Source organism: Paenibacillus sp. FSL H8-0260 (assembly GCF_045040625.1).
Taxonomy (GTDB): Bacteria; Bacillota; Bacilli; order Paenibacillales; family Paenibacillaceae; genus Paenibacillus_AQ; species Paenibacillus_AQ odorifer.
In genome coordinates this window covers 2883572-3114257 of record NZ_CP150298.1, presented here as the reverse complement: position 1 = coordinate 3114257, position 230686 = coordinate 2883572, and the positions used below count along the sequence as shown (strand labels likewise).

The following is a 230686-nucleotide window of genomic DNA, read 5'->3' as shown; positions in this document are numbered from 1 at the left end:
GTAAAGTTTGCAGAACACTGATTGCCTCTTCGTAGTTTCTTGAATCATCAGCAAATCCCAACTCTAAATTAGCCTCAACTGTATCGTATCCTTCTTCTTGTAAAAGATACGCTAAAGATTTGCTGAACAGGCCAATGCCTCTTCCTTCATGATTCGCGAGATAAAATAATGCCCCAGAGCCATGCTCAACAATCATTTTCATGGATTGATGCAGCTGGAAGCCGCAATCGCAACGTTTACTGCCAAAAATATCGCCAGTATGGCAGATGCTATGCATCCGGATCAATGCATCCTCAGACCCTTCGAAATCGCCATATACCAACACACTGGATTGTTGTCCTTCTGCTAAGTTCATGGATGGCAAACGTGAAATTAAAGCTGCCGTTGCTTTACTGCTATCCTCTTGAAGAAGCTCTGCATCCGTTGTATTCAGCCAGTTGTACCATTTAAAAACAACGGTCTCGCCGTCTAAATTCACCGGTAACGTGATCGGTCCAACCAATATATTTGTGGAATTTGCTAAAGGAATTCGCGTGATTTTATTCTGTAAAATAGAAGTGATTTCTGGTTTAATCATAATTACACCTTCCTCATTGTTCATCAATGCTTAGATAGAGCTAAGCATAAGGATAAAATATTAGTTAAATTATAAGTAACTATTTGTAAGTAAGTTTATCATTGTAATATAACTTCGTCAAGTTATAATATATCTTTAAATATTTATAATTACTTTATGTAAGTTTATGATATAATGAATGTCGAGGTGATATTATGAATGATTTCAACATGTGTCCTCGCTTTGAAAAAGCGGTAGACTTGCTAAGTAAACGTTGGGTCGCGCTTATTGTTTTCGTGCTTATGCCAGGGCCACGCCGTTTTGGTGAAATTGAGAGCTGTCTGTCCAATCTCAGTGGCAAGGTGTTATCTGACCGATTGAAGGAAATGGAAATCGAAGGCATTATAGAGCGAACTGTATATCCCGAAATGCCAGTACGTATTGAGTACTCTCTGACTCCAAAAGGCACAGCGCTTGCTCCTATACTTGGTGAAATTGGAAACTGGTCTACCGAATGGATTGAGCTTGGTATTAAGAAATGATTCCCGCTACACAACACAAAGAGCCCTAATTGTCCCGATCATGAGACAAGAGGGCTCTTTTTGGATTAACATCCCCTTTATAAGTCTTTTCGCTCAAAGCGAAGTAGACCTATAACAAAAGCTAACAGGGTATATCCTATCGCATAAAAAATAAACATATTTGACGGAACCGTATTAGAATCCAGCAATCCATTCATGCTGCCGAACAATCCCATCATTCCACTCATTTCATTAGCGCTGAACAGGACGGCGGTCATTTTCCGCTGTAAACCATCCACTGGCATAAGCAGTGCCATCATTCCTGACAGATTATTTAATGTGTCAAGGACATCGGGTTCTAATCTCAGCGATCCTCCGATCTTATCAATCATCCCACCTAACCAGCCAGCTCCATATAACATTGTCATAAAGACACCATTCCCCACTGCTGAGAAGAATCCAGAACCCAGCATAGAAATCGTAATTAGCAAAGGCACTACAGAGGAGAATAACAAAAATGATTTCAATAGGACTACGGCATCTCTAGGAACGGTGGCATGGATCTCAGTAATCCATAAAATAGAAATATATAAAATCAGGGCATAACCGATCCCAAGCGTCACATATCCAAGCCAGCGACCTGTGTACCATTTCCACCGCGGCAGCGGTCTTGGCAGTAAAGCCTGCATAACCCCTTGTTCCGCTTCACCTGCAATAGCTGAGAAGGAACTGAAGATCGCCAAAAAGGCGAGTACAAACGCGCCAAAAAAGAATCCAAGTGATAATATAAAAGCACCATTTGTAAAATTAGCTAAGAGATGCTCGCCACTGCTAATATCTGTTCTGTTCGGTATTCCGCTTTGTCCGATCGTATTTGCCACAAACCAAAATCCTATAAGAAAGACAATGGTCATAAGCAATGTTAATACCATTACTCGTTTACGCAGCAATTCCTTCCAGGTCATTCCTATGATTATTCTCATTCGTGTTCACCTCTGTGACTTAGGCCGGATACAGCACTCATAAACCAGTCTTCCAGACGTTCTCGCTTCCGTGAGACTTCATATAAGGTCATGCCCTGTTCAATAATTAACGTGTTCAGCCAGCCTACTTGCTCCTCATTCTCCAGTTCCGCTTCCAGCCAAACTGTGCTACTCTCCAATGTAGCTGGGAATGAAGCTCCTTTTTCAGATTGAGCTCCAATATCCGCTGAAACTTTGATCTGAAGTTCAGTACTATCCTGTAACCAAGACAACAAAATAGGCGTAAAACCGCCCACTTTAAAATGCCAGCTTGTTCGCTTATTTAAGATCTCAGATACTTTCCCATGCCGCAGTATAACTCCGTTATTCAGCAGTGCCATACGGTCGCAGATGAGTTCAACATCCTCCAGTAGATGAGAGTTAAGAAATATTGTAACTCCCTTCTCTTTTAGCCTCTGCAAAATATTCCGAACTTCCTGTCGTCCAATCGGGTCTAGCGCCGATGAGGGCTCATCCAGAAAAACGATGGCCGGATTGTTTACAAGAGCGCAAGCAAGCCCTAATCTCTGCTGCATCCCTTTGGAATAATGTTTCACACGATCCCGTCCACGGTTTCCAATTCCAACTTCCGCTAGAAGCTCTGGAATTCTTTTGTCGGCTACAGATCGCTCTACACGGCACAGCTTGGCATGCAGTCTTACTACTTCTTCCCCCGTAAGCCATTCTTGATAGCGATATAATTCCGGTAAATATCCGATTTGGGACTTGGCTTCAAGTGAACCGATCTTATGACCAAATAGAGTAGCACTACCATTCGATGGACGAATGAGACCTACCAACATTTTGACAAAGGTACTTTTCCCCGCACCATTAGGGCCGAGGAAGCCAAAGGCTTCCCCTTTCCCAACAGTAATCGTTACATCACGACAACCACGTCCGTTATCATATTCTTTGGTCAAAGACTTCGCTTCTATTGCGGCAGCCGTCATTATTCAATCAACTCCCCTAGCTTCTCTAAGAATACAGCTTTATCTGTATACACGCTTCCTCCGTTGAAATCAAACAGTTGTCCGTTCTGTACCCAAACAGCCGAGTACACAATCCCTTGACTATATTCATTCTGATTCAGTAGAACCGTAGTATCTTTAATCTTTATTTGATCGGTATTCAGGCCTTTTACCAGTGGCAGAGGAATTTCACCCGATAAAATGCGGCTCTGCTTTAAGCTGGATTTCAGATAATCTGGCAGCAATGGAAAATCGATTATAGCTTCCAAAGCTTCATCAACCTTTATAGTTGGATCTACCGTAATTAAAGGAGTCTTCGTCTGTGTAAGATTAGCCCATTTATCATTATCTATCGAAAGATCATAATTCACGATCTCCGAAAGATCTAATTTAATTTCTTTCCCATCTATGGCTTCTGGAAGAAGCTGTTTTGCACCCAATCTTTTCATTGCTTTATTAACTGCTTCAATATTAAGCTTCAAGGTTATTTCTTGTGAATTGGTTATATATGCGCTCTTCACATTCTCGAGCAAAGTTCCGCTTGGAAGTGTAAAACCTAGAGTCTCTTCCACCTGATTTAGCGGAATAATCCCTTTATTTGAACCAAAGGAACTTGTAAACACACCAAATTTGTTCATAGCTTCATTCATGGATTGACTTTCATTTACCTGATAAAAAATATCCCGGATATCATTTTCATTCACAACTGTAACTTCTTCCATCCGAAATTGATTCAGCAGCGATGCCATAGCCGTATTTCCTACTGGAGTTCCAAGTATAACCGCAAAGATCGCGGCACCTGCCACTGCTACTCCCCATTTGCGCCGACGATTCATGCGAGGACGCTTGGATGGGCGATTAGCTGTTGGATTGTCATCCGTAGATTGAGGCTGGTCTATATGTGGATCTGTTTTGTCATCATCTTTCATAACATCCACAGACAACTGCTGACTCCACACAGACCATTTGGGACTTGCAGGCTCAGACGCTAACTTGTTTTGCAATTTGGCCCAGGCTTCATCTGTATGTTGTTTATTATGATCTTGATTTAGCGGTTGTTTAGTCATTAGTAATCCCTCCTAAATAATTTGGAGCTTCGCTTATCTCGTTTTATTATTCCGTCTGAGACAGTGATTTTGCTGCATTTTGTCTTAACCTCTGGGTCGCACGGTGCAGTAATGTCCCTACTACGGGAGGTCTTAGACCAAGCTCGCCTGCTATTTCCGCATAACTGTAACCAGAGTATCTAAGCAGAAGCGCTTGTCTATCCCTGTCAGGCAGCTCGTTCAACCATTCATGAACATCCTCCTGATCCAGCTTACTGATTAAGACTTCCTCTCCTGAAGGAGGTGATTCCCTCACTTCGTATAACTGTTCTTGTTTATTTTGCAGCCGCCGTTCCCTTGCTTTTTTGTCCAGATAATCATATCCAATACGAGTAAGGACTCTATGAAGCCAGGCACCCAGCGCTGCTGGATCATCTGGGGGGTTACGATACAATCTCAGAAAAACTTCTTGTGCCAAATCATCTGCTGCCGACTCATCACGAACCAAAGCGGTCAGCTTACGTCTGACAATAGGATAATGTTCATAGAATATTGCTTTAAAAATTTCAGATTCCGGAATTTCCATCTTGTAAATCCTCCTTATCAGCTGCAGCTATAAGTAAGACGACTATCAATGTATTTTTGTATCAAGATTACGTAAAAAAAGACAGCCCCTAAATTAATAAGGAAACTGTCTTCTAGTGTTTACCTAATTCGAATGTAACGATTAAGAATCTTTTTAGATAAAATACTCCGTTCCAGCCTAAGCTCCCAGAGCTGCTCTTTCCACTGAAACTGTTGCTCTGAATGTTCATTCTCCCGTAACTTCTCAAACAGGTTCATGATCATTATGTTAATGGCATCAAACCTTGACCAAAGTTCTATTACACTTTCTTCTTGTATCTGAGGACTTTCCGCTGCTGCACTAAGATTCTTTAAGCGCTCAATGATGTCAGCCTGCCACTGCCCATCTTTAATCGCCTTGGCGTAATTTAAAAGATCCAAATAATCATCGACTGACATGTGTACCGACTCCTTTGCTTACTTATACCAAGTATTATACTAGGCATTATCCATAAAGCAACCCTTTATCTCTGGACACAGCAAAAAAACAGGACTGGTATGAGAACCAGCCCTGTTTAATGATTTCAACATGATCAATTTAGTTATAAAAGCTTTTGAATATCATCTTTAATTTGCTCTGATTTTGGACCAAATACGATCTGAACAGCCCCTTGACCCAGTCTCATGACACCGGAAGCTCCGAGCTGTTTCAATGCGGAATCTTTAACGGCTTTTTCGTCATTAACAATCAGACGAAGGCGTGTGATACATGCATCGATATTGCGGATGTTCGATGGACCGCCGATGTTCTCAAGAATTTGAGCAGCTTTAGAAGACGATGAAGGCGTTCCATTACCTCCAGGTGGTGCTAACAGGCTTTCTTCATCATCATCTTCACGTCCAGGTGTTTTTAGCTTGAACAATGAGATAATAAAGCGGAATAGTACATAATACAAGACGAAGAATCCAAGACCCACAGGAATAAGTATCCATGCATTAGTAGACAGTTTCAGGTTTACAAGATAATCGATCAAACCTGCGGAGAAACCAAAACCAAGCTTAACATCTAAAATGTACATCAAGGCCATGGAGAATCCTGTTAATAAAGCATGAACTCCGTACAAGAGTGGTGCTACGAACATAAAGGAGAACTCAAGTGGTTCAGTGATCCCTGTTAAGAAAGAAGCAATGGCAGAACCGATGAAGATGGAAGCAACCATTTTACGTTTTTCCGGTTTAGCTGTATGAATAAATGCAAGTGCTGCCCCTGGAAGCGCAAACATCATAATTGGGAAGAATCCAGTCATAAACATCCCAGCAGTTTTATCTCCAGCGAAGAAGCGGTACAAGTCACCATGCACCAGTTCACCAGCTGCATTCGTAAAATCACCAATTTGGAACCAAGCAATCGTATTAAGCACGTGGTGAAGACCGAACGGAATCAGCAAGCGGTTAGCTGTACCGAAGATGAATGCTCCAACAGCCCCCAGTGACACAACCCAGTTCCCGAAGTCACTAATAACATCTTGTATCGGACTCCAGATCATACCCACAAATACAGCAAGAACCATCATAGAAGCTGCCGTAATGATTGGGACAAAACGTTTACCTGCAAAAAATCCGAGCCAATCAGGCATTTTTATATTGTGATATCTCTTGTATAAGAACGCTGCCCAAGCACCGGCAAAAATACCACCAAGCACACCCATGTTCAATACAACATCATCATTGATGAAAGAGAATTGAAGCGGTACGATAAGCAGAATCTTAGTCAGTACCATGTAAGAAATTACTGCTGACAAAGCTGCTACGGCGTCACCGGCAAATCCAATGGCAACCCCTACCGCGAAGATTAAGGCTAGGTTACCGAAGATCGCATTCGCTCCGGCGTTTAGAAATGGAGCAAAGTATTGATTCAGAAATCCACCAATGGTCGCTCCTAGCGGAATATCTTTTTCGTAGTTAAGCAAACCAAACCCTTGAAGAATAGCTGCCGCCGGCATGGTTGCAACAGGAAGCATTAACGACTTACCTAGTTTTTGTAGAAAAGCCAACATTTAAAATCATCCTTTCGGTTCAATAGTAGTAGTGCTCTATAAACCATTTACTTTGAAGCCACGGTAAGAATCAGATCCTGTCCTGCTGTAACCTGACCATAATGTCCGCTTACTTGAGGTGGATTCTCCTCTGTACTGGTCACGATTACAGGCGAAATTGTGTCACAACCTGCCGCGCGAATTACGTCCAGATCAAATTCGATTAGGGTTTGACCTGCTTTTACTTGATCTCCAGAGGTTATATGACTGACAAAACCGTTGCCCTTGAGGCTGACAGTATCGATTCCGATATGTAATAGCAATTGCATACCGGAGGAATGTTCCAGAATGACTGCATGACTCGATTTCACGATATGAGCAACCCTACCGTCAAAAGGCGCTTTCAAAATTCCTTCAGATGGTTTTATTGCAATTCCGTTACCCATATGACCGCCAGCAAAGGTTTCATCCGGAACCTGTGCTAGTGGAACTGACTCCCCGCTGATTGGTGCCATGATTTCGATGGTATGTTCAGTATGTTTCTCTTCTTTTTTTGATTTCCATTTGGAAAACATATGCTCCACTCCTCTTAAGATGTTAATTTGATTTCACTAAGGTCTGAAATAACCGGTGCAAATGCATGGCTAGAAAACATAGTTCTTCTTCCGGAATTTCGACCTCAAGCGATCTTTGCATTACTTTACCGAGCTTCTTAGCCAGCTTGTATTCCTCTTTGTATTCTTTCTTAATATGTTTCACAAAGGGATTATCTATTAGTGATCCTTTTAAAATACGTTCCAGCGAAAAACGCAAGTGGATCATTAATCGGATATGATTCATACTGCCGTGCTCAAAAGTTATCTTTCGTTCTTGCTGAATCATGTCTAGAAGCTCATTGACAATATTAGAGGCCTTGACTAACTGACCAACCGATACATTATTGACTGCTGAATACACATGATAAGTAAGAAATCCAATCTCATCTTCGGGGATTTGCACTTGAAATTCAGCATTGATTTTCTCCGATGCCTTGTAAGCGATCTCAAATTCCTTCGGAAATGACATTTTGGTTTCTTGCAAAAACGGATTAATAATATCCATCCCGTTGCGCAGACGGTAGATGGTGAACTGTATGTGGCTCGGGAGTGCCAGATAAATCTTGTCGTTTAACTTGTCAGGAAATTGACTTTGGATATCTGCAATTATCTCATCAGTTATTTTCATTACCTTAGGATCTATATCTTCCAGCAAAACTTGATATTGGCTCCAGGCTTCGCGATCTTCTAGACGAAACAACTTCTCAATCCGAGCATCATTTCCTTCGATCACACCAGAACCCTTCACTGCAAATCCAATACCTTTGCCAATGATGACATATTCCTTCCCGTTTTTGCTTCCCTGAACCATTACAACGTTATTCCCAATTACACGCTGTACTTGAAATTGCTCGATCTCTCGCGACAAGCTCATCACTCCTCTCCCTAATTATCGTCAAATTGGAACAAAAAAAGCCAAGAATTGTCTAATGGAAATAAAGACAATTCTTGGCTCATGCCCTTAACGGTAACACGCCACTAAAATATAAATGATCATTTATGAACATATCATAATTCATGAACTGCTAACTCGTCAATGGTAAATTTAGAAATGTCAAGCGGAGCTCCCATTATCCCAAACAGCGCCTTATAAAAATTCTTCCACGCGAGGAAGCTTATCTTTAAGCTGGCGGACGTTAGTTTCAAGCCTCAGAATAACCTCTTCCAATTCTTTTGGATCAATGCCTCGGGAAACAGGAACCTGGATAACCTCTGTTTTTGTTTCTGCCTTTAATTCCCGCATTTCCAGCTGCTGCTCTTGCCATTTATCCATCAGATCAGCTATCGTCGCATAGAAACGTTCGTAATCTTTGATTACGCTGTCCAGAAATGTATCTACTTCCTCCGCATCGTAGCCACGCAGCTTCATGCTGAATTCTTTTTCATGTATGGTTAGAGCGTCTAATGTGATGCCAAGTTGACTGAACAGCTTCCGCTGTTTGTCTAACCGGCGTTTCATATGTTCATCCATCTTTTGCTACCTCCAAGTATATACTGCAATCATCCGGCAGTAACCATTATAACAGGGTGAGAGCATCCTGAAAATATTACTATAGTTGCAGTTCTAATAGTTGTCCACAACAGCTTTATTCAAAATGCCTAAGCAGCGGTCAAGATCCGTCTTTACCTGCTTTTTATATAATTTTGCTTTTTCTTCTCCATCTGAGGTGAAATGGTAAAGTACGATTTCTTGAAAATCCACTTTAGGGTCATTGCCTTTCAGCTGCTTGGTACGATATAAAATCCCTTGCTGCACCAGCTCATGCAGGGCGCGATAGATTTCACTCTGTGGAGGGGAATAACCATGGGCTTTGAAATCCCGACGTAAATCCTCCAGCATTTGATATCCGTAACCGCGGTGTTGTTCTACCATTGTTATAAGATACACTTTGATAAACGCTCGTTGAGCAATCATAAACGCCATATAAACCCTCCTCATGTTGTAAATGTTGTTGGCTAATCTTTCCTTCTATTACTCTAGTATAAGCACTATTTTCCAACTTTCACAACCTGAAATTTGATAGAGGGTTCACTTATTACGTTGTTTATAGAGATTTGGTGGGATATAGGATGATTTATGTGGATGTGGGTAGGGAGAGCTTAGTTTTTTTGTGGTTTATTATTGTGAATTTTTCATATGATGAAATTATGGAATAAATGATTGTACATCGTTGATTTCGTAGAATGATCCTTGAAGAAGTAGGTCCACATGCTTCGGCACCCCCTCCCATTCTTTGTTTAATTTGATTCGTTTGGTTTGTTTGGTTTGTTTGGTTTGTTTGGTTTGATCAGTTTAGTTTGATCAGTTTAGTTTGATCAGTTGCTTGTTCGAGCTACTATCGGACCCAGTTGACTCTATTCGCTGCTTTTTCCCACTTTTGGTGTGCTATCGGACCTCATGGGCGCTATTGGCATAAAAAGTAACATATATACAGCTATTCTTGTGGAATAGCTGCACTGGTGTCCGATACTACTCTCAAATAGCAAAATATTTGCAAATAGCGTCTTTTGAGTCCGAAAGCTTCAGCGCGAACCAAACTCTATCTGGATCGGCAAGTTTCTGCGCGAAATAAACTCTATCTGAGGCCACATACTTCTGCATGATCCCCTTCCCACTCTTTGTTTAGTTTATTCAAGTTTGCTCGTTCGAGTTGCTATCGGACACAGTTGACTCCATTCGCTGCTTTTTCCCACTTTTGGTGTGCTATCGGACCCCATGGACGCTATTGGCATAAAAAGTAACTTATATACAGCTATTCTTGGGGAATAGCTGCACTGGAGTCCGAAACTACTCTCAAATAGCTAAATATTTGCAAATAGCATCTTTTGAGTCCGAAAGCTTCAGCGCGAACCAAACTCTATCTGGATCGGCAAGTTTCTGCGCAAACCAAACTCCATCTGGATCAATATACTTCAGCACGATACAAACTCCATCTGGACCCACATGCTTCTGCATGATCCTCCTCCCATTCTTTGTTTAGTTTGTTCAAGTTTGCTCGTTCGAGCTACTATCGGACCCAGTTGACCCTATTCGCTGCTTTTCCCCACTTTTGGTGTGCTATCGGACCCCATGGGCGCTATTGGCATAAAAAGTAACATATATAGAGCGATTCTTGAGGAATAGCTGCACTGGTGTCCGATACTACTCTCAAAAAGCTTAATATTTGCAAATAGCATCTTCTGGGTCCGAAAGTTTCTGCGTGATCCAAACTCTATTTAGATCGGCAAGTTTCTACGCAAAGCAAACTCTATCTGGATCCACATACTTCTGCACGATACAAACTCTATCTGAACCCGCATGCTTCTGCGCAAACCAAACTCTATCTGAGCCCACATACTTCTGCACGAAATAAACTCTATCTGAATCCACAGGCTTCAGCACGCTCCCCTCCCATTCTTTGTTTAGTTTGTTCAAGTTTGCTCGTTCGAGTTGCTATCGGACACAGTTGACTCTATTCGCTGCTTTTTCCCACTTTTGGTGTGCTATCGGACCCCATGGACGCATTGGCATAAAAAGTAACATAAATAGAGCGATTCTTGAGGAATAGCTGCACTGGAGTCCGATACTACTCTGAAAAAGCGAAAAATATGCAAATAGCGTCTTCTGGGTCCGCAAGCTTCAATAGAACATCAATTCGAACAGCAAAACGCAAAAAAGCGATCCTCCATGTATTGAAGAATCGCTTTTTAGGTAACTAATAAGTTCCACTTTGCCAAGTTCATTTTCTAAACGTCCTTCTCAGCTATAATCCCTGCGCCACTCCGCTTTCCAAGTAACCTCTCCTAAGCACTATTTCATAGCGTTTTTCTCCATAAATTCATCTTTCGTCAATCCAAACAAAAGTAAATCTAAATATTGTCCATTTGTATAAATAACTTTACGGCGCACGCCTTCTTGAACACAACCCACTTTTCTAAGCATAGCTGCTGAGGGTTCGTTACCTTCGAGCGCACATTCGTTAAACTTGTTTGAGTCTAAGCTCCAAAAAAGCATACTTCAACAGGATGTTGATAGCTCTTGTCCCATACCCCTTACCTCGATGGTCTCTATCCACTTGCACGCCTATACTGAACGTACAATTTTTTTCGTCTATGCTATTAAGATTTACTCCACCCACATATTCACCATTCAGATTTTCGATCGTAAACATCAGTCGCTGTGATGAGAATTCTGCAAATGTGAACAGATCTTAGTCTTATTTTCTCATCCTGCCAAAAATAATGACAGTAATCTATCTCTCTCATCTTATACCTCCGAGTCAATAATTTAGAGATTATGATAACACATCTACAGGATTATATTGGTATAGTATTTTTAAAATCAACTTTACGGTTAAAAAGCATAGTATTATATATTCATAAAATGCGAATCCCAAAATCATCTGAAATAGAGGTATATTCTATGCATGAATATCAATTGATTAGCGATTATAAACACATCGATAAATATAAGCTTAGCTTCAATTCTTTAGCCCAATCAATCTTTGGTATTGATTTTAAACCTTGGTATGATCAAGGGGGCTGGAATGACAAATATATTTGTTATTCCTTTATCGATGAAGATCACGTCATTGCGAATGCATCTATTAATAAAATGACTATTCTCATCAACAAAAAAGAATACAACGCCATCCAAATTGGGACGGTGATGACACATCCTGATTATCGTATGCAAGGCTTATCCCGAAAATTAATAGACCACATTATCGCTAAGTACGAACATGAATACGACTTCCTCTACTTATTTGCTAATGAGCGCGCTTTGGATTTTTATCCTAAATTCGGGTTTGAACGCATGCAAGAAAGCAGCTTTTCACTTAACGTTGCTCATCTTAGCAATCAGCCAACTACAACCTACTCTGTGCGGCCTTTATCTATAGGTAACCCTGTTGATTTTAGCATGATCAAAAATTTCGCGGTCAAAAGAACACCGGTATCCTCCGCGCTTAGCGTGATAAATAATGAACATCAGCTGCTGTTTTATTTTATTCTTCCTTTTCACGATTCCTTTTATTATATTGAAGAGGCTGACGTTATTGTGATCTTTAAACATGAGGATCATCAGCTTCATATTTTTGATATTATTAGTACAACAAGTTTTGATATCAACACAGTATTGAAAAGCATTATTTCTCCGGATACTGAAGTTATACATTTTTATTTCACACCAGATTATCCAATCGATCAAGTTAAGGCAGAATTAATTTCCCAGAGTGAAGATACCTTATTTATACGTCCGCTATTAAAAGAACTCCCTCAACATTTCATGTTTCCTATTACCTCTCATGCCTAGTTAACAAAAAAAAGGCTGCCATCTGGCAGCCTTTCTTAGTCGTGCATAGGAATATACATACTCTGTATCTCTTGTACTCCAGGGACAAATCCTAGATTTAAATAAACAGACTCCGCATCATTACCTTCCATGACATATAATCTTAGGATCGGATACTTATCTTTCAGGAGATTAAGTCCTCTTTTCAACATCCTTGTAGCAATCCCTTTTCCTCTGTAAGCAGGGATTACACCAATACTGTAAACTGCTGCGTAATCATCTTGTAAACCCAAAAGACAATTCGCAATTAGCTGTCCTGATTTCTTATCATACACAAGCGTTGACGCTGTCAGTAATTCTTCATTTGTGTAATTAGGTTCTTCACTTGGGATAAAATCTTCATAAGCGAATTTTTTTCTCCTTGTTGCCTCAAGACTTCCATCGAAGCTCGCAAAGTTACATTCGGCAATCTGCTCTTCAAGAATAAATCGTTTAGCGTCCATTCCATTATCTTCGATCTGAGGACTTTCAATCCTTAACTCTTTGTTCCATTCGACCTCAAAATAATCTGTAGGACGGTGCATCCAACGGCATCTGAACTCATCAGGCCAAAACCCCGCCCGCGCAAATAATTGAACCTGGTCTGGCAGAACCTCGAAGGTTTTTATAGGTTTTGTTCTATCTGACCAATAAATCAAAAGCTTTTTTAGTAGCTTCAGCACCACAAATGTATCATTATAAGGTGGAATAACAAATAAATGATATATCCGGTTAGGTGACATCCTTACCCCACCTATTTTAGACTCGCCTTTATAAATCCAAAAAGCGTTTCTTTGGGCAGAATTGAACCTTTCTTCTTTAAAAAAACCATTATATTGCATATTATAATAAATGGAACAATACAGTCCCCACTCTTCTGAGTCTGCCTTACGAATAGAATAATCATTATTTAAGTCATATGAAATCTCGTATTCAGACCATGCCATTAATTGCATTTACATTTCCTCCTCGCTAGTCCTATCACCTTCTGTATTCCATAGTATCACTTCTTAAAGTAAATGTTTGGTAATAAACTGTTATATTAATCTTTTGCCGATTTAAAGCAAATGCTTTTCTTTTATCTTAGAAACGGCTTTACCTGGTTTTTAACCTCTAACTTTTGATAAGCTTGACGGACCATCAGCATACGCGCGAGTGTGATTTGTTCGTATTCCCGGGCAACATTAGGTTTATCATTTGTACTAATATGCCTTTTCGTTAGCCATTCATCACCGCTACTTAACGGTCCTTGCGAGAACTGAATTCGAATATATGCAGCTTCCAGCAATCTTTCCCTGCCAGGAGAATGATATTGCTTAAGTTCCGCAATAGCTGTCTGCAAAACCTCCGCTGCATCTTCCACATGACCCATTGCTTTTAACATTTTAGCTTGCAAAATAACCCCTGGCACCCACACGCTCACATGCCTCGTGGAATTACACATAACAAGCGCTTTGTCCAGTTGGACATTTGCATCTTTAAGATGATTCCGTTCATAGAAAAGATCCGCCAAAAATACAAAACCATGTCCTTGTAACGTTTACTATAGATGCAAATCTCTCTGTGCCTTCCCTGTTTTGGTCCAATAGCTCAACGAACGTATCCACGTCCCCCTGATAAAATGCAACCGAAGCACGATACAGATCCAACCGCATTTGAATTACGGCTTGCTCTTTTTCCGGAATAATAAATTCCTCTTCCATGAAAAGTTCAACCTTTTGTAAGAAGCGTTTGGCATCATCTGATCGTCCAGCGACAGCCATCGAACCCGCTTGAAAATAAAACAAATCAGGGTGCACAATCTATTTTTGATCGGCAACTTATCTAATAAATCTAGCAATGAAGATTCATCGCCATCTTTGATAATTGAATTGAAAGGCCTATCCATACATGATGCAGAAAACGTATAATCCTCTGCCTCAAAAGCATGCTGGATAGCTTCCAAGACCAGCCCTTCCTGAAAAAGAGCGGAAGGCAAGAATCAAACCCGCTACCCATCCATCTGTTTTTTGCTCGAACAAAAATAACTCTTCTTGTGTAAGATGCTCGCTCAAGGATTGAGATTGCAGCTCATCTTTTTCGTCAAATGTAAACCTCAGATCATCGTTACTTAATTCTAGAAGTTCCTGTTGTGCTCTTAGGCGGGATAAGGCGAGTGGCGGGAGGGTTCTACTCAATATTACAAGCTTCACATTAGCCGGAAGATGTCCGATGAAAAAGCCCATACTTTCATGAATCGATTGATTCGTAATCGCATGATAATCATCCATTATAAGTGTAATAGAGCCTGGAAGAGAATGCAGATCGTTTAATAAAAGAGGAATCGCAGTTTCTACTGAACCGTCACGAACAGACTGGATAAACAAATCCAAGCGATTTAAAAAGGGGCGAAAGATTCTCTCAATTGCAGCATGCAAATTTAACCAGAACCGTACAAGATGGTTATCTGCAAGCTATGCAACCTCATCGGAATGAGTACGAGCCCATTCGGCCGCAAGTGTCGTTTTTCCAAACCCAGCTGAGGCGGCAATAAGCGTCACTTTGGCACGATTTTCATCCATGAGTTTAGACATTAATCTTATGCGCTGAACATAATAAGGAGCCTGTTTTAACCATCTATTAAGTAGTAACATAACATTCTAGCTTTCTGACATCCAATCTCAAAAAAAAGACCGCCAATGGGCAGCCTTTTTTCTAATATATTCTTGAGCATAACCAAAAAGCTGAACCCACTGCGATAATGCCTGCCATAGATACAAACAGGACATACCCTTTCTTTGTTCTAGTAACGGTGTGTTTATCATAAAACTCTGGTTTTCGAACGATTCCAAACCATAGATCAGCAATTAAATTCACGACTACTAAAGAAAAATTCTTTAATTTACTCATGTCATCTCTCCTTCTACATGTTTGGATTCATCTCTAACCTTTCAAGCTCTGAGCAAAACCTGACCTCCATGACGGGTATGATGGACTCCATCCGTAATCCATTCGAGCTTTTGTATTGGACGCTCCCCGTTCCCAGCCTTCTCTGCCCATATGCAAAGGAGGTCTAGGAGCTCCCAAGATTTCAGAAAAAACAGGCACCCAATCTATTCCTCGCGCAGGTTCATTGTCCACAATATTAACTGGACCAGAAGGCCAGTTCAGAGCAAGCGCCGCCGCGTTAGCTGCATCCTCCACGTGAAGGAATGACGTAACCGCTTCTGTTGCAGTCAGTCTCCCTTGTCGAATTTCTTCTGTCATTAATCCCGCAGTATCATACCAAGTCCCTTGGCCGTACAACATTCCGTACCGCAAAATCACATGATTAGGAATTTCTGCAACTGCCTTTTCAAGTGAGCGGATACCCTCAATGGTTCTCATCCGGGATTCAGAAGCATTAGTATCTAATGGAGTATTCTCCGTGGCAGGTCCCTCACCAGCTTCATAAGCCCAAGAGATACTTTGAGCAATAATCTGTTTAACCCCGTTTGTCAGTGAAGCATCGACAATATTTCGTGTTCCTTCTATTCTTATCCTTGAATTATCTGCAAAATTCCGCTGACTTAATGAAGTCAGCTGATGAATTACCACTTCAGGTTGGGCTGCTTGAATAGCCGCAAATATAGACTCACGCTCATACACATCCGCGATTACCGCTTGTGCCCCTAAGCTCTCAAGGATTGTTTTGTTTTCTTCTTTATGGGTCAGACCGATAACCTCATGCCCCGCTTGTAGTAACTTAGGAAGCAATGACCGTCCAATCACACCTGCAGCACCTGCAACAAAGATTCTCATCTATTCCCTCCTTTTCGCTGTGCTGTATCTTATGGCATAGCTAGAGACAAAGCATAATTTGAATGATTATCCATATGATACCACATATGCAAAAAAGACTACACCTCACAGACTATTGCTAAGAGGTGCAGTCTTTGATTTGTTTCATTTTATAAAGTGTTTCATCCAAAAATAGCAGCTTGTCTTTTATAAAGATCTTCCAATACTAAGCAAGCCATTGCTTCAACAACCGGCACGATTCTCGGACAGATACATGGATCATGTCTGCCCTCCGTTTTAATCTCAACTTCTTCACCATTCGTGTTTATGGTCTGTTGAGTAACAGAAATCGAGGATGTAGGCTTTACACTTATTCGAAAAATAATCTCTTCTCCTGTGCTGATTCCGCCTATAATCCCGCCGGAATGGTTACTAAGAAATCCATCCTTATTCATCGCGTCATTATGTTCACTTCCAAGCATAGAGGCCGCTTCGAATCCAGCTCCAAACTCTATTCCTTTTACAGCACCAATAGATAACATCGCTTTAGCTAACTCTGCATCCAATTTATCAAATACGGGTTCTCCAAGACCCGGAATAACCCCTCTAATCCGACACTCCACGATACCTCCGCAGCTGTCTCCAATCGAAGCTAAGTGTTCAATTTTTTTAATCATTTCAGCTCCAGCCTTAGCATCACAGGCGCGGACTGCATTTTGTTCAATAACATCTTCATCAAAGGTTTGACACTTAATCCCTCCGACCTCTTGCGTGTAGGCTAGTACCTCAACCCCTCTTCTTTCGAGCAGTTTCCGAGCGATCGCTCCGCCAGCTACTCTTGCCGCTGTTTCCCTGCCAGATGCCCGCCCACTGCCTCTATGATCGCGAATTCCATATTTCTGCAAAAAAGTATAATCCGCATGGCCGGGTCTAAATGAATGCTGAATATCGTTATAGGCCTCCGGTTTCATATCTTTGTTGTACAGAACTACAAAGAGTGGAGTTCCGGTTGTTTTCCCTTCGAATATTCCTGATTGTATTTGCACCACATCATATTCCTTACGCGGTGAAGTTACAGAGGACTGGCCTGGTTTCCTTCTATCCATCTGTTTTTGAATATATGCTTCATCAATTTCAACATTAGGTGTAACTCCATCCACTATGACCCCAACCGCTGCACCATGTGACTCTCCAAAGGTAGTAATCTTAAATACTTCTCCAAATGTGTTACCTGCCATAATATTCAAACCTCCATTGCCGACTCTTTTATTATTTATATATCCAAATTATAATAAGATTGTTGCAATTAATGAAATCACATTTTCAACAGACTGTCATAGAGGTGATCTATATCAAATTCTTTAACCTTGAATGGTATCGTATTTTTTTATATACGGCTCGTTACAAAAATCTAACAAAGGCTGCAAATGAATTGCATATTACACAGCCATCCGTAAGTTATGCCATTAAACAAATGGAGGATTCTTTAGGCCTCAAATTATTTCATCGTTTATCTAAAGGTGTAGAGCTAACCGAGGAAGGACGGGCGTTATTGGAATATGTTGAGCCCTCTTTAGTCATGCTGGATTCTGCACAAAAGCATCTTCATAATCTAAAGCAATTAAACGAGGGAGAAGTTCGGATTGGAGCAAGTGATTCCCTTATAAAAAATCTTTTGCTGCCGCAATTGAACGCATTCCACAAACAATATCCCGGCATACGAATTCGGCTATCACACGGAAAAACGCATGAGATCACCAAACGTTTGAAAGAAGGCGAAATAGACTGTGCGCTCGTCCATATGCCTATTGACGATCCACAATTAAGTATTCAGACGCTTGCCACCCTTGAGGATTGTTTTGTAGTGGGACGAGCCTTTCAGGAACTGGCAAACCGTTCGCTTACGGCAAAAGAACTTGCAGAGTTACCTTTTATTTTATTATCCCCAGAAAGCAGCACCAGACTGTTTGTTGATCATTGGTTTGCTGGTAAGGGGTTGTCCGTTAAACCAGATATAGAGCTGGGCAGCATCGATTTACTCTCTGAATTTGCAAGACTTGGTTACGGGGTAGCCTTTATTAGCCGTTCTTTTGTAATTGAGGAGATTCAAAAAGGAGAACTTTTCGAGTTGCAATTAGATGATCCCCCTCCACCCCGGAATATAGGCTTCGCAATCCATCGCGATATGAGGTTATCCGTGGCAGCTGATTCTTTCATCCGCATGCTTCGTATCCTTGATTAAGATCGTGCAAGGTAACAGCATATAAGGACACTGCGTAACGGGGCATGTGATTACCAACCATAAGGTCGCTGCGGAACGGGGCATGTGATTACCAACCATAAAGACGCTGCGGAACGGGGGGATTTCGTAGCTGCAAACCGGGGGCTTATGCTCAGTAGGATAAGGACACAGAGTCCGGGTGCGCTTACGTAGCAATACAAGGACACAGTGGAACGATGCACGTACGTAATAGTAAAAGGACTCTAGGGAACGGTGCATGTACGTCAGCGGAACGATAACCCTCCAACAAAGGTTACAGTGATCGGGTACGCATAGATAGCAGTACAAAGACAGCACGTGCGTTGCAGCATAAGGACTCTAGGGAACGGTGCATGTACGTCAGCAGAACGATGCCCCACCTGCAAAGGACACCGTGATCGGGCGCATACGTAGCAGTACAAAGACAGCACGTGCGTTGCAGCATAAGGACACTCCGAAACGATGCAGGAACGTAGTAGCAAAGGACACAGCGGACCTTAAACGCAATTTTATCCGATATTTGGAGCCCTATCGGACCCCATTGCAGCTATTGGCAAAAAAACAGGAAATAAGAGCCTCATTCTATAGAATAGCGTCCATGGAGTCCGAAATCCTGCTGCAAAGAGCAAAAATTAGCCAATAGCGTCATCTGGGTCCGTACCCCTCAGAAGAGGATGAGCAAAGGGGGATTCCGGGAGGCGCGATGGACTAAAAATACAAAAGGAGCGATTCTCCATTAAATCGGAGAATCGCTCCTTGTAACCTTTTACCGCTTTTAAAGCAGGTTATTATAATGTTATATTTTATCGCGGTTGTAGACTTCAGCCGTCCGATCCGCTCTGTTAGCCATCGAATTTCCTAGTCTAGTGTCTTCGTTATAGACGCCTTCGTAACGCTGAGTATTCAGCGAACGGTTACCGCGGAACACATCATGTGCTTGATAGCCGCGTCCATTATCATCGACTAGTACAAGGATTTTGCCGCTTTCCACATAACCTTCGTACTCTTTAGCCTCATCCTCAGGAATACCGAGTCCGATCAAGCCGCCGACTAATCCACCTGCGCCTGCACCAACTGCTGCACCTGTAAGGGTTGCAACTATAGGCCCTGCCGCCAGAATCGGTCCAATCCCCGGAATCGCCAAAGCTCCGATCCCTGCTAATAGTCCGGCAACGCCGCCAACTACACCACCTGTAGCAGCGCCTGTTGCTACTCCTTCTGGAGCTTTTGTGCCTGTATCCTCTGAGATGTTTCTAAGCTCATCACGATCACGTGTGATTACTGATATTTCATCATTATTAAATCCTTGATTGTGAAGTCCTTCAATTGCTCTGGTTGCTTCTTGTTCTGTGTCGAAAATACCTACGATTTTTTTAGTCACTTGAAGCCCTCCTTAGTAATTGTCTTCGCTAGTAATTACCCTTTAAACGGGAGACCAAACATCTAAGGAAAAATTTCAAGAGCATATGTAACCATAAATTATTTTACAGGGCGTGTACGATTAGTCGGAATAGCCTGTAATGGGTCATCTGGCCAATAGTGCTTCGGGTACCGTCCCTTCAGATCTTTTTTGACCTCAAAATAGGTCCCCCGCCAAAAACTTGCTAGATCAGAGGTTACCTGCACAGGTCGTCTAGCTGGTGACAAAAGATGCAGCAATACTGGCAATTTTCCCCCTCCAATTCGAGGTGTGTCCAGCTGTCCAAACATCTCTTGCAATCTTACTGCCAATACCGGGGCAGCAGGATTAGTATAATCTACAGGCACACGCGAGCCACTAGGAACAGATATATGTGTAGGTGCCTCCTTTTCCAGCATCTGCCGCTGATTCCAGTCTAACATCCCCTCAAGCGCTCGCGCTAACGGTACACGCTGAAGGTCGCGGAGGTTCCTCATACCTTGCAGATATGGCAAAAGCCATTCATCCAACGTAGCAATTAAAGCAACATCTGATACATCCGGCCAATCTGAACGTAAGGTATGCATAAACATCAAACGTTCGCGAAGCTGTATGGTTCCCTTCTCCCACGGTAGGATTTCAATGCCATCTGTAGCGATGACACTTAATAGTACATTTTCCATTTCTTCCGCGGAGGGTCTTTCATGTGAAGTTTCTTTTAAGACCAACGCGCCGAGCATTGTGCGACGACGTTTCTTCACACTTCCACTTTCTTTATCCCAATACACATCCGCTTCCTCGGTGATGCGGTCTGCATGATAGGAAAGCAGTTGTCCTTCTTCTATCTCAGCTGCCAGCATAATTGCGCCCTGTGTAGCGCGATCATCGATCGAAGCAGCTACGATATAAGATGACCGGGCCAGCGGTTGCCCTTCCCGCATGGCCGCCCCCCGACCGGAGGAGAGCAGAAACGCGCCATCGCCGCGTTTCTGCCCGATCCGGTCGGGATAGGCGAACGACAGAAGCAGCCCGCAGCGGCTGATGTCGTTCACGTTCTCGCCCGGCGCGGCTTGCAGCTGCGCCAGGAAATGGCGGCTCTCGCGCTGCACAGCGCGCAGAGCCGCCGGGTCCGCTCCGCCGCTATCAGCGGAGCGCTCGAACCGGAGCAGCGCCTCAACGCGGAGCGTGAGGTCGCAATCTAGGGCCGCGGGACCCTTGAAAAGGTCCCGCTCTTGCAGCAGCGCCGCCAGCCGGCAGGCGAGCGGTGCTGTGCCAAGCTCTGCCGCGCGCAGCAGCATATGCGCGGCTCGCGGGTGCGCGCCAAGCGCGGCCATGCTGTGGCCGTGCGGCGTAATAGCGCCGCCGGCGTCCAGCGCGCCGAGCTGGCGCAGCAGCGCGGTGCCCTGCGCAAAAGGCGCAGCGGGCGGCGCGTCAAGCCAAGATAGCGCGGCAGTATCGCGCACGCCCCACAGCGCCAGCTCCAAAGCGAGCTGCGCAAGGTCCGTCTGCATAATCTCCGGCACATTGTCATCCGGAAGTCGATTATGCTCCTCCTGACTCCACAGCCTGTAGCACACGCCAGGGGCTGTTCGTCCGGCACGTCCCCGCCGTTGATCCGCGGAGGCTTTCGATACCGGGACTGTCGTTAGACTTGGCATTCCTGTGCGTGGTGAGAATACCTGTGTACGGCGCTGCCCTGTGTCAATTACCGTTCGCACGCCTTCAATCGTTAGACTTGTCTCAGCGATAGAAGTCGCAAGCACTACTTTTCGTTCACCTTGAACAGATGCAGCCACAGCTGCATCTTGGATATTTTGTGGCAGCTGGCCATATAGAGGGCGAATTACCGTCTTCTCTGCCAAGCTTCCATTTTCCAACTCACTTTGAGTTCTGCGTATTTCTCTTTCCCCCGGTAAAAAGACGAGAATATCTCCGGGTTGTTCAGCAAGCGCACGTCTCACAGCAGCTGCAGCAGTTTTTTCCAGTGGAAAATTCCCAGTAGTTGGCACATAGATTGTTTCTACAGGATAGGTTCTGCCCGGACAATTTACTACAGGCGCATCCCCTAGTAAAGCAGACACCCGCTCACTGTCCAAGGTAGCTGACATGATAAGAATCCTTAGATCCTCCCGCAGCACAGCCTGTGCTTCCAGTGTAAGGGCAAGTCCCAAATCCGCATGAAGACTGCGCTCATGGAACTCATCAAAAATAACTAAACCCACATCACCCAAAGAAGGATCGCTTTGCAGCATTCTCGTTAATACTCCTTCAGTGACTACAACAATCCGCGTATTTTTGCCTACTTTAGTGTCATTCCGCATCCGATAACCTACCGTCTGTCCAACACTTTCACCAAGGCAGGATGCCATGTAAGTGGCGGCAGATCTAGCAGCAAGCCTTCTAGGCTCTAACATTAAAATGCTTTTACCCGCCATCCAGGGCTCGTCCAAAAACGCCGGAGGCGTTCCAGTTGTTTTGCCTGCACCCGGTTCAGCGATAAGTACAGCTGCCTGCGCAGTGTTAAGTATGTTTTTCAGGTCAGGAAGCACCTGTATAATCGGAAGCTGTTTCATTCTATCTCTCCATCGTCTATAATCATATGTTATAATTTTCCTTGAAGTTATCTTAGATCATTTTCATCATGTGTGAAAAAACCTTAAAGATCAAGACTTACCATTCATACCCTCTATAATATTAATAAGGAGACTTACTATGATATTCGTAACAAAAGCTACAATTTCAGATCTACCCATGCTCACCAAAATAGACAGCAAGATCATTGGCAATGAAAGCCGCAAATCGAAGATTGAAAAATATATCAATCATGAGCAGTGTTACGTAGCATCACATAATGGAACGTTTGTAGGATTTGCTTGCTACGATACCACCTTTTTCGAATGCTGTTTTATTCAGCTGGTCATTGTGGATCCTGAGTTCAGACGCCTAGGCATAGCCAAAACACTCCTTAGCTACATCGAGGAACAATGCCCCACCCCCAAGCTTTTCACCTCCACCAATAAATCCAATACGATCATGCAGCAACTATGTCTTTCTCAAGGGTTTGTTAAAAGCGGAGTCATTGAGAATTTAGATGAAGGCGATCCGGAATGGGTATATTTTAAACAAATTAGATGAGTATACATGTTTAGTTACACATAACAAGTAAAAAGGCAGCTCTTCTGTCTAAAACGACTAAGAGATGCCTTTTTATTTTACACTATTTATTCTGATGTCCAAATGAATGTAGGCATTTAGGCAGTAACTTAAGCAGCGTTATTCCTCTTCCTTTATCATCTGTTCGTGTATTTGAGCACTGTATTGCATAAAAGCAGGGTTACTATCCAAGCCGCGTTCACGTAATAACTCCTGTAGACGCAGTCTTTTCATAGACAGTTTTGACCGCAAAGCCTTGCCCTCACTGGTTTCTGCACTTCCGCTATTATGACAAGCCGCTAGCAATCCTTCCAACGTAACACATTCAGCTCGCAGAGAGATTTCCTCAGGCACCAGTCCGGAGTTCTTCATGATTTTAAAAGACATCCGCAATTCTTCCGGCACACCCGATAAATCCTCGAGCTCCAGCGGCTTGCCATGCCCAGGTAAATCTCGAAATTCCCCGTTACGCATAGACTCCTGAATCCGCTGCTCAGCTAACCAAGACATCATCCCCATATACGCAGCCTCCTTCACCAATACCACACTATTAACTACCCTGCCTAAGCAAAAGTAGATTTTACGGAATTGCGTTAATTTTAGCATAAGAGACTTAGGATTTGCATCAAGGTGCCGGAATGCTTTCTCAGATCTTTCCTATGCTGTTAACTATAGGGATGGCGAGCTATTTACTCAAATGCCCCTTACCCCTCCTCGCACAATTGAGCAGCTTGGAGGCTGTAACTATCGTACACAATGTATATTCTAAGTCCATAACCGCAATGTCAGCATACAATTGCCATCGTGAAATGTTTGGACCCAGGAGCTCTTGCTCGTATACTACATCCTTTATTACACATTCATTACCTCTTCGTCGCCATTGATCGTTCGAACCCAGCAGCTCTTGCTCGTATACTACATCCTTTGCATCTTCATTACATCTTCATTACATCTTCGGCGCCATAGATCGTTCGGACCCAGCAGCCCTTATTTCACTAATTTAGTCCATTTCGCTGTACTATCGGACTCAGTTGCACCTATTCGCTCAAATACGCCCTACTTTTGTTCAAAATCGCGGCATTAAGCGCTATGCGGTCCGATACTTCTAATAAACACACCAAAAACTCCAAATAGCTGCAATACAGTCCGATACATTAGCGAATCCACGCCTCCGCAAATCGTTCGGGCTCAGTAGCTCTTGCTCGTATACTACATCCTTTGCATCTTCATTACATCTTGGTCGCCATAGATAGTTCGGACCCAGCAGCCCTTATTTCACAAATTCAGGCTTATTCTCTCTGCTATCGGACTCAGTTGCACCTATTCGCTCAAATACGCCCTACTTTTGTTCAAAATCGCGGCAATAAGTGCTATGCGGTCCGATACTTCTAATAAACACACCAAAAACACCAAATAGCTGCAATACAGTCCGATCCATTAGCGAATCCAGGTCTCCGCAAACCGATCGAACCCAGTAGCTCTTGCTCATATACTACATCCTTTGTACCTTCATTACCTCTTCGTCGCCATAGATCATTCGGACCCAGCAGCCCTTATTTCGCTAATTTAGTCCTTTTCGCTCTGCTATCGGACTCAGTTGCACCTATTCGCTCAAATACGCCGTACTTTTATTCAAAATCGCGGCAATAAGTGCTATGCGGTCCGATACTTCTAATAAACACACCAAAAACTCCAAATAGCTGCAATACAGTCCGCAACGCCGATGCATCCTCGCTACCATGTAACGTGCGGACTCAGATGACCTTATTTCACAAATTCAGGCTTATTCTCTCTGCTATCGGACTCAGTTGCACCTATTCGCTCAAATACGCCCTACTTTTGTTCAAAATCACGGCATTAAGCGCTATGCGGTCCGATACTTCTAATAAACACACCAAAAACTCCAAATAGCTGCAATACAGTCCGATACATTAGCGAATCCACGCCTCCGCAAATCGTTCGGGCTCAGTAGCTCTTGCTCGTATACTACATCCTTTGCATCTTCATTACATCTTGGTCGCCATAGATAGTTCGGACCCAGCAGCCCTTATTTCACAAATTCAGGCTTATTCCCTCTGCTATCGGACACAGTTGCACCTATTCGCTCAAACACGCCCTACTTTTGTTCAAAATCGCAGCAATAAGTGCTATGCAGTCCGATACTTCTAATAAACACAGCAAAAACGCCAAATAGCTGCAATACAGTCCGCAACGCCGATGCATCCTCGCCACCGTAGATGCTACTGTTTACTTCCGCCATTCATCACGCACTTATCCCTGTCTTCACTCACTTTTCATCGTCATGCACACTTATCTCCTACATCACTCACTTTCTCCCGTCTTGCACACTTATCACCTTCATCACTCCCCTATCTTCGCCAACACTAACTCCGCGCCGTACGCAAATCAAGCTCGTGGATTTGCTTATGACCTTATTTCTCCCGCTATTTTATTACCCTCTATACCCTATAAGTTACGCTTCAGCCACACAGCCGGATCGTGCAATTCACACACGCGATTGCTATACTCTTTCTAATGAGCCTCAACTCAATAAAAAAAGGACTACCGCAGTAGTCCAAAGGAGAAATATAAATGTTAGCTAACATCCAAAAAAAAGATCAACATTATGTCGCTCGTTTCGAACGCCAGTTAAAGCATTCCGCAACTGAGATTTGGTCCTATTTGACCGAAAATGAGAAGCTTGCCTTATGGTTCTCTGAATTAAAAATCGAGGACCTGCGTGAAGGCGGACTTATAAAGTTTGATATGCAGAACGGAACGTTTGTGGATATGGAAATTACCGCGCTGCAGCATCAATCTATTTTTGAGTTTACTTGGGCTGAGGATCTTGTTCGTTTTGAGTTATACCCTAATTCAGAAGGCTGTTTACTCGTCTTGAACGAAACACTACAAACGCTTACCCCGCATACCCCACGTGATCTCGCTGGCTGGCATGTTTGTCTAGAAGTGATCCAGCATCTTTTGGAAGGCACGACGCTGAAGTCACGGAAAGACGAATGGAATAAATGGTACGAGCAATACCGGGGAGCGATCTCGAAATTAGGATAACAAGGACTCCGCGCCGTCAATTACGATTTGCGCACCTGTAATATGGATAGATTCATCCGAAGCCAGAAAAGCAACGAGATCAGCGACATTATCCGGCTTGCCCGGTCCATCTGCCAAGGGTTGCGCTCCATCAGGAAATTCAATCGGAATGACGATTGCTTCTACATCCTCGCTCATTTCAGTGGTTTCATCTATATTCGTAGCAATAGCCCCAGGGCAGATCACATTCACACGAATCTTAAACTTAGCAAGCTCGAGAGCTGCCATTTTGGCAAAAGCCACCTGTCCAGCTTTGGTAGTGCTATAAGTAGACCACCCAAAGCTGGCAAATCTAGTGTTCCCATTAATGGAACTAGTAATAATAATACTGCCCTTCCCTCTATCTTTCAGATGAGGAATAGTATATTTTAGAGTCAAAAAAGTCCCCGTCAAGTTCACCGACATCGTACGCTCCCAGTCGCTCAAGCTTAGTTCTTCTATCGGGCCCACAGCGCCATTAATTCCCGCGTTAGCGAATACTACATCCACGCCTCCGAATTGTTCCAGCGTACAACGTACGGCTTCCTCCATCTTTTTCTCATCCGAAGTATCTACCTCTATGGCCAGCGCACAATCTTTTCGAAGCTTATTAAGCTTTTCTGCCAAGGAAGAGGTTCTTTCAAGATTTAAATCGAACAATGCTACATTTGCACCTTCCCGCGCCAGCTTAATAGCGGTAGCACGGCCAATTCCCGAGCCCGCTCCGGTTATAATCGCTGTTTTTCCAATAAATCTTTGTTTCTTAGATATGTTTGGGCTCATATGTAATCTCTCCTCTAATGTCTGTAAGATAAGTACTATGGATCAAGATTACCCAAATAAACCTGTAATGGAATCATCTCGTTCATAAATCTTCAGAATTTAGGCACGCCGCACAAAAAAATCTCCCCATTCAATAAGATGAGCGGAGAGTTTGTTTCGAATATTTTGATTTTTTTGATTTTTTTGATTGTTTCGATGTTCGATGTTCGATGTTTCGATTATTTCAATTCAGTTATCCAGCTTGCGTACGTCCACTTTTACAGTTAGTGTGCCTGCTCCACCGCGATATACCCCTTTTACAGGTACTATATCTTTATAATCCCGTCCATGACCCAGCTTGATATAACGCCAGTTCACTTCAACATTATTCGTCGGATCAAAACCAAGCCAGCCCGTACCCGGAATATGGGTCTCCACCCAAGCATGTGAAGCCTGCTCGAAATTAGCATTGCTGCTCTGTAGATCACCGACAAAATGATATCCACTAACATATCTTGAAGGCAGACCTACACTGCGGCAGACAGCGATCATAAGATGAGCATAATCCTGACAGACACCCCGCTTAAGCTTCAGGGCTTTTTTTACCGTTGTATTTACGCTTGTTGCCTCAGGATCATAGGTGAACTGTTCATAAATCGTCGAAGATAACTTCAGAATCCATTCATACATATCCTCAGCTTCACTAAAAGGGTACTGAGAGGCGAACTCCACTAATTCAGGAGTCACCTCGGTATAACGTGTCGGCAAAATAAACTCAATATAACGGTTCTGAAACTTTTCATCATTTAATAGTTTAACTTGCTCTTCAAGGCTGGTTCGCGGAAGATCGGTACCCTGGGCTTTATCCAGCGTTACTACAGTAGCTTTCGTATGGATTACCATTTCCGTATGTGGCTTATTAACCGAATAGGCATGCACCCGATTACCGAAGAAATCCTCATACGTTAATAGATTAGCTGCCGGAGATACTTCAACCTCATGGTGATAACAGGATTGCCGATAGTTGGTGCGTGGGGTAAGCCTGATTTCATTGACACTGTCCGTAACCGGTTCTGGATAACTGTATGTGGTGGTGTGATTGATTTGAATCTTCATACAGATACTCCTTCTCGCCGAAAAAAGGCGCCCTCCATCGTTTTGCCCAATCTCTGGCAAGATATTACGAGTGATTGCAGCACATCTTCCACCAGTTCACCGGACATTTCCTCTTTCTCCATATAATCCAGCTCTGCTTTCAGCTTTCCTGCTTGACGGATGACCTTCTCATGACCTGAGCCTTTTTCTGAGGAATCTAATTCAAGTCTAGCTAAATGCTCTTCCAGCTGGTGAAAAGAAAAGCGGATCGAACGTGGAAATTTGGGATTTGCGATCAAAAAATCTAAAATGCTCTCCGGTGACATAGCATCTGCATAATAACGGCGAAACGCCTGATAACCACTTACCGATTTCAGCACAGCCTGTAACTGAATATAAATTGCATGAAGCTCTTTAAAACGGCAAGAGGCAATAACTGCCTGCAAAATACGCGTCGTATTCTCTGCCCGTTCCAGAAAACGGCCGCTCTCTATAAAATGCCATTCATTTCCCCTAAGCATTACGGATTGTTCTGCTCCTAGAAACATAGCCGCACGTTCCTTCACCTGCTGGTAGAAATGATGTGGGCCACTCATAATATCAGCGACTGACCGCTCCCCAAGCCATAGATTAAAGCTGTTGACGATATCCCATAGCTCACTTGGAAGATGCTGACGCAGTGTGCGAAGATTATTTCTAGCATGATGTACGCAAGAGAATAATGAATTCGAATTGCCCAAATCGAGTGTAATAAAGGATAACACGTCCTGTTCAGAAAAGGTTTCGAACTGCTGCAAATATTCACTTCGAACTCCTAATGCATCGATAAGCCTCGACCATTTATGTCCTTCTTCCTGAAAATCCTCTTCCTGCTGGATATGATAATGTACATTGATTAGCCGCGCATGATTCTCTGCCCTTTCAATATATCGGCCGATCCAGAATAAAGCCTCTGCATTTCGATTCAGCATCTTTAGCCACTCCTTTATCCTCCAAATTGATGCTGCATATTTTTGATTCACAATCAAGGCTTACAAGATAATAGATCAAGCCATAACCCAAGTATCCTTTACGCCACCGCCTTGCGAGGAATTCACAACCAGTGAACCTTCTTTCATAGCCACTCGTGTTAATCCACCAGGTATGACATGCGGCTTCCGGTCTGCGCCCATTAATACAAAAGCCCGAAGATCGATATGCCGGGGTGCCATAGTGCCTCCCGACAATACTGGCGCTCTGGACAAGGACATAATTGGCTGTGCCACATACCGGTCCGGATCGGCAATAATTTTCATTCGGAACTCGGCTAATTCTTCTTTGGTCGCCTCACTTCCGATCAACATCCCATATCCTCCGGATAATGAGGTTTCTTTAACAACCATTTCGGATAGGTTCTCAAGAACATACAGGCGTTCATCGGGTCTGGACAACAAATACGTCGGCACATTACCAAGGATCGGCTCTTCATTCAGATAATAACGAATCATATCCGGTACATAGACATACATCGCTTTATCATCTGCAACACCGGTTCCCGGCGCATTAGCAATCGCTATGTTGCCTGCCCTATACGCATTCATAAGTCCTGCCACACCCAGTAAAGAATCAGGTTGAAAAGCTAGCGGATCAATGTAATCATCATCCAACCGACGATACAGCACATCCACGCGACGCAGTCCGTTCATTTCTTTCAGATATATTTTGTGATCCTTTGTTACCAAATCTCGTCCTTCGACCAAATGTATACCCATCTGCTGTGCCAAAAAAGCATGTTCATAATATGCAGAATTGTATTCTCCAGGCGTTAGGAGTGCTATAACCGGATCTGACCTTCTTGAAGGAGATAGACTACGAAGCACAGATAAGAAGCGATTTAAGCTATGATCTACATCTCGGATGGAGCTGGCAAAGGACAATTCAGGAAACAATTGATTCATAAGAGTTCTGCCTTTAAAAAGATAGGAAAAGCCGGAGGGTGTTCGCAGGTTGTCTTCAAGTACATAATAATGCCCATCGTGGTGGCGGATCAGATCGATTCCTGAGGTGGTGATATAAGCTCCACCGGGCACTCGCAGACCTGACATTTCTGGCCGGAAGTAACAGTTGGAAATAATCATACGCCTAGGGACGATGCCATCTTTAACAATGTATTGCTCATGGTAAATGTCATGAATGAATAAATTCAAAGCTGTGATACGCTGAATAATTCCAGCTTCTAGCCTCTCCCACTCATTCTTAGGGATAATACGTGGAATCATATCGAAGGGGATCGTTCGCTCCATAGGATGATCCTGAGCCGGGTTATAAAGCGTAAAGGTAATTCCTTCTTCCATCATCCTACGCTGCATTAAATTTTGCTTCCCTTGCAGCTCTTCGGAGCTCATTCCGGAAAACATGCGATTCACATGTCTGTAGTGCGGCCGGACATTCCTCTTATCAGCATACATTTCATCGAAAAAATGCTGTAATGGATACGGAGACAGACCTGGCAGAGGATCTAATTTGGACATGAGCCCGACTCCTTTCGATAGATGTAATCTTTATTAACAACTTATACTTTCATTTCAGAAAACACCCATGAAAATATTGGTTTATATTCTCATAATACGTAAATCCACTCGTTCATGTCAACATATATAACAGAGAAATGTGATTCCGGAGATATTTGTATTTTTTGGAATCGCTTCCTTTCTCTCTTATATAGGTTGCCGGAGATGAAATGTAGATTCATCATTGAATTGTATGCAGGAAGTGTGACAAGCATTACTGTTATGAATTTTTCATATAATGTATTTTTTATATAGTTGCCTGAGGATGTGGATTCATTGAGTATGGTATAATTTGTTGCGATGGGAGAGTGACCTATGGAGCACAAATATACTATGTCAATTGAGCAGGAAGAGACTAGGCGGAATCACATTTATCTGTTATTTGGCCTGTCTGAAGCGGGATCAATGAAGGTAGCCCTTAGTCATCTGGGTTGTCGTCATTTAATACGAGTACTTTCATTTAATGAGACGTTCTCTGCTGGACCGTTGCGTGGATTACATAATAATGAAGGCTATCATACCCGTGAGTTATGGTTTCAGGAACGATTTCCGGATCAGGGTTATCATTTAAATCCCCAGCATAAACTGGCAGCCATGATTCAGACCTTAAAAGAAATTCCCGAGGACAAAAAAATCACTATCTGGTGCGGAGATAACTCCCATGATCAGACAGGTTTACGATTTGCACTTTCTATTCTTAGTGAGAGGACGCAACCTATTCATGTTATTGATTCAGTCAAGGCTTATAGGGAGATTGCCGCTTCATTTGAAATCGGCTTATATCCCAGAGCACTTAGTCAGCTCCCAAATGAAGTTCTGCAAAAAATTATAAAAATTACCGAAAACACATCCCCTATCACCTCCGCTCAAAGAAAACAGTATGAACTAGAATGGCAAAAAATCAGCAACACCGAGGATATGCTTAGAGTTTGGGCTGATGGCCAGCTTATGAATGTTCCCGAGAGTTACTATGACGAAGAAATTCTTTCTTTAATTCTGCAATTTCAACAGTATGAGGATCGAGATGGCTACGTAAATGCAGGTCTAGTTGTAGGCACAATTATAGGGCAATGGAATTTGTATATCAGTACCTCATTCATAGAATATCGCTTCTGGAGGCTAATTAGTGAGGGAAAGCTGTTCTTTAAAGGGATCCCTTACGCGATGCATTTATACTTTCTAAAAGTCGCTTAGCAGTTGCTACAAAATGACGGACAAACCCTTTATAAAAAAGAAAAGGAATGCCCTCCTAACTAAATATAGCTTCGAGGGCATTCCTTGTAAATATGACTTCTTTATGTTTATATTGTGCTGTTGACTACACTTGCTCTTCCGATTCTTCTGACTCTTCTTCCTCGGCAATTAATCCGGCAAAAAGAGCATGTACGAACTGCTGCGAATCAAATGGCTGCAAGTCTTCCATTTTTTCTCCAAGACCTACAAACTTCACCGGCAAATTCATTTCCTGACGAATCGCTACAACGATTCCGCCTTTAGCCGTACCGTCCAGCTTCGTCAAGACCAAGCCAGTGACGCCACTCTTTTCACCAAATAACTTGGCTTGTGTAAGTGCATTTTGACCCGTCGTAGCATCTAGCACCATCAGTACCTCATGTGGAGCACTTGGGATTTCTCTTTGAATGACGCGGAAGATTTTGTTGAGCTCTTCCATCAGATTGCTTTTATTCTGCAGTCTGCCAGCAGTATCGCAGATTAAGATATCCACGTTGCGTTGCTTTGCCGCTTGGACCGCATCGTACATTACAGCCGCCGGGTCAGAGCCTGCTTGTTGTTTAATGACATCTACGCCTGCGCGTTGGCCCCAAACCTCAAGCTGCTCAATCGCTCCGGCACGGAACGTATCCCCTGCAGCCAAAAGAACTTTTTTACCTTCTTGTTTGTAACGATGAGCCAGCTTGCCGATGGTAGTCGTCTTGCCCACGCCATTGACCCCAACGAACAAAATAACCGTAATTCCATTCGGATTTTCCTTCAGGCTGTTATCATCATCTCCACGCAGTAGCTCCATAAGCTTACGGGACAAAATCGGCTTCAGCTCGGCAGCATCTTCAATCCGATTTTGCTTCACTTCGGCACGCAAATCCTCGACAAGGGTCATAACAGTGTTTACACCCACGTCTGCACCAATCAAAATCTCTTCCAGCTCTTCGTAGAACTCTTCATCTATCTTTTTGCGGCGGATGATAAGGTCGGAGACCTTCTCTACAAAACCTTTACGGGTTTTCTCTAATCCGTCGCGGAATTGTTTCGTTACACTTTCCGTTTTGCCGGAAATGCTTTCTTTTAATTTTCTAAAAAAGCTCATTTGGTTCCTCCTAAAAGTTTCTCTTCTTTGATGAATTTAAGCAATCTCAGCTTCTTCATCCTCTAAACGTACTGAAACGAGCTTGGAGACACCGCCCTCTTCCATCGTTACTCCGTATAACACGTCCGCCTCTTCCATCGTTCCTTTGCGGTGCGTAACGACGATGAACTGAGTTTGTTCAGAGAACTCGCGTAAATACTGTGCAAAACGAACAACGTTCGCTTCATCGAGCGCAGCCTCGACCTCATCCAATACGCAGAACGGAACTGGCTTCACTTGCAAAATAGCGAACAATAACGCCATCGCAGTTAGAGCGCGTTCACCGCCGGATAAAAGCTGCAGATTTTGCAATTTTTTACCCGGTGGTTGGGCTACGATATCTATACCTGTTTCCAGCATATGTTCCGGATCCAGAAGCATGAGATCCGCTCGCCCGCCGCCGAACAGCTTTGAGAACACGGTCCCGAACTGTTTGCGGATCGCATCAAAGGTCTGTTTGAAACGTTTGGACATTTCATCTTCCATCTCGCGGATTACTTGATACAAGGTAGTCTTAGCTTCGACTAGATCATCTTTTTGTCCACTGAGGAACGTATACCGTTCATGGACCCGCTGATATTCTTCGATCGCCCCTAAGTTAACCTCTCCTAGCGCAGAAATACTGCGCTTCAAACGCTGTACATCGGCTTGTGCGGCAGGTACATCTTCAGGCACTGGATATCTCTGTTTTGCTAATTCATAACTTAACTCGTAGTCATCACTCAGCTTGCGGAGAATATTATCCAGCTCCACATCGAGTCGACCGACAGAAACTTCAGTGGCACGCAGCTTGTCCTCAACTACTTTAAGGGCCTGACGTTGATCTTTAGTCTTGCCTTCCTCAAGTTCCAGCTTGCGGGTTAACGCTGTACGCTCAGCACGTGCAAAATCCAAAGTTCCAGTCGTCTCTTCCTTCTTCAAGCGGTAACTGTTCAAATCTTCCTTCTGCTTCACAGCTTCCAAAGCATTGTTAGCCAGATCCTGTTCAATCGTATGTAACAGATTTCGATTCTGGCGCAGCTCCTTGTCCTGAGAACCCACATCTTGTCTTAGGCGACGTAACTGCTCCTCCAGGGAGAATATCTCCTGATCAAGCTTGCCTTCCGAGACTTTCATACTGGTCAACTTGCCTTGCAGCTCTTCCTTAGCTGATTCATTCGCTTTACGCGCTGATTCAGCGTTACGGATACCTTCATGGGCTTCCTTTTCTTCCTTTTCAAGGCGTTCAAGCTCAGCAGTGGCTTGTTTCCGCGTTTCTTCAAGCGCATGTACTTCACTCTCAAAGCCACTGCGTTCCGCACCTGTGCTCTCCACTTGCTCCTGCACATGCCGAAGCTCATGCTCGAGCTGCTTCAAATCACCGGAGACTCTTTGCTCTTCCAGTCTTTTCTCATCGCCATCACGGCGCAGATCCTCCAGCTTCACGCTAGCGTTCTCCTGCTCCTCACGAAGTCTGGCAATGCCTTGCTTCAGCTTCACTATTTGACGTTCGCTTTCTTCAATCTCACTGCTTAATTGATCCAGCTGACGTTTACGGCTAAGCAAGCTATTATTCTTCTTATGCTGGCTACCCCCGGTCATCGAACCGCCGGCATTAACTACATCGCCTTCCAGGGTAACTACCCGATAACGATATTGGCATCTAGCGGCGATACGGTTCGCTTGCTCCAAGCTCTCCGCAATAACCACATTGCCGAGCAAACTGCCAATAATGCTAGTATATTTATCATCGTAACCAACGAGTTCGGAACCAATTCCAACAAATCCGTCAGCATCACCCACCATACCACGGTCACTGCCAGAAATCTGGCGCGGCCGGATAACATCTAGCGGAAGAAAGGTAGCTCGTCCCAGCTGACGTTGCTTTAGAAATGATATCGCTTGGCGGGACACAGTTTCATTATCCATGACCACATGCTGAAGTGAAGCACCTAGAGCAGTCTCAATCGCCATTTCCAGCTTCTCCGGAACAGAGATCAGCTCCGCAACCGCACCATGCACACCGTTGAGCTGCCCTTTGCGCGCACCCTTGAGCACTTCTTTAACCCCAAGCATGAAGCCGTCGAAATCATCCTGCATCTCTTTCATGGTCTCATGACGAGAGACTTGCGCTTCCCGCTTCTGTTCCCATTTCCGAAGACCGGATTGTGTTTCTTCGATCAGCTTCTGACGTTTACTGAGCTGCTCACTTTCAGTGATATAAGCCCCGCGAAGATTGCTAAGCTCCTTCCCCAGCTGGGCAATCTTGTCCTTCAGCCCTTTCTGGTTGGCAGACAACTCTTCATGCCGGGCTGTCCATTTGCCGCTTTCTTCTTCACTGCGGCTCATACGACGTTCCAGATTCTCCTTTTGCTGATCCGCGTAACGAATTTCGTTACGTGCATTCGCCATAAGGTTCATTAGCTCCAAAAGAGCACTTTTGAGCTTTTCTTCCTGGCTCTGGCTAATCCCGTCTGCCACACCTTCAAGCCTTGTCTCTTCATCTTCGATCTGTTTCCGAAGATCCACAAGCTTAAGCCGCGATTGCTCAAGCTTAAGCTCCAGATCCACGACTTCACGCTGACGATCTGCAGAACGCTCGCCAACCGAACCTAACGTGAGCATTAACTGCTCACGATTACTTTCCAGATTACGTTTGCGTTCCCTCAGCACTTCACCGTAACCTTCGCTCTTCTCAAATGCTTCGCTATAACGCAGCAATTGCTCTTGCTGCTTCTCGATCTGTGCTTCGATTGTGCGCAGTTCAGAGCGCCCGCTCTCCAGCTTGGCATCATGAGCCGAAACCACAGTAGACAGCTCCAGCTGCTCGTCCTTCAACGTTTCAAGCTTAGCGTTACCTTCCTGCCAAGCGGTATGAATGCCTTCAATCTGGTGTACGTATACTGAAATTTCCTGATGTTTTAATTGTTCGCGAAGTTCCTTAAAGCGGATAGCTTTCTCGGACTGATCCTTAAGTGGCCCAATCTGATCCTCAAGCTCACTGATCAAATCATGAATACGAAGCAGGTTCTGCTCGGTATCATCCAGCTTTCGACTTGCGTCTTTCTTGCGCGATTTATATTTTACAATACCTGATGCTTCTTCAAAGATGCCTCGCCGATCTTCGGAACGAGTACTTAGAATCTCTTCAATCCTACCCTGCCCGATAATCGAATAGGCTTCACGTCCGATACCAGTATCCATAAACAGCTCTGTGATATCCTTCAGACGGCAGGATTGCTTATTAATTAAATATTCACTATCTCCACTGCGGTGGACTCTCCGAGTCACTGTAACTTCGCTGAAATCCAGCGGAAGTGTGTGATCTTCATTATCAAGCGTAAGTGATACTTCGCCATAATTCACGGCTTTACGCGCATCACTTCCAGCAAAAATGATATCCTCCATCTTGCCGCCACGCAGTGATTTAGCACTCTGTTCGCCGAGTACCCAGCGTATGCCGTCAGAAATATTGCTTTTGCCGCTTCCGTTCGGGCCAACTACAGCCGTTATACCGCGCACAAACTCCATTTCTGTTTTGTCGGCAAATGATTTAAAACCAGCTAATTCTATCCGTTTCAAAAACATACTTGCCAATCACCTCTGACCCATTATACCATAGCGTTTGTACCCTAAAAAACCATTAAGATGTACCTTATCCTTTGTAACGCGGAACATATAAGTTCTTATATTGTCGAAAAAGAGCAGCAACGGTCTGAGCTCCGCCTAAACGCCGGTATTCAGACCTTTGCTGCTCTCCTCCGCTTGTCCCCTTGATGCAAAACTCAGGCACCGTCCTCTTTCAGATGCAAAAGTGCTGCTGCTGCAGCCTGCTGCTCTGCTTCCTTCTTGGACCGGCCGCTTCCTTTACCAAGTGAACGGTTAGCCATATACACCTCTGAGACGAATTCACGCTCATGTGCAGGTCCCCGTTCTTCTATAATTCGATATTCCAATGTACCCATATTGTGCTGCTGAATTAGCTCTTGCAGTTCCGTCTTATAATCGGTCATCTGCATTTGCAATTTCCCATCCGTCTCCACGAGAGGAAATACGTGATTATCAAGAAAACTCCGCACTGTTTCCAGTCCTTGGTCGAGATAAAGCGCTCCCACGAAGGATTCGAATACATCAGCCAGCAGGGCCGGGCGAGTACGTCCGCCCGTAAGTTCTTCCCCTTTGCCCAATAGTACATAACGGCCAAAACCTAAACTCTCCGCAAACTTGACCAGTGAAGGCTCGCATACAATAGCGGCCCGCAGCTTGGTCAACTCTCCCTCAGGTCGGTCTGGCAATAGATTGTACAAATATTCAGAAACCGTTAACTCCAGAACTGCATCCCCAAGAAATTCGAGACGCTCATTGTCCTGATGCTGATTGAAACGGTGTTCATTCACATAGGATGCATGGGTAAAGGCCTGCTTCAGAAGCACAGAATCGTGAAATTGGATTTGAAGTTGCTGTTGTAACTGCTTCAGTTCTCCTTTCACCGCACTGTCCCCTTACTAATTATATTTTTTTAGAATAACTGTTGCGTTATGTCCCCCGAAGCCGAACGAATTCGACATTACAATATCAAGATCAGCTTTACGTGGCACATTTGGTACATAATCCAGATCACATTCCGGGTCTTGGTTGTCCAAATTAATCGTTGGCGCAATCATCCCTTTTTGCAAAGAAAGGCCACAGATAATAGCTTCTACTCCACCAGCAGCACCCAGAAGGTGACCTGTCATGGATTTCGTCGAACTAATTGCCACTTTATAGGCATGGTCACCCAATGCTTTTTTAACAGCAGCAGTTTCTGATCTATCTCCTACAGGCGTTGAAGTACCATGAGCATTGATGTAATCAATATCTTCAGGAGAGATACCAGCATCCCGGATTGCCATCTTCATGCAGCGAGCTGCACCATCTGGATCAGGCTCAGTCATATGATGAGCATCTGCGCTTAGACCATAACCGATAACCTCAGCATAGATCTTCGCTCCACGTTTCTCAGCATGTTCGAGTGATTCCAGAATAAGAATCCCGGCACCTTCACCCATAACAAAACCATCGCGATCCACATCAAACGGACGACTTGCCTTCTCAGGCTCATCATTGCGAGTGGACATTGCTCTCATAGCACAAAAACCAGCCATACCTGTTGGACGAATGGTCGCTTCGGAACCACCGCAGATCATTGCATCTGCGTCTCCACGTTGAATCAAGCGGAAGGATTCCCCAATGGAGTGACTTCCTGTAGCACAAGCAGTTACTGTCGTCGTATTAGGACCCTTTGCACCAAGGTTAATGGACAACTGCCCAGAACCCATGTTAGCGATCATCATCGGAATGAAGAACGGACTAACCCGCTTCGGTCCTTTTTCAAGCAACAAGTTATGATTGTCTTCCCAAGTGCCAAGACCGCCAATACCTGATCCTACAGATACACCTATTCTTTCGGCATCAATATCTTCACCGATCTTAAGTCCGCTATCTCGTAATGCGTCCTCACCGGCAGCCACTGCAAATTGTACAAAACGGTCCATTTTGCGGGCTTCCTTACGACCAAAAAGTGCCTCTGGATCGAAATCTTTAACAGAGGATGCTATTTGCGTAGTATACTCACTGACATCAAAGGTCTCAACCTGTGATACACCGGATTTGCCGCTCATAAGATTATCCCAGAACGTCTCCAAATCTTTGCCCAATGATGTAACTACGCCCATCCCGGTAACAACCACTCTATGACTCAAACACAATCACCCCATCTATAGGTTGTATACATTATATTCAGAACTTATATACTTTCTGTTGCTACTATATGAACAGCGATAACCGCATCATTAACCATCCTGCGGTTCTGTTATATCCCTTATATAGTTGCTCAAGGCAACCTTTGATTCATCTTTAATGCTCTATAAATGAGGAGAAGTCCCGCCCTAGCAGGAACGGGACTCTCAATCATATGACTCTAGGTATGAGATTGTATGTACTTCACAACTTCACCCACGGTCGTAATCGTCTCTGCATCTTCATCAGAGATTTCCATATCGAATTCATCTTCCAATTCCATAACCAATTCTACTACATCAAGAGAATCAGCACCTAAATCATCTTTGAAAGACGCTTCTAATGTTACCTCAGCTTCATCGGCACCTAAGCGGTCGATGACAATGCGTTTTACACGCTCTAATACATCGGACATCCGGTTCACCTCCTCTTTTGGTATTATACGAGATATGAGTTCAAAATACCATAGAGCGTCAAAAACGCTTTCTTTATCCCTCACATTTCAGCATTAAAACAGTGTAATTTCTCCTTGACGGAGAGTTACATATACATCCCGCCATCCACGTGTAGTGTCTGGCCGGTCATATACGCAGCGCCTTCAGAGGCCAGGAAGACTACAGCCATAGCAATCTCTTCAGGGCGCCCCAGCCGAGCAAGTGGAATGCCCTTCTCAAGCTCACTGCGCACTTCCTCAGAGAGCTCACGCGTCATATCTGTATCAATGAAGCCCGGAGCGATACAGTTCACCGTGATCCCCCGTGAGGAAAGCTCACGAGCCGATGCCTTCGTTAAACCGATGACACCTGCCTTAGCTGCGGAGTAATTAGCTTGTCCAGGATTTCCTGTTACACCTACTACGGAAGAAATATTGATAATGCGCCCGTAGCGTTGCTTCATCATAGGGCGTGTAGCTGCCTTTAGGCAGTTAAACACCCCTTTTAGATTCGTTTCGATCACTTGATCGAACTCTTCTTCTTTCATGCGCATAATCAGGTTGTCTCTGGTAATGCCGGCATTATTGACAACAATGTCAATACGTCCCCAGGTATTCAGAACCTCTTTGACAAGGTTCTCGGCCTGTTCACTATTGCCGACATCGCCACGAAGGGCAATACCCTCCGAGCCAAGCTCGACAATCCGAGCCACGGTTTCTTGTGCGGCTGCTTCACTGCCCGCATAGTTCACGGCCACCTTCACGCCATGTTCCGCGAGAGCAAGTGCAATACTGCGGCCAATGCCGCGAGAGCCACCAGTTACAAGGGCCGTTTGACCCCGCAATGCTGAGAACATCATTTATTCCCCTTTCGATCATATTGCTATTGATAAACAATGTTTGAACGTATCTTACAAGACAGCTTGCACACTTTCAAGCGTGTTAATGTTGATTACTTTGACCGTTTTGTCTATTTTGCGGATCAGACCTGCCAGAACACTGCCAGAACCAATTTCCACAAAAGTATCCACACCATCAGCAATCAGCCATTCAATACTGTCTTGCCAGAGCACAGGGGAGTACACCTGGCGGACAAGCAGTTCACGGATTTCTTCAGGATCCGTTACAGGTGCTGCGGTAACATTGACAATAACAGGTACAGCCGGAGCATTAAAGGTAACACTCTTCAGCTCGTCTGCCAAGCGGTCTGCCGCAGCCTTCATCATCGAAGAGTGAAAAGGTCCACTTACTTCCAGCGGAATAGCCCGCTTTCCGCCTGCTTCCTTAACACGCTGCACAACACCGTTAACCCCGGCCTGTGAACCAGAAACAACAATCTGTCCCGGGCAGTTCACATTCGCCAGTTCTACCACGCCGCTCTCCTCGGATACGCTCCGGCATAATTCTGCCAGAGCATCCCGCTCCGCACCAAGCACTGCAGCCATAGCTCCCTGTCCACCTGGAACAGCTTCCTCCATAAAACGACCGCGTAAACGCACGAGTCTTACAGCATCTTCATAGGACAATACGCCTGCCGCAACCAGTGCGCTGTATTCTCCTAGGCTATGACCAGCTACATAATCCGGCTTCATCCCTTGATCACGTAATGCTTCCAGATAAGCCACGCTTGCTGTTAGCAGAGCCGGTTGCGTATTTACGGTCTGTTTCAAATCACTGTCAGGTCCTTCAAAAATCAGCTGGCTCAGTGGAAATCCGAGCACCTCATCACCTTTTTCGAATACCGCGCGGCTGTGCGGAAGAGCTTCATATACATCTCTACCCATTCCAACTGCCTGTGCACCCTGACCGGGAAAGACAAATGCGATTTTACTCATAAGTAAGAACTCCTTCCTCTATTACCAGATCAATACGGACGCGCCCCAAGTCAAGCCACCGCCGAATCCAACCATCAGAACCGTGTCGCCTTCCTTCATGCGTCCTTCTTCCGCCGCTTCAACTAGAGCTAGAGGAATAGAAGCTGCTGATGTATTAGCATATTTATCAACATTGATTACACATTTCTCCGGTGGCAGGTCAAGCCGCTGCATAGCGGATTGAATGATACGAATATTCGCTTGATGCGGTACGAACAAATCAATATCTTCTTTACCTAATCCGGCTTTAGTAAGCACACGTTCTGTAGCTGAGCCCATAACACGAACGGCAAACTTAAACACTTCACGGCCATTCATATAGATGAAATGTTTCTTGTCTTCAACCGTCTGCTGAGATGCAGGCAAGCGCGAGCCCCCAGCTTCCAGCTTAAGCAAGTTTCCTCCAGAACCTTCAGCACCCAGATCGAAGGATTGGAAACCGCGTCCCTCTGGAACTTCACCGATGATTACTGCTCCTGCACCATCGCCAAACAGTACACAGGTGTTACGATCCGTATAATCAGTGATGCGGGATAAAGTGTCCGCACCAATTATGAGTGCATTATTGTACATTCCGTTCTGAATAAAGCCAACTGCAGTAGCTAGGCTGTATACAAAACCAGAGCAGGCTGCTGACAAGTCAAAGGCCGCAGCACCTTTAGCTCCAAGTTTATCCTGCAAAATGCAGGCTGTGGAAGGAAAGGAGCTATCAGGGGTTACCGTTGCGATAATAATAAGATCCAGATCTTCGGCTTTCATGCCTGCAGAATCCAAAGCTTTAAGTGCAGCTTCATAGGCTAAATCAGAAGTTGCCTCATGTGGTGCAGCGATATGTCTTTCACGGATCCCTGTCCGACTGACGATCCATTCATCGTTAGTCTCCACTATTTTTTCCAGATCACTGTTTGTTAAAATTTTCTCAGGTACATATTTACCCGTACCGATAATCCCAACCGGCCGCAATTGTTTCATTTCGTCACTCACTTCCCGCTAATTTCCTTGGATATACTTGGCACAAGATCGGCTTGCAGAGCAATCCGCGCTTGTCTTACTGCATTTTTAACCGCATTTCCGTCTGAAGATCCATGCCCCTTAACTACCAATCCGCTAAGACCAAGCAACGGTGCACCGCCATGCTCTTTGTAATCCATCTTGCCCTTCAGGGCTCTAAGCTCCGGCATCAGCATAGCCGCTCCAAGCTTAGTCTTCAGAGAACGGCTGAATTGCTCCTTCAGTAAAGAGAACAATGCACCCGCTGTACCCTCAAGCGACTTCAACAGGATATTACCAGCAAATCCATCGCAGACAAGCACATCGCAGTTTCCTGTCAGTACGTCGCGTGCCTCAACATTACCGATAAAATGAATGCCCGGCAAGTTCTCCAGCAGTGGATAGGCTTCTTTGGTCAGTTCGTTGCCTTTCCCAGGCTCCGTCCCTACATTTAGAAGTCCAACCCGCGGCTTAGCAATGCCATGCACTTTATTCCGATAAATGCTGCCCATCAGCGCATATTGCACCAGATGTTCAGGCTTTGCATCCATGTTAGCGCCAAGATCAAGCGCAAGCACGCCAACATCATCCAGCGTCGGAATCATAGGTGCCAGCGCCGGACGTTCAATCCCCTGCATACGGCCTACTACAAGTAACCCTGTAGTCATAAGCGCCCCCGTGTTACCTGACGAAATCATAGCATCTGCTTCGCCCTCACGCACCATACGTCCAGCTACAACCATGGATGAATCTTTTTTGCGGCGAACCGCCTTAACCGGCTCTTCATCAGAACCAATAACATCTCCTGCATGCCGCACACTCAGGTTGGACGGCTTGTCCTTCAGCAGTGGCTCTAGTCTGGCTTCGTCACCTACGAGCACAATCTGCGTATCTTTCCATTCCGCGGCCGCGGACAACGCCCCCTCGACATTACATTCAGGAGCGTTGTCCCCGCCCATGGCATCAATGGCGATCAGCACTACGGTTACCCCCTTCACTATACTCTTCATTAGCGGAACGATACACTATAAAGTGGCCTTGAAATACCAATTCTTCTCCGACATAGGTGAATACGTCCACCTCTGCTTTGCCGCCTCTGCCTGCAAGTGACCGCACTTGAGCTTTAGCAATGCACTTCTCACCAAGCAGAACCATACGAACAAATCGTATGTCGGCTGAAGCAGTCAAGGCAATTTCATCGTTAATCACAGCAACCGCAAGCGAGTTGGCTTGAGCAAACACGTAGTGGCCACGGGCGATCCCATTTCTGGAAAAGACATGATCCTCACGAATTTCAAAGATCGAAATCCCGCTTTTATCGAGCTGTAAATCGACAATATCTCCGATCACTTCATCCGCAGGCAAAGAGCGCACCTGATCATAGGAATGCTCTGCCATTTGTTTCATTCTTTCACGCAGTTCTGGTATTCCCAGCTCCATCCGGTCTAACCGAATCGTCTGAATGCTCACCTTCAGCTGACGAGTCAACTCCCGATCAGTTACAAAAGGATTGCCTGCAATTATATGTAGCAGCTGTTGCTGACGTTCTTTCTTGGACATCCGCTCGATAGCGGCTCACCTCCTGGCACATGCCAAGCATAAACGCCTTCGGCGCCCTAATAAGGACGGTAAGCGTTTAAGCGAGAAATATAAGACATAAAGTATAGGTGCATAACTTATACTTCCTTATATTTTAAAGAAAGCATCCGGCCGCTTGAATGGCCGCTGTTATATTAGGTCAAACAATCATAAATATTTTTTAGAACCAGGTACTAATATGTAGTATAAAGCATGCCGCACCAAAAATAAAGCATTGACTTCTGAGCGGAACATAAAGTATAGGTGCAAACCTTATCTTTATTAAATTTGGACAAAAAAATAGTACCTCACCGAAGTGAAGCACTACTTATTTTTGAAACTATTGTTTGATGATTTCTCTTGCTTTGTAAGTTCCGCAAACTTTGCATACGTGGTGAGCTAGTTTCAACTCTCCGCATTGTTCACATTTCACCATGCCCGGCACAACCAACTTAAAGTGGGTGCGACGTTTGTCACGGCGTGTTTTAGACGTTCTACGTTGTGGTACTGCCATGTGTTCCACCTCCTCGTGATATTTCTGTCAGCCTGCTCCTCAGAGCAGGATGTGTTTTGTTGTAATGTTTCATTTGAAAAAGTCTTTCAACCCAGCGAGTCGAGGATCGATCACTGTGTTGTCGCAACTGCAGGTGCCTTCGTTCAAGTTCTGTCCGCATTTCTGACAAAGACCAAGACAGTCTGCCTTGCACAATACCGAATCCGGTAAGTGCAGTACGAAATTTTCTTCCACATACGGGATAAGATCCACAACCTCATCCTTGACGTAAATGAGATCCTCATCTTCGTCATCATCTGGAAGAACTGGCTGCTTAAGCCACTTGAAAGTCTCAGCAAAAGGAATGTTCAAATCACTTTTGACCTCCGTGAGACAACGTGAACATAACATGTCCACATCTCCACTCAGTTTCCCCACCACGTTCACACAATCGGTTCCCGCGGGCAGCGCTTTAAGGTCTACTGAGAGCGGAGCAACAGTTAGAATATCCTTGCGCCCTTTGACTACCTCGCTGACATCCACAACATCGTGAATATGTAACGGTTCGTCGGCATTCGCTAATTTGCGAAAGTGAATCTGCATACTTATCACTCCCAAACAAACAAAATTTATTATACCTAGTATTCTATACCTTTGTCAACCATTTTCCCTTTATATTGTTTCAGAAAATGCGGTGAATTATGATATAACTATTAGTGTAAATCAAAAGATCAGCTTGTGCTAACAGTATCTCTAGAAATCTACCCTACTAAACTCAATAAATATACCTTACTTATCGGAGGGAAGCCACAGTGACAACGGTTGGAATCATCGCAGAATACAATCCTTTACATAACGGACATGTGCATCACTTCACGGAAGCCAAAAGACTTTCCGGCGCAGAGCGCACCATCGTCGTCATGAGTGGTCCCTTTACCCAGCGCGGCGAGCCGGCGGCGGTAAGCAAGCAAGCCCGGACAGAGATGGCGCTGCATATGGGCGCCGACCTCGTCATTGAGCTGCCGGTGGCTTATGCCGTCCAGCCAGCCGAGTGGTTCGCGTTCGGAGCAGTTGCACTGCTGGAAGCGACCGGGGTCGTGGACAGCTTGTGCTTCGGCTCAGAAGCCGGCACTTTGGGCTCGCTGCTCCCGCTGGCCAGATATCTGGCTGAGGAAAGCAGCGAGCTTCAGAGCGAGATCCGCCGCCGCATGGCGCTCGGAGCGAGCTTCCCCGCCGCGTACAGCACAGCGGCGGCGGTGGCCTTTGAAGGGACTCTCCCGGAAACGGAGAGTCCCGGAGATGCAGGCGAGCTGCTGCGCCAGCCGAATAACAGCCTTGGCCTGCATTATCTTATCGCCTTGCAGCGGCTGCACAGCAAGATAATGCCACTAACCGTTCCGCGCACAGCAGCAGGCTTCCATGACCCATTACAAGCCGACTCTTCTATTGCAAGTGCGACGGCCATCCGCAAGCTGCTGCAAGAAGGCGGATCTCCCGCTGCTTATATGCCGGATTATAGCGTGTCCATTTTGGAAAGAGAGCATGCAGCCGGAAGGGGCCCTCTGAGCTTGGAGAGCTTCAGTATCCCGCTCCGCCATCTGCTGACCACCCATACTGCGGCCGAGTTACACGCGATCCATGATATGAATGAAGGCTTGGAGAATCGAATACTGCGGCTTTTGCCTGAGTTGGAGCAATTCTCTGTTTCAGGCCTGCTTCACGCCCTTAAGAGCAAGCGCTACACGCATACACGGTTACAGCGTCTGCTGCTACATGTTCTGTTAAATCATTCTAAAAAAGAAATGACCCCTTCCATACTAGCAGAGGGGCCCGGATATATTCGTATTCTTGGTTTTAGAGAAAGCGGACGAGCACTGCTTAAAGAGATGAAACAAAAAGCTACGTTGCCCATCGTCATGCGCCCGTCCCTTTGTTCCCATCCGCAGCTTGAGCGAGATCTTCAAGCCGCTTCCGCTTTCGCGGGAGCTTTTAAGGAGCCCCGTAGAAATGATATGTACCGCGATTATTTGGAACCTCCGGTCATGGTTTGACCGGCAGTTCCTCCATATACTTCAGCGCCTCATCCAGCGTAGATACAGGCACCAGCTTCATAGATGTGCCGATTTTATCAGCTTTTGCTTTGGCTTCGTCATAATTCTTAACAGGCACGAAAAAAATCTCCGCCCCTTCTCGGTCCGCAGCCACGATCTTGTGTTTCACTCCACCGATAGCACCAACTACACCCTCAGCGTTAATCGTACCCGTCCCTGCAACCCTATGGCCTTTAGTTAAATCACCAGAAGTAAGGCGATTGTAAATTTCCATAGTGAACATTAGCCCTGCCGAAGGTCCGCCAACATTTGTATCTACAAAGCTGACAGCTTTCCCTGCTTCTTTTGGTTTTACTTTTTGAACGGCGGCAATAGTAACTCCAAAACCAGGTCGAACGGCAGCGCCCTCTTTATCCTTTATTTCAACCAGCGTCACTTGTTCTTGTACTTCCTTGCCATTTCTTTGCAAAACAACAGCGACTTGATCTCCGATTTTTTTAGAGGAGAGCAGTTTAGACAGTGCTTCAGGATCGGGCACTTTTTGTCCCTCTACACTAATGATTTTGTCACCCGGCAGAAATTGTCCTTTATTACTTTCTACAGGAACCGAAAAGACGTAGAGATAATCCACTACATCCTCATATGGAATTCCCGCTGCATGATAAGCGGCCTGAACAGAATAAGACTGTGAGCTATTCATATAAAAAACCTGCTCTGCAGCATATTCGTCTTCTGATTTATCCCCTAGCCGGGTTTCTTTTCGCACAACCTCTGAATTGGAATTAAAAGCAGAGGCGACCAATAAGGCCACATTAGCATAACTAGCAGACACCGTAGTCATCATAAACGTTCCTTCTTCAGCCGGATCGGCATTCTCTACCTTAATCATAGGGGCAACTTCAGATGCACTGCCTGGCTGATATACGATGTACGGGGTGTTCATAAAGACAAATACATACACGATTACTACAAACGTAAACAGATAAGCTGTGGCGCGGAAACCCGGCCGATGCTTCAGTTGCTTCACTGCTCTTCCCTTCTTTCCCGCGGCACTTTTAGGATATGAATGATTGAACTTCATTACCGCTTCGACTAGTGGTTTGGCATGATGGTTGTCTACTCTGCATAAATTGATAACACATCGTCCATGCCTTAAGTTATGAAGAGGTGATCTGAGAAATGAAAAATATTCAAATACGCCGACTAGCTACACGCTCCACACCATTTATACCCGGGATTATGGCAATCTTGACAGCCATTGCAATTATTATCTCACCGGAGAGCTCCTTTGAGGCTTCACTCCAAGGATTGAAGCTTTGGTGGACACTCGTATTCCCTGCCCTGCTCCCCTTCCTGATGCTGTCAGAGATGCTTACCGCCTCGGGTTTCGTGCATGGTTTTGGAGTGCTTCTGGAGCCATTGATGAAAAAGGTCTTTCGTCTGCCCGGTGCCAGCGGCTGGACCTTGGCACTCGGAATCACAGCCGGATTCCCCGGTGGAGCTGGAGGGGTCATGCAGCTACACAAGCAGAACAGCATTTCTGACAAGGAAGCCGCCCGACTTGCCGCACTTACACACTTCGCCAGTCCGGTAACCATGCTTATAGTAATTGGCATAGCTTTTCTACACAGTACTTCAGCAGGTTATTTCCTGCTGGCCATCCACTGGATCTCTGGACTTCTAGCCAGCTACACCGATGCTCTATTAGAGGGGCGGTCAGCGAACACGAAACCAGTTGATAAGATCTCCACGGACACCAAACAGCCTTCTTTATATAGTCGCGTTCAGCTTGCAGCAACAGATGCCAGAGCAAAAGACGGACGCAGCTTCGGCAAGCTTCTCGGCGAGTCCGTCGCTAATGCCGTGCAAAGTCTGATGGTCGTGGGCGGTTACATGATTATGTTCGCTGTAGTCATCAATATCATCACTACTGTACTTCCCGCATTGCCAGCTGCTCTGCCAGCAAGCTTGCTGGAAATTCATTTGGGCGCCGACGCGATCAGCAAAGGGCTAGCAAGCATAGGAACAGGTCCCTCTAGTATGTTTGGGATAGCTTTACTGTCTGCTGCACTGGGCTGGAGCGGACTCTGTGCGCAACTACAGGTGCTGACCATGCTCAAACAAGCCAGAGTCAGATTTCTACCCTACGCTACGGTTCGTCTGATGCATGGACTTTATGCTTTTCTGTTAACTTTATTGCTCTGGAAACCATTGCTGGCTATCCCTAAAGCTGCTTTACCAGCACTTGCAGACTCACGCCCGACTCCAAGCGGCACCCTTAATGTAACGGACATATGGAGCTCTTTTCCACAGCTGCTAAGTCTGCAAGCCCTTCTGCTCATCATCCTGTTGGGATTATCTGCTGGAACGTATCTAGTAAGTACTATTCGCCATCGGCTCGGTTAAATTTACGCTTCATCGCTTGTTCAACCTCAGGCGTCACAAAATCAGTCACATTCCCGCCGAAGTGGGCGATTTCTTTAACAACACTGGAACTTAAGTAGGAATATTTCGGATTAGTCATCATAAAAATCGTTTCTGCATCGGGATCCAGGCTATGGTTGATCGATGCGTTTTGCAGCTCATATTCAAAGTCAGTAACGGTACGGATACCCCGAACAATGACTTGAGCATCTTTTTGACGAACATAATTCACTAACAGATCACGGAAGCTGTCAATTTCCACATTGGGAATATCAGCGGTCGCCTGTCTTAATAGCTCTGTCCGTTCATCAACAGTAAACAGCGGGTTTTTACTCAAATTATTAAGCACCGTTACAATCAAACGGTCGAATTGCTTGGATGCGCGCCGAATAATATCCATATGTCCCATAGTCACGGGATCAAAGGTACCTGGATAAATGGCAACACGTTCTTTTCTAATTTGCTGACTCATTCTCTACCTCCTCACCAGCTTCACTTTCCTCTGCAGGATTAGTTTCATACTGGTAAATAGAAATTGTCGTTTCTCCGTATACGGCCTGACGCAGCCTATAAAATCCTGGAATGTCTTCAGGATAGGCATAACTTGATTCATGCTCCAGAACAATAATTGCGTCCTCTTGCAGCATTCCTTTTTCGACCATCATAAGCATAAGCTCATCCCCGTGCTTCAAGCGATAGGGAGGATCTAAAAAGACCAAATCAAAAATTTTCCCCCGCTTCTCCAACGCACTTAGCGCTCTCCCAGCTTCATTACGGTACACCTGCGCTTGTTCTTCCAGCTTAGTAGCCTTCAGATTGGCGCGTATCGTGTCGATACTTTTAGGATCCATATCAACAAATACGCCGCTTTCCATCCCTCTGCTTAAGGCTTCGATCCCCAACCCCCCAGTACCGGCGAACAAATCCAGCACCACTCCACCTTCGAAATATGGGCCTATCATGCTAAATACAGCTTCCTTCACCTTATCGGTCGTAGGCCTTGTCCCACTTCCCGGAACACTCTTCAGTGGCCTTCCTTTTGCACTTCCCGATACCACTCTCACTGTTATTCACCCGCTCTATATCTCTGTTTGTTATGCCCAAAAGGGCATAAGTCCACGCCTATCGTAACACATTTGCGCGATGAAATAAAAAATTTGTCTAGATATGAAATAAGAAGGCGAAACAGCTTATTCAGAGAAATAAGTCATCTTAATGTATAAGATTGGACTTCCAGGGACATCATGTAATTATCGACACCACAAATGTCGTAGACAACCGCGGAGCAGGCTTACGTTTCCCCATAAGCTCTTCGTCCGGTTTCTCCTCTCCCATGAAAGGGGCCCTCGAAAGAGGGCCCCGAATTTATGTTTAACGGTATTATAAGCACGAAAAGACTACCTTTCGGCAGCCTTTTCAGCAACAACTATTTCACAAATCTTCCGATAAACTCAGAAACTACGCTCTCATACTTAACCGGATCCATGCGGAAAGCTTCTCCGTGACCCGCATTAGGAACGATGTAAAGCTCCTTCTCGACCGGACTATTTTCATATACCGTATGAACCATTTCCGTAGGAACAAAAGTATCATTATCGCCATGAATAAACAGAGTTGGCGTTTTAGATTTCTTCACCTGTTCTAAGGCCGAGGCTTCACCAAAGGAATAACCTGCCCGGATCTTTGTTAGCATACTGGTCGTATTTACAATTGGAAAGGCGGGGAGATGGTACATTCTTTTTAATTGAAAGGTAAGCTCGTCCCTTACTGAGGTATAGCCGCAATCTTCCACAATTGCTTTAACATTAGCTGGTAAATCCTCACCGCTTGTCATCATTACGGTAGCTCCCCCCATGGAAACACCGTGCAGTATGATCTGTGTATCCTCACCGTTTGCTTTCAGAACGTTCTGTATCCACTTCAGGTAATCCTTACGTTCTGGCCATCCAAATCCGATATAGTCACCCTCACTTTCTCCATGTCCTCTGGCATCCGGCAGCAAAATATTATATCCAAGTCTCTCATAATACATTCTGGCATAACCGCTCATTTGAGTTGCATTTCCAGCATAGCCATGAGCAATAATCACTGTCTTATCGGAATGTTCAGGAGCAGCTAAATAGTACGCTTTAAGCTGTATTCCGTCATCAGAATTCATTTCCCATCTATCAAAGCTCTGGGTATCCCACCACTCTTGGTCTGCCTTCGAGGTATCTTTAGATTGTTCTACCTCTGGACTGGACTGCAGGTCAGGGCTTTCATTTAAGAAGTCCTTTGAAGCACGTGCAATAGCAACATGATAGAAATAAAAGCTTCCCACAGTTACAACAATGATTAAAAGTACAATAACAGAAGAAATTCCGATCATCATTTTTTTCTTCAAACTAGCTCTCTCCTAAATAAAATTTAACAGTATTAATCTATGTTATCAGATTAAGATAACATGTATATTTGAATATTCAAAATCAAAGTATTGTAAACTCATGTTATTCACTACGTGATTAGTATTCTTTTAACTTATTATTTCATATTACCTTAATGGACAAAATATCTACAAAAAAAAAGCCCCAAGTCGGCAAAATGCCAACATGGAGCTCTGCTATTTTAGTGATTTAGAATATGCATGCGCTTGTAATAATTACTAATAAGATGAACAAAACTAAGATTGCGCCTGTAGAAGTAAAAGCACCACCAACATGACCATATTCAGCACCCATGAGAAGACCTCCTCCGTATTTAGAATACATCATAAGATATGTAATGATCCCCTTAGAAGATTGGGCGTTCAGTTAAAAAAAAAGACCTCTACTGGGCTACCAGCGAGGTTAAAGGCTCTACAATTAATCAGAAACTAAAATACCATCAAAGCTTTCTGGGCCCACACGTACTGTACCGAGAAGATTAGAAGAAACAAATGCTGTATAAGTGAGCTGAGGTGTGATGGCTGGTAAGAAATCCGCTGCTGAAAAGGTTATTACTTGCGGAGCCAATATACTAAGAGCAAAAGTTGAAGTAGCAGAATACACTTTTGGATCAGTAGCCAAGGTTCCTCTTACAATCGTAATTGTGATGCCCACTAACGCTAGCGGAAGCGTCACTGATATCGTTCCTTTAAGGAGAACACGTGGATTGGTAGTCACTCCAGCCGTTAACAACCCAATCTGTCCAAAAAGCTGCGGCGTGTTAAGTACCGTAATAGGAATAGATATAGAGTTGGCGAGGCTGGCATTTTGAGATGTTCTAGCATCAAGGTAAGTTCCCATCGTTGCACCCCCTTTATAAATTGGCATACCATAATATATTAGTGTTCTCGATAGCATGCATAGCCACATTACCAGTGTAAAACGATTGTTTTATAAAACTCATAGGCAAGATCTATTTATCATCTTTTTTCGTCCCCTCCCTTTTATTAAAAGCTAGTTCAAACAAACCGGTCGCTGATAGTCCCGCAAGCCCCCCCGCCCAGAGTCTCAGAATCAGATTCATATCAGTGAACGGGTAGGCAACTGCTCCAACCAGCAAGCCAATAGCCAACCCCACTACTGGCACAATGTTCCGCGGAAGTTCAATGCTATTCTTCACAAGTTGTACAAGTGCCATTACAAAAACAGCTAGGACTGAAGCAAAGGCAAGCACACTGTTGAGAGCATCGTTATACATGTTTTTTAATCCTCCTTATTTCATTTTTTACTTCCTGTTACAAGTAAACCTGCACGGTTCAGCACCGTTAATATGCGATAGAAATCGTAACTGCCACCCGATGGAGTATCGAGAAGTCCTGCCGCAGTCGCTGCTTTCACAGCCGCCTCAGCCCATGCAGGGACATTCATGACTGCCCGATTTCCAATGAATGTCACCCGATCCGTAAGCTTATTAATCGACTGCCCCTGTTCTTGCACACCTGTTTTCAGCGTATCCCTGCTATCTGTAAGAGCTGCTATAAGAGCACGCAGTTCCTTTACTTCCGATTCTAGACTAACAAGCTTTTGCTTATCCTCTGCTGACATCTCATCATCTCCTCCCATGGATTTGTCGTCATATTGATACAGATTATAGGTATTCATAATTTGAATCAGCTTAGCTGCATAGTTCGGATCAGTAGCGTAACCAGCTGCGGCAATCTCTTGTGCGGCCACCTTGCCACTCGCACCGAGAACCTTGCTGTAAAGGTTGCGATTCCATGAGACTCCATTCACAATCAAGTCGGAATGATCCGCGATAGATTCTCCCCAGTTGTTATAGGCTCGAAAAGGGGAATTCACTTTAACAGCTTTACCGTTAATATATTCGGTAGTCTGTACAGTAATGCTGCCAGCAGGTCCACTTCCTTTGATCCCAAACAAATTATTCGCTTTCACAGTCAATCCACTGCTGCCCCAGCCTGACTCCAGAGCCGCTTGAGCAATGGTTAACGAAGCAGGAACCTTAGTGAGCTGCATGTCCTTTACAGCAAAATTCGCAATCTTCGCTATAAACTCGCCTTCTGTCATCTCATCACATCCTCTCCGTTTATTAAATGCGAGGCATCATAAAATGACTGTGCTTATCCCCTTCTAACATTGTGTTTTTACTAGATTCGAATCCAACTCGGCAACAAAAAAAAGCCATCCCATTACCCATGAAATGACTGCTGGAGTAGCCTCAATGATCTGAACATCTAACTTCCTAATTACATCTCATTCGCTTACGAATCATCTATCGGACTCAGCTGACCTTATACGCAGCGTTAGCTCACTTTTTGGATATTAACGGACACCACAGCCGCAATTGGCACCAAAAACACTCAATAACAGGCTCTTCATATAGAATAATGTCTCTGAGGTCCGAAAGCACGCTCAAAAGGTTAAAAACATGCTAATAACGTCATCCGGGTCCTTAAGCTTCAGTGGACTGAATATGACTCGGCGGTGTAAAAACAGCCAAACAACGATCCAAAAAAAAGGAGTAGTAGTTCTCCTAATATTAGAGAACTACTACTCCTTTGTCTTTCATGACATCGACCACTGCTATCCACTATGACGTGGAGCGTCTATGTAAAATGGAGGGGTGCACTTCTCGGTAGCTCAAGCGGTGCCTTAGGTCCTGCATAATGCATCCTCAACTCCTTTCACCCGGACAATATGTAATTATTAGTAAATCTAGCTTGTGAATCCCGTAGAATTAGCGTAATATATAGTAATAATTTACTATATAGGAGGGTCTAACAGACTATGCCTTCATATTATTTTAAAGAAGTATGGACACCCTTACGCTGGGTAGGTATAAAGTTTTTTCGTGATGATGATGGATTCTTATGGATTAAAAGGTGGGCAAAACCCAGAAAACGGTTACGTTAACGCATACTATTACATATGCCATAATACATAGGTTCAGCAGTTAGAATACTCATAATAATCTGCACTGCCCCCCCCTCCGCTTCAAGCATTGATTTGCTAGCGGAGGTCTTTATGATCCACGCTAGCAACTGATGCGTCCGTTTACTAATTCCCTACTTTTGCCCCAAATGAACGTGCCAAGAGTACCGCCTGTTCAATATCCATCCGCACTCCCTGCAGATCCAGACTCTTTAAATCAATTCCTTCAACAATCGCTTCCCGCATATCCGCTCCCTTAAGTTTGCATTGAGACAATTGTACACGGCTCAAATCCGCTCCGCGCAAGTCACTTTTTTGCAAATTACAGCCCATTAAATCCGCTTCTGTAAATCGAATCCCTCGCAGATCCTGTCTGCTTAGATTAGTATGTCTTAGGTTCGTGTACGACCAGTCCCCTCCGAGTAGGGAGATCCCGTCCAAATATGCATTTGAGAAATCCGATCCTACCATCTTGCAATCTTCAAATTTAGATACAAACAGGTTCGCTCCCGTAAATTTACAATTGGTAAACGCTGAACCTTTATGGTGAGACGCATTAAGCATGGCTCCAGTAAAATCACAATCAATAAATCGGCAGCCAATAGAGTTCATCTCTTCCATAGAAGTGCCTTTGAAGGAGCATTGCTCGAATGTGCAGTTATTTAACTCACCATCCTGCAAGCTTCCTTGATCAAAATTGTGATTACGGAACGTTTCATTAAGGTATTGGTACATATAAATCTCATCACCTTCGTTAGTATTAAAAAAATTAATTCTTAATTAAAAATAGCACTTTAGTAGATTGTTCTCAACATTCCCTTTCGATATAATAGCAAATAAACAATGGGGAGGAAAATTATGGATGTGTCCAGCAGGAAAGAACCATTCCGTTATGTTATGAACCATCCGCTTGAATGCTGGATTGAAGTTCCGCTTAACAATTCCGGTCCAGGTGCTGGAAAGTTAACAGAGGCTGTATTACTCGATCTTAGCCGTTCGGGTTGTAAGGTACGTACTCCTTTGAATCTTCGATTCACTGCAAGAGATACTAGGCTTATTATTCATCTTCAATTAAATGAAGAGAAGCTTCAGCTCTTATGCAGCGTCCGGTGGGGTTGGATGTTTGGGCTTGGCCAATATCAATATGGAGTTAAATTCCGCTTGGACGAAAATGAGGAAGAACGCCTAATAAGAGAGCTTGAAACATGGACCGCCACCCTTCGGGTTGAAGGTCTATAGAACTTACCCTAACAGATGCCCTTCACTTAGAAGGACGTCTTTTTTTTGCACAAAAACGAAGACAAAGCTAAATCGCCCTGTCTCCGTTCTAAAAACTATTCCGCCAAGTTGTGGCTAGATATCCACTCTTTTATTAACGAGCTTGATGATGACCGCTATAAGAAGAACTGCTATCACCGCTTCAAACAGAAGAGGAGCTAGATTCAAATGACCCTGTATAAGCTGTATCCCATTTGCGGTATCCATCTCATCTATGACCTCGAACTGGAATACACTTTCCCAAGCAGTGAAGTTACTTTTGAAAATAAAATACTCCAAATAGAATATTCCATTCTGTAACAAATACGCAGTGGCCAGCCCAATCCATACTCGCCCCTTAAATTTCACACTTCGTGCAACCGTAATGGAGACCATCAAGGTAAGCATGATATAACCGGCAAACCAATACGCCTGCAAGAGAACTAACAATCCCACTGTCCAGAAATTCTCCGGAAGAAATGAGGAGGGATACATTGAAAGATACACGCCAAAATGGATCAAAGCTATTAAAATAATACCCAGCATTAGGGCTAAATAGAGCACTAACGGAGAAAGGACTGTGTTCAGGGTTCTTACGGGCACTAGGCGACGATTATAGGAATTTATATTGTTAAAAAAGGTTTTTGCTGCCATGACAAGAAAGATCAGTCCTGCAATAACATAAGCTATTCCGTTCAAAGTAAACCGTTCATAGTCATGCAGTTTGGTAAATCCTAACCCAATCTGCGCCAGAATTATGATTACAAAAACTGCAAGAAACTTATCCCTATCCCGTCTAAAATCATACTTCACTAGCTTTAGCATTCTGCGTACACCTCTCTGAACAGTTCGTCAATACTTTTGCCATGGCGTAGCCGAATATCCTCTACCGCAGTATGCATCAGAATTTCTCCTTCTTTTATAAAAATCACATCATCAAAGATCCGCTCAATATCCGATACTAAATGGGTTGATAAGAGAATGGTACTGTCCTCTTCATAAAACTCTACTAACGCGTTAAGAATTTTTGTTCTAGCTACCGGATCCACACCACCAATGGGTTCATCCAGCAAATAAAGGCTAGCTCGGCGTGATAGGGCAAGTGTAAGCTGTAAACGTTCGTTCATCCCTTTGGACAGGTCCTTTACCTTATCTTGCGCTCTTAGTTTCATAAACTCCAACATTCGCGAGGCTTTAGACTGATCAAAATCCGGATAGAAGTCAGTTTGGAATTTCAGAGCATCAGAAACACTCATCCAGGATTCTGTAAGCGGCTTATCAGGCATAAACGACACCACCGCTTTACTTTCTGTTCCTACAGAACCCCCAATGACGGATACACGACCAGAGGTAGGTTGTGTCAGTCCAGCGATGATTTTCATAAGTGTACTTTTGCCGCTGCCGTTACTGCCCAGCAGTCCTGTGATCTTACCCGCACTCAAATTAAATGATACTTTGTGGAGGGCATGCTTGGATCTATATTTTTTTGTAACTTCATGAACCTCAAGTATATTTCCCAACTTGTTTATCCCCCTATTCTTTATCCTTGTTACGGATATTCTCCGCAACCGCCTCTAAAATATCTTCGCCTTGAAAGCCAAGATCCTGCATACCACGAATGAACCGATCTAGCACATCTTTGGCCATTTCTTTTTTGATGGTCAGGATAGTACCTTCATTACTTGTGACGTATCTTCCCATTCCACGCCGGGTTTCCACGATTTCTTCACGCTCCAGTTCCTGAAAAGTTCTTTGCACCGTATTCGGATTAATCTGCAGTTCACTGGCAAGTTCTCGTACTGAGAGTATTTTATCTCCCGGTTTCAGCTTGCCTGTGACGATTTCACCTTTGATGTAATTCATGATCTGTATATAAATCGGCAGGTTGTTATCGAATTCGATTGTCATGATTAAGCAACATCCCTTCGTCTAAAGACGGAGAAACCTACGAGAAGAAAGACAGCTGTGTATAAGACAAGCATCACGATAGAAAAGGTCAGTGTCATTCCAGGCATAGGTGCTCCTCCACCTTCATAAGCAGATAAATTTAAGTTTGGAAACAGAACATATTTGTAAAAATCACGAGAAATAATCAATTTGTCTATCATTAACGCAAACATAGTAGCCCCTATCGTTACTCCCGTTGAAGTGGTCAATATCCCCAGCATAAAAGCAAGTGTTCCATACACAACCGTACTAACGAGATTATACAATAGGTTTGTAAGCATCTCACTCATACCCGCTTCTCCACCACTTAGTCCAAACCACAAAGCTCCTGTTCCAAAAACGGCTATACCTCCGATGACAGTCAAAGTCAAAGCATACAACAGTACAACCACATATTTGGATGCGAGGATTGCTGTACGGCTTCTGGCGCGGATAAGCAGGAACTTGATGGTTCCTTGACTATACTCTTTTGAGACAATACCTGCTGTTCCGATAATCGCAAGAATTGTAATCACTTGCCCAATCCCTTGGGAAAGCAGCATCATTGCTGAAAAATCATAAGCTGATTCAAACAGGCCAGGTGAGACAGAATGAACTATATAACCTAACAGCAGGGATAATAGAATTAATATCAGATATGGCATAAAAAATGTGCGTTTTTTTGAGAGCTTGAGCCATTCATTCACAATCAGATTATTAAAGTTACGCAATGCGGTTTCCTCCTGTCCATTTCAAGAAATCTTCCTCAAGACTTTGTTTATTCTCCGTAATCCGAAAAATCCCCACACCTTCATCACTAAAAGTAGATACAAGCTCCGGTACTCTGCTATCAAGCAGACTTACTGTCACTTCAGATCGCGCGCTATCCATAGAGATCAATTCTGCATAATCCAAGCGCTCCAAGATATTTATAGCGGATTCGATTGATCCTACACGGATGGTGAGCTTCACTTGTGCGGTTGCTTCCTGCTCCTCACCAATCGTAGTTACGGTCACCAGCTTACCATTCTGGATCACAATAGCCCGATGGCATATTTGTTCAATTTCAATAAGTAAATGGCTGGAAATCAGAATAGAAATGCCTTCCACTTCGGCGATGGTACGCATATAATCACGCATTTCCCGTATTCCGGCCGGATCAAGTCCGTTCGTAGGCTCATCTAAAATCAATAACTTCGGCCGATTGAGAAGCGCCTGAGCAATCCCAAGACGTTGGCGCATCCCCAGCGAATAAGCCTTTACTTTTTTATTCATCGCTTCTTGAAGTCCTACCAGTTCAACAACCTCATCTATTCTGCCAGCCTCAATGTTATCCGTCATTCTTTGGTACTGCTTCAGATTATCAAGTCCAGTCATATAGGGATAAAACTCTGGATTTTCAATTATCGCACCGATATGGCCAATCGCCTGCTTAAAATCCTTTTTCACACTGTGGCCTTGGATAATCACATCGCCTTCGCTCATCCGTATTAGACCCGTCATCATTCGAATCGTTGTGGTCTTTCCTGCACCGTTTGGACCTAACAATCCAACAATTTCACCCTTACGGATATCAAATGTCAGCTTATCCACAATCGGTCTTCCTTTGATGATCTTACTTACCTCATTCATTTGCAGAACGATTGAATCTTGCATTTCTACACCACTCCCCTGTTTCATGCGAATCCTCCCTGCCAACTAATGTTTTGATCATTCTGTATATTGTGTCAGTGTCATAGTTAAATAGTACACTAATATATTGTTGGAGTAAAGTCCAAAATAATAAATTCATGCAAATAAGGGCTTTCTATTAGACTATCAGCCAAGCCAAAAATTTATATGAACATAGATTAGATAACAAAGGAGGAATTACAAATGAAAAAAGAAGTTCACATTTCTCAGACTTTCCCTCGCTTGACCGTGTACGATGAAGAAAACTTCAATGGACGCCGTAGAGTATATACTGGCAACCTGGGTATTCGTAATACGGAGAACATCCTCGATGGTATTGAGAGCCTTCGGTTCTTCTCTACTAGCAGCAATGCTACACTGGTACTTTTTACAAGAACAAGGTTTAGAGGAAATTTCCGTGTTCTTCGCGGGAACCGCAACATTAGGGATCTGGATGATTTCATTTCAGGCAATGACGTGGAATCCATTATTTCTACTAACCAACGCCTAACCCTCGAACAAATCCGTAATATCCGCAGCAGCGGTAACTTGCCTTCGGGATATCGTTTGATCTAACAACTGCTTACAACAAAAAGAAGTAATCCGGAGCCTAACGCCCAGTTCACTCCTTTTTCCAGTCGAAAATACCGCATTCATTTATGGTAAATCTGGCGGCGAGTTGTCGAAAACGACAGTTCGTCAATCGAACTTGGAGGGATTAACCATGATTACAAAAAAAGTAACATCTGTAATATATCCTAGGCTAAGAGTGTTTAGTGAGGAGAACTTTCGGGGGCTTCGCAGAACTCTTCGCGGCAACCTGGGCATTGCAGATATAGATTCAGTCCTTACAGGAATAGAAAGCTTGCGCTTCTTCTCCACAAATCCGAACGCTACGCTTGTGTTATTCGATCGTTCTGCCTTCCGCGATAATTTCGTCATTTTGCGTGGCAACCGCAGCATCCGCGAACTGGACGACTTTCTGCGAAGAGGAGATGTCGAATCGCTCATTTCAAGCAATCAACGGCTGACCCCGGCGCAGGTTCGCACCATTCAACGTACCGGCAGCTTGCCATCAGGATATCGTTTGATCTAATTCAATGAGGACGCAGTTTAAGCCATAAGCTTAAGGTGCGCCCTCTTTTATTTTCCGCTATAATGACTCCATACATATTAAACAGGAAAGAAGGCTACTTTATGGAACCGATCGTTTCTACTCGATGGCTGCTTGCTCGGTTATACGAGCCTGAACTTGTTATAGTCGATTGCCGTTTTTTACTCACGGATCCGGAAGCTGGGCGTAAAGCCTATACAGAAGATCATATTCCCGGAGCAGTTTATCTACATCTGGAAGAACAGCTCTCCGCTCCAGTAAGCGCACATGGCGGACGCCACCCCCTACCAGAAATCTCGAAGCTAACCACCGTTCTTAGCAAGGTTGGCATTAACAGAGATAGCATTGTCGTTGCTTATGATGATCAAGGTGGTGCTTACGCTTCCCGTTTATGGTGGATGCTCAGTTATTTAGGGCATGAACGTGTGTATGTAATGGATGAAGGCTACTCTGCTTGGAAAAATGGTAAGTTTCCCGTCAGTGATCATCAAGCGGTTAGGATTCCTAGCCAGTATGAAGCAGATGTTCAGAAGAAGATGCTTGTTAGCATGGAAGATGTGCAAAATGTAGTTAACGACGGTGGCGCACTATTGATGGATTCCCGCGAGTCCCGCCGCTATGAAGGACTTGAAGAACCCATTGATCCGAAGGCAGGTCATATTCCCGGAGCGATCAATAAGTTCTGGAAGGATGTACTGGATGAGCAAGGGCGCTGGAAATCAACTGAGGTGCTGAAAGAGCATTATGAAGGAATTAATCCTGAGCAAGAAATTATCGTGTACTGTGGTTCAGGTGTAAGTGCCTGCCCGAATGTGCTCGCGCTCGGAAAAGCTGGGTATAGGAATGTGAAATTGTATGCGGGTAGTTGGAGTGATTGGATTTCATATGAGGAGAATCCGGTGGCTACTGGAGGAGAGTAAAATACAAGAGCCCGCGTCCGACGCGGGCTCTTGTATTTATGAGTAACTCCGATAGATAGCTAAAATCAACAAATCAAAACTCAAGTCAACAGTTAGCTAACTTTAACTACGTCTTTTATGCTGTTTAGATCGGTCAAATCCTTTCCCAATGCGCTTTCTAGCTGATTATTCCCTCTGTTTACTCCTTTTCAATGTTTGGAGAAATTATTCTAAAAATCGCTGATCCGCAGCTGATTCTCCGCGTCCAACAGCTCGAATTGATTTCGATTAAACCGGATCAGCCCGTCCTGTGCCATTCGCTGCAGCTCTCTGGACAAGGCGCTGCGGTCAACAGTCAAATAATCAGCCAGGTCGCTGCGGGTAAACGGAATTTCAAAACAGGCGGAATTGTTTTTTTTGGTCTGGAGGGCCAAATAATGCAGGATACGGTCCCGCAGCGATTTGTGGGAGACCAGATCCAGCTTTTGATAGATAGACCGGTTGTTCTCAAGCAGCAGGGCCAACATATTCTCAATGATCCGTCCCCTTAAATGGCAAGTGTCCTGGCCGGGCCGGACGATTTTATTTATTTTGATAAACAAAATCCGGCATTCCGATCCCGCCACCGCTTCATAGCCGCTGTGCTCTTGAACAAGGCGAAGCGCCGTTTCGCCAAAAATTTCTCCATCCCCGAGTTCCGAGAAAATAAATCTCATGCCTGAGATATTATCTTTGCACAGCAAAACATTGCCATGGATAATAATGCCCACCGAATCCAGAATATCGTCTTTTCTAAAAACAACCTCCTTCCGCGCAAAATCCTTGATTGTGCCCTGCAGGCAGCTCAGTGCTTGCTGCACCTCCCGGTCCGCGAATCCCTTAAACAAAGTGGTGCTCTGTATCCTGCTCAGATATTTCTGCAATTTTCTCAGCCTCCTGTTGCCATGGCAACAGAGTCATGATGAATACTCTGCTACAATAAAATAAATGAGAATAATTCTCATTAGTCATTCTCATTATATCAAATTGCAGGAATCATTCAATCAAGCAATTTGGAAATAATCAAAATACTGTACTTTGAACAGGGGGATCGTATGAGTGGAATTACAGCAGGCAAGGTATTTTTCTTAACAGATATGATCAGCGTCAAGCCGCACCGGATTGCGAGCCGAACGCTGTCATTGCCCATAGCTGCAGCCGAAACAGCGGCACAACCGGAATGGGTATTGTATGCCATGGATCAGGAGGAGACTATCAGTTCGGAGACCTCCCCCAAATCTAAAATCATCCATGTGCTGGAAGGCGAGCTTCATCTGCTGGTGGCGGAAGAGCCCTATCAATTGACATCCGGCGCATCCGTTATCGTCCCAGCGGGCACTTGGCATGATTATTCCGCCCACAGCAGCTGCAAATTTTTGCAAATCAGTATATAAAACGGAGGTATTCAAAATGGAAACAGGTTTATTTATTAAAAAACTGCCGCAATCCGCAGTCATAGATTTGAAAGACATCATCACAATAGAGGAACAGCAGGTTTCCAGTCTGACCCTTGTACAGCGGCCAAATCTGGCAATGACCTTGCTTTCGCTGGATAAAGGCTCGTCGATTGGGGGCCATTCTTCCCCGGGCGATGCCATGGTCAACATTTTGTCCGGGCAAGCGGAAATTACAATTGGAGAAGACAACTACACAGTTCATGCCGGGGAGACCCTAGTTATGCCGGCCAATATTCCGCATGCCCTATACGCAACAGAGGCGTTTCAGATGCTTCTGGTTGTAGTCAAGCCGGATAAGTAATGGGGTGAATGCGATGAAAAAGGAAGTAGGCCATAATTTTTTGGCGCGGCTGGGAAAAAAACGTTTGCGGCCCGGCGGCGTTGCAGCAACCAACTGGCTGATCCAGCAAGCCAATCTGAGTACGGACAGCCAGGTTTTGGAGGTAGCCTGCAATATGTGCACCACCTCCATTCAACTGGCCGGGAAATACCACTGTCAAATTACCGGCATTGATATGGACCCGCGGGCGCTGGAAAAAGCAAACCGAAATATTAAAAATGCCAATCTGGAAAACTATATCCATGTCCGGCAAGGCAATGCGATGAAGCTCCCTTTTGAGAATGAGAGCTTTGACGTTATCATTAATGAAGCCATGCTCACGATGCTTAACCAGCCTGCGAAGGAAAAGGCAGTCGCCGAATACTATCGGGTACTAAAGCCTGGCGGCATTCTGCTAACACATGATATTACCTTTGCCAAGGAAAATATGGAAGAACATCTAGCCGAGCTTCGCCGCACCATTCACATCAATGTCGAGCCGCTGTCTGTTGGGCATTGGGCGGGATTGTTCCACTCCGCAGGCTTTAAGCAAGTAGACAATGCTACCGGTCCCATGTCCTTAATGAGTATCAATGGACTCATTCGCGATGAAGGGGTTATCGGGGCGCTGCGTATTGTGAAAAACGGGCTCAAGAAAGAGAACCGGGAACAGTTCAAAAAGATGTATACCTTTTTTAATACGACGGGTAAAGATCTGAATTATATTGCCGTTTGCAGCAGCAAAAAATAGTTGGGCGCAGGCCTATCATGTCTTATGATAGGTTTTTATTTTCACTGTAATTGAGAATAATTATCAATAAAATTCATCAACATTACCATCTAGCTGTCAAAATAACCGCTTGAAAGGAACTCACGATGAAAGCTAAATCTGTTTATGCCCTGTGCCTCAGTTTACTGTTAAGTTTATTTTTTATGTTAAGTGCCTGTTCGCAACAAAAAAATGAAAATTCGCCCAAATCCGCCGCTCCCTCCGCTGGCCCGGCAGAAATACTGAATATCACGGTCGGCGGCCCTCCTTCTCCGCCTTCTCTGCCTATTCTGAGGCTAATTGAATCCAAGGCGTTGGGAGAATCGGTCAACATCGAGTTCAAAACCTGGGAGTCCATCGACACGCTGACCGCGCTGGCTAAGGACAATCAAGTAAGCTTCTTAGCTCTGCCGCTGAACAATGCCGTCGTGATGTATAACAAGGGAATGGATCTTTCCTTGATGAATGTGAATACCTGGTCAGTGATGAGCATGATTACAACAGATCCGTCCATCCAGAGCTGGGCGGATCTTAAAGGAAAAACGCTGTATGTGCCTATGAAATCCTCGCCTGTCGATTATATTACGCAGACCTTTTTGAAGCATAACGGACTGGAGCCAGGGAAAGACATCACATTGCATTACACCCAGCTGGCTGAAGGAGCTCAGCTGTTGTTATCCGGCAAGGCCTCCACAATTGTGAGCATTCAGCCGCAAATTACCGCGATACAAATGAAAAATGATCAGGTGCGCTCGATCGTGGATTACAAAAAGGAATGGCAGCAGGTTACCAAATTAAACACCGATCTGCCCAACGCCGGACTCGCAACCAAGCAGTCAGTAATTGCCAGCCAGCCGGAACTGGTCGCCCGCTTCCAGGAAGAATATCAAAAAGCGCTGCAATGGACGCTGGACAACCCCAAAGAGGCGGCTCAGTTGGCCAACAAGTATTTCAAGCTGGATGCCGGTGTGGTTGAGAAAGCGATTCCGCATATGGCGCTGGATTTCGCCTCCGCTTCCGAGAGCAAAGAGGTTCTGTCAACGTATTACCAGACGCTGATGAATTACAGCAAGGACAGCATTGGAGGCAAGCTTCCCGATGAAAAGTTCTATTATCAGCCTAAGTAAAAAAGCCATATCCCTGTTGGGCATTGCCTTGCTGTGGCAGCTTGGAGCTATGCAGATGGACCCTTTTGTCCTGCCTGGCCCGCTGGAGACGATGCGCACGGTCCTGAGCTATTTCGGTGATCCGGAATTTTATTATGCAGTTTATCGCACGCTGCTCAAGCTGCTGATCGGCATGGTCTGCGTTCTGCTGCTGGGCGGCTGTCTGGGGCTGCTGCTTGGACTTTATCCGCGTTGGAAGCCTTATCTGGAACCTGTCATCGATATAATGCAATCCGTGCCGCCGATCGCCTGGCTGGGCATCGCGATCATTTGGTTTGGGCTTACGGATCTGCCTGCAATTTTTATTATCGTGTTGTCCACTACACCGGTTTTGGTGGTCAATCTGTACGAGGGATTTGCGGCGATCGATGGCAAATTGATGCGGATGGCCAAGGTCTATCATGTGCCCGGCAATAAGATTCTCCGGCATATTATATTGCCTTCGCTCAAAAGCTATCTGAAATCGGGCATGATCACCTCAGCGGGACTGGGCTGGAAGCTGGCCGTAATGGCGGAGCTGTTGACCTCCGTCGACGGGATCGGCAGCCTGCTGTCCGATGCCAGAACAAATCTGGAGACCGATCGCGTGTTTGCCCTGGCATTGTTTATGGCTATTTTCTGGAATGTGATCAAATCTTGCATTACATTTCTGTTCCGCAGCAGGGTAAGCCTGCCGACGCATTTGAATAAATAAGGGTGGGGCTTATGCTTATTACACTACAAGAAGTTTCCAAGCACTATTCGGGAGTTCCTGTCCTGGAAAAAATCAGTCTTAAAATCCAGATGCCAAAAATAATTTGCATTCTAGGCCCTTCAGGTGCGGGAAAGACAACGTTGCTGAATATCCTGTCACAGTCCGAAAGCGCCGATTCCGGCAGGGTCACTGTGCATCCAGAGCTAAAGCTGTCCTATGTCTTTCAAGAGGATTGTTTGCTGCCGTGGTCTACAGTTGGTGAGAATATCAGCTTTGTTAAGGAGGCTTCTCCGACCTCTGCATCGGAAATCGAAGCATTTTTGGAAGAGGTCGGGCTTGCTGCCTACAAGAATCATTATCCTCATCAGCTGTCAGGAGGCATGCGGCAGCGCTGCTCCATTGCCCGCGCTTTTTATCACGGCGGAAATATGCTGCTGATGGACGAGCCTTTTCACTCCCTGGACTATCATCTGCGGTTTGATTTAGTTCAGAAATTAATCGCATTGTGGGAGCGCAAGAAATGCGCCATCGTTTTTGTTACGCATGATATTGATGAAGCCCTGCTGTTGGGGGATGAAATTATGATCTTGTCCCGACATCCGGGCAGGATTGTAAAAATTATTGAAATTGATACTCCACAGCGCAGCCGTTCGCTGAAAGAGCTGAGCCTGCTGAAGATTCGCGCCGAAATTCTGGAGCAGCTGCTGACGGCACAGTAATTGCCTGAATGATGCAGAGCATTTCAAAAACAGGTAAATAGAAAACGCGAGTCTGGGCGGCATTGCCCTGAACTCGCGTTTTTGTGCTAAGTGATTCGGTTATGTATTTCTAGCGCCTATTTTGCCGGGTATCGTTTCAACTGCTGCTCAAACACGGTATTATAGTAAAATTTTCGCGGATAGGTATCCTCCTTCAACACCTTGTAAAGCACGGATTGACCTTCTTCATAACGGACCGCAAATTCACATTCATCATAAAAACGCCGGGACAGCTCACGGATATTGTCTTTCTCGGACGAACAGCGCCATCCGAAATAAATCATGTCTAGCTGGTCCAGCGGATCACGGTAAGTGTCGAGGACAATACAAGCGTTTGGTTGCTCTGGATTGCTGTAAACGAGCACATGTCCGGTGTGAACAGGGTTGGCAAAAAAATGTTCATAAATCTCAGCAACGGGTACTGTAATACCCAATTGATCCATGATGATCTGAAAATTCGGGTGCGGAATATAGGTATCACTCTGCTCATCCGGGTACTCCACCAATTCTGTAATGGATGCCATGACCCCAAATTCATACTTCATATAAACATCCTTCCTGTTGATTGCTTGAAAAATATCCCTATGCTTGCTATGATAACAAAATTATTAGGATGAGAGGCGATTTTCATGAAAAAAAAGCTGCGTTCTATCACGCTCAGGGAACTGGAATACAGCTATATATTGGGCATGAGAATCCATGACGAACGGAGTCTGCTTGAATTAAAGATTTATCATAAAAATGTAAAGCTCCACCCCCTCCGCATCCAACTCCTAACATGGGATGATCCTATTGCCGGTTGTCCGCTAAATACAGGCTATCTGCTGCAAAACCATAAAAAGGGTTTTGAAGATGTCTATAATCTAAATCATCCACAGCGTATCCGCGAATGGATCGAATATGGAACGGCTAAAGGCTGGGACGGCACCCGGACAATAGAGATCATAAATGGATTGGATGCTATGCAGGAAATGGGCTATGATATTACTTCATTGCGCACCTCTATATAATCAGTCGAAAACCTGTTCCAGTGCTTGCGGATAATAAGGGCTGATAATTTTATAGGCATTCAAGTGAGGATTGCTTAAATCATTATCATAAATGATCATATGCTGTCTGCTTTTTAAAATAATATCAAATCGTTGCTTGCAGTCAGCCTGAACTATCGTAATATAATAACTGAAGTTTTTGTCAGAACTGACATTTCGGGCCGATTTCATTAATTGAACATGAGAGAAATCAGCAAAAATCCGCTCAATAACAGCAGGATCAGTAATAATGATGTCTTTCTTTTCACCGGGAACTGAAGACAATCGCGAGATTTCTAGAGAGGCGATTTCTTCCAAACGGATGGTATTGGCTACGATTCGTTTAAACGAAGTATAGCGGCTTGCTGTATAGGCCATCAAAGAGACACCTACCCCTGTCAGAAGCGCACCGACAAGCATATATTTTCTATTTTTATCCATTTCCCCATTCCTCCCAGTAATACGATTAAGTAAACTACAATTATAAAACTATATAGACACCGGTGCAAATTCAGAAACATAAAGTTCAAACGGTACAAAAGGGCGGTGAGCTCCTAATCCTCAAGCTCGTCCAGCTTCGCTTCCAATTCAGCCAGCTTACGATTCGCTTGATCCAATATTTCTTGAAGCTCTGCAGCTTCTGCTCGTTTTATTTCTTTTTTAACGGCCTTAATCTGCTGCTCCAAATAAAGAATATCGGCTTCATTTCCTGAGTTGTTCCAGATCTGTGAGTAAGTCATAGTCAGCCTCCGTTTATCTATGTCGACGATTCAATCATAACCCGCATTCCACTTCTTCAGATTAATCGATGCTACTCTTGGAGTCTAGCTAATCAACAAAAAACAATAACCGATTACTATTCTATATTCAACCCTCTTTACTTTATAAACAAAATAAAGAAGCAGCGAGTTCCTCCTCTGCTTCTTTGTTGCGGATTAACCTGAGATCTCATTTATTTAGCCAGCAGTTTAGGGAACTCATCCAGCAGCATGCTGCTGGTCAACATATCGTCATAATTCCATTTAGTCTCCACAAAAGTAACTTTTCCGCTCTTTACAGCAGGGAGCGAGCTCCACAACGCAGTTTTCATTAACTCATTAAAGGAATTTTCCGCATCAGCATTGGCCGGATAGATGACAAACAAATGGTCACCAATAAGCATCTTATGCATTAGCTCAGGGGAGACCTCAATATAGGGTGCACCTTCTGCCGGCTCGATTTCCTTCACTGCCTCGGACATTTTGTAGCCCTGCGGCTGATACAGCAGTGCAGGAATACCACCAGTTTTCATCAAATACATTGTCTTGTTCCAATAATAAATCAGCACTACCGCTGTTTCTCCTTCGGCAAGTTTGCCTTCCTGATGCAATCCGCTCCACATATTCTCGGCCTTGCGATTATATTCGGACAACAGTTGCTCTGCTTCAGCCTTTTTACCCACTATCTCACCAATGACAGGCAGACGCTCAGACAAGGGTTTACTCTGGTCAAATACAACAGTAGGTGATATTTTGGACACTTCTTCATATTGTTTGTCCATCACATAACCCAGCATTGTCAAATCCGGTTCCAGATCCAAAACAAGTTCCAGATTTGTAGGAAATCCAATATCCTGTGCCGGGGTTGTCTCCTTATCCAAATAGACTGATTCTTCAATAAACCGGCGGTCGACACCGACCGGCTGAATCCCGAGTGCCAGCAGGTCTCCGATCGAATTACCTTGCAGCACAATCCGCTGTGGACGCTCTGGAATATCAACCTCATGCCCCTGACTGTCTTTATATACTCTTGTAGATTTTGAATTGGCGGCTGAGTCCGGTGGACTTGTCTCTGTTTGCACAGAGGATACCGGACTAGGGCCAGCATTCACAGAATTAACAGGACTGTTCCCTGAAGAACAAGCACTAAGCATTAAAACCAGACATAACAGCATCGCTGCTCCCATTGACATTTTTGTATTTCTAACCATCGGTAAATCCCCTTTTCTTCTATATTGATAATGATTATCATGATCATTAACAATATAACTTGGCTCAGCCCATCCTGCATTAGACAATCTTAGCCTGATTTTAGGACGATCTGATCCTTTGGCAGAGCCTAGGGCCAATGACTTAAAATTACCCGGAGTCACACCGGTTGTTTTCTTGAAAATACGGATGAAATAGGACAGGTCCGTGTACCCCACTCCGGCGGCAACCTCCTGCAATGATGCATCGGTATTTAGCAGCAGTTCCTGCGCCTTATCTATTCGCGTCCGAATAAGAAAATCAATCAGACTGGTACCCGTCTTGCTTTTGAACTGCTTCGCCACATAGGCCACACTATAATTAAGCTGCTCTGCAATAGAGGATAAGGTAATAGGCTGACTGTAATATTCTCGTATGTATCGAACTGCTTGCTCCACCAGATCCGGCTTGACGGGATAGACTCCATATGCCTGTCTCTGCCGCTCAACTTCGTAGACAAATTGATAAAGCATTGCTTTGATCTGAATCCGTTCAAGTGAACTTGAGTCCAGCCATTTCCGGTGCATCTCCTTTACTTGAGACAGCAAAGCCACTGGAGCATTCGGAGCAAATTCATATTGTTTTTGAAAAGGACTGTTTCTTTCAAAAAGTCTGCGTACACCTGATCCGGACGTTAGCGAAAGCGAGGCTTTATAGAAAATAAAATAAAACTCCATTTCCTCCCTGACCCAATCGATATCCAGTTGCCCTCCCTTTCCGCTGTGTAGGATATGAAAACGTTCTGCAGCATGTTTATTTCCATTGAGCCGAAAAACCGCGTTGCCGCGAACCATATATAAAAAACCTGCAGCCGGGAACCTATAGGAGGTCAGCTTGTCTCCTGCCTTGAACAACATATGGCGAATATCAATCAGCCGGATATGTGCATAATCCCAGAGCATCAAATTATCATCAGCATTTAAAATCTTTACTCGCCTCCTTCCTATCGGAAGTATAATTGATAATCATTATCAACCGCAAGAGCTGGAAGCAATCTACAAACAAGAAGTCTGATAAAGGCAGTTAAGCATCACCTAAAAAAACAACAATTCGCCTCTAATCAGTAGCTGCAATGTGCCAAGCTACAGGCTAATTGTTAAGATCTCCCTCTCCCCCCACCATCTTGAAATCCCGCACCAGTCAAGGATTTATCCTGTGCATCATCCATTTTAATTTAATTTTTTCATTCTCAAAATTACTATTTCGAAAATCTCACTATCTTCCGATATGTTCTTATGAGCTATTTGCTCAGAGACAACTTGGGGGAGATGGTAGCATGTTACAACAACTAAAAAAAAGGCGGTTTGGTTCATCAAGCATAGCAAATACTTTGTCCATTGTACTTTTAGTTATTATTGTTGTCGTCTTCTCAATCTTGGGAACCTTTATGTTTTCCAGCACTCGCAGCATACTTGTGAAACAACAAGAATCTATGCTTCAGACCAAAACACAGGCACTTGTCAGTCAATTTGATGCACTATTTAAGGAAAAGGGTTCACTGGTCAAGCAAATGTCAACGAATAACTTATTCAAACAATACATCGAAACCACCGAAGCTCCTGAAATGGCCACAACTTCTCCGCATGCCGCTGAGGTAGCAAAGACACTAGCTGCCATTGTAAAGGTGGAACCCACTTTTGCAGATGCATGGATTGCTAGTACTGCCGGCAAAGGTTTTTATATCCTCAACAATGGTACGACATCAGATGCTGCTTTTAACATTAAAGAACGGCCGTATTATAAGCCAGCAGTCGAAGCAGACGGCCTGTACTACTCCGATCCTTATATTGACATCACTACAGGCGATATGCTGATGGGTATTTTCTATCCGATAAAAAATGACAACAATACATTAATCGGTTTTGTCGCGGTTGATATAGCGTCTAAAAATATCCCGGAGTTAATGGAAAGCTATAAGCTAGGCAGCACAGGTTATTCCATTCTCGCCTCCAAAACAGGTGATATTCTGTATCACCCAGACCAGTCTAAGGTCACAAAGGAAAAGATTAATGAGCTGCCAGGTGATCTTGGGGGAATCGGCAAGAAAATGATCACTGGTGAATCCGGCGTACATCTGATTAATGACAACGGAGAACGCCGTTACATCGGCTATGCTACAAGTAAAGATACCGGCTGGTCCGTAGGTTTAACTATTTCAGAGCGGGAAGTGCTCTCCGAATTAAAAAAGTTCACCTGGATTACGATTGGCGGGTTTGTTGCAGCGGCGATTCTGCTCGTTCTATTTTCGTATATCACGCTCCGTTATCTGCTCAGATCCATACCGAAGCTGCTTACCAAAATCAAACGGGTGGAAAATGGGGATTTGACGGTTCAATTTGATGCCTATTCCAACAACGAAATTGGACAAATCTCCAACGGAATATTCAACATGGTCCAGAAAATTCAAGGGATGCTCCAAATAGTGGGTACCTCCGCTCAGGTATTAAACCAGTCCTCAAAGGATCTGCAATCTATTTCTTCCCGTACAGCTATAACGATGAACGATACAGCCACAGCCATTAATGAGATTGCGAATGCAACCAACTATCAGTCGATCGAAACGGATACGATTTTGCAAAAAACCGGATCATTATCTGGTCAAATTGACGAAATCGCTAATGATGCCATAGCCATAGAGACGATGGTGCAGGCTTCTGCCGACCAGAGCGAACTGGGGTTGGGTGTATTAGATCAGTTATCAAAATGGGCAGAAGAAAATCATAACTCCACTCATTCGATATCGTCTGCCATCCATGATATTGATCAAAGCCGTCATGAAATTTCGAGCATCGTGGACACGGTACATCAAATCGCTACGCAAACCAATCTGCTGGCGCTAAATGCTTCCATAGAAGCAGCACGTGCGGGAGAACAGGGACGCGGATTTGCCGTTGTTGCCGGAGAGGTTCGCAAGTTGGCGGAGCAGACTGCACAGGCTACACAGGAGATTGGCAGAAAGGTTCATGAAATCGAAGAGAAAACTAGAGCATCTGTGGAATACACAGCCCAAGGACTTGAAATTGCCGAAGAAAATGCAAAATCCGTGCAGGCTACGAAACAGGTATTCTTTAGCATCAATAGCGATTTGGAGGCTTTAAGATTACGTATGATTCAAATCAGCAGCAACACCTCCAAAGTCCATAAACACAAAGATGAAATCCTACAGGCACTCGAAATCATTTCTTCAACTACAGAAGAGAATTCCGCTTCAACGGAAGAAGTTAGCGCAAGTACGCAGGAACAATTGGACAGCATTGAACAGGTTGCCGAACTGTCCCTGCAGCTCAATCAGTTGTCCAAAAAGCTTCAGAACGAATTAAACCAGTTCCAGGTCGAATAGTCCTTTAGTCATCCGTAATTTTCACAGTCGTAAGACTGTCCTCCCTTCTAGAAAAATTAAGCAGCCAGTGCATGCCGATAATCTATCGGCGCGTACTGGCTGCTTTTAGTTTCAATTCGCTAGTAATGGTCTCTTCAATAATACGGTACAGACCTTGAAACTTAACTATTGATACGGGTCAGGAATTTCCTCCCACTGACCAGTAAAGACATCTACTTTAATCGTGAATTCCCTGCTTCCTTGCCTAACATCACTGAACAAATAACCATCCCCGATAAAGCCTGAAATCAAGTCCGTATCTGTTGGCTTGAAACCCTCTGTATCAAAGATTGGTTGGAGTAACTTATACAGTTCCTTCTGGTATTCTGTACCGTTAGAGAAGTTCCACAGATCTATCGCTTCTAGGTTTACAAGACTTCTCAGTGGACTGCCAGAAGTTACGTCATGAACCGTTCCGGTAAGCGGATTTATTTTATAGCTATTGCCTTCCCCTACGCCATTCAGTGGATCTATATCCACCCTATACTGATCTCCGTCTTTGCTAAAGGTCCAACCACTTGCCGGAAGCTGTTTTTCCATCATGGACTTGATATCCTGTTCACTGAGTGGTGGAGATATAAACGATCCATAGTACATCTGTGCGCTCTCAATGGTCAGATTCTTCCCGTAAACGGCAATAACTTCGAGCGGAAACTCAGACATAGACGCCGCACCGGACATAAGGGCTACAATTTGGTCATCTATCAGCTCGTATGAAACTATAGAGCCAAATCCGACCTTCTCTCCCCAAGCTCCCTCCGTGTAATCATACACTTTGGTCAAATGCTTTCCGTCCAGTTCAGCAGATACATAAGTGTGGTTATTTCGATGTGTAATGGATGATTTCAGCTTCTGATTCAACGTTTCGATCGGATCTTCGACCACAAGCTCTTCCAAGCTAGCAGGCTGGAGCACATGAATCTCACTCATAGAAAGTCCAGTACCCGTGCCGGTCGTAATGCGTATGAAAATTTCTTTCGTTCCATCTCCGTTCACATCTGCTTCTTCAATCAATGGAGGCCGAGTTTTATCTTCTCCTGCATTCCACAAGAACGTACGGCTTACTTCACCACGCACATCTACCGTGACTTTATGCAAAAGTGTATTCTCCCCAGTGGGATTAGCAGATACCGTGATTCCGTTTTTTTCCGCCAAAAGAGTGCCTTTAACCCCGGAAGCCGTTGTATTTTTATCCTGCACTTCTGCCTGAAAAGTAGCAGGAGCGCTCATTGCCGGAGCTGATGCAGAATTTAGCTTTGCTCCTGTAAGGGTACAGCCACTTAAGATCATAATTACAGCTAGGCCCAGCAGTGAGCTTTTTGCCGTAAATTTTTTATGCCTGGTGATCATAATAATCCTTCTTTCCATTTCCTTTTTGCTGCTTGAAATGCCAGCTGTACCTGCCAACCGGATCGGATCGGGTAAGGTTTCTAACAATTTGAGAAGTGTCAAGGCATAACTTCTGTGGCAAGCTGGTTCAAGATGCTTCAAGGCCAGAGCATCACAGGCAACCTCTTGATCCTCTTTCATTTGGCGTGCGGCATACCACAACAGCGGATTAAACCAATGCATGGCCAGCAGCAGACCTGTCAGCAGATTTAGCAAAATGTCATGGCGCTTCACATGCGCCAGCTCATGAAGGAATATATGACGGAGTCCGTTCGTCTCCAGAGTGTGTAAAGTAGAGGTGGGCAGCAGCAACTTGGGCCGCATAACGCCAAGTAGTGTCGGTACGGCAATCTGCTTCGTCCCGATCAGCTTGACTGGGCGACGCACCTGCATTTCCTGCTTACAGGATTCGAACAACCGTTGGACTTCTGAGGAATGAATCTCCGTTTCCTGTCGAACCCGTGCGGTAAATCGCAGTTGCGCTCGAACCGACATGCCCAGCACCACCGCCGCTCCGCCAAACCACACCAAAACCAGTACATGTATCGGCTCCCATCCTGAATCGGTATGCGGATTGACTTGTGCCACATCATCCGGTGTCGATTCTCCCGGCAAAGGTCCAGTTTTTGCAATTCCAGTAACTGACGGCGGTTCCTTTTCCCCTCCGGTCAACTCTGGGACATAAGTAAATCCAACTTCCGATTGCGCTGACGGAATAAAGGAACTCTGCGCCGTTTCTTTCTCCAGCGGCAACAGATTAAAAATACTAAATGTGCTTTCAGGTGCCCAAGGTATAGCCAGCCTCACGATCAATGGTATCCACAGAAGATACGTCCAGGTAGGTTTCAAACGATCCTTGAACAGGAAGCGGGTCAATAAGATCAGCAGAGCCAGCACGCTCGCCATGGCAGACAGCGACAATACCTTGACGAACAGATTGTATGCAGCTTCCAGCAAGCGGCTCAGTCCTTTCGTTCATCCAAAATTCTCTTCAGTTCTTCAATATCTTCCCGGGACAACTTTTCATCCTGCAAAAAATTGACCAACATCGGGCGCAGAGTTCCACCGTAGATCCGCTTCAGAAAGGATCTTGTCTCCGATTGGACACATTCCTCTTCCCGCACCAGCGGATAATAGGAATACACCCTACCTGTCTGGTTATAACCAATAGCCCGTTTCTCTGTCAGACGCTTAATCAACGTCCGTACCGTCTTTGGGTTCCAGTCCCTGCTGCCTTCTAGTGCTTCAACAATCTCACCTGCAGTACGTGGGGCACTTGCCCACAGCACCTTCATCACTTCCCACTCGGCATCCGAGATCTTTGGAGTTTCCGTAGACATCATTCTATCCGCCTTTCTTTCCTCTATATGACTACACTTGTAATCCAATATCCAAAATATACAAGTCAGCATCGTTTATGTCAACCCTAAACTCCCAGCTCACCACGGTTTATGGACAATGTACACGGAGATTCATGATTACGTACATTAATAGCAATAATACGGCTTTATTAGTCAAAGATGACTTCAAAGAGGTGGAACCTATGCCTATAAAAACAGGTAATCAATACATCGAACGAATCGACCGGCAAAAGATCAATATCTGGTACAAAGGAACACGTGTTGAAGGTCCTTTATCCAAACACCCTGCCTTTCAAGGTCTCATACAAACACAAGCCGAAATGTATAACATGCAGTGTGATGAACGTTATTTGGCGCAGATGACCTATCCTTCACCTGATACTGGAGATCCGGTTGGTTTATCTTTTCTTCCACCCAAAAATGCTGAAGATTTAGAACGCCGGAGAAAAATGATTGAACTCTGGTCTAACAGACATCACGGATTTTTAGGACGTTCCCCCGATTATATGAATACGGCCATCATGTCTCTGTTCACAGCTGCTGATATCCTTGAGGATCATAATCCGAAATATGCTGAGAACCTCAGAAAATACTATGCCTACTGTCGTGATCATGATATTACCTTATCCCATGCTTTCATCCAGCCTCAAGCCAGCAAAATATCCGGCCAGATTGATGCTACAGAGGATTCTATCGCTGCAAAAGTCGTAGAAATCAATGATCAAGGGATGTTTGTTACCGGTGCTTTTATGATGGCAACACAGGGAGCTACATGCGATGAAATGCTTGTATTCCCAACTCCCTCACCCTCACTTGTGGATGATGATAATCCCTTTGCGTTTGCCTTTGCGGTGCCTAATGATCTCCCTGGAATGACTTTTTTTTGCCGTGAAAGCTACGCTGCCTCATCTACTTACGACCATCCGTTAAGTTCAAGATATGAAGAAATGGATACCCTTGTTATCTTTGACCGTGTACTGATCCCTCATGATCGTATATTTTATTATGGCGATGAGAGGTACTGTTCCCGATTATTCAGCGAGAGTAACTTTCATACGCATATGGCCCACCAAATTGTCACCCGCTATATTGCAAAAACCGAGTTTTTTCTTGGTATGCTAGAGTCTTTGGCGGAAGAACAAAACGCTGTCCTTGAGTCCTACACGATTTTGCCTATTTCCAGAATATTAACCTATTTAGAAACTTTCAAAGCCTTAAGACTTGCAGCGGAAATAGGGGCTTCGCTCGACAAATTTGGATATCTCGTTCCAGATAAAGGTCCACTGTTGGCTTCAACCATTCACTTTTCAGAGTTTTACCCAGAGATGGTTGAAATGGTTCAAAACCTCAGTTCAAGCGGGCTCATCATGATCCCCTCTGAAGCCGACTTTACATCAAGCGCTGGTTCGTATCTTTATGAGTATTTGAAGGGAAATGTCTCGGATGCGTGGTATCGAAATGCCTTATTCCGGCTGGCTTGGGAACTAGGAGCGGGTGCATTCGGAGGTCGTCAAACCCAGTTTGAGCGGTTATTTTTCGGCAACTCCCAAACAGTGGCCTGGCGTATGTACAACAGCTATGATAATCACGAGTATTTTCGTCAAATCGTTCACGAATTTATTGCCCCTGATGCCCACTTGTCTAAGTCAACAACAGATGGAATTTCCAATTAATCAAGAGTTGCGAAGGTTTATAATGATGTTTTTCAGGATTGATTAAGAGACTGCTTCCGCTCTCTTTTTCAGTCCTTTTTGAGCTTTATCAACAAACCAAATTAGGAAGAACTAGATGCTTTTTCATACCTGCACTGGACAATTCTGTAATAAGTTGTTTATAGTTTATTAGCATTAGGAAGTGATTTGCTAGCTTAGGAGGGAACAATGAACTATGGGCCATATCATAGTCGTAGAAGATGAACGTGCAATCAGTGACTTAATTACTATGAATCTAAAATTAGTCGGACATACCTATAGCAAGGCTTATCGCGGGCTGGAGGTTATTGAACTGCTGGAACGTGAAAAGGCCGATTTAATTCTGCTCGATATAATGCTGCCCGAACTGGACGGTTTTGAGATCATGCAGCGGATTGCTCACTTACAGATTCCGGTGATTCTGATCACCGCAAAAGATTCACTGGCTGATCGCATCAAAGGCTTTGAGCTGGGCGCCGATGATTATATCATTAAACCTTTTGAAATCCTTGAATTGTTGGCAAGAATCAATGTGGTGTTACGCAGGAGCGAAAAAGGCATTTCCAATTTTCTCTGTGAAAACGTTGAGGTACGTTATCTTGAGAGGCTTGTGATGGTGGATCAGATACCCGTAGATTTAACCGCTAGGGAATTTGAGCTGCTTGAGGTCCTTATCCGCAACAGAAATATTGCTTTATCAAGGGAAAAGTTGCTGGAATTAGCCTGGGGCTATGATTTTGAAGGAGATACCCGTACCGTAGATGTTCACATCAGACAGCTGCGCAAAAAACTAGGCTGGGAAGAACGAATTAAAACCGTATTTAAGCTTGGTTACCGCTTGGAAGTTCAGGTCTAGTATGAGATTCTGGCATAAAATTCTGCTGTCAGTCCTCGCTTTCTTCATCGTCGCCCTAGATGTGAGTGTAATCATGATTATGAAAAAAAGCTGGCAGCTGAACATGGACAGCGAAATGCAGCGTGCTTCAAGCGAACAGCTATTAATTGCAAACAACATTTATGAAAATCTTGAATCGATTCAGACCCGTGGGGCCACACTTACCTCTACTTTAATCTCAAGTGTGGCTCAATCCTATGGTGAATTTTATCATAAGCAGGGAATCGGACTACAGCTCTGGGAGAATGACCAGCTGGTTTATCCGAATGCCGGAGTCCCATCAGTCTCAACACCGGAGTCACATTCTATTCAACTCTCTACTGAGCTCCCTGCTCCCTATCAAGCTTTGTCGATCGTTTATCAACGTGATATCAGTGACCTGTATGCTAAGCAGCATGAGCTGAACCGTTTTTTTGTAATGATTAACTGGATTATCGGTCCAATTCTGCTCCTATTACTCTACTTGCTGATCCGGCAGTTGACCAAACCACTTAAACAGCTTTCAAAGACTACAAAAACGATCGCTGAAGGCAAATATACCGAGCGCGTGCAGTTGCGCAGTAAAGATGAATTTGGTGAGTTAGCCCTGAACTTTAACCGAATGGCAAACGCAGTGGAGCAGCACGTGATCGAACTGTCTAATATGGCCGATGAAAAGCAGAGAATGGTCGATAACCTCGCCCACGAACTGCGCACACCTTTAACCAGTATGCAGGGATTTGCTGAATTTCTGACTTCCGCAAATATAGGCCAGGAAGAACAGCAGATGGCTGGTCAATATATCCTTAGTGAAACCTTACGCCTGAAGAATTTAGCCTTCAAACTGCTGGATTTGTCCGTCCTACGGCATCATCCTCTGACTCTGAAACAAGTAGACATATCAGATTTGTTCAAATCGGTTAAACAGATTGAGCAGCTTAAGTTGGACGAAGCAGGCATCAAACTAGAAATGGATTATTCCATCCCTGCGGTTTGGGGTGATCATGATCTGCTAACTTCCTTCTTGGTTAACCTTGTCGAAAATTCCATTCATGCCTCTCCGCAAGGGAGCACCATCCGCTTGCTTGCCTATGTATTGCAATATGAAGCCATATTGGAAGTATGTGATTCGGGATTTGGGATGACACCGGAACACAGCGCGCGTGTTTTTGAACCCTTTTATCGAGGTGAAAAATCGCGCACACGCGAATACGGGGGTGCGGGTCTTGGTTTATCTTTATGCAAGCAAATCGCAGATGCGCATCAAACTAGAATTTCACTGAATTCTACTTTAGGTCAAGGAACAAGTATCCGCATCTTTTTACAACTCCATAACATCTGTTCACCTACTCTATAACATCTATAGTTTAAGGTTAGGAAGATTCAGCATCATCCGAAGCAAATGGAGGTTATTCAAGTGAATAACAAAAAATTCCCCACTACTTTAGCTATACTCCTGTTCTCGGGGAGTCTGCTAATCGTCAGTGCAGTCATTCAAAACACCACCCATTTAGCTTTAACCAGCACCAAAACCCCAGGGGTGAAGTTGGAAGCACCAACGCCGGTGTCCACAGTGAATGACGATCTGCAACCGCAGATGAGTGCTAAAGAAATACAACCCATTAACAATTTCATAGACATGGAAGGTCAGGAGAATTCTGAATCCAAACGGACCACTGTCACACCGCCTGCTGCAGAGAATTTGAGTCAAACTGGTGCCGTTATTCTGGCTGCTTCAAGCGTTCGCAAATTATTCGATGTGGACATTGCCAAGCTACAGATGCGGGTTATTCTGAGTGATACCCGAACCTCGCTGCCGTGGACATGGGCTGTACATTTCAGTCCATATAACGCCAAGACCCTAGAAGGGCAAGGTAAGGAATTCTGGGAATATGATGTACTAATTGATCCCATAAACGGTATGGTAGTGAACACGACCGCGATTAATATTGCTCTGAAAAGAACACCAATTAGCGCTTCTGCTGCCAGCACTATCTATAAAGATGCCCGTTGGATCAATGCGGCCATAACTATCCTTACAGATAAACAAAAAGAAAGCCGGAAAATTGCTACAGCTACACTGATCAACACTGACACCAATGATAAACGCGGCATGGTCGCTGTTCAGATGATGCTGGAAGATGGCAGCAGCTACACGGCAGAAATGCGTTATCCTGATCAAAGTCTGCGCTGCCTTACCTACGAGACTGCTCAAGTAGTGAAATAAATCAAAAATTGAATCAGCTCTTCACTAATCCTACTTTTATGTCGATAATTTATATTACATGGAAAAGTATGGAGGAGCATATGAACACTAATCGCAGAACCGAACCTTTTCGATATACACTTAAAGAACCTGTAACATTTGATCTTCATATTCTTACTATTAACGGAATCCAGGTTCCTTCCAAGCCTGTAAGGGCTGTATTGTTCGACATCAGTCGATCGGGTTGCCACTTATCGTTACCCCTCAATATCAACCCAGAAAATAACCTAGTACGCATTGGCATGGAAATGAATCTTACGGATGAATCTATGTACATAGAAGGAATATTGAAATGGAACAAAGAACAACAAGGCAGTTTCCACTACGGCATTCAATTGGACATCCCTGAGAATGATGGTGATCGGCTCCCAAGAGTACTTCGCATCCTTGCTGGAGAAGGCAAAATATTAGTTCGTTAAGATAAAAAAAAAGAGTAGTTTTAATCTAAAAAAGCAACAACCCCGCGTTTTCATGCAGGGTTGTTGCTTTTTAGCTATTACGATCCAAACTTATTGTTGTAATCCGAAATCGCAGATCACCATTTCATGGATTTTATTCTTGAGTCACATCCCGTTCAGGGGATGCTGCTACAGCTTTTTCTTTCTCCAGTACCTCTCTTAAATCATCTTGAATTCTGCGATTCCATAAGGGAACCCCTGAGCGATAAGCAGCTCTGCCCGTCAAATGCGCAGATAAAGGTGAGGTCATAAATACAAAGACAATCCCCAGTAGCAGCTTAGCGCTTATATGATCTAGAAAAAATGCAAAATATAGAAAGGCCCCGCTCAGAACACATAAAACTCCAAGGGTGGCACTTTTGGCAGCGGCATGTGATCTCAGATAAACATCAGGCAGCCGAATCAGACCATAAGCACTTACAGCACTAAGCAATGCCCCCATCAGTATTAATAAGGCAAACAGCAATTCACCGACTATCTTGATCGTTTCCATGTTCAAGCACCACTCCCCTTTCGATGTATCTGGCAAATGCCGTCGTGCCGATAAAGGAAAGAATGCCTATTAACAAAATAATTTCGATAAAAGCCTGCGTTCGTAGTAAAACAGAAAGAACGGCTACCATGGCTAACAGATTAATTCCAATCGTATCCAGTGCCGCTACCCGGTCGGGCAAAGAAGGCCCCTTCAACAACCGCCAGGCACATACACCAATCGCCAGCGCCATAATCGTAAGCGAGAGCATAAGAATAAAATGGATCATTAACGGGTCACCTCCAATATCGCACGCTCAAAGGTGTCACGGATATTCGCTCTGAACTGTGCGGGATCCTCAACATCCATGGCATGAATATACAAAGTCCGGTTATCATCCGATACTTCAAGTACCACAGATCCGGGAGTAAGGCAGAGCAATGTGATCAAAGTAGCCACTTCCCAATCCGATTTCAGCTCTGTAGTATATTTCAAGATTGCCGGACGTATATTAAGCTCCGGTCTCAGAACAGCTTTTACTACTACATAACTTGAAACGACCAGCTCCCGCAGCAGCAACAGGATTAGCTTAATAATTGCCCACACTTTTCCTAGATATAATCTGGGCCAAAAACGTCGCATTCCGAGCAGAATGAGGATACCGATCAAGAAACCAATGACGAAACGCGGCCCAGTCCAGTCATTGTGCAGGAACATCCACAGGAATGCTATCATGAAATTCAATAATAGTTGAAAAGCCATAGTATCACTCCTTCATGACAGCGTTAATGTATAGTGCTGGATCAGCCAGTACAGCTCCGGCTTGGCTGACAAGTCCGTTTACCGTCTCCGCACCCACACCCATCAGAATTACAATCGCGAACAGAACAGCTGCCGGTGCCATCATAGCTTTATAATGAAGCGGTTTGACCTGTTCTTCCCTTTTCTCGCCACCCCAGAACACTTGCTGGAATACCTTGATCAAGGAATATAACACTACGAAGCTGGATGCAAGTGCAATCAGCGCCAGAGCCACGTGATTCTCGCCAAATCCACTCCGCACCATCATCACTTTTCCAGCGAAACCACTAAGGGGCGGAACACCAACCAATGCCAAAGTCAGTACAAAAAACATCCAGCCGGTCCACGGATAACGTCGGATTAAACCACCCATTTCTTTTAAGCGGTCAGTGCCTGAAGCTGAGATAATCATCCCACCCAGAAAGAATAATAATGCTTTGGCAACCATGTCATGCATTAAATAAAACACTACACCATTTAACGAATCCTGAGTCGCGACAGAGATCCCAAAAGCAATAAATCCTACACTGATGATGATATTATAATTAAATATTCGGCCCAAATCGTTGTATGCCAATGCCCCGATTGCCCCAAGTATCATCGTCGCCCCCGCCATCCAGGCAATCAATGTATGGGTGAGTCCCGGTTCTTGAATAAAAATCAAAGTAAAGGTACGAGTAATTGCATACAATCCGACCTTGGTTAGCAAAGCCCCAAACAGGGCTCTAACAGCCAATGGTGGTGCACTATAAGAATCGGGAAGCCAGAAAAAGAGCAGTAATCCTGCCTTAATCGAAAATACAATTAGCAGCAGGACCGCAATGACGTTCATTACACCGCCTTGTCCCGCCTCTGCTACACGCATAGATAGATGCGCCATATTCAGTGTTCCTGTCGCGGCATATAAATAAGCAATCGTCGCCACAAACAAGGAAGAGGAAATCACATTAATTAATACATACTTTAATGTCTCTCGCAGTTGACCCTTGGACCCACCAAGTACGATCAAAGCGTAAGAGGCAACTAACAGCACCTCAAAGCAGACAAACAAGTTAAACAGGTCCCCGGTGAGGAAAGAGCCAAATACCCCGGTTAATAAAAAATGGAAAAACGGATAGTAATAAAACCGTTCCCTGTCTTCCCCAATGCTAGCGAAGGAAAAAAACAGACAAGCCGCGCCAACAATGGCCGCAGTCAACACGAGCAATGCCGAAAACATATCGGCAACAAACACAATGCCATAAGGTGGACGCCATCCCCCCATATATAAGGTCTGGATACCGTTTGTATTTACCTGATACACAATGAATCCTGCAACAAAGATATTTAAAAACACACTGACGGCACTTATGATTCGTTGCAGACGTACTCGTTCTTTCAGAAAAATGAGTATTACTGCCGTAATGGCCGGAATCAGCAGAGGCAGCACTAACAAGTTGTTCATCGTCTCTCCTCCTTGGTTCCTTCCACATCATCGGTACCCGTCGAGCGGTAAGTCCGGTATGCCAAAACAATAAAAAATGCTGTTACTCCAAAGCTAATTACAATAGAGGTCAAAATGAGCGCCTGCGGCAAAGGATCGACATAAGCTTCCGCTTCCTCACCCAGCAATGGTGCAGCACCTGTCTTGAGGCCAGACATTGTCAGTAACAACAAATGAACGCCGTGCGTTATTAAAGTGGTTCCCAGAAGGATGCGCAGCAAGCTTTTGGAAAGAACTAGATAAACACCTACGGAAAACAGTACACCGATCGCCAGGGCAATAATAAGCTCCATTAGCTATCCCTCCCGATCGTAAATATGATATTCATAGTGACACCAATAACAGCTAAGAAAACACCGAGATCAAAGAACATTGCTGTGGTCAGTTCTGTTTTGCCCATAAGTGGCAGTTGGAAATAGCCAAACGCTTGGCTCAGAAAAGGTACATCGAATAAAAACGAACCTATTCCTGTAAGAAAAGCTACAGATACCCCAACCGCGATTAACTTACGATAGTCGATAGGCAATACCTTCTCAACCATATCAATCCCAAAAGTAATGGCGAGCAGTACCAATGCGGCTGATGCCATCAATGCTCCAATAAATCCGCCTCCCGGATTATTATGTCCGGCGAAAAACAGATAAAGCGAAAATATTAGTATCATAACGAAGGCTACTTTAGCTACCGCTTGTAGTAACACATCATCACTTACAGAAGAACGTGGTTTATTATCCTTCACAGCCCGCTTCAGTGGGGTAATAGTTCCATCCGTATCCAACTGCAGTTTGATCATGGAATAAATAGCAAGTGAGGCAAGGCCAAGCACTGTAATTTCAAACATGGTATCAAAGCCGCGGAAATCAACGAGCAGAACATTAACAATATTTTTACCGCCACCCAAGGTATAGCTATTCTCCACATAATATTTCGAGATGGATTCGAACGGACTACTGCCTAAAGCAGCAAGTGCAACCAATGTCATGGTTATTCCCATCCCGATGGAAATAATTAGCTTAGGCAAGCGGGACCGAAGTTTGAGCGGCTCTTTCTCCAGCTTAGGCAAATGCCGAAAACATAGCAGGAACAATGTAACGGATACTACTTCGACAATCATCTGGGTAAGCGCCAGATCAGGTGCCCGGAACAGAACAAAGAGTAAAGTAACCATATAACCAACCATTCCTGTTAACAAAATGGCTGTGATTCTGGAACGAACAAAGGGGATAGCCAAAGCGCCCACAAGCATAACCATAACAACAATAACTTCAAACAAAGAAAACGGAGCATATTCAGTTGTCCCAAGCGTTATTCCATCGGTATACCACACGGCTCCACCAATGGCTACGATCAGGAAAGCGAAGATATACATCAAGTAATGGCGCATGGAACCTGTCATATAGGTACCAGTCAACGCCCTAGACGATTTCTCGACCAGCCGGATTACTCCGTCATAGACTTGATTTAAAGTGTAGCCACTGCCCCATTCTTTATCGACCAGACTCCAGCGGCCATAGATTCGGTATACAATAATACCAATAATCACAACACCAAGTGTCATCCATATTTCTGGTGTAAAGCCGTGCCAGAAATGAATATTCACAACAAAGGGTTCTCCGGTCTGCAAGATAGGGTGAATAGCATTCATTGCAGGGATAATAAGTGTTTTGGATAATATATTCGGGAAAAAACCGATAAATATAGACAGCACTGCTAGCAGGCACGGGGCAAGCAGAAGTCCAAATGGGGCTTCATGCGGTTTTTTGTCCAGCTTCTCAGGCTGATATTTTCCGAAAAAGGTGTGGAAAACCAAAATCATACTGTATGCAAAAGTAAACACGCTGGCAATCCAGGCCAAAACCGGGAAGAGCGTAAACAACGAGGGAATAGACAATATATCCAGGTTTCGGATATTCAGAACAGCCGTAAAAAACATCTCTTTACTTAAAAACCCGGAAAATGGCGGCAAACCAGCCATCGAGAAACTGCCGATCATCGCTACCGTAAAGGTAACCGGCATAATGGAAATCAGTCCGCCCAGCTTTCGCAGGTCGCGGGTACCCGTCTCATGGTCAACTATACCGACCATCATAAACAAAGAGCCTTTAAAGATGGCATGGTTAATAAGGTGAAAGATAGCCGCTGTTGTTGCAGCAGTGTAAAAGACTGAATCTTCCCCTACATAAAATGCCGCTGCCGATCCCATTCCCAGCAATCCCATAATCAGTCCAAGTTGACTAATCGTTGAATAGGCTAATAGAGCCTTCAGGTCCGTCTGCTTCATCGCCTGGATGGAGCCATAAATCAAGGTGATCAAACCGACGCCTGACACAACCCAGAACCACTCATATTGCCCCGCAAAAACAGGGCTGAAACGGGCGACAAGATACAATCCAGCTTTAACCATCGTTGCCGAGTGCAGATAGGCGCTGACGGGTGTCGGTGCCTCCATGGCATCCGGCAGCCAGATATGAAACGGGAACTGAGCTGATTTGGTGAAGGCGCCTAAGAGAATTAGTAGCATCGCCGGAATAAATAAAGCATGCCCGCTAATATCGCCAACCTCACTCCAAATTTCCCGGATACTAAAGGTGCCTGTCATTACATAAAGCATTAAAAAGCCGGCAAACATCGCTAAACCACCAAATACGGTAATCAACATAGATTTGAGAGCACCATACCGCGATTTTTGCCGCCGATGCCAAAAGGCAATTAACAGAAATGACGAAACACTTGTTAATTCCCAAAAGCCGTATAACACCATCAAGTTATCCGAGAGCACAACGCCAAGCATTGCCCCCATAAACAACATTAGATAAATATAAAAAGGGGTTAACGCTTCTTTTCGCCGGTCCAGATAATAAATTGAATAGATAATTACAAGACTACCCATCCCAGTGATTAGCAAAGCAAACAACAAACTTAATCCATCCAGATGGAAAACCAAATCAATTCCTAGTGAAGGAATCCATGAAATGGTTTCATATCCCAAATCCCCACCTTTAATAACGGGAATCCGGGTTAAGAAATAAACAAACAAAACGAGTGAACCAGGGAAAACAAGCCATCCTCTATGAAGGTTGGGTGCTCTCTTGGACAAAAGTGCGATTACTAAGGCCATTAGAAACGGAACAAGTATGATTACATGCAGCAAAGGCAGTCCTCCTTTTCCACTTGAGCTTATCAAGTTGTGAACTTTAGTACTTACTTTTTTACCAAAAGCCAAAGATCATATGATTGGTAGGGCCTTTTATACAAGGCCCCAATGTTGATAAGGGCAAGCCCGATTATAAAGAATCGGTCAATGTGCCATCACAAATATGCAGATACCTAGCCTTTCCATCTTCTTGCTCAATTCTGAATAAACCGTTCTCAAATTCTGTGTGTAGTTCGTGAAAGAACTTTCCCTTAAGCGAATACTCTCCCTGAGGTTCATCACTGAGCTGGTACTCAGCCCCGTTTTTGACCAGGTAAGCGATAACGCCTTCCTCATGGGTTTCTTCCAGCCCTGCACGCATCCGCTGCACAGCCACGACATGCAGATCCATCATTTTCATTTTACCAATGAGTTCATTGATGAAATTACGTTTGGTTAGCTCCTGCCACCGAGTTTGAGCAGATTGTCCAATGACGATCTGTGTGACCTCATTCTCTTCAGCAACTTCTACAATAATATCTGTTGTTTTTCGGCCTTCACGTTTCCGAATGATAAACTCTGCGCCAGCTTCATCGGCAAGACGTTTCCAGACCGTCATATACATTTCTTTGCTCTGATTATATTCATCAATATCCGAACTATCGACATTTAATACAAACAATGGCGCCCCTATAATTTCAGATAGTTGGACACCACGCCGGATTAAACGCTCCCCATGCGGACCATAATGAACACAAACCATAATCTTTTCATTGTGTATGACCTTCACCCTCCTGTAACATGGCCAAGAAATACAAAAGGAGCCCACTGGCGTTAGGCCCCTTGCGTAATTCTAAAACCCGATAAGTTATACTTAATTATATCTATTCCTATGTTTTTTGTAAAGTTTGTTGGTTATCATGGAACATATTTCTTTTTAATGCTTGTATCATGCCCTTCTCTTGCAGTTGTCATACAATGGTTATTATATATTCCTTTACAGGAATATTCCCTCCATGGTATATTATCACCACAAACAGGAAATACCAAAAAGGAGGCGCTATAGAGCCGCTCAACCAGAGTATGTCATAATAGAGATGCGAATGAATTTAATGAATCGAAGTGATCCTTGTTTATGAATACTAACGTTATGAGTGCCTTAGCTGAGCCCCACCGCATGCAGATCGTTGAACTATTACGCGAGAATCCTCTAACCGTTGGGGAGATTGCAGAAAGTCTTCAGCTACGGCAGCCTCAAGCGTCCAAGCATTTGCGCGTCCTTAGTGAAGCGGGCTTAATTGAAGTTCAAGCTGTTGCTAACAAGCGCATTTGCAAGCTCCGTCCTGATCCATTTAAGGAAATAGACGATTGGTTAGACTCCTACCGCCATATATGGGAAGAACGATACGATCGACTGGATGATTATTTACAAAAGCTACAGAGCAATGAAAACAATAATAAATCATAGCCTCAGGTCGAAATTGGCAGGAAGCAAACAAATTTGAGGAGGATCTATCCCATGACAAATTCTAACCCGTCCAACCAAGTGGTATCCAAAGTTGTTGATGGCAACACATTAGTATTAGAGCGCGTATTCCAAGCTCCACGTGAGCTAGTATTCAAGGCTTTTTCTGAGGCTGAGCATTTGAAGCACTGGTGGGGTCCAAAAGGGTGGACGCTTCCCGTATGTAATGTCGATTTCCGTCCAGGGGGTACTTGGCATTATTGCATGAAGTGCGTGGATAAGAATCAAGGGGATTTCTACGGTATGGAGTCTTGGGGCAAGGCGTTGTATAAGGAAATTACAGCCCCAGAACAAGTCATTTATACAGATGGATTCTCAGATGCAGAGGGTAATATTTCAAAAGATTTGCCTGAAACGCTTGTCCAGCTAGATTTTATCGACCTGGAGGGTCAAACGAAGCTGGTGAATTCCGGTAAATACACTTCTCCGGAAGCCTTGCAACAAGTGATTGATATGGGGATGTTAGAGGGGATTTCCCAAACCTTCGATAATTTGGACGCCCATCTTGAGAATTTACAGAAGAATAACTAGAGCAGCTATCACACGATAAGTAGGACGATGCAAGGATACTCTCTCCTGCTCGTCCTATTATGTTTATTTTGCTGGAAATAAGAACCTGATACTATTCGGAAAATATTGCAGGAAAAACGTGTCATTATGCGTGCCCAGCGGATCCGTCTCAAACTTCACTCGCTGATCCGCTCCATCAATCTTCTCTTTTAAAATATCATAAGCACGTTTGCTGTTAGGCACCATGTCCTTCTGGGCATTTGTCTTGTGGATCCCTTCCTGTTCACCAACATACATATAAATTCTGCATTCCCTATCTAGTCTTGATGTCTCCATGAAATGAATGAAATCTTTAAACCATACAGACGCAGATATCAATATAAAATTCCCAACAGTAGCTTCAGTCTTGTACATCGCGTACAGACTTATTAATCCACCTAGTGAAACACCACCCAAAGCCAATTTCTCCGGCTCGTTGGAGATGCGATAGGAGCTTTTGATATAGGGTACAAGATCCTGATAGACATAATTCAAATAATCATCGCCCTTGCCCCCAAAGGACCAATCCTTAAAAAGAGCAGGCATTTCCCAAGGTGTATATTCATCATTCCGCAACTGAGAATCAATCCCGATAAAAATAACCGGCTCTGTTACTCCCTCTTCTACATCTTTCTCTATTGCTGTAATCGCCTCTTTGAACAAAAAATCTCCATCCTGTAAGAAAACCGCTGGAAACATCCGCTCCGGAAATAGATGATATTCTTTCGGTAAATACACGGTAATCTGACGATCCATATGTTCAAAAAGCACAAGCTCGCCTGCCCTCATTTGCGTCATATCCCCACTCCTTAACAGTTCAGCACTCGAAACGCTCTACTCATAATCGTTGGTACTACAGAAGCGTGATTTTCATTGGGTGCGACATAGTGCTTAACCTCTAAATTAGGCAAAGCATACTCATTCAATTTTGAAAATAATATTGCTGCGTCATCGACCATAAACGACTCTTCACTCCCTACGGTAATCAATAACTTTTGTTTATCGGCCGTCAACTCTTGACCCTTGTGATAGAACTGCTCCGCATACGTCAGGATTTCATGATCATTCCACCAAATGGATGGACTAGAGGCCAAATAATACTGGAATAGCTTCGTACGAGTGAATAACGTCCAGAGGACAAATAGACCGCTGAGAGAGTGACCAAACAAGGCTTGTTTATACTGATCCACATTATATTTCTTGATGATTGCTGGCATTAACTCTAATTCTAAAAAAGCCAAAAACTTCTCAGCTCCACCATGTGGTCCTATGTCAGCATTTTTCAATCGGTCCGGATATACATACTGCTTCGCCGGAGGTGTGAAATCATAAAATCTTCTTTTGGAGACCTCTTCATCTGAACCATAATGTCCAATGCCAATCACAATTGCTGGTGCAATAAAAGTTTTCGGGGCATTTCTTGACTGCAATTTCACAACATCCCGACCCAATTGAAAATATGAATTACCATCGAGCATGTAATACACGGGGAAGCCCTTTTCTGGTGCTGCTTCTCTGGGAAGAGAAACCTTTATATCGTACGTGTAACCCGTATACTGAGATTCAAGTTTCCATGATTCTGTGTGTTCGAGCTCTACTTGTGTTGTCATTTTTTCTGTACACTCTCCCCTACACTCTTGACTTTGCTAATAAATATAAGAAATAAGGAATTCCAATAATCGAAACGACTATACCCACGGGTAACTCTGCCGGCTGAAATATTGTTTTGGCAAAATAATCCGAGATCACCAGCAAAAACATCCCTACCACTGCACTGGATAACATAATATAGCGGTGATTAATCCCTACTAATCTTCTGGCGATATGAGGAGCCATCAAGCCTATAAAACTTATAGAACCGGATACAGATACACAAACACTTACGATCCCCACACTGCATAACAGAAAGATCAGCTTTTCTTTTTCTACAGAGATCCCTAAGCTCTTTGTACTGGAATCCTCCAATTGAAAATAATTGAGTAAATAGCTTTTTCGATACATTATAAATCCTAAAATAAGCACCCAAGGTGCGATCATAATGATATAAGTCCAGTTCGCGCTGTAAATACTTCCGACACTCCAAACCGCAGCCATCTCATAATCACTTGCATTCATTTTCAGAGAGATATACAACGACAACGCACCAAAACCACTGCTAATCGCGATCCCTGTCAAAATCAAGCGTTGCATATCGAGTGCACCATTCCGCCATGAAAAAATAAAGATAATGACAACTGCGGCAAGCCCACCTACAAAACCAAACAGCGGCATGGCTAGTATCGAGAACCAGCTTTCTTTGAAAAAAGTAACTCCCGACATCTGAAAGAAAAACATAAACGCAACGATGGCAGCTCCTGCGCCTGCATTAATCCCAAGGATACCTGGATCAGCCAGCCCGTTACGGGTAATCCCTTGAATGACAGTTCCCGCTATCCCCAGACCTATTCCTACTAATGAGGCAATAATGATCCGTGGTAACCGAAACTGAAAAATAACCAGGTCAAATTTAGCATTAGGATCTATTCGCAGCAGTGTTTTTATCACATCCATTACAGACATATCAAACACGCCATTCGTAAGATGAAAATATCCGGCCACAAGGGTTAACAGGATAAAAACTAATAGTGTAAGCATATAGCGGCTAAACTGTACTTTACTTCTATCCACGCTGCTCTCCCCCTTTAACCCGAATTAAATAAAGGAAGAAAGGGATGCCAATAAAGGCTGTTACAACACCAATTGGCGTCTCAAACGGAAAGTTAATATAACGGCTTAAGACATCGCAAAACGCTAAAAAAACAGCTCCAATCACCGCTGAGCAAGGAATGATAAAGCGATAGTCTATACCTACGATAAAACGTGTAATATGAGGAATGATTAGACCCACAAAGGCTATCTTGCCGACTAAAGCTACTGCTGTCCCGGTCAGACATATAACAGATATAATACTGACAATTTTCACCCATTTTGTTCGTTGACCCAAGCTAATCGCGGTTTCATCCCCCAGGGAAGCAACCATTACTGACTTAGAAATACTAACCGCCAAGAGCAGTCCAACGATTATAAAAGGAACTGATAATATTAGCATATCTGGATTAACGGTATGTATTTTCGAGCTATACCAGACGCTAACATTTTGTGAAACTTGAAAAAACATCGCTACTGCTGAGGCGATACTACTTAAAAAAGTACCAATTACAGTTCCAATAATGGCTAACCTGACTGGAGATAAGCCGTTTTTGACCAATGAACCAAATCCGAAAACCAAACCCGCTCCGATGGCTGAACCCACCATGGATAAAATAATCATCTGAACATTCGATAATCCCGGATAAAACACCATAGCCAACGTAATAACAAATGCCGATCCGTCATTTACTCCCATAATCGATGGTGATGCAAGATAGTTACGTGTAACCCCCTGCATTAACGCCCCTGAAACAGCCAGAGCCGCTCCAACTAATAAAGCGGCGATTACACGCGGAAATCTAGATGTCATAATAATGTTGTGGTCCACATTATTAGCATCGAAGTGTGTAATCGCCTGCCATATTGTCAATATTCCAATATCTTTAACACCATATAAGACGGATACAACCATTGCTAATACGATGAATAATGGAGAAGTTGATAGGATCAATATAACTTTCCAATTTTTTGTATTCATCTTATTCATCGCACCTTCGGTTTTACTTCAACAGGTTTTCAATTGCCGCATCCAGGAATCTTACTTTAGACCAAGCCGTTCCACCTTGTGCCAACGGATCAATTGCATTTACAAACACATGATTATTTTTGACAGCAGTTACGCTTTTGAAGATCGGATTCTTGAGCAAATCATCAAGAGCTGTTGCATTATCAGTATTCTCACTAGTCTCAAACTGCAAGAAAATATAGTCCGGATTAATATCCGCCAAAGCTTCTAATGAAAGCTCTGCTTGTGCTTCTGTAGAGGAAATCACCTCAGGAATGGCAGCACCCAGATCTTCATAAATAACCGGATTCAAATAAACGCCAGCAGGATACACACACATACTGCCCTGACGAATACGAATGACTAGAATGGATTGATCTTTCAGCTTTTCTCCAATTTCAGCCTTTGCACCCGCAGCTTTAGATTCATAATCACTAATAATTTTTTCTGCATCTGTGGTCTTACCGGATAATTGGCCTAATAAGAGCAAGTTATCTTTCCAGTTTGTTGAAATATGTGAATAAGGAATCATCGTTTGAATTTTATTAAGTGCGCCGGCCACATCTTCCCCAAACTTGGAAGACCCTAAGATAACATCTGGATCCAGTTGCAGAATCGCTTCATTACTTGGAGCAAATTTATCCCCCACTAAGGATGCACCCGCTAGGTCAGTTGACAGATAACCTGGAATAGCATCAGCTATTGCAAGTACACCTACAGGTTTCACTCCCAGTATGGCAGCATCTTCCATAGATTCGAGACTTGCTGCTACAATATTATTAATCTTTGCAGGCACGACATAATCCTTGCCCAAATATGTAACGGTTTGTTCAGTGGCAACAGCCTCCTGAGCCGCATTTCCTTTGTTATTTGCAGTTCCTTCTGCTGCTACTGCAGCATTATTTGTGCTTTTTTCTGAAGCTGTCTTATCCTTTTCATTGTTACCGCAAGCTGCCAAACTCAAAGCTAAAACTGCTGATACCCCAGCTAATAAATATTTTTTCTGATTCATAATCAATCTCCCCATCTATATTTTATTTATCATTCTTCAAACTAAAGTAATGATAATGAGAATCGTTATCATATTAAATCATATGAGAATAATTATCAATACTTTTCTTTGATTATATGAAATCTTGTAATTTAACAGATGCGTTGAATGATTAGTGAACATGCAGAAGAACCCGCACCAACTGCGGGTTCTTCTGCACTATAAATATGAGTCCATTTTTTTAATCAGCGTTATAAAACTCAGATAAGTCACGGAACAACAATCCGCACGCCTCTAGTCTATTAAGTTCCTCATCCACATCAGTGATCAAATTGCTTTCTCTCTCATGGGCTGTATTGATTAGCCACGGTTGTCCCTGTTTTAGAAAACAAAGATCATCAGGCAGCCTGGTCTGTACCCACGAGTACAAGCTGGTGGAATAGGATAAAAGAATATTGACGGCTTCAGGCGAACAATCAAAAAAATAAACATCTGCATAATGCCCCATAAGCCGAGTCCCCGGCCAATAGTCATCTTTTATGACCTTTTTGAGAAAAGGTTGCAGCTGTTCAAGCAGTTCATATCCTTCTGGCTCCAACTCCATCTGATCACGTTTTACTAGAATAAATTCATCACATACTTCCATAGCTACCTGTACCAGCGTCTTGTAGGTCTGACCCGTTGGTTCCTGCAAAATAGTAAGAATAATAATGCACCCCCTCTACTTATTTGTATTATTCAAATATTCTTTATGCATCCTACCCCAGCCACACATGCTATCCAAAACTGTAATTAGGGATTTGCCATGTTCTGAAATACTATATTCCACCCTGAGTGGAAGCTCATGATAACTCACCCGGTCGATAAGCTGATCCTCTTCAAGCTCCCGTAATTGTTTAGCTAACGTACCTTGGGAGACATCTGGGATAATCCGTCTAAGTTCACCAAATCGTTTTGTGCCATCTATCAATAAAATAAATAAAATGAGCGGCTTCCACTTTCCACCGATCTTTTCAAGTGTTGTAAGAACCCCGGTTAATCTCGGCTCCAGCAAATCCATGCGATCCCCTCTTTCGATAGTTATATAACTATATGTTCGAACCAGCTAGTACGAAAAATCGTACCTAGTACGAAAAAAGTGCGTACTGTGCAGGTTATATTTTATAGCTAATAATAAAAAACAGAACTTAATAAGTCCAATTAACTATGAACGGAGAAGATAAATATGTCCACTATTTCATTAAAAAACCAGCGCATCGTCATTATCGGAGGAAGCTCCGGAATAGGGCTTGCAACTGCCAAACAAGCGGTTGAACAAGGTGCAGCTGTTATAATCGCTGGGCGTTCACAAGATAAATTAGAGAAAGCTCAACACCTTCTGGGATTCGATTCTGTTGAAATTCATTCACTAGATAATCAAAATGAACAGGACTTGAAGGATTTCTTTGAAAAAATCGGCGTTTTTGACCATTTGTTCACTCCGGGAGCCTCCTATGTTAGAGGACCGATTACTTCTAGCTTGGAGATTGCACACAGTTGCTTTAATGCAAAGTTCTGGCCGCAATATCATGCTGTAAAGCATGCCATCCCTTTTATCAACCCTACAGGCTCCATTGTTCTTATGTCCGGCGCATTCAGCCAACGTCCACTTGCAGACGGTGCCTCCTATGCAGCTTGTAACGGCGCGATTGAAAGTCTGGGAAAAGCATTAGCAGTAGAATTGGCTCCGATTCGGGTAAATGTCATCTCCCCTGGAACCATTCATACCAACTTTAATTGGGAAGGCGCAGAACAGGAAACTAGAGACAAGGCTTACGACGAATATACGAATATCAATATCCTTGGCAGGGTGGGTCATGCCGACGAAGCAGCACATACAACGATTTATTTGATGACCAATAGCTATACAACAGGAAGTACTTTATTTCCGGATGGGGGATATATTTTGCGATAAAAAACAGCTGAGTCAATAAGTTGGAACCGCTACTTATTGACTCAGCTTCTTTTAGTTGAAAGAATCAGGGTGGAATTCCCTGATTATCAGCCAGGGAATATGAATTTCCATGACTACTTCGTAGTAAAGATTATACGAATTACATCCTCCTGAGTCTCCTTAATTTTATATATACCGATTTTTTCAGCAGCGCTCACTAACGCTGAGATATACTCAGGAGTTGAATTTATTTTTCGAGCAGAGGCCTTCAGATTAATGGAGAACTCATCACCGTTCTCGTCAACATCAAGAGATTTCACATAAACTTTAAATACCTTTACATAATGCTCATAGTTAACCAAATGTTCTTCAGTAACACCTTGAAATGAAACATTTACTTTCAAGGATTCCGGCTTCAGGAAGCTCACCTTACCTGCCTTGTCTACCTGCCCTACTTCAGGATTCAACACTTGATATTCAACTCCGTCAAGGATTGTAAAATCCATCTCATTATCCATAGTGACTAGTAAATTAAGACGTATATCGATAGCTTCTGGTCCGATTAATGTCAGATAGTCACTTACTTCATGCTTGATCGTTTGTCCAGCCTCTTTCCCGGCAAACATTATCAATGGACTATGTACACGTCTATTCCATGACTTCTCTTCATGTGTACCCAAAGGGTCCATCTGAAAGAATAGGTCCTTACCTGATACAAATCCCTTCGACTTTAACACATTCACAAGCGGATCAATTGGCATTCCTTCGGTTACACCCATGTCGAGCCAAATCTTCAATGCAGGCTTCCCGGACTCTTTCGCCAACTCATCCAATATACTCCCATTGCTTACCCAAGTGGCAGGGGATAAAGCCCCTATCGCTGAGAAGGTCTCCGGGTGCTGATACCCCATCCATAAAGCCTGAATAGCACCGAATGACGATCCCATTATCATCCGGTGATCCCGATCGGGAATGGTCCGGTAAGCGCCATCCACATAGGGAATAACTGTATTGATAAAATATTGGGTAAATTCGGCTGCACTCGCTCCATCCGAAGGAATAGACTCGTCCGGAAATGGAACATACTCCATTCCCCGTTCTGATCCATCACTTGAAGCGACTCCTATCACGATAACCTTCTCCATGGTTCCATCAGCAACGAGCTGATCAATAATCTCCTCAACTCTCCATTCTTTGCCTAAAGAGCTGGTATTTGTATTGAAAATATTCTGCCCATCGTGCATATACACAACAGGATAACGCTCACTGTCAGCTTCATACCCTGCAGGTAAATAAACAAATATTCTCCGCTCACCTATATTTTCTATGTGCACAGTACCTTTTGCCGCCCCCACATTGGTTGGGTTCTCCGATGCATTAGAAGTATTGCTTATCGTTGGATTGGGGGTTGGTGATGTAGCAACTTTTTCATTTACATTTTCGTTACTGGAACATCCCGAAAGCGCTAACAAAACTAATACTGCAAACCCCAAAAAGCTCCATCTAAATAATCCATTTGAATGCATAGAACCCCTCCTGATTTTTTGTTCAAACGTTTTCACAACTCTCATTATACAGGATTTATATGGGATTATGAACATTTTTTCACAAGTTGGGGGAGCGTTATAAAGCGCTCAAGTTTAATTGTATTTCATACAACTATAATCCAATAGAACGCTCGATCACTGGATATAAGTGTATTTCATGCAGCTATTTTCTGAAATTACTCCCTTATAAGTGGATTCTCTAGTTTTTAGTTGTATAAAGTGCAGTTAAAGTCAGGATTATTCTTTTGGCACTCGAAATAACTGCACAAAGTACAGCTATTTCGCACATTCCATCAACATCCATCACCAGTAACCGACACTAAAAAAAATCAATGAAGCAATCAGGCAGCCTCCACTAGCTCATCATTTGCAAAAGCAAACCTCCCCGCAGACCAAAAACACCAGACAGTGATTCTCCACGAACTGAAGGATCATTGTCTGGTGTTTTATTCAGATTCAGTAAGGGTTGTTTGGAGACAATCTCTTCTTTCCAATTAGTACTGTTGTCTTTCCTCGTAGGATACGAACAGCATTCTACGTTGCACATCCATAAGCATACGAATTACCCAACTTGCTAACAAGGCAACAACAAATCCAGCTACTACATAGGAGATATATTGTTGGGATAATGTCCAGTCGATCTGGAACAAAGCAAACACACTATTCTCTAAAATGTTCAAATCCATGGTTTGCAAGAAAATCTGGTGCAGCACAGGTAGTGTAATCAGGCCCAGTGCAGCCGCTACTACAGTTACTGTTATTGAAAAGAAAATAATGCTGGATACGAATCGACCCATAATCAGCATGACGTTACGGGCAAACTTCGCTCCATGAAAACCTAACTTCATTCGTTGCAGGAAGCCCGCTCCCTCTAGCTGCATATCCGATCTGGCCTCTTCACTAGGTCTAGGAATATCTAACAATGATCTGACCAGCTCTTGCTCAAATTGTACGATGTAATCCAATCCCTTAGCTACTGCAAAAAACAAAGGAATTCCGATAAATATTGGGGTTAACGCAATGGATAACGTCAGCCCTGTCACCATAAACACGAAATATACAATCGTAAGCGGCAAAGAGATTAAGAAGTATAAAATACTCCGATATGTCTTTGGACTTGCTCCACGTTTGCGCGTTTTGGATTGGGGTTGTGATTCTGCTGGAATATGCATGGAATCAAGAGCTCCCATCGGCATAGTGTATAACTTATCATTCATTTCTATTGTCCTTTCTCTCACGTTATTCAATTAATCTCATTATACGTGGGAAAAAGAAGGCTCAAAACAGTCTTGGGGCTGGAGTCATACCAGACTAAAGGCTAGGATTTGTTGCTTCAAAGCGCATAATTAACCAGATTTATGATTTTGCTAGGCTACAACCCCAACTTATTTCCCTTTTCCAGCCGCACAATCTGCTGTTCTCCATTATCTGCCAGCTCTCTGAACTGATTAATGGTTTCACGCATTTTGGGGAGAGCTTCCTGCTTATAAGTACTGATGGAATCGAGAGCGGATAGCACATCTGTAAAAGCTTGCTTTAATGTATCCACTGAAATACTTGATTCTAACGACTGTTTATGGATTTCCGCCCCTTGGTTTTTCAACATTTTTGAGGTACCGCTGATCAGGCTATCGGTGGTTTGATTTAAAAGTTCGATCTTTTTCAAAACAATTCGTTGATTATACAGCGCACTAGCTACCGTAACCGATATTTTCAAGGCAGACACGGTAACATTTCTAGCTCTGTCCACCCCTCTGATCAGCTCTTTATTATTTCGAATAACCACCTCTATGGCCATAATTCCTTGTTGATTCACTACAAGCATCTGTTGCAAATCCATGACACGCTGCCGCAACGGAAAAAGCACTTCTTCTGTAATGAACCGAACTTTCTCCTCATCCTCATCACGCAGCTTAGCCGCTTCCAGTTGCGTCTCTATTTCCTGATCCATCAGCATGCCGAGCTGAATTTCTTTTTGCAGCTTTTTTGTAAGTTCCCGAAGTGCCTGTTGCTCAAATTCCAGCGTAGTATTATCGTTCTTCAAAACAGTCTTACCCTTGTCTAAAGAAATTATAATATCTGAAATGACAGCATCCGCCTTTTGATATTTAGCAAAATAACTACGTAATGGATTAAAGAACTTCCCAAGAAAACCCGTCTTGGCAAAATCTACTGCACTGGGATCCAAATCCTTCAGCTGGAGATTAAGCTCCGTCAAACCTTTTGCTACTTGGCCGCCTTCATCCCCTGTCTTTGATAAATTCCCCACTGAAACCTGCAACAGGGAGTTTTTGTCCGAAGAGGATCTCATCGTTTCCATACCGAAGCTATCAATGGATTGCAGCACCGCTTTCCGCTTATCCAGTGACTCTAAATTCAGATCCAGAATGGCGGAGACATTGTTTACTGCCAGTGCTTTCAGTTGTGATACTTCCTCAGGCTCAGGTTTGACCTGCTCTTCAATTACTGATTTCAGCTTTTCCTGACTTACGACTTCCATAGTAAACGACATAGAACCCCTCCTATAAAAAATAGCTTACATTTGAACATTGAGCAGGTTGCCGATTTTATAGACTACATCATCTGTATCTGCATTGATGTTGGCCGCTTCATTTATACTCGAAATACTCTCAAGCGCCTTGATATTCGCATTGTAGCCAATCGTGTAAATCGGGATTTTGTAGGTCTCAATAAGACCTCTGATATCATTCAAGGAATGCCCTTCATTGGTCTCTCCATCACTTAATACAAAGATCAACGGCTTCAAATCCGGATTTAGCTGTAATTCCGTTTGAAGCATATGGATGGCTACCGCGATCCCGTCAAAAGTAGCCGTCCCCCCATTTGCTTGAAGACTATCAATCGCACCAACAAACATGGACTGCTGGTTCGTGTCATATTTTCCAATTGGAAGATTGATTGTAACGTTATCAGAGTAAGAGACAAAACCAATGCTGTTATCCTTGCCCAAGTACTTCTGGCCTGTTAATAAAGATTGCTTTAAGCGGTTCAAGGGTTCCCCGTTCATACTTCCTGAGACATCTGCCACAAATACTGCGGCGATAGGTTTATTGCCATTTTTCTTCTCTTTCCACAGCTTCTGAGCTGAGGATATGAGACTGCCATCCACTGTACTAAGCTCTGATTGGTAATCATTAAGACCATTGAAGCCTTTTTTCTCACCCAGCTCCTGGTATTTATCCTGTTCAACAAACTCAGCAAACTTCTTAATAATATCGAGTTTTTCCTGAGGAAGATCACCCAAAGCATAAAGCGGGCTGTCATGTCTTACACCAAAAGGAGTGAATACATACCCCCCTTTCAAATCTGTTGCATTCATAAAGATCTGGTATTCTAAGACAAAAGCATCAAGCTTACCGGTTTTTGCAGCCTCTCGCATCTGTAAAGTGGTTGAGGCAATAAAGGGAACATTTGCTTGGAATTTCTCAAAGCCCTGCACCGCTTGCTCTCCAAGTAAGTCTGAACCGCCAAACGTCCCAAGCGCTGTTACCAGAAAGTTTAAACCCGTAGAACTGGCAAAAGGGTCGGTATAGCCCATTGATAATTCATTATTTGCTATGGCATCTGTAACCGTCTTGACGTTTAAAGAACCGTATTTCTCTATTAGTTCATCATATTTCGCCTTACTGGTAACAATACCAGCTACATTACCTACAAGACGTTTAGTGATTAGCTGAGTGTTCATCCCGTTTGCTTTTACCATTTCGCCCCACAGCTCATTTGAAGGGGTAAAGGCATCTGGCACATACTTCCCAGATCTTATGTAATCTGTCGCTGTACCTGAAGCAATATTACGGATTTTCACAGAAACATGACTCCCGTTCACCTCAATATTAGAGTTGTTAAAATCTGTAGCAACTTCATTTAGCCAACCATCATTACCCGTTCCTGATTTCTCTGTAGAAGAAAATATCTCTACAAAGCTATCTGTTGTATTGTCTACGGATACAGGAAACTTTGAGATATCTGGTAGTGAATCCCCAATCGCGACAGGGTCCAGATCAATCTGGCCTTTGATTTGCTCAGCAGTGGTCACGTTTATGTTCTTATATAGCTTCTCAAGCTGCTTCCCCGCATCTTCGGAAGAAATCTGGGTTTTGGTTTTTCCTATATTAGAAGTCAAGGTGATTCCAAAATACACGAGAGCAAAAACTACCACCGTAATGATCCCTAAAACTGCTACTGTTTTTCCTTTATTAGCCATACACATCTCCCCTTCATTGCTTATAGAATTTCGTCTGCTTGATCAGCTCATCGATTTCCTTCATACAAGGCATCTCTTCAACATCTGTATAATCTGTACTGTCAAGTAGCGATATTTCCAGCAGCAGCTTATCCAGCTTCAGCAGAATCTCTTCATTTGCCCCAAGATACCCTGTTACGTAGGCTAAATATTCATTGTACAAAGCTGTCTTTTTTTGCACCAGTTTATCTGAGAACTGCGAGGGTCTATGCTGGCTGGAGAAAAGGGTGAACTCTGAGGCATCAAATACACTGAGTTTATTCAGAATCCCTCGAATGTTCAGGTAAAAAAGCTTTGCTACTTCATAACTGACTGCATTAAATTTTTTGAAGCTAAGTTCAGTGGATTCGAATCTCTGACCTAAAACATCTAACAAGGTACTTCTCTTCTTTTCCATCCGGGATATCTGATCTAGAGCAAGCGCAATGTCTTTTTTCAGCACTTTGACATTTTTGTATTGAGTAAGCGCGGCTATATAATCCTCATAAGATTTCAGTGTTTTCACAGCAGGGATAGATGAAGGTTTAAACAATAAAATATAACTTCCATAAAGAACAACAAGTAGACTAACAAACAACAATGTCACACCTAAAGCTATTTCAAATACACTGGTTCCTCCGATTTCCACCCCTAATAAACCTGGTGACAACACGATAATGTTCAGTAGTACCACACCGAGAATAAGTCCCAACAGCTTTATGGCTCTAACCCCGTTCATCACAACCACCTCCTGCATCCAGTCACTTCTATTGTATGGAGCAATTTCTGTTATTACGTCTCTTCATTTGCTATATGCTAAAAAAATAAGGAATTAATCAACAAAAAAACCTTAACAGGCAATAAGCCCATTAAGGTTAACGATCCCTATTTTATACCCACGCATCATTTGAATACCCGCGTTGCTCCCAATATCCCGTATGATCGCCTTCGATCAGCTCAATCCGGTTCAGCCACTTCACAGACTTGTATGCGTACATCTTCGGAACGATTAACCGTACAGGACCGCCGAGATCGCTAGGAATCGGCTTTCCATCATGCATTACCGCGACCAGCACATCATCCATGTCGGCTTGTTCCAATGTGAGCGTATCCGTGTATACACCATCACCCGAATAGAATTTCACAGTCTTAGCTGTGGGCTTCACACCGGCCTGACTCAAAAGATCTTTTAGCTTGATTCCTTCCCAGGTATTCTTATAGACTGACCAGCCCGTCACGCAGTGAAAATCACTCACCTGAACGGTCCGCTTAAGTTTTACGAACTGTTCCCAGTTCCACTTGAAATTCTGCTCCACAAGCCCATCTATCGTAAAAGACCAATTGTTGTTCGTAAACTCTGGAATCGGAGTGACTGTGTAAACACGGAATTGTCCTTGCGCCCCTCCTCCGAGAGGGGGTGAGGATGCCGCCAGTGGCTGGGGTGCAGGCAACAACTGATTACGATCACTTTCGATCAGCTTATCAATTGTTTCGCTGCCCCCAATATTTCCAATTGAACTGCCGAGCCATTTTATAAACGATGGACCTATAGTGACCGCAAGCCCAACACCAATCGATCCGCGTATGAAAGCTCTACGTGTATAAACCGGCTGCGGGGGTTCCCGATGATTCGAAGGGCTGCCTGTCTCAATGCCGCTTTTCACTATCCGCCGGCTCGGTTCTTTAAGCCATTTTACCCGAGTCAAAGAATGATAAATAATATAAGGAAGGCCTATCCAGGTCAATAAGTCATGGACGATCAGAGCAACGTTCGATACATGTGGACCCACCACGCGGAATTGCCAGAGTAGCACTCCTGAAACGAACCAGCCGAGCAGCAATGAAAGTACAACGATTACATTAAAACGTTGCCAAGGCCGCTCCTTCAGTTGTTTCCAATGTTTCCCTGCCAGCAGCAAATAATAAATAACCGGAATAATCGAAGCGACACCGACCACGATATGAAGCCCTTTGATCCATACTCTGCCTTCCCCTAAGAAGCCACGCCAGAAGCCACCTACAAGCACAAGTCCTGTGAGTGTGAGCAACACAACCAGCCAGCCATTCCAGGTATGAAGCGCCCGAAGCTTTTTCCCGTATCCCTTTCGCAGCCGAGCCAGTAAAGGATTCATTACCTTTCCTCCTCTTCACTATGTATGCTCTAGTAGCTCTTTCCTGATTCTACTCTAATAATGTTAGAAAAGACTTTGAAGCAGCTGTAAGAGGAACTCCACGCAGGGTAGCAATTCCTATGTTACGTTCTGGCAAAGGTGGGTCCAGAGGAATCTCGACAAGCTCACCTTTCTTCAATTCTTCGGTTACGTAATCACGAATAACAAAAGCAAGGCCAAAACCACGTTTCGCAAACTGAACAAGCAAATCCACACTTCCCAGTTCAAATTCAGGTGTAATCGTCAGATGATTAGAAGCTAAAAACTGATCCATATACTTTCTGGTGCTGCCACCCGCTTCTAAGCATAACAACGGATACTGCTGAATGTCTGCAAGCGGCATGGTCTTGTCCGCCAAATGACGAAAACCTTTGCCCCCTACCAGGCAATCTTGAAGCTGAGTACTTTTGCGAAAATCAATCTGTTTATCAGATGTCGGCAAGCTGACGATACCAAAATCAATTTTCCCTTCTTTTAAAAGCGTAAGTGTTTCTGGTGTCGTACGATTCGTAATATGAATGCGGATATTGGGAAATTGTTCATGAAATTGCTCCAAAAAAGGTAACAGATAATATTTGCATAAGGTGTCACTTGCTCCGATATGAATCTCGCCGCTGTTCAGATTGTTCATATCTGCGATCGCTCTTTCGCCCATGTCTACATGATGAAAGGCTTGCTCAATAAAGCTAAGCAGTACTTTTCCTTCTGTTGTTAGATCGACCCCGCGAGAAGTGCGAAAAAATAACGGGCCGCCCATTTTTTCTTCCAATTGTTTAATCGTGTGACTTACTGCCGGTTGTGTAATATTGAGTCGTTCTGCCGCAGCAGTTAAACTCCCAGTATTCGCTACCCAATAAAAAGAGCGATACCACTCCAAATTAATGTCCATCCCCACGTCATTACTCCACCTTATAATAGATATAACTTATATCAATTTTTCTAATGATTTAACTAGCATTATACTTAGTCCTGTAGCCAAAAACAAGCTTGGGAGGCGAAAACGCGTGACCGTAATTGCAATTGTAGGAGCAAACTGGGGCGACGAAGGAAAAGGAAAAATGACGGATGTGCTAGCTGCACAATCTTCCTTTGTCGTTCGTTTTCAAGGTGGTAGTAATGCTGGGCATACCATCATAAACCAATATGGAAAATTTTCATTGCATATGCTGCCATCTGGGGTATTTTATCCTTCCGTTACAAACATTATTGGACCCGGAACAGCACTTGATACAGAAGTATTAATAAAAGAATTGAAAGCTTTAACGGATAGAGGTGTGCCAAAGCCTAGATTATTCGTATCCGAACGGGCGCAAATCGTGCTTCCAATCCATCGTTTGTTTGATGAACTAGAAGAGGAACGTCTGGGATCTCAAGGATTCGGTTCAACAAAACGGGGAATCGCACCATTTTACGCAGATAAATATGCAAAGCTAGGCATACAGGCAGCGGATTTATTTGATACCGCCCGACTTGAGAAACGTCTTGAACAATTACTCGCTTCCAAAAATATTTTACTTGAGCATTTATATAAGAAAGCGCCGATCCAAATCTCGGAATTAATGATTCAGCTGCAAGAAGAAGCTGCACAGCTAGCGCCTTATGTAGCCAATACAACAGACTTGCTGCAAGAGGCTTATGCTAAGGGAGAGACTATCTTACTTGAAGGTCAGCTTGGGGCTCTGCGTGATCCTGATCACGGTATTTATCCTTACTCCACCTCCTCTTCAACACTTGCCGGGTTTGCACCTGTCGGTGCCGGTCTTCCTGCAGCAGCTATCACGAATGTCATCGCTGTGACCAAGGCCTATTCCAGTTGTGTCGGCGCTGGACCTTTTGTTACGGAATTAGAAGGGCCCGTTGCGGATGAACTTCGTACAAGAGGTGGCGATGCCGGGGAATTCGGGGCTACGACTGGCCGTCCTAGACGTATGGGCTGGTTTGATGCTGTAGCTACTCGTTACGGTTGCCAAATGCAGGGTGCCACTGAAGTCGTGTTGACTAATCTTGACGTGCTTGGTTATTTGGATGAGATTCCAGTTTGTGTGGCTTATGAGCTTGAAAATGGAGAGATCACCGACAAGTTCCCGGCTACGAATAAACTGAACTCTGCAAAACCGATATTCACGCATTTATCTGGCTGGAACTGCGATATCTCTCAGATCACCGACTTCGAAGATCTGCCAGAACAAGCTAAGCTTTACATTGATTTTATTGAAACCTCTATTGGCACGCGTATTACTACGATTTCCGTGGGTCCTAGACGCGAACAGGTCATTAATCGGATAACGAAATAATCATATACGTACTAAATCTCTGTAAAATTTAAAAGAAGCGCCTCTCTTATTAGAGAAGTGCTTCTTTGTTTTATTCATGAGAAGGGCTGCCTCATACGTAGAAAATTCCACTTTTGAGACAGCCTCTTTTTGTGTACTCTTTTTAAATCAACACGGCATCCACTTTCGTCTGTGGAGCCTTGTCACAGCGTTTACAGACCTTAACGACTGCTCCATCCGTTTTTTTCTTGGGATAAAGCAGCTTAATACGGGTGTTCTGACAGATTGGACAAGTCCCCCTGCCCCTTGATGGTAAATTCCAAAGTGCATGTCCACGTTTTGACTTTGCCATGAATAAACCCCTCATTTCGGCCAACAATAGTCAACACTTTAATTCTGAAAGTGCTTCTCCAAAATGATATGTCGCAAAGACAGGCTCTATGACTAAAGTAACGCAGAAATTAGGAAGTATTAATTCGTATAAATCATGGAGACAACACCGTTCGTAAAGGTAACATAGTTATAATTACCATACTGCCAGGTCTCCACTTGAATGCCACTACCTGATAATGTGGATTTACTTATAGGCTTACCCCAACTAAACTCCACTTGTTGCTTGGTCATCCCAGTAGCAACTATGCTCTTTTTAATCTTACTCCAAATCGCATCCGACCACTTATAGGTCTTAAATGGATCCGTTGTTAAGAAATATTCTTTATTTCCTAATGTACGGATCAACTCATCCCCCGACATTGTATAAGAGTTAAGAATTTGCCCCGTTGATAAAACCTTAAATGAAATGGCGAATTCACCTTCATAATCAGGTAGAATATCTACAATAGTGACTTTTTGGAACTTATAATCGGAGTCGAATTGATTGAGCCAATATGTTTTTCCAATGAACTTAACGAGGTTTCCTTGTTCTTCTTTCTTAAAAATCTGCGCAGTTTGTTTCGTATAGGCGAACAACTCTGCTTTGCCGAAGTAGATCTCCATCGTCTGATAATTTCCATCCCAAATTAACTCTGCTGACAGTGCAGTCTTTAAAAGCGTGGCAGGAAAAACTGTAGATCCGTCGATCTTTTGCACTTTACCACTCATTTTGACCTTCGCACCATTCACCATTGCAATATCGCTTCCGAGTTGAAGCTGTATTGGCAAATCTCCTAGGCGAATGCTAAAGATTTTAGTTGCTGTATTAACTTGGACTGTTGCTCCCAACGTTTGAAAAACCGATTGAACCGGCAAATACATTGTTCCATTAACAAATGCACCTTGATCAATATCATGGTCCGCACTGATCGAAACTTTTATTGTTTTGGTATCTGATCCTGAAATGACCGTTACGTTCGTTTCTCCTACCGCTAAGGCTTTCATTGTGCCATCGGCTTGCTTTTGCAGCAAATAAGGTTTTTCAATTACGACATTTGCTTGAGCTAATGGAACGCGTTCGGATATGCCATCGACATCTTTAGCATAGATTTGTACCGGAACATTGTCCCCAACAGTGATTTCGGTAGCATCCATCTGAAAAATCAAATCTTCAACCTGCGGATTGCCTTCATTGTATGATGACGAAACTGAACTGGCACTCCGTAAAATACTACCTTGATCGTAATCGACGTTACGCGAATCTGCCGCCTTCACTGTATGTATTGGACCCAACATAGATACTGCTAACGCTGCAGTGATGCTCCATTTAATAGCTTTCATTTCCCTTACATCCCCCTCTAAATATATAAACCTTAATTACTGTATCACAATTCCACAATTTTACTAGAGAAAAATTTACAGAAATATTTTTTTGTATTTCTAGTGAATTTACTCCGTGATAATTACAGAGTCTTCCATTATAATCATGGATTAGGAGGTATTAACTCATGGAAATAATAGCCGACAGATTGATATTAAGAGATTATACAAGCAATGATTTTTCTTTTTATGAAGAACTGGAACTTAATCCTTTGTCTCACAAATATGAAAACACCGCACCAGATGCAAAACAAATTAAAGAGAACTTCCTTTCGATTCTGACTCAGACTACCAGCGATCCGCGTGAGCATTATGATCTAGCAGTATGTACAAAGCAAAATAGAACCCCCATAGGCAACGTAAGTATAAAGTTAAATTGGGAAGAGATCAGAGAGTGGGAGGTTGGCTGGGTCCTACTGCCGGAATACTGGAAAATGGGCTATGCGACAGAAGCCGTCAAAACACTGATAGGCTACGCCTTTAGCTCTCTTAATGCCCATAGAGTCGTTGCCTATGCCAATGCAGAGAATCTTCAATCTGAAAAAGTTATGATTAGAGCAGGAATGATTAGGGATGGAATCCTCAGAGAGACTAGGTTTTGCAATCAACAATGGTGTGACGAACTCATTTACTCTGCTTTGGAACAGGAGGCTACATTAAATTGACAACAATCAAAGTTTTAAATGAAGGTTATGTAAGATTAGTAGATCATATGGGCTCAGATTTAACGGTTGCTAACGCTGCGCGTGTTTCTTATGCAAAACAATCTTTTGAGCTTAGTGATCGGGATATTAAACTAATAAAATTCCTTGCCCGTGAAGGACATACCTCTCCTTTCCGCCATGCCATCACTCAATTTGAGGTTTATGCCCCATTAATGGTTGCGAGACAGTGGTGGAAATACGTAGTCGGTTCTGCTCATTACGAAGGTACTGGAGATAGCTTGGAAGCCTGGAACGAATCCAGCCGAAGATACATAACAGAAGAACCCGTTTTTTATCAACCTGCTGCGGGAGAATGGAGATCCAAACCAGAGAATTCCAAACAAGGCAGTGGTGACATCATTGCATGGGAGCTTGGTGAAAAATACACCCGTGAGCTTCAAGAATACACCGAGTTAGGATTATCTAAGTATGAAGCAGCTTTAGCAGATGGCATATGTGCTGAACAAGCAAGACTGTTTCTACCCGCTTATGGATTATTCGTTCGTTGGTACTGGACAGCTTCAGTTCAATCTGTAGCTCATTTTTTAAATCAAAGACTGGAGCATGACGCTCAGAAAGAAATTCAGGAGTATGCAAAAGCAATTTTATCGCTGATTGAGCCACTATTCCCTGTCTCTTTTGATCAGCTGCTGACAACCGGCTCTGTAGATTAATTTATTTCCTTATATAAAAAAGAGCCGCCAAACCCTTGGCGGCTTTTCCCTTTTTACACTACCAACCCTCGTATAACTTCAAACTCGTCCCTACTGACTTCAACGAACCCGAGTGATGTATATAAATTCGTAGCACGTTCGTTCTCGATCCGATGGCCAATAACGATTTTGTCGCAAGGATGTTCTGCTTTAATATAACGAATTAAGGTATCCATACCCGTTCTGCCTAAACCCCTGTTCTGATATTTCTGGTCAATCATAAAAGCCATAATCCAATAACTTCCATCCTCAGGATCTACGCTATACACAGAGAAACCTACCAATTCTTCATCTGCGTATAAAGCGAGCGGGGTCATACCACAATAAGCTGCTTCTGCTAACCAATAGACCACCGGTACAGGAAAAATAGCCTTTTGCTCATCCGATACTTCTAATTGAGTACAAGCGTACCAGTTTTTTTCAGTAATATCCTTCAGCACTATATGTGGTTGAAAGCCGGTTCGTAATCGGTCACAAACTCTTTCTAATTTCAGTTTAAGTTGTTTCGCCCAATCCGGGAAAATAGAATCATCCGTATTCTCCATACACCGAAGTAATCTAGCAAAACTGTATAAGTCTGCAAATCTTTGAAATTCAGGTATCAACTTCATATACTCATCATCTAGCTGCTTAACCGATCTATATCCATTAATAAAATGGTCAATGTTTCTTCTACTCTCATTATCATCCGATTCCGTCAGGTCTCTTAACGCCGATGTAATATCCATCGCAAACCAGTGATACATAGAGTCATCAAAATCGATGGCACTGTAGCGGGATTCTTCTTGCATATAAAAGATATTATCCATCTCAAAATCATAATGTATGAGCCCAGTATGCCCCACTCCAAAAGGAAGCTCTGATAGCCAAGCTTCAATCCGCTCATATTCCTTAAGCGCCTTATGCTCCTCAGGATGCCTGCTCAATACGGAATAAATAAAATTCAATGAATCGACCCAGCTTTTGCGATAAGGTGTGCTCGGTGCATAGGTTTCCGAAAAATTATGCAGACGTGCAAGCGATTGGCCCCATTGATAAAAATGAGGTTCCTTCATCTCATCAAGTGAAACATATTCACCCTGGGCCTGTTCAAAAACTACCCCGTGATATCGCCCGTGATCCGTTAACAACGTCTCAATCCAATTACCAGACTTAGAACGCACAGGAGCGACGGTCTCATAACCTTGTTCTAATAAATACATCATAAAATCCAGCTCTGCCTGGATATTGTCTGCAGAATTATCCTCTTCATGAGTAAACCTTAAATAAAAGCGTTTACCATTCCACTGAAAGGTATAAATAAAATTGCTGCTGGCCCTTACCATCTTTAAGGTTCCAGGCTCATGATTCCAATACTTAATCATCTCTTTAGCAGGAAGATCGTTCTCCGTTCCCCGCACCATGTTCATTAAAGTCATCATTGTCCGATAGTGCCTCCTGCTTCATGACGGATTTAATTTTGGGTTCCCCCATTAACATTATCGGTAAATTATTCTATTAAATCAAGGGAATTTGATAGGCTCTATTATTTCTGAAAAAAGAAAAGTGTTCAGCTTAAACTTCAGTTTGTCATACTTGATTTCAAACTCAGCATGATCTCCGATAGCATGAGAAATCTGCACACTTATCCCCAGCGTATTCTCCGTCAAGTACCACCTTATATCCACTTCACTAGTATCTGCGTGCTGAAGTGAAGTCAACAATTCCTCATCTGATCTTTCAGTAAGAATATTCTTTTGCTCAATAATATCGGATTGAGTTTCGCTTTGCTTCAGCTCCTTCAAGTTAAACAAAGATCTGGCGCTTTCACCAATCGTTTCCCAGTTGAATTTCTCCCCCAGTACTGTTGTCCAACCTTGGGACTGCCCGATGGAGATTTGCAAATGAAGTTCCCATTTAGGCTCCATCTTAGCCGTCCAATAGGAGGACAGGACGTAAATCACTTCATCATTTGCCAAAATCACCGAATGAATGGAACCTTTGATTGCGGTCTCCGCTAAATGCACTCCTTTTTGGGAAAAAATATCAACAACGGAGTAGCTTTCAATCGAGTTATCCATTAAGCGACTTTGAATAACGTTGCCGCATCGGCCGAGAATTGGCTGAGTTATTGCAAAACCTTTAGTTTCCGCTTTCCATAGCTGTTCACCGTCTCGCGTTAAACAAATGAATTCCCCACCGGTCAAATTTACGTATAAATTACCGTCTGCGCCCAGGGAAGGGCTGGTGTTAACGTAACTTTCCTCCGGTTGGTATATCCATTTCACTTCGCCATCCGGAGCAATGGCATATAACTGGCTAGAAAGACACCCATACATAACCCCATCCTGATCTATGACAGGGGGACGGTGCCCTTCTCCTTGACCCATCCGTTTCTCCCACAACAACTCTCCATCAGGACTAAAAGCATAAAGTTTGGAATTCACATTTTGACCAATATATATGATTCCTTCACGGGAAATAACCGGATCGCACCAAAATATGGACGAGCACTTGTAAACCCATCTTATGGTTCCATCCGCATCAAAAGCATAGAGTCTCCCAATAATTTGTGACTCATCTTCATATGTACACAGGTAAATATGCCCTTCGCTGTTTACCACCGGCCTGCCATACGGCACACCATCCACTGCGGTCTTCCAATTTATCCGGCCGTTTTCGTCAACCGAAATGAGCTGATTATCTCGAATGCTATTGGTCGCAACCAAAATGGAGGCTGGGCTGATCAGCAGGGGAGACATAAGGGATGCCTTAGTCTCCAATAGCAGCTCCACAGTGTCAGATTCAAAGCAAACCCGAAACAGTTTGCCGTATTGATGATTAAGCTCGAAATCACCCTGCCCCACAGCTAAAATGGCTCTCCCTTGTTCATCCACTGTAAACGAGCTTAATCCATATGAAAAATCCGGCCGCCCCGAGTCAACAACTCGCTTCAAAACTGAAAGCGATGTTGGAGCTCTGAATCGGGATTGTCTGGTCCAATTAGCCTCAATGGGATGAATGGCTAATGGACGATAGCTGCCTTGTTGAAAACTGCCTATTCCTTCGTTGTTTTTATAATCGACCATATTTTTCCCATCCTTTGTTATATAAGTTAAGGGATACAAACTGGAAAATTTGTATCCCTTAAGCCTAATTAAAATCTTAGCTAGGCTGGTTTGGTCAAACAAGTTATCCGAGCCGGACCAGTTAAGGTCGAATTTCCCCGAGTCTTTGGACACATTGAATTCGTCGTAGCGATATCGTGTGATATGCTCACATTAATGAATCATCATCAAAAATTCAACGTAAAAAGCGAAAAACTGCTTCCCATAACATCGGTTAGATGTGTTGATGGTTGAACGAAGGGTTTATTCGGCATTGGGTACTGGGGTGGGCTATAACTAATAAAAGAAACCACATGAGTATTATTCACATGTGGTTCTAACTAAATTATTTTAAAAATTAATCAATCCCAAAATCACACTAATCAATCTTCAATAGCTCAATTACACCGGATCTCAGGAGAATCTGAGGAATGGAATAAATGTATTCTATACAGTTATTTCGTAGGCAAATGCAATCATTTTGACTTTAGCTGCATTTTATACAACTAAAAACACGAGAAGCCACCACTAAGGCTGTAAATCAAGAATATAGCTGTACAAAATACACTTATACCCATCGGCTGGAGGGATTCGAGAAATATAGTTGTACGATGTACAATTAAACTCGCTTCTACGTATTGCTCCATGGCTTTCTATACAGATAGATGGTGAATAGCCCCTTATAGCTCTGCTCTCTTTACTTTATCGGGACTATACTCCCACATCTGCAGCCCCGCACCGATCATTCCGCATAAATTACCATAATAGGCTGCTTCAATACGAACATTTTCCAGCATCGATGGCATTACTCTGCCCTTTACTTCCCTTCTAATGCCTTCAAACAAAAGTTTGCCTGCTTCAGCAACTCCACCGCCAATGACGATGACTTTAGGGTTAAAAATATGGATTAATGAAGCAATCGCGGATCCGAGCGCAGCAATCGTGTCTTCCATTAACGCTGTAGCCAGAGAGTCACCTGCCCGCCATCTCGCTATCACTTCCCGTGAGTCTACGTTCTCTGGGGACTGGTTATGTAATAAAAGCTTGTCGCGCATGCGACGTGCGATACTTGTGCCTGAAGCATACTGCTCCAAGCAGCCTGTTCCACCACAAACGCATGCAGGTCCTTTGAAATCTACGGACATATGACCTAACTCTCCAGCCCCACCCCAAGAACCATGGACAAGATGGCCGTCTACGACTATCGCTCCACCCACGCCCGTACCAAGGGCAAGACAGATAAAATCTTTTACCTCTTTGCCTGAACCTAAATATTTCTCTGTTATTGCTAATACATTCACGTCATTATCAACGATTACCGGAAGTTGAAACTGTGTTTGAAGCAAATCCTTCAAAGCTGTGCCAGCATAGCCAGGAATAAGCTCCGAAGCGGAGCGGACACGCCCCGCCTCCCAATCCATTTGCCCTGCTGATCCTACGCCAATTCCTTGGAGCTGAATTCCCGCTTGTTGTGCTGTTATTTCATCCATTAATGTCTGAATAGCTAGTATAATACGATCCATTGTTTTCGTCTGTCCAGTCAATGTGCTTAGGCTTACAGTATGTAAAACGTCCCCTTGTGAAGAGACGAGTCCGGCATTAATTTTCGTGCCGCCAATATCTACTCCGATCGCATATTCTATATGAGGATCATACCCTTCCATCGCGGACTCACCTCCGTCAGTCATTGAAATTGCTCACGGCCTTAACATATCTCGAAGTGATCAATTGTGGCCTAGTAATTGCACTTCCTACAACAACATAGGATGCCCCCGCATTCTTAGCTTTTGCTGCGTCTTCCGGTGTCCATATCCGTCCTTCCGCAACAACAGGAATGTTCACTAATTTGCTTAATTCTTGAATTAAGACAAGGTCCGGTCCTTCCTGCTGTGTACTGTATGGGGTGTAGCCTGAAAGCGTGGTGCCGATGAAATCCACACCTAATTTCTCAGCGGCAAGCCCTTCCTCAAATGTCGAAATATCCGCCATAACCAGCACACCTCTCAGATGTGCATATTCTATTAATGGCTTTACTGACTCTAAGCGTTCTTCCCGATTCGTTACATCAAGCGCAATAATCTCTGCTTTTGCAGAAACAATCGCCTTCACTTCATCTAAGGTTGGTGTTATAAATATGGCTGATCCGGGAATATCCCGTTTAATAAGTCCAATGACCGGTACATTTACTTCTTTTTTGATAGCTACAATATCTGGAACACCATTTGTCCGGATTCCTATAGCTCCTGATTGAACCGCTGCTCTTGCCATTTTAGCCATTGTATCCCCACCATGAAGCGGCTCATGCTCAAGTGCCTGACAGGAAACAATCAGACCTTTCACCGGAAAGATATCACTTATTCGAGTCATTATTAACTCTATCCCTTCGCTTCAAGAATATAATCTAATATTCTATTGTTCAGAGCTTCCACCCGCTCCTGATCGGAATCCTTAATCGGTAAAAGCGGCATTCTTGGCTGACCTGTTTCAAATCCGCGCACACTAAGGATCGCTTTACACGCACCATATAATGAAGGAAAGGATAGCAATTCAACAATGAGATCATTGATGATAAACTGCCATTTCTGCGCCTCAGCCATCTCTCCTTGCACATAACATTGTTCCACTTTTAGGAATAACTCGGGCATCACCCCATAAGTTCCACCAATCCCGCCATCTGCCCCAATACTGCGGCCCGCCAAATACTGCTCATCTGGTCCATTTAAGACTAGAAAATTCTTCCCGCCTGCGGCTTTAAATTGCTGAAGCTCAAACGTGCTCTCCGCCGAAATTTTCACCCCGATTACTTTATCCTGAGCTGCCATCTTAATCAGCAAGCTTTTCGATAATTGAAAGCCTGTAGTTTGCGGGATGTGATAGATAATAAATGGAAGCGCCGTACTATCAATAATCGCCTGCCAATGACTTTCAACACTGTCCGGTGACAGACGATAATAGATCGCTGGAACAGCCGATACGGCATGTGCGCCAACTTTCTCAGCATGGATAGCTAGTTCAACACTGTCTCTTGTAGATGGAGCACCCACGTGAGTAATGATTGTAAGCTCTTTTCCAACCTCTGCTATAACTGCCTCGAGCATTTGTTTGCGTTCTTCTACAGATTGCAGCATACCTTCGCCAGAGCTTCCGCCAACATAAAGACCTTTTACTCCCGTAGAAGCATAATGACGAGCTAATTTTCGGGCTGCTTCTTTATCGATTTCCCTCTCAGCATCATAACTGGAGTACATAGCAATAATAATGCCTTTAAAGGATTCAAGATCATATGATTTCATAAATTACAGCCTCCATCGTTTAATTCATTACTATTAATTTTCGTTGTTATAGGAACAATTAGCCTTTTACAGCCCCCATAGTAATCCCTTGGGTAAAGGCTTTTTGGAACATTAGAAAAATTGCAATCATAGGAATAGAGGCTAACGCAGCACCCGCCATAAGCAATCCATAGTTTGTTGTGAATTCACCCCGAAGAGTCGCTACCCCAAGTGGTAATGTCATCATTGAAGTCGATCTGGTCATGATCAGCTGACTGAAATAATCATTCCAAGAAGTGATGAAGGTAAAGATTGCCAGTGCCCCTATTGCAGGCTTTAACAAAGGTAAAATGATGGTTCCGAACAAACGAATCTCAGAACTGCCATCTATTTTGGCTGCTTCAATTAATTCTCCTGGAATCGTCTGCGCGAACTGCTTCATTAGGAAGACTCCAAATGGCCAGCCAATCGCCGGTAAAATAAGCCCTTTATACGTGTTGACCCACCCAAAATCTGCAAGCATCGTAAACAGCGGGACAAGAATAACTTGCTTAGGCAATGCCATAGCGGCAACAAACATCGTAAAGATAATCCCTCGGCCAGGAAAAGACTTTTTGGCAAGCACATATCCAGCACAGGAAGAAACGATACAAATCGCTGCCATTTCACAAAAAGCAATGATGAAACTGTTAAACATCCAGCGCTCAACGGGATTCTTAAATAACTCGGTCCAGTTTTGCAGAGTCGGCTTAGCCGGAAACCATTCCGGGGGGATCGTTGTTGCCACAGTCTGAAGCTTAAATGCCCCTGAAACCACCCAATAAAAAGGGAAGATAAAAAACAACGTTGCTAGAATCAACAGGATGGTCGCTAATATTTTTGGAATCGTCAATTCTTTTTTCCATTTGCTTACTTTCTTAGATTGGCCAATAGGTGCTCTCAGTTCTAACGGATTCGTAGAATTCATGATGTCCCCTCCTTAATACTCAACATCACTGCCAAAGTATTTGAATTGAATGATAGAAATGATCCCGATCACAATCGCAAGGATGACACCCATCGCCGAGGCATATCCAAAATGACCGAGCATAAAGGCTTGTTCGTAAACGCCATACATAACAGTCGATGTGCTATACACAGGTCCACCCGAGGTGAGCAACTGAATTAGTGCAAAACATTGAAAGGTGTTGATCGTGGTAATCACGATAATATATAAGTTCGTTGGCATTAGCATTGGCCATAATATTTTCCTGAAAATCTGCCAAGGCGTCGCTCGATCAATCTCAGCTGCTTCTATGTAAGAAGTAGGAATGTTCCCAATAGATGCCACATATAAAATGATCGGCTGCCCTACAGAGGTCGTTATCAGAACCACGATAATAGCAAGCAGTGCAGTCCTCGTATCTCCTAACCAGGATATAGGCTCCATTCCCAAAAAGCTGGTCAAATAATTTAGAATCCCATAGTTCGGATGATAGATCCAGCCCCAAACGACTGTGATGCTTACGACCGAGGATACAGCCGGCAAATAGAACACTCCGCGGAAAAACGATCTGGCAAACTCTTTTTTCTTATAAATATTCATAGAGATAAATAACGAGAAAATAATAACGATGGGTACGGTGATGAGTACAAGCAATAATGTATTTCCCATCGACTTCCTGAAGTTATCATCTTTTATTAAGGAGATATAATTATCGAGGCCAATAAAGCTGAAATCTCTCAAGGAGTAATCAAAGAAACTAATATAGACCCCTTTCACCATCGGATAAGCTACAAAAAGCAGGAAAAACCCAAATGCCGGCACTAAAAAGAGATAACTCATCATCCAGTCACGAATCACATAACCTTTTATTTTGCGAACCGTTGTCCCCACAGTCCTTCCCCATTTCTTCGATGATTTAAAAAGAAAAGAGTGCTTCCCGCACTCTATTCTTTTGGACACCATTCACTTTTTTTATTTCATTGCAGCCTTTGCTTTCGTAATCGCTTCGTTTGCTTTTGCAGCAAAGCTGTCCAAAGCTTCTTTACCGGTTGCTCCTCCAGTTAAAGCACGTTGTAATTCAGGGAACCAGAAAGTACGAATATCAGCATATCCATCGGCAATGGTAGGTGCATCTGTTGTGAATTTACGAGCATACTCAGCGTATTTGTACTCTGCATCATCATAGAGGCCTGTAATCGAATTACGAACAGACAAACCACCTGTTTGAATCAAGTTTTTCTTCCCCCATACAGGATCATTAGCAATAAAATCAATCAGCTTCTTAGAAGCTGCAATCTTAGCTTCATCACCATTATTGAATACAGCCATACCGCCAAGGTAAGGTTCAAGCTTAGGTTCCGATCCATCTAAAGTTGGGAATGGAAGCAGAACATCTTCGAATTCAACCATTTTTTTAGATACGTTCTGAGCTTTAAGTACTGCAGAATAGTTGAGTGTAAAGGCTAATTTCCCTTGTAAAAATAAGTCGTTCACGTCAGCAGCCGCAAGGGAAGCCGCACCAGAAACGCTAAGTTTATCTTTTGTAGCTTGAACGATCCAATCCAACGCTTTCGCAGCATTATCAGTATTGATCGCGACTGCGGAATTATCTTCATTTAGAAATCTGGATACACCTAAGTTAGCAAGATATGCACGAGTTCCTTGATCTCCAGCCTGGCTCTTCGCGAAGAATCCGGTAGGAATAACATCAGGTGCTTTTTCTTTAACAGCTTCCAGCGCTTTCTTATATTCTTCAAACGTCCAAGTTCGGTCTTCCTTATCCAGAGGAAGCAAATCTAGCGCGCCAATCTTCTCAAAAACAGTCTTGTTTACCGCCATCATAAAAGGAGCTGTATTGATCGGATACATAAAGATCTCTTCGCCAACACTAGACTGTTTCCAAAAGGCTTCCGAAATATCATTTTTCACTTCATCGGTCACCATATCATTAAGAGGTGCTAATAAGTCCTTTTTACCCCAGTCAATAATCCGTCCAGGAGCATCATAAATTACATCAGGTGCGGTATTCGAAGCAATTGCCACATTCAGTTTTTCAGGGCCGCCTTCAAAGGTGATCATCTCAAGGTTGACTTTAATTTCCGGATTCTTCTCATTAAAAGCTGCAATGATTTCCTTCTCATATTTGCCAACTTCACCATCTAAAGCTTGAAAGCTCGGAAAATTCCACCATGTTATTTCTACTGGTTTAGCAGCAGTCTCAGTGGCCGCGGGCTCACTCTTATCAGTATTATTACTTGGTTCATTGGCGGAATTCGCTGTATTCGTATTTCCGCATGCAACTAACTGTGTACCTAAAAGTGCGACACCAACAATGCTCATTAGCCCTTTTTTCATTGCTCTCATGTGCTACCCCCTATTATTTTTGTGGAATAGAATGCTTTCTCATTCCTTGCGCTAATCATAAATCAATTATAAATTCAGGAGAATCCCACTCCTTTTACATTTAGGGTCGTATTCTGACCTATACCTTCTTTCAGCCCCTCTTCAATGTTATAATACATTACATATTTCACCTATAATTATTTTAATTTTTAGCTTATAACTTACATTTGATGATATCGTTGTTGAAAAATCCACTATAAATCTAGTCTTCCGGAGGGATTTCATGTACAAGCTTATGATTGTAGAGGATGAACCGTTAATACGGACGGGATTAAAACATTACTTTTCGTGGCAGGAGCTTGGTGTTCAGAGTATTGTTGAAGCGGAGAATGGAAAAGAAGGCGTCGCTACCGCACTACGTGAGCAGCCAGATTTAGTGATCACTGATATTCGCATGCCCGAAATGGATGGTCTTCAGATGATAGAAGAGCTTCGCCAATTCCTTCCTGATACTTTGTTTATTATTTTGACAGGATTTAATGATTTCGAATACGCTCAACGAGCCATCAAACTTGGGAGTGTGCATGCTTTTTTGCTCAAACCTCTGGAATATGAAGAAAGCCTAACCGTGATTCAAGAATGCATGAACAAGCTGCAACTTAAACAACAAGAACAAAGGAAACGTTCTACTCTGGAAGGCTCACAACTTATAAAGCTACTACTCGAAGAAGAACAACCTGCAATTGACACTAATTTGATCGCTGAATTATGTAATTTTAAAAGTAAACATTATCTGTATCTCCCTTTTGTTTTGGCAGGTTTCCCTATCAGAGAAACACCTTCACCATCCACAAGGTGGATGCGAGAACAGGCGACTAAGTTCATACATCTTGCAACGGAGGCCTATCTCCCGGCAAGTCTGCCACGATCTATTTTTACCTATGCTGCTAAATCCAAACTATACGGGCTAATAGTCATGGGATCACAGACTGCAACGAGCATTGTCCCTTTTGAGACCCAAGTACTTCCTGAACTCGATCAGTATTTGAACAAGCTTACGTTAGAACATCATCTTGCCCTTTATCTTGCCATAGGTACAGTGACGAACGAACTGTCTCAAATCACTTCATTACTTCACGAGTCTGAAAAGCTGTTATATCAACGCTTCTATCAGAATGAACGGAATATATTCCATATCTCTTCTATAAAGGCAGGCGCCACAGCTACTAAACCAATGCTTATTCAACTAGATGACAACGATAAGAAACGAATAATCTCCTGCATCGAAAATGCCAATAAACAAGAGATTCTACAATTAATGCAACGATTGGCACAAGATATTTTGCATAAAGCAGATGGCCCTTCACCTGATCTATGGCTTGCATATGTACAAGAAATCATAAGTGTCATTATCCGCTTCGCTAATAAAAACCACATTCATAGGGATGGTGTGTACAGCGATAAACTATTAAACCTTACTTTTGTTGAGGATTTTCACTCCCTTGAGGTCATGTTCGAGTGGCTGGGGAATTGGATGGTTCATCTGGGGAACATATATACCGAAGGTCTGACGGATAACCATCAGCAGGATGTGATTATCTTTGAACATATTAAATCCTTCATTAGAGCTAATATTGATCAAGATATTACTCTACAAATGGTAGCGGATCGCTTCTTCTATAACCCTTCTTATTTAAGCCGTCTGTTCAAAAGAAAACTCGATAAGAACTATATGCGATTTGTAACCGAAATCCGTATGGAATACGCGCAGGAATGCTTAAAAAAACCGGAAATTCTAGTGACCGATGTCTGCACAATGTGTGGTTACAAGAGCTATAAGCATTTCGTTAAAACGTTCCGGCTCTTCACCAACATGACCCCATCAGACTATAGAAAACAATCGGGGTGGTAAGCAAAATGATGCAAATAAACCAGCCAAAAAAACGCTATCGGATGCGGCATGTCAATCGGCAGATTTTTGTGCTGATGATCCTGACCATTACTATTCCTTTGCTGATTATATCCGCGATTATCTATATTTTTTCAAATCAAGCCGTCAAAAATGAATATCAAAGCAGCTCTAATCTCATCCTTAATAATCTTTCTTTCAACATCGACCAGTATCTGCAAAGTATTGAAAAAGGGACCCTTAACGCCCAAGTAGATAGTCAATTACAAACCGCTCTCGAGCATTGGACTATCAACAAAGATAATATCGGGAATGATCTAAGTATTCAGTATGGAAACACGATTGAACAGTTCATCAGCGGGATTGAAATGACGATTAAAAATGTCGACAGTGTGCAGATTTTCGCGGGGTCACGTGTATTCTACTCCGCCAATTTCAATCGTGCGGATTATGATGTGAAGGACTACACCCAAGAGGATTGGTATTTACAGACGCAGCAAAAAAAGGGGGGCGTAATCCTGTTTGGAAGTCATCTCCCCTTCTATCGCACCAATTCCAAACAATCCGTCATCTCCATCGCCAGAGTCATTAATAAAAAAGGAAGCAAGCAGCCCTTAGGTGTCATGTTAATCGATATCCGGCTGGATTCATTACGGGAAATCTTAAAGCTGTCCGAGAATAGCAAGCGGAAATTTATTATTTTAGACGATAAGGGGGGCAACGTTTACAGCTCAGATTCATTGGAGACGAGTCCTTTAGAGCCAGTCCCTATCGACAAACAGGCGCTTAACACTTTTATGAACAATGACGCCGGGAGCTTATATGGTACTTTTGATGACAAGGATTCGTACATTAATTTTGTTACTTCTCCTTACTCCAACTGGAAGGTCATTCAATATATTGATGAAAAAGAGATGACTAAGCAGGCTTCTTTTCTTGGCAAAATCATTTTAACCTTGGCGCTCTTATCGCTTGTCACTGCACTCTTATTTATGTATATCCTCTCGGAACGCGTAACCAAACCTATTATTCTGTTAAGCCGGAAGGTGAAGCTGGTGGGGATGGGGAATTTCGATGTGGATTTGTACAGTAATCGTCAAGATGAATTTGGGGTTCTATATAATGGAATTCGTAAGATGGTTAAAGATTTGCAAAACTATATTGAGCGATCTTCGATGGCCAAGGCTCAACAAAAAGTAGCCCAGTATGGTGCGCTCAAAAGCCAAATCAATCCGCATTTCCTGGCAAATGTCCTTGAATCTATTCAAATGAAAGCCATCATCAATGGACAAAGAGAGATTGGCGAGATGGTGGGGATCGTGGGCAGATTGTTTCGGATTCATATCCAGACTGGGAAAATCACCGTTACCCTGCGCGAAGAACTTGAGCATGTCCGGCTATATGTGAAGATTCAGCAGTTGCGTTTTGGGGATAAATTACAGTACATGGAGCAGCTAGATCCGCAATGCGAAATCGTTAAGGTCATGCACTTCTCCTTGCAGCCCATCGTAGAGAATGCTATCGTACACGGCCTAGAAAGCCGCAGTGAACCAGGTCTGCTTGAGGTATCCTCGGTGATATCGGGGGAGGATATGCTGATTATCGTTAAAGATAACGGCATTGGCATCGAGGAAGAGAAACTTAAGCAGCTGCGTTTCCGTCTCTCTCAACCCTCAGATACCTTAGATGAAGAACATATTGGCATTAAAAATGTTCATGATCGCATTCAATTTCATTTTGGCGAAAAATATGGAATTGAAATTTCCAGTCACGTAGGTGAAGGAACGACAGTGATCATCCGACTTCCCGCGTAATCCTAGACATTTTGCTCAGTAATGCCTAATTCAGGATCAAAGGTAAGCATTTTCGTCGCTATTTTATCAATAAAAAACCGATCATGACTAACTGTTACTACAGCGCCAGGAAAATGAATCAACGCCTGCTCCATCACCTGAATACTGGTTAAATCCAAATGGTTAGTGGGCTCATCTAAAATAATGACAGCAGCTCCGGAGAGAAGGCATTTCGCTAAAGCCACTCTGGCCTGCTGTCCGCCTGAAAGGCTGCCAATCGTTTTACTCAGATCCATTTCCGAGAATTGCAGCATCGCTAGAAATTTATTCACCTTTTTCCGCGGTGCGTCCAGTCCCAGTCCATAAACATTTACGGCATGGCTGACGGTATCTTTATGATCCAGCTCATCCCACATCTGATTAAAGTGCGCATAACCGACCCCGCGTTCCCAAGTCACTTCCCCCGATTCCGGTGCTTCTTGTCCAGTCAGTACTTTGATTAGTGTCGATTTTCCGCTGCCGTTCGGACCCACGATAGCTATCCGGTCTTCCTTTTGAATATCGAAGCTAATGTTCTGGAAAATGGAGCGGCCATCATAAATTTGTCCAATCCGCCTCACTTCCCCCAGCTTGTCAGGAAAACGTAAATTACTATAAATATCAGTGATTAATACGTTAACTGGATGAGGTTCCACTCGTTTTTTCATATCCGTTAGCTTACGGGATAGACGGTCCTTAGAAGACTTCTTACTACCACGGTTTTCAATGGCCTCGGACTCCATAATGAGAAGTTCTTCTTCCCACTCAAATTGCCGATCGAGCACTTTTTTACGCATCTTCTTTTTACGAACGTAATCCGTATAATTGCCTTCATATTCCTGAAAATGATAGTTCTCGATTTCTATCGTCCGCGTGACCACTCTGTCAATAAATTGCCGATCATGAGAAACCAGAAGCATCGCCCCATTGAAACGGTGCAGCCACTGCTCCAACCATACGATCCCTTCCATATCCAAAAAATTAGTAGGCTCATCGAGCAATACAACATCGGGCGCTTCAATTAAGACTTTAGCCAGTGCCGCGCGGTTCCTCCAGCCTCCGGATAACTCCTCTACAGGTTGATGCCGCGATCTCTCATCGAATCCTAATTTAGTCAGCACCGTATTGATTTCCACAGATACATTCCAGCCATCCAAATGCTCCATTTGTTCAAAAAGCTCAGCTTGGCGCTCTAAAAGTGCATTCATCTGGACATCATCCGACACCTGCCCAAGCTGTTCTCCTATTTGGTTAAGCTCCTGTTCAATGCGTGCTACCTCTTCGAAGCAAAGTTCTAACTCTTGTTGTACAGACAAAGACCCGGAAAGCTCCGAAAATTGAGAGAAGTAGCTGATCTTCACATTGGGATCTAACTCTACTTTTCCTGCCGTTGGCTCCTCTTTTCCCATGATTAGCTTAAAAACAGTAGATTTACCTGCTCCATTTCGTCCGATTAAGCCAATACGTTCACCCTTGCTCACACGAAAATAAATATCTCGAAAGATCAATGTATTCTCATATTTCTTAGTTACGTTCTCCATTCGGATTACGCTCAAGTCTATCACTCCTAGTTCGTATAGATCAGAATTCATCGTTGAATACCCAAAAAGCTATTATAGCACTAATTAAAAAAAGGACTTTATAATCATATTATTACTTATATTTATTTCCGATATATGTATTTATATTAATATAAATTTATAAATACATAAGGAGGATTACAATGAGTTTGCTAAAATCAATCAAGAAAAATGTGAGTGTTACTATGTGCATAACCCTGCTCTTTTCTCTTTTTATTGTGTATCCGGCAAGTGCTTCTACCTTCTTCCAAGACCGCTTTGAAGAGGGCGATAATCTATGGACGTCCACTAGTGGGAATTGGACTATTGTTGAGGACGAAGGCAACAGCGTATATTACCAGTCTGCCACAAAAGAAGGACGTACTTCTGCAGGTGATCCAGCCTGGAGCGATTACACTGTGGAAGCGGATGTAAAAGTAGTTGATTTTAATGGCTCAAACAGAACTTATGTTGCGGGCAGATACATAGATGGAAATAATTTTTATGCAGCTTCTTTGTATAATAATAATGATGGCATGCTGGAAATCAGAAAGAAGGTTTCTGGATCTACTACAACTTTGACCAGCAAACCTTACGCTCTGCAAACAGGAGTTTGGTATAATGTAAAACTCGAAATGAGCGGAAATACCATCAACATGTATGTAAATGATACGCTGGAGCTCTCAGCTTCCGATTCCAAATTAAAAAAAGGTGCAGCAGGGCTCGTTACCTTTAAAACTATTACGATGTTCGACAACGTGACCGTTTCTGACACCATTGTCACTACACCGACACCAACACCTACTGCAATACCGACTCCGACTGCTTCACCAACACCTACTGCTTCACCGACACCGACGGCTACACCGATACCGACTTCTTCACCAACGCCTACTGCTTCACCGACACCTACTGCTACGCCGATACCGACTGTTTCACCAACACCGACTGTTTCACCAACACCAACTGCTACGCCGATACCGACTGCTTCACCAACACCAACTGCTACGCCGATACCGACTGCTTCACCAACACCAACTGCTACGCCGATACCGACTGCTTCACCAACGCCTACACCGGTTCAGGTTAGTGAATATGATTTGGCTGGGTTTGCCACAGGAACAACAGGTGGTGGAAATATCCAAGAAACCAGTCCACTCTATAAAAAGGTATATACCGCAGAAGATCTTGCCACTGCACTGAGAAAAGGATCCAAAATAAAGGTTATTGAAATTATGAACGACTTGGATCTGGGATGGAATGAAATTTCTGATGCAGCAAAGATCTCCCCATTTAGCGCTCATAACAATGCTTTAACACATCCCGTATTAATAGAGACTGGTGTCAGCAAAGTGTCTATAGACAACTTCGACGGTTTGACCATTTTCTCTGCTAAGGGTGCAACCATTAAACATGCCGCTTTTACCTTTAAAAGAAGCTCTAACGTCATCATCCGCAACCTTGAATTTGATGAGCTGTGGGAATGGGATGAAGCAACCAAAGGGAATTACGATAAAAACGACTGGGACTACATCACCATTGAAAACAGCAACAACGTATGGATCGACCACTGCACCTTCAATAAATCTTATGACGGAGTTGTCGATGTTAAAAAAGGCAGCAACGGCGTCACCATTTCATGGTCATCCTTCTTAGGGGATGATAGAAACGCAAACAGCTGGGTTACTCAGCAAATTAATGCTATGGAAGCCAACAAGGCTGCCTATCCCATGTACGCTTATTTAAGAAGCAGCTCAGTTGGCCTAAGTAAAGACGACATTATTGCGATTGCCGCTAGTCAAAAAAAGGGCCATTTAATAGGCGCAACAGAATTTGCAGCTGATAATGCGCTTCTTTCTGTGACGCTCCATCACAACTACTATAAAGATATACAAGACCGCATGCCCCGCCTTCGTAGTGGTAATGCGCATGCCTATAACATTGTAATGGACAACGAAGATACCAGATTGGCTAAAAAACGCCTAACCTCCGCTATGGAAAAAGCGATCTCAAGCAAGGGGTATCATTTCGGGGTTACAAGTAACGGAGCCATCTCGACAGAAGGAGGAGCTGTATTACTTGAAAGTTCTGTAATCATTGATGTAGTGTATCCTCTTCGCAACAATCAAGCGGATGCAAATAATAGCAAATATACGGGTGCAATCGCAGCTTTAGATACGATCTATTCACTTGATGGAGCAACATTCAGAGGAGACAGTACAGCAAAGAACAGCCCTCTCTCCCCTGCACCCGCTGCCGTTAAAGCATTTGCATGGAACGGATTCACAACACTACCTTACAGCTACACTTCAGATGACCCAGCTAGTCTAAAATCCAGACTTACCGCTGTTGACGGCTCAGGGGCAGGCAAATTGTCCTGGTCAAACGAGGAATGGTTGAAAACAAATTACAGCAACTAACTCGACTAACTAATTACTGAACACATATCCCATTACAACAACGAGAAAAGTTACTAACTTAGTTGTCACACTAGCGCCACCTTTGCACCAAATTAGCGACATATTAGTGCTACTAGCGCCATATTAACGCCACATTAGCACCACTTTTGTACCGCCGAAATTGCTCAGACGCTCAGACAGTGATTTTACAGTTTAGAGTGTAATATTTACGAGGTCAGACGACGATTTTAATTTACAGTGCAGTATTTACGAGGTCAGACGACGATTTTACAGTTTATAGTGCAGTATTTACGAGGCCAGACGACGATTTTACAGTTTATAGTGCAGTATTTACGAGGCCAGACGACGATTTTACAGTTTATAGTGCAGTATTTACGAGGCCAGATGGTTCGGACTCAGCAGCCCTTATTTCGAAGAATCCGGGCATTTCGCAGTGCTATCGGACTCAGATGCAGCTATTCATCCCAATATGCTCATTTTGGGTGTGGATTTAGACCAATAAGAGCTATACAGTCCGAAAACTAAGCAAAATGGTCCAAAAAGCCAAAATAGCTGCAATACAGTCCGTTAGGAGTGCTAAGAGCGTGAGGAACATGAGGAACATGAGAAACGTGAGGAGCGTTATTAACTTAGTTGCCACATTAGCGCCACCTTTGCTCCAAATTAGCGACATATTAGTGCTACTAGCGCCATATTACGCCAGATTAGCGCCACTTTTGTACCTTCGAAATTGCTCAGACGCTTAGGCGGTGATTTTACCGTTTACAGTGCAGTATTAGCGAGGTCAGACGACGATTTTACAGTTTACAGTGCAATATTTACGAGGCCAGATGGTTCGGACTCAGGAGCCCTTATTTCGAAGAATCCGGGCATTTCGCAGTGCTATCGGACTCAGATGCAGCTATTCAACCCAATATGCTCAATTTTGGTGTGGATTTAGACCAATAAGAGCTATACAGTCCGAAAACTCAGCAAAATGGTCAAAAAAGCCAAAATAGCTGCAATACAGTCCGTTAGGAGTGCTAAGCGCTTGAGAAACATGAGAAGCCTGTGAAGCGTGAGAAGCGTGAGAAACATGAGGTGCCTGAGGAACCTGTGAAACATGAGGAGCCTGAGAAAAGTGTGAAGCCTGAGGAACATTAAGCGCCTATAGCCCCCATGAGGAGCATTATGCACATACAGTCCCGATAGGAGCATCAGGAGTTTGTTCTCATTTAGCAAGTGGCGTGTTTGGTGTTAAAAGGTAACTCGAAAAGTTAGTATAATGTCCCAACAATAACAAAAAGGCCGCAACCTGCGGCCTTTTTCTATATTACAACTCCCAACACATATTCACTAAAATCGCTTACCGCTCATTTTTTCAGAATATCAATATACTCTTCTTTCTCTCGATCTGCCCCCGCATTAAGTTTCAGTCGCAGTGACTTCGGGTGATCCAACACATTACTGCTGAAGTAACTTATAAATCCATCATCAGATCCACTACCAGAATTCGGATTAATTTTAATGTCGTGCTTCCCAACCTGCGCTGTTAATTCATAGGGGAGCTTTTGAAACAGTTCATTTCGGACGATCCAATCCGTTTTCAATTCCTCATTTATCGTAAATTTGAGCGCTATGCTTAACGGAGAAAGCTCGACTTCGGCTAGTTTTACTTCCTGTCCATCAATTATGAAAGGGTGGTCAACAACTAATGTCTCCGTCTTCAGCTCCCAAAACTTAGGATCAATAGAGAAGTTCACTTTTAAACGATCAGAATACCGCATGTCGGATAAAACCGTTCCTGTTTTCGGTTTACTTAACATTCCCGGGTCTACAGAGGCAATCTGAAAATCCGCTACTACGTCTGTTGGCCTTGGTTTATTTCGGTCCAGTGAAAATACAGTTTTGCCGAGCCAAGTATATATGGTTCCCTCTGCGTGTGCTCCCATTCCGCCTCTATTCCCATTCTCCTCCATTACGTCTCGTCCAGTTTCAGCATCTGTCAGCTTCACACTATTTACACTGTACACTTCCTGACCATCACTTGTTGTCCCTGTATACAGCAGCATGATTTTATTTTCATCAGCAAGTACAGCATTTAGAGTAATTTTATATCCATTTGATTCAGCACTCTTATTAACGATTTGTACATAATCATTCCGTATTGCAGACTCTAGTGTAAGAGCATCAATATCAGCTGCAGCCAATGTTTTAAAAGGCTCCAATACGCCCCAATCAAACGTTTCAACACTCGAAGTCCCTTGCTGTGGCAACAGCTGGGTTGGATTGAAGAACAGCAAGCCCGCTATCATCACTGCAGCCGCCAGCACAGACATCGCACTTTTTGTGAATATTAACCTTCTGCCACGTTTCTTGCCTAATTCCAAACCTGCTTGGATCGCATAGATCTGAGCGGCTGCATTCTCTATTTTTTGTTCTTGTGGGATACGTCCGGCATCGCTTAACATGGCAAGCTCCTCTTGACTACTCATTGTTCCATTCACCCCGATTCTTTATGATGGTTCGCAACTGCTTCAGCCCCTTATGCTGCCAAGTCTTAACCGTCCCCTCGGGTTTATTCATAATGTTAGCGATCTCAGTCAAGGTCATATCATTGTAGTATTTTAGCAGCAGCACATGGCGATACTTGGGCTTAACCTGCTCGAGTGCCCACAGCATTTCCATCCGATGATGGCCAATGTGTGTGACCTGTTCTCCTATTCTTTCATCTACCAGCGGCATGGAACGTTTTCTTCGTCTTTGTTCATCTATGCAGACATAAATTAGAATGCGAATAATCCATGATTTGAATGCTTTGGGGTCCTTTAAAGTTTTTCTTTTAATCCAGGCCCGGCAAGTCATTTCCTGCATCGCTTCCAGCGCATCGTTTCGGTTCCGCAAGTAACTATAAGCAATACTGTACAGTTGTTCTCTATGTACCAATATCGAATCGTAAAAATCTGTCTCGCTCCGAGTATCAAGAATCGTTACTTTTTTCATTTCTGCATTAGTCATCGTCATATCCTTCCTTAGCCTCCTCTCTTCAACCTTTCATAGATTAAGACGGGGGAGGTATAGAAACGGTTTTTATTTCACTTAACTTTTTTTCGCCCAAAGCTCTCTAAATTATAGCATTCTATAAAAATTGAACGAAAAATGTTATGATGAGTTATATTGGACATAATCAATAGTACGCACTCAAAAGTGCCATAGGTACTAAAAAGTACCCATACCTTGGAGGTTATCATGACAACAACATCTACAACAACTGTCAAGAAAAAATACAATATTTCTGTTGAAGCCACACTAGAGGTCATCGGAGGGAAATGGAAATGCGTAATTCTATGTCATTTAACTCATGGCAAAAAACGCACCTCCGAGTTAAAACAGTTGATGCCCGGCATTACTCAAAAAATGTTAACCCAGCAGCTACGCGAGCTTGAGGCAGATGGAATCATCAACCGAATTGTTTATAATCAGGTTCCACCAAAAGTAGAATACGAGCTTAGTGAATATGGGGATAGTTTAAGCGATATTTTGACTGCATTATGTAATTGGGGAGAACAACATATCATTAAACAATACGGCGATAAATACGCTGTTTTAGAGGATAACATCTTAAATAAATAAACCGCTATATGAAGGAAATGGTTGGAGATTTATGCTGTGAGAGTTGTACTTCAATTATACACCCACGAAAAAAGGACAGCTGAATCAGATCGATTCAACTGTCCAAAGCATTGATTCACCCGTCCCTTAAATGGCGCACAAAGACATAACTTAAATTACGCCCTCTCCTCCAATAGCAGTTGCTGTGAATGATATGGGTCCAAATAGATTGATAGGCAAGTTGCTATCATTCTGAATTACCAATTCATAGTTGTGGACTCCAATATAAGCACCATCGACCCACTGAGCACTTAATTGAATATCAGTAATTGTAGTAAAACGATAAAAGGATCTATAAATATCGACTCCAGCTCGTCGGATGATAACAAGAAATTGGCTATTAGCAAGTGCAGTAAGACTAAAACTACCATTTAACTCGACTCTACTGGAGAAAGAAGCCGGATTAGCCGGACTAATATTTACTTGTGCTGTGGCTAGACCCGCTCCAGCTCCAGGAATCCCTGCAACCGTTATAGCAGTAGTAAACGGATCTAACGGGATTTTTGCCTGTGACCCATAACTTATTATTGTCGCCATTTATCATCACTCCATTTCAAGGTTATAGAGTAGTATATTGTGAATCCGCAATGATAGATTGGACTTAATTCCTGATGATTATATACATTTAAGGTATACTTTGCTAGATCATATAAACCTAGATACCTTGTCAATCACCATACGATTTCCACTCATTGACAACACCCCTGTTCAGCATTACAATAATTCACATATCATGAACAACGATGACAAAGGGTAAGTAGACAGACGAACATGGTCTTCAGAGAGCCGGTGGTAGGTGCGAACCGGTGACCAGCGTATGCTCGAATGGCCTTTATAGTTGTTTTTCCGAACTATCTTAATGGATACAGTAGGGAAAACCGGGGTTCCCGCCGTTATCAAGGGACCTGTATCGAGAATAAATTCAACCTCTCCGTACAGGTAAGAGAAGATCGTAAGCCAAGAATCGTAAGGTGACACGATCATTTAAGGTGGTACCACGACAACTTCGTCCTTATTGGATGAGGTTTTTTTGTTATTTAAAGGAGGTGATGGCCATGGATGATGGCTGGTGGTGGCGACTCGAGTGTAACCAAGTGCTAAATAACAGGAGGAATTTATATGATGAACGAACGTGTCTTAACTGGAGATCGAGTGACTGGAAAGCTTCACCTTGGCCATTACGCCGGCAGCTTGCAGACCCGTGTAGCCCTTCAGGAGCAATATGAAACTTTTGTGTTTTTAGCGGATATTCAAGCCCTAACGACCCATTTTGATCGTCCACAGCTGCTGGGTCAACATCTGCATGAGATCACACTGGACTATTTATCTGCGGGTATAAATCCGGAGAAAACAACTATATTTATTCAATCGATGATCCCTGAAATCGCAGAGCTGACCCTCTTGTTCTCTATGTTTGTTACTGTGAATTCTTTACGGCATAATCCCACGATTAAAGCCGAATCGAAAAATTCGAGCTTAGATGAATTGTATTACGGTTTTCTTGGTTATCCAGTTAGTCAGACTGCTGACATAACATTTTGTAAAGCAACGATCATTCCTGTAGGGGAAGACCAACTCCCTCATCTGGAATTAACCCGCAAAATCGTCCGCAGATTCAACGAGCTGTACAGCCCGATACTGGTGGAACCCAAAGCGCTGATCAGTGAGACGCCGAGGCTTGTGGGTACGGATGGCAACGCTAAAATGAGTAAAAGCCTTGGCAATGCCATCGAGCTGGACTCCACTAAGGAAGAGATTATCTTTAAGATACGAAAAGCCACAACCGATCCAGCGCGTGTGCATAAAAATGATCCTGGACATCCAGATATCTGTCCTATTTTTGCTTATCATGGTGCTTTTCGCTCAGCGGGGGTAACCGAAATTCGTGAAGGCTGTGAGCGGGGTACCATGGGTTGTTCTGCTTGCAAACAGTTGATTTCGACAGCTCTAGATCAGCTTATAGAACCGATGCGAGAGCTTCGTTCCTATTATGCTACTAAGCCCAAGCTTGTGCAGGAAATCTTAATCTCTGGAACACAGCATGCCCGCAGCATTGCTCAAGAAACAATGGCCGAAGTACGTGAGGCTATGAGTCTTAACTATTTTTTAATCTAAAAATGACCAATATAGGCACTCAAAAAAAGCCGGAATCTCATTGGAAGAGATCCGGCTTTTTTCTTCTCCTTACAACACCCAATTTCCCTTACGGAATACGGGTTCAATCGTGCCGTCCACCAGCTCTCCGTCAATATCCAGCTCTGCTGAACCGATCATAAAATCGACATGAGTTAAGCTGACATTAGCTCCTCTAGCCACAAGCTCTTCGTTCGTAAGCTTTGTGCCGCCTTCAATATTTACAGGATAAGCACTTCCTAGCGCGAAATGGCAGGAGGCATTCTCATCAATCCCTGTATTGTAAAAAATGCGGTTCAAGCGAGAGATTGGAGAATCATGCTGCACTAAGGCTACTTCTCCTAGATAAGATGCACCTTCATCCGTTGCCAGCAGTGAGGTTAAATGTTCGCGTCCGGATTCAGCTTCATAAGCTACGACTTTCCCTTTTTCAAAAGTGAATGAAAGTCCTTCAACTAACCGTCCATTCAAATTAAGAGGGAGCGTGCTTCTAACTGTGCCATTAACGCCAGTCCGATGGGGCATGGAATAAATCTCTTCCGTTGGCATATTAGCTACAAAATATACGCCTTTATCATTCTCACCGCCACCCCCGCGCCATAAATGGCCTTCCGGAAGCTCTACATGCAGATCCGTTCCCGGAGCACGGTAATGCAAGCTTTTATAACGTTTAGCGTTCATTCTGTCCTGACTTTCTTTCAACTGACCAATATGCTCTCTCCAAGCAGCTACCGGATCATTGCTGCCCACACGGTTCATCTGGAATACAGCTTCCCACATCGCCTCTACCCGCTCTTCTTCAGGAAGATCGGCAAAAACCTTGTTCGCCCAAGCACGTGTTGGCGCTTTGACCAGAGACCAGCTGATTTTGCTGTTCCGAGTATATTTGGAGTAGTTCTTGCGAGCAACAGCCGCTGCTTTGACTGCTCTAGATACCTTAGAAGAATCAATGCCATTAAACAGTTCAGGATCAGGTACTTTAATATGTAAGATGGCACCATTCTCTTCCGCGAATTTCTCCATCATCTCAGCCTGCCACTGTGGATAGTAATCGAAAGAATCCTCTGGGGCTTTTTCATAACGGATCCGTGTAGTTGCTTCATCGTCCCAGTCAACAATTACATATTTAGCTCCCGCTTCATAGGCTTTCGCTACAATCAAGCGAGTAAGTTCTGCGGTTTCTATCGGTGCATGTACCATAAGGACTTGTCCAGGCTGTACATTTACTCCTACTTTTACAACTAGGTTCGCATATTTCTCCAGCATTACTTCAAAATCTTTCATGAATTCTCTTCCTCCATCTCTAGGGTTGCTATAAGGACTCGGTCAGCTTCACTTCTTATTTTAACGCAAAACGAGGATAGTTGCGATTCGATTTAGATTCTCAGCTACTTCACTTCAGGTATTTCACCTGTATAGACACCTAGATCATTCTTATGAATCTCTACATTGGACGTTCCGATCTGCTTATCATTATGGTAAGCAATCACTGTGATCTTGGTATCCTGAGGTTCATCTATTTGCTTATTCCCCCCATCCATTGGACTCCAATAAATTTGATCTCCAGATTTGATTTTCAGCTCAAGACCTTTGTTATGCACCTTGTAGTCAGGGGGAGTCCATAACAATAAATTGCCGGATGTAGCCTGTATCTTAATAACATCCGCCCCTTCAGCAGTTATAAGCATAGGTAATCCTGGAGCACTACTATCAGTCACCCTGTATTCCGCTGTTGGGAACATAACATCCGGTTTTACCTCAAGTGATTGATTATTATGCCGCAAAATAAAGAAGAAAAAAAGTAAAATCGTTAAGCCCATGACGCCTGCGATGATTATTTTTTTCACTATTCAACCTCCCTTCCACCCTAATACTGTAACATATTTCCTTAATTTGGACAGTTATGAGCCAAATAAAGCGGCTCCCGCGAGGAACCGCTCACTTCAATCCCTATTTTTTATCCACCTGTAACAGTGTCACTGTCTTCAAAGCATAAGTATGCATGATTTTATCCTCTGAAATTACATTCAACTTGGTCAAGCTTGCCACCTTTGCCGGATCTGATTTGGAGAGCAAACGCCACACTTCGGGGTCTGATAAGGTCTCATATAACTTTGCATCATCATATTCTTTGCGGTTTTGCACGACCAGCTTCACTTTATAGCTGCCAATTTCAGTCTCGTTAGTTTCCTGCTGACTACAATAATTTAAAATATCCTGACGAAGCTCGGCCAATTCTTTTTCAATATCCTTTTGTTTTTGCTTGAGCCGATAATACTGCTGAACCTTTTTCTCCATCCACTTCACGCTCCTTCATAGACATATGTATGCCGGAAACGTTCGATAAATTAGTTGAGTTCCCTATCATAAAAACTTATAATGAGCCGGGGATAGCTTATTTCCAAGTAGAGTCAATTTTCTTATAAAAACAATTCCACGGCAGGTGACTTATGTTTCATTCGTACTTTTTTCCAATTTCGTATGCGTTCATGATGTTTCCAATAGCAGCGCTGGTCTTCACACTACCTTTTCTTATCGTACAATACCGCAGACATGGCTATATACATAAGCTTAGAGCTTTAATCCTATATCTGCTGCTGCTCTATCTGATGAACGCTTATTTTCTTGTCTTGCTTCCTTTTCCATCCTCCCGGCACAATGCTGCACCTTCTGGGAGTGTCGTCCAATTCATTCCCCTTCAGTTTATTCAGGATATTGTGGATGGATCGTCAATCATCCCTGAACAAATCTCGACCTACTGGTCATTACTGCGTGAGCCTGCATTTTTACAGGTCATTTTTAACGTTGCATTGACCGTACCGTTTGGAATGTTTTTGGGCTATTATTTTCGTACACGCTGGGTCGTGTGCATTCTACTATCCTTTGCCTTTTCCTTGTCCTTTGAGATCACGCAGATTACAGGAATTTATGGTTTCTTCGATCATCCTTACCGTCTTTTTGATGTCGATGATCTCATTACCAACACAATCGGAGGGATTTTTGGATTTCGAATTTCCATTTGGATCTCCGGGCTATTGCCACGTATAGAACAACTGGATACAAACATTGACCGCGCTGCCAAAAGAGTCTCCTATACCCGCAGAGGAATAGCTTTTCTAATCGATAGTATGGTGTGGAGCATCGGGTTTGGGGTACTCTTCGGATTCGATATAAAAGCTGCCTTCTGGATTGTAACTGGTATTTACTTCATGCTTGTTCCGGCTCTCACGGGCGGACGGACCTTAGGGAAATGGATGGTGCGGATTCGGGTGAAGAGCAGCGGGAATCTTGCTTTTTTCTGGGCTCTGATGATCAGATATGGCCTGCTATATTGGGTGCTGCTTGGGATTCACGCTCTTTTGCTTGATTCCGCCCTTCTAGGGAATCTTTCCTCCGTATGGAATATGCTTATTCATCTGTTTGTTCTATTGCTAGACTTGGCTTTCTTTATTCATTTAGTCATTAGTATATTCAAAAAAGAAACTCAGCTAATATATGAGAAACTAAGTCGAACTTCTCATGTTATTTCTTGGCCAGAGAAACGGCTCCAATCTGATGTATCCAGCAACAGCCCTGTAGAAAGCTAAACTAGTTATTATTTAAATGGTATTTTTACATTGGAAATTATTATAGAATTAGGAGGTGAGCATTCTCAAAATTTAGGAGATGAGCGTATGGAAACTACAAGCAGCTTGCAGTTATCTAGAAGTCTTCCAGAAGAACAGGGGATTTCATCAACCGCAATATCCTGCTTTATTAGTGCAGTAGAAGAACAAAATTTAGGCCTGCACAGCTTTATGCTATTACGACATGGTTATGTGGTCTCTGAAGGCTGGTGGGCTCCTTACAGGTCCGTTCTTCCGCATATGTTATTTTCCCTTAGCAAAAGCTTCACCTCAACCGCAATCGGGTTTGCTGTTACTGAGAAACTTGTCACCCTCGATGATTCTGTCCTCTCCTTTTTCCCTGAAGAGGCTCCTTCGACTATCACGGAGAATCTATCCAATATGACAATCAGACATCTATTGATGATGGGTACCGGGCATGTCGTGGATACTATGGACACCCTTCGCAAAAGTAGCGACGGGAATTGGGTGAAAGCTTTCTTCTCCGTCCCCGTCGAGAAACAACCGGGTACACATTTCCTATATAATACCGGTGCTACTTACATGCTGGCCGCGATCCTTCAACGGGTTACTGGCCAAACACTGCTAGAATATTTAGAACCGCGCATCTTCGTTCCTCTGGGCATTCACGGTGCTACGTGGGAGTCTTGTCCACGTGGAATTAACACAGGGGGATTTGGCTTAAACATTACAACCGAGGATATCGCTAAATTCGGCCAGCTATACTTACAAAAAGGAATCTGGAATAATCAACGGGTACTGCCTGAAAAGTGGATTAATGAGGCTACTTCCAAACATATTTCCAATGGCGAAGGTGATCATGACTGGGCAATGGGATATGGGTATCAGTTCTGGCAATGCCAGCACGGTGCCTACCGGGCAGATGGCGCCTTCGGTCAACTCTGTATCGTGCTTCCGGAGCAAGATGCCGTAATTATTACTACCGCTGCATCAGACAGTATACAAGGAATGTTGAATGCTGTGTGGGAACATCTGCTTCCCGCGATGAAGCAAGCTCCCATGCCATTAGAGCCTGCTACTTCTGTCCACTTGGTCGAACAATTAAAGAATTTATCTATCCAACCGCCACAACTGCAGCCCTCTTCATCACAAGAAGAAAGAATAAACAGCTTAACCTATAAGCTTGATGACAACCAATTTGCCTTGGACACCTTCTCTATCTCTTTCAATAACAACGAAGCTGCAGTTACTTTCCAATCCAAGATTGGAGAGGAGTCTGTGATCCGTCTTGGTCGAGGGGAATGGCTCGAAAGCTTCGCACAGGTCATTGATGCTTCCTTGAACCGAATCATGTCCAGCTTTACTTGGGTTGCTGATGATCAGCTACAGCTCACTTTATTGTTTATTGAAATGCCTTTTTGCATAACTCTTGAAATAATCTTACTAGAGAATCAGCTAATTCTTAAACAAAAGTTTAATGTGAATATGGGACCGACTGAATTCCCTGAGATCATTGGCAGACTATAATTCTTAATGAATAAAAAAGGCCGCTTCGTCCTTTAAAGAGACTTAGCGGCCTTTTGAATATTCGATTCTAGCCTGTGAAATCAGCAAGCTTGAGGATGACCGGGCAATGATCGCTCCCCATAATGTGGCAATCAATTTGGGCATCGAGCAGATTAGGTGCAAGTCTAGAAGAAGCTAGGAAATAATCAATCCGCCAGCCTACATTCCGTTCTCTCACCTTCGGCATATAAGACCACCATGAATAAACGCCTTCAAGCTCTGGATGAAAATATCTAAAGGTATCTATGAAGCCGGACTCCAGCAGCGTACTCATTTCCCCTCTTTCTTCATCGGTAAAGCCAGAGTTTCCGCGGTTAGCTTTAGCATTTTTAATATCAATATCCTGATGGGCTACGTTCATATCGCCGCATACAACGACTGGTTTTAGCTTGTCCAGTTCCAGAAGGTAATTGCGGAAGCGATCCTCCCATTCCATTCTGTAATCCAATCTAGCCAGATCTCGTTTGGCATTTGGTGTATACACATTCACTAGATAGAATTGTTCGAACTCCAGCGTAATAATCCGGCCTTCCGCTTCCTCATCCTCTTCCATTCCGTATCTCGCAGAGATCGGCTTGATTTTGGTAAATATAGCTGTGCCTGAATACCCTTTTTTCACTGCATAATTCCAATATTGATAGTATTCTTCACCCTGTTCCAGAACAATCTGCCCTTCTTGCAGCTTCGTCTCCTGAACACAGAAAATATCTGCTTCTACTTCCTTAAAATAATCATCAAACCCTTTTTTCACACAGGCCCGAAGACCATTCACATTCCATGATACCAACTTTATCATTAACGTTTCTCCTTGCATTTTGCTTTGATAGTAACCAGTTTATCATATTACGGCCAGAAATTTATAGAGGGTTAGGGTCATCTTGAGCAGTTCCGCGAATAGATTTATATCCTAATCATTTATTATCCATGATACAATAGCAAAATTGACTCTATACAAATTTTCTAACACGTGAGGTAAAAAAACTTATGAATGCACCAAATCTTTTACGAGGGTTTAACTTTTTGTATTTTGCTCTACTAGCCATGTTTATTCCCTTTCTGCCAGTCTATCTAAGTGAACAAGGTCTAAGCCCATCGCAAATCGGCTTCATTATTGGAACTGGTGGTTTTGTTACCATCGTTGCCCAGCCTTTATGGGGGATGATCAGTGATAAAACCAAAACCATCCGCAAAGTGCTGTTAGCTCTGCTGTTATGCTCAGCGGTAACCGGATACTTTTTGTTCGATTCCAGCAGTTACGTTGTTCTCATTCTTTTTGCTATGCTGCTGTATTTCTTCTTGATGCCTATTGATCCGCTGACAGAAAGTTTGAATTTCCGAGTCTCTGAGGCGGCTGGAATTAGCTATGGTTCTATCCGAACATATGGTGCGCTAGGTTATGGTGTAATGGCTCTGATTACTGGCTATGTACTTGGTTTTTTCGGCTCTCATGGAATAGCTCTTCTGTTTGTTGCCATTTGCCTTATAAGCTTTATAGTAAGCTGGAACATGCCAGATGCCCCCGTCACAGGTAAGCCGGTCACGCTGGATAGCCTCAAGCACTTTTTTGGCAACAAAAAGACATTAATGTTTCTGGTGCTCATATTTATTAGCTCTGTACCCGCACGAATGAACGATACATTTATTGGAGTTTATATTCGTGAGCTTGGTGGCAGTCCTCAATTGGTAGGCCAATCATTTTTCCTCGCGGCAATAAGTGAAATCATTGTCTTTGCATTAAGCTTCTGGTGGTTGCAAAAAGGAAAAGAACTGATCATCATATCGATTTCCGGAGCCTTCTATTTCCTTCGTTTCTTTATTTCAGCTTGGATCATTGATCCACACTTGTTAGCGTATTTGCAGATTCTGCAAATTCTTACCTTCCCTGTGTTCTACTCGGCTGCTATTCAATACTTGTACAGCATTGTACCCGAGGAATGGCGTGCTACAGGGCAAACCGTCCTTGCACTATTGTTCTTCGGTGTATCAGGTATCCTGGCTTCTTATGCTGGTGGGGCATTATATGATGCCTTTGGGGGTAAAGCTCTTTACTTAACGATATCCGCAATGTCGTTTGTCGGCATGCTATTCGGATTGATACTGTATCTGATTTATCGTAATAAAACGGAATAAGCGTACGAAAACAAACCGGGGATGTCCCAGCCGCTTTCTAAGTGGCTATTGGACATCCCCGGTTTTTTCTATTAAAAAGTGCTAATTCACCATGGCATTCGCTCTAGCATTAATAGATTTTCAACATAGAATATTCTATCAAACGAAAAGGAGGTCGTTACTATGGCCATCGTATTACCGCTTCAATATTTCAATTTAGCCCCTGTCATTGGTAAATCTTATTATGAAAACCTTGCAGGTGGAATTAACGCTGCTGTTACTGTGAACAATAACTCCAACTTCCCAGTAGATTTAGTAATCACTCGTGTAAATGCTCCAGTTATCACATACACGATTCCAGCATTCAATAGCCTTACGCTTGCAGTTCATGCCCTTTTGGTAGCTGCACTCTTAAGCACTCCTGCTGGCACCACATTCGGAACTATTGAAATTTCAACATCAGATTTCTAATAGTGTAACATTAAGCATCTCTAGCTGGAAGTTCAGCTAGGGATGCTTCTCTATGTGCATCTAGCTTAATCCTTCTATTGTGTGCTGCTCCATAAGCTGCTTCAGCTTGGTTTCAGTATTCGAATCTCCCGCAGGAGTATAGATGCTGCAGCGTAAATCTGCACTGCCATGAACCTGCAAAGAGGTTAGATGAAATAACATTTTTCCCGCCTTGGCATGTCTGAATTCTAGTAACACATCCGGGGCCGAACTAACCCGACTTTGCTCCCACATCTCATTAAAAGCCGGATGCAATTCTTTCAATTCCTCTATAAATTCATCATACCAATGATCCTCTACATACTGTCCGTAATACGCTCTGAAGATAGAAAGATAACCGCTGACGAATTGTTCCCAATTCACTGCTAAGCGCCTAAACTCCTTACGAACAAATAACAATCGGATCATATTCCGCTCTTCGATGGGCAGCTTTGAGAAATCAAGAAAAACATGGGCGGCAGCTTCATTCCAACCGACGATTCCGCAACGTCTATCAGAAATTATCGTAGGACAATATTTAAGTTCCTGTAAAATTTTCTGCAGCGAAGGACTAATTACGGAAGATTCATCTTGCGGATAGGGTGTGGTTCCGGTTCCAGTTTCTAAAGCCAGTGCAAAGAGATACTTCCGCTCATCTTTAGTCAGCCTAAGTGCAGTGGCAATACAGTCCAAAACAGAGGACGAGACTTTTATATCTCTGCCTTGTTCAAGCCACGTATACCAGGTACTGCTTACCCCTGCAAGCTGTGCAACCTCTTCCCTGCGGAGTCCTGGCGTTCTTCTGCGTGTGCCTTCTGGCAAGCCTACAGAGCTTGGTGAAATTGCCGCACGACGTGCTTTCAAAAAATCAGATAATGCTTGTAATCTTGTTTGATTAGCCATAAGCTACCTCCACTTTGGGATTTCTGTTCCTTTAGTATAGTACAAATTATACTAGGATAAACGATAACTTGTAATAGGATAAATAAAGTGGAAAAATACTAGTATACACTAGCTGAGGAGGTTCATTATGGAACGCGTAGTGATTACAGGCATGGGCTTAATCTCACCACTTGGAAATACAATCGGGCAATTTTGGGATCGGCTAATTTCTGGTGAATCGGGTATATCCCCGATCACTTCATTTGATACAACAGGTTTTAAGACGAGAATTGCCGGCGAAGTACGTGATTTCGATGCAGAAGGCAGATTTGGGCGTAAAGAGGCACGGCGAATGGACAGATTCAGTCAGTTTGCCCTCGCAGCTACTGAAGAGGCTTGGAAACATTCTGGCCTCCAGCTTGATAAGATTGACAAGGAGAGACTTGGCGTTTATGTAGGATCTGGTGTTGGAGGAATTCAGACCTTGATGGATCAAGGTACGGTCCTGAAAGAGCGTGGACCTGATCGAGTCAGCCCTACCTTAATTCCCATGATGATCTCCAATATGGCTGCGGCGATGATCAGCATTAAATTTGGAGCTCTCGGCCCGACCATGTCTCCAGTAACAGCTTGTTCTATTGGAAATACTGCGATTGGTGAGGCCTTCCGTTTAATTCGTTATGGCGGTGCGGACATTGTTATAGCCGGGGGTTCTGAAGCTGCTATTACTGAAATCTCGTTGGCCAGCTTCGGGAATGCCACCTCTTTATCTACACGAAATGAAGAGCCTGCTAAAGCGAGCCGCCCTTTCGATGGAGGACGGGATGGCTTTGTAATCGGTGAAGGTGGCGGCATAGTCATTCTTGAGTCACTCTCCCACGCTCAACGTAGAAACGCCAAGATTCACGGCGAAGTGATCGGGTATGGTGCTAGCTCTGATGCTTATCATATGGTTGCCACTCATCCAGAGGGGATTGGTGCCTATCAAGCTATGAAGTTAGCGCTAAATGAAGCTAATCTCCAGCCCCACAACGTAGATGTAATCAGTGCGCATGCGACAAGTACAGTAGTAGGAGACCATTCTGAAACCCTAGCGATTAAAAAATTATTTGACGAGCATGCCTACCACATCCCCGTAACCGCTAATAAGTCCATGACTGGACATGCTTTAGGGGCCGCTGGCGGCTTAGAAGCCATTGCCTTAGTTAAGAGTATCCAAGAAGGAATCATTCCTCCTACCATCAATCAGGACACGCCTGATTCCATCTGTGATTTAGATTACGTACCTAACAATGCACGAAAAGCTAATCTCGAAATAGGCATCTCCAATTCATTTGGCTTCGGCGGCCATAATGCTGTTATTGTGATCCGAAAGTTCGTAGACTAATCCTACATTATAAAAGGGGTTTCAACTTAGCCATTACACATGACTAGTTGAAACCCCTTCTGCTGTTAATCCTTTTAAACTATCTTATTCCGAAGGTGATACATGACTTCCCCAGATAGAGATCCCTTCATTAGAAACCGCGGTGAACGTCATAACATTACTGGCTGTAGCTTCATTCCACTCTTTCAGGAACACACCCTTATAAGTAGAACCACCTATCGTTAACTCTGCAGTATGATCGTCGATAAGCTTCCACTTGCCCTTTACTGCGCCTTTGATTTTACCACTCTTCGTCAATTGAATTAGCTCCGATTGCACGATATCTGCCGTAATTTCTTTATTATGATTCACATATTTGTATTCGCCTGCGATTTGCTCTTTCTTATATTTATCAATGCTCTCGCCACCATAACGGTGTGGTGCGACCACCGGCCAGCCATCAGCGTTCATGAACATCTGGTGTACTCTAACCTCATGTTTTTCACCACGATTCGGGAACCTTGTATGGAAGATCAAATAATACTTGCCAGTCTCTTCATCGTAAAATGCGGAGTTATGTCCTGGTGATACATATCCTTCCCCACTTACTGGGAGCTCATCGTCATTATTCAGGAATTCGAAATTCCCCATGAGTTTAACTCCGTAAGGAGCATAAGCAGGATCATCAAACAATACGCCAGCTGTGCCCTGTGAATCGATCATATCCTGGCCCTCAGAATCTTCAAAAGGTCCATCAGGTGTCTTCGAGCGAGCTACACGGATGTTATATCCGCCATCAGCAGCCAGCCCCCCGTAGGATAGGAACAGGTAGTAGTAATCCGTCTCAGGACTGTACAGCATATAGGGAGCTTCTATCCGCGCATGATTTGCGCCTAGAAGCTTTTTGCCATAACCTTGATCTGGCAGTGGGAATCCTGTGCTTGTATCCAGTTCCATAATAAAAATACCACCGGAATAAGAACCATACACCATCCACAATCTGCCTTCTTTATCAAAGAACACATCCGGATCTACAACATTCGGCTTTTGTGTGGCATCATAAGTTTCTCCGTCATCGCCTACACCCACCATACCTGACTTTAAGAAGATCCCTTTGTTCTTATAAGGTCCTTCAATATGGTCTGACACGGCTATACCAAGTGCTGATAATGGGGAATCACCTTTACACGCGTTGTAATACATATAATATTTACCATCCGCCAATTGAATGACATCCGGTGCCCATAAAGTGTCCGTCTTTCCCCAGGTTAAGGCCTCTTTTAATTCCTCTTTGACATTCGGGATGAGTACGTTTCCATCAACAACTCCAGAGGACAATTGAGTCCAGGACATCAGGTCGTCGGATTTAGCAGAAGCCAAATGCGAGCCAAACACATAGTACTTATTATCAGCCAAAATAATGGAAGGATCATGTACAGAAACATTCTTGAAGACAGGCTGAACAGGCTCAGGTCCGCTGTTTGTGTTGCCAGAATTAGCCGTGTCGTTGTTACATGCGGTTACAGCTAATAATGAAACACTAAGTAAAGTAGTAATAATTATCTTCTTCATCGTTATACCCCCTATGTATGCCTTTTCATTTTGAGATGAAAACGATAAATAGTCAACCCTTTTATTTAATTAAGTTCATATTAATTCATATTTATTTAAATAATAGTGAACATTGTAGAAAATAAAAAAAACGCTAAGCCAACTAAATGGCCTAGCGTTTCCTCTTATTATTTAGTTAAAACAAGTTGCTTACTTAGCGCCTTCTTGCACTAAAACTGGCTCTGGATAAGCGTTCTTAAGTATACGTTGTCTATTCTTAACGACTGTTGGCGGTTCCACCTTAGGTGCCATCGGATGCATTAACCAAGACTTCACCATATGGGTATCCGAAACCTTATACATTGGAGGCTCTTTCTCCATATCGATTTGCATAGCATAGGTGCTGCGAAGTGCGAAGGCATCACCCTTAGGCGGTTTGATCAAATCTGGAGGGGTACCAGGAATAGCGGTAAGCAAAGAACCTTTGCTCTCTAAACTTGGCATGGATGCAAGCAATCCCCAAGTGTAAGGATGTCTTGGATCGTAGAAGATCTCTTCTGCAGTTCCCATTTCAACAATTTGTCCGGCATACATTACCGCTACACGATCCGCCATTCTTGCTACAACACCAAGATCATGGGTGATAAAAATAATCGCCGTATCAATCTTCTTCTGCAATTCCTTCATCAGGTCAAGAATCTGTGCCTGAATGGTAACGTCGAGCGCTGTAGTTGGCTCATCCGCAATCAGAAGCTTAGGGTTTGCTGCAAGTGCCATTGCGATAACGACACGTTGACGCATACCGCCACTGAACTCATGCGGATATTGATTGAAGCGGCGCTCTGGTGAAGGAATACCTACTAGCGTAAGCAGTTCAACCCCACGTTTATTGGCAGCTTCTTTGGAGATTTTCTCATGTTTGTGCAGTACTTCAGTAATTTGTCTGCCGACCTTCATCATCGGGTTCAAGGAAGTCATCGGATCCTGAAAAATCATACCGATCTCTTTACCACGAATCTTCTGCATTTGCTTCTCAGTCTTACCGATCAAATCTTGTCCATCAAATAAAATTTGTCCACGTTTATATTCTCCTGGCGGCGTTGGAACTAGCTTCATTACCGCTTGTGAAGTTACACTTTTACCGGAACCGGATTCCCCAACTATCGCTAGAGTTTCACCTTTATCTACATGGAAGCTAACACCACGGATCGCTTGTACTTCTCCACCGTGTGTTTTGAATGATATCGCTAGATCTTTTACCTCTAAAAGGCGCTCCATCTTGTCACCCTCTCATTTCCTCGTCAATTATGATAATGATTCTCACCAAGTTGTAAGCAATAAGTATTATTTTATCTAGTTCTAAGGGTTCTAGTCAAGATTTTTCTGAAAAAGATATGGCCAGCAGCAGCCTTATGTACTAGTTCTGTTTAATGCGAGTTCTATTCTTCACTAACAACCACAATATTGGCGGAAGCAGCAAAAGAACTAACAGCAGAGACCATCCGATATCTCCAAGAGATACCAAGTTGTCATTCAATAGTCGATAATACGCATAAAGAGAATAGGGAAGAACTACTAGTACTGCTGTAACTACCCCTGGTGTATATATCTTTAAATATATCGTCTGTCCTAGATGAGTAAATACATGTAAGAAAAATACCGCAAGCACTGCCAAGTACAATAAGTAATTAGAAAAGAATACTGCAATACAAGTTACCGTCACTATAAAAATATACACGAATAATACGTCCATTGCAAAATTACGTGTAGTCATTTGTAACATCGAATGATACGTCTTGCGCATAAACGAAGGAATTGCGTCCTCTAACCTGGTTCTATACTTTGCCCCCCATGCTTCAATCGTTAATATTTCTTCAAAATCATGAAACATAAATAGGATCGGCAACAGCCACAGCAAACTTACGATATCTATATGTACACTTAGCCACTCAAACATGAGAATCCTCTCCCTTCTCCTGCTCAGCCTCCTTACCTTCTTATGTTGTAATCTTGCTGAAAATGTCCTAACCCATGAAACGTTCCCAACCTTCCAGCAGATTATCCTGTGCCCACTGGAAATGGCCTTGGCTATCGTATTTACGCGAATAACACTCAATGAAATAAATTAAATCGATATATAAGTCGTAGAGCTTTTTGCGTGCACATTCATTAGGGCTATCAAAGCTGTCCCCATAACCTCTACAGAAATGCTCAGAATCCTCAATATAGCGAAAATAATATTCCATAAGGTGATCGCCCCATAACGCACGTTCCCAATCGATTAAGGCAACAATGCTTCCCTCTCTCACAAACACATTCCCATCCCATAGATCCCAGTGAACTAAACGTGGCTCAGTGACCACATCCATCACATGTATACGGCTGTTGATCTCCGCCTCAATCTTTTCTATAGGAATGGGCATCTTTGCCTCTAAGCGCCGAGCATCATCAAGGAGGTTGCCAATCAAATTTTGAAAGGTTACCCGCCAAGAAGTCCCCTTTATCTTCGAGGATACATTAAATAATCCGAAATGATCCCCTTGAATCTCATTGATAATCCGGCTATAACGACCTAATTCTTCCTCAATACAACTTCTTTGCTGCGGACTAAGCTCTTCCTTAATTTCATTATAGGGCTGGCCGATTATTTTCTCCATGAAAAAAAAGTCACTAGATATTAAATTTCTGCTGTTATCATAAGCGTATACCTCAGGCACAGGTACCGTTCCTTTAGACTTCATTAGCTGCATTGCCGCAACCTCTGTAGCCATGATATCGTGCTCGTAACTTAGCGTGTCTGTCTCATCGGATGGTGATATTTTAAGAATCGTAGCTCTGCCATCTGACAATAGGAGGTCATAAGCTGCGTTGAAATAACCTCCCGTCAATTCCGTACTTTGAATGATTTTCACATGGCTTCCAAAAGCAGCACCCACCAGGATGTCCTGCTGCTCAACCGTCAATTTTGTTTTAGTCTGACTTTCCAAGACTTCACCACCATACAGAGTTAAGTAAAAATGCAAAAATCCAACCTCATAAAAGTCCGGGATTCATTGTATTTGATCCAAGAAAGATAAACAATCCTTCTCCATTGGAATGAAAATTGTTAAAATTAGAAATAACACGTATCATTAGCTGCTTTTCATGAAAGAGAGGAAACTATTATTATGATCATAAAACCTAGAACACGTGGCTTTATATGTACAACCGCACATCCGCAAGGCTGCGCTCGTCAAGTCGAGCGGCAAATTGAGTATATTAAGGCACAACCCGCGATCAAAGGACCCCGGAAGGTGCTTGTCATTGGCGCATCCACAGGCTACGGCCTCGCCTCACGGGTTACAGCCGCATTTGGGGCTGGAGCCAGCACAGTAGGCGTATATCGGCCGAGCAGCAGCAATGGAGCCCGTACAGCCTCTGCTGGGTGGTACAATTCCGCCGCCTTCGAACAACTTGCGGAGTCTGCAGGCCTGCAATCCTACAGCGTTACCGGAGATGCTTACTCCAAAGAGACCAAAGAAAGAACGATTCAGCTGATCCGCAGCGAATTAGGACAAGTCGATTTGGTCATCTACAGTGTTGCTTCTGGGCGCCGTACAGACCCGGAGACAGGCGAAGTATATAACTCTGTTCTCAAACCTATTGGCGACATCTTTACCAACAAAACTGTAAATTTTCATACGGGTGAAGTCACTCAAATCTCCATCGAACCTGCGACCGATAAGGAAGTTCATGATACCGAACGGGTGATGGGCGGGGATGATTGGCAGCTATGGATAGAAGCACTCCAGCAAGCCGGAGTATTAGCTGATCACGCAACCACTATTGCTTATTCGTATATCGGATCAGAGCTTACTCAAGCCGTATATCGCCAGGGAACGATTGGACTTGCTAAAGACCATCTCGAAGCTACGGCAAGAACACTTAACGAAGCGTTAGCTGTTACTCACGGTAGAGCTTATGTAGCGGTCACAAAAGGTCTTGTCACACAGTCCAGCTCGGCGATTCCTGTCGTGCCCCTCTATATTTCCGCCCTTTACAAAGTCATGAAAGAGCACGGTCTTCATGAAGGTTGTATTGAGCAAACCTATCGGTTGTTTGCTGAACATCTCTACGCAGCGAAAGGAACTCCTGTGGATGAAGAAGGGCGTATCCGTATAGATGATTGGGAATTGTCTCCGGCAGTCCAGCAAGAAGTTATAGAAATCTGGGACCAGCTTACTTCAGACAATATCTACGACCTAACGGATCTGCATAGCTATAAACAGGAATTCTTCCAGCTATTTGGATTCGAGACTGAAGGTGTAGATTACGAAGCTGATACTGATCCAGACGTAACTGTTATAAATCTGCACTAAAATTTATCGTGTTTTTAGATTATCTTCTGCCTGAGGATAAGGGTTGTTCGAGAGCATATATTTCCTCTTCCAGAGAAATCATCTTTTGCTCAATCATTTTTCGTGCATCTGCCAACGCTTGATTGTAAATATAAGGCGAAAGTTCTTTGAGCATAAAATCGAGAAGGTTCTCGCTGGCTAATTGCCCAATTTCACTCGACAGCTCTGTATCAAAATATTCTTGAATACTAGCTGTAATATGAAGCTTATGTTCTCTCGGTATTTTTAACGGCTGCATGGTAATCCTCCAATCTAATTAGATACAGGAAAATGACGTGCTTTCGCACGTCATTTTTCACACCTATAACCTTCATTCACTGCTGCTTTTAAAACGGTTCCAACCCTCAGTCAAGTTATCATGCGTCCAACGGACATAACCTTCGTCTGCATATTTGCGTGAATAACATTCGATAGTAAGAATAAGATCAAGATAAAGATCATAAATCTTCTTCCGCTGAATCTCGTTCGGACTGTCGTAGGTTGTTCCGTACCCCTTATAGAAACCGGCAGAATTCTCAAAATGCCTAAAATAATACTCCATCAGCACATCGCCCCACAGGGCTCTCTCCCAGTCAATCAGTGATACGATGACTCCATCCTTCACAAATACATTCCCATTCCATAAATCCCAATGCACCAGTCGTGGCTCGGTTACGGCATCTAATGCAGGGAGATACTTGGAAACCTCCTGCATTATCTCTTCACTGGACGCAGGGAGCTGTGCATTCAGCCTCTTGGCATCAGCAAGTACACTTTCCATCAGGCATGAAAAGGTCTCTCTCCACGAGGCTCTTGGCTCCTCTGAATCCCTACCAAAAATGCCAAAACGTTCTCCGCGTATCTCATTGATTATGCGATTGTAACGCCCCAGCTCAGTTTCGATAGCGTCTCTCTCCGGAAGTGAAAGACTCTCCTTTACATCACTGTAGGGCTGGCCCTCCACCTTCTCCATAAAGAAATACGGAATAGGAATAAGCAGCAGACTTTCATCATAATGGTAGACGGCAGGCACGGGCACAACACCCTTATCTGCAACCATACGGAGAGCTTCCACTTCAGTTCGCATAATGTTCTTCTCGTAACTTAACGTATCTGTCTCTACAGCAGGGGCAACCTTTAGAATGACAGATTTCCCAGTGCTGAGTTCCAAATCATAGGCTGTATTAAAAAAGCCTCCCGTAAGTTCTGAACTAAGGTTAACCGCAGTTTCTGAACCGAAAACCGCTTTCACCAAAATATCCAGCTGTTCATCATTTAATTTAACTTTCGTGAAGCTCTCCATTTCGTTTAAACCCACCACATTTCTGTCAGTGGCTCCTCAATCAATACTTGTTGAAGGTTACTTACAGCTTTGGAGAAACCTTCTTCAATAGACATCAGCCCATCTTCATGCTCAATACTAACCACATAGTCATACCCAACCAAACGAAGTGCACTAATAATGTCAGCCCAAGTCTTAAGATCATGTCCAAAACCGACAGAACGGAACTGCCAAGCACGGTCAAGCATCTTGGTATACGACTGCATATCAGTTAATCCGTGCATATTGACATTCACAGGATCAATAACGGTATCCTTCGCATGGAAGTGATGGATTGCACCTTGGCGTCCCAAAATATGAATCGCTTGCACAGGATCAATTCCTTGCCACCACATGTGACTCGGATCAAGGTTCGCACCGATCACTTCACCTGCTGCTTCTCTCAGCCGCAGCAGAGTACCTGGTGTGTGTACTGAGAATCCTCCATGCAGCTCAAGACCTACCTTTACATCATGCTGAGCGGCAAAGGCACCCCATTCTTTCCAATAAGGAATAACCTTGTTCTCCCATTGCCAGTCCAGAATTTCTTGATAATCATTGGGCCATGGAGCTACAGGCCAGTTCGGATATTTAGCACCCTCATGATCTCCAGGACATCCAGAGAAGGTATTCACAACCGGAACCCCTAGCTTCTGCGCCAATTTGACCGAGTTTACGAAATCCTCATGATCCTTTTGAGCAAGTTCTTTTTGCGGGTGCAATGGGTTACCGTGGCAGCTCAAAGCACTGATTGTAAGTCCGCGAGATTCCACGGCATGTTTGAATTCTTGTAAGGCTGTTTCATTCTCCAGCAGCATTTTAGGGTCGCAGTGGCTGTTGCCAGGATTGCCTCCCGTACCGATTTCTACCGCCTTTAGCCCTTTGGATACTACGTAATCAAGAGCATCCTCCAGCTTACGACCTCCAAACAAGACCATAAATACTCCAAGTTTCATTGTAGGCCACCTCCTCTTGGAAATAGTTTACTTATTATTTATCGTAGATATCAAAATTCTTCACCACTTGATTACTCTCAGCAGCTTCAAAAATAACTTCAATCAAATTCTGTACCCGCATAACCTCAGCGTTCTTAACGATAGGTTCTGCAGTACCCTCAATGACAGCAGCGAAATTATCATAAAAGCTAGAGCTTAACTCCGACGGCTGAGGTAATTCCTCAGTGATCGTCGCCCCCTCCGATGGAGGTGCCATAGTTTTAGTTAGTCCTACACCTGCACGAATCGGCTTCGGTTCGATTTTTTCGCCTGCGTTATTTCTTGTCACCAATCTTCCAGTTAAAGACCAGTCTTCAATAATTCCAGTGCCTTCGATACCCTTCACATACCATCTTGGCAAAGTAATAAAGTTAGTCGTCCCAACCTCTACGATCGCTTTAATTCCATTCTCAAATTGCAGAATAGCTTCAAAACCGTCATCGACATCGTTTCCTAAAATAAAGCTTAGACTACTGCTCACACTGGTAATTTTGCTATCAATCATGAATAATAGCTGGTCCAATAAGTGAACGCCCCAATCCAGCAGCATCCCTCCGCCTTGTGCCTTAACATGACGCCAGTCTCCAGGAATTCCGTTCGCTCCGTGCACGCGGGATTCGATCTGGAATAGGGATCCAATCGTCTCCTCATCGTACATTTTTTTGATAGTTAGAAAATCTTCATCCCAACGTCTGTTCTGATGCACCATAAACACACGTTCGGCTTGATCAGCCGCCGCCAGTATTTCTTGAAATTCAACCTTAGATAGAGCAACCGGCTTCTCACAAATGACATGTTTGCCAGCTTGTAATGCACGAATCGCAATTTCTTTGTGCACATCGTTCGGTGTGGCAATTAGAATAATTTCGACCGAAGAATCTGCCAATACTTCTTCATAACTTTGGTACGCCTTGTAGCCAGCGTCGTTGGAATTGGTACGACGTGCTTCAAGCACATCGTACGTTCCAACTACGATTAAGGTAGAGGTCTCTTTTATCAATCCTGCGTGATAACTTCCCATTCCTCCAAAACCAACAATGACTACAGAATGTCTGTTTGAACTCATGAACTTCACACCTGCTTCTCGTTTAGTTATCTGATGTTCCGTCAAAATACACAGCACGACCTGTACGGGAAGATTCGTAAATAGCCTCCAAAATTTGGGTAACGACAAGGGCTTGTTCAGGTTTAACTACTGGTTCTTTATCTTCCCGAACTGCTTCAAGCCACAAGCGAGCTTCACGATCGGATTCACTCTCTTGTCCTCCGTTAAAGAAAGCTACTCCCCCTGCGGACAAGTCAATTTTAGTCTCGTATAGACGGCCACCACGGTCACCATTTAAGCGTAACCCGTCCTTCATATCTGCGCCACCCTCTGTACCTGCTAGGAGCGTCTTCGCTTCTCCAAATTCAGATACATTAAGAGCCCAGCTTGATTCCAGTACAATTGTAGCACCATTTTCCATGGTAATAAATCCAAATGCTGAATCTTCTACTTTAAATTGTTCAGGGTCCCATGGACCAAAGGCATTTCCGCCGTTTTTACGGTTACCAAGCTTATGGAAAGTCGAGCCCATAACACTACGCGGTTTATAATTGTCCATCATCCATAATGTTAGATCAAGCGCATGCGTACCGATATCGATCAGCGGACCGCCGCCTTGCTTTTCTTCATCCAGGAATACGCCCCATGTAGGAACCGCACGACGACGAACGGCAATCGCTTTTGCATAATAGATCTCACCAAGCTCACCGTTTTCACAAACGTCTTTAAGATATTCACTATCCGCACGATAACGGTTCTGATAAGCTACAGACAATTTCATGCCAGTGCGTTTGGCAGCCTCTAACATTTCCTGTGCTTGAGCTGTAGTCTTCGCCATTGGCTTCTCACACATTACATGATTGCCAGCTTCCAATGCTGCGATTGTGATCACGGAGTGACTGTCATTCGGTGTACATACATGCACGATATCGAATCCTCCGGCTTTCAAAAGCTCTTGATAATCTGTATATACAGCCGCGCCTTCAGCACCATAGGTTTTTGCTGCTTCCTGTGCACGTTCTTCGACGATATCACAAAAGGCTACCATTTCAGCATCTGCTTGACGTGACAAACTTGGCATATGTTTTCCGTTAGCAATTCCACCGCAACCGACAATAGCAATTCTCAACTTTTTAGACATGAACATTTCCCCCTTGATTAGCGTATGCTTTTACCCATTTCAAACTATCTTCTACACTTCCTAATGGTGAACGGCTGCAATAATCCTGCTCCACTACCGCCCACTCTACCTTTGCCTGTACAGCCGCATCAAGAATTGCTGTAAGGTTTACTTCTCCTTCGCCTAGAACAACCGTTTCCGGTGAACCATCCTCATGTTTCTTCAAATCTTTAAGATGGATGATTGGCAACCGGCCAGCGTATTTATTGATATATTCTACGGCATCATAACCTGCGTGATGTACCCAGCATGTATCCATTTCAACTTGCAGCAAATCAGCCGGCACCTCTTCAAACAAACCGTCAAACGCTGTACGGTCACCATATCGATCAGTTAACTCAAAGTCATGATTATGGTACAAAAGAACCGCTCCACGCGCCTTGCACTTTTCTCCAATAATCTTCAGATTCGCAGCAACTTCTTCATAGTTACGTTGTTCTTCTGACAGATACGGCACAATCAGATTATGATTTCCAATCTCCAGGTTGTACGCGATCTCTGCCTCTGTATCATTCAACAACGCGTCATAGGGACGGTGTGCGCCCAGCGCTACTAGTCCAAGTTCATCAAGCAATTGTTTGACTTCTGCTGCGCTACGGCCGAAGTAATGGAAAAACTCTACACCTTTATAACCAAGGGCTGCTACTTTACGCAGTGTCCCTTCAAAATCCTGTTCCAGTTCTTCTCTGAGCGTATACAATTGCAGGCCTATCTTCAGCATTTTCGAATCACTCCAATTGGATTTAAAGTTGGCTTTCTGTAGTGACAATCACTTGAACAATAATGCTGTAACAGAATTGACTAATCTGATTCACATCAGTTTCCTTAAACTGTCATTCTTGTAAGCACAGCTAATACCGACTGTTTCTAGCGTTGATGGTCGATTTCTTTCTTTATTGCTTAGCTACATAGTAATATGAAAGCGTATATATTAAAATGAATAATATGATTAAAACATGAACAATCTGCTTATCATTTCAATACACTCAGGAGGACCTATGACTCATTCTGCTACCTGTCACGTATTATCAGCCGGATTTTCTTTTCATCGCAAGCCTTTTCATATGTCTCAAAGTCAAGGGAACCAGAACTTTCTTATACGTCTGCAAACAGAAGGAAGAAGCCGTGCATTGATCGATGGTGTAATGTCACCTGTGGAAAGCGGGGATATTATGTTATTCGCTCCAAATGATCCTTACTATTTGATCATAGATAAAGAAGAGTACCCTGTAGGCAAGCCACGAATTGAAAGCGGAGATTATCATATCTTTTGCGGAGGAACATGGATTGATGAATGGTGGCAACGTTCACAAAGACCCACTCGTCTAAGTGTGCCGCTTAGTGAGAATTTTCTTGGCTTGTTTCGCCAATTGATTCTGGAGCACCGTCGACTTTCCGACTTCTCTCCAGAAATATCTGCCTGCTATCTGCAAATTCTATGTATGGAAATCGACCGGCTAATTACAGACCAGCCAGCAATTACTCCAAAAGGTTATCTGGCATACCGAATGAAGCAATATGTTGAGGAGCACGCAACCCTACCCTTTCTATTGGAAGATGTAGCAGGTTTTGTGGGTATATCCGTCTCGCGGGCCGTTCATTTATTTAAGGAAGCCTTTGGGACCAGTATTATTAAATATGTAAACGATGTCCGACTGGAAATGGCCAGAGAACGGATAACCTTCAGTCCCATGCCGCTGGAGCAAGTAGCAGAAACTTGTGGTTTTGCGAACTACACCTATTTTCACCGGGTCTTCCGAAGTCGTTTCGGGATGTCACCAAGAGAATATCGTGTGCACAGCAGAGAACAGGTGTAAATGAAGTAAACCCGTTTCATTGCAAAAGGGTTGTCCCTTAGTAGAAAAAGCTACTTTTAGGACAACCCCTGCTTCTATATTCGAACATAACTCGTGAGCATGAGATTATTCTTTTACAGCCGAAATGATCAGGAACATCGGTCTACGCTCCTCATCCTTCATCCATGGATCATTACTCATTTCTGTTGAAGGCTTTGGTTCTTTAACCGCTTTAATAGTAAAGCCAGCTTCAATCAGGTCATTGAAATAGGTGGAAATCGTGCGATGGTATTTAATCACATTTTCTGTTAAGAATTTAGTTTCACGAAGTCCTTCTGATTGATAATGATCTACGGGCCAATGCAGGCGGTTTCCTTGCTCATCGGCATACCAGTCTTGCTCTTCACGTGAAGTAAAGATTGGATGCTCCACTGAAAAAATAAAACTCCCGCCAGGCTTAAGAAACGAATGCACCTTTCGGCAGATGGCTGCAAAAGATTCAATATAGTGGAAAGCCAATGAACTGAGAACCACATCAAATTGCTCGCTCGCAAAATCAATGTCCTCAATCGGCAGCTGGATATAAGTTATAGCAGGATCGTTCGTTTTTTCACGCGCCTGTTGCAGCATTTTTTCTGAGATATCCACACCTATAACTGAACTCGCCTGCTGCTCACGGGCATATAGGCAATGCCAGCCAAAGCCGCAGCCCAGATCAAGCACACTTTTATTATGTAAGTCTGGAAGAAGCGCCTTTAATACATGCCATTCTCCTGCTGCTGCAAGCCCTCCAATAGAACGGGGCATTTGCTGGTAGGCGGAGAAGAAATTCGAATCGTCATATTTATTTTGTTTCATCAGGGATACATCTCCTATATATTATTTCTTCAATTACTATACGCTGAGCGATGTTCTCTTATCAAATAGCCAATAAAAAAGGAGCATCATCTTGGAAGATCTGCCCCTTATATCTATTCTTATTCAATTGTTCCTGCTTGCTTGGTGTTAATCGTACATGCTGTGAAATGGCTCCATAATCACTATTCAATCTACGACTCTGTGCTGCGCACCAGGCTCCGGAGCGCTCTGCCTTACGCAAGGCTTTTTGTGTCTTGGTTCGTGCCATGTGACACCACTCTCCTATTCATGGGTGAATGATTATTGATCTTACATCTATAAGACAACTTCATTTTAACATATTCCAGACTATGAGCGAAGCAAGAATTCCGTTACACTTAGAGCAAAGCTAGTATTCTATCTTATCTAAATAGATGCGGAGGTTTAAAGGATGAATTACCAGGTTTTGTATGAAGGTGCTTTTGCTATGTTAAAGGTCCAACTAAATCCCGGTGAAAGCGTAAAGGCTGAAATGGGCGCAATGGTCGCGATGTCACCTAACGTAGAATTAAAAGGAACTGTGGATGGTGGTTTAATGCGCGGTCTCGGGAGAATGCTGAGCGGTGAGAAATTCTTCTTTCAAGAACTTAGAGCGACCCGTGGTCAAAGTGAGGTATTGCTGTCGCCTGGCTCACTCGGCGATATTCAGGCGATAGAATTAGACGGATCGTATAAACTGTTAGTTCAAAAAGACGGATTTCTCGCCGGAACTGAAGGCATTCAAGTAAATACCAAAATGCAGAATTTAACCAGAGGGCTCTTCTCCGGTGAAGGCTTCTTCATTGTAGAAATCAGTGGCAGAGGAACGGTGTTCCTGTCTTCCTTCGGTGCTATCCATGCAATAAATTTAGGACCTGGTGAAGAAATGATTATCGATAACGGACACCTCGTAGCATGGCCAGACTATCTGGACTACAAGGTGGAAAAGGCAGCCTCTGGCTGGCTTAACAGCATAACCAGTGGTGAAGCACTTGTCTGCCGCTTCCGTGGAGAAGGTGTAATTCTCGTTCAGAGCCGTAACCCTGGCAGTTTCGGAACGTGGATCAAATCCTTTGTGCCTACTCGAAGCTAGACTTCCTAGAACGCAGTAATCAAAAAAGACACAGGCTTAGAGAAAGCCTGTGTCTTTAGGTTAGAAAGCAATCTTACGAGACTGCTTTATCTGCTTCTGCTTTTGCTTTTTTGCAGCCAGTACGTTTACATGTTCCATAAGTACCCTTGAAATCAAGGCGGTGATCCGTGACGTTAAAACCATATTCACGTTCCACTCTTCTCTCCAGCTCCACAAGCCAGTCGTCCTTAATTTCCTCCAACCGACCGCATACGCTGCATATTAAATGATGATGCATATGCGAATGATCGTTCCCGCGCAAATCGTAACGGGCAACTCCGTCTCCGAAGTTCATCTTCTCTACAATGTGTAGCTCACATAAAAGCTCAAGTGTACGGTATACCGTTGCCAGGCCCAGATGTGGATAGCTGTTCTTAACAAGCATATATACTTCTTCTACGCTTAAATGGTCCTTCTCATTGTCGAGCAGAACGTTCACTATAGCTTCACGCTGAGGCGTTAATTTATATTTTTGCGCCGCAAACAATTGACTGATATTTGATATTTGATCCATTTGGTCTCCTACCTTCCCGGAACGATTTAACATCCGTACCCTCTGAGACGCTCCTATTTATGCAGTTAAGACAAACCATAAATAGTAATCGTTACGATATAATCATAACAAAATTAACCACGAATGAAAAGAGCCTGACATCATTATATCATTTCATGCCACTTATCCAAAGTACTACACCCCAATCTGGCCTATATTTCTATTAAAATCTACTTTTTCGTGAAATAATACAGATTAGACCGCAACCTTTCCATAATTTACAACGTTAAAGGAGTGACAAAGGCTAAGGAGCCTATCCATACAACGAGGTGAAAAGACATGAACATGAAAAAAAGCACACTAGCAGTAATCACAACCGTAGCCATTTTCTCCTTTTCTTTGGGTGGTCAGATGTTTGCAGCTGGGAACACCTTTAAGGATATTGATAACATAAACGGCAAAGAAAAAATCATTTCTTTAAAAAATCAAGGGTTAATTAAAGGTGTCAGCGAATCTCAATTTCTCCCTGGCTCTAAGGTAACTACAGCCCAAGGGATTCAGTTTATCTCCGGCGGTCTCCAGCTCAGCCTCGCAGCCATTGACTTTAACAAAGCTCCTGTTGCCAGCGGCTTGTTCACAAAAGTAAAAGACAAAGCCTGGTACGCTGAAGCCTTTATCAATGCTTATTACAATCAAGTTAAGCTACCAAAAGACATTGATCCTAGCCTAATTATGACCAAAGAGCAATTCACTAACTATCTAATGCAAGCGATCGAAGGCGTAGGTAATCTGCCGATGATCAATATCGTTCCAGTAGATATCGCTGATGAAGCGTCACTGACCCCTGCGTATCAAGGCAGTATTCAGCGCTCCCTGAAATACAAGATCAATACTCTAGACGCTAACGGAAAGTTTAATCCAAAAAGCGAACTCACCCGTGCCGAAGCAGCGATTATGCTTTACAACGCTTTGGAGTTCCTGAAAACTGGAGGATAAGCCAAATTTCAGTTACTCTTCTCATTTGAATAATCTACACACGAAAAAGCAGCTCCGGATGATTCCCGAGCTGCTTTTTCGTGTGTATTGTCTTTCTACTCTTCTTCACCATTCAGTCTATTCAGAAATTGCAGAGCCCGGGGATTCTTCGGATGCTCCAGCACTTCTTGCGGCGTTCCTTGCTCTAAGATATGACCGCCATCCATCAAAATGATCCGGTCCGCTACATCGGCGGCAAATTTCATCTCGTGGGTCACAATCACCATAGTCATACCTTCTGCTGCTAATTGTTTGATGACCTTAAGCACTTCCCCTACCAGCTCGGGGTCGAGCGCCGAAGTGGGCTCATCAAACAACAGCACTTCTGGATCTACTGCCATAGCCCGGGCGATGGCCACTCTCTGCTGCTGTCCACCTGACAGCTGATGTGGATAGTTATCAGCTTTATCAGCCAAACCCACCTTAGCCAGCAGTTGAAGGCCCCGCTTACGCGCTTCTTCCTTGGTTCGTTTCAAGACAGTTACCTGTCCCTCCATCACATTGCCTAGCGCAGTCATATGCGGAAATAAATTATACGATTGAAAGACCATCCCTGTTTTCTGTCGAAGAGCCAATACGGAATTCTGAGAAATTTTCTTATGATCTGTAAAATTGATGGTGATATCCCCGAGTGACAGGCTGCCTTGATCCGGGATTTCCAACAGATTAAAACAGCGCAGCAGTGTAGTTTTTCCGGAGCCGGATGGCCCAATAATGACAAGTACCTTTCCATGCTCCATTTTCAGATCAATACCCTTTAACACTTGGAGTGCGCCGAAGGATTTATGCAAATTAATGATTTCAATCACAAGTATCTCTCCTTTAGGTCGCAGAGTAACGATCGAGTCGTTTCTCCAAGTAATTTTGCAGCGCCGACAGCACAGAACAGAACACTAAATAAAACAATCCTGCTTCGGAGTATACCAGCAGAGGCTCATAAGTGGTAGAGGCTACCTGCTGAGCAGTTCTAAACATCTCCGTATAGGTGATGATCGCTGCAAGCGATGTATCTTTGACCAAGCTAATAAAAGAATTGGATAACGGCGGTACAGAAACGCGTGCAGCTTGTGGCAGAATTACGCGGCGCAGAGCCTGCCCGCGAGTCATCCCGACTGAGAAGGCAGCTTCCCACTGGCCTTTATGTATCGACAGGATAGCAGCGCGTACGATTTCCGATGAATAAGCCCCTACGCTAAGGGTAAATCCAATGGTGGCGGCAATGAAAGGGTCGAGTACAATACCAACAGCCGGCAAACCATAAAATATAATAAATAGCTGCACTAACAACGGGGTTCCCCGAATGACCCATACATAAAAACGGGCGATTAGCTTCGGAATTACCCACGGTGAAAGACGTGCCAACGCGGTTAGGATCGCCAAAATCAATCCAAGCACAAAGGAAAGTAGCGCCAACGGAATGGTAAAAGCCACCCCGGCTTTAAGCAGGGGTAGCAGTGTATCTAAGAAAATTTGTATTTTGCGGTCATCCATTATTCAGACATCCTTTTTAGCTTCTAGGCTTAATTAGCCTTGCTAGCCTTGTATTATTTCGAAACGTCAGCTCCAAAGTATTTCTCGGAAATTTTCAAGTACGTTCCATCACTTTTCATCTCTTTAATCGCATCACTGACCGCATTCACCAGCTCATCATTGCCTTTCAGGAATACCGCAGCACTTTGTGAGCCTTCAGGAATCTCATCAACCACTTTAATTTTTGCATCTGGTTTTTGTTTTTTCAGATCCAGATAAGACAAGCCATCATTCACAGTTGCATCAATACGTCCCGAAGTCAGCAGATCCATCGCTTGATTGAAACCGTCCGTAGCTACGATTTCAGCACCGTTCTCACGAGCGATGTCGGATAAGTTACTGGTCAGGGATTGTCCGGCTTTTTTACCTTTTAGATCAGCAAAGGTCTTAATATCCTCATTGTTTTCGCTCACGATCAATACTGCCTTGGATACAATATAGGGTTCAGAGAAATCATATTTCACTTTGCGATCTTCGTTAATGGAAACTTCATTAAAAATGACATCAAACCGTTTCGCATCCATCCCAGCAAAAATACCATCCCACTGAGTTTCAAAAAATTCAGCTTCAACACCTAAACGTTTGGCTACTTCTTCGGCAATTTCCACGTCAAAACCCGTCAATTTCCCCGCAGTGTCATGATAAGTAAAAGGTGCATAAGTCCCTTCTGTACCTATCCGCAATTTGCCGCTGGCCTTCACAGCCTCCAAACTGTTTTGCGCTGAAGATGCTGCTCCACCATTCGTTCCAGCTGTTGGTTCAGCAGCCGTATTGGTATTCGAATTATTGCCGCAAGCCGCTACAAGAACCACGGTTAACGCCAATATAATAGTTAGACTCCATTTTTTCATTATTAAATCCCCTCTCTCTATCCGGTTTTTTTCCGGTAAATTGAATAGTACACTGCCATCACATGATCGTCAATGCTTTTTTCCGATAATATACATCGGAATTGTAATATTAACTAGATTTCTACTTATATCTTACCCAATCTTGGATTAATCCTTCACTTCTTTCTCTCTTTACTTCTCAGAAAGATATGGTATATTTATAAACAAATTAATATGGACCTGTTATTTCACTAGGGGAGTCGGCCGACTGAGACGGAGCTTCAAGCTCCGGACCCTTGGAACCTGATCTGGATCATACCAGCGGAGGGAAGTGGAGCAGAATTTTCATCAAGCATGTTAAGTGTTATTATGCAGAATGAACTTTTTGACCCATTCATTTCCTCTGGAAATGGATGGGTCTTTATTTGTTTAGACGCTCCACAAAAATATTAGGAGGTTAGATCATCACGACCATTTTATCTATGCAAGGCCTAACCTACTCTTTTCCGGAAACTGAACAACCCCCTGTATTCGCAAATCTATCCATGGATATCAGGCAAGGGGAATTCGTCTCCGTAGTAGGTGCTAGCGGATGCGGGAAAAGCACATTTTTCAAAACGGTTGCCGGTTTACTCGAACCTACTCATGGAAAAATAAAACTCCCTACGCTCCCCTCAACCGCTAGTCGTTTAGGTCAGATCGCTTATATGCCTCAGCAGGATTTATTGCTGCCTTGGAGAACAGTGCTCGACAACTGCCTTTTGCCCTGGGAGATCAAGCCCAGATTTAGTAAACAGAAAACGATCACTCAGATTCGGGAAATGTTGGCCCGCTTCGGCTTAACAGATGTAGAGAAGGCTTATCCCCATGAACTTTCGGGAGGTATGAAACAGCGAGTAGCATTTCTGCGCACCTTAGTGGCTGGAGGCGGAAGTGGTCTTATGCTGCTGGATGAGCCCTTTGGCGCTCTCGATGCCATGACCAAACGTGAGATACACCGTTGGCTGTTGGAGTTATGGGGTGAACTGAATCAGACGATTATGCTCATCACTCATGATCTGGAAGAAGCACTATTGCTCAGTGACCGGATTTATTTATTATCTGGCGGTGCGCACAGCGAATTACAGGAGATCATTGTCGATCTACCAAAACCAAGACATTATAAGATGAACTATGAACCCCGGTTTATAGCACTACGGGCAGAGTTGGAGCGAAGATTGCATGCAACCTATACCTATTAAAAAACATCTAGACAACTATGGTCCCTTCCTTCTTCTGGTACTGCTCATTCTTGTAATCTGGGAGTCAGCTGTTCGCCTTCACTTGATTCCAGCCTTTATTCTCCCTGCACCTTCATCTATTGGCATCGCATTGATCGAGCACAGGCAATTGTTATTCGGACAACATTTATTAGCGACGTTGCAGGAGATACTGGTAGGTTTTGTCCTTTCTGTGGTTTGTGGTGTATTGCTGGGCATTGGAATGTTCCTGTTTCGCCCCGTAGAAAAGGCCATCTATCCCTTCCTTATCATTAGCCAGACGGTCCCATTAATTGCGCTATCCCCCATTTTTATTATGTGGTTCGGATATTCGCTGTGGAGCAAAGTGGCTGTGGTGTTTTTAACGGCTTTTTTTCCAGTCGTAGTGAGTACATATGATGGACTTCGTACAAGTGGCCAGACTTACAAGGACTTATTATTAACATTTGGTGCAAACCGCTGGCAGCTGCTTGTCAAAACCCAAATTCCACTGGCGTTGCCTGCTTTTTTCTCTGGCTTAAAGCTATCCATTGTATACTGCGTCATCGGAGCTACTATCGGGGAATGGCTCGGCGGCAGTAAAGGACTCGGTTACTTCAGCCGCAGAACGGCCGGAAATATGCAGAGCGATGAAATGTTCGCGGCTGTATTTCTGCTGTCCGCGCTTGGTGTTGTGCTTTTTCTGGCGATAGCTTTACTCGAACAATTATTTTTAAAGAAAAGAGGATCTAACCAATGAATCATTTAAAATCACCACAACGAGGACTTATTTCTGTATTTCTAGTATGCACACTTTTGCTCTTAAGCAGCTGCGGGAAGGCAGACAAGCTAAATAACAACTCCCAAACCGGTTCCTCCAATTCCGAAAATAAGCAGTCACACAAGCTGACGATTATGCTTGATTGGTATCCCAATGCCGTTCATTCCTTTCTATACGCTGCGCAACAGCAAGGTTTTTTCCAAGAGGAAGGTTTGGATGTCGAGATCAAAATGCCTGCGGACAGCAATGACGCCCTAAAGCTTGTAGCAGCAAATCAAATTGATCTAGCGCTCAGCTATCAGCCACAGGTGCTTATGGCACGCGGCGAGAAAATCCCTGTACGTTCGATTGCAGCTATCGTGCGGCATCCACTGAATCATCTGATGGTTCCTCAGGCAGGCAGTATTCATAGTCCCAAAGAGCTCGCAGGAAAACAAATCGGCTATTCCTCTATTCCGCTCTATGAAGCGATGATTCGGACAATGATCCAGAGTGATGGAGGCAATCCTTCATCCGCCAAGCTGATTGATGTAGGTTTTGACCTTATCCCTGCGATCTCTACAGGACAAGTGGACGCAATAATGGGCGGGTTCATCAACCATGAACAACTGATCCTTGAAAAAGAGGGACATCCGGTCACCTCGCTTAATCCAACGGATTACGGAGTCCCTGACTATTATGAGCTTGTGCTGGTGGCCAGCGAACAAGGATTGCAAAATTCTGAAGCCTACTTTAAAAAATTTCTAAATGCCATAACAAAAGGACAGGAATTTGTGGAGCAGAATCCTGAACAAGCCCTGGATTTACTGATTGCACATGAAGATGCAACTTCACCGCTCGACAAGGAGATTGAGAAAAAAAGTCTTGAAATTCTACTGCCGCTGATGAATGCAGGCGATCAAACTTTTGGTTATCAAGACCCGACATCTTGGGAAAAGGTTCAGCAGTGGTTATCCACCAACGATCTTCTAACAGAAGATATTAAAGCACAGGAAGCTTTTATCAATCTGTAACGTTTAGTTGGTTATTTATACAAGCTTGAGGAGGAATTATGATGAGTTACTTAGCCAAAGTACGGGAATCCAACCCGTTGATCCACAACATCACTAATATTGTAGTAGCCAATTTCTCAGCCAACGGTCTGTTGGCACTGGGTGCCTCTCCCTTTATGGCGGATGCCCACGAAGAAGTGATCGACATCGCCGCTATGTCGTCTGCTGTAGTTCTAAATATAGGCACACTCAATGACTACGCCATTCAATCTATGTTGCTCGCTGGTAAATCCGCTAATAAACACGGGGTTCCCCTAGTGCTTGACCCGGTAGGTGCAGGCGCAACTTCTTATCGGACCGCTGTCACTCAAAAACTAGTGAATGAGATGCAAATCACCGCACTGCGGGGGAATGTGGCTGAAGTCGCTAATGTGATTGGGGAGAGTTGGTCCATTAAAGGGGTGGATGCTGGCGAAGGTGAAGGCGATGTAGTCCTTTTGGCTGAAGCTGCTGCGAGGAAGTTAAGCTGTGTGGTCATCATAACTGGAAAAGACGATGTGATCACGAATGGAAAAAACACTTATATTGCCAGCAACGGTCACCCTATTCTCACGAAGGTTACAGGAACTGGCTGCTTGCTCAGTGCTGTTGTGGGTGCATTTCTCGCGGTAAGTGGAGGTGCCTCGTTGGAGGCCGCAGTGGAAGCCCTCTCCTTCTATGGAGTAGCCGCTGAAATCGCCGCTGAACTAACAACTGGTCGAGGACCGGGAAGCTTTCAGGTTGAGTTTCTAAATCAACTGACATGGGTCACGCCAGAAGTCTTCCTAGAAAGATCTAGTATCAAACAGCTCAGTTAATGACCCTCAAAAGGAGTGAATTCGATGATTATATCCAAAGCTCTAACCATTGCCGGCTCCGATAGCGGCGGTGGTGCTGGCATTCAGGCCGATCTAAAAACCTTTCAAGAGCTTTCTGTCTATGGCATGTCCGTCCTCACAGCTGTGACAGCGCAGAATACGCTGGGTGTCCAAGGGGTTTATCCAGTGACTCTGGAAGCTATAAATCAGCAGCTTGATTCTATAGGACTTGACCTGCAACCAGATGCCGTAAAGACCGGGATGTTATTTAACAGCGACATCATCCGCATTGTGGCAGATAAAATTAAGTATTACGGCTGGTCTAATCTTGTAATTGATCCTGTGATGGTCGCTAAAGGAGGGTCCACACTGCTGCTGCAGGTGGCGGTTCAATCCTTAATCAGCCATCTGCTGCCCTTAGCATTGGTGACGACACCCAATATTCCCGAAGCCGAAATGATCACAAAGATGACGATCTCCACCATAGAAGAACGCAAAAAAGCAGCCAAAATCATTCATGGCATGGGCTCCAAATATGTAGTGCTAAAAGGGGGACATGATACTTCAACCACAGCCGTAACCGATCTTCTATATGATGGTCACGAATATACCTTATTGGAGAGTAGCCGGATTCAGACCAGACATACGCATGGTACAGGCTGCACCTATTCAGCAGCAGTTACCGCCGAGCTAGCCAAAGGCAAATCCGTAGCTGAGGCCATTCAAACTGCCAAAGCATTTATACAAGCGGCGATTGAGGACGAGCTGGGCATAGGGGCTGGGCATGGACCAACCAATCATTTTGCTTATCAGAACAGACTGCGAGGGATAAACAATGCAACGAATGAACAGTGAACATCTGCGAGATCTATTAAAAGTCTATTTCATTATGGGCAGCGTAAATTGCCGTAAAGCTCCTGTTAAGGTGCTGCAGGCAGCGGTTGCTGGAGGCATAACCATGTTTCAATTCCGTGAGAAGGGTACCGGGTCCTTAAGCGATGAGGCACGACTTAATCTTGGCAGACGACTTCAAAAGATCTGTCATACCAATGGCGTGCCCTTTATCGTGAATGACGACATTGATTTAGCGATCGCACTTGATGCGGACGGAATTCATGTAGGACAGGAGGATACACCTGCATTGGCGATCCGCCAGCTACTTGGAGAGAATAAAATCATTGGTGTATCCGCTCACTCCTTCGCTGAAGCTCAGCAGGCGATTGCCGATGGAGCCGACTATCTGGGCGTGGGTCCCATTTATCCTACGTCATCCAAGGAGGATGCCAAAGCTGTTCAAGGCACTGCGATGATTGAAGAACTAAGAAATAAAGGCATTACCATCCCATTGGTTGGCATTGGGGGAATCACGCTGCAAAATGTTGCACCAGTATTAACAGCTGGTGCGGATGGGATTTCTGTTATCTCAGCGATTGCCGGAGCTGAAGATATTACCACAACTGCCAGAGGCTTTGTTGACAAAGTCAGTTTAAGCGGGACATAAGCTCATACAGCTCTTCACTGCTTAAATGCCGCCATTGTCCCAGCTCCAAGCCGTCTAATGTAATATTCATAATTCTTATGCGCTCCAGCTTTAGTACTCTATATCCTAACTCCTTGCACATTCTGCGTATTTGCAGATTAAGACCTTGAGTTAGGATAATTCTAAACTGACATTCTGTGATCCGATAGACCTCACAAGGTTTCGTTGTGACTCCAAGAATGTTCACGCCGCTAGACATCTCTTGTAAGAATTCTGACGTAACCGGTTTGTCTACATGAACTACATATTCTTTTTCATGCCCATTCTCGGAACGCATCATTTTATTTACAATCTCTCCATCGTTGGTTAACAAAATGAGGCCTTCCGAGTTTTTGTCTAATCTGCCAATCGCAAAGATCCGTGAAGGATACCCTACAAAATCAATAATGTTCCCAGCCACATGTGGGGCTGCTGTACAGGTAATGCCTATCGGCTTATTCAAAGCGAGATACACTGGCTCCCCTTTACTGCTTGTTATCGGCTCCCCATCGATCCATACGATATCCTCTGGCTCTATAAGAATGTTCGCCTCACAGACAATACCGTTTACAGCGATTCGACCTGCTGCAATTAATCGTTTGGTTTCCCTTCTGGAACAAAAGCCTGTTTCGCTTATATATTTATCGATTCTCACTGCTGATCCTACTTTCATTCTATATACTTACCTTACCTCTAGTCATAAAAAAACACCTGATTTTAACGATCAAAATCAGATGTTAACCTTCAGGAATAACCCAGTTTAAGGGAGCTATTTGGTGCTTCCGCTTTTTTTCACGTTACTGCCCTTGCTTCCACTTGCACCTTTAGCACCTGGACCCGTCGTTGGATCACTTTTAGCAGGTTTAACTGGTTTTGCTGTTTTGTTCCAGCGTGTCCAGCCTTTACTCCCCGTACCTCTGCCTGTGCCGCCACCTTTACTTTTTGCACCCATCATATCACTCCGTCAGTCATTCAGAATTCGTATAGTTTATACACTTTACCTATCTTACCACACTCTCAACCTTTCTGTTTAAGTAATAACAAATGCTTCATCTAACTAGCCACTGTTTAGAATTTAGCATCTTTATTCATTTCATGAATATCAAAGGTATCCTGATGTATTTCGATGGCGATGACGGTGTCCTTTTTTTCAAAAAATTGCACATGTCCTAACCGCTTGTCCTCCAGCTCTATCCATCCAGCATCGTTTAATTTATTAAAGTAGTGGTCAGGTCGATAAAGACCTTGTTCTCCCCCTATATTATCCAATTCGTACTTTACACCTATTTTTATATTGGGGTTACTTGAAGTTGTTGTCACTTCGATTTCTTTGGCTTTTTTAGGAATAGGAATTTCAGCATTAATGGAACATACTCCATACTCTTGTACCTCTTGAGTTGATGATGTACATCCAGTTACAAAGATTGATAATGACAACAAAATAAAAGTAAATAAGTACTTCTTCAATTAAATTCCTCCTTCTCAGGTGATAACTTATTTTACCAAATCAATCCATTAAAAAACACCCCACCAAAGACTAAGCTTTGATGAGGTGTCTATTCACATCAGCTTTGCAGCTCATGCATGGACTTATTTCGGTTGAATATAACCTTCTGCTTTCAGAAGCTCTGCGATCAACACAGCACCGCCAGCTGCTCCGCGCAGGGTGTTATGGGAGAGACCTACGAATTTGTAATCATAGAGGGCATCTTCCCGGAGTCTGCCCGTCGATACGCCCATTCCGTTCTCGATATCACGATCCAGCTTAGTCTGTGGACGATTGTCCTCTTCAAAATAGGTAATGAACTGTTTAGGTGCGCTAGGTAGTTCAAGCTCCTGAGAACGTCCTTTAAAGCTCTTCCAGAGATTCAGAATCTCTTCTTTGGACGGTTTCTTTTCAAAAGAAACAAATACAGCAGCCATATGTCCATCCGCTACAGGCACACGGATACACTGCGAAGTAATCGTTGGCGCTTCACTCTTTACGATACCCTCTTCTTCAACGCTTCCCCAGATCCGCAAAGGCTCTTGCTCGCTTTTCTCTTCTTCGCCACCGATATAAGGAATCACGTTGTCCAGCATTTCTGGCCAATCAGCAAAAGTCTTTCCTGCACCAGAAATCGCTTGGTAGGTGGTGACCACCACTTTAGAAGGATTAAAGTCTTTGAGCGCATGAAGTGCAGGCACATAACTTTGAATGGAGCAGTTAGGTTTAACCGCAATGAAACCTGTCTCTGTTCCCAGACGTTTTCTTTGCTGTGCAATAACCTCAAGATGCTCCGGATTAATCTCAGGAATGACCATAGGCACATCAGGCGTCCAGCGATGCGCTGAGTTATTGGAGATTACTGGCGTTCCGGTGCGAGCATAAGCCTCTTCGAGCGCTTTAATCTCATCTTTTTTCATGTCTACAGCACAAAAAATCAAATCCACGTCCGCAGCAACTTCTTCTACCTTAGAAGCATCTTGGACCATAATATTCTTTACGTTCTCAGGCATTGGAGTAGATAACTTCCATCTGCCCTTGGCCGATTCTTCATACGTTTTTCCAGCAGATCTAGCACTGGCAGCAATCGCAGTTACTTCAAACCAAGGATGATTCTCTAGAAGGGCAATAAAACGTTGTCCTACCATACCTGTGCCGCCAACTATGCCGGCTCTTAGCTTTCTTGACATCAGAAAATACACTTCCTTTTGATTAACTGTCCTATTGTGGATAATAGGCCGATAATTAATGATATACGGCGCGGGAACATTTGGCGAGTGTTAACATCAAAATAACATTAAAAATTTTATTTTTAGCGGATTATATTGAATTTCACTAATGCTAATAAAAGAAATAGCTGCACTCAGTACAATTATAAGTCTATTTTCTGCTTAGACAACTCTTTAACTGCATTCTCTACAACTATTTCCCCGAAAAATAATGGAAATGCCCTCTAAGTAAACTTTTAGATGTAAGAAATGCAACTAAATCGCATCTGCAGAGCATTTTATAGCATATAGTTGTAGGAAATACATCTATTTGCGATTGGAGAGTATAAATCAGGAATCTGCGATCAGCAATCAGCGATCAGCGATCAGCGATTAGCGATTAGCGATTAGCGATCAGCGTTCAGCGTTCAGCGTTCAGCTATTCGCATTTACAAGCTGCTTCAACCAACTAATCGTTTCTTTCCCCCGCTCACTTAAACCAACCTTTTTCCTTAAATCGAGTGATTGCCTCGATGCGGTTACCTACATCCAGCTTATCTAGTATAACTGAGATGTAATTCCGGACTGTTCCCGTGGTAATGTACAACTGGCTGGCGATCTCTTTTGTATTTTTACCGTCGGCAATGAGTCCAAGTACTTCCTTCTCCCGTTGAGTCAGAGGATTTACTTCACCGCTGTAGGCTTCATCCATTAGCTCCGGTGCATACATGCGTCGGCCTGCCATCACATTACGTATCGAAAGTGCCAGTTCTTCGCTAGGACTGTCTTTCAGCAGATAAGCATGAACTCCCGCCTTGAGCGCACGTTCGAAATATCCCGCACGGGCAAAGGTGGTTAATATCATCGTTTTGCAGCCGCTATTCTTCAGCGCTTCCGCAGCGTCGAGACCACTCATCGCTGGCATCTCAATATCCATAATACAGATATCCGGCTTATGCTGCTGAACCATCGCTACAGCTTCTTCCCCGTTGCTTGCCCGGCCCACGACCTTCATATCCTCTTCTAAATCCAGCAAAGATGCCAGCGCTCCAAGGAGCATTCGCTGATCCTCAGCGATTACAATCTTAATCATTATACGGTTACCTCCTGTTCCGGATGCTTAAATGCATTTGGGACCTTAATCACTATCGTAGTACCCTCATCTCGCACGATATCCATACAGCCATTTACAAATTCAAGACGTTCCCGCATACCTTGCAGCCCATGTCCTTTAAAATAAAGATCATTGCCCGGGATGCCAGTTCCATCATCTTTCACTTTAATGATGAGATCTGTGCGTGTGGGTTCAATGATAATTGCGCAAGATTGTGCATTACTATGCTTCACAACATTTGTGACAGCTTCCTTAATACACATGCTGAGCACATTCTCCGTAATCAATGAAGTGTTAGACAGTTTAGGATTGCCTTGCAAAACATAGTCGATCTCCGCAGCCGCAAGAAGCTGCTGAATATGAACGAGTTCGTCCTCAAGCCGAATGCCGCGCATTCGCGTAATCATCTCCCGGACCTCTTTCAGCGCACTTCTTGCCGTCTGGCGTACATCATTGATCTCGGCTTTTGCTTGCGTCGGATTACTGTCGATAAGCTTTCCTGCCAAATCACTTTTCAGACCAATTAACGAAAGCTTCTGACCTAATGTATCGTGAAGATCACGTGAAATCCGCTGGCGTTCCTCGAGCTTAACCAATTCTGAAATACGCTTATTAGCATCCTCCAATTGGTCTTGCAGCTTCCCTTGATTATTCCGGTTATAGGTACTGATTGGCAGCAGGATCACTGCAATCATACTGACAAGCACAAAGGGAAGCTGGCTGATAAATACGGGATTACGCGACAGCAGCTCATAATTGATCGTAATAATCGTAGTCAGCAAATGAATGGAGTACAGGGTGAAGAACCCTACTCGGTTCTGGATATTCCCAATAAAAAAGGCTAAAAAAAGCGCAAAATACATATATCCGAACAACAACGTCATCGTTATAGAGACCAGTATCTGCACGCTCGTCCAAAAATAAACTAACCAACCCTTGGAGACAAAAGAAAGCACATAACAAACAAAAAACACAGCGATCATCAAGATTCCCGAAACTACCTGGTAGGGAGAAGAGGACCGAAAGATGAAATAAAACGGTAGAATATAAAATACGACCCATACATAAGGGCTAAGACCTGTACTTTTATGAAAAATATGATGCCACTTCTGCATGTTCGCTCTCCTTTTGCCATATGCCACTCACCTTATTCTAGCATAAATCCGGTAAAATCCGGTGAACCACAACGATAAAGAGAAAAAAGATTAGAGCGCGAATGAGTTCTCCGGCTCTAACCTTCCATTTTGCTGCTATTTGATTACAATGTAGCTATTATTCTCCCTGGAGTCTGGGCTTATGAACTTGCAGGACCTCGCCTGCAGTTTTCGGTTTATTTAATATGGACTTCATCTCTTTGAAGCTAATGAATCGTTTATTTTCCTCATCCCAAAGACGGAAATTAAGGGCCTTCAGGCTGGTACCAATCGTAATTGTTGTTGCTTTTTGTAGCGGTGGCGTCGCGTTATGCGCTTTTTCCAAATTATAGTTTGGCACCTTTGGACTTAAATGATGCACATGGTGGAAGCCGATGTTGCCCGTAATCCATTGCAGCACCTTCGGCAGCTTATAATATGAGCTACCTTCAACCGCGGCCATCACATAACTCCATTCAGATTCATTCTCGAAATAAGAGTCTTCAAACTGATGTTGGACGTAGAACAACCATATGCCGAGAAACCCTGATACAAATGCTACAGGCAGCTGCACCATAAGAAATGCCTGCCAGCCAATCGCCCATATCAGTAAGGCATAAAGCGCTGCGATTGAAATATTCGTCAAATAGGTATTCATCCGCTCTTTGCGTCTAGCACCTTTAACATTGAAACGATACTGAATCATAAATACAGCAATCGGTCCAAGACCAAACATCACGATGGGATTGCGGTAAATCCGGTAATATAGACGTTTCCAGAAGGAAGCCGCTGCGTATTCCTCGACCGTCATAATCCAAATATCGCCGATCCCTCTTTTATCGAGATTACTGGAGCTGGCGTGGTGAATGGAATGACTATGTTTCCACTGCCGATAAGGAACCAGTGTCAGTACACCTGTGATCGTTCCGATAATATCATTCGCTTTACGATTCTTAAAAAACGATCCATGTGTGCAATCATGAAAAATAATAAAAGTTCGAATTACAAATCCTGCTGCAGGAATAGCTAACAGAAGGGTGAGCCAATAGGAAACGGATAAAGAGAAATAAGCTCCGCCCCATAACAGCACAAGTGGTCCTAAAGTATTGATGAGCTGTCTTATACTTGCGTTGCGGTCATTTTTCTCGTAAGGGGCTACACTCTTTTTAAGGCTGGAGAGCTGTGATGTCTGTTTTGTAGTCATCTATATCGTTTCCTCCTTGATGTGTCCGGCTAAGGATCTTTTCATCTACTCTAAGTATAGGTGATGAAGTGTCATCCTATAAGTCATAAACATCAAGTAGAGAGTATGACAAATGTCATACTCTCCTTCTCATTTAAATTACGTTAGCATTGCAGCCAACATCCATCTTCCTTCACTTCGTATTGACCTTTGATCTCACCAATTCCATTAAGGATTAACGAATCTTTATTAAAAGTTGGAGGTTCATCTAGTACGAGGTGCAGTTTATTAATATTTCGAAGGTCAGCTGTATAGTAGCTAATCACTGGCTTTTCCAGAAAATACTCCGCATCATTGATTTGGATTCGTAAATTATTCTTATGAATGCATTTCTCATCTCCACCAATAATACCCATAGGATTAAAACTCGTAGATTTTATATCTCCTTCAATATACAGGTGGTACCCATCAAGGCTGATAAAATCAATGAATTCCTTCTCCCTGATTGTTTTGACCGATTGCATAATATCTTCCGTTTCTTTGCTGATGGATATCTCCTCGAAGGGAATGATGACTTGATCCACAAATTGCTTAAAAAACGCATATAAACTTAACTCCGACTTCATAAACTCTTCTTTCCAATCGGAGCGAAGCTCATCCAGCAGCAAACATATAAACAGACCAGAACCGTAGCAGCTTCTTCTGATATTAGCCGAAGATTCAAGTTCATCTATTAAATACGAACTGAATTTTTGCAATACTTCCTCATTAGGTAGGGTGGATTTTTCGGCATAGGCATTTAATTCAACATACCAAGCGGGTCCTTCCAGCGTTTCGATAAGATATTCATTTAGCACGTACTCCCCAAGCAGTTGTTCTCTTTGTTGACGGATGGCAATAAATCTGTACATTGCGTGATTACGCTCTTCAATAGTAGCTGCCATTACACTAAGATATAAATGATGTCTTTCTTGAATCCGCAATTCCATATTTTCGAGGGATAAAGGGTAGGTAATCATCAATAATTCATCTGCATAACGTTCATCTCCCATCAGGAATTGATAACCGTGAAATAATTCGTGTACACAAATGGCGTACAAGTCTTCGAATTCTTCATGTAATTCCAGATTAACGATGGCTGTAGGGTGATCCTCATATAAGATGATGGTATCTCCTGAGAATTCATTACTCCAAGGAAGCAAATGTGGATGATATCCTACCGTTTTGAATTTGGGATGATTGTACAGATACACGTTATCCTTATTATAAAATGCGAATGAAACAGCCTCGAACCCTTTCCAATATTTCTGCAGCTTGTGGTTCGTTAAACACTTAACAATCATCTCCAAATGAAATTCCATCCCTTACCTCCTCGTTAATGGCTCTGCTTAGTATGCTCTTCTCGGTATTCTGTTGGTGTTTGACCACTAGCCTTTTTAAAAACCTGTGTAAAATAACGCGGGTCCTGATAACCGACAAGAGGAGCTATCTGATACACTTTTACGTTGCTGCTCTGCAAAATATACTTTGCCCTCTCCATCCGGCAGTGTGTAACATACTCCAAAAAGGTATATCCCGTTATTTGCTTATATAAAGTGCAGAAATGACTGATGCTGAGATCAGCCAGCTCCGCTACTTCCTCAATACTTAAATCTTTATGGTAATTACTCTCAATATAACGTTTCGCTTTCTCGATGGCGCTACGCGTATCCTCGCGGTTCACAGGCTTGTTCCCTTGCTCCAATCGCACACCAAACTCTTCTTTCAGAGCAGAGATCACTTCATTTAAAGTGCCGAGATTTTGCATCTTGCTAAGTAATCCATGCAAGGACCAATCTGAATTTATATTCAAATACTCATAATTTCTATACAAAACAACAATCAGTTCAACAAGAAGACGTTCAGCCATATCCTTAGGAACAGCTTGTGACTCAATAAATAAAGCAAGCTTATCAAATAAAGACCACATCCGGTCTCTATTTAAGGTACGTATACTTTCTATCAGCGCGGTTTCCAGCTCTTTTGGGTATTTCACCTCTTTACTGCTTGGGAACGATATCTCTTCATCAATAAAGACCCCGGCAAGACCCGAATAGAACCGTTGATATAAGGCCTTCGCGGCCAGAGGGTAAACCGTACTTAATTGATCAATGCCTTGTGTGGTGCGGCTGATGCCTACGGAACAAGACTGCTTGGAGTATCTCTTGATTCCCGCTATCAAATGTTCACCAAGTTCTCTCCTGCTGGCGCTTAAAGATCCAGGGAACAGTAGTATCCACTCTCCATTATGAAACGGGAAAACCGTCAGCACGCCATGCTCCAGTGACCATTCTTCCACAATATTGCGGATTGCAAACAGCCATAGCCGTTTTTCTTCTACACTCCATTGACTGCTCAGTGTGGTGTAGTCATCTAACTGGACAACAGCCATGAAATATCCGCTCTCCAGTTCACTGTTCTCCAGCCATTTCAGATGCTCAAGCGGCCTTGCATTTCCCAAAGTGATTTCTGCAAACAGACGTTCACGTGCAAGCAGTGACAGCATCTGGACAGAATGAATCAGCTGATCATTTTGCTTCTGTTCATCCAGCTTGGTTCTGGCGCGGTTTAGCATTTCAACCAGTTCATCATGATCGATCGGCTTCAATAAATAATCAAAAGCACCTTGACGTAATGCTTCTCTTGCATATTCGAACTCTCCGTACCCGCTTATAAAAATAAACACCAGCTTCGGGTTTTTAGACAATACTTCCTTCATCAACGTAATCCCGTCAATTACGGGCATGCGAATATCACTAATCACGATATGTGGTGAAGTGTCTTCTATCAAGCGGAGAGCTAATTCTCCATTCCGGGCCTCTCCCACAATCTCCATCTGAAGATCATTCCATGGAATGGCTGCTTTTAAGCTACGAAGAATAATCGGCTCATCATCCACGATTATTACTTTATATTTCTCTTGTAACTCATCCATTCCCTGCACCTCCAGGATCATTGTACACTTGAGCTTTGGATCAAATTCCAATATTGAATGGAGGATGCCTGCACTTGCTTTAACGCTTGCTCAGCAGACATTTCTCCGTTAATCATCTGTTCTATAACACTCAGGAACGTTTTTTTCACTTCTGGTGACAATACATTATCATAAGGGACAAAGCTCTTGCGGTTAACTTCCATCATATTCATAACTTGCGCGAATACGGGTCCTGTCTTCTCAGGATCAAAGGCGATGCGCATGGACGGAATTCTCAACCCTTCATATACAATCCGAGTCTGAACCTCCTGGGTGTAAAAAGCTTTCATGAGATCGAGTGCAGCCTCCCGCTTCGCTCCGCTTAGTTCGGAGGAAAGACCGATGCCAAATGTATAACCGCCGGCAATCGAAGGTTGTTCCCCCTTCTTCAATGTGGGAAACGGAATAACACCTACCTCATTTTGAAAATCCGTAGGAGCTGCTGTTCCGGCAAATAAATTGATATCCCAGTTTCCGTTCAGATACATCGCAGCCTTGCCGCTCGTAAATAGTCCCACCGCATTTTCTGTGGATAACGCATTCGATTTCGTACTGAAGGCACCTTCTTTGATCCATTGCTCCAAGTGCTGAAAAGCCTTTAAATACGCCTCATTCTGAAAGCTGTCTTGATCTTCACCAGTGATCAGCTTCTCGATCAAGTCGGCGCCGGCATAACGATCCATTAAATAATGTGCAAAAATTCCTGCGGGCCAACGATCCTCGTTGCCAAGTGCAAATGGAATATATCCTGCCGACTTCAGCTTTAGTATGGCAGCATCAAGCTCTTGCAGCGTTTCTGGCGGCTTCAAACCGAGCTTTTCGAATATGGTTTTATTAAAATATAAAGGTTCAGCATTCCCTTCAATGGGCAAGCCATAAATATGGTTGTCAAAGGTCCAGAGATCCAGATCCTTGAATTGATTGGTTAGCGTATTCTCCCGGACGAAATCCGTCAGATCAATCAGACGCTTAGAGCGCACATAGGGCTCAATTTCCGCTCCACCGAACAAAACAAACATATCTGGCGGGGTGCCAGTAACCATCTCGTTCTTCAGCTTTTGATCACGGTGCAACGTCTGATCCACACCTTCAAAGTTAACTTTCACATTTGGATGCTCTAACTGGTATTTGTCCACGATATCTTCATAAATAGTCAACAGTGGCCGATCATGCTCTTTAATCCAGAAATGACGGAAAGTTAATGTGATTTTCTCTGGTGAATCATCTTCAATGGGTTCTTGCTTTCCTAAAGTTATAAATAAAACCGCACCCGAAATCAGCACTAGATATAACCACATCCAGCCCCATTTCAATAACCATTTTTTGATAACATTCTCCCCCTTTCTTTTCGTATGGTCGATTACGGCAGTATTTTTGGTATTCGGATTCGGATGGTTGAACCAAAGCCGGGGGATGAACACACTAGTATGCCGTATGGACTGCCGAATCGAATATTCAAGCGTTCATGCACATTTTTAAGCCCCACGCCGCTATCACTGTATTTCTTCTGAGCACTTCCCTCGTTATCCCAAAGACTCATCATCTTGGCAAGGTCAAAGCCGGGTCCGTTATCTTTTACGATAATGATCATATCCATGCCCATTTCATAGGCCGTAATCTCAATGATCCCTGCGTCCTCCATCTGCTCAATCGCATGATACAGCGCATTCTCAACAATCGGCTGAACGATCAGCTTTTGTGTCATGAACGTCCTAAGACCATCCGAAAGATCTATAACATAAGAGAATTTATCTTCAAAACGAAACTTCTGGATATCCAAATAATGACGCACATGCTCGAACTCCATATGCAGCGGAATCAGCTCCTGATTCTGACTGATGCTGATTCGCAGCAGCTTGCCGAGTGAGATGACCATTTTGCTAATATCTTTATTGCCTTGCAGCACTGCCATCGAATTAATCGATTCGAGTGAATTATAAATAAAATGAGGGTTAATCTGCGCCATTAGCGCTTGCATTTCTGCTTCCTTCTTACGTCCCTGCTCAGTCTCCACCTGCACAAGCAGCTCATTGATCTGCGTGCTCATCCGATTAAAGCCATCAATCAGCAAATCACTTTCATCATCAGCACGATAGGGTGTAGTGATCGGCGTAAATATCCCCTGCTTCACCCGCTTCATCCCGTTAACCGCACTATTAATACTATGAACGAGCCTCCGTACGAAATAGCGGTCGAACAAAATGGCGGATAACAGCGAAACTGTACTTAAAATAATCGCAATATTCCGGATGGATACAGATTCTGACGAGATGAGATTCATAGGTGTAATGGCTACTAAATACCAGGCTGCATTATGAGAAGGTAGGAAGGTTATGAGTGATTTTTCCCCCTGATAGTTGTCGATGTAATAGTCATGTTCCTTAGCATAATCATTTTGTAAAAAGGGGAAATCTGTGCGTTGTCCAATATGTTCACCGGATTTATTAAAAACGATATTTCCTAGCTTGTTGACCAGCAAAATATCCCCCTTCTTGAGGGTTGCTGCTTCCCAGAAAATCTGATCCAATAAATCAGGTTTTACATTAACAACCAGATATCCGATATCTTCGAGAGAATATGAATCTTTGATTACTCTTGCTTGTACAAGTACCGGATTGCCGGAGATCTCCGAGCCATTTTCTCCCGGTCCTGACCACACAGGCCGCCCTTCGGCGCCTTCCATCGCGTCAAACCAGCTTTGTCTCTTCAAGTCCTCAAAAGACATCGATGCATTGTATTGATAAATTAAACGATCTTTACTATAAAAACTAAATGAAGTAATCATTGGATGATCAATGAGATAACTGCTAAGCTCCTGCTTTCGATCATAAGTGATTACAAAGTTCTTCTGCTTCAGTGATTGCTGAACAACCGGCTGCGTAATTTTTGAATTCGTGATCGAGGTGATTTCACTAAGCGCGAATTTAAGCTTTCGATCCGTTTCAAGCAGTGAAATCCAGTAGAAGTTGCTTGATTTTTTCTCCATTGCATTAGAAAAATTAACGTAAGTGACGATCCCCATCAGAATAACCGGAATAAAGACGAGAAGAATAATAGCGAACAAGATTTTACGGCGGAGTTTCATGATATTCCCCTTCCCCTGCTGTCTCTGTCCTCTAGTATTCTTCACAAAACCGCCTATTCCCTGTAAAGATCAAAAAGTAAGATCAGCTCTTAATAGCTCCTGAAGTAAGTCCAGCAATCACCCAGCGGCTAAATAACAGGAATACAATCAGCAGTGGCAAGGTTGCCGTAAATGTTGCTGACATGATCATTCCGTAGTCTAGACCATCGCGATTGGAGAACAGCTGCTGGAGCGCAATTTGAATTGTGAAATGCTCTTGATTCTTCAGTACCACTAAAGGCCAGAAGAAGTCATTCCAAACGGTCATAAAATTCAGTATACCTAGTGTAGCCATAGCTGGAGTAATGACCGGAATAGCGATGTTCCAGAAGATCCGGAAATGTCCGCCGCCATCGATCCGACCTGCTTCAATCAATTCCGTATGTACAGCTGTAGTGATATACTGCCGCATCCAGAAGATCCCGAAGGCATTAACCATCGCCGGAACAATAAGTGCCTTGAAAGAGTCTATCCAGTGGAGCTTGGCCATAATTACGTAAGTAGGTAATACACCAAGCTGCTGTGGCACAAATAATGTAGCAATTACAAAGTAGAACAGAAAATTTTTAAACGGAAATTCATATTTGGCAAAGGCATAACCTGCCAGTGTACAGAAAAACACGACTGATATTGTAACCATAGATGAGACAAATAAAGAGTTGCCCAAGGCTTGAAAGAAGTCTGTTTTGTCCAGTACCCGCTGGAAATTCTCAAAAAACTGGTCTCCAACCGTAAGCAAAGGTGGCACATGGAATACTGTGCCTCTGTCATTAGTGCCAACTACAAACATCCAATAAAAAGGAAAGATGGACACGAGCGCACCAACAATCAGCAGCAGATAAAATCCTAACTTGCCGATGATCCCTAGATCATCCGGATCTTTTTTAAATACACGCAGCGTACTCACGCTTTACCCCCTCCCGTATCTCCACCCATGCGATTTGAGACCAGCATATTGAGGACAGAGAAAATAATCGTGACCAGGAACAGCAAGACTGCCGTAGCTGCTGCCGTACCAAAAAATCCGTTGCGGAATGCTTCGCTATACAAATAAGTAACCATAGTGATTCCTTCCTGACGTGTAGATCCAGTTCCCGCTTGGCCCAAAAATACATAAGGCTCAGTGAACAGCTGCAAGGCACCTATAGTTGAAAGCAAGGTAACAAATACAATGAATGGCTTCAATAGCGGTAACGTTATAAAGGTTAGCTGTTGTCTTCTGTTCGCACCGTCAATACGTGCCGCTTCATATAGATCCGTAGGGATACTTTGCAAGCCTGATAGAAAAATAATGGCATTATATCCCGTCCAGCGCCACATTACCATCGTAGAAATGGCGATTTTAACGCCCCACCAGCCAGAGTTGAAGGCCATACTATCCAGTCCCAGGCCGTTTAGTATCCAGTTGATCATTCCGTTGTTGCCAAACAGTGTACTGAACACGAGCGTAACCGCAACGATAGACGTAATATTAGGCATAAAAAATAAAACCCGGAACGTCTTCTTAAAGCGAGTCATCGCCGAATTCAACAAAACAGCAATCAATAGAGCTAGTAATATCTGTGGAACAGTACCCATAAGCCCCATAATTAACGTGTTGCTAAAAGAAATCCAAAAGGTCGGATCACTTGTGACCAGATCATAGTTTTTCCACCCTACAAATTTCATAGGATTCAGGGCATCCCATTTAAAGAACGAGAGATAGATCGTGAAAAAGATCGGATATAGTCCAAATATCGAGAACAGAATAAAAAAGGGCGAAATAAACGTGTAAGCAGTGATGCGGCTCCTTCTTTGTTCAGTTAAAAAGCGGCGCTTGCTCTCGGCATGCGGACTTGAAATAACAGGTTGTGCCATGTCACACCTCCAGGTAATCTAACGTGTAAATCCGAATTCACAGAGAATGTTTCACTCTATGAATCCGGACCTTCTAGAAATTGAATTTCATAAGCTTGAAATCTTAGCTGCGTTCAGCCAATGTTTTCGCTTGTTTTACTGCTTCGTTCCATTCTTTGGTCGGATCTGCTTTTTTCTCCAACACATTTTTCAAGGCGTTTTTGAAGAAAGTATCGGTTTGGTCATGAAGCGGACCGTAGTATACAGGTTTTACCCGGTTTGCTGCTTTACCGAATTCTACAGCGGTTTGTTGTCCACCGAAGAAATCATCTTTGAAATCTACGAATGCAGGATCTTCATACAGGGCAGGAATGGAAGGCATAAGGCCTTTGGTTTTGAAAGATTCCAGTTGGTTTTCCTTGTTATCCATCCATGCGATAAAGTCATAAGCTTCTTTCGAGTGTTTGCCTTCTTTTGGCAGCGTCAGGAACGAGCCACCCCAGTTACCAGCACCTTCAGGGAGCTGAGCAATTTTCCATTTGCCAGAGGAGTCTGGAGCATTACTCTTAACATTTCCCGCCATCCAAGCTGGTCCCATAACTACTGCAAATGAACCGTCGTTCATGCCTTGACCCCATTCAGGAGACCAGAGCATAACATTGCTGATCCAGCCTTCTTGAATACCTTTAACCGTGAAATCATAAGCTTTTTTGACTTGCGGATTGGTATCTCCGATAAAGCTGCCATCAGCTTTGCTGAAATAGATTTCATCAGCAGATTGGTCACGCAAAGCATTAAAGGTAAGATCCGTAAGGTCTACAAATGGTTTGCCTGTTTTATCTTTAAAAGCTTTGGCAACAGCTGCGAACTTATCCCAAGTATCAATAGCAGCGCCGAATCCTTCTGAATCACTTGGCAGCCCAGCTTCTTCAGCCAAATCTGTGCGGTAATATACAACCGTTGGACCGATATCTGTTGGAAGACCTAGCTGGAAGCTGCCATCTACGGAAGAAGCTTGTTTCCATTTCCAATCCAGATAGTTGGCTTGAATATCTTTGGCACCCAGATCATTCAGGTTATAGAACTTGTCCTGAGCGTTGATGAAACGTTCCATGAAACCGATTTCAAGTTGGAAAATATCAGGCGCACCCGATCCAGCCGACAAAGCAGTGGTCAAATTATTATGGTGAGCGGTTTGGTCACCGGTATTTTGCACTTTGATCGTAATGTTTGGATGTTCCTTAGTGTACTCCTTCGCTAAATCCTCGTAGTTCACGTTGCCCAGTGTCCAGAAAGAAAGTTCGATTTTCTCAGCCGGTTCTGTTCCCTCATCCTTAGTAGGTTCACTTGTGCTTGCTGCGTTGTTACCTGCATTTTTGTTTGATGTGTTGTTGTTCTCGGCGTTGTTGCCTCCGCATGCTGCCAGTGAACCTACGAGCATGATAGCGACTAACGATAGCGCCAAGTGTTTTACTTTATTCATTCCCCTGTACCCCTTTCAAAGGTTTCTCTTACAAGAATTAGTGTACAGGGTTTAAATTCTTTTTTTGAGGAGGTAAACTTCCGATTTATGGTGGAAATAATTACGAAACCATTCATATCTATGTTATGTCTAAGGAGGGAGTATAAAATTTCGTCCAAATATGTTCCTCACAGAATACGTGTACTTCATCTTAAATTGGATTTCTTGTGCTTCCGCAGGTATACTATTTTTATTTCTTACTTCATTACATGATCAAAGGAGTTATTTCCCATGCCCATTAACCGCCCGCTGCTAAGCGACAGCGATTTCCAAGAAGCCGTTGACCGCAAATTACCTGTTCGTGTATTTCAGGACGATCATTTAGTAAATTCAGGAGCAACCGTTGTCCGCTTCACTGATTTCGATGTTGTTATTCAATCTAGAGTTAGTGATCTGACTTACTACTCACGCAAGAGCTGCGAATTTTTTGAGGTTAGACCCTAAAGAAAGCCGGAATGCAATGATCTCTAGGATCATCGCGTTCCGGCTTTCTTTAACAGACATAGGGTATAGCTTTCATCTTTAATTTTTGTTGTAGGTGCTGTACGCTTTCATTTTCTCATTCAGAACTTCCTGGAAACTCATTCTCTTCTTGTCTGCTTTTCCTTGCTTGGGATTGACCACGGGCTGAGGTCTAAAAAACTGATGATTGTAAGCCATAAGATTATGTACGATCACATTCATTGGATTTCAACCTCCTTCCGTGATGTTACTGAAATTTGCATTTCTGCTTGGTTACTTACGGCTTATTTACCCAGCTTCGCCAAAGTTTAAACAGTTTTATCAGATTCATATTAAAAAATGAAAAAGTGCACCCTTTACAATATGCTAAATACATCTTTGTAAATCACGTATGTCTTTCCAGAAATAAGTTTAATCTCCTCATTAATAATCAATTCCTTAATTTCAATATCATTTAAAAGACGATATTCCAATTCTCTTTCTGTATAACATTTCGTTATTGCTATTAATTGATCTGTTATTTTAGATGGATGTATAGTTAACTGTGTTATTCCAGGTTTTAAATTCTTTAACAATTCAGTTAATCTCATTTTCATTTTGCTATATTCCGCAGCAGGGCAAAAACAGTAAGGAAGAGAAATTATATCATCGATTAATAAAATCCCCCTTTCTTTTGCTGAAGAAATTCTTTTTTGAAACAATTTCAACTGATCATTATTAAAAAAGGGTTGTTCTAATATCCTAATAGGTAAATTAAAGGGCAGGCGGTACTTTTCACACAAATCAAATATTATTTCTATAAAATCTCGCCCAGTGTATAACCCCATGATACTCCCCCCATGACTATCCAGATGAGTTGGATCAATGTCTTGTACGATTGCACTTTGGATTTGCGATTCTAACTCTAATCTAATCTCGTCATCAGCAGCGTTTCTTTCCAGAAGAGTGGCATCTTGATGAAAATACCCTTCCCCCGTAATTAAGCTACTCAAGATTTTTTCTTTGAATACTGGTTGATACGGATATTTCTCGCCACTCGTTAGCGTTAGATGAATTCCAATATTCTTTATTCCTTTCCAATTAATTATCTTTATAGCGTCATTTGAGTCTGGGCAAGGCATCATAATAGATGTGGATGTTATAGCTTTTCCTTCAAATAAGTTAACAATAGCTTCATTAGTTCCTTTAGTTATTCCGAAATCGTCAGCATTAATTATTAACAGACGGTCGTCAGCCGCAAAGCCTAATTTTCGAATCATAAGCCTTCCCCCTATTACTAAATGATTTTACAAAAAGAAAAAAAATAAGAACGTAGACACCGTGAAGTGTTTGCGTCCTTATTTTGAATAGCGTGCTAAACCAAAACCAATTATTCGCACCTTAGAGCAGTGGAAACCTTGAATCTAGCGCTGAGACGGGAACCTTGCTTTCCCCTTCTCATCATTATTAGGATCCACTCGCCCTCTCATCAGTTCAAGCAGATATTCGGGTTCTGAGTTCATATGCAGCATTTGAAGTGCAGTTTTTGGTGCAAAACCTTCAGCCACACTATGGGAGATCAGGGCTTGCAGTGGATTAAAATAACCTCGAACATTCAGCAGCCCTATAGGCTTCTGATGAATACCAATCTGCATCCAGCACAGAATTTCAAATAGCTCATCGAAGGTTCCAAGACCTCCCGGCAAAGCAATAAAAGCATCCGCCATACCGCTCATTACCGCCTTACGTTCATGCATACTAGAGACCTCAATCAGATTCGTCAATCCGGAGTGTCTGATTTCATCTTGAAAAAGATCCACTGGCATAATTCCTACAGCTTCGCCACCATTAGCGAGTACCCCGTCCGCAACCTGTCCCATAAGGCCATTCCGCGAACCTCCATAGACCAACCTACAGCCTTGTGCCGCTATATGATAACCTAATTCCCTAGCCATTTCCGTATATTCAGAGTTAAGACCTGGATTCGATCCGGCAAACACACATATTGTAAAAGCCATTCCTATCACTCCAGACTGGTTATTATGGTGAAATTGAGATTAATTCACTTATTGTACCTCAGAATATTAATATATGTGTTAAATGTAAGTCATCTTTTTGTTTGTAATGTTAATTGGTACAGCGTACTATTCCACTCCGCAAATAGACCTGTAGCTTTGGCCAAAGCCGCTGCTGGCACTAGAGAAGTGTAGCTTACTTTAATGGATTCTCCTGACGGTAATGAAATTTTCTTCCCAGCTTTCGTCAACGTCAGTTCCCCCTCCAAAGACAGGGTATATCCCAGACTTTCTGCTACATCCCTAATCGGTACTTTTACACTTCCATCCATAAAAATAGCAGACTGTGCGGAATCCATTTTTTGACCATCTACAATTACAGTAACAGGCTTTAAAATAGGAGATATAGTAAAAGGACGTGAATCAACCGCGCTAATTCCGAGTTGACCAAACCTATTTGTTCCCCAAGCCACAGCTGTTCCATCCTTCAGGACTGCATACTTACTATTCTCACCCATGGCAAAAGAAACAGGATCACTCAATCCTTTTATTAACTTAGGCTGCGTAAAAACTAAACGGTTGTCGGTTGATGGTTGGGTACTCCAAGTCCACACGGTGCCATCTTTTTTAACAGCTGCAAAGTTGTCTAAATCCAGCGTAAGTTTTGAGATCGTTTTTACGGTTGTAATCTTTTGCAGACCTTGTAGTGAGGTACCAGCTTTCCATACCCAGTATTCTCCTTTTTTATTGCCAACAAGATTGAACCCGTTTTTCGTCTGGACAGATACAATATCCGTAAGACCTGGCATCTTGCTCATCGTGACTTCGTTATAATTATTGCTGTCAATTGTTCCCCAGACGCTCCCGCTCTCGGTTAAAGCCAGTATACTGCGATCGCTCATAGAGACGGACTTTACATGGTATAAATCCTTAACTGGGGTCGGTTTCTTCATCACATTCGTGTTCTCTGTTTGCGGGATAGCACTCCAAATCCACAGGGTACCGTTAGTTCGAATGGCGGCATGATAAATACTGCTTCCGATCCACTTCACTTCGCTCAAACCCTGTACCTTAGTGGCAGCAGGCAGCTCTGTATAGCCCACATCTGAAGCTTCTGGAGGATTCCACTGGAGTAGACTTCCATCGTTTCTCAAAGCTAATGCACTATGCAATCCTGACGATATACTAACCACATCACTCATTCCTGAGATCCCTTGAGGAAGCAGAACCTTGTGTTGTTTAGCACTTGCCCCATTGCCAGCTTCTGCTACACTCTTATCCCGATAATCTCCCCAAGCTTTAACCGTACCATCTTCGTTAAGCGCTACATAGTACGCTTCGCCGATCGCCAGCTGTTTCGTATGTTCAAGCCCAGCTATTTTATGGGGAGTAATCGTCCACCCCTCAGGCCCGGCGGTACCATTAGCAAATTGACCAAAAACATTACTCCCCCAGGACCAAACATTTCCGTCAGTTCCCACCGCAAAAGAGCTTCCACCCCAAAAACCAGGCGAAGCAACAATCTCCTTAATCCCACCCAACTTCTCAGGTGATGGAGCTGCACTTATAACTTGAGGGACTGACAATGCAGTCACCAGACTTGAACAAACCAACAAACTAAACAGCCTTAGCTTCCTTGAAAATAAGTGCATCTTGATTTTCCCTTCTTATGATATTATTGTAATTATTATTTCTATTACACTAAGACGCTATAAAGCTGACAAAAGTTGTAGTTTATCTTAAATCCCGGGATTCAGATTGGTTTGAATTATGATATAATTACGCTGCCTTAGATCTGCTCTTATTCAACCGCAATACCGGAACCAAATGATCATGGAGGGAAATCATGCTTAAATTTATAGGTATTATGATGCTTTTCAGATTAGTGGGCAACCCTTTTCTGGCTTTATTCATCCTGCTTGTTATCTTGTATTTCTTAGATCGGCGATACGTGGGAATTTTCCCTAGTATTACAAAGCCCTTCAAACGGGTGCGGCAAATCTCCAAGCTGCGCACAACAGTATCTTTGAATCCAAATGATGTTTCTGCTAAATTTGATTTAGCCCGGAATCTGTCAGAACGTAAAAAATACAAAGAAGCCAAGGATATCCTGCTACAGATCGAAGACCGTTACGAACAATCTGCCGAATATTGGGTGGAGCTGGGTCATGTGAATCTTAAGCTGGGCGCTTTGGAAGAAGGCGAAGATCAGATGCTTCGAGGTCTAGAAATTAACCGAAAAGCCCAATATGGTCAGCCATATCTTCGGTTAGCGGAAACCTTCCGCCATACAGATCACGATAAAGCGTTGCATTACGTTACTCAATTTCAAGAGATTCAGTCTTCCTCTAGTGAAGCCTATTATTTAGCCGGCTCCATGTACAAAGCATTGGGCAGAACTGAGGATGCTAAACGTGCTTTCGACGAATCCACCGCCATCTACCGTTCGCTACCCAAATATAAAAAACGGCAAGAACGCGGCTGGGCGTTACGTAGCTTTTTTGCCAAAATGAAATAAACTTTGTACTTATATTTTCACAAAAAAACCTCTAGCCGCCTATTTATTTAGGCAAACACTAGAGGTTTTTTGCTGTGTAGAGTGATTACATGTTTACATCTTGTTTAGTGGGTTCTCCACTTTGTTTGACCGCAAATGGCCACCAGTTCCCACGGCCGAAGATCCGTACCATAACAGGAACAAAAAACGGCAAGAAGATTAGTGCATACAAGGCCAATCCTACAAGCACCACTGTTGCAATCTGCATCATCGACAATACGCCTGAAGGGTACATCGAAGCGAAGGTACCGCCCAAAATAACTACCGCCGAAAGAATGACTGTTCCCATATTTCGCATAGCATGCAGGATCGCTTCCCGCACATCCCAAGTTTTATATTCGTTAAAGCGGGCCATTAAGAAAATACTATAATCTACTCCAAGTGCAATCAGCATAACAAAGCTGAAGAATGGCGTTGTCCAGGTAATCCCTTCAAAGTGCAGAAGGTGAACGAATATAGCCTCTGTAACACCCAATGCTGAAAAATAAGTAATCAAAAGAGAAATAATAAGGTAAATCGGCATTACGATTGAACGAAGCAGCAACACCAAGATAATGAAGATCCCACCCAGCATCAAGATTACTGTACGTGTGTAGTCTTCGTTGGAAATATTACGCAAATCGTTCTGGCTGCTTGTAACCCCGCTGATTGCAGACTCTGCATTTTCCAGCTTCGTACCTTTCACTGCACGATCTACTGCTGCTTGAATATCATCAACACTGTCAATAGCTTCTGAACTATATGGATTCTCAGTGAATACTACATCCAGCGTCATTACCTTACGGTCGTCAGACAAGTAGGTATTAAATACCTGCTCTATGCCTTCAGCTTCAAGAGCCTCAGCCGGTACAAAGAATCCACTCAGCTCATCATCCTTAGCCGCTTGAATCTGATTCAAATAATCTTGTGCAGAGCCCAGCCCACTGGTAATTTGTTTCAAGCCGTTTGCACTGTCGCTTAATCCAGTAGTTAAGGCTCCTATCTGCCCTGTTAATTGACCAAATCCATCCGCAAGCTGCTGCTGTCCACCTTGCAATTGATCTAGGCCACTAGTAATGGATGGAATTTTATCTACGATCTGTCCTTGACCTGCTGCGGCCTGCTCCAGCCCAGATTGCAGCTGACCGATGCCCGCAACAAGCTTAGCTAAACCTTGTGCGAGTGCAGTTTGCCCAGCCGAAGCTTTGGCATAGCCAGCATTCGCCTCATTTAAGCCTGCTGCTGCTCCTTTAAGCTGCTCTGAGATCTGCCCAAGACCCGCTGCCAGCTGTGCTGCCCCAGTACCACTGTGCGTTACGGTGCCTTTAATGGTCAGATAATTAACATCCTGCAGAATTTCCGGATAACTGCTCTCAAGACCATTAAAAGAACCATCCAGTCCCTTCAACGCTTCTGCCACACCTTGCAGCTGCTCCGGAAGCTGCCCAAGCCCTTGATCCAGCGCAGTTAAACCGCTGCCGATTTTTTTATATCCCTCCAGCAGCTTCGTATTGGCATCCGCAAGCTGCTTGGCACTAGCAGCTGCCTGTTGAAGTCCTGCTTTGATCTCTCCTGCACCAGCTGAGCCGCTTTTTATTCCGCTCTCAATACGTGCCAGCCCATCGCCTAACGCGACGATTCCATCTTTCAGTTCTGCTGTGCCTTCCGTCAGCTTAGCGCTGCCTTGAGCAGCCTCTGTAAGCTTAGGTGCATTTTCACTCAGCTGTTTACTAGCTTCAGACAATCCCGTTTGAATCTTGGTCAGTCCCTCACTGGTCTGATCCAGACCGTCAGATAAAGTCCCCACCTGATTCGGGATTAAGAAATCACTGATCAGCTCTCCGGTTGGACGAGACATGCTGCGCACCGATTTTACGCTGTCCACTTTTTCCAGCTCGCGGCTGATTTTTTCTGCAAGTCCAAGATATTCTGAAGTATCCATCCGATCATCATTTTTGATTACGATCTTGCCAGGCATGGATTCACCCGGCCCGAAGCTATCCGAAATGATGTTAAATCCTTTTACCGAGGCATATTCTGAGCCAATTTCCTCCAAGCTGTTGAAGGACAGCTTTCCGCTATAGGTAACAAGGAACGGAGCTACGATTACTGCAACAATTAGCAGCGCGGCCCATGGTCTTTTTAAGGAAAAAGAACCTGCTGCTCCCCAAATACGGCTCTCACTGTGCTCCAGCTTCCCGCGTGAAGGCCAGAAGAGCTTTTTGCCAAGTACCGCCATGAAGAATGGAACAATGGTTACAAGCGCCAGCAGCATAACCGCAATCCCCACGGCAACGGCTACCGCCGAGCGATACAGAATGAATTTGGATAATCCAATCGCTACAAAACCTACGAATACCGCAAGTCCGGAATAGAACACCGTTCCCCCAGCCTTACGGTAGGTTGCAATAATAGCACTTTTGGTATCTTCTGCTGTCATCATTTCTTCTTTAAAACGACTGATTAACAGGATACAATAATCCGTACCAATCCCGAACATGACCGCAACCATAAAGATTTGAGTAAATGTAGATAATGGAAAATCATAACGGTCCACTAAAAAAGCCACAACGGACTGAGAAACAATATAGCTGAGTCCTACCGTCAGTAGCGGAACAAACGGTGCCACGAACGAACGGAATACCACGAACAGGATAAGTAAAATAAAGACTACCGTAATATATTCCGATTTCTTAAGCCCGGCTTCCGAGCTAGCAATCATATCCTCAGTAATCAAACCCTCACTGGTTAAATAATGATCCGCCTTAACATCTGTGAGTAATTCATCCACTTTATCAGGAAGTGCGGTGACAGACTCTCCTCCGCCTTTGATAGACAACGCCACCATTATCGTCTTGCCATCCTTGGCAATCAACGTATCCTTAAGCTCACTTTGTGAAAAAGGATCGGTGATGGAATCGATCTGCAGCGTCTCCTTATTCGCAGCCAACTTCTCAACACCCTGCTGTATACTAGCTGTATCATCGGCTCCGATTCCCTCTGGATTATTGAATACAAGAGCTACCTGATGAAGTGTCTCTCCGCCCTTGTCATTCGCCGCTTCCTTTAAGATCTCTGCTGCTCTAGATGAGGAATAGCCATCAGGTACAGTAACCTGCCCCTTCTCACGTACAAGATCAGAGAACGATGGGGCCGTCATGACCAAAACTACGGCCACAGCGAGCCAGATTGCGATAACCGCCCATCTTGCTTTTAGAATCGTCTTCATGGATTCTTCCCTCCATCATCATTCTGAATTAAATTCGCCAGCTTCTCGAACATCATGACGAACATTTCAATATCCTTCTCTTCAAAATGAAACAAATACGGGGAAATCACTTCATGTACCTGCGTCTCCGCTGCTTCAAAAACTTTTTTTCCGTGCTCAGACATCGACAAATACACCTGGCGGCGATCATTCTCGTCACGAGTTCGCTCGATTATACCCGCTTGCACCAATCTGTTAATGATTGCAGTAATGGAGCTTTTACCCACGCAAAAAGATTCAGCAAGATATGTAGACGTACATTGTTCCTGAGCATTAATCAACCGAAGAATTTGATACTGATCATTCGTTGTCTCCGCAGCAATACTATCTTTAATTCTTGCTGCTACTTGTCTTGTCACAATCAAATAAGCATCCATATAGCGATTGATCCAATGTTGCACTTCGTTATCCAAAGCTTCCTACCTCCAAAATATAGTTCAACTATCGAACAGTTTCATTGTCAAACTATAATACCTGCTTTTATAAAAGTCAATTGGCTTTTTTTCGGGCATTTAAAGGCAAAACGCAAAAAAAACAGGCCGAGATTCCTCTCGACCTGCCATTTTATGACCTTCAAAGACTTTTTAGTCCTCATCCTCGGTCTCTTCAACTTCGTATACACATCTTAACATTTCAATTCCGGCTTCATTCTCTCCTAAGCTGTACACCATGAACCCTAGACTACGATAAAAATCTGCGGCGATTTCATCCTCAGTCTCAGCTACCAGATAACGCGGCTGACGAGTAGCGAGCAGCTCCAGAATCATCCCCCGTGCATAACCTTTCCCTCTATTCTCTGGCAAGACGGCAATATGCCGAATGTCCAAAGAACCGTCTTCGGTTTCTTCGAAGCCTACAAGACCAAGCAGGAGTTCTTCTTCTTCCCAGCCATATAACTGCAGCCCGGCTTGTTCGCTGTACTCAGACGATGTCTGCTCCAACGCGTTGGGGTCATCAATGACCGCATACGTCAACAGCTCGTTCACCTCAGGCGAACCAATAAGGGATTTAAGATCTACCAACATTGTTCACATTCCTCCTTCTCTGTTGCTTCTGTACCCGATTCGAAACATACAGTAACCTGTCCATATCCCTAACATGTTTAACAATAGATCATCAATATCAAAGCTTCCGACATGCAGCAGCATTTGCAGAGACTCCAAAAGCAGGATGCAAGGAACAGCATATAAAGAGATTCTTTTCCAAGAAATTGGCCGTGTCTTTGCAAGTGGAATTAGTATACCAATTGGAATAAACACAACAACATTTCCAAGCAGATTCACAAACCGGCTGATCAGCGATACCCCGTTATTCATGTCGAAATAAAGTGACACCGTACGTAATGGAATCAAATTGTACTGAAGCGGGCCACCTGTATGGATCTCACGCCCAAAACCGATGAACATCCAATAGATAACAGTAGCACTATACAGAGTCAGCCCTATCCGTGTCAATGCTCTCAGCTTTCGTAAACTGCTAGATTCTCCAGATCTACGAATGATCAATTGCCCGGTTTAACTTCTATAATTTCAATGCTTCCATCTTTTTTACCCACAATAGCCATTGCTGCAATTCCAACAAATAAGCCGTGTTCCACAACTCCTGGAATACTTTGGATGGTCAGTGCCAGCTTCGGTGCGGACTCAATGACTTCGAACCGGCAGTCTGCGATGTAATTGCCGTTATCTGTCTTGTACAGCTCTTCTCCGCTACGACGCAATTCAGGATTGCAACCCAGCTTGGCAAGTTCAGCCACAGTCCATTCCCATGCAAAAGGAACAATTTCCACAGGCAGCGGGAATTTGCCAAGTGTGTTTACCACTTTACTCTCATCAGCAATAACGATCATACGAGTACTGTTACTCGCAACAATCTTCTCCCGAAGCAGCGCGCCACCGCCACCTTTAATAAGCTGTAGACTACTATCCAGCTCGTCCGCTCCGTCAATGGTCAGGTCCAGACTATCAATATCTCCAAAAGCTACGATTGGAATCCCAAGTTCACGCGCCTGTTCTTCGGAAGCACGGGAGGTTGCTACAGCGGTAATTTTCAGACCTTCACTGACGCGCTCACCAAGCTTGTTGATCGCCCAATAGGCTGTAGATCCAGTGCCAAGGCCGATCTTCATGCCATCTTTTACAAATTCCACTGCTTTTTCCGCGGCTAATTGTTTAACATTGATACTCATTTTATTACCCCCATGTTATCCGTTATAATGATCTATGATGATGTTGAAATCACCTATTGTTCAGGAGGATTCCGGATGAGAACCGAAAACCAAATTCAATCTAAAATCAACGAATTGACACTGCAGCGCAGATCTCTGGAATCAAGATTAGCTTCATTAACAGAGAACAGCCCACAGCAAGATAACCTACAAGCTCAGCTCACTAGAGTTGAAGATATGGTCATGATGCTGGAATGGGTGCTTAATGCACCCGTAGGGAGATATCATGCCTAAGGCTGACTGCCATCCATTATTTTACCAAACAATTCCGGTAGCTGTGTTTACATAAAACGCTATTGCTTCCGGCTGTTTGATTCTTTTTTTATATCCAAATTTGTATTATGCTTTGCGCAGAGCAAAAAATCAATATCTTTCACCCTACTCTATGTATATTGTAAATTCACTGCATCCTCTAGATTGAGAATCATCTCTTTTTCTGTGTGATTAGCCGTCCTGTGTAAGTAGGCTTTATGCTCAGAATACGCATCCAAAGGCATTGGCCTACTAATCTTGTCAAGCATATTACGCTCGACATCAGCCAATAAGTAATCCCCTTTTCCCGCTGCAACTCTGCACAAAATAATCATAGCTACAGGCTTGTTCACTACAACCGCTCCATTCGACCGCGCAAATACAGTGTATTGAAATAACGGAATGGCCTCAGGTTCTTCAACACCAGCTGCACAAGATTGGTCAAAGATAGAATACATAAGGGAAGGATCACTTGATGAAGTACCGAGTTTCTTCTGATTAGACACCAACTTGCTGTTTTGGTAGGCAAGGAATCCCGCTGCTGCCAGCACAAGCACAAGTAAAATCACCAATATCGCATACATCATCCCATCCCCACCTCCCACTCCAAAATAACAATTCCGGTTATATATTATCATGGAGGGAGGCCTAAGCCAATCTTATATTATCTGAAATTCAGCGCATACAGGTAATACTGATTCTATAAAGTTATTTTGAAATATTCAAAATAACAGTTGAAACTTTGATTTGCATGTCTCATAATGTAAATATGAATGTTGCTTGTCAATCCATATGGAAATCAAGGGAGGAAATTTAAAATGAAGTTTTTCTTGGATACCGGAAACATTGAAGAAATCAAACGTATTACTCGCCTAGGACTAGTGGATGGCGTAACGACTAACCCTTCGCTGATCGCTAAAGAAGGAAGATTGTTCAAGGATGTTATCAAAGAAATCGTTGCAATCGTTCCAGGACCTGTAAGCGCAGAAGTAATCGGACTTACAGCAGAAGAAATGCTTAAAGAAGCATACGAAATTGCTGAATGGGCTCCAAACGTTGTAATTAAACTCCCTATGACTGAAGATGGCTTGGAAGCTTGTTATGAGCTTACTAAAAAAGGCATCAAAACTAACGTTACACTAGTATTTTCCGCGGCTCAAGGTTTGATGGCTGCTAAAGCAGGCGCAACTTATATCTCTCCTTTCGTAGGTCGTCTGGATGATATCGGTGTTGACGGAATGAAGCTGATCAAGGATCTGAAAACTATCCTGACTAACTACAACTTGAAATCCGAGATCATTGCAGCAAGTATCCGCAACATTGCTCATGTTGAGCAAGCAGCTATTGCTGGTGCACACATCGCTACAATCCCAGGTTCACTTCTGCCAACCCTTTGGAAGCACCCGCTGACAGATAACGGTATTGAACGTTTCTTGAAGGATTGGGAATCCGTTCCACAAGCCTAAGAATATCTTTTATTCTTTTATCAAGAGGGCTATCCCACAAGCTGCGGCTACGCAGCTTAGGGATAGCCCTTTTTTCCATCCAGAGACATTGAGGAGGTTTGGCGAACACGTTTCGGCCAGATCGGAGGAATTATCTTCTCTTTGTCTTTAACGCCTGGCTCCCCCTTTTCCCCCTTACTCGGAGTTACTGCAAACAAGGTCAGCAATCCACCAATTGCCCCTACTGTAGCCATCAACGCAAACAAGACCCAATGCCCACTGCTTAGCAGCAACGATACCACCGGTGGCCCCAACGCTACCCCTATAAACCTCATACTACTATAAAGAGCGGTGATTGTGCCGCTGTTCTCCTTCTCAATCCCCTCCGTGATTAAAGCATCCATACAGGGAAGTACAATTCCGATTCCAACACAGCCTAAACCCATAAACCCTACTAAAAAATAAATGCCTTTGTTGAATCCCGCACAAATCATCGCCGCAGTCAGTAACACCATGCCCCCAAAGCCCAGCCATTTCATTAGCGTTTTATTCTGACCAATGATCTTTCCTGTTCCATAGGAGGACAGACATAAGAGGGCAAGCGGTATCGCCAGCACAAACCCCTTCGTCGCTCCGTGCATTTTATATTTAGTTTCCAGCATTTCTGATAAATAGAATTGGACACCAAAGGTCACAAACATACAGATGCCGCCTATGGCAAAAATAGCGTACAACCAACGTCCCTTTTTACGTAAAACGCTCACAATTCCAGATAAAAACGCCCGAAGTTCCTGTTTCTCAGGTTCATCCTTTGCTTCGGGTTTTCGGACCAGAAATAAGACTAACAAAAATGAAATTAGACATAGAATGGGAATTGCAATAAAAGGAGCAAACCAGAGCCAGATCCCAAGATAGGCACCAAGAATTGGACTGAGTACTTTACCGAACGTATTGGAGGTCTCAATGATTCCCAGACTTTTGCTCACATCTTCTTCTTCCTTGAACAAATCGCCTACAAAGGGGATTACAATTGGAAAAGCACCCGCTGCACCAATTCCTTGCAACAGACGCCCCGCTAAGATCACCCAATAAGCGCTAACCCCCTTCATAAACCAAGCAGCCACCACGCAGACAGCACCGCCAATTGCGGCAATGATTAAACTCGGAAGAATAACCTTCTTTCGCCCAAAACGGTCTGACAGATAACCTGCAATAGGGATCATTACAATTGCCATCAATCCATACACGGTAATCAGCATACTGACTTGAAAAGCGCTAATGCCGAGTTCTTTGGAGATCTGCGGCAGAATAGGCAGCAGCATGGAGTTACCGAGGGTCATTATTAGTGGGATTGATGCTAAGGCAAGCAGATCCCATTTTCTTTCCTTCATGAACTGACCACCTTTGTCATTGTGTACAACATTCTTTATTGTGGTTTGTTCGCCCTTCTTTATTCATGAAAACAAAAAGACCGTCCCTCCGCTGCTGCGAAAAGGACGATCTTAAAATGAAGAAATCTATGCTTACAGCGACCCGGCGCTTAAAGATGCCACATTAGCGGACGGTATAAAATGGCTAGGTTCACCCAGACTAAAAATGTGCAGCAAGTGCATAGCCCGAGTGCACGCCGTATAAAACAATTTGCGTTCACTTTCTCTGCCATATTGTTCAGCCGAGCCATCATAGATGACGACCGCATCAAACTCCACGCCTTTGGCTAAATAAGCAGGCAGAACCAGTGTCCCCTTCTGAAAATTCGGTGTTTCCTTTGTAACAAGTCTCACCGGCAGGCTACGATTCAGTTCAGCATGAACCCTTGCGCTTTCCTCCGCTGTTTTGCAGATGACCGCCACATAATGATATCCCTCAGAATGCAGCTTGCGGATATCCTGTTCCACAGCATTCAGAAGCTCCTTCTCGCTGGATACCACACTTATCTGGGGTTCTTCTCCCCGCCGATTAAAAGGTACGATTCGTTCTCCTCCAGGGATCATTGACCGCGTAAACTCCACGATCTCATAAGTTGAACGGTAGCTTTGGGTTAACGAGATCACTTCTGTGTTCTCTTCACCATATATACTTACGAGACTAGACAAATCCCCCAGTACCTCACCTTGCGCATAAATGGCCTGGTTCAGGTCGCCTAACACGGTCATTTTTGCTCTTGGAAATAAACGCCGCATGAACTCTAATTGGAATGGAGAATAGTCTTGTACCTCATCTACAATCACATGACGGATCAGTGTGTTGGTCCGGAAGCCTTGGCTTAACTCCTTCAGATAAAGGAATGGCGTAGCATCCTCATAAGCAAGCTCGTTCACTCCAATGGATTCCAATGTCTGCTCACAGATATCATCCCACACCTCTGGTAAAGGATAATCTCCATTGAGGCGCACCATAAGCTCGCGATCTGTAAATAACGTGCTGTACAAGCCCTTAACGTCCACAAAACGCCCCCGTTTAGTCCAACCCCGCAGGGGTTTGAGCCGCTGGCTGACTACATAACGAGATAACACTTCTTTTTCCGTATCAAAATCGTCAAAGCTATCCTGCGAAGCTTTCTTCTTCCGACGCAACATCTGATATGCACGGTGATAATCGCTGGAATCCAGCAGCTCGATCTGATCTTCGACCCACTTCGCATTTCTTTCCTCATGAGTAAAATCTGCAATTTTCTTTAGCAGCCAGCGGATCATCAAATCCACACGATTTGCAAGCTTTATGGCAGGATCGTACGCGTAGAACTGGCGTTCCATTTCTTCTTTACTGACCACTGCTTTCCCTTGAAACATTAAAGGTTTAAAAAGCATACCCTCCTGCTCCAACAACGTAGCATACCGCCGAATCACATCAAGGAAAGGGACGGACGATTTATAGGCAATGCCTTCTCTGCGTATAGCAACCTCAGGACCCTCAGGAGCATTAAGTAAACTTTCGGTCTGACTAAAGACATCTTCCAGCAGGAATTCATGTCCAAGACGATGTTCTAAATACATTTGAAACGTTGTTTGCTGCATATTTTCTTCGCCTAGCTCCGGGAGCACTGTAGATACATAGCTGTTAAACAGCGGATTCGGTGAGAACAGCAGCATTTGATCTGCTGATAATACTTCACGGTATTTATATAGAAGATAAGCTACCCGCTGCAATGCAGCAGAGGTTTTTCCGCTTCCCGCTGCTCCTTGCACAACTAGCATCCGGCTTTTGTCGTTGCGGATTATCGCATTTTGCTCTTTTTGAATTGTAGCAACAATACTTTTCATTCGATCGTCAGCGCTATGACTTAGCACCTGCTGCAGCAGCTCATCCCCGATCGTAACCCCAGTGTCAAACATAACTTCAATTACACCGTCAGCAATAACAAACTGGCGTTTAAGATTCATTGTTCCGGAGACTAATCCTCCAGGTGTTTCATAAGCTGCAGGACCTGGGGCTCCGTCATAATACAGACTGGAGATAGGCGCACGCCAGTCATAGATCAAAAAGGTGCCATCATCCTCCATCAAGGATCCAATCCCTAGATAAATCTTTTCCAGCCCGCCCTTTGGTTCCTCTGTGAAATCAATTCGGCCAAAGTAAGGAGAGACAACCAGCTTTTTATATTTTTTCAGCGCCTTGCTTGATTGCAAATGATGACGTTCCCGTTCATTTAGGATTTGGGACTGTTGGCGAAGACTTGTTGAGGTTTCTCCCAAATCATCCGGGCTACTGAAGTTTACGGTTACCTCTTCCCAGAAGTCTTTCCGCATATCCACTACATCACTGCGATGAAGTCCAAGCTCCTCTGATAAATTGCGAATATGGGCGGACAAAAGCTTGATTACTCCGTCAACCCGTTCCTGTTCCTCTTTCCACTGACTTTTATTGTTATCCACTACATTTCATCCCCTTTTGGAAGGTTGACATTCCATTTGAATCATGATATGATAAATTTGCATATTTATGTTTTTAAATGCATACTTATTCGATATCTTATCATTTTAGCAATTTCAGTTTGAGATTTCAAGTATTCTCTTAAATAGATGATCCGGTCCCTGTGGAACCGGATTTTTTGCTGTTACAAAGCTTATATGTTGCTCTTCACAAGGTTATGTTTAGGCTTCATGCACAGATTCTTTATCCTCCGCTATACGATTCATCTGATCGGCCACTTTATCTAAGCGCTCCAATTGATATCCGTAATCATAAATTGCAGCAGCCACAACATATAAACGCAGCTGACCTATTTTCTCTGCATTATACCCCAAAATCGCGGTATTCAGGAATTCATCATTGTCTTCTCCCAAGGGTTCGGATTCATTGGCATTGGGCTTTAATTTGTCTTCAAACTTAAGTAAGATGTGCTGATGATATTTGATTAAATGTTCCAAATGATTATCAAATAGAGCATCTGTATGTTCGGTCCGATCCGCCTGGAAATAATGCCGATCTACGGCCTCGAGAACATCGTAACCTTTTTGCAAAGAAGCTAACAGGTTCTTATACACAACCATTTGTCTTGTCTGGCTATACTTGGCCCGTTTTAACTGCTTCTGCTCCTCCTCAAACAATGCATACTTATCAGCCAACGATTTTATGGATGAATGCAAAGCATTTTTTTCATCACGAAATACACTTTCCTTCATCTCATGAGAAACCGCTGTTCTCAGCAATAAAGAGAGGCTTGAAAAAACATTCTCAATTTGCTTAATGTATTGCTTACGAGGTTTTGGAGGAACGACAATAATATTGATTAGAAATGCAGAAACAATACCTGTCAAAGTTAATAAAAAACGATTAAGTGCGAACTGCCATTCACCCGAAGCCTCCATCACTGTTATTACAGTAACTAACGTAAGACTTATCGTATCCGCCCGGTTGATTTTCATACTGATCATAATGACTAGAATACAGACCAAACCGACTGCTATTGGGCTGTTGGATAACAGCATCCCTCCGAGTAAAGCCAGAACGGCCCCCATTGTACTAGTCGTGAGCTGGTCAAGAAAATAACGCCAAGAGCGATAAATAGAGGGCTGCATAGCGAAAATCGCCGCAATCCCTGCACCCACGGCAGAAGGAAATTGAAGCATTACAGCTAAATACAGGGCTAGCGTAACGGCCAAACCTGTTTTAAATATGCGAGCTCCTAAAGCCAAACCTATCCCTCCTAAAAATTAGCCCACGCTACAATATGAACATCAGCGAACCCTCGTACTTCTAATTACCCCAGCCTGGAGTTGATGAATTTTAAGAACCTTTAAGCTCTCACTCATGTTTCTTTCAGCTTTCAGGGAATACTAATTCGAGTAGTGCCTATCACATAACATACGAGGTGAGTGAATGAATAACAATATCAAAAGATTAATGACTTTCACGACCGTTATTTTTCTCAGCCTGTCTCCAGCCCTTGCGCCAATCGGAAGTGCTTCTGCTGAGAATGTAACCCCTACAGCCACCGCACCTGGTGCCCATCCTTCAGAGAAAGGTCACGGTCACCATCCAGGAAAAGACGGAAAGGTTAGGGCTGGTGGACATTTCATTATTTTTGAAACGGCTAAACTGCTGGAAATGGATCGTACAGAGCTAATCAATAGCCTGAAAGCAGGCAAAACGCTCCCGCAGCTTGCTCTTGAGAAAAAAGGCTGGACGGAAGATCAATATATTCAGAAGCTCTGCGAATCGGCAAACCAACGGCTGGATCAAGCCATCACCGAAGGACGTCTGACAAAAGACGAAGCCCAAAAGCTTAAAGCAGGACTTCCTGCGATGCTGAAGCAAAGAATAAGCAAAATGGGGCAATTCCAGGATCGCAAAACATCTGAACAACATGTGACGACTCCTTAAACAATCCTCTTACACATAAAGACGGATATCTTCATGCGTTATGAAAGATATCCGTTTTTGTATCTATCCTACTTCTTACGCGAGCTCTTGTAGATTTGAAATAAACAAATGGACAACATCAGCCAAGCGCCACTAGCCATATATCCCCCAATTACGTCACTCGGGTAATGAACACCCAGATAGATACGGCTCCAGCCAATCCCCACGGTCATGAATACGGCGAACATTATTAATAAGACCCGTTCATGCCTCCGCCGCAGATGACGCCACAATAAAAAGGCAATAACGCCGTACAAAGAGAATGCTGCCATTGAGTGCCCGCTCGGAAAACTATAACCAATCTCTTCAACAATGCGATGTAAATTCGGACGTTCTCTGTGAAAACATAACTTCATTATTGTATTCAAGAGCTGTGAGCCTAATCCAACCCACAGGAACAAGATTAATTCAAATCGGTGTTTCAGCAAAAAATAGAGCAGTGCCATGGTAACGATAGATAGGCCAATAGCGATCTTAGAGGAACCAATCAGAGATAAACCTTTGGCGAATGAGGTCAACCCCGGTGATTCCGCTGATTGTACCCCATCAATAATATAGTTATCAAAGGTTGATACCTTATTCATACTTACAAGGACAGCTATAACGGCGAAACAAGCAGCAAACCCTAAAAAAAAGCGAAAAGCTCTAGACCAGTTCTGATAATAAAGCATAAATACCTCCATGTCTATTCAGGTGACTGTTGATCTCATTTCCAGTGAGGGACTAACCCATGTTATAATTATTGAGAGAAAAAAATTCACAGAAGATGGAGTGCTGCCAAAGTGGAGAGTTTAAAATTGCAAGAACGATTGTTGAACCAGTTCATTTCCACAAAGGTGCCTGTGACGATTTTTACGACGAATGGTGTGAAAATGCAAGGGCTCGTAACTTCGTACGATGCTTTCACAATCACTTTACAAGGTCAAGGTGATGGCAGGCAAAATGTACTATTCAAATCTGCAGTATCCACTATTGTACCTCTTAAGCCCGTTTCGCTCAAATAGTCTACTCCCTCATTCACCACATCAACCAGATAATCACAGACTTTTATTTTCAAAAAAAAGGGAACACCGGACTTTATATCCGGTGTTCCCTTTAGCATTTCCCAAGATCACTGATTCACTCTTCAAATGGAGTAACTTTATACAGGAACATTTACGGGCTTCACACATACCGGTTTGGATACTTCAGCTGTATTTCCAGTAAATTCGAGTCGGCCACTTGCCGCTTCTATTGAAAATACAACCAGGTTATTCGCATCACGATTTGCCACGATAAGATAAGCTCCATCTGGTGTCAATGCGAAGTGACGTGGATGTCCCCCACGAGTAGATACATATTCCAGATGTGTAAGCTTAGCAGATGCATTATCCACAGCATACACAGCGATATTATCAGCCCCACGGTTTGAAGCGTACAGATATTTTCCGTCCTTGGAAATGGCGATTTCAGCGCAAGTATTCTCTTCGTTAAAATCATCAGGCAGCGTCGGCACTGTATCTACAGTGTGCAGAGTGCCTGCGGCACTGTCATATGTAAACGATGTAATGGTGGAATCCACCTCGTTAATTACATAAGCAGACTTTCCGTCTGGATGAAAAGTGAAGTGGCGTGGTCCCGCTCCTGGATGCAGCGCCGTATCACCATGCACTTCTAGCTTATTGGTTTCTCTATTGATTCTATAGGCACGAATTAAATCAAGCCCAAGATCAGATACAAACACATACTGCCCGTCCGGACTAAAAATAGCGGAATGGGGATGAGGGCGGTCCTGCCGTTCAGGATGCTGGCCATGACCTGAATGTACGGCCACATCAACTAATTGATCCGCAGCTTTCTCTTCATTTAATTTGATCAAACCAACGCTTCCACCATGATAACTACATACAACAACGTATTCATCATTCAAATCTCTATTGATATGGCAGGTGGTTGTTTGACGGTTGCCAGAAGCAGGCATGGAGGGAATGCGTTTCAGTTCACTCAATTTCCCGTCTTTTGGATCAATGGCAAAGGTAACAACCTCGCCTTCTTTTCCACCCTCACCATTCGGTTTTTCTCCTATAGCATATAGACGTTTTTCAGCGGTATCTACATTAACAAAGGTAGGATTAGTTAAGCCCTGCACCGAATCCAGCAGCTTTAGCGTACCACCTGCAGCTCCATCGAATTCAAACACCTGCACTCCGCTTTCCGCGGCACTTGCATAAGAACCTGTAAACAGCAATAACTTATTCTGCTCATTCATCTCTATATTCCTCCTCAAAAGTATTGCTACTTCACACTCATTAGATGTGATCATCTATATAATCTACAATTTTTAAACGTTAATTACAAACGATAAAGTTAGAAATGTACGAAACAATTCAAAAATGGGTCTTTCCAACGATTAACTGTTGTGATATAATGAAAGCGCTAACATTAGTCTTTTATTCCGTATAAAGGGGGAACATGAATGAGTAGCATCCTGCTGGAAGCCAGAAATGTGTACGAGGACTTCGAGGTGGAAACAGACATTCTGTTCTTTAAGGTCGGGGACCATGATTTGGTCATTTTTCACGGCAGAAACTATAACATAAAAAAGAGAATGACTGCCGAGCAATTAAATCGATTGTTGTCCAATTCAAGTTATTATCATGTGTACGGTGGCTGTTATGTCAACCTGAACAAGATCAGCTCTATCGCAGATGACTGCATTTATTTCGGTGAAATGGGCCTGTATGCTAAAAACGTACGTGTCCCAAGACGAAAACAAGAAAGCATTCGTCATCTTCTGAAAGGACTGAAGTAGACATCTTATTCCCATTAGCCGGAAGGGCATGTTACTGATGCCATTTCCGGCTTTTTGCTTTTTATTAATAGAAACTTAAAAAGATCCTGCCTTTTTTTATACTTTCTTAAGGTTTAGGATTAGGATTTCTGTTAAAGTTGTAAATAGACAAGCAACACCTATATTGAAGGGAGTCATTACTAATAATGGACAAAAAAGATCTGAATGGAAATGAGAACTTAGAAAACAACGGTACCACGGAAGAAGAATTGAACACTTCCGAGATTATCAATGAAGAGGTTGAAGTAGCGCAAGTTGCTGCTGAGGAACCTGTGAATACAACAAAAGCAGACAGTATTCCAGTAATGAACAAAGTCGGTGCGAACAACGCTACGCCACCTACACCTCCGACTGCTCCTAGAAGCAATAAAGCTTGGATGATTGCCTCTATCGTATTAGCTGCAGCACTAATCATTGTTCTGGTCGTCCAAAAAGACGACAGCAAAAAAGCTGTTGCAACAGTAAACGGAACAAAAATCACAAAAGAACAACTTTATGATAAATTGATCGAAGCAGGCGGAGAAAGCACGCTGCAATCTATGATTACAACTGAGCTTGTTGATCAAGAGGCTAAAAAAGCTAACGTAACTGTTACAGATGAAGACATCAACACTGAACTTGAAGATCTTAAAGCACAATTCGGCGGAGAAGCTGCCTTTAATGCTGCTTTGTCCCAAAGCTCAATGACTGTAGACGACTTGAAAAAGCAAATGCCGCTGCAAGTAAAGCTGCGTAAAATCCTTGAGCCACAAGTCACTGTAACGGATGATGAAATCAAAGAATACTATGACACAAATAAAGCTACTTTCAGTGAAGAAGAACAAGTTCGCGCTTCCCACATTCTCGTTGAGACTAAAGAAGAAGCAGATGCAATTCTGAAACAACTGAAAGAAGGCGCAGATTTCGCTACTCTTGCCAAGGAAAAATCCTCTGATACGGGTTCCAAGGATAATGGCGGAGATCTAGACTTCTTCAAACGTGGCGATATGGTAGCTGAATTCTCTGATGTAGCCTTTAAGCTAAAAGTTGGTGAAACCAGTGATGCTGTCAAATCCGATTATGGTTATCACATCATTAAAGTAACCGACCATAAAGATGCTAAAGACTATACACTGGAAGAAAAGAAAGATGAAATTCGTAAAACACTAGTTTCGCAAAAGGTTTCCGCTCTGTCCTCCACTTGGATGTCAGAAACAACTGAAAAAGCAAAAATCACGAACACACTTACTGACGCTAAAGAAGATGCAGCTGCAACAGCTGAGCCAACTGCAAGCGCAGCAGCAGGAAATGAATCCACTAAATAATTGTGCCCGTCAAAAAGCAGGACAAGCGTTAATAAACGCTGTCCTGCTTTTTTTTATTTCTATGTTCAGGCCTTTGATTAAACCTTAATGGCCTTTTTTACGGATTTGTTTATCGTGGTTCTCCCCCCACTCTTTCGCCTGCGCTGTGGCAATTGAAATCGCCCGCCCCTCCTCATAACCATCTTCGAGGAGCGCATTCGCAATATCGATTGCCTTATTGCGAACAGGTGCTGTGAAGTTCTTCAATGATTCTGGATAATCCTCTTTGTTCCATGGCATACCAAAAACCTCCTTAACCAGTCTATATACATACTTAGCCTGGTTAAGGAGGTTTCAAACGCTTATTTCACTTATTTAAAGACTTTAACACGATCTTCAATCGGTTGGAATTGTTTCTCACCAGCAGGAGTAACTGTTTTACCAAATGGCAATTGAGCAATCAATTTCCATTCTTGCGGGATGCCCCATGCTTCTTTTACTTCATCATCAATCAGTGGATTATAGTGCTGCAAGGATGCACCTACACCTGCTTCAGAAAGTGCTGTCCATACTACAAATTGCAGAATACCAGAGGATTGGTTAGCCCAAATTGGGAAGTTCTCAGCATATAGAGCGAAGTTCTCTTGCAGGCTCTTCACTACCGTTTGATCTTCAAAGAATAGTACGGAACCGTAACCTGCTTTGAAAGACGCTAATTTTTGCGCTGTTCCTTCAAATTGTTCGGCAGGAACGATTTTACGCAAAGTTTCTGTAGTGATATCCCATAGTTTATCGTGTTGTTCTCCAAGAAGAACAACGGCTCTTGAGCTTTGGGAGTTGAAAGAAGTTGGGCTATGTAGCACCGCTTGTTCAACGATTTCTACAATTTGTGCATCCGAAATCGTAGATTCTTTACTAAGGGCATATATGGAACGTCTTCCTTTTACTGCTTCAAAGAAATTGTTAGACATAAAATAACTACCTCCATTAATTTTAGTAACTTACTTTTGTATATCTTAGCACCTTTTTTCTGAAAACACAACAGTTATTCACAACTTATTTTGTCGGGTATATTCGTTGCCAACTCTTATTGTCGCATTTATGGGCTTAATTATGCACCTGATCTATTAATCATTAATCACTTCAGGCGGGCTAGAAACTGCCCTCTTCCTTTTCCGATATACACCACGAGCTAAAATGCGCTACAATAGTGCAGCAAATGTATAGAAGGAAGGTTATGCTCATGAAATTCCCAAGCGAGAAAGCCCTTGTTCGGCATAGAAAATCAGCCTTAATCTCATTATTGCTGCTCCTTTCAATGAGCTTGGCTCTAACTAGCTGTAAAGACACAAATTCGTCTAATTTAACCTCAACAGCACAAGATCCGAATGATCTTCACCCCCTCACTTTCTGGGTGGCAACGGACACTCACTTCTTAGATAAGAAGCTACAGGATAGCGGTACAGCTTTTCAAAAATATGTAACTGGCGGTGATGGAAAAATGCTGCCTTACAGTGATGAAATCCTTGAAACCTTGGTTTATGACGCTGAGCAGCAGAAGCCTGATTTTCTCATCCTGAGTGGAGATTTAACAAATAACGGAGAACGCAGCAGCCATCAGGAGCTAACCCAAAAATTAAAGCGAATCGAAGCACAAGGAACCTCTGTTTATGTCATTCCAGGCAACCACGATTTATTTAATCCTTGGGCCAGATCCTTCAGCGGGGATAAGCAGCTTGTTACGGATTCCATTACAGACAAAGACTTTACCAAGATGTATGAGGATTTCGGTTACAAAGAAGCTGTATCACGTGATAAAGAATCACTAAGTTACATCGTTAAGGCAGCGCCAAATTTATGGCTCCTTATGATTGACAGCAGCCAATATCATAACAATCAGAAATACGGTTTCCCCCAAACGGACGGACGCCTGACCGCCTCTACCCTATCATGGATAGATAATTCTGTTAAACTGGCTGCCAAGGAGCATGCTTCTGTTCTCACGGTTATGCACCACAATCTACTAAGCCACACCTCTATGTCTGTTTCAGGCTTTAAGCTTAACAACAGTCAGGAAACAATAAAGGTACTTCGTGAAAATGAACTTAATTTAGTCTTGTCAGGCCATATCCATATGCAGGACATCCGGGTAGACCCGGTAACTTCTTCGGAAGAAACGCCAATTTATGATATCGCAACAAGTGCAATGGCTGTCTATCCACATCAATACGGAGCGATGACCTTCGATCCCCTGAGCAGAACCGTCAATTATGAAGCAACGCCCTTAAATGTAGAGGGATGGGCTAAAGCTAATGGCAATACAGATCAGAATCTTTTAAACTTCAAGACCTATGCTGAGGATACTTTTGCTACAAACTCTTATAACAAAGCTATGGATGGTTTAAAGGAGAGTTCCTTTACGCAGTCTGAAAAGGCATCGATGGCAGAGGTAATGGCCAAGCTAAATGTAAGATATTTCGCGGGGACAGCCGGCAGCTCCTCAGAAGATATTAAAGCGATGCCAGGCTACAAGCTTTGGGAAGGCCTACAAGAAGGTTTCTTAGGTGGATACATCCAAAGTATGACAGAGGATAAAGAGCTTAGTAATATAGCTTTAGAGGTGGTATTAACGAAGCAATAACTGGATTATGTATTCATATGAAAAACCCAGCCTCCACCCGCATTTATGCGTCAGATGGAAGCTGGGTTTATTGTGTTAATTAATCGTTAAGATACAACTATTTCCGTACAATAGTAATCCAACCATCTTCATCTACCGACACAGTAGCATGAAGCGCTTCAGCAAGCAGACGCAAGGATACATATGCATCGCCATACTCGTCAACAAATACAGGTTGGGCAAGCTTTACAGCCGTGCCGTTAATCAAGGCTTCGGAAGAACCGATTTTGAATACCAGTTTATCTCCGTACACACCATCAGTAACGTTAATTGCACGATTGGCCGTATCCCATTCTACAGTAGCATCTAAATCTTCTGCCAAATAACGCAGTGGGATATAAGTAGTGTTCTTGTCTACAATCGGGTAATAATATTCGTCATCAGGTTCGATAACAATGGTTCTCTTCGTAATGCCCAGATCATCCTTCAATATACGATATACATCAGAATCTGGGGCAAAGTTTCTCAAAGTCTCTCCAGGTGTAAGTCCGGAAGAAATATCAAGTGCACCTTCAGTGCTGATTGGATCAGCGGTTACAGCACCGCCAATGTTCCAAATCTGACTGGAAGCTTTAAGCGAGAGGCTCTTCAATGGGAAATCCTCGGTACCCGGAAGAGCCACTTTCAGATCAACATTCTGTTTACGCACATGCAGAGCACTATCAACGAAAATATCAACAGATAACTTCGTATCCTTACTCAACACGGTCTTCATCTCAGGAGTTGATTTGTAAAGACTGTCCACTTGATTGTCATATACTAGCAGCAATGCATCAACAGCCAATTTGGCAGCATCATGCAATACAGTTACGACAGCTTCTTTATCATCCAGTGGAATATCTCCGAATCCCAGATTGAAAATATCGCCAGAACCGTCTTCATCCATAGCTTTGATCACAGGGTACAGATAGTCGTAAAGACCACCCACCAATTCAGTAAAACCTTCTGTGTCTTTGGAAACAGACTTCAGGAAGCCTTTTAACAATGCAGGAAGCTCATCACCAGTCACTTCTGCATGCAGCTTCGTCATGTTCAACTGCTCACCATACACAGCATCACTAACCGGTGTAATGTTGATTACGCCAGGATTTGGAAGATTCTTAACAACGAATTTCGTCAACAGCTTACTGACATCTTCAGCTTTTGCCGTATCCAATCCTACTTCACCTAAGATTTCATCGTATCCTTGTACAGGGAAGTAGAACGGTTGTTTTGCTCCTTCAACTGTAAAAGCAAGTGTTTGTTTGTCCATAAACAAGGTGAATGGAATATTCAATTGTTTATAACCAACAGTTCCTTGGGCCGATAAACTCCCATTATCTTGTAACTTAGCTTTACTAATATTCAAGGAAAAAGAATTAATAAGATCAACCATTTCCTTATCTTCCGCGCTAATTCCCTCTATGGGCTCAGCATTCATGGAAAAAGTCATACTGGATTCTGATGATTTAACATCAACATCCCCAATCAACGCCTTATTAACATCGAACCCCCCTACCGACTGACAGCCGGCAAGAACTAGCATCAGTGCGACAAAAGGCAAAAACCACTTCAATTTCGCTTTAACTCTACTCATAGCATGTCTCCTTCATCTTATTTTGTGAAATCAATCCATTATCTCAGCTAAGGTAAGTTTTGTAAATCAAAGTTCCTTTTATTGTAAAATGTTTAGATATTCAACAAACTTCGCCATTCGATCTGAGCCCAATCCTTGTAAATTACAGCCTTAACTATCGCCAACATCAGTAAATGTGCAGGATAAAATGACCACCACATCCAGCGCGGAACCCGGTGCCGCTCCAAGCGATCCCAAATTAAAGGCGTAAAAGCAATCAGCAAGGTAGGTAAAATACTGAGCATCTGTACAACCCAATAATTATAAAACATATAGAAAAGATTCAGTGCCAGATGGGCTCCAACAAGCCAGTACGATTTCGTATAACGAAAAATCAATACTAAGAGCAAACCGTACGCATTATAATCTATAGGGTAATAATCCATTAACACTATAACAGCAATTACCACAGGTATACCAAGCCATAGTGAAGGCAGCTTGTCCAAAATTACCAGTACGATTGCTGACAGCAATAACGTAAACACCACGTTCCAGCCACCAGAATTTAGCGCTAGATTATAGGGAATCTGGGCAATAATCGCAATCAAGAGCAACCGAAATAAATATTTAGGTCTGGATGAAGTATGGATATGTCCCTGCACAAGCCCATAACAATAAATCGGAAAAGCTATTCTCCCTACATATCTCCAAGCAAGATTCTCCGGGAAAAAGATATAGCCAATATGGTCGATTAGCATCGTCAGCATGGCAATAATCTGCATTACAATCCCCCTTAAGCATGTTGAAATATAAATTCGCCAAGTCCATCCTCATTTCCTTTACCAATAAGCAAATGAAGACCGCGTAGAAACGATCATCCGATTTCTGTGCACCTCCCCCCTTGACTTTATCGAATACTATTGAGTAATATTAACTAGCAACAGAATATGGCAATGATCAAAGACATGATTTCCTACACGAACTGTCCAGAGAGAGAAGTCCAGGCTGCAAGCTTCTCCAGTTACCGGTTGTGAAGTTACCCCTTTGTAGCCGTGGCGCTGAATCCGTAGAACTTTGTTTTTTCGGTAGTATGCGGCACCGATTTATCCCCGATATCGGATACCAATGAGGTCCTGTCTATATGACAGGTCGAATTAGGGTGGAACCACGAGCTGAACGCACTCGTCCCTTTCTGGGAGAGATGCGTTTTTTTGCGTTCACAACTAACAATATTTGAGAAATGGAGGCTAAAATCATGAAGATCAAGGTAACACTGCAAGATGGAACAATTAGAGAGGTACTGCAAGGAACAACGATTAAAGAAGCAGCAGGTGCCATAAGTACCAGTCTGAAAAAAAATGCTGTAGCTGGAAAAATTGATGGAAAATCTGTTGATCTAAACCAAGCGATCGAACATGATTGCCGGCTCGATATTGTTACGTTGGATAGCAAAGACGGTCTTGAGGTTTATAGACACAGTACTGCACATATCATGGCGCAGGCCATAAAACGTATATATGGAGATAAAGCTGTCCAGCTAGGCATAGGTCCTGTTATCGAAGACGGCTTCTACTATGACATTGATATTGAGAAACCTCTATCCACTGATGATCTTGCTGCAATCGAACAAGAAATGGCGAAAATCATCCAAGAGAATCACCAGATTGTCCGCCGTGTGGTGAGCCGCGCAGAGGCCATTAAACTTTTTGAAGAGCTAAATGAGCCTTTAAAGCTGGAGCTTATTCATGATCTGCCGGAAGACACAGTATTAACTATTTATGATCAAGGTGAATTCTCCGATCTTTGCCGTGGGCCACATCTTCCCTCTACTGGCTTGGTCAAAGCCTTTAAGCTGTTGAATGTAGCGGGTGCCTACTGGCGTGGAGATTCCAATAACAAAATGCTGCAACGTATTTATGGAACTGCCTTTCCTAAAAAAGCGCAGTTAGAGGAACATTTACTGTTTCTTGAAGAAGCTAAAAAACGTGACCACCGTAAGCTCGGCAAAGAACTTGAGTTGTTCATGTTCTCTGAAGAAGCGCCAGGCATGCCCTTCTATCTTCCCAAGGGAATGACAATCCGTACAGAGCTTGAGAACTTTGCCCGGGAATTACAAAGACAGAGAGATTACGATGAAGTTCGCACACCGCTGATGATGAACAATCGGCTTTGGGAGCAGTCAGGACACTGGGATCACTACAAGGACAATATGTATTTCACAGATGTAGATGAAACAAAATTTGCCCTTAAGCCGATGAACTGCCCTGGGCATATGCTAATTTTCAAAAATAATCTGCATTCCTACCGGGAACTGCCTATCCGTATCTCGGAATTCGGTCAAGTGCATCGCCATGAATATTCCGGAGCACTGAACGGGATGATGAGAGTCCGCACTTTCTGCCAGGATGATGCTCACCTCTTCGTTTTGCCAGAGCAAATTGAGGATGAAATAAGACGGGTAATCTCACTGATTGACCATATTTATCAAGTGTTCGGCTTTGAGTATAAGATTGAATTATCTACTCGGCCGGCAGATTATATGGGATCTGAAGAATTATGGGATCAGGCTGAACAATCTTTACAAAATGTATTAGACAATCTCGGGATCGAATATCGTGTGAATGAAGGGGATGGCGCGTTCTATGGACCTAAGATTGATTTCCATATCTTAGATGCGCTAAAACGAAGCTGGCAATGTGGAACAATCCAACTAGATTGGCAAATGCCAGAGAAATTCGATCTTACTTACATCGGGGAAGATAATCTTAAACATCGCCCGGTCGTAATCCATCGCGCTGTTTATGGGTCGATCGATCGTTTTATGGGGATTATTACTGAACATTTCGCTGGAGCTTTCCCACTGTGGCTCGCACCTGTTCATGCGAAGTTATTGCCAGTCTCTGAGAACTATGTTGACTATGCACTGCAAGTGAAGCATCACATGGAGAAGGCTGGCATTCGTGTCGAAGTAGATATCCGAAATGAGAAGTTAGGCTACAAAATTCGTGAAGCTCAGCTTGAAAAAGCACCTTACATGCTCGTACTTGGAGAGAACGAAAAAAATTCCGACACTGTCTCTGTAAGAAAACGTGGTGAAGGTGACCTTGGTTCGAAGAGTATCCAAGACATCATTGAACAGATTAATGAAGAGATTATTAGTAAAAGATAAATTTAAGGGGCTGTCTAATCGTAGAGAAACTACGTTTGAGACAGCCCCTTCTTTATAACCTATTCATGTCAACTGAACTCTATTTTACGTACAGGCGGCTGCTTTCTTCCCAATATTCGCCTGGTTTCAGGCTGAACAAGCCGATTTCATCAGCAGGAAGATCTACCATTGGCGCATTTACCAAGTTAATTTGTGGTTCAGGGCAGAAGAACTGTTCTGTAGCACCATTATTCCAGATCATCCATTGTTTGTACGAAGTCCCTACATCGTACACCAAGGTTACTCCAGCTTTGCTATCGGTAAGCTCCATCCGGTTGCGTCCGTTCTGAGGTACAGCCGTGTAGTGATTGTCCATCGATGCAAAATATGGATTCACACCTTCTTCACGAAGCTGAACTTCTCCTGGCTCCAACGCCTGGAATTTGCCTGTTGGCAGCATGCGGTCGTTGAGCTCCCATCGCTCGCCAATAGTAGCTTTTACGCGGTAATCTTGTGCCGTGCTTCCTGGTGCGAAAGGTGCGTTAATGGCAGTGTGGAATGCCAGCAAGCAAGGCATCACATCTTCTCCATCATTGTGCACCAACACCTGTTGAGATAATCCTCCTTCGCCGAGGGTATAACGCAATTTGATCGTATACTTATGTGGCAAATACTGATAAGAAGGATGATTCTCATCCACCTTGATGAATACGGTTACGAAGCTTTCAGTCTTACCGCTGCCATATTCTTCGACTTCCCAAGCTGCAGTATGTAAAAATCCGTGTAAATGGTTGCCCGTTGCAACTTCATTTACTGGGAATTGATAAGTTTGACCATTCCATGGAAATTTACCATCCTCATAACGATTTGGAGGAAATAATACAGGAATTCCGTGAATCCCCGGACTTGCCTTGAAGGCTTCCATTTCTTCAGCTCCAGGCTCATGCAGGAAGCGATATCCGTTTTCGGTATCACGGAAACAGATCAGGTTGCCGCCAATGCCTGGCAGAATAGCTGCCTCATAACGACCGGCTTTCAACCAGATAGCTGCTTCTCCTTCATATTGTCCTTCATACGCTGTGATTGACATAATATATTGTTCTCCCTTCCAGTGTCTGATAATTGTCTCCACTTGATAGATTACCACATCTAGTCATGAGGTGACATGCTCTTTTTACAATTGCTCCACTTCTACGCTCATTACATGTTCAATTTTCTTCACATCGTAATAGATTTCTGTTGCGTAATCCCGATCCGGTGCTGAGATCACCATATCGATCATTTGTCTGCCATCTTCCAAATCTTTAATTTTCATTCTTCGAATCGCTCGGGATGGACCTCTAGTACTACGCTGCGAGCTGACCTGAGGCCGCTCGATTTTTTGGATCACTTCTGTAAGCACAAAATTAGCTTCCATAATGATCCTCACTGAAACTTCATGTTTATTCAGTACTTCTGGTCCTAGCGAACGGATTAAATGAGGAACTAAATTCACAGCAAACATCAGCAGAATAACCGCATATGCTGCCTCAATATAGAATCCCGCACCCACAGCTATACCAATTCCAGAAGCTGTCCAGATGAGTGCTGCCGAAGTAAGGCCCGAAATGGCATCTCCGCCTCTACGCAGAATAACACCCGCACCCAAAAAACCAATCCCGCTGACAATCTGAGCCGCAAGCCGCATTGGGTCCATGTTGGGATGCTCTGGTCCTGCGAACTTATCAAAGGCATGGATAGACACCACTGTGACAAGACAGCTCGCAATGCTTATGACCATACTGGTCCGTATCCCCAGCGGTTTCTGCTTGATCTGTCGGTCAATCCCGATGAACAGCCCGAACAGCATGGCCACTAGTAACTTCATTAATGATTCCAATTGAAAATCCATATCGCAATCTCCTTTCTCCAGAGATACTCCATTATAACGGAAATTGGAGATAATGATTAGCTTTATTTTACAACAAAAAACGGCATAACCATCCTCAGCGCATATGCTCTTTCGACCCGTGTGGTCCGGCATAGCGACGAGGATGGAATCCGTTATGAGAGGCCAAGATTATGTTGAAAAACTAACCATGCAGAAGCGACTCTGCACCGTCACAATAAATTTCCGTCCCCGTAATATGATCTGAATCTTCAGACGCCAGAAACAGCGCCAGCTTCGCTACTTGATCAGGTCGCCCCGGACCTTCTTCCAACGGTTGATCTCCCTCAGGAAATTCTACTGGGATTTTCACTTCTTTCAGATCCTCTGATGGAAAAGTGTTGTCATCTATATTGGTCTTTATAGCCCCAGGACAGATCGCATTTACGCGGATTTGAAATTGAGCCAGTTCCAGTGCCGCCATTTTCATAAAAGCAACCTGTCCTGCCTTTGTCGTACTGTAAGCAGAAAAACCAACATTAGAAAATACACGATTTCCGTTAATGGAGCTGTTGATCAGGATGCTGCCTCCGCTTTCTTTTAGATGCGGTATCGCATATTTAACAGTCGCGAAGGTTCCACGCAGGTTAATATGAATGGTCTGATCCCAAGCTTCAATATCCATCGTTTCAATAGGCGTCATCGCCCCATTAATCCCTGCGTTGGCAAAAACAACATCAAGACGACCCCATTTCGCGGCCGCCTTATTTATCGCCGCTTCCACTTGTGGTGGTTCAGCAACATCACATTCGATAACTAGGGCTTCTCCGCCCTCTTTCTCCACTTGCTGTCTAACCCTTTCAGCGTTCTCTACAGTTCTGTCCAATAATACAACTTTGGCTCCGTTACGTGCGAACTCAAGCACGGTTGCCCGGCCAATTCCTGAGCCGCCTCCGGTTACAACTGCAACCTTACCTACAAGCTTTTTATCTGCCATATCGTGATATCCTCCTTCTTATCATGCAAGTCTTCCAGTTAAGTTCTTTCCTTAACCTTAACCTTGCATACAGAAGTTGAACCGACAGATATTTACTTTTCCTTTAGGATTATTATTCTCCCTGACGAAGATGAATGATGAGATCGTTTAATCCAACTTCCCGGATCCCTTCCACTATAAGCTCAGCTAGAAGACGAGCCCCTAAAATCTGAAAATGTGTATTATCCTGCACCCCACCTGGATGCGCAATAAATTCTCCTGGATAGCTCCACATGAATAAATCTTTTGAGCCCTCTGAGCCATAAGCTTCAAAGAGCTTGCGGCTCTTCTCGGCTAAATCAATCAGTGGAACCTGCTCGGTATCTGCGAGTTCCCGCATGGCGATTAAATAATCTCCATGCGTGTCTACAATTGCTTCTTCACTATCAAATCTTCGCCGATGTACAGAGCTCACAAGAACCGGATAGGCCCCCGCTTCTCGGGCGACTGTAATCAACCGGAGCAAATGTTCTTTATATGTAGTAAAGGGCTCGGTATGTCTTAAATCATCAGTTTTGGAATCATTATGTCCAAACTGGATGAACAGATAATCTCTGGGTCTGATATCTGCGGCAATGCCCTCCAAATGCCCTTCCTCAATAAAACTCTTGGAACTGCGTCCAGAAAGTGCTCGGTTATCTACAGCTATTCCGGCTTTGAAGCAGCGTGGCAGCAGTTGGCCCCACCCCGCATAGGGGTAACCTTCTTCCCCTTGATCGGTCACCGTGGAATCTCCCGCCAGAAATAAGACTAGCGCTTCATTGTCCATCTGAATGTCCAAGGCGTTAATACGCGGTGCCGCACCCGAGAACGATAGCTTTAGCTGCCCATCCTTAACCCTAATTGCAAAGGATTCGCGCAAATATTGGCCCGCAGGCACATTTAGCGTGTCCAATACGAACTTGCCTTCTCCAGCTTTGATAAATGTGCTGGTATCTGCCAGAGCATCACCCAACAGCAGCGTAACACGGTAGATCCCATTCGAGAGATCCAGAAGAAAAACTGCTTTCTGTGGGATGCAGCAATCGCTTCGCAGTATATCTGTTCCCCCTCTGAAACGACCAAAGACGGAGGAATCAGAAGTGAAACCATACCCTATTTCCTTAGAATAAGATGTGTCCGGCCGAATTTTGGTGTAGCCAGGCTCAGCTTCCTTAATCCCAAAATCAAAACGATAGCTATCCAAATTCAGCCGCACCTTTCTTAATTAGAGATTTAAAACATTTATATTCGTTTGCTGAAATCAACCTTTCAAACCACTGGTGCTGATTCCTTCTACAATCTGCTTTTGGAAGATAAAGAAGATAATCATGACTGGTGCCAAACTTAGAACAGACATGGCGAACATTGGACCCCAGTTGGATACGGACTCACTGTCCAGGAACATTTTCAGCCCCATCGAAACTGTATATTTAGAAGGTGAGTTCAAGTACAATACCGGTCCAAGCAGGTCTTCCCAGCGCCAATAGAAGGAGAAGATCGCCGCAGTAGCCATAGAAGGACGAATGAGTGGAAGTATAATTCTGAAATAAAGTCCAAATTTCCCACAACCATCGATGGTAGCCGCTTCATCAAGTTCAACAGGAATGGTCCGAATAAACTGCAGCATTAGGAAAATGAAAAACGGGACACCGAAGAACTGTGGAACAACGATCGGTTTGATACTGTCGAGCCATTCCAATTTGGCATAGATAATGTATTGAGGGACGAGCACCACATCGGAAGGAAGCATCAGGGTCATCATCATGATTCCGAACCATAAGCCATGGCCTACAAATTTATTGCGGGCAAAACCAAAGGCAACCAGTGAAGATGAAATGACTGCGCCCAGTGTTGCGACAATAACAATTACAAAAGAGTTCTTGATGAAGACACCAAAGGAGTAACCTGCAATACCTTCCCAGCCTTTAGCATAGTTCCCCCATTCCCATGGATCAGGTATAAGGTGCTGCGCTGTAACAAACACAAGCCGGCTCTCTTTAAAAGAACTCATGATCATCCACAGAATCGGATACAGCATAACGATAGCGAGGCCACCTATAAGAATGTGATAAAGCGGCCATTTCAGTTTAATTTTCGCCATGGATTATTTTCCTCCTTCCGACTCGTAGAAGACCCACGATTTGGATGTCTTGAACAAGATTCCGGTCATGATGCCGACAAGCAACAACATTACCCAAGCCATAGCCGAAGCATAACCCATATTATTAAACATAAAGGCCTGACGGAATAAATAGAGAGAATACAACATAGTGCCGTCCATAGGTCCGCCTTCACCTTTAGAGATAATATAAGCTGGAACAAAGGTCATGAATGCGCTGATCGTCTGCATAACTAGATTAAACAGAATCACTGAACTTAAGAGTGGCATAGTAATCTTGAAGAACTTTCTGAAGAATCCGGCTCCATCTACACTAGCTGCCTCATACATTTCACCAGGAATATTTTTAAGACCTGCCAGAAAGATCAACATGGATGAGCCAAACTGCCAAACAGATAGAGTTATCAACATGATAAGCGCAGCGTTCGGATTGCCAAACCAACTTACCGGTCCAATTCCGAAAAAGCCAAGCATGCCGTTAATAATTCCAGTATCACTAAAAATATTACGCCACATGATGGAGACCGCCACACTACCCCCTATAATAGAAGGTAAATAATAAGTTGTCCGATAGGCTCCTACCATACGTGATTTCGTATTTAGAATCATGGCCACAAATAATGCGAAGGTTAGACGTAAAGGCACACCGATAAATACGTAAAGCAGCGTTACCTTTAGTGAATGCAAATATTTCGGGTCATTTGAGAACATTTTGATGTAATTATCAAATCCAATCCACTTAGGTGGAGCGAATAAATTGTATTTGGTAAAAGAAAGATACAGCGAAATGATCATCGGGATCAGTGTGAAGCAAAGGAAGCCAATGACGAACGGACTGATGAAGGCATATCCTGTAAGGTTGCTTCGTAACCGCCGGCCGGTGAGGTTCTTTTTCTTAACAGCCAATGGATTCGAAGGTAGGGGATTCGTTAATGCCAAGGGTCTCCAACTCCTTTTTATGTGAATAATATGGGAAACGGGATGCCGCCTAGCGAAATGGCATGCCGTTTCCCATGTGAGACGCAGTATAGTTATCTGTTACCCTACGATTAACGGCTGGAGAGAATAGAGTTCGCTTCTTTTCGGAACTGTGCTGCTGCTGCTGCTGGATCGATTTTTCCGAAGTTCATTTGTTCAGCAAGGTCTGTAAGCAGGGCTACAACCTCTGGTGATCCAACCGGTGGACTCATAGGTGAAGTAGTAGGCTCCATGTCAGCAACAAACTTAAATACTTGCTTACCGGAATCAGTTAATTGTGTAGCTACAGATTCTTTGATTTTGCTTGAAATCGGTACTCCGCGTTCGCCTTTGATCAGGTTGTTAGCTTCCACATCATTAATCCAGAAATCAACGAACTTCGCTGCTTCTTCCTTCACTTTAGAGTTAGAAGTAATTGACCAATACATACTTGGCTGCATGTAAAGCCCTTTATCCATATCTGGACCAGGCATTTGTGCCAGCTCCATAGGACGATTTACAGCGATTTGCAAAGCAACGTATTGGTTCGACCATTGCCATACACCGATACCTGTCCCTTTAACAATATCCGACTCTTCAATAACCCCTTTATTTTGGCTCAGTTTGTCTTGTGATGGGACCGCTCCATCTTTAATCAGACCAGACAACATTCCGAAAAAGTCAGTGAACAACGCATCGTCCTCATAGCCAAGTGCGGAACCATCATTGTTATAGAGTGCCAGCCCTTTTGTACGCAGATAATAGTTGAAGAACACGTCTGCTGCCATGGAACCGTCCATATACAGTCCAGCCGACTTAGCTTTCGCGGCGATTTCCTTGTATTGATCCCAAGTCCAGTTCTCTGGGATAGAATCAACACCTGCCTTTTTCAGCAATTCTGGATCATATTGAAAACCAAGTACGTTAACCCCTAACGGAATTCCGTATTGCTTCTCACCGATCACTCCAGTACTCAGCACGTTCTCATTCACATCGCCGACTTGAATCTGAGAGTTCAAATAAGGTTTCAAATCTTCGAGCTGTCCGTTAGATCCATATTGATTAATATAGGAAATATCCATTTGAACGATATCAGGAAGTCTATTTGCAGCAGCTTGCGGAGCAAGCTTTTTCCAGTAATCATCAAAGGATGCATATTCAGGCTCAATGGTTACATTCGGATATTTGGCTTCATACATATCAATAACTTGTTGTGTATAAGAATGTCTTGTATCTCCACCCCACCATGCGATACGCAGGGTTACTGGTTCTGCTGAGGTCGTGGCCGCAGGTTTCGTCTCCGAAGGAGTATTTGTAGCGGAATCCGTAGCAGCATTGTTATTGTTGTTACCTCCACCGCAACCAGCTAACATTGACGACAGCAATAATGGTACGGCTAGTAAAGCGAATCTCTTTTTCAATTTCATGTCCCCTTTTCCTATGATAGTGTAAAGGCTCTGATCCCTTTAGGTAGCGCTTTCATTGGTTAAATTTTCTCAAATATTCCGTGATTATTGAATACAAAAAACCGTCTTGTTTGTTCAATAATCAGTTCGCTTGAGGGGGTTTCATGAAATCTGTAGGGGTCTGGCCGGTTACTTTTTTAAAAACCTGACTGAAATATTGTGCATTTCCACCGAAGCCGAACATTTCAGCCAGTTCAAATACTCTTACATCCCCACTTCTCAAAATATGCTCCGATGCTTTAGCAATCCGGTAATTGGTTACATAATTCGAGAATTTCTCCCCGGTAATTTTCTTGAATATTTTGCCGAGATAGTCGGGATTCATATATAACATTTCAGCAGCGACCGAGCTAAGCGACAGCTCTGCATTCTTGTAATCCTCTGCGATAATTTTGAACATTTTGTCTACAATCAGCGATTGCCGGGAACTAAAATGTCGGTCATACATCGCTGTTAAGCGAACCGCTGCCTCTTTGACGTATGCTTTTAAACCTCCCAAGGTTCTAATTTCGGCAAGCTCCGCCAAGCCCGATGTGAAGCTATTTCTTTCATCAGGGACTGCTAAACGAATCATAGCGGAATATAACTGTAAAACATATGAACGCGTCACGTTAATATCTAACCGTTCATCCGCGAGCAAGTTGAATAATCGTTCCAATTCCAGCTCTACCGTATTTTGGTCACCTGACTTGATTAGTAGACAAATATGCTCTTCATCTAGCTCGATATCATTTCTTCCACTTAGCTCATCACTTGGGATATCACTCCCGGTAATCAAACCGCCCGCCTCCAAATAAAAACGATGGTTCAGGCACTGCAAGGTCTGACGATACAATCTCCGGGAATGAATCATAAGGTCAGCATCACTAATCGCGATTGTCACATCCATTTTATAAAACTTGCAGAAGACCTCTCTTACTTCAGCGATACGTTTAAGCAAGGGGCTATTCTGCACCGTATTTCCTTCGTCTTCCAGTAATATTAATAAATGACCGCCTATCGTCGCACTCAGGAGTGTTTCCTGAAGTACGTCCTGGGCAATATTTTGCAGAGCGAACAATTGCTCATATTCGTAAGAACCTTCCAGCCGGAACAGGAGCAAGCGTACCGTTTTGTCATTGAGTTCAATGCCGAATAATTCCTGATAGTACTCTAGATCCTGACTTCCATAAGTTTTGTTAGAGATCCATTCCTTCAAAAATTGTTCTTTCACATGGGGCAATACCTTCTGAAGACGTTGTTTCATGCTATTTACGAATTCGCCCCGGCTCTTCTGTTCATCGAGCTCCGCTACCAGCTCAACCAGTGCATCATGGATCTGATTCTCATTGCACGGCTTTAAAAGATAATGTTTAACCCCGTTCTGCATAGCAATACAAGCATAATCAAAATCCTTATAACCAGTCAGCATAACGAATTTCACGTCTGGAAATCGTTCACTGCATTTTTGCACCAGTCCCAAACCATCTAAACCAGGCATAGAAATATCCGTAATCACTATTTCAGGGTTAAGCTCCTCTATTTTCACCAAAGCCTCAATCCCGTTCCACGCCGTGCCTACAAGCTCTGTTCCCGCTCGTCCCCAGTCCACAACCTGCGATATCCCTTCCAGAATCAAGCGTTCATCATCCACCAGCAGCAGTTTATACATTCTCTAGCACTCCTTTTAAGTAAGGTATACGCACATGTATAGTTGTTCCTTGACCCGGTTCACTTTCTATGGAAGTGCCCCATTCAGGACCGAAGACGATTTGAATCCGTTCCGCGATATTAGCTAAGCCGATGCCTTCTCCACGGGTCTTAACTCTTCCCATCTGCAAATCTTTGATAAATTCAGCGCTCATTCCCGGTCCATTATCACTGACTCTGATATCGAGTCCCTGCTCATCTTCACTAACTGTTATAGAAATGGTACACGGTTCAATATTAGGCTCTAGTGCATAGCGGATAGCATTTTCGATTAAAGGCTGCAAGGTCAGCTTCGGAATCAAAGCGTCATGCAGATGTTCAGGTACATCCATCCGGAAATCAAGCCTCTCATCAAACCGTGTTTTCTGGATAATGACATAATTGCGCACGATAGTGATCTCTTTTTCAAGTGTAATCAGCGGATCCTTTAGACCAATAGAGCTGCGGAACAAGTAACCGAGCGCTTCTACCATTTCTGAGATTTTGGCTTGTTTGTTCATTTTGGCTAACCAGTTGATCGATTCCAGTGTATTGTACAAAAAATGCGGATTAATCTGGGCCTGCAAAGCTTTTAGCTCTGTCTCTCTAATAATCAGCTGCTTCGCATAGTTCTCATCAATAAGCTCTCTGATCCTGCGGATCATCATTTTAAAAGTCCGGTTTAGCTGACTAACCTCGTCCTGCGCAGTCTGTGAAACCACACCTAATGACTGTTCCTCCAGATTGTCCAGATCGCCCTTCTCGATTTGCTTCATTTTTTTGGTCAGCTTAGAGATCGGACGTACAATACTGCGAGCAAGCCTGTAGCCTAAAAGGAGACCAATTAATAAGATTAGTGCGAATATGATGACGACCAGCTTTTTGACAAAAGTAATATGTTTGAACATCTCATTAAATGGAGTGGCATTGATGTAGATCCAATCTATATAAGATGATTTCGTCTTGGTTATAAAATAAGTACCTTCTTGATATTTGGCCGTGCGATATAGCTCCGGACGTTCTGTCTCTTCTTTAAGCTCATCTGGCAAAAGAATCGGTGCTTCAGGATAGATTGCCTGTCCCGTCGTGGCATCAACTGCGATTAATTGATCAGTATCGCTCGTACTATCCGCAATGATTAGGTCGATCCGAATACGGATCACGAGTGTTCCCAGATCATCCAGCGTAAACGTTGACCCTGTATAAGATTTAATCTGCCGAACCGCCAAAAGTGAATTTCTGTTTCCTTGCGGATACCACACTATACTCCCGCTAGCTTCCGCAGCTAACGGCTTTAACTGATCCTGCAGATCCTGTGATACCCCTTCACGATTGCCCGCAGTCATTACTCCGCCACTCGTATCCATCAGCATCATGGAATAAACGTATTTCTCTGCCCCTGCAAAAGCAACCAGCCTGTTTATGATCTTGTTATGTAGAACTTGTCTTTCATAAGGCTGTGGATCATTCTGCAATTGGCGCAGGCATTCTTGAATTTGCTCATCAGACACCACTGTAAAAGAAAGCTGATCCAATTCTCTTAGGGCATTTTCGATGCTAATGGAGGACATCCCCAGTACCTCAGAGGCCTTTTCATAAATTTGCTTGTCATAGATACGATACACATATTGTAAAACGGTCAAAGAGAATAAAAAGGAAAGTAGAAGCAAAAAGGAAATAATCAGTATCATTTTGTTGAAAATGCCCGAACTTCTGTAAGCGCTAACATTTTTCCAAATCATCTGCATTCTCCGCTCCCTAAATATGATAATTTTCATTTATTATCACTATAATTCCATTATAAACCATAATGTTCCATTTGGGTAAATTTACGTGAACTGAAAGATAAGGATAGTATAATGGCTCGGCGAAAAAATTCCTATGTAAAAAAGGGCTCGAAATGAAATCCAGAATCAGACTTCACTTCAAGCCCTTATATTGAGCTACCTTCAACCTACAACTGACTAGCCAAGCATCATTCGGTCATCTGCCAATTTATGTCCGCTGATTGTCTCGAATTCTCCGAGCAGCCGTTCTACAGTAAGATCTTTTTTACGTTCCTCATCGATATCCAAAATAATACGGCCCTTATCCATCATGATCAGACGATTGCCAAGACGAATGGCCTGTTCCATGTTATGAGTAACCATTAGGGTGGTTAACTTCATCTCACGGACAATGGACTCTGTCAGTTTAGTAATCAGCTCCGCACGAGAAGGGTCAAGGGCTGCTGTATGTTCATCTAAAAGTAAAATTTGCGGTTGAGTAAAGGTCGCCATTAGCAGACTTAGCGCTTGTCTCTCTCCCCCTGACAACAACCCTACTTTTGCCCGCAGGCGATCCTCCAGCCCAATCCCCAGACGGCTTAGCTCATTGCGAAACAAAGCTCTTTTAGCTTTATTTACGCCAAAGGTTAACCCTCTGCTTTTGCCTCTTTTATAAGCCATAGCTAAATTTTCTTCAATCGTCATATGTGGAGCCGTACCCGCCATTGGGTCCTGAAAGACACGGCCAATCCAACGACTCCGTTGAAATTCCGCCAAATGGCTGATTGAATTTCCCTCAATGCTGGCTGTACCCAGATCCGGCTTCATGACACCGGAAATAATGTTCATCAACGTAGATTTACCAGCTCCATTACTTCCAATGATGGTGACAAAATCACCGGGAAGAAGCTCCAAGTCAATGCCGAGCAGCGCTATTTTCTCATCGGGTGTTCCGGGATTGAACAGCTTAGATACGTTCTCCAGTTTAAGCATCGATGGTGCCTCCTCTCTTGCTGCTTAGCGCCTGCTCAGCTAATTCAACGGAACGCCTCCGCGCCATATTCTTCTGCTTCAGGAAACGCTGAATCGACGGGAATACAAGAGCGAAAATAACGATAATTGCTGTGATCAGCTTAAGATCCGAAGCTTTCAGCCACGGTACCCGCAAGGCAAGTGCAACTACGATCCGGTAAACTATGGATCCGAGCACAACAGCCAATGTGGCCCGAAATACATTTTTAGCACCGAATATGGCTTCACCGATGATCACCGAAGCTAACCCGATTACAATCATCCCAATACCCATAGAGGAATCCGCAAAAGTAGAATACTGAGTGATTAGCGCCCCCGAGAGCGCCACCATTCCATTGGACAAACTGACGCCAAGAATAGTGGTATTATCCGTGTTCACACCCAGACTACGGATCATTCTTGCATTATCTCCGGTAGCCCGCAGCGCAAGTCCAAGATCTGTACGCAGGAATAAATCCATTACTATTTTCACAAAAATAACTACAAACGGCAGTACGAGCAGAGGATCAATGGAAGTGAACAAGGTAGTGTCGCCCATTAAAGACCAGTTCGGTTTGCCACCAAATATCCGCAGATTAATGGAATAGAGTGCAATCATCATCAAAATCCCGGATAACAGTCCATTAATCTTGCCTTTCGTATGTAATAGGCCCGTACACATTCCTGCCAGCATTCCACCAGCAATAGCGGCCAGGGTAGCAAGCCATGGTGCATAACCGTTAGTAATCATAACAGCGGCAATGGCACCACCAGTGGTAAAGCTCCCATCTACAGTCAAATCAGGGAAATCAAGAATACGAAAGGTAATGTATACACCTAAAGCCATAAATGCGTAAAGCAGTCCCATTTCAACGGCCCCGAGCATCGAATTTAACATAGATGACTTCCTCCTTCGAGCGGAAAGGGGCGTTCTCACGAAATCGCCCCCTATATAATGGCTTATTGAATAATATTGTTAGCTTGATCGGCAACTTCTGCCTTCATTGCATCAGTCACTTCTATGCCTTGCGCTGCTGCAGATTTCAGGTTAAGAATGAGATCGAGTTTTTCTTGCATGGTTACTTTCATATCAGCTGGCTTTTTACCATTTTTCAAAATATCCACGGCCATTTGACCCACTTGATAGCCATGATCGAAATATTTAAAACCAACGGTGGCGAAAGCTCCCTTTTCAACCGTATCACGGTCACTGGAGAAGAAGGGAATTTTCTTGTCATTAGCTGTTTGAATAATGGTATCCACTGCACTTACGACTGTGTTATCCAAAGTAATGTAGAATGCATCTACACGACCCACAAGTGATTCTGCAGCTTGTTTGACTTCAGAGGTATTCGTGATGGCAGCCTTCACTAGCTCGATTCCATGTTTATCCAACTCTTTTTTAGCAATCTCAGCCATAATTACTGCATTTGGTTCACCTTCATTAATAACGATGCCCAGCTTTTTCACGTTAGGAAATTGGGTAGCTATAAATTGCATTAATCTGTTAATCGCTTCGGGATTGGTGTCCGATACCCCTGATACATTGCCACCTGGATGCTCCAGATCCGTGACAATCTTCGCGTCGAGTGGGTCAGTTACTGCTGCGAATAAAATCGGTGTATCCTTACTTGCTTTGCTGAGTGCTTGAACAATTGATTGAGCGGAAGGCGTTGCAATTGCCAATACCAAATCATTAGAGTCAGCGGCAATCTTTTGAGCAATGGACAAGTTATTCGCTTGATCAGCCTGAGCATTCTCAAGGTCAACCTTCAGGTTCTCACCTTCAACGATTCCTGCATCCTTCAAAGCAGCGAGAATTCCTTCACGTGTAGCATCGAGTGAGGGGTGCTCCACATATTGCGAGATCGCAATTTTGTACGTTTTTGAATCTGCTGCTCCTGCATTCGTAGGGGAATTACCGGAATTCGCTGCATTTCCTGCGTTTCCCGCAGTGTTATTGTTACCACAACCAGCTGCTACGAGCATGAAGCATAAGCTTAATCCCGCCAAAATGTTTCTCTTTTTCATCAAAGTACCCCATTTCATTAGTTTATTAACGCATACATCAAGGTGAGCGACTCAGCATTATCACTTTTATCCATAAAAGCATTAAAGCATAAGCTTACACGTACCTCACATTAATGATAGAAATCTATTAAACCTATATTATATGGAGGTTGTTTATCCGTCAATCACTTATCATATTTCCATAGATTTCAAATTCTGAAGAATATATGACATCAAAACAGGTAATGCTTGGTTGTCTCTTACAGCGATTGCCTTCGTTTCTTTTACATAAAAAAAATCGCCCTGCACAAACTGAATTTACAGTTTGAAGATGGAGCGTGTTAAATGGCTAATAATCACAAAAGACTACTAACCACCGCTACTGTATTGCTTGCTGTCGCTTTAACGAGTTCATCCTGCGGTTATTCATCTCAATCGCAAAAACCTAAGGTTAACGCGCTAACTCCTGATGGAACAAATGCCTCCAGTTATTATGAACAATCTGCAATTACCGACGCTCAGGGAAAGTATTGGATTCCACTTAAGCCTGCGGTTACTTCGCTCGGATATCGGATGAAAGATGATGGTTCTAGTGATGGATACACTAAAATCGGTTATAGCGATGTTATGTATATGCTGCGCCCTGGCTCACCACAGGTATTCTCACTTGGGGAAAAAATCACACTGCCACAAGCCCCTAGACGGCAAGAAGGGCAAATCTATATCACCCCTTTAGCCTTGTCCAAATTTCTGCAAACAGAAGTAGGCTGGAATCCCCAGTCGGGTGAGATAAACATTGCTACACCGTCCGAACGTAAGACTATCGAAAAATTATCGACGGTCGAATCCACGAGTGAATCTAAATCTTTACGCATTCAAAGTATTTCTGAAGCGGATAAAAAGGAGTTAGTCGCTTTTGCCAAAAATTTCTTAGGTGTACCCTACGACTTTGGCGCTGGATCTTATGAAGAAACCAAAAAATTTGATTGCTCTTCTTTTACAAGGCATGTTTTCAAAAAATTCGGTGTCAGCTTACCTCGTTTAGCTAAAGATCAAGATAATTTAGGTACTCGTGTAAGTCGAAGCGAACTGGATGTAGGGGATCTTATCTTTTTTACCGTTCCCGGCCGATTTGAAAGTGATGCTATACCTGGTCATGTCGGTATTTACATTGGAGACGGAAAGTTTATCCACACTTGGGGTGAACCCGGAGTTCAGATCAGTGACCTCGACTCAGGTTATTGGAGTAATGTAATCCTCCACATGCAACGTGTTTTATAAGCTTCCCATACTTTAAAAGAAATCATTCAAAAAGCCTGAATCCCTATTGAAGGGATTCAGGCTTTTTGACTACAACTCTTACCAAATTCTTAATCCCAGCTCTTGCCCCTTCCGCTTATCCGGACAAACAGCTTTACAAGTTCTACTATGACAATAATTGCTACGGCTGCTGCACATACTATTCCCCACTGTAATCCACTTAAATGTGAGACACCAAACCAGTCGTTTAAGCCCGGGATGATGATCACAAGCACAAGCATTAGTATAGAGATCAGCGACGCCCATAACATATACCGATTGCTGAACCAACCAATCTGGAATAGCGATTTTTTATTGGATCTCACGTTAAAAGCATGGGCAATTTGCAGTAATCCTAATGTGGCAAAGGCCATTGTAACCGCAATACCTTCATTGTAATGCGTATGCGCCCATTGGTACACGAATAACGTAAGTGCCGCTTCTATAATCCCTTGATATATAATCCCGATCCCTACGCCGCCAGCAAAAATGCTACTGCTTGCTTTACGCGGCTTCTTCGCCATTACATCCTCACCGGCTTTCTCAAGCCCGAGGGCAAGTGCAGGTAAAGTATCCGTAACGAGATTAATCCACAGGATATGGATCGGCTCTAGAATACGCCAACCAATCATAGTGGCAATAAATAATGTCAGCACTTCCCCAAGGTTAGCGGAGAGAAGGAACTGGATTGCTTTGCGGATATTGCTGTAAACTTTCCGTCCTTCTTCAACGGCAACAACTATAGTCGTAAAGTTATCGTCGGCAAGCACCATATCTGATACACCCTTGGCAACATCCGTTCCGGTTATCCCCATGCCCACACCGATGTCGGATGATTTAAGTGCAGGAGCATCATTTACACCATCTCCGGTCATCGCCACAATTTTTCCTTTTTGCCGCCAAGCCTTAACGATACGCACCTTGTGTTCAGGAGAGACGCGTGCATAAACCGAATAATCGGTAACCTTCTCCGCAAATTCCTCTTCGCTGAATTTATCCAGCTCACTGCCCGTTAATACACCTGATTCATCTTCAATAATCCCTAATCTTTTGGCAATAGCCGCTGCTGTATCACGATGATCCCCTGTAATCATTACAGGTCTTATTCCCGCTTTACGGCAGATGGCTACCGCATCCCGTACTTCCTCACGCGGCGGGTCTATCATACCAACCAAACCAATAAATACTAACTCTATCTCCGTGGTATCTGGTGAGAGATCGGTCGGCAGCTGCTCCTCATCTCGGAAAGCAAACGCCAACACTCGAAGTGCGTCATTTGCGAGCATTTTATTACTCTCCATGATATTCCGCTTATGTTCGTCTTGTAGAGGTACAATTTCTCCATCCACATAAATATGGCTGCATTTAGACAAAAGTACATCTGGTGCACCCTTTGTCAGCACACGATATCGACCATCTTCTACCTCATGAATCGTTGTCATCAGCTTGCGATCAGAGTCAAAAGGCAGCTCATTTTTACGTGGATTTTTCTTTTCAAGCTCCCTTTTGTCAGTACCTATACTAAGCGCATAATCGACTAACGCGGTCTCCGTCGGATCGCCGATGATTGCTTTCCCGCTCTTGGTTTGGGGATCCTTGGTTCCAGCTTTTGCTTCAGTTTCACTAGGAGTCTTTCCTTCGTCAATGCTGGAGTCATTACAAAGCGTCATAGCTTGAAGCAATAACTCACCACCAGGAATCCCTTCAAGTCCTGCACTGGAATCAGTGGTCTTTCCGTTGACATGTACTTTTTCGACAGTCATTTTATTTAATGTTAAAGTACCTGTCTTATCAGAGCATATAATCTCTGTACTTCCGAGTGTCTCCACGGCAGGAAGCTTGCGAATGATCGCTTTTCGTCCCGCCATTCGCTGCACACCAAGCGCGAGAATGATCGTAACAATTGCTGGCAGCCCTTCCGGGATAGCCGCTACCGCAAGTGAGATCGAGGTAAGTAGCATATCCATTAGCTCTCTTCCCTCGAAGATCCCAACGGCAAAGATAATCACGCAAACGCCAAGAATAATAAAGGTGAAATATTTTCCTAGTTCATCCAGCTTTTTTTGCAGCGGTGTTACATCATTATCTTCCTCCGAGATATAACCGGCAATTCTACCGACCTCCGTCTGCATTCCTGTTGTTGTAACGACACCAACCGCCCGGCCATAAGTAACACTGCTGCTCATGTAAGCCATATTGGTGCGGTCACCGATTACAATGTCGCTGCCTTCAAGCACACCGGCCCGCTTTTCTGATGGCAATGATTCTCCTGTAAGCGCGGCTTCCTCCGTCTTTAACGATGCGGCTTCCAAAAGTCTTATATCCGCCGGAACTACATTTCCGGCTTCCAGTAATACGATATCCCCGGGAACGAGGTCTTCACTTTTTATCTCAGTAACCTGACCGGAACGTCTTACTCTGGCATGCGGAGAGGACATGCTTTTAAGCGCATCGAGTGCCTGCTCCGCCTTATTTTCCTGAATAACTCCAAGCACCGCGTTCAGAATGACTACAAGCAAAATAATAATCGTATCCGTCCATTCCCCCAAAACTCCTGACAATACAGCTGCTACTAGCAAAATAAAGATCATTACATTTTTAAATTGTTCGATAAACTTTTCTAATAGCGATTTAGTCTTCGCTTCTTGCAGTACATTCTTCCCATATCGCTCCAGAAGTTTAGCCGCTTCATCGGAAGATAAACCCTCTTTCCGAGTTTCCAGCCTATTCAGCACTTCTTCCTCACTCAGTGTATGGAAGGGTACCAGCCCTTGCGATTGTGAATTATTTGAATTCAAGACCATAGCCTCCTTCCAGAATTGAGATCTGGTAAAACCTCTCATATGAGTTTTACCCAAAACAGGCATGGTGATTCTTGAATGGTATGTACTTTTTTAGAAATTTAGATGTTCTTTCTTCAAATCGCGATTGAAGCTTTTAAACCTAGTCCCTTGATACAGGAGTTCGCCTCGGTCACCTTCTACAATCAGGCCAAAATCCTGATCTCTTACCTGCAACTCCAATCGAGAGCCATCGGCAAACTCAAACGTAACGTAATAACTAGTATTTGCTCTCGATTCACCGGATCCCCCCCACACCTCGGTTCGTTTGGTGACCGCTGTGCAGTTTGCTTTTATCAAGGGACTTGCGTTATTGGACATCCAGATTCTCACTGATTTAACAATTATAAAAACGAAAAAGCCAAGAAAAAGCAAAGCAAATAATTTAAAAAACAGTGGCATCTCATGAATGAAACTTCCGAAAAAGCTGCGCTCATCAAAACCGTTAAAATCCTGCCATTCGCTCAAATTTATCCCTCCTGACTGAAACAAGATAATAAAAGTTATCTATGCAGCGAAATACGTCATTTTTCCCGTTCGGTTTCATGTTTTCATCATTTATATATGAATTTTTTTCACAAAACAATTTGGATTCAAAGGAAAAGGTATGGTATGCTTTTTATACTACATACAGTTGGGAGGTGTTAATTTCGGTGCAATATATAGCGCATTTATCACTACATTGGTTTCTTCGTATCGTCCTAATTCTGGGAATGATGTTCTCTTTTCCACCTGCCTGGTCTGGAGGATTATTCACTACGGAGCAAGAATCAACGTCATCCGAAATTGAACGCTACGAGCGAAAGTTTACACCTCCCGTAAGGATTGCACCTCAAATAACCCCTCAGGTAGGAGCCATCAAAATAACTGAACAGTGGGGAGCGAAGTCACTTGCGGTAATTGCAATACTCCCTGTACTTTCTTTACTGTTCCGTCCAGTGATTTATAAATTCCTGCTTCGACTGCGGCTGTACCTGTTAAAATTCACGTCTCATTTTCTAATTTTACTCCACTAACGAAGTTCACCTCTGCCCTAAATGAATGTCGACTGAAGGGAATTTAGAACTTCAATTGATAAAAATCTTAGGTTCATGAATTATAGAGATGCGGATTTCCCGGTGGCTATACATTCTCGCATTGCTCATCATCCACTGGAAGAAAGCAAGTATCTTGGCTGAACCATGTTCTGGATATCCGTTCCGGAGCGCTTTTACATTAGTAATATTCGCAGCAGTATTCTTGATTGCCGGATTCTCCGAGAGCACTCATCTAGCAGACAGAAGTTATTGGCGCACTACTAGTGGACTTGTCCTCGCTGAAACCGAACATGTGAGACGAATTGAAAAGCTCGTGATCCTATTTCGTTATTTCTTAGGTGCCATCTTCTTCTTCAGCTTGAGACTGAGGTACATCCACCCACCTTAGGCGGTGAGGCGCTCTGGTACTCCCTTGCAGCAGTTATCGTTATACTGATTGGCGCAACTTCGTTGCAGGCTTACTGGCCGGACGCTGCGCTGGTCACAGCCTTCATGCTTCATCTATCATTGGATGCCTATAGCCTCACGGGATAAACTTTAAATTGTTTTAGCCAATTTGGGTAAAGAAAGCGGAGTGCTGGCTAGTCTTCACTATTTGCAGCCATTTGCAGCCATTCGCAGACATTCGCAGACATTCGCAGACATTCGCAGACATTCGCAGACATTCGCAGACATTCGCAGACATTCGCGGCCCTTTACAGCTATTTGCAGCTATTTGCGGCCATTTTCAGCCTTTCGCAGAGATTTGCAACCATTTGCAGCCATTCGCAGACATTTACGTGCTGATCCTTGTTGTCCTTGGACATTGTCTGACGAAGGAATCTAAATAGATTTGTAAAATAACGGATAAAGTATTCAACTTTGAGAAACGACATGATGCACGAATATCCAAAGAATCTGCCATAGCCACTGAAAATAAGTAAGGTCGTTTCCCCTGTTGAAGGAGGAAAAACTATGCAGAACAAAATAAATCAACGTCAACAGCTACAAAGAAGCTCTACCTTCCGAGTTCTCACAGTCATTGCCGGCGCATTGCTTGCTGCTGTAGGATTGGAATTATTTTTAATGCCACATGGCCTTGTTGTCGGCGGGATTACAGGTTTATCCGCATTATTCGCTCATACTACTGAAATGCAGCTTGGATTGTTTCTATTTCTATTCAACCTGCCCTTTATATTTATGTCGCGAAAACAAGTAAATCTCCGCTTTGCTCTTTACAC

The 230686-nt window shown here is 43.5% G+C and carries 232 protein-coding genes, 1 riboswitch and 1 other annotated feature (2 of these 234 cut by a window edge); of the genes, 65 read left to right on the top strand and 167 right to left on the bottom strand.

What is annotated here, in order from left to right; all coding sequences use genetic code 11:
- Positions 1 to 577 carry the 5' portion of a GTP cyclohydrolase II gene (locus MHI51_RS13855; protein ID WP_076126167.1) on the bottom strand. The gene continues 206 nt to the left of window position 1, outside the view, so only the first 577 of its 783 coding nucleotides appear in the window; its start codon is at positions 575 to 577; its stop codon lies off the left edge, out of view.
- Positions 578 to 771: 194 nt separating this feature from the next.
- On the opposite strand from MHI51_RS13855, the gene MHI51_RS13850 reads away from it, so the two are divergent.
- On the top strand, positions 772 to 1098 hold the full coding sequence (locus tag MHI51_RS13850) for a helix-turn-helix domain-containing protein (protein ID WP_076301891.1): 327 nt from the start codon (positions 772 to 774) through the stop codon (positions 1096 to 1098).
- 77 nt (positions 1099 to 1175) lie between these two features.
- On the opposite strand, the gene MHI51_RS13845 is transcribed toward MHI51_RS13850, so the two are convergent.
- The 12 genes from MHI51_RS13845 to MHI51_RS13790 form a co-directional block, all read right to left on the bottom strand.
- Entirely contained in the window at positions 1176 to 2060 is an 885-nt protein-coding gene (locus MHI51_RS13845; protein ID WP_405173960.1) for an ABC transporter permease, read from the bottom strand.
- A complete protein-coding gene (locus MHI51_RS13840; RefSeq protein WP_076183782.1) occupies positions 2057 to 3049 on the bottom strand; it encodes an ABC transporter ATP-binding protein in 993 nt (330 codons plus the stop codon). The genes MHI51_RS13845 and MHI51_RS13840 overlap by 4 nt, the downstream gene beginning before the upstream one ends.
- A complete protein-coding gene (locus MHI51_RS13835) occupies positions 3049 to 4134 on the bottom strand; it encodes a DUF4179 domain-containing protein (RefSeq protein ID WP_076218029.1) in 1086 nt (361 codons plus the stop codon). The genes MHI51_RS13840 and MHI51_RS13835 overlap by 1 nt, the downstream gene beginning before the upstream one ends.
- A 46-nt stretch (positions 4135 to 4180) precedes the next feature.
- On the bottom strand, positions 4181 to 4699 hold the full coding sequence (locus tag MHI51_RS13830) for a sigma-70 family RNA polymerase sigma factor (RefSeq protein WP_076301889.1): 519 nt from the start codon (positions 4697 to 4699) through the stop codon (positions 4181 to 4183).
- Between the two features lie 119 nt (positions 4700 to 4818).
- Positions 4819 to 5136, bottom strand: a complete 318-nt coding sequence (locus MHI51_RS13825; RefSeq protein ID WP_405173959.1) for a hypothetical protein — start codon at positions 5134 to 5136, stop codon at positions 4819 to 4821.
- Between the two features lie 143 nt (positions 5137 to 5279).
- Positions 5280 to 6734, bottom strand: coding sequence for an N-acetylglucosamine-specific PTS transporter subunit IIBC (nagE, locus tag MHI51_RS13820; RefSeq protein WP_036686675.1), 1455 nt, complete (start codon positions 6732 to 6734; stop codon positions 5280 to 5282).
- A gap of 47 nt (positions 6735 to 6781) precedes the next feature.
- Positions 6782 to 7288, bottom strand: a complete 507-nt coding sequence (locus MHI51_RS13815; protein ID WP_076126158.1) for a PTS glucose transporter subunit IIA — start codon at positions 7286 to 7288, stop codon at positions 6782 to 6784.
- A 22-nt stretch (positions 7289 to 7310) separates the two neighbouring features.
- Complete coding sequence (locus MHI51_RS13810) at positions 7311 to 8183, bottom strand: PRD domain-containing protein (protein WP_076126156.1); 873 nt, start codon at positions 8181 to 8183, stop codon at positions 7311 to 7313.
- Positions 8184 to 8396: 213 nt separating this feature from the next.
- The gene (locus MHI51_RS13805) at positions 8397 to 8780 is read right to left on the bottom strand and encodes a DivIVA domain-containing protein (protein WP_036686669.1); all 384 of its coding nucleotides are present in this window, start codon (positions 8778 to 8780) and stop codon (positions 8397 to 8399) included.
- A 93-nt stretch (positions 8781 to 8873) separates the two neighbouring features.
- Positions 8874 to 9233, bottom strand: coding sequence for a helix-turn-helix transcriptional regulator (locus tag MHI51_RS13800; RefSeq protein WP_036686667.1), 360 nt, complete (start codon positions 9231 to 9233; stop codon positions 8874 to 8876).
- Positions 9234 to 10103: 870 nt separating this feature from the next.
- A complete protein-coding gene (locus tag MHI51_RS13795; protein WP_179087443.1) occupies positions 10104 to 10265 on the bottom strand; it encodes a hypothetical protein in 162 nt (53 codons plus the stop codon).
- A 1003-nt stretch (positions 10266 to 11268) separates the two neighbouring features.
- Positions 11269 to 11460 (bottom strand): GNAT family N-acetyltransferase, encoded by a 192-nt coding sequence (locus tag MHI51_RS13790; protein ID WP_405173958.1) that lies wholly within the window; start codon positions 11458 to 11460, stop codon positions 11269 to 11271.
- A gap of 251 nt (positions 11461 to 11711) precedes the next feature.
- Between MHI51_RS13790 and MHI51_RS13785 the strand changes: the two genes are divergently transcribed.
- Positions 11712 to 12602 carry a GNAT family N-acetyltransferase gene (locus MHI51_RS13785; RefSeq protein ID WP_076275735.1) on the top strand — a complete coding sequence of 297 codons (891 nt, stop codon included), beginning with the start codon at positions 11712 to 11714 and terminating at the stop codon, positions 12600 to 12602.
- 35 nt (positions 12603 to 12637) lie between these two features.
- Here MHI51_RS13785 and MHI51_RS13780 read toward each other — a convergent pair whose 3' ends face one another.
- From MHI51_RS13780 to aroC, 8 genes are all read right to left on the bottom strand, one after another.
- The gene (locus tag MHI51_RS13780) at positions 12638 to 13576 is read right to left on the bottom strand and encodes an N-acetyltransferase (protein ID WP_076301885.1); all 939 of its coding nucleotides are present in this window, start codon (positions 13574 to 13576) and stop codon (positions 12638 to 12640) included.
- A gap of 122 nt (positions 13577 to 13698) precedes the next feature.
- Positions 13699 to 14133: a hypothetical protein gene (locus MHI51_RS13775; protein ID WP_405173957.1), complete on the bottom strand. Its 435-nt coding sequence runs from the start codon at positions 14131 to 14133 to the stop codon at positions 13699 to 13701.
- Positions 14114 to 14323, bottom strand: coding sequence for a hypothetical protein (locus tag MHI51_RS13770; protein WP_405174085.1), 210 nt, complete (start codon positions 14321 to 14323; stop codon positions 14114 to 14116). The genes MHI51_RS13775 and MHI51_RS13770 overlap by 20 nt, the downstream gene beginning before the upstream one ends.
- A complete protein-coding gene (locus tag MHI51_RS13765; protein WP_405173956.1) occupies positions 14281 to 14565 on the bottom strand; it encodes a hypothetical protein in 285 nt (94 codons plus the stop codon). The genes MHI51_RS13770 and MHI51_RS13765 overlap by 43 nt, the downstream gene beginning before the upstream one ends.
- Entirely contained in the window at positions 14540 to 15037 is a 498-nt protein-coding gene (locus MHI51_RS13760) for a hypothetical protein (protein ID WP_139329842.1), read from the bottom strand. The genes MHI51_RS13765 and MHI51_RS13760 overlap by 26 nt, the downstream gene beginning before the upstream one ends.
- Before the next feature lie 277 nt (positions 15038 to 15314).
- Positions 15315 to 15509, bottom strand: coding sequence for a hypothetical protein (locus tag MHI51_RS13755; protein WP_076126143.1), 195 nt, complete (start codon positions 15507 to 15509; stop codon positions 15315 to 15317).
- A 33-nt stretch (positions 15510 to 15542) separates the two neighbouring features.
- Complete coding sequence (locus MHI51_RS13750; RefSeq protein ID WP_405173955.1) at positions 15543 to 16400, bottom strand: NAD-dependent epimerase/dehydratase family protein; 858 nt, start codon at positions 16398 to 16400, stop codon at positions 15543 to 15545.
- A 161-nt stretch (positions 16401 to 16561) separates the two neighbouring features.
- Positions 16562 to 17617 (bottom strand): chorismate synthase, encoded by a 1056-nt coding sequence (aroC, locus tag MHI51_RS13745; RefSeq protein WP_076126139.1) that lies wholly within the window; start codon positions 17615 to 17617, stop codon positions 16562 to 16564.
- A 71-nt stretch (positions 17618 to 17688) separates the two neighbouring features.
- On the opposite strand from aroC, the gene MHI51_RS13740 reads away from it, so the two are divergent.
- Positions 17689 to 18621: a LysR family transcriptional regulator gene (locus MHI51_RS13740; protein WP_076308077.1), complete on the top strand. Its 933-nt coding sequence runs from the start codon at positions 17689 to 17691 to the stop codon at positions 18619 to 18621.
- An 814-nt stretch (positions 18622 to 19435) separates the two neighbouring features.
- On the opposite strand, the gene MHI51_RS13735 is transcribed toward MHI51_RS13740, so the two are convergent.
- Both MHI51_RS13735 and hrpB read right to left on the bottom strand, forming a co-directional pair.
- Entirely contained in the window at positions 19436 to 20020 is a 585-nt protein-coding gene (locus tag MHI51_RS13735; RefSeq protein ID WP_076126136.1) for a general stress protein, read from the bottom strand.
- A 98-nt stretch (positions 20021 to 20118) separates the two neighbouring features.
- Positions 20119 to 22611, bottom strand: a complete 2493-nt coding sequence (gene hrpB / locus MHI51_RS13730) for an ATP-dependent helicase HrpB (protein ID WP_405173954.1) — start codon at positions 22609 to 22611, stop codon at positions 20119 to 20121.
- 139 nt (positions 22612 to 22750) lie between these two features.
- Between hrpB and MHI51_RS13725 the strand changes: the two genes are divergently transcribed.
- Positions 22751 to 23173 carry a GNAT family N-acetyltransferase gene (locus tag MHI51_RS13725; protein WP_405173953.1) on the top strand — a complete coding sequence of 141 codons (423 nt, stop codon included), beginning with the start codon at positions 22751 to 22753 and terminating at the stop codon, positions 23171 to 23173.
- A 138-nt stretch (positions 23174 to 23311) separates the two neighbouring features.
- On the opposite strand, the gene MHI51_RS13720 is transcribed toward MHI51_RS13725, so the two are convergent.
- From MHI51_RS13720 to MHI51_RS13710, 3 genes are all read right to left on the bottom strand, one after another.
- On the bottom strand, positions 23312 to 23710 hold the full coding sequence (locus MHI51_RS13720; protein ID WP_076218040.1) for a DnaJ family domain-containing protein: 399 nt from the start codon (positions 23708 to 23710) through the stop codon (positions 23312 to 23314).
- Positions 23711 to 24530: 820 nt separating this feature from the next.
- Complete coding sequence (locus MHI51_RS13715; protein WP_179087673.1) at positions 24531 to 24680, bottom strand: hypothetical protein; 150 nt, start codon at positions 24678 to 24680, stop codon at positions 24531 to 24533.
- Between the two features lie 627 nt (positions 24681 to 25307).
- Complete coding sequence (locus MHI51_RS13710; RefSeq protein WP_179086966.1) at positions 25308 to 25451, bottom strand: hypothetical protein; 144 nt, start codon at positions 25449 to 25451, stop codon at positions 25308 to 25310.
- A 332-nt stretch (positions 25452 to 25783) separates the two neighbouring features.
- Between MHI51_RS13710 and MHI51_RS13705 the strand changes: the two genes are divergently transcribed.
- Entirely contained in the window at positions 25784 to 26260 is a 477-nt protein-coding gene (locus MHI51_RS13705) for an SRPBCC family protein (protein WP_076275747.1), read from the top strand.
- Here the strand turns inward: MHI51_RS13705 and MHI51_RS13700 are convergent.
- From MHI51_RS13700 to MHI51_RS13685, 4 genes are all read right to left on the bottom strand, one after another.
- Complete coding sequence (locus MHI51_RS13700; RefSeq protein ID WP_405173952.1) at positions 26252 to 27061, bottom strand: SDR family oxidoreductase; 810 nt, start codon at positions 27059 to 27061, stop codon at positions 26252 to 26254. The genes MHI51_RS13705 and MHI51_RS13700 overlap by 9 nt on opposite strands.
- Positions 27062 to 27289: 228 nt before the next feature.
- Positions 27290 to 28156, bottom strand: a complete 867-nt coding sequence (locus tag MHI51_RS13695) for a transglutaminase family protein (protein ID WP_076126126.1) — start codon at positions 28154 to 28156, stop codon at positions 27290 to 27292.
- A complete protein-coding gene (locus tag MHI51_RS13690; RefSeq protein WP_076126125.1) occupies positions 28153 to 29106 on the bottom strand; it encodes an alpha-E domain-containing protein in 954 nt (317 codons plus the stop codon). Before MHI51_RS13690 ends, MHI51_RS13695 begins: the two co-directional genes overlap by 4 nt.
- 75 nt (positions 29107 to 29181) lie before the next feature.
- On the bottom strand, positions 29182 to 30645 hold the full coding sequence (locus MHI51_RS13685; RefSeq protein WP_036686502.1) for a circularly permuted type 2 ATP-grasp protein: 1464 nt from the start codon (positions 30643 to 30645) through the stop codon (positions 29182 to 29184).
- A 354-nt stretch (positions 30646 to 30999) separates the two neighbouring features.
- On the opposite strand from MHI51_RS13685, the gene MHI51_RS13680 reads away from it, so the two are divergent.
- Positions 31000 to 31878 (top strand): DUF1835 domain-containing protein, encoded by an 879-nt coding sequence (locus tag MHI51_RS13680; RefSeq protein ID WP_405173951.1) that lies wholly within the window; start codon positions 31000 to 31002, stop codon positions 31876 to 31878.
- Between the two features lie 124 nt (positions 31879 to 32002).
- Here MHI51_RS13680 and ftsY read toward each other — a convergent pair whose 3' ends face one another.
- From ftsY to MHI51_RS13620, 12 genes are all read right to left on the bottom strand, one after another.
- Positions 32003 to 33010 carry a signal recognition particle-docking protein FtsY gene (gene ftsY, locus MHI51_RS13675; RefSeq protein ID WP_036686498.1) on the bottom strand — a complete coding sequence of 336 codons (1008 nt, stop codon included), beginning with the start codon at positions 33008 to 33010 and terminating at the stop codon, positions 32003 to 32005.
- A 36-nt stretch (positions 33011 to 33046) separates the two neighbouring features.
- Positions 33047 to 36616 (bottom strand): chromosome segregation protein SMC, encoded by a 3570-nt coding sequence (gene smc, locus MHI51_RS13670; RefSeq protein WP_076218873.1) that lies wholly within the window; start codon positions 36614 to 36616, stop codon positions 33047 to 33049.
- Positions 36617 to 36813: 197 nt separating this feature from the next.
- The gene (gene rnc, locus MHI51_RS13665; protein ID WP_038570606.1) at positions 36814 to 37518 is read right to left on the bottom strand and encodes a ribonuclease III; all 705 of its coding nucleotides are present in this window, start codon (positions 37516 to 37518) and stop codon (positions 36814 to 36816) included.
- 15 nt (positions 37519 to 37533) lie between these two features.
- Complete coding sequence (gene fabF / locus MHI51_RS13660) at positions 37534 to 38769, bottom strand: beta-ketoacyl-ACP synthase II (protein ID WP_076101782.1); 1236 nt, start codon at positions 38767 to 38769, stop codon at positions 37534 to 37536.
- 218 nt (positions 38770 to 38987) lie between these two features.
- A complete protein-coding gene (locus MHI51_RS13655; RefSeq protein WP_036686493.1) occupies positions 38988 to 39221 on the bottom strand; it encodes an acyl carrier protein in 234 nt (77 codons plus the stop codon).
- Positions 39222 to 39346: 125 nt separating this feature from the next.
- On the bottom strand, positions 39347 to 40096 hold the full coding sequence (fabG, locus tag MHI51_RS13650; RefSeq protein WP_036686492.1) for a 3-oxoacyl-[acyl-carrier-protein] reductase: 750 nt from the start codon (positions 40094 to 40096) through the stop codon (positions 39347 to 39349).
- Positions 40097 to 40150: 54 nt separating this feature from the next.
- Positions 40151 to 41074: an ACP S-malonyltransferase gene (fabD, locus tag MHI51_RS13645; protein WP_076138632.1), complete on the bottom strand. Its 924-nt coding sequence runs from the start codon at positions 41072 to 41074 to the stop codon at positions 40151 to 40153.
- A 21-nt stretch (positions 41075 to 41095) separates the two neighbouring features.
- On the bottom strand, positions 41096 to 42085 hold the full coding sequence (locus tag MHI51_RS13640; protein ID WP_139329841.1) for a beta-ketoacyl-ACP synthase III: 990 nt from the start codon (positions 42083 to 42085) through the stop codon (positions 41096 to 41098).
- A gap of 8 nt (positions 42086 to 42093) precedes the next feature.
- The gene (gene plsX, locus MHI51_RS13635; RefSeq protein WP_038570599.1) at positions 42094 to 43083 is read right to left on the bottom strand and encodes a phosphate acyltransferase PlsX; all 990 of its coding nucleotides are present in this window, start codon (positions 43081 to 43083) and stop codon (positions 42094 to 42096) included.
- Complete coding sequence (gene fapR, locus MHI51_RS13630) at positions 43067 to 43663, bottom strand: transcription factor FapR (protein WP_036686484.1); 597 nt, start codon at positions 43661 to 43663, stop codon at positions 43067 to 43069. Before fapR ends, plsX begins: the two co-directional genes overlap by 17 nt.
- Positions 43664 to 44021: 358 nt before the next feature.
- Positions 44022 to 44195 (bottom strand): 50S ribosomal protein L32, encoded by a 174-nt coding sequence (gene rpmF, locus MHI51_RS13625; protein WP_019911234.1) that lies wholly within the window; start codon positions 44193 to 44195, stop codon positions 44022 to 44024.
- 69 nt (positions 44196 to 44264) lie between these two features.
- On the bottom strand, positions 44265 to 44777 hold the full coding sequence (locus tag MHI51_RS13620) for a DUF177 domain-containing protein (protein WP_036686482.1): 513 nt from the start codon (positions 44775 to 44777) through the stop codon (positions 44265 to 44267).
- Positions 44778 to 44986: 209 nt separating this feature from the next.
- Between MHI51_RS13620 and MHI51_RS13615 the strand changes: the two genes are divergently transcribed.
- Positions 44987 to 46225, top strand: coding sequence for a nucleotidyltransferase (locus MHI51_RS13615; RefSeq protein WP_076218872.1), 1239 nt, complete (start codon positions 44987 to 44989; stop codon positions 46223 to 46225).
- On the opposite strand, the gene MHI51_RS13610 is transcribed toward MHI51_RS13615, so the two are convergent.
- Positions 46215 to 47252, bottom strand: a complete 1038-nt coding sequence (locus MHI51_RS13610; protein ID WP_076275749.1) for a SepM family pheromone-processing serine protease — start codon at positions 47250 to 47252, stop codon at positions 46215 to 46217. The two genes, MHI51_RS13615 and MHI51_RS13610, sit on opposite strands and share 11 nt — an antisense overlap.
- A 152-nt stretch (positions 47253 to 47404) precedes the next feature.
- Between MHI51_RS13610 and MHI51_RS13605 the strand changes: the two genes are divergently transcribed.
- Positions 47405 to 48631, top strand: coding sequence for a nucleoside recognition domain-containing protein (locus MHI51_RS13605; protein WP_076218870.1), 1227 nt, complete (start codon positions 47405 to 47407; stop codon positions 48629 to 48631).
- On the opposite strand, the gene coaD is transcribed toward MHI51_RS13605, so the two are convergent.
- The 8 genes from coaD to MHI51_RS13565 all read right to left on the bottom strand — a co-directional run bounded on the left by coaD (position 48609) and on the right by MHI51_RS13565 (position 54738).
- Positions 48609 to 49121 carry a pantetheine-phosphate adenylyltransferase gene (gene coaD / locus MHI51_RS13600; RefSeq protein WP_076126111.1) on the bottom strand — a complete coding sequence of 171 codons (513 nt, stop codon included), beginning with the start codon at positions 49119 to 49121 and terminating at the stop codon, positions 48609 to 48611. The genes MHI51_RS13605 and coaD overlap by 23 nt on opposite strands.
- A complete protein-coding gene (gene rsmD, locus MHI51_RS13595) occupies positions 49105 to 49713 on the bottom strand; it encodes a 16S rRNA (guanine(966)-N(2))-methyltransferase RsmD (protein ID WP_076190033.1) in 609 nt (202 codons plus the stop codon). The genes coaD and rsmD overlap by 17 nt, the downstream gene beginning before the upstream one ends.
- A gap of 362 nt (positions 49714 to 50075) precedes the next feature.
- Positions 50076 to 51032, bottom strand: coding sequence for an alpha/beta hydrolase (locus MHI51_RS13590; protein ID WP_076217769.1), 957 nt, complete (start codon positions 51030 to 51032; stop codon positions 50076 to 50078).
- A 229-nt stretch (positions 51033 to 51261) separates the two neighbouring features.
- Positions 51262 to 51366: a sporulation protein YjcZ gene (locus MHI51_RS13585; RefSeq protein WP_111503812.1), complete on the bottom strand. Its 105-nt coding sequence runs from the start codon at positions 51364 to 51366 to the stop codon at positions 51262 to 51264.
- Between the two features lie 123 nt (positions 51367 to 51489).
- Positions 51490 to 51912: a hypothetical protein gene (locus MHI51_RS13580; protein WP_076126105.1), complete on the bottom strand. Its 423-nt coding sequence runs from the start codon at positions 51910 to 51912 to the stop codon at positions 51490 to 51492.
- Between the two features lie 112 nt (positions 51913 to 52024).
- On the bottom strand, positions 52025 to 52309 hold the full coding sequence (locus MHI51_RS13575) for a holin (protein WP_076126104.1): 285 nt from the start codon (positions 52307 to 52309) through the stop codon (positions 52025 to 52027).
- A 20-nt stretch (positions 52310 to 52329) separates the two neighbouring features.
- Positions 52330 to 53139, bottom strand: a complete 810-nt coding sequence (locus tag MHI51_RS13570; protein ID WP_339248498.1) for a glycoside hydrolase family 73 protein — start codon at positions 53137 to 53139, stop codon at positions 52330 to 52332.
- A gap of 990 nt (positions 53140 to 54129) precedes the next feature.
- Positions 54130 to 54738, bottom strand: a complete 609-nt coding sequence (locus tag MHI51_RS13565) for a pentapeptide repeat-containing protein (RefSeq protein WP_076126101.1) — start codon at positions 54736 to 54738, stop codon at positions 54130 to 54132.
- Positions 54739 to 54861: 123 nt separating this feature from the next.
- Between MHI51_RS13565 and MHI51_RS13560 the strand changes: the two genes are divergently transcribed.
- Positions 54862 to 55242 (top strand): PilZ domain-containing protein, encoded by a 381-nt coding sequence (locus MHI51_RS13560; RefSeq protein WP_076126099.1) that lies wholly within the window; start codon positions 54862 to 54864, stop codon positions 55240 to 55242.
- 114 nt (positions 55243 to 55356) lie between these two features.
- Here the strand turns inward: MHI51_RS13560 and MHI51_RS13555 are convergent, their stop codons facing one another.
- Genes MHI51_RS13555 through MHI51_RS13535 form a run of 5 tightly spaced genes read right to left on the bottom strand, consistent with a single transcriptional unit; the run spans position 55357 to position 58866 of the window.
- Positions 55357 to 56085: a hypothetical protein gene (locus MHI51_RS13555; RefSeq protein WP_076217771.1), complete on the bottom strand. Its 729-nt coding sequence runs from the start codon at positions 56083 to 56085 to the stop codon at positions 55357 to 55359.
- A complete protein-coding gene (locus tag MHI51_RS13550) occupies positions 56079 to 56780 on the bottom strand; it encodes an ABC transporter ATP-binding protein (RefSeq protein WP_076217772.1) in 702 nt (233 codons plus the stop codon). Before MHI51_RS13550 ends, MHI51_RS13555 begins: the two co-directional genes overlap by 7 nt.
- Before the next feature lie 13 nt (positions 56781 to 56793).
- Entirely contained in the window at positions 56794 to 57168 is a 375-nt protein-coding gene (locus MHI51_RS13545; protein WP_076217773.1) for a GntR family transcriptional regulator, read from the bottom strand.
- A 2-nt stretch (positions 57169 to 57170) separates the two neighbouring features.
- A complete protein-coding gene (locus MHI51_RS13540) occupies positions 57171 to 57917 on the bottom strand; it encodes an ABC transporter permease (RefSeq protein ID WP_076126091.1) in 747 nt (248 codons plus the stop codon).
- Positions 57910 to 58866: an ABC transporter ATP-binding protein gene (locus MHI51_RS13535; protein WP_081398131.1), complete on the bottom strand. Its 957-nt coding sequence runs from the start codon at positions 58864 to 58866 to the stop codon at positions 57910 to 57912. Before MHI51_RS13535 ends, MHI51_RS13540 begins: the two co-directional genes overlap by 8 nt.
- A gap of 195 nt (positions 58867 to 59061) precedes the next feature.
- Between MHI51_RS13535 and MHI51_RS13530 the strand changes: the two genes are divergently transcribed.
- From MHI51_RS13530 to MHI51_RS13520, 3 genes are all read left to right on the top strand, one after another.
- Positions 59062 to 59433 (top strand): hypothetical protein, encoded by a 372-nt coding sequence (locus tag MHI51_RS13530; protein ID WP_076217774.1) that lies wholly within the window; start codon positions 59062 to 59064, stop codon positions 59431 to 59433.
- Positions 59434 to 59581: 148 nt separating this feature from the next.
- On the top strand, positions 59582 to 59953 hold the full coding sequence (locus MHI51_RS13525; RefSeq protein WP_076126088.1) for a hypothetical protein: 372 nt from the start codon (positions 59582 to 59584) through the stop codon (positions 59951 to 59953).
- A 101-nt stretch (positions 59954 to 60054) separates the two neighbouring features.
- Positions 60055 to 60891 carry a sulfurtransferase gene (locus MHI51_RS13520; protein WP_076275794.1) on the top strand — a complete coding sequence of 279 codons (837 nt, stop codon included), beginning with the start codon at positions 60055 to 60057 and terminating at the stop codon, positions 60889 to 60891.
- Positions 60892 to 61100: 209 nt separating this feature from the next.
- Here the strand turns inward: MHI51_RS13520 and MHI51_RS13515 are convergent, their stop codons facing one another.
- Complete coding sequence (locus tag MHI51_RS13515) at positions 61101 to 61793, bottom strand: Crp/Fnr family transcriptional regulator (protein ID WP_076126085.1); 693 nt, start codon at positions 61791 to 61793, stop codon at positions 61101 to 61103.
- Positions 61794 to 61964: 171 nt separating this feature from the next.
- Here MHI51_RS13515 and MHI51_RS13510 point away from each other — a divergent pair, with 171 nt between their 5' ends.
- The 6 genes from MHI51_RS13510 to MHI51_RS13485 all read left to right on the top strand — a co-directional run bounded on the left by MHI51_RS13510 (position 61965) and on the right by MHI51_RS13485 (position 66033).
- Entirely contained in the window at positions 61965 to 62303 is a 339-nt protein-coding gene (locus tag MHI51_RS13510) for a cupin domain-containing protein (RefSeq protein ID WP_341002292.1), read from the top strand.
- Between the two features lie 16 nt (positions 62304 to 62319).
- A complete protein-coding gene (locus tag MHI51_RS13505) occupies positions 62320 to 62667 on the top strand; it encodes a cupin domain-containing protein (protein WP_076275796.1) in 348 nt (115 codons plus the stop codon).
- Positions 62668 to 62680: 13 nt separating this feature from the next.
- Entirely contained in the window at positions 62681 to 63436 is a 756-nt protein-coding gene (locus tag MHI51_RS13500) for a class I SAM-dependent methyltransferase (protein WP_076275797.1), read from the top strand.
- A gap of 125 nt (positions 63437 to 63561) precedes the next feature.
- Positions 63562 to 64581, top strand: coding sequence for an ABC transporter substrate-binding protein (locus MHI51_RS13495; RefSeq protein WP_076275798.1), 1020 nt, complete (start codon positions 63562 to 63564; stop codon positions 64579 to 64581).
- Positions 64553 to 65314 carry an ABC transporter permease gene (locus MHI51_RS13490; protein ID WP_076275799.1) on the top strand — a complete coding sequence of 254 codons (762 nt, stop codon included), beginning with the start codon at positions 64553 to 64555 and terminating at the stop codon, positions 65312 to 65314. The genes MHI51_RS13495 and MHI51_RS13490 overlap by 29 nt, the downstream gene beginning before the upstream one ends.
- A gap of 11 nt (positions 65315 to 65325) precedes the next feature.
- The gene (locus MHI51_RS13485) at positions 65326 to 66033 is read left to right on the top strand and encodes an ABC transporter ATP-binding protein (protein ID WP_076275800.1); all 708 of its coding nucleotides are present in this window, start codon (positions 65326 to 65328) and stop codon (positions 66031 to 66033) included.
- Between the two features lie 116 nt (positions 66034 to 66149).
- Here the strand turns inward: MHI51_RS13485 and MHI51_RS13480 are convergent, their stop codons facing one another.
- A complete protein-coding gene (locus MHI51_RS13480) occupies positions 66150 to 66617 on the bottom strand; it encodes a hypothetical protein (protein ID WP_076126071.1) in 468 nt (155 codons plus the stop codon).
- An 84-nt stretch (positions 66618 to 66701) separates the two neighbouring features.
- On the opposite strand from MHI51_RS13480, the gene MHI51_RS13475 reads away from it, so the two are divergent.
- Positions 66702 to 67082 (top strand): hypothetical protein, encoded by a 381-nt coding sequence (locus MHI51_RS13475; protein WP_076126069.1) that lies wholly within the window; start codon positions 66702 to 66704, stop codon positions 67080 to 67082.
- Here MHI51_RS13475 and MHI51_RS13470 read toward each other — a convergent pair whose 3' ends face one another.
- From MHI51_RS13470 to MHI51_RS13460, 3 genes are all read right to left on the bottom strand, one after another.
- Positions 67083 to 67541 carry a hypothetical protein gene (locus MHI51_RS13470; protein WP_076126068.1) on the bottom strand — a complete coding sequence of 153 codons (459 nt, stop codon included), beginning with the start codon at positions 67539 to 67541 and terminating at the stop codon, positions 67083 to 67085.
- A 113-nt stretch (positions 67542 to 67654) separates the two neighbouring features.
- Positions 67655 to 67840: a hypothetical protein gene (locus tag MHI51_RS13465; protein WP_076126066.1), complete on the bottom strand. Its 186-nt coding sequence runs from the start codon at positions 67838 to 67840 to the stop codon at positions 67655 to 67657.
- Positions 67841 to 68052: 212 nt separating this feature from the next.
- Positions 68053 to 70008 carry a helix-turn-helix domain-containing protein gene (locus tag MHI51_RS13460; protein ID WP_405173950.1) on the bottom strand — a complete coding sequence of 652 codons (1956 nt, stop codon included), beginning with the start codon at positions 70006 to 70008 and terminating at the stop codon, positions 68053 to 68055.
- Positions 70009 to 70382: 374 nt separating this feature from the next.
- On the opposite strand from MHI51_RS13460, the gene MHI51_RS13455 reads away from it, so the two are divergent.
- Entirely contained in the window at positions 70383 to 72446 is a 2064-nt protein-coding gene (locus MHI51_RS13455; RefSeq protein ID WP_076217781.1) for a methyl-accepting chemotaxis protein, read from the top strand.
- A 165-nt stretch (positions 72447 to 72611) separates the two neighbouring features.
- Here MHI51_RS13455 and MHI51_RS13450 read toward each other — a convergent pair whose 3' ends face one another.
- The 3 genes from MHI51_RS13450 to MHI51_RS13440 are packed head-to-tail and all read right to left on the bottom strand — an operon-like array spanning position 72612 to position 75214.
- Positions 72612 to 74750, bottom strand: coding sequence for a M56 family metallopeptidase (locus MHI51_RS13450; protein ID WP_256721803.1), 2139 nt, complete (start codon positions 74748 to 74750; stop codon positions 72612 to 72614).
- A complete protein-coding gene (locus MHI51_RS13445; RefSeq protein ID WP_256718914.1) occupies positions 74653 to 74853 on the bottom strand; it encodes a hypothetical protein in 201 nt (66 codons plus the stop codon). The genes MHI51_RS13450 and MHI51_RS13445 overlap by 98 nt, the downstream gene beginning before the upstream one ends.
- Entirely contained in the window at positions 74837 to 75214 is a 378-nt protein-coding gene (locus MHI51_RS13440) for a BlaI/MecI/CopY family transcriptional regulator (protein WP_076126059.1), read from the bottom strand. Before MHI51_RS13440 ends, MHI51_RS13445 begins: the two co-directional genes overlap by 17 nt.
- Before the next feature lie 203 nt (positions 75215 to 75417).
- Here MHI51_RS13440 and MHI51_RS13435 point away from each other — a divergent pair, with 203 nt between their 5' ends.
- The 5 genes from MHI51_RS13435 to MHI51_RS13415 all read left to right on the top strand — a co-directional run bounded on the left by MHI51_RS13435 (position 75418) and on the right by MHI51_RS13415 (position 80485).
- The gene (locus tag MHI51_RS13435; protein WP_342410761.1) at positions 75418 to 76908 is read left to right on the top strand and encodes a 4-hydroxyphenylacetate 3-hydroxylase N-terminal domain-containing protein; all 1491 of its coding nucleotides are present in this window, start codon (positions 75418 to 75420) and stop codon (positions 76906 to 76908) included.
- 214 nt (positions 76909 to 77122) lie between these two features.
- A complete protein-coding gene (locus MHI51_RS13430; protein ID WP_076135640.1) occupies positions 77123 to 77782 on the top strand; it encodes a response regulator transcription factor in 660 nt (219 codons plus the stop codon).
- A 1-nt stretch (position 77783) separates the two neighbouring features.
- Positions 77784 to 79157: a HAMP domain-containing sensor histidine kinase gene (locus MHI51_RS13425; protein ID WP_076217783.1), complete on the top strand. Its 1374-nt coding sequence runs from the start codon at positions 77784 to 77786 to the stop codon at positions 79155 to 79157.
- Positions 79158 to 79217: 60 nt separating this feature from the next.
- A complete protein-coding gene (locus MHI51_RS13420; protein ID WP_076217784.1) occupies positions 79218 to 80027 on the top strand; it encodes a hypothetical protein in 810 nt (269 codons plus the stop codon).
- An 80-nt stretch (positions 80028 to 80107) separates the two neighbouring features.
- Entirely contained in the window at positions 80108 to 80485 is a 378-nt protein-coding gene (locus MHI51_RS13415; RefSeq protein ID WP_076126051.1) for a PilZ domain-containing protein, read from the top strand.
- 133 nt (positions 80486 to 80618) lie between these two features.
- Here the strand turns inward: MHI51_RS13415 and mnhG are convergent, their stop codons facing one another.
- The 7 genes from mnhG to MHI51_RS13380 form a co-directional block, all read right to left on the bottom strand.
- Positions 80619 to 81017 (bottom strand): monovalent cation/H(+) antiporter subunit G, encoded by a 399-nt coding sequence (gene mnhG / locus MHI51_RS13410; RefSeq protein WP_076217785.1) that lies wholly within the window; start codon positions 81015 to 81017, stop codon positions 80619 to 80621.
- Positions 80992 to 81285, bottom strand: coding sequence for a Na(+)/H(+) antiporter subunit F1 (locus tag MHI51_RS13405; RefSeq protein WP_036686407.1), 294 nt, complete (start codon positions 81283 to 81285; stop codon positions 80992 to 80994). Before MHI51_RS13405 ends, mnhG begins: the two co-directional genes overlap by 26 nt.
- A complete protein-coding gene (locus tag MHI51_RS13400; protein ID WP_076126047.1) occupies positions 81285 to 81758 on the bottom strand; it encodes a Na+/H+ antiporter subunit E in 474 nt (157 codons plus the stop codon). The genes MHI51_RS13405 and MHI51_RS13400 overlap by 1 nt, the downstream gene beginning before the upstream one ends.
- A gap of 4 nt (positions 81759 to 81762) precedes the next feature.
- Positions 81763 to 83241 carry a Na+/H+ antiporter subunit D gene (locus MHI51_RS13395; RefSeq protein ID WP_076183579.1) on the bottom strand — a complete coding sequence of 493 codons (1479 nt, stop codon included), beginning with the start codon at positions 83239 to 83241 and terminating at the stop codon, positions 81763 to 81765.
- Complete coding sequence (locus MHI51_RS13390) at positions 83238 to 83573, bottom strand: Na(+)/H(+) antiporter subunit C (RefSeq protein ID WP_036686402.1); 336 nt, start codon at positions 83571 to 83573, stop codon at positions 83238 to 83240. The genes MHI51_RS13395 and MHI51_RS13390 overlap by 4 nt, the downstream gene beginning before the upstream one ends.
- Positions 83573 to 86437, bottom strand: coding sequence for a Na+/H+ antiporter subunit A (locus MHI51_RS13385; RefSeq protein ID WP_076275879.1), 2865 nt, complete (start codon positions 86435 to 86437; stop codon positions 83573 to 83575). Before MHI51_RS13385 ends, MHI51_RS13390 begins: the two co-directional genes overlap by 1 nt.
- A 127-nt stretch (positions 86438 to 86564) precedes the next feature.
- Positions 86565 to 87203 (bottom strand): universal stress protein, encoded by a 639-nt coding sequence (locus MHI51_RS13380; protein WP_232061321.1) that lies wholly within the window; start codon positions 87201 to 87203, stop codon positions 86565 to 86567.
- Between the two features lie 345 nt (positions 87204 to 87548).
- Between MHI51_RS13380 and MHI51_RS13375 the strand changes: the two genes are divergently transcribed.
- Both MHI51_RS13375 and MHI51_RS13370 read left to right on the top strand, forming a co-directional pair.
- Positions 87549 to 87881 carry a helix-turn-helix transcriptional regulator gene (locus tag MHI51_RS13375; RefSeq protein ID WP_076126043.1) on the top strand — a complete coding sequence of 111 codons (333 nt, stop codon included), beginning with the start codon at positions 87549 to 87551 and terminating at the stop codon, positions 87879 to 87881.
- Positions 87882 to 87932: 51 nt separating this feature from the next.
- The gene (locus tag MHI51_RS13370; RefSeq protein WP_405173949.1) at positions 87933 to 88469 is read left to right on the top strand and encodes an SRPBCC domain-containing protein; all 537 of its coding nucleotides are present in this window, start codon (positions 87933 to 87935) and stop codon (positions 88467 to 88469) included.
- Positions 88470 to 88532: 63 nt separating this feature from the next.
- Here the strand turns inward: MHI51_RS13370 and MHI51_RS13365 are convergent, their stop codons facing one another.
- From MHI51_RS13365 to MHI51_RS13335, 7 genes are all read right to left on the bottom strand, one after another.
- Positions 88533 to 89285, bottom strand: a complete 753-nt coding sequence (locus MHI51_RS13365) for an alpha/beta hydrolase (protein ID WP_405173948.1) — start codon at positions 89283 to 89285, stop codon at positions 88533 to 88535.
- 11 nt (positions 89286 to 89296) lie between these two features.
- Positions 89297 to 90097, bottom strand: coding sequence for an alpha/beta hydrolase (locus tag MHI51_RS13360; protein WP_405173947.1), 801 nt, complete (start codon positions 90095 to 90097; stop codon positions 89297 to 89299).
- 19 nt (positions 90098 to 90116) lie between these two features.
- Positions 90117 to 91121 (bottom strand): iron ABC transporter permease, encoded by a 1005-nt coding sequence (locus MHI51_RS13355; RefSeq protein WP_076126226.1) that lies wholly within the window; start codon positions 91119 to 91121, stop codon positions 90117 to 90119.
- A gap of 25 nt (positions 91122 to 91146) precedes the next feature.
- Positions 91147 to 92154, bottom strand: coding sequence for a FecCD family ABC transporter permease (locus MHI51_RS13350; protein ID WP_370510681.1), 1008 nt, complete (start codon positions 92152 to 92154; stop codon positions 91147 to 91149).
- A 22-nt stretch (positions 92155 to 92176) separates the two neighbouring features.
- Entirely contained in the window at positions 92177 to 93193 is a 1017-nt protein-coding gene (locus MHI51_RS13345; RefSeq protein ID WP_076126035.1) for an ABC transporter substrate-binding protein, read from the bottom strand.
- 220 nt (positions 93194 to 93413) lie between these two features.
- Positions 93414 to 93866, bottom strand: a complete 453-nt coding sequence (locus tag MHI51_RS13340) for a hypothetical protein (RefSeq protein WP_081386290.1) — start codon at positions 93864 to 93866, stop codon at positions 93414 to 93416.
- A 27-nt stretch (positions 93867 to 93893) separates the two neighbouring features.
- Complete coding sequence (locus tag MHI51_RS13335; RefSeq protein ID WP_036686390.1) at positions 93894 to 94232, bottom strand: helix-turn-helix domain-containing protein; 339 nt, start codon at positions 94230 to 94232, stop codon at positions 93894 to 93896.
- A gap of 165 nt (positions 94233 to 94397) precedes the next feature.
- On the opposite strand from MHI51_RS13335, the gene MHI51_RS13330 reads away from it, so the two are divergent.
- Positions 94398 to 95126: an SDR family oxidoreductase gene (locus MHI51_RS13330; RefSeq protein WP_076275812.1), complete on the top strand. Its 729-nt coding sequence runs from the start codon at positions 94398 to 94400 to the stop codon at positions 95124 to 95126.
- 113 nt (positions 95127 to 95239) lie between these two features.
- Here MHI51_RS13330 and MHI51_RS13325 read toward each other — a convergent pair whose 3' ends face one another.
- From MHI51_RS13325 to MHI51_RS13295, 7 genes are all read right to left on the bottom strand, one after another.
- Positions 95240 to 96631, bottom strand: coding sequence for an alpha/beta hydrolase (locus tag MHI51_RS13325; RefSeq protein WP_076275813.1), 1392 nt, complete (start codon positions 96629 to 96631; stop codon positions 95240 to 95242).
- Positions 96632 to 97146: 515 nt separating this feature from the next.
- Positions 97147 to 97869, bottom strand: coding sequence for a sensor domain-containing protein (locus MHI51_RS13320; protein WP_076217792.1), 723 nt, complete (start codon positions 97867 to 97869; stop codon positions 97147 to 97149).
- A 155-nt stretch (positions 97870 to 98024) separates the two neighbouring features.
- Complete coding sequence (locus tag MHI51_RS13315) at positions 98025 to 99164, bottom strand: toxic anion resistance protein (RefSeq protein WP_076126025.1); 1140 nt, start codon at positions 99162 to 99164, stop codon at positions 98025 to 98027.
- 24 nt (positions 99165 to 99188) lie between these two features.
- Positions 99189 to 100877 (bottom strand): VWA domain-containing protein, encoded by a 1689-nt coding sequence (locus MHI51_RS13310; RefSeq protein WP_405173946.1) that lies wholly within the window; start codon positions 100875 to 100877, stop codon positions 99189 to 99191.
- Positions 100878 to 100890: 13 nt separating this feature from the next.
- Complete coding sequence (locus tag MHI51_RS13305; protein WP_076217794.1) at positions 100891 to 101634, bottom strand: hypothetical protein; 744 nt, start codon at positions 101632 to 101634, stop codon at positions 100891 to 100893.
- A 151-nt stretch (positions 101635 to 101785) separates the two neighbouring features.
- Entirely contained in the window at positions 101786 to 103027 is a 1242-nt protein-coding gene (locus MHI51_RS13300) for a molybdopterin-dependent oxidoreductase (RefSeq protein ID WP_405173945.1), read from the bottom strand.
- Positions 103028 to 103076: 49 nt separating this feature from the next.
- On the bottom strand, positions 103077 to 103955 hold the full coding sequence (locus tag MHI51_RS13295; RefSeq protein WP_036686616.1) for a LysR family transcriptional regulator: 879 nt from the start codon (positions 103953 to 103955) through the stop codon (positions 103077 to 103079).
- 115 nt (positions 103956 to 104070) lie between these two features.
- Here MHI51_RS13295 and MHI51_RS13290 point away from each other — a divergent pair, with 115 nt between their 5' ends.
- A complete protein-coding gene (locus tag MHI51_RS13290; RefSeq protein ID WP_076217796.1) occupies positions 104071 to 105360 on the top strand; it encodes an adenylosuccinate synthase in 1290 nt (429 codons plus the stop codon).
- 142 nt (positions 105361 to 105502) lie between these two features.
- Here MHI51_RS13290 and MHI51_RS13285 read toward each other — a convergent pair whose 3' ends face one another.
- Both MHI51_RS13285 and MHI51_RS13280 read right to left on the bottom strand, forming a co-directional pair.
- The gene (locus MHI51_RS13285) at positions 105503 to 105691 is read right to left on the bottom strand and encodes a hypothetical protein (protein WP_036686376.1); all 189 of its coding nucleotides are present in this window, start codon (positions 105689 to 105691) and stop codon (positions 105503 to 105505) included.
- A 119-nt stretch (positions 105692 to 105810) separates the two neighbouring features.
- Entirely contained in the window at positions 105811 to 107052 is a 1242-nt protein-coding gene (locus tag MHI51_RS13280; RefSeq protein ID WP_405173944.1) for a stalk domain-containing protein, read from the bottom strand.
- A 167-nt stretch (positions 107053 to 107219) separates the two neighbouring features.
- On the opposite strand from MHI51_RS13280, the gene MHI51_RS13275 reads away from it, so the two are divergent.
- Positions 107220 to 107756: a GNAT family N-acetyltransferase gene (locus MHI51_RS13275; RefSeq protein ID WP_076217798.1), complete on the top strand. Its 537-nt coding sequence runs from the start codon at positions 107220 to 107222 to the stop codon at positions 107754 to 107756.
- A complete protein-coding gene (gene thyX / locus MHI51_RS13270) occupies positions 107753 to 108469 on the top strand; it encodes an FAD-dependent thymidylate synthase (RefSeq protein WP_038570515.1) in 717 nt (238 codons plus the stop codon). The genes MHI51_RS13275 and thyX overlap by 4 nt, the downstream gene beginning before the upstream one ends.
- A gap of 53 nt (positions 108470 to 108522) precedes the next feature.
- Here thyX and MHI51_RS13265 read toward each other — a convergent pair whose 3' ends face one another.
- The 8 genes from MHI51_RS13265 to MHI51_RS13230 form a co-directional block, all read right to left on the bottom strand.
- Complete coding sequence (locus tag MHI51_RS13265) at positions 108523 to 109929, bottom strand: GNAT family N-acetyltransferase (RefSeq protein ID WP_081387362.1); 1407 nt, start codon at positions 109927 to 109929, stop codon at positions 108523 to 108525.
- An 81-nt stretch (positions 109930 to 110010) separates the two neighbouring features.
- On the bottom strand, positions 110011 to 111576 hold the full coding sequence (locus MHI51_RS13260; RefSeq protein ID WP_405173943.1) for a PQQ-binding-like beta-propeller repeat protein: 1566 nt from the start codon (positions 111574 to 111576) through the stop codon (positions 110011 to 110013).
- 698 nt (positions 111577 to 112274) lie between these two features.
- Entirely contained in the window at positions 112275 to 113258 is a 984-nt protein-coding gene (locus MHI51_RS13255) for an ROK family protein (RefSeq protein ID WP_076219845.1), read from the bottom strand.
- 16 nt (positions 113259 to 113274) lie between these two features.
- Positions 113275 to 113961, bottom strand: a complete 687-nt coding sequence (locus MHI51_RS13250; protein WP_076219846.1) for an N-acetylmannosamine-6-phosphate 2-epimerase — start codon at positions 113959 to 113961, stop codon at positions 113275 to 113277.
- A gap of 8 nt (positions 113962 to 113969) precedes the next feature.
- Positions 113970 to 114887 carry a dihydrodipicolinate synthase family protein gene (locus MHI51_RS13245; protein WP_076219847.1) on the bottom strand — a complete coding sequence of 306 codons (918 nt, stop codon included), beginning with the start codon at positions 114885 to 114887 and terminating at the stop codon, positions 113970 to 113972.
- 58 nt (positions 114888 to 114945) lie between these two features.
- Positions 114946 to 115833 (bottom strand): carbohydrate ABC transporter permease, encoded by an 888-nt coding sequence (locus MHI51_RS13240; protein WP_051491452.1) that lies wholly within the window; start codon positions 115831 to 115833, stop codon positions 114946 to 114948.
- Between the two features lie 12 nt (positions 115834 to 115845).
- On the bottom strand, positions 115846 to 116694 hold the full coding sequence (locus MHI51_RS13235; RefSeq protein ID WP_052097471.1) for a carbohydrate ABC transporter permease: 849 nt from the start codon (positions 116692 to 116694) through the stop codon (positions 115846 to 115848).
- A 129-nt stretch (positions 116695 to 116823) separates the two neighbouring features.
- On the bottom strand, positions 116824 to 118215 hold the full coding sequence (locus tag MHI51_RS13230; protein WP_076183515.1) for an ABC transporter substrate-binding protein: 1392 nt from the start codon (positions 118213 to 118215) through the stop codon (positions 116824 to 116826).
- 262 nt (positions 118216 to 118477) lie between these two features.
- On the opposite strand from MHI51_RS13230, the gene MHI51_RS13225 reads away from it, so the two are divergent.
- Together MHI51_RS13225 and MHI51_RS13220 are read left to right on the top strand one after the other, a co-directional pair.
- Entirely contained in the window at positions 118478 to 120106 is a 1629-nt protein-coding gene (locus MHI51_RS13225; protein WP_076219848.1) for a response regulator, read from the top strand.
- 5 nt (positions 120107 to 120111) lie between these two features.
- Complete coding sequence (locus MHI51_RS13220; RefSeq protein ID WP_076275825.1) at positions 120112 to 121917, top strand: sensor histidine kinase; 1806 nt, start codon at positions 120112 to 120114, stop codon at positions 121915 to 121917.
- A 2-nt stretch (positions 121918 to 121919) separates the two neighbouring features.
- Here the strand turns inward: MHI51_RS13220 and MHI51_RS13215 are convergent, their stop codons facing one another.
- Entirely contained in the window at positions 121920 to 123491 is a 1572-nt protein-coding gene (locus MHI51_RS13215; protein ID WP_342410745.1) for an ABC-F family ATP-binding cassette domain-containing protein, read from the bottom strand.
- A gap of 167 nt (positions 123492 to 123658) precedes the next feature.
- Here MHI51_RS13215 and MHI51_RS13210 point away from each other — a divergent pair, with 167 nt between their 5' ends.
- Positions 123659 to 125914 carry a pectate lyase gene (locus MHI51_RS13210; RefSeq protein WP_405173942.1) on the top strand — a complete coding sequence of 752 codons (2256 nt, stop codon included), beginning with the start codon at positions 123659 to 123661 and terminating at the stop codon, positions 125912 to 125914.
- Between the two features lie 1352 nt (positions 125915 to 127266).
- On the opposite strand, the gene MHI51_RS13205 is transcribed toward MHI51_RS13210, so the two are convergent.
- Both MHI51_RS13205 and MHI51_RS13200 read right to left on the bottom strand, forming a co-directional pair.
- Positions 127267 to 128388: a DUF4179 domain-containing protein gene (locus tag MHI51_RS13205; protein ID WP_076219153.1), complete on the bottom strand. Its 1122-nt coding sequence runs from the start codon at positions 128386 to 128388 to the stop codon at positions 127267 to 127269.
- Complete coding sequence (locus MHI51_RS13200) at positions 128381 to 128917, bottom strand: sigma-70 family RNA polymerase sigma factor (protein ID WP_036686352.1); 537 nt, start codon at positions 128915 to 128917, stop codon at positions 128381 to 128383. The genes MHI51_RS13205 and MHI51_RS13200 overlap by 8 nt, the downstream gene beginning before the upstream one ends.
- A 225-nt stretch (positions 128918 to 129142) precedes the next feature.
- Between MHI51_RS13200 and MHI51_RS13195 the strand changes: the two genes are divergently transcribed.
- Positions 129143 to 129526, top strand: coding sequence for a helix-turn-helix domain-containing protein (locus MHI51_RS13195; protein ID WP_076125996.1), 384 nt, complete (start codon positions 129143 to 129145; stop codon positions 129524 to 129526).
- Positions 129527 to 129676: 150 nt separating this feature from the next.
- Here MHI51_RS13195 and MHI51_RS13190 read toward each other — a convergent pair whose 3' ends face one another.
- Positions 129677 to 130102 carry a hypothetical protein gene (locus MHI51_RS13190; RefSeq protein ID WP_036686349.1) on the bottom strand — a complete coding sequence of 142 codons (426 nt, stop codon included), beginning with the start codon at positions 130100 to 130102 and terminating at the stop codon, positions 129677 to 129679.
- 197 nt (positions 130103 to 130299) lie between these two features.
- Positions 130300 to 130582, top strand: a binding site (T-box leader).
- Positions 130583 to 130684: 102 nt separating this feature from the next.
- On the opposite strand from MHI51_RS13190, the gene trpS reads away from it, so the two are divergent.
- Positions 130685 to 131680: a tryptophan--tRNA ligase gene (trpS, locus tag MHI51_RS13185; RefSeq protein ID WP_339248435.1), complete on the top strand. Its 996-nt coding sequence runs from the start codon at positions 130685 to 130687 to the stop codon at positions 131678 to 131680.
- Positions 131681 to 131749: 69 nt separating this feature from the next.
- Here the strand turns inward: trpS and MHI51_RS13180 are convergent, their stop codons facing one another.
- The 3 genes from MHI51_RS13180 to MHI51_RS13170 all read right to left on the bottom strand — a co-directional run bounded on the left by MHI51_RS13180 (position 131750) and on the right by MHI51_RS13170 (position 133996).
- Positions 131750 to 132982, bottom strand: coding sequence for an aminopeptidase (locus MHI51_RS13180; protein WP_076219156.1), 1233 nt, complete (start codon positions 132980 to 132982; stop codon positions 131750 to 131752).
- Between the two features lie 104 nt (positions 132983 to 133086).
- A complete protein-coding gene (locus MHI51_RS13175) occupies positions 133087 to 133545 on the bottom strand; it encodes a hypothetical protein (protein WP_340975817.1) in 459 nt (152 codons plus the stop codon).
- A gap of 103 nt (positions 133546 to 133648) precedes the next feature.
- On the bottom strand, positions 133649 to 133996 hold the full coding sequence (locus MHI51_RS13170; RefSeq protein ID WP_076125990.1) for a hypothetical protein: 348 nt from the start codon (positions 133994 to 133996) through the stop codon (positions 133649 to 133651).
- A gap of 152 nt (positions 133997 to 134148) precedes the next feature.
- Between MHI51_RS13170 and MHI51_RS13165 the strand changes: the two genes are divergently transcribed.
- Together MHI51_RS13165 and MHI51_RS13160 are read left to right on the top strand one after the other, a co-directional pair.
- Complete coding sequence (locus MHI51_RS13165; RefSeq protein ID WP_405173941.1) at positions 134149 to 135285, top strand: VanZ family protein; 1137 nt, start codon at positions 134149 to 134151, stop codon at positions 135283 to 135285.
- An 87-nt stretch (positions 135286 to 135372) separates the two neighbouring features.
- Positions 135373 to 136812 (top strand): serine hydrolase domain-containing protein, encoded by a 1440-nt coding sequence (locus MHI51_RS13160; protein WP_405173940.1) that lies wholly within the window; start codon positions 135373 to 135375, stop codon positions 136810 to 136812.
- Between the two features lie 67 nt (positions 136813 to 136879).
- Here MHI51_RS13160 and MHI51_RS13155 read toward each other — a convergent pair whose 3' ends face one another.
- A complete protein-coding gene (locus MHI51_RS13155) occupies positions 136880 to 137644 on the bottom strand; it encodes an exodeoxyribonuclease III (RefSeq protein WP_405174061.1) in 765 nt (254 codons plus the stop codon).
- A 191-nt stretch (positions 137645 to 137835) separates the two neighbouring features.
- On the opposite strand from MHI51_RS13155, the gene MHI51_RS13150 reads away from it, so the two are divergent.
- Both MHI51_RS13150 and MHI51_RS13145 read left to right on the top strand, forming a co-directional pair.
- Positions 137836 to 138981, top strand: a complete 1146-nt coding sequence (locus tag MHI51_RS13150; RefSeq protein ID WP_405173939.1) for an MFS transporter — start codon at positions 137836 to 137838, stop codon at positions 138979 to 138981.
- 162 nt (positions 138982 to 139143) lie between these two features.
- Entirely contained in the window at positions 139144 to 139431 is a 288-nt protein-coding gene (locus MHI51_RS13145; RefSeq protein WP_076125983.1) for a hypothetical protein, read from the top strand.
- Between the two features lie 60 nt (positions 139432 to 139491).
- Here the strand turns inward: MHI51_RS13145 and MHI51_RS13140 are convergent, their stop codons facing one another.
- A complete protein-coding gene (locus MHI51_RS13140) occupies positions 139492 to 140352 on the bottom strand; it encodes a helix-turn-helix transcriptional regulator (protein WP_076125982.1) in 861 nt (286 codons plus the stop codon).
- A 127-nt stretch (positions 140353 to 140479) separates the two neighbouring features.
- On the opposite strand from MHI51_RS13140, the gene fabF (MHI51_RS13135) reads away from it, so the two are divergent.
- On the top strand, positions 140480 to 141718 hold the full coding sequence (gene fabF, locus MHI51_RS13135) for a beta-ketoacyl-ACP synthase II (RefSeq protein WP_339248426.1): 1239 nt from the start codon (positions 140480 to 140482) through the stop codon (positions 141716 to 141718).
- A gap of 84 nt (positions 141719 to 141802) precedes the next feature.
- Here the strand turns inward: fabF (MHI51_RS13135) and MHI51_RS13130 are convergent, their stop codons facing one another.
- The 4 genes from MHI51_RS13130 to MHI51_RS13115 form a co-directional block, all read right to left on the bottom strand.
- Complete coding sequence (locus MHI51_RS13130) at positions 141803 to 143275, bottom strand: family 43 glycosylhydrolase (protein ID WP_405174060.1); 1473 nt, start codon at positions 143273 to 143275, stop codon at positions 141803 to 141805.
- 183 nt (positions 143276 to 143458) lie between these two features.
- Entirely contained in the window at positions 143459 to 144526 is a 1068-nt protein-coding gene (locus MHI51_RS13125) for an ABC transporter ATP-binding protein (protein WP_076135552.1), read from the bottom strand.
- Between the two features lie 139 nt (positions 144527 to 144665).
- On the bottom strand, positions 144666 to 145205 hold the full coding sequence (locus MHI51_RS13120; RefSeq protein ID WP_076125975.1) for an HXXEE domain-containing protein: 540 nt from the start codon (positions 145203 to 145205) through the stop codon (positions 144666 to 144668).
- 67 nt (positions 145206 to 145272) lie between these two features.
- A complete protein-coding gene (locus MHI51_RS13115; protein WP_405173938.1) occupies positions 145273 to 146235 on the bottom strand; it encodes a phosphotransferase family protein in 963 nt (320 codons plus the stop codon).
- Positions 146236 to 146415: 180 nt separating this feature from the next.
- Between MHI51_RS13115 and fabV the strand changes: the two genes are divergently transcribed.
- Positions 146416 to 147606, top strand: a complete 1191-nt coding sequence (gene fabV, locus MHI51_RS13110; RefSeq protein ID WP_405173937.1) for an enoyl-ACP reductase FabV — start codon at positions 146416 to 146418, stop codon at positions 147604 to 147606.
- Positions 147607 to 147625: 19 nt separating this feature from the next.
- On the opposite strand, the gene MHI51_RS13105 is transcribed toward fabV, so the two are convergent.
- The 6 genes from MHI51_RS13105 to MHI51_RS13080 form a co-directional block, all read right to left on the bottom strand.
- Positions 147626 to 147883 carry a DUF2164 domain-containing protein gene (locus MHI51_RS13105; RefSeq protein WP_405173936.1) on the bottom strand — a complete coding sequence of 86 codons (258 nt, stop codon included), beginning with the start codon at positions 147881 to 147883 and terminating at the stop codon, positions 147626 to 147628.
- Positions 147884 to 147955: 72 nt separating this feature from the next.
- Positions 147956 to 148927: a phosphotransferase family protein gene (locus tag MHI51_RS13100; protein WP_405173935.1), complete on the bottom strand. Its 972-nt coding sequence runs from the start codon at positions 148925 to 148927 to the stop codon at positions 147956 to 147958.
- Positions 148928 to 148932: 5 nt separating this feature from the next.
- The gene (locus MHI51_RS13095) at positions 148933 to 149901 is read right to left on the bottom strand and encodes a sugar phosphate isomerase/epimerase (protein WP_076101695.1); all 969 of its coding nucleotides are present in this window, start codon (positions 149899 to 149901) and stop codon (positions 148933 to 148935) included.
- Positions 149902 to 149935: 34 nt separating this feature from the next.
- Complete coding sequence (locus tag MHI51_RS13090; RefSeq protein WP_341002250.1) at positions 149936 to 151006, bottom strand: Gfo/Idh/MocA family oxidoreductase; 1071 nt, start codon at positions 151004 to 151006, stop codon at positions 149936 to 149938.
- Between the two features lie 22 nt (positions 151007 to 151028).
- The gene (locus tag MHI51_RS13085) at positions 151029 to 152126 is read right to left on the bottom strand and encodes a Gfo/Idh/MocA family protein (RefSeq protein ID WP_036686323.1); all 1098 of its coding nucleotides are present in this window, start codon (positions 152124 to 152126) and stop codon (positions 151029 to 151031) included.
- Positions 152119 to 152886: a sugar phosphate isomerase/epimerase gene (locus MHI51_RS13080; protein WP_076202612.1), complete on the bottom strand. Its 768-nt coding sequence runs from the start codon at positions 152884 to 152886 to the stop codon at positions 152119 to 152121. Before MHI51_RS13080 ends, MHI51_RS13085 begins: the two co-directional genes overlap by 8 nt.
- Before the next feature lie 277 nt (positions 152887 to 153163).
- Between MHI51_RS13080 and MHI51_RS13075 the strand changes: the two genes are divergently transcribed.
- Positions 153164 to 153982, top strand: a complete 819-nt coding sequence (locus tag MHI51_RS13075) for an AraC family transcriptional regulator (protein ID WP_076135544.1) — start codon at positions 153164 to 153166, stop codon at positions 153980 to 153982.
- A gap of 105 nt (positions 153983 to 154087) precedes the next feature.
- On the opposite strand, the gene MHI51_RS13070 is transcribed toward MHI51_RS13075, so the two are convergent.
- A complete protein-coding gene (locus tag MHI51_RS13070) occupies positions 154088 to 154819 on the bottom strand; it encodes a class I SAM-dependent methyltransferase (RefSeq protein WP_405173934.1) in 732 nt (243 codons plus the stop codon).
- A gap of 61 nt (positions 154820 to 154880) precedes the next feature.
- Positions 154881 to 155087 (bottom strand): hypothetical protein, encoded by a 207-nt coding sequence (locus MHI51_RS13065; RefSeq protein ID WP_076125962.1) that lies wholly within the window; start codon positions 155085 to 155087, stop codon positions 154881 to 154883.
- Positions 155088 to 155249: 162 nt separating this feature from the next.
- Between MHI51_RS13065 and MHI51_RS13060 the strand changes: the two genes are divergently transcribed.
- The gene (locus MHI51_RS13060; RefSeq protein WP_076218192.1) at positions 155250 to 155930 is read left to right on the top strand and encodes a TIGR00266 family protein; all 681 of its coding nucleotides are present in this window, start codon (positions 155250 to 155252) and stop codon (positions 155928 to 155930) included.
- A gap of 73 nt (positions 155931 to 156003) precedes the next feature.
- Here MHI51_RS13060 and MHI51_RS13055 read toward each other — a convergent pair whose 3' ends face one another.
- On the bottom strand, positions 156004 to 156483 hold the full coding sequence (locus MHI51_RS13055) for a Fur family transcriptional regulator (protein ID WP_036686314.1): 480 nt from the start codon (positions 156481 to 156483) through the stop codon (positions 156004 to 156006).
- Between the two features lie 318 nt (positions 156484 to 156801).
- Here MHI51_RS13055 and MHI51_RS13050 point away from each other — a divergent pair, with 318 nt between their 5' ends.
- Positions 156802 to 157458: an S-layer homology domain-containing protein gene (locus MHI51_RS13050; protein ID WP_076218193.1), complete on the top strand. Its 657-nt coding sequence runs from the start codon at positions 156802 to 156804 to the stop codon at positions 157456 to 157458.
- 95 nt (positions 157459 to 157553) lie between these two features.
- Here the strand turns inward: MHI51_RS13050 and MHI51_RS13045 are convergent, their stop codons facing one another.
- The 3 genes from MHI51_RS13045 to MHI51_RS13035 are packed head-to-tail and all read right to left on the bottom strand — an operon-like array spanning position 157554 to position 159878.
- A complete protein-coding gene (locus tag MHI51_RS13045) occupies positions 157554 to 158306 on the bottom strand; it encodes an amino acid ABC transporter ATP-binding protein (protein ID WP_076218194.1) in 753 nt (250 codons plus the stop codon).
- A gap of 13 nt (positions 158307 to 158319) precedes the next feature.
- Positions 158320 to 158988: an amino acid ABC transporter permease gene (locus MHI51_RS13040; protein ID WP_036686309.1), complete on the bottom strand. Its 669-nt coding sequence runs from the start codon at positions 158986 to 158988 to the stop codon at positions 158320 to 158322.
- A 53-nt stretch (positions 158989 to 159041) separates the two neighbouring features.
- Positions 159042 to 159878: an amino acid ABC transporter substrate-binding protein gene (locus tag MHI51_RS13035; RefSeq protein WP_076183478.1), complete on the bottom strand. Its 837-nt coding sequence runs from the start codon at positions 159876 to 159878 to the stop codon at positions 159042 to 159044.
- Between the two features lie 222 nt (positions 159879 to 160100).
- Positions 160101 to 160204, top strand: a riboswitch (TPP riboswitch).
- A 198-nt stretch (positions 160205 to 160402) separates the two neighbouring features.
- On the opposite strand from MHI51_RS13035, the gene MHI51_RS13030 reads away from it, so the two are divergent.
- From MHI51_RS13030 to thiE, 6 genes are read left to right on the top strand one after another with little or no spacing between them, the layout of a single operon-like run.
- Complete coding sequence (locus tag MHI51_RS13030; protein WP_256721815.1) at positions 160403 to 161098, top strand: ABC transporter ATP-binding protein; 696 nt, start codon at positions 160403 to 160405, stop codon at positions 161096 to 161098.
- Complete coding sequence (locus tag MHI51_RS13025) at positions 161079 to 161855, top strand: ABC transporter permease (RefSeq protein WP_076218196.1); 777 nt, start codon at positions 161079 to 161081, stop codon at positions 161853 to 161855. Before MHI51_RS13030 ends, MHI51_RS13025 begins: the two co-directional genes overlap by 20 nt.
- Positions 161852 to 162889: an ABC transporter substrate-binding protein gene (locus MHI51_RS13020; protein WP_076218197.1), complete on the top strand. Its 1038-nt coding sequence runs from the start codon at positions 161852 to 161854 to the stop codon at positions 162887 to 162889. Before MHI51_RS13025 ends, MHI51_RS13020 begins: the two co-directional genes overlap by 4 nt.
- A gap of 41 nt (positions 162890 to 162930) precedes the next feature.
- Entirely contained in the window at positions 162931 to 163725 is a 795-nt protein-coding gene (thiM, locus tag MHI51_RS13015) for a hydroxyethylthiazole kinase (protein ID WP_076125949.1), read from the top strand.
- Between the two features lie 24 nt (positions 163726 to 163749).
- Positions 163750 to 164580 (top strand): bifunctional hydroxymethylpyrimidine kinase/phosphomethylpyrimidine kinase, encoded by an 831-nt coding sequence (thiD, locus tag MHI51_RS13010; RefSeq protein WP_341002245.1) that lies wholly within the window; start codon positions 163750 to 163752, stop codon positions 164578 to 164580.
- Positions 164561 to 165226, top strand: a complete 666-nt coding sequence (gene thiE, locus MHI51_RS13005; RefSeq protein WP_341002244.1) for a thiamine phosphate synthase — start codon at positions 164561 to 164563, stop codon at positions 165224 to 165226. Before thiD ends, thiE begins: the two co-directional genes overlap by 20 nt.
- On the opposite strand, the gene MHI51_RS13000 is transcribed toward thiE, so the two are convergent.
- The 14 genes from MHI51_RS13000 to MHI51_RS12935 form a co-directional block, all read right to left on the bottom strand.
- Positions 165207 to 165899, bottom strand: coding sequence for a pseudouridine synthase (locus tag MHI51_RS13000; RefSeq protein ID WP_076218199.1), 693 nt, complete (start codon positions 165897 to 165899; stop codon positions 165207 to 165209). The two genes, thiE and MHI51_RS13000, sit on opposite strands and share 20 nt — an antisense overlap.
- Positions 165900 to 166013: 114 nt before the next feature.
- A complete protein-coding gene (locus MHI51_RS12995) occupies positions 166014 to 166196 on the bottom strand; it encodes a DUF3934 family protein (RefSeq protein ID WP_076218200.1) in 183 nt (60 codons plus the stop codon).
- 116 nt (positions 166197 to 166312) lie between these two features.
- A complete protein-coding gene (locus tag MHI51_RS12990; protein WP_076275837.1) occupies positions 166313 to 166711 on the bottom strand; it encodes a hypothetical protein in 399 nt (132 codons plus the stop codon).
- Positions 166712 to 166834: 123 nt separating this feature from the next.
- Complete coding sequence (asd, locus tag MHI51_RS12985; protein WP_405173933.1) at positions 166835 to 167920, bottom strand: aspartate-semialdehyde dehydrogenase; 1086 nt, start codon at positions 167918 to 167920, stop codon at positions 166835 to 166837.
- A gap of 508 nt (positions 167921 to 168428) precedes the next feature.
- Positions 168429 to 169031 carry a response regulator transcription factor gene (locus MHI51_RS12980; RefSeq protein WP_036686291.1) on the bottom strand — a complete coding sequence of 201 codons (603 nt, stop codon included), beginning with the start codon at positions 169029 to 169031 and terminating at the stop codon, positions 168429 to 168431.
- Positions 169031 to 170167 carry a sensor histidine kinase gene (locus tag MHI51_RS12975; RefSeq protein WP_076125940.1) on the bottom strand — a complete coding sequence of 379 codons (1137 nt, stop codon included), beginning with the start codon at positions 170165 to 170167 and terminating at the stop codon, positions 169031 to 169033. Before MHI51_RS12975 ends, MHI51_RS12980 begins: the two co-directional genes overlap by 1 nt.
- Before the next feature lie 157 nt (positions 170168 to 170324).
- A complete protein-coding gene (locus MHI51_RS12970; RefSeq protein WP_076189903.1) occupies positions 170325 to 171389 on the bottom strand; it encodes a fatty acid desaturase in 1065 nt (354 codons plus the stop codon).
- Between the two features lie 143 nt (positions 171390 to 171532).
- Positions 171533 to 172729, bottom strand: a complete 1197-nt coding sequence (locus MHI51_RS12965; protein WP_405173932.1) for a hypothetical protein — start codon at positions 172727 to 172729, stop codon at positions 171533 to 171535.
- 14 nt (positions 172730 to 172743) lie between these two features.
- Positions 172744 to 174342: a response regulator gene (locus MHI51_RS12960; RefSeq protein ID WP_405173931.1), complete on the bottom strand. Its 1599-nt coding sequence runs from the start codon at positions 174340 to 174342 to the stop codon at positions 172744 to 172746.
- 17 nt (positions 174343 to 174359) lie between these two features.
- Entirely contained in the window at positions 174360 to 175679 is a 1320-nt protein-coding gene (locus tag MHI51_RS12955) for an ABC transporter substrate-binding protein (protein WP_405173930.1), read from the bottom strand.
- Between the two features lie 62 nt (positions 175680 to 175741).
- Positions 175742 to 177466 carry a sensor histidine kinase gene (locus MHI51_RS12950; protein ID WP_405173929.1) on the bottom strand — a complete coding sequence of 575 codons (1725 nt, stop codon included), beginning with the start codon at positions 177464 to 177466 and terminating at the stop codon, positions 175742 to 175744.
- Positions 177467 to 177548: 82 nt separating this feature from the next.
- Positions 177549 to 178412 (bottom strand): carbohydrate ABC transporter permease, encoded by an 864-nt coding sequence (locus MHI51_RS12945; RefSeq protein WP_405173928.1) that lies wholly within the window; start codon positions 178410 to 178412, stop codon positions 177549 to 177551.
- On the bottom strand, positions 178409 to 179362 hold the full coding sequence (locus MHI51_RS12940; RefSeq protein WP_036686279.1) for a carbohydrate ABC transporter permease: 954 nt from the start codon (positions 179360 to 179362) through the stop codon (positions 178409 to 178411). The genes MHI51_RS12945 and MHI51_RS12940 overlap by 4 nt, the downstream gene beginning before the upstream one ends.
- 103 nt (positions 179363 to 179465) lie before the next feature.
- Positions 179466 to 180824, bottom strand: coding sequence for an ABC transporter substrate-binding protein (locus MHI51_RS12935; protein ID WP_076125933.1), 1359 nt, complete (start codon positions 180822 to 180824; stop codon positions 179466 to 179468).
- Positions 180825 to 181094: 270 nt separating this feature from the next.
- On the opposite strand from MHI51_RS12935, the gene MHI51_RS12930 reads away from it, so the two are divergent.
- Positions 181095 to 181307: a hypothetical protein gene (locus tag MHI51_RS12930; RefSeq protein WP_076125931.1), complete on the top strand. Its 213-nt coding sequence runs from the start codon at positions 181095 to 181097 to the stop codon at positions 181305 to 181307.
- A gap of 78 nt (positions 181308 to 181385) precedes the next feature.
- Here MHI51_RS12930 and MHI51_RS12925 read toward each other — a convergent pair whose 3' ends face one another.
- From MHI51_RS12925 to MHI51_RS12910, 4 genes are all read right to left on the bottom strand, one after another.
- On the bottom strand, positions 181386 to 181547 hold the full coding sequence (locus MHI51_RS12925; protein WP_172628809.1) for a hypothetical protein: 162 nt from the start codon (positions 181545 to 181547) through the stop codon (positions 181386 to 181388).
- Between the two features lie 134 nt (positions 181548 to 181681).
- On the bottom strand, positions 181682 to 182584 hold the full coding sequence (locus tag MHI51_RS12920) for a polysaccharide deacetylase family protein (RefSeq protein ID WP_405173927.1): 903 nt from the start codon (positions 182582 to 182584) through the stop codon (positions 181682 to 181684).
- 144 nt (positions 182585 to 182728) lie between these two features.
- Positions 182729 to 183322: a TIGR00730 family Rossman fold protein gene (locus MHI51_RS12915; RefSeq protein WP_405173926.1), complete on the bottom strand. Its 594-nt coding sequence runs from the start codon at positions 183320 to 183322 to the stop codon at positions 182729 to 182731.
- 89 nt (positions 183323 to 183411) lie between these two features.
- Entirely contained in the window at positions 183412 to 184971 is a 1560-nt protein-coding gene (locus MHI51_RS12910) for a hypothetical protein (RefSeq protein WP_405173925.1), read from the bottom strand.
- Between the two features lie 194 nt (positions 184972 to 185165).
- Between MHI51_RS12910 and MHI51_RS12905 the strand changes: the two genes are divergently transcribed.
- On the top strand, positions 185166 to 185837 hold the full coding sequence (locus MHI51_RS12905; protein ID WP_076183453.1) for a lipopolysaccharide assembly protein LapB: 672 nt from the start codon (positions 185166 to 185168) through the stop codon (positions 185835 to 185837).
- Between the two features lie 85 nt (positions 185838 to 185922).
- Here MHI51_RS12905 and MHI51_RS12900 read toward each other — a convergent pair whose 3' ends face one another.
- The 5 genes from MHI51_RS12900 to rpiA all read right to left on the bottom strand — a co-directional run bounded on the left by MHI51_RS12900 (position 185923) and on the right by rpiA (position 191305).
- Positions 185923 to 189084: an MMPL family transporter gene (locus tag MHI51_RS12900; protein WP_342410732.1), complete on the bottom strand. Its 3162-nt coding sequence runs from the start codon at positions 189082 to 189084 to the stop codon at positions 185923 to 185925.
- Complete coding sequence (locus tag MHI51_RS12895; protein ID WP_038570382.1) at positions 189081 to 189536, bottom strand: MarR family winged helix-turn-helix transcriptional regulator; 456 nt, start codon at positions 189534 to 189536, stop codon at positions 189081 to 189083. Before MHI51_RS12895 ends, MHI51_RS12900 begins: the two co-directional genes overlap by 4 nt.
- Positions 189537 to 189707: 171 nt before the next feature.
- Positions 189708 to 190148, bottom strand: a complete 441-nt coding sequence (locus MHI51_RS12890; RefSeq protein WP_076125920.1) for a GNAT family N-acetyltransferase — start codon at positions 190146 to 190148, stop codon at positions 189708 to 189710.
- A 3-nt stretch (positions 190149 to 190151) separates the two neighbouring features.
- A complete protein-coding gene (locus tag MHI51_RS12885) occupies positions 190152 to 190628 on the bottom strand; it encodes a VanZ family protein (RefSeq protein ID WP_081387368.1) in 477 nt (158 codons plus the stop codon).
- Positions 190625 to 191305, bottom strand: a complete 681-nt coding sequence (gene rpiA, locus MHI51_RS12880; protein ID WP_342410899.1) for a ribose-5-phosphate isomerase RpiA — start codon at positions 191303 to 191305, stop codon at positions 190625 to 190627. Before rpiA ends, MHI51_RS12885 begins: the two co-directional genes overlap by 4 nt.
- 81 nt (positions 191306 to 191386) lie before the next feature.
- Between rpiA and MHI51_RS12875 the strand changes: the two genes are divergently transcribed.
- Positions 191387 to 191584, top strand: a complete 198-nt coding sequence (locus MHI51_RS12875; RefSeq protein WP_076183447.1) for a hypothetical protein — start codon at positions 191387 to 191389, stop codon at positions 191582 to 191584.
- Between the two features lie 149 nt (positions 191585 to 191733).
- Here the strand turns inward: MHI51_RS12875 and MHI51_RS12870 are convergent, their stop codons facing one another.
- Positions 191734 to 192189, bottom strand: a complete 456-nt coding sequence (locus MHI51_RS12870; protein WP_076217724.1) for a hypothetical protein — start codon at positions 192187 to 192189, stop codon at positions 191734 to 191736.
- 231 nt (positions 192190 to 192420) lie between these two features.
- Here MHI51_RS12870 and fsa point away from each other — a divergent pair, with 231 nt between their 5' ends.
- Positions 192421 to 193068 carry a fructose-6-phosphate aldolase gene (fsa, locus tag MHI51_RS12865; RefSeq protein ID WP_036686257.1) on the top strand — a complete coding sequence of 216 codons (648 nt, stop codon included), beginning with the start codon at positions 192421 to 192423 and terminating at the stop codon, positions 193066 to 193068.
- Positions 193069 to 193124: 56 nt separating this feature from the next.
- On the opposite strand, the gene MHI51_RS12860 is transcribed toward fsa, so the two are convergent.
- The 3 genes from MHI51_RS12860 to MHI51_RS12850 form a co-directional block, all read right to left on the bottom strand.
- A complete protein-coding gene (locus MHI51_RS12860) occupies positions 193125 to 194438 on the bottom strand; it encodes an MFS transporter (protein ID WP_081387369.1) in 1314 nt (437 codons plus the stop codon).
- A 132-nt stretch (positions 194439 to 194570) separates the two neighbouring features.
- Entirely contained in the window at positions 194571 to 196922 is a 2352-nt protein-coding gene (gene helD, locus MHI51_RS12855; protein ID WP_076275843.1) for an RNA polymerase recycling motor HelD, read from the bottom strand.
- Positions 196923 to 197141: 219 nt separating this feature from the next.
- Positions 197142 to 198185, bottom strand: a complete 1044-nt coding sequence (locus MHI51_RS12850; RefSeq protein ID WP_076125912.1) for an aromatic acid exporter family protein — start codon at positions 198183 to 198185, stop codon at positions 197142 to 197144.
- A gap of 184 nt (positions 198186 to 198369) precedes the next feature.
- On the opposite strand from MHI51_RS12850, the gene MHI51_RS12845 reads away from it, so the two are divergent.
- Complete coding sequence (locus MHI51_RS12845; RefSeq protein ID WP_076217723.1) at positions 198370 to 198873, top strand: hypothetical protein; 504 nt, start codon at positions 198370 to 198372, stop codon at positions 198871 to 198873.
- A 68-nt stretch (positions 198874 to 198941) separates the two neighbouring features.
- On the opposite strand, the gene MHI51_RS12840 is transcribed toward MHI51_RS12845, so the two are convergent.
- A complete protein-coding gene (locus MHI51_RS12840) occupies positions 198942 to 199583 on the bottom strand; it encodes a phosphatase PAP2 family protein (RefSeq protein WP_076125909.1) in 642 nt (213 codons plus the stop codon).
- A gap of 111 nt (positions 199584 to 199694) precedes the next feature.
- On the opposite strand from MHI51_RS12840, the gene hfq reads away from it, so the two are divergent.
- Positions 199695 to 199916: an RNA chaperone Hfq gene (hfq, locus tag MHI51_RS12835; RefSeq protein WP_036686247.1), complete on the top strand. Its 222-nt coding sequence runs from the start codon at positions 199695 to 199697 to the stop codon at positions 199914 to 199916.
- A 137-nt stretch (positions 199917 to 200053) separates the two neighbouring features.
- On the opposite strand, the gene MHI51_RS12830 is transcribed toward hfq, so the two are convergent.
- Positions 200054 to 201160: a lactonase family protein gene (locus tag MHI51_RS12830; RefSeq protein ID WP_076217722.1), complete on the bottom strand. Its 1107-nt coding sequence runs from the start codon at positions 201158 to 201160 to the stop codon at positions 200054 to 200056.
- Between the two features lie 207 nt (positions 201161 to 201367).
- On the opposite strand from MHI51_RS12830, the gene MHI51_RS12825 reads away from it, so the two are divergent.
- A complete protein-coding gene (locus tag MHI51_RS12825) occupies positions 201368 to 201703 on the top strand; it encodes a LytTR family transcriptional regulator DNA-binding domain-containing protein (protein WP_036686243.1) in 336 nt (111 codons plus the stop codon).
- Between the two features lie 185 nt (positions 201704 to 201888).
- Positions 201889 to 203046, top strand: a complete 1158-nt coding sequence (locus MHI51_RS12820; RefSeq protein WP_076275844.1) for a peptidylprolyl isomerase — start codon at positions 201889 to 201891, stop codon at positions 203044 to 203046.
- Between the two features lie 84 nt (positions 203047 to 203130).
- Here MHI51_RS12820 and MHI51_RS12815 read toward each other — a convergent pair whose 3' ends face one another.
- Positions 203131 to 203325, bottom strand: coding sequence for a hypothetical protein (locus MHI51_RS12815; RefSeq protein WP_036686240.1), 195 nt, complete (start codon positions 203323 to 203325; stop codon positions 203131 to 203133).
- Positions 203326 to 203396: 71 nt separating this feature from the next.
- Positions 203397 to 203996: a nitroreductase family protein gene (locus MHI51_RS12810; RefSeq protein WP_076125903.1), complete on the bottom strand. Its 600-nt coding sequence runs from the start codon at positions 203994 to 203996 to the stop codon at positions 203397 to 203399.
- Between the two features lie 272 nt (positions 203997 to 204268).
- Here MHI51_RS12810 and MHI51_RS12805 point away from each other — a divergent pair, with 272 nt between their 5' ends.
- Positions 204269 to 205666 carry a metallophosphoesterase gene (locus tag MHI51_RS12805; RefSeq protein ID WP_405173924.1) on the top strand — a complete coding sequence of 466 codons (1398 nt, stop codon included), beginning with the start codon at positions 204269 to 204271 and terminating at the stop codon, positions 205664 to 205666.
- A 97-nt stretch (positions 205667 to 205763) separates the two neighbouring features.
- Here the strand turns inward: MHI51_RS12805 and MHI51_RS12800 are convergent, their stop codons facing one another.
- Together MHI51_RS12800 and MHI51_RS12795 are read right to left on the bottom strand one after the other, a co-directional pair.
- Positions 205764 to 207281, bottom strand: coding sequence for a copper amine oxidase N-terminal domain-containing protein (locus tag MHI51_RS12800; protein WP_076125900.1), 1518 nt, complete (start codon positions 207279 to 207281; stop codon positions 205764 to 205766).
- A gap of 92 nt (positions 207282 to 207373) precedes the next feature.
- Positions 207374 to 208042: a TraX family protein gene (locus MHI51_RS12795; protein WP_405173923.1), complete on the bottom strand. Its 669-nt coding sequence runs from the start codon at positions 208040 to 208042 to the stop codon at positions 207374 to 207376.
- 473 nt (positions 208043 to 208515) lie between these two features.
- Here MHI51_RS12795 and thrS point away from each other — a divergent pair, with 473 nt between their 5' ends.
- On the top strand, positions 208516 to 210429 hold the full coding sequence (thrS, locus tag MHI51_RS12790; protein ID WP_076125897.1) for a threonine--tRNA ligase: 1914 nt from the start codon (positions 208516 to 208518) through the stop codon (positions 210427 to 210429).
- 79 nt (positions 210430 to 210508) lie between these two features.
- On the opposite strand, the gene MHI51_RS12785 is transcribed toward thrS, so the two are convergent.
- The 12 genes from MHI51_RS12785 to MHI51_RS12730 all read right to left on the bottom strand — a co-directional run bounded on the left by MHI51_RS12785 (position 210509) and on the right by MHI51_RS12730 (position 224311).
- Entirely contained in the window at positions 210509 to 211498 is a 990-nt protein-coding gene (locus tag MHI51_RS12785; protein ID WP_076275846.1) for an aldose 1-epimerase, read from the bottom strand.
- 84 nt (positions 211499 to 211582) lie between these two features.
- The gene (locus tag MHI51_RS12780; protein ID WP_036686231.1) at positions 211583 to 212299 is read right to left on the bottom strand and encodes an MgtC/SapB family protein; all 717 of its coding nucleotides are present in this window, start codon (positions 212297 to 212299) and stop codon (positions 211583 to 211585) included.
- 181 nt (positions 212300 to 212480) lie between these two features.
- Positions 212481 to 213272 (bottom strand): SDR family oxidoreductase, encoded by a 792-nt coding sequence (locus MHI51_RS12775; RefSeq protein ID WP_405173922.1) that lies wholly within the window; start codon positions 213270 to 213272, stop codon positions 212481 to 212483.
- Positions 213273 to 213384: 112 nt separating this feature from the next.
- A complete protein-coding gene (locus MHI51_RS12770; RefSeq protein WP_405173921.1) occupies positions 213385 to 214497 on the bottom strand; it encodes a rhamnogalacturonan acetylesterase in 1113 nt (370 codons plus the stop codon).
- Positions 214498 to 214554: 57 nt separating this feature from the next.
- Entirely contained in the window at positions 214555 to 215394 is an 840-nt protein-coding gene (locus tag MHI51_RS12765) for a carbohydrate ABC transporter permease (protein ID WP_038570347.1), read from the bottom strand.
- Positions 215395 to 215397: 3 nt separating this feature from the next.
- Positions 215398 to 216318: a carbohydrate ABC transporter permease gene (locus MHI51_RS12760; protein WP_076105030.1), complete on the bottom strand. Its 921-nt coding sequence runs from the start codon at positions 216316 to 216318 to the stop codon at positions 215398 to 215400.
- Positions 216319 to 216461: 143 nt separating this feature from the next.
- The gene (locus MHI51_RS12755; RefSeq protein ID WP_076275847.1) at positions 216462 to 217796 is read right to left on the bottom strand and encodes an extracellular solute-binding protein; all 1335 of its coding nucleotides are present in this window, start codon (positions 217794 to 217796) and stop codon (positions 216462 to 216464) included.
- A gap of 121 nt (positions 217797 to 217917) precedes the next feature.
- A complete protein-coding gene (locus MHI51_RS12750; RefSeq protein ID WP_341002227.1) occupies positions 217918 to 219486 on the bottom strand; it encodes a response regulator in 1569 nt (522 codons plus the stop codon).
- Positions 219479 to 221245, bottom strand: coding sequence for a sensor histidine kinase (locus tag MHI51_RS12745; protein WP_341002226.1), 1767 nt, complete (start codon positions 221243 to 221245; stop codon positions 219479 to 219481). The genes MHI51_RS12750 and MHI51_RS12745 overlap by 8 nt, the downstream gene beginning before the upstream one ends.
- 222 nt (positions 221246 to 221467) lie before the next feature.
- Positions 221468 to 222262 carry an ABC transporter ATP-binding protein gene (locus MHI51_RS12740; RefSeq protein WP_076125889.1) on the bottom strand — a complete coding sequence of 265 codons (795 nt, stop codon included), beginning with the start codon at positions 222260 to 222262 and terminating at the stop codon, positions 221468 to 221470.
- A complete protein-coding gene (locus MHI51_RS12735) occupies positions 222255 to 223178 on the bottom strand; it encodes an ABC transporter permease (protein ID WP_036686219.1) in 924 nt (307 codons plus the stop codon). The genes MHI51_RS12740 and MHI51_RS12735 overlap by 8 nt, the downstream gene beginning before the upstream one ends.
- A gap of 62 nt (positions 223179 to 223240) precedes the next feature.
- The gene (locus MHI51_RS12730; protein ID WP_076125887.1) at positions 223241 to 224311 is read right to left on the bottom strand and encodes an ABC transporter substrate-binding protein; all 1071 of its coding nucleotides are present in this window, start codon (positions 224309 to 224311) and stop codon (positions 223241 to 223243) included.
- Between the two features lie 324 nt (positions 224312 to 224635).
- Between MHI51_RS12730 and MHI51_RS12725 the strand changes: the two genes are divergently transcribed.
- Positions 224636 to 225571, top strand: coding sequence for a C40 family peptidase (locus tag MHI51_RS12725; protein WP_076125886.1), 936 nt, complete (start codon positions 224636 to 224638; stop codon positions 225569 to 225571).
- Positions 225572 to 225660: 89 nt separating this feature from the next.
- Here the strand turns inward: MHI51_RS12725 and MHI51_RS12720 are convergent, their stop codons facing one another.
- Both MHI51_RS12720 and MHI51_RS12715 read right to left on the bottom strand, forming a co-directional pair.
- The gene (locus tag MHI51_RS12720; protein ID WP_341004269.1) at positions 225661 to 228357 is read right to left on the bottom strand and encodes a calcium-translocating P-type ATPase, SERCA-type; all 2697 of its coding nucleotides are present in this window, start codon (positions 228355 to 228357) and stop codon (positions 225661 to 225663) included.
- 126 nt (positions 228358 to 228483) lie between these two features.
- Positions 228484 to 228897 (bottom strand): DUF2500 domain-containing protein, encoded by a 414-nt coding sequence (locus tag MHI51_RS12715; RefSeq protein WP_235219531.1) that lies wholly within the window; start codon positions 228895 to 228897, stop codon positions 228484 to 228486.
- A 185-nt stretch (positions 228898 to 229082) separates the two neighbouring features.
- Between MHI51_RS12715 and MHI51_RS12710 the strand changes: the two genes are divergently transcribed.
- The 3 genes from MHI51_RS12710 to MHI51_RS12700 form a co-directional block, all read left to right on the top strand.
- The gene (locus tag MHI51_RS12710) at positions 229083 to 229445 is read left to right on the top strand and encodes a hypothetical protein (RefSeq protein WP_342410728.1); all 363 of its coding nucleotides are present in this window, start codon (positions 229083 to 229085) and stop codon (positions 229443 to 229445) included.
- A gap of 577 nt (positions 229446 to 230022) precedes the next feature.
- Positions 230023 to 230292, top strand: coding sequence for a hypothetical protein (locus MHI51_RS12705; protein WP_405173920.1), 270 nt, complete (start codon positions 230023 to 230025; stop codon positions 230290 to 230292).
- Positions 230293 to 230420: 128 nt separating this feature from the next.
- A protein-coding gene (locus MHI51_RS12700) for a YitT family protein (RefSeq protein ID WP_076125880.1) crosses the window boundary here: on the top strand, positions 230421 to 230686 show its beginning. Its footprint extends 595 nt past the window's final position; the window shows 266 of its 861 coding nt (coding positions 1–266); it begins with the start codon at positions 230421 to 230423; its stop codon lies beyond the right edge, outside the window.

Excerpts from the sequence above, each read along its gene's own strand:
- MHI51_RS13850 (WP_076301891.1), top strand. The coding sequence starts at position 772 with ATGAATGATTTCAACATGTGTCCTCGCTTTGAAAAAGCGGTAGACTTG.
- MHI51_RS13845 (WP_405173960.1), bottom strand. The coding sequence starts at position 2,060 with ATGAGAATAATCATAGGAATGACCTGGAAGGAATTGCTGCGTAAACGA.
- MHI51_RS13840 (WP_076183782.1), bottom strand. The coding sequence starts at position 3,049 with ATGACGGCTGCCGCAATAGAAGCGAAGTCTTTGACCAAAGAATATGAT.
- MHI51_RS13835 (WP_076218029.1), bottom strand. The coding sequence starts at position 4,134 with ATGACTAAACAACCGCTAAATCAAGATCATAATAAACAACATACAGAT.
- MHI51_RS13830 (WP_076301889.1), bottom strand. The coding sequence starts at position 4,699 with ATGGAAATTCCGGAATCTGAAATTTTTAAAGCAATATTCTATGAACAT.
- MHI51_RS13825 (WP_405173959.1), bottom strand. The coding sequence starts at position 5,136 with ATGTCAGTCGATGATTATTTGGATCTTTTAAATTACGCCAAGGCGATT.
- nagE (WP_036686675.1), bottom strand. The coding sequence starts at position 6,734 with ATGTTGGCTTTTCTACAAAAACTAGGTAAGTCGTTAATGCTTCCTGTT.
- MHI51_RS13815 (WP_076126158.1), bottom strand. The coding sequence starts at position 7,288 with ATGTTTTCCAAATGGAAATCAAAAAAAGAAGAGAAACATACTGAACAT.
- MHI51_RS13810 (WP_076126156.1), bottom strand. The coding sequence starts at position 8,183 with ATGAGCTTGTCGCGAGAGATCGAGCAATTTCAAGTACAGCGTGTAATT.
- MHI51_RS13805 (WP_036686669.1), bottom strand. The coding sequence starts at position 8,780 with ATGGATGAACATATGAAACGCCGGTTAGACAAACAGCGGAAGCTGTTC.
- MHI51_RS13800 (WP_036686667.1), bottom strand. The coding sequence starts at position 9,233 with ATGGCGTTTATGATTGCTCAACGAGCGTTTATCAAAGTGTATCTTATA.
- MHI51_RS13795 (WP_179087443.1), bottom strand. The coding sequence starts at position 10,265 with ATGCAGAAGCATGTGGGTCCAGATGGAGTTTGTATCGTGCTGAAGTAT.
- MHI51_RS13790 (WP_405173958.1), bottom strand. The coding sequence starts at position 11,460 with ATGTTTACGATCGAAAATCTGAATGGTGAATATGTGGGTGGAGTAAAT.
- MHI51_RS13785 (WP_076275735.1), top strand. The coding sequence starts at position 11,712 with ATGCATGAATATCAATTGATTAGCGATTATAAACACATCGATAAATAT.
- MHI51_RS13780 (WP_076301885.1), bottom strand. The coding sequence starts at position 13,576 with ATGCAATTAATGGCATGGTCTGAATACGAGATTTCATATGACTTAAAT.
- MHI51_RS13770 (WP_405174085.1), bottom strand. The coding sequence starts at position 14,323 with ATGGAAGAGGAATTTATTATTCCGGAAAAAGAGCAAGCCGTAATTCAA.
- MHI51_RS13755 (WP_076126143.1), bottom strand. The coding sequence starts at position 15,509 with ATGAGTAAATTAAAGAATTTTTCTTTAGTAGTCGTGAATTTAATTGCT.
- MHI51_RS13750 (WP_405173955.1), bottom strand. The coding sequence starts at position 16,400 with ATGAGAATCTTTGTTGCAGGTGCTGCAGGTGTGATTGGACGGTCATTG.
- aroC (WP_076126139.1), bottom strand. The coding sequence starts at position 17,617 with ATGGCAGGTAACACATTTGGAGAAGTATTTAAGATTACTACCTTTGGA.
- MHI51_RS13740 (WP_076308077.1), top strand. The coding sequence starts at position 17,689 with ATGAAATCACATTTTCAACAGACTGTCATAGAGGTGATCTATATCAAA.
- hrpB (WP_405173954.1), bottom strand. The coding sequence starts at position 22,611 with ATGAAACAGCTTCCGATTATACAGGTGCTTCCTGACCTGAAAAACATA.
- MHI51_RS13725 (WP_405173953.1), top strand. The coding sequence starts at position 22,751 with ATGATATTCGTAACAAAAGCTACAATTTCAGATCTACCCATGCTCACC.
- MHI51_RS13720 (WP_076218040.1), bottom strand. The coding sequence starts at position 23,710 with ATGGGGATGATGTCTTGGTTAGCTGAGCAGCGGATTCAGGAGTCTATG.
- MHI51_RS13715 (WP_179087673.1), bottom strand. The coding sequence starts at position 24,680 with ATGAGCAAGAGCTACTGGGTTCGATCGGTTTGCGGAGACCTGGATTCG.
- MHI51_RS13710 (WP_179086966.1), bottom strand. The coding sequence starts at position 25,451 with ATGGCGGAAGTAAACAGTAGCATCTACGGTGGCGAGGATGCATCGGCG.
- MHI51_RS13705 (WP_076275747.1), top strand. The coding sequence starts at position 25,784 with ATGTTAGCTAACATCCAAAAAAAAGATCAACATTATGTCGCTCGTTTC.
- MHI51_RS13700 (WP_405173952.1), bottom strand. The coding sequence starts at position 27,061 with ATGAGCCCAAACATATCTAAGAAACAAAGATTTATTGGAAAAACAGCG.
- MHI51_RS13695 (WP_076126126.1), bottom strand. The coding sequence starts at position 28,156 with ATGAAGATTCAAATCAATCACACCACCACATACAGTTATCCAGAACCG.
- MHI51_RS13690 (WP_076126125.1), bottom strand. The coding sequence starts at position 29,106 with ATGCTGAATCGAAATGCAGAGGCTTTATTCTGGATCGGCCGATATATT.
- MHI51_RS13685 (WP_036686502.1), bottom strand. The coding sequence starts at position 30,645 with ATGTCCAAATTAGATCCTCTGCCAGGTCTGTCTCCGTATCCATTACAG.
- MHI51_RS13680 (WP_405173951.1), top strand. The coding sequence starts at position 31,000 with ATGGAGCACAAATATACTATGTCAATTGAGCAGGAAGAGACTAGGCGG.
- ftsY (WP_036686498.1), bottom strand. The coding sequence starts at position 33,010 with ATGAGCTTTTTTAGAAAATTAAAAGAAAGCATTTCCGGCAAAACGGAA.
- smc (WP_076218873.1), bottom strand. The coding sequence starts at position 36,616 with ATGTTTTTGAAACGGATAGAATTAGCTGGTTTTAAATCATTTGCCGAC.
- MHI51_RS13655 (WP_036686493.1), bottom strand. The coding sequence starts at position 39,221 with ATGTCCGATGTATTAGAGCGTGTAAAACGCATTGTCATCGACCGCTTA.
- fabG (WP_036686492.1), bottom strand. The coding sequence starts at position 40,096 with ATGTTCTCAGCATTGCGGGGTCAAACGGCCCTTGTAACTGGTGGCTCT.
- fabD (WP_076138632.1), bottom strand. The coding sequence starts at position 41,074 with ATGAGTAAAATCGCATTTGTCTTTCCCGGTCAGGGTGCACAGGCAGTT.
- MHI51_RS13640 (WP_139329841.1), bottom strand. The coding sequence starts at position 42,085 with ATGAAACAATTGCGGCCGGTTGGGATTATCGGTACGGGTAAATATGTA.
- fapR (WP_036686484.1), bottom strand. The coding sequence starts at position 43,663 with ATGTCCAAGAAAGAACGTCAGCAACAGCTGCTACATATAATTGCAGGC.
- rpmF (WP_019911234.1), bottom strand. The coding sequence starts at position 44,195 with ATGGCAGTACCACAACGTAGAACGTCTAAAACACGCCGTGACAAACGT.
- MHI51_RS13620 (WP_036686482.1), bottom strand. The coding sequence starts at position 44,777 with ATGCAGATTCACTTTCGCAAATTAGCGAATGCCGACGAACCGTTACAT.
- MHI51_RS13605 (WP_076218870.1), top strand. The coding sequence starts at position 47,405 with ATGAAAAATATTCAAATACGCCGACTAGCTACACGCTCCACACCATTT.
- coaD (WP_076126111.1), bottom strand. The coding sequence starts at position 49,121 with ATGAGTCAGCAAATTAGAAAAGAACGTGTTGCCATTTATCCAGGTACC.
- MHI51_RS13585 (WP_111503812.1), bottom strand. The coding sequence starts at position 51,366 with ATGGGTGCTGAATATGGTCATGTTGGTGGTGCTTTTACTTCTACAGGC.
- MHI51_RS13580 (WP_076126105.1), bottom strand. The coding sequence starts at position 51,912 with ATGGGAACTTACCTTGATGCTAGAACATCTCAAAATGCCAGCCTCGCC.
- MHI51_RS13575 (WP_076126104.1), bottom strand. The coding sequence starts at position 52,309 with ATGTATAACGATGCTCTCAACAGTGTGCTTGCCTTTGCTTCAGTCCTA.
- MHI51_RS13570 (WP_339248498.1), bottom strand. The coding sequence starts at position 53,139 with ATGACAGAAGGCGAGTTTATAGCGAAGATTGCGAATTTTGCTGTAAAG.
- MHI51_RS13565 (WP_076126101.1), bottom strand. The coding sequence starts at position 54,738 with ATGTACCAATACCTTAATGAAACGTTCCGTAATCACAATTTTGATCAA.
- MHI51_RS13560 (WP_076126099.1), top strand. The coding sequence starts at position 54,862 with ATGGATGTGTCCAGCAGGAAAGAACCATTCCGTTATGTTATGAACCAT.
- MHI51_RS13555 (WP_076217771.1), bottom strand. The coding sequence starts at position 56,085 with ATGCTAAAGCTAGTGAAGTATGATTTTAGACGGGATAGGGATAAGTTT.
- MHI51_RS13545 (WP_076217773.1), bottom strand. The coding sequence starts at position 57,168 with ATGACAATCGAATTCGATAACAACCTGCCGATTTATATACAGATCATG.
- MHI51_RS13535 (WP_081398131.1), bottom strand. The coding sequence starts at position 58,866 with ATGAAACAGGGGAGTGGTGTAGAAATGCAAGATTCAATCGTTCTGCAA.
- MHI51_RS13530 (WP_076217774.1), top strand. The coding sequence starts at position 59,062 with ATGAAAAAAGAAGTTCACATTTCTCAGACTTTCCCTCGCTTGACCGTG.
- MHI51_RS13525 (WP_076126088.1), top strand. The coding sequence starts at position 59,582 with ATGATTACAAAAAAAGTAACATCTGTAATATATCCTAGGCTAAGAGTG.
- MHI51_RS13520 (WP_076275794.1), top strand. The coding sequence starts at position 60,055 with ATGGAACCGATCGTTTCTACTCGATGGCTGCTTGCTCGGTTATACGAG.
- MHI51_RS13510 (WP_341002292.1), top strand. The coding sequence starts at position 61,965 with ATGAGTGGAATTACAGCAGGCAAGGTATTTTTCTTAACAGATATGATC.
- MHI51_RS13505 (WP_076275796.1), top strand. The coding sequence starts at position 62,320 with ATGGAAACAGGTTTATTTATTAAAAAACTGCCGCAATCCGCAGTCATA.
- MHI51_RS13500 (WP_076275797.1), top strand. The coding sequence starts at position 62,681 with ATGAAAAAGGAAGTAGGCCATAATTTTTTGGCGCGGCTGGGAAAAAAA.
- MHI51_RS13495 (WP_076275798.1), top strand. The coding sequence starts at position 63,562 with ATGAAAGCTAAATCTGTTTATGCCCTGTGCCTCAGTTTACTGTTAAGT.
- MHI51_RS13490 (WP_076275799.1), top strand. The coding sequence starts at position 64,553 with ATGAAAAGTTCTATTATCAGCCTAAGTAAAAAAGCCATATCCCTGTTG.
- MHI51_RS13485 (WP_076275800.1), top strand. The coding sequence starts at position 65,326 with ATGCTTATTACACTACAAGAAGTTTCCAAGCACTATTCGGGAGTTCCT.
- MHI51_RS13480 (WP_076126071.1), bottom strand. The coding sequence starts at position 66,617 with ATGAAGTATGAATTTGGGGTCATGGCATCCATTACAGAATTGGTGGAG.
- MHI51_RS13475 (WP_076126069.1), top strand. The coding sequence starts at position 66,702 with ATGAAAAAAAAGCTGCGTTCTATCACGCTCAGGGAACTGGAATACAGC.
- MHI51_RS13470 (WP_076126068.1), bottom strand. The coding sequence starts at position 67,541 with ATGGATAAAAATAGAAAATATATGCTTGTCGGTGCGCTTCTGACAGGG.
- MHI51_RS13465 (WP_076126066.1), bottom strand. The coding sequence starts at position 67,840 with ATGACTTACTCACAGATCTGGAACAACTCAGGAAATGAAGCCGATATT.
- MHI51_RS13460 (WP_405173950.1), bottom strand. The coding sequence starts at position 70,008 with ATGCTCTGGGATTATGCACATATCCGGCTGATTGATATTCGCCATATG.
- MHI51_RS13455 (WP_076217781.1), top strand. The coding sequence starts at position 70,383 with ATGTTACAACAACTAAAAAAAAGGCGGTTTGGTTCATCAAGCATAGCA.
- MHI51_RS13445 (WP_256718914.1), bottom strand. The coding sequence starts at position 74,853 with ATGAACGAAAGGACTGAGCCGCTTGCTGGAAGCTGCATACAATCTGTT.
- MHI51_RS13440 (WP_076126059.1), bottom strand. The coding sequence starts at position 75,214 with ATGTCTACGGAAACTCCAAAGATCTCGGATGCCGAGTGGGAAGTGATG.
- MHI51_RS13435 (WP_342410761.1), top strand. The coding sequence starts at position 75,418 with ATGCCTATAAAAACAGGTAATCAATACATCGAACGAATCGACCGGCAA.
- MHI51_RS13430 (WP_076135640.1), top strand. The coding sequence starts at position 77,123 with ATGGGCCATATCATAGTCGTAGAAGATGAACGTGCAATCAGTGACTTA.
- MHI51_RS13425 (WP_076217783.1), top strand. The coding sequence starts at position 77,784 with ATGAGATTCTGGCATAAAATTCTGCTGTCAGTCCTCGCTTTCTTCATC.
- MHI51_RS13415 (WP_076126051.1), top strand. The coding sequence starts at position 80,108 with ATGAACACTAATCGCAGAACCGAACCTTTTCGATATACACTTAAAGAA.
- mnhG (WP_076217785.1), bottom strand. The coding sequence starts at position 81,017 with ATGGAAACGATCAAGATAGTCGGTGAATTGCTGTTTGCCTTATTAATA.
- MHI51_RS13405 (WP_036686407.1), bottom strand. The coding sequence starts at position 81,285 with ATGATCCATTTTATTCTTATGCTCTCGCTTACGATTATGGCGCTGGCG.
- MHI51_RS13400 (WP_076126047.1), bottom strand. The coding sequence starts at position 81,758 with ATGGCTTTTCAACTATTATTGAATTTCATGATAGCATTCCTGTGGATG.
- MHI51_RS13395 (WP_076183579.1), bottom strand. The coding sequence starts at position 83,241 with ATGAACAACTTGTTAGTGCTGCCTCTGCTGATTCCGGCCATTACGGCA.
- MHI51_RS13390 (WP_036686402.1), bottom strand. The coding sequence starts at position 83,573 with ATGGAGCTTATTATTGCCCTGGCGATCGGTGTACTGTTTTCCGTAGGT.
- MHI51_RS13375 (WP_076126043.1), top strand. The coding sequence starts at position 87,549 with ATGAATACTAACGTTATGAGTGCCTTAGCTGAGCCCCACCGCATGCAG.
- MHI51_RS13370 (WP_405173949.1), top strand. The coding sequence starts at position 87,933 with ATGACAAATTCTAACCCGTCCAACCAAGTGGTATCCAAAGTTGTTGAT.
- MHI51_RS13365 (WP_405173948.1), bottom strand. The coding sequence starts at position 89,285 with ATGACGCAAATGAGGGCAGGCGAGCTTGTGCTTTTTGAACATATGGAT.
- MHI51_RS13360 (WP_405173947.1), bottom strand. The coding sequence starts at position 90,097 with ATGACAACACAAGTAGAGCTCGAACACACAGAATCATGGAAACTTGAA.
- MHI51_RS13355 (WP_076126226.1), bottom strand. The coding sequence starts at position 91,121 with ATGCTTACACTATTAGTTTTTATCCTGTTAACCCTTGTGGCCGGATAT.
- MHI51_RS13350 (WP_370510681.1), bottom strand. The coding sequence starts at position 92,154 with ATGAATACAAAAAATTGGAAAGTTATATTGATCCTATCAACTTCTCCA.
- MHI51_RS13345 (WP_076126035.1), bottom strand. The coding sequence starts at position 93,193 with ATGAATCAGAAAAAATATTTATTAGCTGGGGTATCAGCAGTTTTAGCT.
- MHI51_RS13335 (WP_036686390.1), bottom strand. The coding sequence starts at position 94,232 with ATGGATTTGCTGGAGCCGAGATTAACCGGGGTTCTTACAACACTTGAA.
- MHI51_RS13330 (WP_076275812.1), top strand. The coding sequence starts at position 94,398 with ATGTCCACTATTTCATTAAAAAACCAGCGCATCGTCATTATCGGAGGA.
- MHI51_RS13325 (WP_076275813.1), bottom strand. The coding sequence starts at position 96,631 with ATGCATTCAAATGGATTATTTAGATGGAGCTTTTTGGGGTTTGCAGTA.
- MHI51_RS13320 (WP_076217792.1), bottom strand. The coding sequence starts at position 97,869 with ATGAATGATAAGTTATACACTATGCCGATGGGAGCTCTTGATTCCATG.
- MHI51_RS13315 (WP_076126025.1), bottom strand. The coding sequence starts at position 99,164 with ATGTCGTTTACTATGGAAGTCGTAAGTCAGGAAAAGCTGAAATCAGTA.
- MHI51_RS13310 (WP_405173946.1), bottom strand. The coding sequence starts at position 100,877 with ATGGCTAATAAAGGAAAAACAGTAGCAGTTTTAGGGATCATTACGGTG.
- MHI51_RS13305 (WP_076217794.1), bottom strand. The coding sequence starts at position 101,634 with ATGAACGGGGTTAGAGCCATAAAGCTGTTGGGACTTATTCTCGGTGTG.
- MHI51_RS13300 (WP_405173945.1), bottom strand. The coding sequence starts at position 103,027 with ATGAATCCTTTACTGGCTCGGCTGCGAAAGGGATACGGGAAAAAGCTT.
- MHI51_RS13295 (WP_036686616.1), bottom strand. The coding sequence starts at position 103,955 with ATGGACATTAATTTGGAGTGGTATCGCTCTTTTTATTGGGTAGCGAAT.
- MHI51_RS13285 (WP_036686376.1), bottom strand. The coding sequence starts at position 105,691 with ATGGCAAAGTCAAAACGTGGACATGCACTTTGGAATTTACCATCAAGG.
- MHI51_RS13280 (WP_405173944.1), bottom strand. The coding sequence starts at position 107,052 with ATGAAAGCTATTAAATGGAGCATCACTGCAGCGTTAGCAGTATCTATG.
- MHI51_RS13275 (WP_076217798.1), top strand. The coding sequence starts at position 107,220 with ATGGAAATAATAGCCGACAGATTGATATTAAGAGATTATACAAGCAAT.
- MHI51_RS13265 (WP_081387362.1), bottom strand. The coding sequence starts at position 109,929 with ATGATGACTTTAATGAACATGGTGCGGGGAACGGAGAACGATCTTCCT.
- MHI51_RS13260 (WP_405173943.1), bottom strand. The coding sequence starts at position 111,576 with ATGGTCGATTATAAAAACAACGAAGGAATAGGCAGTTTTCAACAAGGC.
- MHI51_RS13255 (WP_076219845.1), bottom strand. The coding sequence starts at position 113,258 with ATGGAAGGGTATGATCCTCATATAGAATATGCGATCGGAGTAGATATT.
- MHI51_RS13250 (WP_076219846.1), bottom strand. The coding sequence starts at position 113,961 with ATGACTCGAATAAGTGATATCTTTCCGGTGAAAGGTCTGATTGTTTCC.
- MHI51_RS13245 (WP_076219847.1), bottom strand. The coding sequence starts at position 114,887 with ATGAAATCATATGATCTTGAATCCTTTAAAGGCATTATTATTGCTATG.
- MHI51_RS13240 (WP_051491452.1), bottom strand. The coding sequence starts at position 115,833 with ATGAATTCTACGAATCCGTTAGAACTGAGAGCACCTATTGGCCAATCT.
- MHI51_RS13235 (WP_052097471.1), bottom strand. The coding sequence starts at position 116,694 with ATGATGAGTTATCTCTTTTTAGTGCCGGCATTTGGGTTTTTCCTGCTT.
- MHI51_RS13230 (WP_076183515.1), bottom strand. The coding sequence starts at position 118,215 with ATGAGAGCAATGAAAAAAGGGCTAATGAGCATTGTTGGTGTCGCACTT.
- MHI51_RS13225 (WP_076219848.1), top strand. The coding sequence starts at position 118,478 with ATGTACAAGCTTATGATTGTAGAGGATGAACCGTTAATACGGACGGGA.
- MHI51_RS13220 (WP_076275825.1), top strand. The coding sequence starts at position 120,112 with ATGATGCAAATAAACCAGCCAAAAAAACGCTATCGGATGCGGCATGTC.
- MHI51_RS13210 (WP_405173942.1), top strand. The coding sequence starts at position 123,659 with ATGAGTTTGCTAAAATCAATCAAGAAAAATGTGAGTGTTACTATGTGC.
- MHI51_RS13205 (WP_076219153.1), bottom strand. The coding sequence starts at position 128,388 with ATGAGTAGTCAAGAGGAGCTTGCCATGTTAAGCGATGCCGGACGTATC.
- MHI51_RS13200 (WP_036686352.1), bottom strand. The coding sequence starts at position 128,917 with ATGACGATGACTAATGCAGAAATGAAAAAAGTAACGATTCTTGATACT.
- MHI51_RS13195 (WP_076125996.1), top strand. The coding sequence starts at position 129,143 with ATGACAACAACATCTACAACAACTGTCAAGAAAAAATACAATATTTCT.
- MHI51_RS13190 (WP_036686349.1), bottom strand. The coding sequence starts at position 130,102 with ATGGCGACAATAATAAGTTATGGGTCACAGGCAAAAATCCCGTTAGAT.
- trpS (WP_339248435.1), top strand. The coding sequence starts at position 130,685 with ATGATGAACGAACGTGTCTTAACTGGAGATCGAGTGACTGGAAAGCTT.
- MHI51_RS13180 (WP_076219156.1), bottom strand. The coding sequence starts at position 132,982 with ATGAAAGATTTTGAAGTAATGCTGGAGAAATATGCGAACCTAGTTGTA.
- MHI51_RS13170 (WP_076125990.1), bottom strand. The coding sequence starts at position 133,996 with ATGGAGAAAAAGGTTCAGCAGTATTATCGGCTCAAGCAAAAACAAAAG.
- MHI51_RS13165 (WP_405173941.1), top strand. The coding sequence starts at position 134,149 with ATGTTTCATTCGTACTTTTTTCCAATTTCGTATGCGTTCATGATGTTT.
- MHI51_RS13160 (WP_405173940.1), top strand. The coding sequence starts at position 135,373 with ATGGAAACTACAAGCAGCTTGCAGTTATCTAGAAGTCTTCCAGAAGAA.
- MHI51_RS13150 (WP_405173939.1), top strand. The coding sequence starts at position 137,836 with ATGAATGCACCAAATCTTTTACGAGGGTTTAACTTTTTGTATTTTGCT.
- MHI51_RS13145 (WP_076125983.1), top strand. The coding sequence starts at position 139,144 with ATGGCCATCGTATTACCGCTTCAATATTTCAATTTAGCCCCTGTCATT.
- MHI51_RS13140 (WP_076125982.1), bottom strand. The coding sequence starts at position 140,352 with ATGGCTAATCAAACAAGATTACAAGCATTATCTGATTTTTTGAAAGCA.
- fabF (WP_339248426.1), top strand. The coding sequence starts at position 140,480 with ATGGAACGCGTAGTGATTACAGGCATGGGCTTAATCTCACCACTTGGA.
- MHI51_RS13125 (WP_076135552.1), bottom strand. The coding sequence starts at position 144,526 with ATGGAGCGCCTTTTAGAGGTAAAAGATCTAGCGATATCATTCAAAACA.
- MHI51_RS13120 (WP_076125975.1), bottom strand. The coding sequence starts at position 145,205 with ATGTTTGAGTGGCTAAGTGTACATATAGATATCGTAAGTTTGCTGTGG.
- fabV (WP_405173937.1), top strand. The coding sequence starts at position 146,416 with ATGATCATAAAACCTAGAACACGTGGCTTTATATGTACAACCGCACAT.
- MHI51_RS13105 (WP_405173936.1), bottom strand. The coding sequence starts at position 147,883 with ATGCAGCCGTTAAAAATACCGAGAGAACATAAGCTTCATATTACAGCT.
- MHI51_RS13100 (WP_405173935.1), bottom strand. The coding sequence starts at position 148,927 with ATGGAGAGCTTCACGAAAGTTAAATTAAATGATGAACAGCTGGATATT.
- MHI51_RS13095 (WP_076101695.1), bottom strand. The coding sequence starts at position 149,901 with ATGAAACTTGGAGTATTTATGGTCTTGTTTGGAGGTCGTAAGCTGGAG.
- MHI51_RS13090 (WP_341002250.1), bottom strand. The coding sequence starts at position 151,006 with ATGAGTTCAAACAGACATTCTGTAGTCATTGTTGGTTTTGGAGGAATG.
- MHI51_RS13085 (WP_036686323.1), bottom strand. The coding sequence starts at position 152,126 with ATGTCTAAAAAGTTGAGAATTGCTATTGTCGGTTGCGGTGGAATTGCT.
- MHI51_RS13080 (WP_076202612.1), bottom strand. The coding sequence starts at position 152,886 with ATGCTGAAGATAGGCCTGCAATTGTATACGCTCAGAGAAGAACTGGAA.
- MHI51_RS13075 (WP_076135544.1), top strand. The coding sequence starts at position 153,164 with ATGACTCATTCTGCTACCTGTCACGTATTATCAGCCGGATTTTCTTTT.
- MHI51_RS13070 (WP_405173934.1), bottom strand. The coding sequence starts at position 154,819 with ATGAAACAAAATAAATATGACGATTCGAATTTCTTCTCCGCCTACCAG.
- MHI51_RS13065 (WP_076125962.1), bottom strand. The coding sequence starts at position 155,087 with ATGGCACGAACCAAGACACAAAAAGCCTTGCGTAAGGCAGAGCGCTCC.
- MHI51_RS13060 (WP_076218192.1), top strand. The coding sequence starts at position 155,250 with ATGAATTACCAGGTTTTGTATGAAGGTGCTTTTGCTATGTTAAAGGTC.
- MHI51_RS13055 (WP_036686314.1), bottom strand. The coding sequence starts at position 156,483 with ATGGATCAAATATCAAATATCAGTCAATTGTTTGCGGCGCAAAAATAT.
- MHI51_RS13050 (WP_076218193.1), top strand. The coding sequence starts at position 156,802 with ATGAACATGAAAAAAAGCACACTAGCAGTAATCACAACCGTAGCCATT.
- MHI51_RS13040 (WP_036686309.1), bottom strand. The coding sequence starts at position 158,988 with ATGGATGACCGCAAAATACAAATTTTCTTAGATACACTGCTACCCCTG.
- MHI51_RS13035 (WP_076183478.1), bottom strand. The coding sequence starts at position 159,878 with ATGAAAAAATGGAGTCTAACTATTATATTGGCGTTAACCGTGGTTCTT.
- MHI51_RS13030 (WP_256721815.1), top strand. The coding sequence starts at position 160,403 with ATGGATATCAGGCAAGGGGAATTCGTCTCCGTAGTAGGTGCTAGCGGA.
- MHI51_RS13025 (WP_076218196.1), top strand. The coding sequence starts at position 161,079 with ATGCAACCTATACCTATTAAAAAACATCTAGACAACTATGGTCCCTTC.
- MHI51_RS13020 (WP_076218197.1), top strand. The coding sequence starts at position 161,852 with ATGAATCATTTAAAATCACCACAACGAGGACTTATTTCTGTATTTCTA.
- thiM (WP_076125949.1), top strand. The coding sequence starts at position 162,931 with ATGAGTTACTTAGCCAAAGTACGGGAATCCAACCCGTTGATCCACAAC.
- thiD (WP_341002245.1), top strand. The coding sequence starts at position 163,750 with ATGATTATATCCAAAGCTCTAACCATTGCCGGCTCCGATAGCGGCGGT.
- thiE (WP_341002244.1), top strand. The coding sequence starts at position 164,561 with ATGCAACGAATGAACAGTGAACATCTGCGAGATCTATTAAAAGTCTAT.
- MHI51_RS12995 (WP_076218200.1), bottom strand. The coding sequence starts at position 166,196 with ATGGGTGCAAAAAGTAAAGGTGGCGGCACAGGCAGAGGTACGGGGAGT.
- asd (WP_405173933.1), bottom strand. The coding sequence starts at position 167,920 with ATGTCAAGAAAGCTAAGAGCCGGCATAGTTGGCGGCACAGGTATGGTA.
- MHI51_RS12980 (WP_036686291.1), bottom strand. The coding sequence starts at position 169,031 with ATGATTAAGATTGTAATCGCTGAGGATCAGCGAATGCTCCTTGGAGCG.
- MHI51_RS12975 (WP_076125940.1), bottom strand. The coding sequence starts at position 170,167 with ATGCAGAAGTGGCATCATATTTTTCATAAAAGTACAGGTCTTAGCCCT.
- MHI51_RS12970 (WP_076189903.1), bottom strand. The coding sequence starts at position 171,389 with ATGACTACAAAACAGACATCACAGCTCTCCAGCCTTAAAAAGAGTGTA.
- MHI51_RS12965 (WP_405173932.1), bottom strand. The coding sequence starts at position 172,729 with ATGGAATTTCATTTGGAGATGATTGTTAAGTGTTTAACGAACCACAAG.
- MHI51_RS12960 (WP_405173931.1), bottom strand. The coding sequence starts at position 174,342 with ATGGATGAGTTACAAGAGAAATATAAAGTAATAATCGTGGATGATGAG.
- MHI51_RS12955 (WP_405173930.1), bottom strand. The coding sequence starts at position 175,679 with ATGTGGTTATATCTAGTGCTGATTTCGGGTGCGGTTTTATTTATAACT.
- MHI51_RS12950 (WP_405173929.1), bottom strand. The coding sequence starts at position 177,466 with ATGAAACTCCGCCGTAAAATCTTGTTCGCTATTATTCTTCTCGTCTTT.
- MHI51_RS12940 (WP_036686279.1), bottom strand. The coding sequence starts at position 179,362 with ATGGCACAACCTGTTATTTCAAGTCCGCATGCCGAGAGCAAGCGCCGC.
- MHI51_RS12935 (WP_076125933.1), bottom strand. The coding sequence starts at position 180,824 with ATGAATAAAGTAAAACACTTGGCGCTATCGTTAGTCGCTATCATGCTC.
- MHI51_RS12930 (WP_076125931.1), top strand. The coding sequence starts at position 181,095 with ATGCCCATTAACCGCCCGCTGCTAAGCGACAGCGATTTCCAAGAAGCC.
- MHI51_RS12925 (WP_172628809.1), bottom strand. The coding sequence starts at position 181,547 with ATGAATGTGATCGTACATAATCTTATGGCTTACAATCATCAGTTTTTT.
- MHI51_RS12920 (WP_405173927.1), bottom strand. The coding sequence starts at position 182,584 with ATGATTCGAAAATTAGGCTTTGCGGCTGACGACCGTCTGTTAATAATT.
- MHI51_RS12915 (WP_405173926.1), bottom strand. The coding sequence starts at position 183,322 with ATGGCTTTTACAATATGTGTGTTTGCCGGATCGAATCCAGGTCTTAAC.
- MHI51_RS12910 (WP_405173925.1), bottom strand. The coding sequence starts at position 184,971 with ATGCACTTATTTTCAAGGAAGCTAAGGCTGTTTAGTTTGTTGGTTTGT.
- MHI51_RS12905 (WP_076183453.1), top strand. The coding sequence starts at position 185,166 with ATGCTTAAATTTATAGGTATTATGATGCTTTTCAGATTAGTGGGCAAC.
- MHI51_RS12900 (WP_342410732.1), bottom strand. The coding sequence starts at position 189,084 with ATGAAGACGATTCTAAAAGCAAGATGGGCGGTTATCGCAATCTGGCTC.
- MHI51_RS12890 (WP_076125920.1), bottom strand. The coding sequence starts at position 190,148 with ATGTTGGTAGATCTTAAATCCCTTATTGGTTCGCCTGAGGTGAACGAG.
- MHI51_RS12875 (WP_076183447.1), top strand. The coding sequence starts at position 191,387 with ATGAGAACCGAAAACCAAATTCAATCTAAAATCAACGAATTGACACTG.
- MHI51_RS12870 (WP_076217724.1), bottom strand. The coding sequence starts at position 192,189 with ATGATGTATGCGATATTGGTGATTTTACTTGTGCTTGTGCTGGCAGCA.
- fsa (WP_036686257.1), top strand. The coding sequence starts at position 192,421 with ATGAAGTTTTTCTTGGATACCGGAAACATTGAAGAAATCAAACGTATT.
- MHI51_RS12860 (WP_081387369.1), bottom strand. The coding sequence starts at position 194,438 with ATGAAGGAAAGAAAATGGGATCTGCTTGCCTTAGCATCAATCCCACTA.
- MHI51_RS12845 (WP_076217723.1), top strand. The coding sequence starts at position 198,370 with ATGAATAACAATATCAAAAGATTAATGACTTTCACGACCGTTATTTTT.
- MHI51_RS12840 (WP_076125909.1), bottom strand. The coding sequence starts at position 199,583 with ATGCTTTATTATCAGAACTGGTCTAGAGCTTTTCGCTTTTTTTTAGGG.
- MHI51_RS12830 (WP_076217722.1), bottom strand. The coding sequence starts at position 201,160 with ATGAATGAGCAGAATAAGTTATTGCTGTTTACAGGTTCTTATGCAAGT.
- MHI51_RS12825 (WP_036686243.1), top strand. The coding sequence starts at position 201,368 with ATGAGTAGCATCCTGCTGGAAGCCAGAAATGTGTACGAGGACTTCGAG.
- MHI51_RS12820 (WP_076275844.1), top strand. The coding sequence starts at position 201,889 with ATGGACAAAAAAGATCTGAATGGAAATGAGAACTTAGAAAACAACGGT.
- MHI51_RS12815 (WP_036686240.1), bottom strand. The coding sequence starts at position 203,325 with ATGCCATGGAACAAAGAGGATTATCCAGAATCATTGAAGAACTTCACA.
- MHI51_RS12810 (WP_076125903.1), bottom strand. The coding sequence starts at position 203,996 with ATGTCTAACAATTTCTTTGAAGCAGTAAAAGGAAGACGTTCCATATAT.
- MHI51_RS12805 (WP_405173924.1), top strand. The coding sequence starts at position 204,269 with ATGAAATTCCCAAGCGAGAAAGCCCTTGTTCGGCATAGAAAATCAGCC.
- MHI51_RS12800 (WP_076125900.1), bottom strand. The coding sequence starts at position 207,281 with ATGAGTAGAGTTAAAGCGAAATTGAAGTGGTTTTTGCCTTTTGTCGCA.
- MHI51_RS12795 (WP_405173923.1), bottom strand. The coding sequence starts at position 208,042 with ATGCAGATTATTGCCATGCTGACGATGCTAATCGACCATATTGGCTAT.
- thrS (WP_076125897.1), top strand. The coding sequence starts at position 208,516 with ATGAAGATCAAGGTAACACTGCAAGATGGAACAATTAGAGAGGTACTG.
- MHI51_RS12785 (WP_076275846.1), bottom strand. The coding sequence starts at position 211,498 with ATGTCAATCACAGCGTATGAAGGACAATATGAAGGAGAAGCAGCTATC.
- MHI51_RS12780 (WP_036686231.1), bottom strand. The coding sequence starts at position 212,299 with ATGGATTTTCAATTGGAATCATTAATGAAGTTACTAGTGGCCATGCTG.
- MHI51_RS12775 (WP_405173922.1), bottom strand. The coding sequence starts at position 213,272 with ATGGCAGATAAAAAGCTTGTAGGTAAGGTTGCAGTTGTAACCGGAGGC.
- MHI51_RS12765 (WP_038570347.1), bottom strand. The coding sequence starts at position 215,394 with ATGGCGAAAATTAAACTGAAATGGCCGCTTTATCACATTCTTATAGGT.
- MHI51_RS12755 (WP_076275847.1), bottom strand. The coding sequence starts at position 217,796 with ATGAAATTGAAAAAGAGATTCGCTTTACTAGCCGTACCATTATTGCTG.
- MHI51_RS12750 (WP_341002227.1), bottom strand. The coding sequence starts at position 219,486 with ATGTATAAACTGCTGCTGGTGGATGATGAACGCTTGATTCTGGAAGGG.
- MHI51_RS12745 (WP_341002226.1), bottom strand. The coding sequence starts at position 221,245 with ATGATTTGGAAAAATGTTAGCGCTTACAGAAGTTCGGGCATTTTCAAC.
- MHI51_RS12740 (WP_076125889.1), bottom strand. The coding sequence starts at position 222,262 with ATGCTTAAACTGGAGAACGTATCTAAGCTGTTCAATCCCGGAACACCC.
- MHI51_RS12735 (WP_036686219.1), bottom strand. The coding sequence starts at position 223,178 with ATGTTAAATTCGATGCTCGGGGCCGTTGAAATGGGACTGCTTTACGCA.
- MHI51_RS12730 (WP_076125887.1), bottom strand. The coding sequence starts at position 224,311 with ATGAAAAAGAGAAACATTTTGGCGGGATTAAGCTTATGCTTCATGCTC.
- MHI51_RS12725 (WP_076125886.1), top strand. The coding sequence starts at position 224,636 with ATGGCTAATAATCACAAAAGACTACTAACCACCGCTACTGTATTGCTT.